General features: G+C 46.8%; 254 protein-coding genes, 2 tRNA genes, 1 rRNA gene, 4 pseudogenes and 2 riboswitches (2 of these 263 running past the window's edge). Of the genes and pseudogenes, 75 read left to right on the forward strand and 186 right to left on the reverse strand.

The genetic code is table 11. The features are described 5' to 3' along the window. From FA954_RS11635 to FA954_RS11645, 3 genes are all read right to left on the reverse strand, one after another. Positions 1–1,228, reverse strand: the 5' portion of a protein-coding gene (locus tag FA954_RS11635) for a BglG family transcription antiterminator (RefSeq protein WP_037995196.1). 896 nt of this gene lie to the left of the window's left edge; the window shows 1,228 of its 2,124 coding nt (coding positions 1–1,228); the start codon lies at positions 1,226–1,228; the stop codon falls past the left edge of the window. Between the two features lie 60 nt (positions 1,229–1,288). Continuing rightward, complete coding sequence (locus tag FA954_RS11640) at positions 1,289–2,743, reverse strand: PTS mannitol transporter subunit IIBC (RefSeq protein WP_037995194.1); 1,455 nt, start codon at positions 2,741–2,743, stop codon at positions 1,289–1,291. 206 nt (positions 2,744–2,949) lie between these two features. Beyond that, positions 2,950–4,239, reverse strand: coding sequence for a homocysteine synthase (locus tag FA954_RS11645; protein WP_037995193.1), 1,290 nt, complete (start codon positions 4,237–4,239; stop codon positions 2,950–2,952). Positions 4,240–4,316: 77 nt separating this feature from the next. Beyond that, a riboswitch (SAM riboswitch) is annotated at positions 4,317–4,429 on the reverse strand. A gap of 389 nt (positions 4,430–4,818) precedes the next feature. On the opposite strand from FA954_RS11645, the gene FA954_RS11650 reads away from it, so the two are divergent. From FA954_RS11650 to FA954_RS11660, 3 genes are all read left to right on the forward strand, one after another. Next, a complete protein-coding gene (locus FA954_RS11650; RefSeq protein WP_037997593.1) occupies positions 4,819–5,217 on the forward strand; it encodes a DUF1259 domain-containing protein in 399 nt (132 codons plus the stop codon). A gap of 88 nt (positions 5,218–5,305) precedes the next feature. After that, on the forward strand, positions 5,306–5,788 hold the full coding sequence (locus FA954_RS11655; RefSeq protein ID WP_037997591.1) for a TVP38/TMEM64 family protein: 483 nt from the start codon (positions 5,306–5,308) through the stop codon (positions 5,786–5,788). A 100-nt stretch (positions 5,789–5,888) separates the two neighbouring features. Then, positions 5,889–6,434, forward strand: a complete 546-nt coding sequence (locus tag FA954_RS11660; protein ID WP_037997588.1) for a DJ-1/PfpI family protein — start codon at positions 5,889–5,891, stop codon at positions 6,432–6,434. A 41-nt stretch (positions 6,435–6,475) separates the two neighbouring features. On the opposite strand, the gene FA954_RS11665 is transcribed toward FA954_RS11660, so the two are convergent. Continuing rightward, a complete protein-coding gene (locus FA954_RS11665; protein ID WP_062842828.1) occupies positions 6,476–10,789 on the reverse strand; it encodes a PolC-type DNA polymerase III in 4,314 nt (1,437 codons plus the stop codon). 223 nt (positions 10,790–11,012) lie between these two features. Here FA954_RS11665 and exaC point away from each other — a divergent pair, with 223 nt between their 5' ends. Next, the gene (exaC, locus tag FA954_RS11670) at positions 11,013–12,545 is read left to right on the forward strand and encodes an acetaldehyde dehydrogenase ExaC (RefSeq protein WP_062842827.1); all 1,533 of its coding nucleotides are present in this window, start codon (positions 11,013–11,015) and stop codon (positions 12,543–12,545) included. Positions 12,546–12,556: 11 nt separating this feature from the next. Continuing rightward, on the forward strand, positions 12,557–12,922 hold the full coding sequence (locus FA954_RS11675) for a DUF779 domain-containing protein (protein WP_037997583.1): 366 nt from the start codon (positions 12,557–12,559) through the stop codon (positions 12,920–12,922). 41 nt (positions 12,923–12,963) lie between these two features. On the opposite strand, the gene FA954_RS11680 is transcribed toward FA954_RS11675, so the two are convergent. Beyond that, complete coding sequence (locus FA954_RS11680) at positions 12,964–13,524, reverse strand: CAP domain-containing protein (RefSeq protein WP_052186866.1); 561 nt, start codon at positions 13,522–13,524, stop codon at positions 12,964–12,966. 83 nt (positions 13,525–13,607) lie between these two features. Continuing rightward, positions 13,608–14,183: a hypothetical protein gene (locus FA954_RS11685; RefSeq protein ID WP_062842826.1), complete on the reverse strand. Its 576-nt coding sequence runs from the start codon at positions 14,181–14,183 to the stop codon at positions 13,608–13,610. Between the two features lie 509 nt (positions 14,184–14,692). Between FA954_RS11685 and FA954_RS11690 the strand changes: the two genes are divergently transcribed. Then, positions 14,693–15,010: a hypothetical protein gene (locus FA954_RS11690; protein ID WP_037998441.1), complete on the forward strand. Its 318-nt coding sequence runs from the start codon at positions 14,693–14,695 to the stop codon at positions 15,008–15,010. A gap of 107 nt (positions 15,011–15,117) precedes the next feature. On the opposite strand, the gene FA954_RS11695 is transcribed toward FA954_RS11690, so the two are convergent. From FA954_RS11695 to FA954_RS11705, 3 genes are all read right to left on the reverse strand, one after another. Then, positions 15,118–15,207: transfer RNA gene (locus tag FA954_RS11695), tRNA-Leu, on the reverse strand. Positions 15,208–15,212: 5 nt separating this feature from the next. Then, positions 15,213–15,298: transfer RNA gene (locus FA954_RS11700), tRNA-Leu, on the reverse strand. Positions 15,299–15,415: 117 nt separating this feature from the next. Beyond that, complete coding sequence (locus FA954_RS11705) at positions 15,416–15,658, reverse strand: hypothetical protein (protein ID WP_037997417.1); 243 nt, start codon at positions 15,656–15,658, stop codon at positions 15,416–15,418. A 181-nt stretch (positions 15,659–15,839) separates the two neighbouring features. Between FA954_RS11705 and FA954_RS11710 the strand changes: the two genes are divergently transcribed. Continuing rightward, positions 15,840–16,370 carry a divergent PAP2 family protein gene (locus FA954_RS11710; RefSeq protein WP_049719679.1) on the forward strand — a complete coding sequence of 177 codons (531 nt, stop codon included), beginning with the start codon at positions 15,840–15,842 and terminating at the stop codon, positions 16,368–16,370. Between the two features lie 75 nt (positions 16,371–16,445). Continuing rightward, positions 16,446–17,264, forward strand: coding sequence for a cobalamin-binding protein (locus tag FA954_RS11715; RefSeq protein WP_037997414.1), 819 nt, complete (start codon positions 16,446–16,448; stop codon positions 17,262–17,264). On the opposite strand, the gene FA954_RS11720 is transcribed toward FA954_RS11715, so the two are convergent. The 4 genes from FA954_RS11720 to FA954_RS11730 form a co-directional block, all read right to left on the reverse strand. After that, the gene (locus FA954_RS11720) at positions 17,250–18,122 is read right to left on the reverse strand and encodes a diacylglycerol/lipid kinase family protein (RefSeq protein WP_138615129.1); all 873 of its coding nucleotides are present in this window, start codon (positions 18,120–18,122) and stop codon (positions 17,250–17,252) included. The two genes, FA954_RS11715 and FA954_RS11720, sit on opposite strands and share 15 nt — an antisense overlap. A 60-nt stretch (positions 18,123–18,182) precedes the next feature. Further along, the gene (locus FA954_RS11725) at positions 18,183–18,452 is read right to left on the reverse strand and encodes a YuiB family protein (RefSeq protein ID WP_082240761.1); all 270 of its coding nucleotides are present in this window, start codon (positions 18,450–18,452) and stop codon (positions 18,183–18,185) included. A gap of 90 nt (positions 18,453–18,542) precedes the next feature. After that, positions 18,543–18,677 (reverse strand): YuiA family protein, encoded by a 135-nt coding sequence (locus FA954_RS13730; protein ID WP_049719677.1) that lies wholly within the window; start codon positions 18,675–18,677, stop codon positions 18,543–18,545. A 203-nt stretch (positions 18,678–18,880) separates the two neighbouring features. Beyond that, complete coding sequence (locus tag FA954_RS11730; RefSeq protein WP_037997405.1) at positions 18,881–20,080, reverse strand: NAD(P)/FAD-dependent oxidoreductase; 1,200 nt, start codon at positions 20,078–20,080, stop codon at positions 18,881–18,883. 283 nt (positions 20,081–20,363) lie between these two features. On the opposite strand from FA954_RS11730, the gene FA954_RS11735 reads away from it, so the two are divergent. Continuing rightward, positions 20,364–21,371 (forward strand): NAD(P)/FAD-dependent oxidoreductase, encoded by a 1,008-nt coding sequence (locus tag FA954_RS11735; protein WP_037997403.1) that lies wholly within the window; start codon positions 20,364–20,366, stop codon positions 21,369–21,371. A 63-nt stretch (positions 21,372–21,434) separates the two neighbouring features. Next, positions 21,435–21,698 (forward strand): hypothetical protein, encoded by a 264-nt coding sequence (locus FA954_RS11740; RefSeq protein WP_037997401.1) that lies wholly within the window; start codon positions 21,435–21,437, stop codon positions 21,696–21,698. 32 nt (positions 21,699–21,730) lie between these two features. Here FA954_RS11740 and FA954_RS11745 read toward each other — a convergent pair whose 3' ends face one another. Together FA954_RS11745 and FA954_RS11750 are read right to left on the reverse strand one after the other, a co-directional pair. After that, positions 21,731–22,090: a HesB/IscA family protein gene (locus FA954_RS11745; RefSeq protein WP_037997398.1), complete on the reverse strand. Its 360-nt coding sequence runs from the start codon at positions 22,088–22,090 to the stop codon at positions 21,731–21,733. 63 nt (positions 22,091–22,153) lie between these two features. After that, on the reverse strand, positions 22,154–22,402 hold the full coding sequence (locus FA954_RS11750; protein WP_037997396.1) for an aspartyl-phosphate phosphatase Spo0E family protein: 249 nt from the start codon (positions 22,400–22,402) through the stop codon (positions 22,154–22,156). Between the two features lie 393 nt (positions 22,403–22,795). Here FA954_RS11750 and mqnE point away from each other — a divergent pair, with 393 nt between their 5' ends. After that, positions 22,796–23,896 carry an aminofutalosine synthase MqnE gene (gene mqnE / locus FA954_RS11755; protein ID WP_049719675.1) on the forward strand — a complete coding sequence of 367 codons (1,101 nt, stop codon included), beginning with the start codon at positions 22,796–22,798 and terminating at the stop codon, positions 23,894–23,896. 36 nt (positions 23,897–23,932) lie between these two features. Here the strand turns inward: mqnE and FA954_RS11760 are convergent, their stop codons facing one another. From FA954_RS11760 to cysK, 10 genes are all read right to left on the reverse strand, one after another. Further along, a complete protein-coding gene (locus FA954_RS11760; RefSeq protein ID WP_037997390.1) occupies positions 23,933–24,172 on the reverse strand; it encodes a DUF1450 domain-containing protein in 240 nt (79 codons plus the stop codon). A gap of 102 nt (positions 24,173–24,274) precedes the next feature. Next, positions 24,275–24,844, reverse strand: coding sequence for a hypothetical protein (locus FA954_RS11765; protein ID WP_037997387.1), 570 nt, complete (start codon positions 24,842–24,844; stop codon positions 24,275–24,277). A gap of 24 nt (positions 24,845–24,868) precedes the next feature. Beyond that, entirely contained in the window at positions 24,869–26,509 is a 1,641-nt protein-coding gene (ggt, locus tag FA954_RS11770; protein WP_037997384.1) for a gamma-glutamyltransferase, read from the reverse strand. Further along, positions 26,499–27,638 (reverse strand): CapA family protein, encoded by a 1,140-nt coding sequence (locus FA954_RS11775; protein ID WP_165489713.1) that lies wholly within the window; start codon positions 27,636–27,638, stop codon positions 26,499–26,501. Before FA954_RS11775 ends, ggt begins: the two co-directional genes overlap by 11 nt. A 107-nt stretch (positions 27,639–27,745) precedes the next feature. After that, a complete protein-coding gene (locus FA954_RS11780; RefSeq protein WP_049719673.1) occupies positions 27,746–28,906 on the reverse strand; it encodes a CapA family protein in 1,161 nt (386 codons plus the stop codon). Between the two features lie 96 nt (positions 28,907–29,002). After that, positions 29,003–29,479, reverse strand: a complete 477-nt coding sequence (gene pgsC, locus FA954_RS11785) for a poly-gamma-glutamate biosynthesis protein PgsC (RefSeq protein ID WP_037994174.1) — start codon at positions 29,477–29,479, stop codon at positions 29,003–29,005. 12 nt (positions 29,480–29,491) lie between these two features. Continuing rightward, positions 29,492–30,760 carry a poly-gamma-glutamate synthase PgsB gene (pgsB, locus tag FA954_RS11790; RefSeq protein WP_138615130.1) on the reverse strand — a complete coding sequence of 423 codons (1,269 nt, stop codon included), beginning with the start codon at positions 30,758–30,760 and terminating at the stop codon, positions 29,492–29,494. Between the two features lie 269 nt (positions 30,761–31,029). After that, positions 31,030–31,338 carry a YuzD family protein gene (locus FA954_RS11795; protein ID WP_037994172.1) on the reverse strand — a complete coding sequence of 103 codons (309 nt, stop codon included), beginning with the start codon at positions 31,336–31,338 and terminating at the stop codon, positions 31,030–31,032. A gap of 26 nt (positions 31,339–31,364) precedes the next feature. Beyond that, complete coding sequence (locus FA954_RS11800) at positions 31,365–32,498, reverse strand: bifunctional cystathionine gamma-lyase/homocysteine desulfhydrase (RefSeq protein ID WP_037994170.1); 1,134 nt, start codon at positions 32,496–32,498, stop codon at positions 31,365–31,367. 3 nt (positions 32,499–32,501) lie between these two features. Beyond that, on the reverse strand, positions 32,502–33,428 hold the full coding sequence (gene cysK / locus FA954_RS11805) for a cysteine synthase A (RefSeq protein WP_062842824.1): 927 nt from the start codon (positions 33,426–33,428) through the stop codon (positions 32,502–32,504). A gap of 185 nt (positions 33,429–33,613) precedes the next feature. On the opposite strand from cysK, the gene FA954_RS11810 reads away from it, so the two are divergent. The 4 genes from FA954_RS11810 to FA954_RS11825 all read left to right on the forward strand — a co-directional run bounded on the left by FA954_RS11810 (position 33,614) and on the right by FA954_RS11825 (position 35,666). Continuing rightward, positions 33,614–33,847, forward strand: a complete 234-nt coding sequence (locus tag FA954_RS11810) for a NifU family protein (RefSeq protein WP_037994168.1) — start codon at positions 33,614–33,616, stop codon at positions 33,845–33,847. A gap of 100 nt (positions 33,848–33,947) precedes the next feature. After that, positions 33,948–34,469: an Nramp family divalent metal transporter gene (locus tag FA954_RS11815; protein ID WP_138615131.1), complete on the forward strand. Its 522-nt coding sequence runs from the start codon at positions 33,948–33,950 to the stop codon at positions 34,467–34,469. A gap of 241 nt (positions 34,470–34,710) precedes the next feature. Further along, positions 34,711–35,040 (forward strand): PadR family transcriptional regulator, encoded by a 330-nt coding sequence (locus FA954_RS11820; RefSeq protein WP_138615132.1) that lies wholly within the window; start codon positions 34,711–34,713, stop codon positions 35,038–35,040. Continuing rightward, on the forward strand, positions 35,037–35,666 hold the full coding sequence (locus FA954_RS11825) for a permease prefix domain 1-containing protein (protein WP_138615133.1): 630 nt from the start codon (positions 35,037–35,039) through the stop codon (positions 35,664–35,666). Before FA954_RS11820 ends, FA954_RS11825 begins: the two co-directional genes overlap by 4 nt. A gap of 34 nt (positions 35,667–35,700) precedes the next feature. On the opposite strand, the gene FA954_RS11830 is transcribed toward FA954_RS11825, so the two are convergent. Both FA954_RS11830 and FA954_RS11835 read right to left on the reverse strand, forming a co-directional pair. Then, entirely contained in the window at positions 35,701–36,339 is a 639-nt protein-coding gene (locus FA954_RS11830; RefSeq protein WP_138615134.1) for a hypothetical protein, read from the reverse strand. A gap of 21 nt (positions 36,340–36,360) precedes the next feature. Further along, positions 36,361–36,930 carry a hypothetical protein gene (locus FA954_RS11835; RefSeq protein ID WP_138615135.1) on the reverse strand — a complete coding sequence of 190 codons (570 nt, stop codon included), beginning with the start codon at positions 36,928–36,930 and terminating at the stop codon, positions 36,361–36,363. A 466-nt stretch (positions 36,931–37,396) separates the two neighbouring features. Between FA954_RS11835 and FA954_RS11840 the strand changes: the two genes are divergently transcribed. Then, on the forward strand, positions 37,397–37,870 hold the full coding sequence (locus FA954_RS11840; protein ID WP_175413210.1) for an SMI1/KNR4 family protein: 474 nt from the start codon (positions 37,397–37,399) through the stop codon (positions 37,868–37,870). Positions 37,871–38,344: 474 nt separating this feature from the next. On the opposite strand, the gene FA954_RS11845 is transcribed toward FA954_RS11840, so the two are convergent. The 27 genes and pseudogenes from FA954_RS11845 to FA954_RS11965 form a co-directional block, all read right to left on the reverse strand. Continuing rightward, the gene (locus tag FA954_RS11845) at positions 38,345–39,103 is read right to left on the reverse strand and encodes a PIG-L deacetylase family protein (RefSeq protein ID WP_175413211.1); all 759 of its coding nucleotides are present in this window, start codon (positions 39,101–39,103) and stop codon (positions 38,345–38,347) included. 46 nt (positions 39,104–39,149) lie between these two features. Continuing rightward, positions 39,150–39,845 carry an N-acetylmuramoyl-L-alanine amidase family protein gene (locus FA954_RS11850; RefSeq protein ID WP_138615138.1) on the reverse strand — a complete coding sequence of 232 codons (696 nt, stop codon included), beginning with the start codon at positions 39,843–39,845 and terminating at the stop codon, positions 39,150–39,152. Beyond that, a complete protein-coding gene (locus tag FA954_RS11855; RefSeq protein WP_138615139.1) occupies positions 39,842–40,084 on the reverse strand; it encodes a holin in 243 nt (80 codons plus the stop codon). The genes FA954_RS11850 and FA954_RS11855 overlap by 4 nt, the downstream gene beginning before the upstream one ends. 5 nt (positions 40,085–40,089) lie before the next feature. Further along, complete coding sequence (locus FA954_RS11860; RefSeq protein ID WP_138615140.1) at positions 40,090–40,419, reverse strand: hemolysin XhlA family protein; 330 nt, start codon at positions 40,417–40,419, stop codon at positions 40,090–40,092. Positions 40,420–40,454: 35 nt separating this feature from the next. Continuing rightward, positions 40,455–40,724 carry a hypothetical protein gene (locus tag FA954_RS11865; RefSeq protein ID WP_138615141.1) on the reverse strand — a complete coding sequence of 90 codons (270 nt, stop codon included), beginning with the start codon at positions 40,722–40,724 and terminating at the stop codon, positions 40,455–40,457. Continuing rightward, positions 40,724–42,088 carry a Gp37-like protein gene (locus FA954_RS11870; protein ID WP_244932717.1) on the reverse strand — a complete coding sequence of 455 codons (1,365 nt, stop codon included), beginning with the start codon at positions 42,086–42,088 and terminating at the stop codon, positions 40,724–40,726. The genes FA954_RS11865 and FA954_RS11870 overlap by 1 nt, the downstream gene beginning before the upstream one ends. 9 nt (positions 42,089–42,097) lie before the next feature. Next, a complete protein-coding gene (locus FA954_RS11875) occupies positions 42,098–43,249 on the reverse strand; it encodes a phage tail family protein (protein WP_175413212.1) in 1,152 nt (383 codons plus the stop codon). A gap of 206 nt (positions 43,250–43,455) precedes the next feature. After that, complete coding sequence (locus FA954_RS11880; protein ID WP_138615144.1) at positions 43,456–44,484, reverse strand: phage tail protein; 1,029 nt, start codon at positions 44,482–44,484, stop codon at positions 43,456–43,458. Positions 44,485–44,735: 251 nt separating this feature from the next. Further along, positions 44,736–45,518 carry an HNH endonuclease gene (locus tag FA954_RS11885; RefSeq protein ID WP_138615145.1) on the reverse strand — a complete coding sequence of 261 codons (783 nt, stop codon included), beginning with the start codon at positions 45,516–45,518 and terminating at the stop codon, positions 44,736–44,738. Between the two features lie 121 nt (positions 45,519–45,639). Continuing rightward, a complete protein-coding gene (locus FA954_RS11890) occupies positions 45,640–46,911 on the reverse strand; it encodes a phage tail tape measure protein (RefSeq protein ID WP_138615146.1) in 1,272 nt (423 codons plus the stop codon). A gap of 24 nt (positions 46,912–46,935) precedes the next feature. Continuing rightward, positions 46,936–47,061: a hypothetical protein gene (locus tag FA954_RS14030; RefSeq protein ID WP_280524660.1), complete on the reverse strand. Its 126-nt coding sequence runs from the start codon at positions 47,059–47,061 to the stop codon at positions 46,936–46,938. Positions 47,062–47,150: 89 nt separating this feature from the next. Continuing rightward, complete coding sequence (locus tag FA954_RS11895; RefSeq protein WP_138615147.1) at positions 47,151–47,501, reverse strand: hypothetical protein; 351 nt, start codon at positions 47,499–47,501, stop codon at positions 47,151–47,153. A 12-nt stretch (positions 47,502–47,513) separates the two neighbouring features. Then, positions 47,514–48,092 (reverse strand): major tail protein, encoded by a 579-nt coding sequence (locus tag FA954_RS11900; RefSeq protein ID WP_138615148.1) that lies wholly within the window; start codon positions 48,090–48,092, stop codon positions 47,514–47,516. Continuing rightward, positions 48,093–48,410, reverse strand: a complete 318-nt coding sequence (locus FA954_RS11905) for a hypothetical protein (RefSeq protein ID WP_138615149.1) — start codon at positions 48,408–48,410, stop codon at positions 48,093–48,095. It abuts the gene before it with no gap. Next, entirely contained in the window at positions 48,407–48,763 is a 357-nt protein-coding gene (locus FA954_RS11910; RefSeq protein WP_138615150.1) for an HK97 gp10 family phage protein, read from the reverse strand. Before FA954_RS11910 ends, FA954_RS11905 begins: the two co-directional genes overlap by 4 nt. Continuing rightward, the gene (locus tag FA954_RS11915) at positions 48,750–49,052 is read right to left on the reverse strand and encodes a phage head-tail adapter protein (RefSeq protein ID WP_138615151.1); all 303 of its coding nucleotides are present in this window, start codon (positions 49,050–49,052) and stop codon (positions 48,750–48,752) included. The genes FA954_RS11910 and FA954_RS11915 overlap by 14 nt, the downstream gene beginning before the upstream one ends. Beyond that, the gene (locus FA954_RS11920; RefSeq protein ID WP_138615152.1) at positions 49,039–49,344 is read right to left on the reverse strand and encodes a head-tail connector protein; all 306 of its coding nucleotides are present in this window, start codon (positions 49,342–49,344) and stop codon (positions 49,039–49,041) included. Before FA954_RS11920 ends, FA954_RS11915 begins: the two co-directional genes overlap by 14 nt. Positions 49,345–49,516: 172 nt before the next feature. After that, positions 49,517–49,660 (reverse strand): hypothetical protein, encoded by a 144-nt coding sequence (locus FA954_RS13735; RefSeq protein WP_175413213.1) that lies wholly within the window; start codon positions 49,658–49,660, stop codon positions 49,517–49,519. 53 nt (positions 49,661–49,713) lie between these two features. Next, entirely contained in the window at positions 49,714–50,970 is a 1,257-nt protein-coding gene (locus tag FA954_RS11925) for a phage major capsid protein (protein ID WP_138615153.1), read from the reverse strand. Further along, positions 50,957–51,655 (reverse strand): head maturation protease, ClpP-related, encoded by a 699-nt coding sequence (locus FA954_RS11930; RefSeq protein ID WP_138615154.1) that lies wholly within the window; start codon positions 51,653–51,655, stop codon positions 50,957–50,959. The genes FA954_RS11925 and FA954_RS11930 overlap by 14 nt, the downstream gene beginning before the upstream one ends. Then, positions 51,615–52,817 carry a phage portal protein gene (locus tag FA954_RS11935; RefSeq protein ID WP_138615155.1) on the reverse strand — a complete coding sequence of 401 codons (1,203 nt, stop codon included), beginning with the start codon at positions 52,815–52,817 and terminating at the stop codon, positions 51,615–51,617. Before FA954_RS11935 ends, FA954_RS11930 begins: the two co-directional genes overlap by 41 nt. Before the next feature lie 13 nt (positions 52,818–52,830). Next, positions 52,831–54,087: pseudogene (locus FA954_RS11940) on the reverse strand (terminase large subunit); the annotation flags it as partial. Positions 54,088–54,270: 183 nt separating this feature from the next. Then, positions 54,271–55,272, reverse strand: a complete 1,002-nt coding sequence (locus FA954_RS11945) for an NUMOD3 domain-containing DNA-binding protein (protein WP_138615156.1) — start codon at positions 55,270–55,272, stop codon at positions 54,271–54,273. 105 nt (positions 55,273–55,377) lie between these two features. Then, positions 55,378–55,803: pseudogene (locus tag FA954_RS11950) on the reverse strand (terminase large subunit domain-containing protein); the annotation flags it as partial. Continuing rightward, positions 55,796–56,164 carry a hypothetical protein gene (locus FA954_RS11955; RefSeq protein WP_022736530.1) on the reverse strand — a complete coding sequence of 123 codons (369 nt, stop codon included), beginning with the start codon at positions 56,162–56,164 and terminating at the stop codon, positions 55,796–55,798. The gene FA954_RS11955 and the pseudogene FA954_RS11950, both read right to left, overlap by 8 nt. Positions 56,165–56,298: 134 nt before the next feature. Continuing rightward, a complete protein-coding gene (locus FA954_RS11960; RefSeq protein ID WP_138615223.1) occupies positions 56,299–56,586 on the reverse strand; it encodes an HNH endonuclease signature motif containing protein in 288 nt (95 codons plus the stop codon). 44 nt (positions 56,587–56,630) lie between these two features. Further along, on the reverse strand, positions 56,631–57,125 hold the full coding sequence (locus FA954_RS11965) for a hypothetical protein (RefSeq protein ID WP_138615157.1): 495 nt from the start codon (positions 57,123–57,125) through the stop codon (positions 56,631–56,633). Between the two features lie 67 nt (positions 57,126–57,192). Between FA954_RS11965 and FA954_RS13895 the strand changes: the two are divergent. Beyond that, positions 57,193–57,432: pseudogene (locus FA954_RS13895) on the forward strand (hypothetical protein); the annotation flags it as partial. Between the two features lie 135 nt (positions 57,433–57,567). Here FA954_RS13895 and FA954_RS11975 read toward each other — a convergent pair. From FA954_RS11975 to FA954_RS11990, 4 genes are all read right to left on the reverse strand, one after another. Next, positions 57,568–58,293, reverse strand: coding sequence for a hypothetical protein (locus FA954_RS11975; RefSeq protein WP_138615158.1), 726 nt, complete (start codon positions 58,291–58,293; stop codon positions 57,568–57,570). Between the two features lie 17 nt (positions 58,294–58,310). Then, on the reverse strand, positions 58,311–58,892 hold the full coding sequence (locus FA954_RS11980) for a hypothetical protein (RefSeq protein ID WP_138615159.1): 582 nt from the start codon (positions 58,890–58,892) through the stop codon (positions 58,311–58,313). Between the two features lie 166 nt (positions 58,893–59,058). Then, positions 59,059–59,556: a permease prefix domain 1-containing protein gene (locus tag FA954_RS11985; RefSeq protein WP_138615160.1), complete on the reverse strand. Its 498-nt coding sequence runs from the start codon at positions 59,554–59,556 to the stop codon at positions 59,059–59,061. Next, entirely contained in the window at positions 59,553–59,882 is a 330-nt protein-coding gene (locus FA954_RS11990) for a PadR family transcriptional regulator (protein WP_138615161.1), read from the reverse strand. The genes FA954_RS11985 and FA954_RS11990 overlap by 4 nt, the downstream gene beginning before the upstream one ends. 234 nt (positions 59,883–60,116) lie before the next feature. On the opposite strand from FA954_RS11990, the gene FA954_RS11995 reads away from it, so the two are divergent. After that, on the forward strand, positions 60,117–60,437 hold the full coding sequence (locus FA954_RS11995; RefSeq protein ID WP_138615162.1) for a hypothetical protein: 321 nt from the start codon (positions 60,117–60,119) through the stop codon (positions 60,435–60,437). A 283-nt stretch (positions 60,438–60,720) separates the two neighbouring features. On the opposite strand, the gene FA954_RS12000 is transcribed toward FA954_RS11995, so the two are convergent. From FA954_RS12000 to FA954_RS12025, 5 genes and pseudogenes are all read right to left on the reverse strand, one after another. Next, on the reverse strand, positions 60,721–61,275 hold the full coding sequence (locus tag FA954_RS12000; RefSeq protein WP_232333988.1) for a DUF722 domain-containing protein: 555 nt from the start codon (positions 61,273–61,275) through the stop codon (positions 60,721–60,723). Between the two features lie 297 nt (positions 61,276–61,572). After that, positions 61,573–61,935: a RusA family crossover junction endodeoxyribonuclease gene (locus FA954_RS12005; protein ID WP_138615163.1), complete on the reverse strand. Its 363-nt coding sequence runs from the start codon at positions 61,933–61,935 to the stop codon at positions 61,573–61,575. A gap of 216 nt (positions 61,936–62,151) precedes the next feature. Further along, positions 62,152–63,337: pseudogene (locus FA954_RS14145) on the reverse strand (DNA cytosine methyltransferase). A 14-nt stretch (positions 63,338–63,351) separates the two neighbouring features. Beyond that, positions 63,352–63,558 (reverse strand): hypothetical protein, encoded by a 207-nt coding sequence (locus tag FA954_RS12020; protein WP_138615164.1) that lies wholly within the window; start codon positions 63,556–63,558, stop codon positions 63,352–63,354. Continuing rightward, a complete protein-coding gene (locus FA954_RS12025) occupies positions 63,533–63,820 on the reverse strand; it encodes a hypothetical protein (protein ID WP_138615165.1) in 288 nt (95 codons plus the stop codon). The genes FA954_RS12020 and FA954_RS12025 overlap by 26 nt, the downstream gene beginning before the upstream one ends. Positions 63,821–63,880: 60 nt before the next feature. Between FA954_RS12025 and FA954_RS12030 the strand changes: the two genes are divergently transcribed. Continuing rightward, positions 63,881–64,381, forward strand: coding sequence for a helix-turn-helix domain-containing protein (locus FA954_RS12030; protein ID WP_244932706.1), 501 nt, complete (start codon positions 63,881–63,883; stop codon positions 64,379–64,381). A 510-nt stretch (positions 64,382–64,891) separates the two neighbouring features. Here the strand turns inward: FA954_RS12030 and FA954_RS12035 are convergent. The 6 genes from FA954_RS12035 to FA954_RS12060 form a co-directional block, all read right to left on the reverse strand. After that, on the reverse strand, positions 64,892–65,317 hold the full coding sequence (locus FA954_RS12035; protein WP_138615166.1) for an MAG6450 family protein: 426 nt from the start codon (positions 65,315–65,317) through the stop codon (positions 64,892–64,894). Then, complete coding sequence (locus FA954_RS12040; protein WP_138615167.1) at positions 65,317–65,772, reverse strand: Panacea domain-containing protein; 456 nt, start codon at positions 65,770–65,772, stop codon at positions 65,317–65,319. The genes FA954_RS12035 and FA954_RS12040 overlap by 1 nt, the downstream gene beginning before the upstream one ends. Positions 65,773–66,183: 411 nt before the next feature. Then, positions 66,184–66,513, reverse strand: coding sequence for a hypothetical protein (locus FA954_RS12045; protein ID WP_138615168.1), 330 nt, complete (start codon positions 66,511–66,513; stop codon positions 66,184–66,186). 166 nt (positions 66,514–66,679) lie between these two features. After that, entirely contained in the window at positions 66,680–67,027 is a 348-nt protein-coding gene (locus tag FA954_RS14150; RefSeq protein ID WP_138615169.1) for an NUMOD4 domain-containing protein, read from the reverse strand. Between the two features lie 5 nt (positions 67,028–67,032). Continuing rightward, positions 67,033–67,284 carry a hypothetical protein gene (locus tag FA954_RS12055; RefSeq protein ID WP_138615170.1) on the reverse strand — a complete coding sequence of 84 codons (252 nt, stop codon included), beginning with the start codon at positions 67,282–67,284 and terminating at the stop codon, positions 67,033–67,035. After that, positions 67,281–68,111, reverse strand: a complete 831-nt coding sequence (locus FA954_RS12060; protein WP_138615171.1) for a ParM/StbA family protein — start codon at positions 68,109–68,111, stop codon at positions 67,281–67,283. The genes FA954_RS12055 and FA954_RS12060 overlap by 4 nt, the downstream gene beginning before the upstream one ends. Before the next feature lie 211 nt (positions 68,112–68,322). On the opposite strand from FA954_RS12060, the gene FA954_RS12065 reads away from it, so the two are divergent. After that, the gene (locus FA954_RS12065; RefSeq protein ID WP_138615172.1) at positions 68,323–69,753 is read left to right on the forward strand and encodes a recombinase family protein; all 1,431 of its coding nucleotides are present in this window, start codon (positions 68,323–68,325) and stop codon (positions 69,751–69,753) included. 114 nt (positions 69,754–69,867) lie between these two features. Beyond that, positions 69,868–70,584, forward strand: coding sequence for an Nramp family divalent metal transporter (locus FA954_RS12070; protein WP_244932718.1), 717 nt, complete (start codon positions 69,868–69,870; stop codon positions 70,582–70,584). Positions 70,585–70,640: 56 nt separating this feature from the next. On the opposite strand, the gene FA954_RS12075 is transcribed toward FA954_RS12070, so the two are convergent. The 6 genes from FA954_RS12075 to FA954_RS12100 form a co-directional block, all read right to left on the reverse strand. Further along, a complete protein-coding gene (locus FA954_RS12075; protein ID WP_231564577.1) occupies positions 70,641–71,642 on the reverse strand; it encodes an ABC transporter ATP-binding protein in 1,002 nt (333 codons plus the stop codon). Then, a complete protein-coding gene (locus FA954_RS12080) occupies positions 71,635–72,660 on the reverse strand; it encodes an ABC transporter ATP-binding protein (RefSeq protein ID WP_037994164.1) in 1,026 nt (341 codons plus the stop codon). Before FA954_RS12080 ends, FA954_RS12075 begins: the two co-directional genes overlap by 8 nt. 14 nt (positions 72,661–72,674) lie before the next feature. Beyond that, a complete protein-coding gene (locus FA954_RS12085) occupies positions 72,675–73,607 on the reverse strand; it encodes an ABC transporter permease (protein ID WP_037994163.1) in 933 nt (310 codons plus the stop codon). Positions 73,608–73,614: 7 nt separating this feature from the next. Next, positions 73,615–74,544 carry an ABC transporter permease gene (locus FA954_RS12090; protein WP_037994161.1) on the reverse strand — a complete coding sequence of 310 codons (930 nt, stop codon included), beginning with the start codon at positions 74,542–74,544 and terminating at the stop codon, positions 73,615–73,617. A gap of 91 nt (positions 74,545–74,635) precedes the next feature. Further along, a complete protein-coding gene (locus FA954_RS12095) occupies positions 74,636–76,264 on the reverse strand; it encodes a peptide ABC transporter substrate-binding protein (protein WP_037994158.1) in 1,629 nt (542 codons plus the stop codon). Between the two features lie 387 nt (positions 76,265–76,651). Next, positions 76,652–78,301 carry a peptide ABC transporter substrate-binding protein gene (locus FA954_RS12100; RefSeq protein WP_037994156.1) on the reverse strand — a complete coding sequence of 550 codons (1,650 nt, stop codon included), beginning with the start codon at positions 78,299–78,301 and terminating at the stop codon, positions 76,652–76,654. A 182-nt stretch (positions 78,302–78,483) separates the two neighbouring features. Here FA954_RS12100 and FA954_RS12105 point away from each other — a divergent pair, with 182 nt between their 5' ends. Further along, the gene (locus FA954_RS12105) at positions 78,484–78,849 is read left to right on the forward strand and encodes a DUF3899 domain-containing protein (RefSeq protein ID WP_037994154.1); all 366 of its coding nucleotides are present in this window, start codon (positions 78,484–78,486) and stop codon (positions 78,847–78,849) included. A 37-nt stretch (positions 78,850–78,886) separates the two neighbouring features. Here the strand turns inward: FA954_RS12105 and FA954_RS12110 are convergent, their stop codons facing one another. Both FA954_RS12110 and FA954_RS12115 read right to left on the reverse strand, forming a co-directional pair. Further along, positions 78,887–79,255 carry a PqqD family protein gene (locus tag FA954_RS12110; protein ID WP_231564576.1) on the reverse strand — a complete coding sequence of 123 codons (369 nt, stop codon included), beginning with the start codon at positions 79,253–79,255 and terminating at the stop codon, positions 78,887–78,889. Beyond that, on the reverse strand, positions 79,255–81,174 hold the full coding sequence (locus FA954_RS12115; protein ID WP_428843392.1) for an OPT family oligopeptide transporter: 1,920 nt from the start codon (positions 81,172–81,174) through the stop codon (positions 79,255–79,257). The genes FA954_RS12110 and FA954_RS12115 overlap by 1 nt, the downstream gene beginning before the upstream one ends. Positions 81,175–81,499: 325 nt before the next feature. Between FA954_RS12115 and FA954_RS12120 the strand changes: the two genes are divergently transcribed. The 3 genes from FA954_RS12120 to FA954_RS12130 all read left to right on the forward strand — a co-directional run bounded on the left by FA954_RS12120 (position 81,500) and on the right by FA954_RS12130 (position 84,980). After that, positions 81,500–82,897 carry an FAD-binding oxidoreductase gene (locus FA954_RS12120; protein ID WP_037994148.1) on the forward strand — a complete coding sequence of 466 codons (1,398 nt, stop codon included), beginning with the start codon at positions 81,500–81,502 and terminating at the stop codon, positions 82,895–82,897. 2 nt (positions 82,898–82,899) lie between these two features. Then, positions 82,900–84,240 carry a (Fe-S)-binding protein gene (locus FA954_RS12125; RefSeq protein WP_037994146.1) on the forward strand — a complete coding sequence of 447 codons (1,341 nt, stop codon included), beginning with the start codon at positions 82,900–82,902 and terminating at the stop codon, positions 84,238–84,240. Between the two features lie 158 nt (positions 84,241–84,398). Further along, the gene (locus FA954_RS12130; protein WP_052186655.1) at positions 84,399–84,980 is read left to right on the forward strand and encodes a DUF6022 family protein; all 582 of its coding nucleotides are present in this window, start codon (positions 84,399–84,401) and stop codon (positions 84,978–84,980) included. 196 nt (positions 84,981–85,176) lie between these two features. Here the strand turns inward: FA954_RS12130 and FA954_RS12135 are convergent, their stop codons facing one another. Beyond that, entirely contained in the window at positions 85,177–86,358 is a 1,182-nt protein-coding gene (locus tag FA954_RS12135; RefSeq protein WP_062842823.1) for a phosphotransferase, read from the reverse strand. Between the two features lie 56 nt (positions 86,359–86,414). Further along, entirely contained in the window at positions 86,415–87,194 is a 780-nt protein-coding gene (locus tag FA954_RS12140) for an SDR family oxidoreductase (RefSeq protein WP_037994140.1), read from the reverse strand. Between the two features lie 89 nt (positions 87,195–87,283). On the opposite strand from FA954_RS12140, the gene FA954_RS12145 reads away from it, so the two are divergent. Further along, a complete protein-coding gene (locus FA954_RS12145) occupies positions 87,284–87,796 on the forward strand; it encodes a phosphatidylglycerophosphatase A family protein (protein WP_037994138.1) in 513 nt (170 codons plus the stop codon). Positions 87,797–87,848: 52 nt separating this feature from the next. On the opposite strand, the gene FA954_RS12150 is transcribed toward FA954_RS12145, so the two are convergent. The 5 genes from FA954_RS12150 to FA954_RS12170 form a co-directional block, all read right to left on the reverse strand. Continuing rightward, positions 87,849–88,814, reverse strand: coding sequence for an MBL fold metallo-hydrolase (locus FA954_RS12150; RefSeq protein WP_049719662.1), 966 nt, complete (start codon positions 88,812–88,814; stop codon positions 87,849–87,851). Between the two features lie 19 nt (positions 88,815–88,833). After that, positions 88,834–89,598, reverse strand: coding sequence for a TIGR01457 family HAD-type hydrolase (locus FA954_RS12155; protein WP_049719661.1), 765 nt, complete (start codon positions 89,596–89,598; stop codon positions 88,834–88,836). Continuing rightward, a complete protein-coding gene (locus FA954_RS12160; protein WP_062842822.1) occupies positions 89,595–90,326 on the reverse strand; it encodes a class I SAM-dependent methyltransferase in 732 nt (243 codons plus the stop codon). The genes FA954_RS12155 and FA954_RS12160 overlap by 4 nt, the downstream gene beginning before the upstream one ends. A gap of 123 nt (positions 90,327–90,449) precedes the next feature. Then, complete coding sequence (locus FA954_RS12165) at positions 90,450–91,079, reverse strand: helix-turn-helix transcriptional regulator (protein WP_049719659.1); 630 nt, start codon at positions 91,077–91,079, stop codon at positions 90,450–90,452. A 32-nt stretch (positions 91,080–91,111) separates the two neighbouring features. After that, positions 91,112–91,528, reverse strand: a complete 417-nt coding sequence (locus FA954_RS12170; protein WP_037994135.1) for a DUF86 domain-containing protein — start codon at positions 91,526–91,528, stop codon at positions 91,112–91,114. Between the two features lie 143 nt (positions 91,529–91,671). On the opposite strand from FA954_RS12170, the gene FA954_RS12175 reads away from it, so the two are divergent. The 5 genes from FA954_RS12175 to FA954_RS12195 all read left to right on the forward strand — a co-directional run bounded on the left by FA954_RS12175 (position 91,672) and on the right by FA954_RS12195 (position 93,666). Continuing rightward, on the forward strand, positions 91,672–91,908 hold the full coding sequence (locus FA954_RS12175) for a spore coat protein (protein WP_037994133.1): 237 nt from the start codon (positions 91,672–91,674) through the stop codon (positions 91,906–91,908). A 15-nt stretch (positions 91,909–91,923) separates the two neighbouring features. Then, on the forward strand, positions 91,924–92,262 hold the full coding sequence (locus tag FA954_RS12180) for a spore coat protein (protein ID WP_049719657.1): 339 nt from the start codon (positions 91,924–91,926) through the stop codon (positions 92,260–92,262). A 157-nt stretch (positions 92,263–92,419) separates the two neighbouring features. Next, positions 92,420–93,034, forward strand: a complete 615-nt coding sequence (locus FA954_RS12185) for a MerR family transcriptional regulator (RefSeq protein WP_037994131.1) — start codon at positions 92,420–92,422, stop codon at positions 93,032–93,034. Positions 93,035–93,086: 52 nt separating this feature from the next. Beyond that, positions 93,087–93,359 carry a DUF3055 domain-containing protein gene (locus tag FA954_RS12190; protein ID WP_082813455.1) on the forward strand — a complete coding sequence of 91 codons (273 nt, stop codon included), beginning with the start codon at positions 93,087–93,089 and terminating at the stop codon, positions 93,357–93,359. Positions 93,360–93,414: 55 nt separating this feature from the next. Continuing rightward, positions 93,415–93,666: a hypothetical protein gene (locus tag FA954_RS12195; RefSeq protein WP_037994129.1), complete on the forward strand. Its 252-nt coding sequence runs from the start codon at positions 93,415–93,417 to the stop codon at positions 93,664–93,666. A gap of 57 nt (positions 93,667–93,723) precedes the next feature. Here the strand turns inward: FA954_RS12195 and FA954_RS12200 are convergent, their stop codons facing one another. Next, a complete protein-coding gene (locus FA954_RS12200) occupies positions 93,724–94,017 on the reverse strand; it encodes a YutD family protein (RefSeq protein WP_037994127.1) in 294 nt (97 codons plus the stop codon). A gap of 128 nt (positions 94,018–94,145) precedes the next feature. Here FA954_RS12200 and FA954_RS12205 point away from each other — a divergent pair, with 128 nt between their 5' ends. Beyond that, positions 94,146–94,823, forward strand: coding sequence for a YhcN/YlaJ family sporulation lipoprotein (locus FA954_RS12205; RefSeq protein WP_037994126.1), 678 nt, complete (start codon positions 94,146–94,148; stop codon positions 94,821–94,823). A 45-nt stretch (positions 94,824–94,868) separates the two neighbouring features. Here the strand turns inward: FA954_RS12205 and lipA are convergent, their stop codons facing one another. The 3 genes from lipA to FA954_RS12220 form a co-directional block, all read right to left on the reverse strand. Beyond that, a complete protein-coding gene (gene lipA, locus FA954_RS12210) occupies positions 94,869–95,771 on the reverse strand; it encodes a lipoyl synthase (protein WP_037994123.1) in 903 nt (300 codons plus the stop codon). A 241-nt stretch (positions 95,772–96,012) separates the two neighbouring features. Then, positions 96,013–97,053, reverse strand: coding sequence for a FecCD family ABC transporter permease (locus FA954_RS12215; protein ID WP_037994121.1), 1,041 nt, complete (start codon positions 97,051–97,053; stop codon positions 96,013–96,015). After that, entirely contained in the window at positions 97,050–98,063 is a 1,014-nt protein-coding gene (locus FA954_RS12220) for a FecCD family ABC transporter permease (RefSeq protein WP_049719718.1), read from the reverse strand. Before FA954_RS12220 ends, FA954_RS12215 begins: the two co-directional genes overlap by 4 nt. A gap of 205 nt (positions 98,064–98,268) precedes the next feature. On the opposite strand from FA954_RS12220, the gene FA954_RS12225 reads away from it, so the two are divergent. Together FA954_RS12225 and FA954_RS12230 are read left to right on the forward strand one after the other, a co-directional pair. Continuing rightward, entirely contained in the window at positions 98,269–99,243 is a 975-nt protein-coding gene (locus FA954_RS12225; RefSeq protein WP_052186653.1) for an ABC transporter substrate-binding protein, read from the forward strand. Positions 99,244–99,336: 93 nt separating this feature from the next. Further along, positions 99,337–100,392 carry a M23 family metallopeptidase gene (locus tag FA954_RS12230; RefSeq protein ID WP_049719653.1) on the forward strand — a complete coding sequence of 352 codons (1,056 nt, stop codon included), beginning with the start codon at positions 99,337–99,339 and terminating at the stop codon, positions 100,390–100,392. A gap of 63 nt (positions 100,393–100,455) precedes the next feature. Here the strand turns inward: FA954_RS12230 and bcaP are convergent, their stop codons facing one another. Further along, on the reverse strand, positions 100,456–101,829 hold the full coding sequence (gene bcaP, locus FA954_RS12235) for a branched-chain amino acid transporter BcaP (protein ID WP_049719717.1): 1,374 nt from the start codon (positions 101,827–101,829) through the stop codon (positions 100,456–100,458). A 230-nt stretch (positions 101,830–102,059) separates the two neighbouring features. Continuing rightward, positions 102,060–102,311 (reverse strand): glutaredoxin family protein, encoded by a 252-nt coding sequence (locus FA954_RS12240; RefSeq protein WP_049719652.1) that lies wholly within the window; start codon positions 102,309–102,311, stop codon positions 102,060–102,062. Between the two features lie 108 nt (positions 102,312–102,419). Here FA954_RS12240 and FA954_RS12245 point away from each other — a divergent pair, with 108 nt between their 5' ends. Next, on the forward strand, positions 102,420–104,177 hold the full coding sequence (locus FA954_RS12245; RefSeq protein ID WP_037994115.1) for a menaquinone biosynthesis decarboxylase: 1,758 nt from the start codon (positions 102,420–102,422) through the stop codon (positions 104,175–104,177). Positions 104,178–104,221: 44 nt separating this feature from the next. On the opposite strand, the gene nikC is transcribed toward FA954_RS12245, so the two are convergent. The 6 genes from nikC to pdxK form a co-directional block, all read right to left on the reverse strand. Next, positions 104,222–105,082, reverse strand: a complete 861-nt coding sequence (gene nikC, locus FA954_RS12250) for a nickel transporter permease (protein WP_052186656.1) — start codon at positions 105,080–105,082, stop codon at positions 104,222–104,224. Between the two features lie 59 nt (positions 105,083–105,141). Further along, on the reverse strand, positions 105,142–106,152 hold the full coding sequence (locus tag FA954_RS12255; protein ID WP_037994111.1) for an ABC transporter permease: 1,011 nt from the start codon (positions 106,150–106,152) through the stop codon (positions 105,142–105,144). Positions 106,153–106,232: 80 nt separating this feature from the next. Next, the gene (locus FA954_RS12260) at positions 106,233–107,840 is read right to left on the reverse strand and encodes an ABC transporter substrate-binding protein (protein ID WP_037994109.1); all 1,608 of its coding nucleotides are present in this window, start codon (positions 107,838–107,840) and stop codon (positions 106,233–106,235) included. Positions 107,841–107,931: 91 nt separating this feature from the next. Next, on the reverse strand, positions 107,932–108,900 hold the full coding sequence (locus tag FA954_RS12265; RefSeq protein WP_037994190.1) for an ABC transporter ATP-binding protein: 969 nt from the start codon (positions 108,898–108,900) through the stop codon (positions 107,932–107,934). Further along, the gene (locus tag FA954_RS12270) at positions 108,887–109,879 is read right to left on the reverse strand and encodes an ABC transporter ATP-binding protein (RefSeq protein ID WP_037994188.1); all 993 of its coding nucleotides are present in this window, start codon (positions 109,877–109,879) and stop codon (positions 108,887–108,889) included. Before FA954_RS12270 ends, FA954_RS12265 begins: the two co-directional genes overlap by 14 nt. Before the next feature lie 271 nt (positions 109,880–110,150). Beyond that, the gene (pdxK, locus tag FA954_RS12275) at positions 110,151–110,978 is read right to left on the reverse strand and encodes a pyridoxine/pyridoxal/pyridoxamine kinase (protein WP_037994107.1); all 828 of its coding nucleotides are present in this window, start codon (positions 110,976–110,978) and stop codon (positions 110,151–110,153) included. 131 nt (positions 110,979–111,109) lie between these two features. On the opposite strand from pdxK, the gene FA954_RS12280 reads away from it, so the two are divergent. The 4 genes from FA954_RS12280 to FA954_RS12295 all read left to right on the forward strand — a co-directional run bounded on the left by FA954_RS12280 (position 111,110) and on the right by FA954_RS12295 (position 114,976). Beyond that, positions 111,110–112,600 carry an FAD-dependent thymidylate synthase gene (locus FA954_RS12280; RefSeq protein ID WP_049719650.1) on the forward strand — a complete coding sequence of 497 codons (1,491 nt, stop codon included), beginning with the start codon at positions 111,110–111,112 and terminating at the stop codon, positions 112,598–112,600. 132 nt (positions 112,601–112,732) lie between these two features. Then, complete coding sequence (locus tag FA954_RS12285) at positions 112,733–113,068, forward strand: hypothetical protein (protein WP_037994104.1); 336 nt, start codon at positions 112,733–112,735, stop codon at positions 113,066–113,068. Next, positions 113,065–113,451, forward strand: a complete 387-nt coding sequence (locus FA954_RS12290) for a hypothetical protein (RefSeq protein WP_037994102.1) — start codon at positions 113,065–113,067, stop codon at positions 113,449–113,451. The genes FA954_RS12285 and FA954_RS12290 overlap by 4 nt, the downstream gene beginning before the upstream one ends. A gap of 109 nt (positions 113,452–113,560) precedes the next feature. After that, positions 113,561–114,976 carry an alanine/glycine:cation symporter family protein gene (locus FA954_RS12295; protein ID WP_037994101.1) on the forward strand — a complete coding sequence of 472 codons (1,416 nt, stop codon included), beginning with the start codon at positions 113,561–113,563 and terminating at the stop codon, positions 114,974–114,976. 26 nt (positions 114,977–115,002) lie between these two features. Here FA954_RS12295 and FA954_RS12300 read toward each other — a convergent pair whose 3' ends face one another. From FA954_RS12300 to yfkAB, 18 genes are all read right to left on the reverse strand, one after another. Then, entirely contained in the window at positions 115,003–115,572 is a 570-nt protein-coding gene (locus FA954_RS12300; RefSeq protein WP_049719647.1) for an isoprenylcysteine carboxyl methyltransferase family protein, read from the reverse strand. A 2-nt stretch (positions 115,573–115,574) separates the two neighbouring features. After that, positions 115,575–116,645 (reverse strand): type III polyketide synthase, encoded by a 1,071-nt coding sequence (locus tag FA954_RS12305; RefSeq protein WP_037994099.1) that lies wholly within the window; start codon positions 116,643–116,645, stop codon positions 115,575–115,577. 93 nt (positions 116,646–116,738) lie between these two features. Continuing rightward, complete coding sequence (locus FA954_RS12310) at positions 116,739–117,041, reverse strand: hypothetical protein (protein ID WP_037994096.1); 303 nt, start codon at positions 117,039–117,041, stop codon at positions 116,739–116,741. Between the two features lie 74 nt (positions 117,042–117,115). After that, positions 117,116–119,734 carry a helicase HerA domain-containing protein gene (locus FA954_RS12315; protein WP_037994094.1) on the reverse strand — a complete coding sequence of 873 codons (2,619 nt, stop codon included), beginning with the start codon at positions 119,732–119,734 and terminating at the stop codon, positions 117,116–117,118. Positions 119,735–119,825: 91 nt separating this feature from the next. Continuing rightward, entirely contained in the window at positions 119,826–120,947 is a 1,122-nt protein-coding gene (locus tag FA954_RS12320; protein ID WP_121874378.1) for a peptidoglycan DD-metalloendopeptidase family protein, read from the reverse strand. After that, the gene (locus FA954_RS12325; RefSeq protein ID WP_037994092.1) at positions 120,931–121,503 is read right to left on the reverse strand and encodes a hypothetical protein; all 573 of its coding nucleotides are present in this window, start codon (positions 121,501–121,503) and stop codon (positions 120,931–120,933) included. Before FA954_RS12325 ends, FA954_RS12320 begins: the two co-directional genes overlap by 17 nt. Positions 121,504–121,548: 45 nt before the next feature. Beyond that, positions 121,549–123,018 carry a CD3337/EF1877 family mobilome membrane protein gene (locus FA954_RS12330; RefSeq protein WP_037994090.1) on the reverse strand — a complete coding sequence of 490 codons (1,470 nt, stop codon included), beginning with the start codon at positions 123,016–123,018 and terminating at the stop codon, positions 121,549–121,551. 41 nt (positions 123,019–123,059) lie between these two features. After that, the gene (locus tag FA954_RS12335) at positions 123,060–125,558 is read right to left on the reverse strand and encodes an ATP-binding protein (RefSeq protein ID WP_052186651.1); all 2,499 of its coding nucleotides are present in this window, start codon (positions 125,556–125,558) and stop codon (positions 123,060–123,062) included. Further along, positions 125,555–125,950, reverse strand: a complete 396-nt coding sequence (locus tag FA954_RS12340; RefSeq protein WP_037994089.1) for a TcpE family conjugal transfer membrane protein — start codon at positions 125,948–125,950, stop codon at positions 125,555–125,557. The genes FA954_RS12335 and FA954_RS12340 overlap by 4 nt, the downstream gene beginning before the upstream one ends. Beyond that, complete coding sequence (locus FA954_RS12345) at positions 125,947–126,201, reverse strand: hypothetical protein (RefSeq protein WP_037994088.1); 255 nt, start codon at positions 126,199–126,201, stop codon at positions 125,947–125,949. Before FA954_RS12345 ends, FA954_RS12340 begins: the two co-directional genes overlap by 4 nt. A 4-nt stretch (positions 126,202–126,205) precedes the next feature. Further along, positions 126,206–127,117 carry a conjugal transfer protein gene (locus FA954_RS12350; protein WP_037994087.1) on the reverse strand — a complete coding sequence of 304 codons (912 nt, stop codon included), beginning with the start codon at positions 127,115–127,117 and terminating at the stop codon, positions 126,206–126,208. A gap of 27 nt (positions 127,118–127,144) precedes the next feature. Continuing rightward, complete coding sequence (locus FA954_RS12355) at positions 127,145–127,747, reverse strand: class D sortase (RefSeq protein WP_049719641.1); 603 nt, start codon at positions 127,745–127,747, stop codon at positions 127,145–127,147. After that, entirely contained in the window at positions 127,744–128,688 is a 945-nt protein-coding gene (locus FA954_RS12360; protein ID WP_037994086.1) for a hypothetical protein, read from the reverse strand. The genes FA954_RS12355 and FA954_RS12360 overlap by 4 nt, the downstream gene beginning before the upstream one ends. A 456-nt stretch (positions 128,689–129,144) precedes the next feature. Continuing rightward, positions 129,145–129,537, reverse strand: coding sequence for a VOC family protein (locus FA954_RS12365; protein WP_037994085.1), 393 nt, complete (start codon positions 129,535–129,537; stop codon positions 129,145–129,147). 22 nt (positions 129,538–129,559) lie between these two features. Beyond that, positions 129,560–130,252 (reverse strand): DUF3891 family protein, encoded by a 693-nt coding sequence (locus FA954_RS12370; protein WP_049719639.1) that lies wholly within the window; start codon positions 130,250–130,252, stop codon positions 129,560–129,562. A gap of 35 nt (positions 130,253–130,287) precedes the next feature. Next, the gene (locus tag FA954_RS12375; RefSeq protein ID WP_131470855.1) at positions 130,288–130,542 is read right to left on the reverse strand and encodes a hypothetical protein; all 255 of its coding nucleotides are present in this window, start codon (positions 130,540–130,542) and stop codon (positions 130,288–130,290) included. A 68-nt stretch (positions 130,543–130,610) separates the two neighbouring features. Next, positions 130,611–131,285, reverse strand: coding sequence for a 5,6-dimethylbenzimidazole synthase (gene bluB, locus FA954_RS12380; protein WP_197051996.1), 675 nt, complete (start codon positions 131,283–131,285; stop codon positions 130,611–130,613). A gap of 117 nt (positions 131,286–131,402) precedes the next feature. Next, positions 131,403–132,557 (reverse strand): radical SAM/CxCxxxxC motif protein YfkAB, encoded by a 1,155-nt coding sequence (gene yfkAB, locus FA954_RS12385; RefSeq protein ID WP_138615174.1) that lies wholly within the window; start codon positions 132,555–132,557, stop codon positions 131,403–131,405. A 598-nt stretch (positions 132,558–133,155) separates the two neighbouring features. On the opposite strand from yfkAB, the gene FA954_RS12390 reads away from it, so the two are divergent. Then, positions 133,156–133,590, forward strand: coding sequence for a DUF2621 family protein (locus FA954_RS12390; protein ID WP_049719638.1), 435 nt, complete (start codon positions 133,156–133,158; stop codon positions 133,588–133,590). Positions 133,591–133,760: 170 nt separating this feature from the next. Continuing rightward, positions 133,761–133,970: a cold shock domain-containing protein gene (locus tag FA954_RS12395; RefSeq protein WP_037994743.1), complete on the forward strand. Its 210-nt coding sequence runs from the start codon at positions 133,761–133,763 to the stop codon at positions 133,968–133,970. A gap of 54 nt (positions 133,971–134,024) precedes the next feature. Here the strand turns inward: FA954_RS12395 and FA954_RS12400 are convergent, their stop codons facing one another. The 4 genes from FA954_RS12400 to FA954_RS12415 all read right to left on the reverse strand — a co-directional run bounded on the left by FA954_RS12400 (position 134,025) and on the right by FA954_RS12415 (position 137,064). Continuing rightward, entirely contained in the window at positions 134,025–134,327 is a 303-nt protein-coding gene (locus FA954_RS12400) for a YunC family protein (RefSeq protein ID WP_037994745.1), read from the reverse strand. 76 nt (positions 134,328–134,403) lie between these two features. Continuing rightward, a complete protein-coding gene (locus tag FA954_RS12405) occupies positions 134,404–134,661 on the reverse strand; it encodes a DUF6154 family protein (protein ID WP_049719637.1) in 258 nt (85 codons plus the stop codon). A gap of 47 nt (positions 134,662–134,708) precedes the next feature. Then, a complete protein-coding gene (locus FA954_RS12410; protein ID WP_037994748.1) occupies positions 134,709–136,154 on the reverse strand; it encodes a bifunctional metallophosphatase/5'-nucleotidase in 1,446 nt (481 codons plus the stop codon). Positions 136,155–136,191: 37 nt separating this feature from the next. Beyond that, positions 136,192–137,064, reverse strand: coding sequence for a DUF72 domain-containing protein (locus FA954_RS12415; protein ID WP_037994751.1), 873 nt, complete (start codon positions 137,062–137,064; stop codon positions 136,192–136,194). 237 nt (positions 137,065–137,301) lie between these two features. On the opposite strand from FA954_RS12415, the gene FA954_RS12420 reads away from it, so the two are divergent. Beyond that, on the forward strand, positions 137,302–137,709 hold the full coding sequence (locus FA954_RS12420; protein ID WP_037994753.1) for a M67 family metallopeptidase: 408 nt from the start codon (positions 137,302–137,304) through the stop codon (positions 137,707–137,709). A gap of 22 nt (positions 137,710–137,731) precedes the next feature. Continuing rightward, complete coding sequence (locus FA954_RS12425; RefSeq protein ID WP_037994755.1) at positions 137,732–139,222, forward strand: nicotinate phosphoribosyltransferase; 1,491 nt, start codon at positions 137,732–137,734, stop codon at positions 139,220–139,222. Between the two features lie 55 nt (positions 139,223–139,277). Here the strand turns inward: FA954_RS12425 and aceA are convergent, their stop codons facing one another. The 5 genes from aceA to FA954_RS12445 form a co-directional block, all read right to left on the reverse strand. Beyond that, positions 139,278–140,558, reverse strand: a complete 1,281-nt coding sequence (aceA, locus tag FA954_RS12430; RefSeq protein ID WP_037994758.1) for an isocitrate lyase — start codon at positions 140,556–140,558, stop codon at positions 139,278–139,280. Between the two features lie 27 nt (positions 140,559–140,585). Further along, complete coding sequence (gene aceB / locus FA954_RS12435) at positions 140,586–142,172, reverse strand: malate synthase A (RefSeq protein WP_037994759.1); 1,587 nt, start codon at positions 142,170–142,172, stop codon at positions 140,586–140,588. A 167-nt stretch (positions 142,173–142,339) separates the two neighbouring features. Next, complete coding sequence (locus FA954_RS14035) at positions 142,340–142,465, reverse strand: hypothetical protein (RefSeq protein WP_255347178.1); 126 nt, start codon at positions 142,463–142,465, stop codon at positions 142,340–142,342. A gap of 182 nt (positions 142,466–142,647) precedes the next feature. Further along, positions 142,648–143,730 (reverse strand): AI-2E family transporter, encoded by a 1,083-nt coding sequence (locus FA954_RS12440; RefSeq protein ID WP_037994761.1) that lies wholly within the window; start codon positions 143,728–143,730, stop codon positions 142,648–142,650. Between the two features lie 6 nt (positions 143,731–143,736). After that, a complete protein-coding gene (locus FA954_RS12445) occupies positions 143,737–144,561 on the reverse strand; it encodes a YihY/virulence factor BrkB family protein (protein ID WP_049719632.1) in 825 nt (274 codons plus the stop codon). Positions 144,562–144,839: 278 nt separating this feature from the next. On the opposite strand from FA954_RS12445, the gene FA954_RS12450 reads away from it, so the two are divergent. The 6 genes from FA954_RS12450 (at position 144,840) to FA954_RS12475 (ending at position 150,053) form a co-directional block, all read left to right on the forward strand. Further along, positions 144,840–146,171, forward strand: coding sequence for a helix-turn-helix domain-containing protein (locus tag FA954_RS12450; RefSeq protein WP_037994763.1), 1,332 nt, complete (start codon positions 144,840–144,842; stop codon positions 146,169–146,171). Further along, positions 146,155–146,343, forward strand: coding sequence for a hypothetical protein (locus FA954_RS12455; protein ID WP_138615175.1), 189 nt, complete (start codon positions 146,155–146,157; stop codon positions 146,341–146,343). The genes FA954_RS12450 and FA954_RS12455 overlap by 17 nt, the downstream gene beginning before the upstream one ends. A 163-nt stretch (positions 146,344–146,506) precedes the next feature. Beyond that, on the forward strand, positions 146,507–147,214 hold the full coding sequence (gene dapD, locus FA954_RS12460) for a 2,3,4,5-tetrahydropyridine-2,6-dicarboxylate N-acetyltransferase (protein WP_037994766.1): 708 nt from the start codon (positions 146,507–146,509) through the stop codon (positions 147,212–147,214). A 52-nt stretch (positions 147,215–147,266) separates the two neighbouring features. Beyond that, on the forward strand, positions 147,267–148,484 hold the full coding sequence (locus tag FA954_RS12465; RefSeq protein ID WP_037994768.1) for an aspartate aminotransferase family protein: 1,218 nt from the start codon (positions 147,267–147,269) through the stop codon (positions 148,482–148,484). A 2-nt stretch (positions 148,485–148,486) separates the two neighbouring features. Next, positions 148,487–149,635, forward strand: a complete 1,149-nt coding sequence (locus FA954_RS12470) for an N-acetyldiaminopimelate deacetylase (protein WP_037994769.1) — start codon at positions 148,487–148,489, stop codon at positions 149,633–149,635. A 112-nt stretch (positions 149,636–149,747) separates the two neighbouring features. Further along, the gene (locus FA954_RS12475) at positions 149,748–150,053 is read left to right on the forward strand and encodes a magnetosome magnetite crystal formation protein family (RefSeq protein ID WP_231564587.1); all 306 of its coding nucleotides are present in this window, start codon (positions 149,748–149,750) and stop codon (positions 150,051–150,053) included. Positions 150,054–150,396: 343 nt separating this feature from the next. Here the strand turns inward: FA954_RS12475 and FA954_RS13900 are convergent, their stop codons facing one another. From FA954_RS13900 to FA954_RS12500, 5 genes are all read right to left on the reverse strand, one after another. Continuing rightward, on the reverse strand, positions 150,397–150,744 hold the full coding sequence (locus FA954_RS13900; protein WP_037994774.1) for a P-II family nitrogen regulator: 348 nt from the start codon (positions 150,742–150,744) through the stop codon (positions 150,397–150,399). Then, positions 150,725–151,096 (reverse strand): P-II family nitrogen regulator, encoded by a 372-nt coding sequence (locus tag FA954_RS13905; protein ID WP_037994775.1) that lies wholly within the window; start codon positions 151,094–151,096, stop codon positions 150,725–150,727. The genes FA954_RS13900 and FA954_RS13905 overlap by 20 nt, the downstream gene beginning before the upstream one ends. Next, a complete protein-coding gene (locus FA954_RS12490; protein WP_037994777.1) occupies positions 151,080–151,814 on the reverse strand; it encodes a DUF1538 domain-containing protein in 735 nt (244 codons plus the stop codon). Before FA954_RS12490 ends, FA954_RS13905 begins: the two co-directional genes overlap by 17 nt. Next, positions 151,811–152,503: a DUF1538 domain-containing protein gene (locus FA954_RS12495; RefSeq protein WP_037994813.1), complete on the reverse strand. Its 693-nt coding sequence runs from the start codon at positions 152,501–152,503 to the stop codon at positions 151,811–151,813. Before FA954_RS12495 ends, FA954_RS12490 begins: the two co-directional genes overlap by 4 nt. Positions 152,504–152,584: 81 nt before the next feature. Continuing rightward, on the reverse strand, positions 152,585–153,139 hold the full coding sequence (locus FA954_RS12500) for a tyrosine-type recombinase/integrase (protein ID WP_037994815.1): 555 nt from the start codon (positions 153,137–153,139) through the stop codon (positions 152,585–152,587). Between the two features lie 235 nt (positions 153,140–153,374). Between FA954_RS12500 and FA954_RS12505 the strand changes: the two genes are divergently transcribed. Then, entirely contained in the window at positions 153,375–153,683 is a 309-nt protein-coding gene (locus tag FA954_RS12505; RefSeq protein ID WP_037994817.1) for a DUF4870 domain-containing protein, read from the forward strand. A 97-nt stretch (positions 153,684–153,780) separates the two neighbouring features. Here the strand turns inward: FA954_RS12505 and sufB are convergent, their stop codons facing one another. From sufB to sufC, 5 genes are read right to left on the reverse strand one after another with little or no spacing between them, the layout of a single operon-like run. Further along, positions 153,781–155,211 (reverse strand): Fe-S cluster assembly protein SufB, encoded by a 1,431-nt coding sequence (gene sufB, locus FA954_RS12510; RefSeq protein ID WP_037994780.1) that lies wholly within the window; start codon positions 155,209–155,211, stop codon positions 153,781–153,783. A gap of 13 nt (positions 155,212–155,224) precedes the next feature. Then, positions 155,225–155,665, reverse strand: a complete 441-nt coding sequence (gene sufU / locus FA954_RS12515) for a Fe-S cluster assembly sulfur transfer protein SufU (RefSeq protein ID WP_037994781.1) — start codon at positions 155,663–155,665, stop codon at positions 155,225–155,227. Continuing rightward, positions 155,652–156,872: a cysteine desulfurase gene (locus FA954_RS12520; protein WP_037994783.1), complete on the reverse strand. Its 1,221-nt coding sequence runs from the start codon at positions 156,870–156,872 to the stop codon at positions 155,652–155,654. The genes sufU and FA954_RS12520 overlap by 14 nt, the downstream gene beginning before the upstream one ends. Beyond that, a complete protein-coding gene (gene sufD / locus FA954_RS12525; protein ID WP_138615176.1) occupies positions 156,869–158,173 on the reverse strand; it encodes a Fe-S cluster assembly protein SufD in 1,305 nt (434 codons plus the stop codon). The genes FA954_RS12520 and sufD overlap by 4 nt, the downstream gene beginning before the upstream one ends. A gap of 15 nt (positions 158,174–158,188) precedes the next feature. Then, a complete protein-coding gene (sufC, locus tag FA954_RS12530; RefSeq protein WP_037994789.1) occupies positions 158,189–158,977 on the reverse strand; it encodes a Fe-S cluster assembly ATPase SufC in 789 nt (262 codons plus the stop codon). A 566-nt stretch (positions 158,978–159,543) separates the two neighbouring features. Here sufC and FA954_RS12535 point away from each other — a divergent pair. Then, a complete protein-coding gene (locus tag FA954_RS12535; RefSeq protein ID WP_037994790.1) occupies positions 159,544–160,101 on the forward strand; it encodes a DUF928 domain-containing protein in 558 nt (185 codons plus the stop codon). Between the two features lie 152 nt (positions 160,102–160,253). Here the strand turns inward: FA954_RS12535 and FA954_RS12540 are convergent, their stop codons facing one another. Further along, the gene (locus tag FA954_RS12540) at positions 160,254–160,733 is read right to left on the reverse strand and encodes a CBS domain-containing protein (protein WP_037994792.1); all 480 of its coding nucleotides are present in this window, start codon (positions 160,731–160,733) and stop codon (positions 160,254–160,256) included. 263 nt (positions 160,734–160,996) lie between these two features. Next, entirely contained in the window at positions 160,997–161,362 is a 366-nt protein-coding gene (locus FA954_RS12545; protein WP_037994793.1) for a carboxymuconolactone decarboxylase family protein, read from the reverse strand. A 174-nt stretch (positions 161,363–161,536) separates the two neighbouring features. Here FA954_RS12545 and FA954_RS12550 point away from each other — a divergent pair, with 174 nt between their 5' ends. The 4 genes from FA954_RS12550 to FA954_RS12565 all read left to right on the forward strand — a co-directional run bounded on the left by FA954_RS12550 (position 161,537) and on the right by FA954_RS12565 (position 163,946). Continuing rightward, complete coding sequence (locus FA954_RS12550) at positions 161,537–161,827, forward strand: hypothetical protein (RefSeq protein WP_037994796.1); 291 nt, start codon at positions 161,537–161,539, stop codon at positions 161,825–161,827. A gap of 227 nt (positions 161,828–162,054) precedes the next feature. Next, the gene (locus FA954_RS12555) at positions 162,055–162,915 is read left to right on the forward strand and encodes an EamA family transporter (RefSeq protein WP_037994798.1); all 861 of its coding nucleotides are present in this window, start codon (positions 162,055–162,057) and stop codon (positions 162,913–162,915) included. A 90-nt stretch (positions 162,916–163,005) separates the two neighbouring features. Continuing rightward, positions 163,006–163,386: a hypothetical protein gene (locus FA954_RS12560; RefSeq protein WP_037994799.1), complete on the forward strand. Its 381-nt coding sequence runs from the start codon at positions 163,006–163,008 to the stop codon at positions 163,384–163,386. 131 nt (positions 163,387–163,517) lie between these two features. After that, positions 163,518–163,946, forward strand: coding sequence for a TlpA disulfide reductase family protein (locus FA954_RS12565; protein WP_052186675.1), 429 nt, complete (start codon positions 163,518–163,520; stop codon positions 163,944–163,946). Between the two features lie 67 nt (positions 163,947–164,013). Here FA954_RS12565 and mtnA read toward each other — a convergent pair whose 3' ends face one another. From mtnA to FA954_RS12600, 7 genes are all read right to left on the reverse strand, one after another. After that, the gene (mtnA, locus tag FA954_RS12570; RefSeq protein ID WP_049719624.1) at positions 164,014–165,084 is read right to left on the reverse strand and encodes an S-methyl-5-thioribose-1-phosphate isomerase; all 1,071 of its coding nucleotides are present in this window, start codon (positions 165,082–165,084) and stop codon (positions 164,014–164,016) included. Next, positions 165,081–166,304, reverse strand: coding sequence for an S-methyl-5-thioribose kinase (gene mtnK, locus FA954_RS12575; RefSeq protein ID WP_037994801.1), 1,224 nt, complete (start codon positions 166,302–166,304; stop codon positions 165,081–165,083). The genes mtnA and mtnK overlap by 4 nt, the downstream gene beginning before the upstream one ends. Before the next feature lie 52 nt (positions 166,305–166,356). Further along, positions 166,357–166,896, reverse strand: a complete 540-nt coding sequence (locus tag FA954_RS12580; protein ID WP_037994803.1) for a 1,2-dihydroxy-3-keto-5-methylthiopentene dioxygenase — start codon at positions 166,894–166,896, stop codon at positions 166,357–166,359. A 23-nt stretch (positions 166,897–166,919) separates the two neighbouring features. Next, entirely contained in the window at positions 166,920–167,546 is a 627-nt protein-coding gene (mtnB, locus tag FA954_RS12585; protein WP_232335163.1) for a methylthioribulose 1-phosphate dehydratase, read from the reverse strand. Positions 167,547–167,562: 16 nt separating this feature from the next. Then, on the reverse strand, positions 167,563–168,267 hold the full coding sequence (locus FA954_RS12590) for a 2-hydroxy-3-keto-5-methylthiopentenyl-1-phosphate phosphatase (RefSeq protein WP_121874381.1): 705 nt from the start codon (positions 168,265–168,267) through the stop codon (positions 167,563–167,565). Beyond that, entirely contained in the window at positions 168,264–169,487 is a 1,224-nt protein-coding gene (locus FA954_RS12595) for a 2,3-diketo-5-methylthiopentyl-1-phosphate enolase (protein ID WP_037994805.1), read from the reverse strand. Before FA954_RS12595 ends, FA954_RS12590 begins: the two co-directional genes overlap by 4 nt. A gap of 128 nt (positions 169,488–169,615) precedes the next feature. Then, a riboswitch (SAM riboswitch) is annotated at positions 169,616–169,727 on the reverse strand. 148 nt (positions 169,728–169,875) lie between these two features. Further along, positions 169,876–170,514 carry an SDR family oxidoreductase gene (locus FA954_RS12600; RefSeq protein ID WP_037994806.1) on the reverse strand — a complete coding sequence of 213 codons (639 nt, stop codon included), beginning with the start codon at positions 170,512–170,514 and terminating at the stop codon, positions 169,876–169,878. Positions 170,515–170,690: 176 nt separating this feature from the next. On the opposite strand from FA954_RS12600, the gene FA954_RS12605 reads away from it, so the two are divergent. Then, complete coding sequence (locus FA954_RS12605; protein ID WP_037994807.1) at positions 170,691–171,296, forward strand: DUF6630 family protein; 606 nt, start codon at positions 170,691–170,693, stop codon at positions 171,294–171,296. A 114-nt stretch (positions 171,297–171,410) separates the two neighbouring features. Here the strand turns inward: FA954_RS12605 and FA954_RS12610 are convergent. Both FA954_RS12610 and FA954_RS12615 read right to left on the reverse strand, forming a co-directional pair. After that, positions 171,411–172,959: ribosomal RNA gene (locus FA954_RS12610) — 16S ribosomal RNA — on the reverse strand. A gap of 195 nt (positions 172,960–173,154) precedes the next feature. Further along, complete coding sequence (locus FA954_RS12615) at positions 173,155–174,645, reverse strand: MDR family MFS transporter (RefSeq protein WP_062843399.1); 1,491 nt, start codon at positions 174,643–174,645, stop codon at positions 173,155–173,157. 121 nt (positions 174,646–174,766) lie between these two features. On the opposite strand from FA954_RS12615, the gene FA954_RS12620 reads away from it, so the two are divergent. The 3 genes from FA954_RS12620 to FA954_RS12630 all read left to right on the forward strand — a co-directional run bounded on the left by FA954_RS12620 (position 174,767) and on the right by FA954_RS12630 (position 177,120). Beyond that, positions 174,767–175,108, forward strand: coding sequence for a DUF2614 family zinc ribbon-containing protein (locus FA954_RS12620; protein WP_049719613.1), 342 nt, complete (start codon positions 174,767–174,769; stop codon positions 175,106–175,108). Continuing rightward, positions 175,105–175,563 carry a thiol-disulfide oxidoreductase DCC family protein gene (locus FA954_RS12625; protein ID WP_049719612.1) on the forward strand — a complete coding sequence of 153 codons (459 nt, stop codon included), beginning with the start codon at positions 175,105–175,107 and terminating at the stop codon, positions 175,561–175,563. The genes FA954_RS12620 and FA954_RS12625 overlap by 4 nt, the downstream gene beginning before the upstream one ends. Positions 175,564–175,710: 147 nt before the next feature. Further along, on the forward strand, positions 175,711–177,120 hold the full coding sequence (locus FA954_RS12630; protein ID WP_049719611.1) for an AMP-binding protein: 1,410 nt from the start codon (positions 175,711–175,713) through the stop codon (positions 177,118–177,120). A gap of 58 nt (positions 177,121–177,178) precedes the next feature. On the opposite strand, the gene FA954_RS12635 is transcribed toward FA954_RS12630, so the two are convergent. Then, a complete protein-coding gene (locus FA954_RS12635) occupies positions 177,179–177,616 on the reverse strand; it encodes a Fur family transcriptional regulator (RefSeq protein WP_037996248.1) in 438 nt (145 codons plus the stop codon). 229 nt (positions 177,617–177,845) lie between these two features. On the opposite strand from FA954_RS12635, the gene FA954_RS12640 reads away from it, so the two are divergent. Next, entirely contained in the window at positions 177,846–178,217 is a 372-nt protein-coding gene (locus tag FA954_RS12640; RefSeq protein ID WP_049719610.1) for a DUF4383 domain-containing protein, read from the forward strand. 65 nt (positions 178,218–178,282) lie between these two features. Here the strand turns inward: FA954_RS12640 and nth are convergent, their stop codons facing one another. From nth to FA954_RS12665, 6 genes are all read right to left on the reverse strand, one after another. Further along, complete coding sequence (nth, locus tag FA954_RS12645; protein ID WP_049719619.1) at positions 178,283–178,888, reverse strand: endonuclease III; 606 nt, start codon at positions 178,886–178,888, stop codon at positions 178,283–178,285. A gap of 76 nt (positions 178,889–178,964) precedes the next feature. Then, positions 178,965–179,735, reverse strand: coding sequence for a class I SAM-dependent methyltransferase (locus FA954_RS12650; RefSeq protein ID WP_037996253.1), 771 nt, complete (start codon positions 179,733–179,735; stop codon positions 178,965–178,967). Positions 179,736–179,826: 91 nt separating this feature from the next. Further along, positions 179,827–180,294 carry a thioredoxin-dependent thiol peroxidase gene (bcp, locus tag FA954_RS12655; RefSeq protein WP_037996254.1) on the reverse strand — a complete coding sequence of 156 codons (468 nt, stop codon included), beginning with the start codon at positions 180,292–180,294 and terminating at the stop codon, positions 179,827–179,829. Positions 180,295–180,675: 381 nt separating this feature from the next. Further along, a complete protein-coding gene (locus tag FA954_RS13750; RefSeq protein ID WP_037996256.1) occupies positions 180,676–180,936 on the reverse strand; it encodes a hypothetical protein in 261 nt (86 codons plus the stop codon). Continuing rightward, positions 180,860–181,066: a spore germination protein gene (locus FA954_RS12660; RefSeq protein WP_082240704.1), complete on the reverse strand. Its 207-nt coding sequence runs from the start codon at positions 181,064–181,066 to the stop codon at positions 180,860–180,862. Before FA954_RS12660 ends, FA954_RS13750 begins: the two co-directional genes overlap by 77 nt. 20 nt (positions 181,067–181,086) lie before the next feature. Next, complete coding sequence (locus FA954_RS12665) at positions 181,087–181,494, reverse strand: Hsp20/alpha crystallin family protein (protein ID WP_049719609.1); 408 nt, start codon at positions 181,492–181,494, stop codon at positions 181,087–181,089. A 146-nt stretch (positions 181,495–181,640) separates the two neighbouring features. On the opposite strand from FA954_RS12665, the gene gerPC reads away from it, so the two are divergent. The 6 genes from gerPC to FA954_RS12695 all read left to right on the forward strand — a co-directional run bounded on the left by gerPC (position 181,641) and on the right by FA954_RS12695 (position 186,954). Then, complete coding sequence (gerPC, locus tag FA954_RS12670; protein WP_049719608.1) at positions 181,641–181,958, forward strand: spore germination protein GerPC; 318 nt, start codon at positions 181,641–181,643, stop codon at positions 181,956–181,958. 61 nt (positions 181,959–182,019) lie between these two features. Further along, complete coding sequence (locus FA954_RS12675; RefSeq protein WP_037996259.1) at positions 182,020–182,382, forward strand: fluoride efflux transporter FluC; 363 nt, start codon at positions 182,020–182,022, stop codon at positions 182,380–182,382. Beyond that, on the forward strand, positions 182,379–182,750 hold the full coding sequence (gene crcB / locus FA954_RS12680) for a fluoride efflux transporter CrcB (protein WP_084712803.1): 372 nt from the start codon (positions 182,379–182,381) through the stop codon (positions 182,748–182,750). The genes FA954_RS12675 and crcB overlap by 4 nt, the downstream gene beginning before the upstream one ends. 239 nt (positions 182,751–182,989) lie before the next feature. Continuing rightward, on the forward strand, positions 182,990–184,582 hold the full coding sequence (locus tag FA954_RS12685) for an alpha-glucoside-specific PTS transporter subunit IIBC (protein ID WP_037996263.1): 1,593 nt from the start codon (positions 182,990–182,992) through the stop codon (positions 184,580–184,582). A 147-nt stretch (positions 184,583–184,729) separates the two neighbouring features. After that, positions 184,730–186,076: a 6-phospho-alpha-glucosidase gene (locus FA954_RS12690; protein WP_037996264.1), complete on the forward strand. Its 1,347-nt coding sequence runs from the start codon at positions 184,730–184,732 to the stop codon at positions 186,074–186,076. A gap of 110 nt (positions 186,077–186,186) precedes the next feature. Continuing rightward, entirely contained in the window at positions 186,187–186,954 is a 768-nt protein-coding gene (locus FA954_RS12695) for a MurR/RpiR family transcriptional regulator (protein WP_062843400.1), read from the forward strand. Between the two features lie 59 nt (positions 186,955–187,013). On the opposite strand, the gene FA954_RS12700 is transcribed toward FA954_RS12695, so the two are convergent. The 3 genes from FA954_RS12700 to FA954_RS12710 form a co-directional block, all read right to left on the reverse strand. Then, positions 187,014–187,766, reverse strand: a complete 753-nt coding sequence (locus FA954_RS12700) for a sporulation protein (RefSeq protein ID WP_138615177.1) — start codon at positions 187,764–187,766, stop codon at positions 187,014–187,016. Positions 187,767–187,809: 43 nt separating this feature from the next. Next, complete coding sequence (locus FA954_RS12705; protein WP_052186751.1) at positions 187,810–188,553, reverse strand: sporulation protein; 744 nt, start codon at positions 188,551–188,553, stop codon at positions 187,810–187,812. A 78-nt stretch (positions 188,554–188,631) separates the two neighbouring features. After that, complete coding sequence (locus FA954_RS12710; protein WP_037996149.1) at positions 188,632–190,323, reverse strand: coiled-coil domain-containing protein; 1,692 nt, start codon at positions 190,321–190,323, stop codon at positions 188,632–188,634. 253 nt (positions 190,324–190,576) lie between these two features. Here FA954_RS12710 and FA954_RS12715 point away from each other — a divergent pair, with 253 nt between their 5' ends. Next, positions 190,577–191,869: a glutamate-1-semialdehyde 2,1-aminomutase gene (locus FA954_RS12715; protein ID WP_037996150.1), complete on the forward strand. Its 1,293-nt coding sequence runs from the start codon at positions 190,577–190,579 to the stop codon at positions 191,867–191,869. A gap of 21 nt (positions 191,870–191,890) precedes the next feature. Then, positions 191,891–192,289 carry a globin domain-containing protein gene (locus FA954_RS12720; protein ID WP_049719600.1) on the forward strand — a complete coding sequence of 133 codons (399 nt, stop codon included), beginning with the start codon at positions 191,891–191,893 and terminating at the stop codon, positions 192,287–192,289. 34 nt (positions 192,290–192,323) lie between these two features. Here the strand turns inward: FA954_RS12720 and FA954_RS12725 are convergent, their stop codons facing one another. Beyond that, complete coding sequence (locus FA954_RS12725) at positions 192,324–192,668, reverse strand: hypothetical protein (protein WP_037996151.1); 345 nt, start codon at positions 192,666–192,668, stop codon at positions 192,324–192,326. Positions 192,669–193,006: 338 nt separating this feature from the next. Between FA954_RS12725 and FA954_RS12730 the strand changes: the two genes are divergently transcribed. Both FA954_RS12730 and FA954_RS12735 read left to right on the forward strand, forming a co-directional pair. After that, a complete protein-coding gene (locus FA954_RS12730; RefSeq protein ID WP_052186752.1) occupies positions 193,007–194,125 on the forward strand; it encodes an alpha/beta fold hydrolase in 1,119 nt (372 codons plus the stop codon). Between the two features lie 247 nt (positions 194,126–194,372). Then, positions 194,373–194,582 (forward strand): hypothetical protein, encoded by a 210-nt coding sequence (locus tag FA954_RS12735; protein ID WP_131470860.1) that lies wholly within the window; start codon positions 194,373–194,375, stop codon positions 194,580–194,582. Between the two features lie 65 nt (positions 194,583–194,647). Here the strand turns inward: FA954_RS12735 and FA954_RS12740 are convergent, their stop codons facing one another. The 16 genes from FA954_RS12740 to mutY all read right to left on the reverse strand — a co-directional run bounded on the left by FA954_RS12740 (position 194,648) and on the right by mutY (position 210,947). Then, positions 194,648–195,379, reverse strand: coding sequence for a YfhO family protein (locus FA954_RS12740; RefSeq protein WP_138615178.1), 732 nt, complete (start codon positions 195,377–195,379; stop codon positions 194,648–194,650). 142 nt (positions 195,380–195,521) lie between these two features. Then, positions 195,522–195,830, reverse strand: a complete 309-nt coding sequence (locus FA954_RS12745; protein ID WP_049719597.1) for a cytochrome C oxidase subunit IV family protein — start codon at positions 195,828–195,830, stop codon at positions 195,522–195,524. Positions 195,831–195,833: 3 nt separating this feature from the next. Continuing rightward, the gene (locus FA954_RS12750) at positions 195,834–196,448 is read right to left on the reverse strand and encodes a cytochrome (ubi)quinol oxidase subunit III (RefSeq protein ID WP_037996154.1); all 615 of its coding nucleotides are present in this window, start codon (positions 196,446–196,448) and stop codon (positions 195,834–195,836) included. Continuing rightward, positions 196,448–198,217 carry a cytochrome c oxidase subunit I gene (gene ctaD / locus FA954_RS12755; RefSeq protein ID WP_231564615.1) on the reverse strand — a complete coding sequence of 590 codons (1,770 nt, stop codon included), beginning with the start codon at positions 198,215–198,217 and terminating at the stop codon, positions 196,448–196,450. The genes FA954_RS12750 and ctaD overlap by 1 nt, the downstream gene beginning before the upstream one ends. A gap of 196 nt (positions 198,218–198,413) precedes the next feature. Beyond that, complete coding sequence (gene coxB / locus FA954_RS12760; protein ID WP_049719596.1) at positions 198,414–199,367, reverse strand: cytochrome c oxidase subunit II; 954 nt, start codon at positions 199,365–199,367, stop codon at positions 198,414–198,416. A 167-nt stretch (positions 199,368–199,534) separates the two neighbouring features. Continuing rightward, entirely contained in the window at positions 199,535–200,485 is a 951-nt protein-coding gene (gene cyoE / locus FA954_RS12765) for a heme o synthase (protein ID WP_231564613.1), read from the reverse strand. Between the two features lie 430 nt (positions 200,486–200,915). Then, on the reverse strand, positions 200,916–201,326 hold the full coding sequence (locus FA954_RS12770; RefSeq protein WP_037996158.1) for an ATP-binding protein: 411 nt from the start codon (positions 201,324–201,326) through the stop codon (positions 200,916–200,918). A gap of 12 nt (positions 201,327–201,338) precedes the next feature. Continuing rightward, positions 201,339–203,120 (reverse strand): ABC transporter ATP-binding protein, encoded by a 1,782-nt coding sequence (locus FA954_RS12775; RefSeq protein WP_052186753.1) that lies wholly within the window; start codon positions 203,118–203,120, stop codon positions 201,339–201,341. A 167-nt stretch (positions 203,121–203,287) separates the two neighbouring features. Next, the gene (codY, locus tag FA954_RS12780) at positions 203,288–204,067 is read right to left on the reverse strand and encodes a GTP-sensing pleiotropic transcriptional regulator CodY (RefSeq protein WP_037996159.1); all 780 of its coding nucleotides are present in this window, start codon (positions 204,065–204,067) and stop codon (positions 203,288–203,290) included. A gap of 220 nt (positions 204,068–204,287) precedes the next feature. Then, the gene (gene lepB / locus FA954_RS12785) at positions 204,288–204,812 is read right to left on the reverse strand and encodes a signal peptidase I (protein WP_049719594.1); all 525 of its coding nucleotides are present in this window, start codon (positions 204,810–204,812) and stop codon (positions 204,288–204,290) included. Positions 204,813–204,945: 133 nt separating this feature from the next. Beyond that, entirely contained in the window at positions 204,946–205,284 is a 339-nt protein-coding gene (locus FA954_RS12790; RefSeq protein WP_138615179.1) for a hypothetical protein, read from the reverse strand. 30 nt (positions 205,285–205,314) lie between these two features. Beyond that, on the reverse strand, positions 205,315–206,145 hold the full coding sequence (proC, locus tag FA954_RS12795) for a pyrroline-5-carboxylate reductase (RefSeq protein WP_037996166.1): 831 nt from the start codon (positions 206,143–206,145) through the stop codon (positions 205,315–205,317). A gap of 686 nt (positions 206,146–206,831) precedes the next feature. Beyond that, a complete protein-coding gene (locus FA954_RS12800) occupies positions 206,832–207,275 on the reverse strand; it encodes a GNAT family N-acetyltransferase (protein ID WP_082240699.1) in 444 nt (147 codons plus the stop codon). A 64-nt stretch (positions 207,276–207,339) separates the two neighbouring features. Then, the gene (locus FA954_RS12805) at positions 207,340–208,029 is read right to left on the reverse strand and encodes a hypothetical protein (RefSeq protein ID WP_138615180.1); all 690 of its coding nucleotides are present in this window, start codon (positions 208,027–208,029) and stop codon (positions 207,340–207,342) included. A 458-nt stretch (positions 208,030–208,487) separates the two neighbouring features. Then, positions 208,488–209,840, reverse strand: coding sequence for a VanW family protein (locus FA954_RS13910; protein WP_220214893.1), 1,353 nt, complete (start codon positions 209,838–209,840; stop codon positions 208,488–208,490). 3 nt (positions 209,841–209,843) lie between these two features. Then, on the reverse strand, positions 209,844–210,947 hold the full coding sequence (gene mutY / locus FA954_RS12815) for an A/G-specific adenine glycosylase (RefSeq protein WP_206760065.1): 1,104 nt from the start codon (positions 210,945–210,947) through the stop codon (positions 209,844–209,846). A gap of 242 nt (positions 210,948–211,189) precedes the next feature. Between mutY and FA954_RS12820 the strand changes: the two genes are divergently transcribed. Then, positions 211,190–212,167, forward strand: a complete 978-nt coding sequence (locus tag FA954_RS12820; RefSeq protein WP_037996171.1) for a metal-dependent hydrolase — start codon at positions 211,190–211,192, stop codon at positions 212,165–212,167. Positions 212,168–212,201: 34 nt separating this feature from the next. Then, positions 212,202–213,134, forward strand: a complete 933-nt coding sequence (locus FA954_RS12825; RefSeq protein ID WP_052186758.1) for a mechanosensitive ion channel family protein — start codon at positions 212,202–212,204, stop codon at positions 213,132–213,134. A 77-nt stretch (positions 213,135–213,211) separates the two neighbouring features. On the opposite strand, the gene FA954_RS13755 is transcribed toward FA954_RS12825, so the two are convergent. The 4 genes from FA954_RS13755 to FA954_RS12840 form a co-directional block, all read right to left on the reverse strand. Further along, positions 213,212–213,364, reverse strand: a complete 153-nt coding sequence (locus tag FA954_RS13755; RefSeq protein WP_156097742.1) for a hypothetical protein — start codon at positions 213,362–213,364, stop codon at positions 213,212–213,214. Positions 213,365–213,409: 45 nt separating this feature from the next. Next, entirely contained in the window at positions 213,410–214,309 is a 900-nt protein-coding gene (locus FA954_RS12830) for a DNA-3-methyladenine glycosylase family protein (RefSeq protein ID WP_037996173.1), read from the reverse strand. A 163-nt stretch (positions 214,310–214,472) separates the two neighbouring features. Further along, positions 214,473–215,069 carry a 3D domain-containing protein gene (locus FA954_RS12835; RefSeq protein WP_049719588.1) on the reverse strand — a complete coding sequence of 199 codons (597 nt, stop codon included), beginning with the start codon at positions 215,067–215,069 and terminating at the stop codon, positions 214,473–214,475. Positions 215,070–215,193: 124 nt separating this feature from the next. Further along, positions 215,194–216,543 carry an O-antigen ligase family protein gene (locus FA954_RS12840; protein ID WP_037996176.1) on the reverse strand — a complete coding sequence of 450 codons (1,350 nt, stop codon included), beginning with the start codon at positions 216,541–216,543 and terminating at the stop codon, positions 215,194–215,196. A 355-nt stretch (positions 216,544–216,898) separates the two neighbouring features. Between FA954_RS12840 and FA954_RS12845 the strand changes: the two genes are divergently transcribed. Further along, positions 216,899–217,726 carry an ABC transporter ATP-binding protein gene (locus FA954_RS12845; RefSeq protein WP_049719587.1) on the forward strand — a complete coding sequence of 276 codons (828 nt, stop codon included), beginning with the start codon at positions 216,899–216,901 and terminating at the stop codon, positions 217,724–217,726. A 110-nt stretch (positions 217,727–217,836) separates the two neighbouring features. On the opposite strand, the gene FA954_RS12850 is transcribed toward FA954_RS12845, so the two are convergent. Then, the gene (locus FA954_RS12850) at positions 217,837–219,618 is read right to left on the reverse strand and encodes an adenine deaminase C-terminal domain-containing protein (protein ID WP_175413215.1); all 1,782 of its coding nucleotides are present in this window, start codon (positions 219,616–219,618) and stop codon (positions 217,837–217,839) included. A 122-nt stretch (positions 219,619–219,740) separates the two neighbouring features. On the opposite strand from FA954_RS12850, the gene FA954_RS12855 reads away from it, so the two are divergent. After that, positions 219,741–219,938: a YgaP family membrane protein gene (locus FA954_RS12855; RefSeq protein ID WP_037996180.1), complete on the forward strand. Its 198-nt coding sequence runs from the start codon at positions 219,741–219,743 to the stop codon at positions 219,936–219,938. 708 nt (positions 219,939–220,646) lie between these two features. Then, a complete protein-coding gene (locus FA954_RS12860; RefSeq protein WP_037996188.1) occupies positions 220,647–220,859 on the forward strand; it encodes a hypothetical protein in 213 nt (70 codons plus the stop codon). 136 nt (positions 220,860–220,995) lie between these two features. Here FA954_RS12860 and purD read toward each other — a convergent pair whose 3' ends face one another. The 10 genes from purD to purC all read right to left on the reverse strand — a co-directional run. Then, positions 220,996–222,255 carry a phosphoribosylamine--glycine ligase gene (gene purD / locus FA954_RS12865; RefSeq protein ID WP_037996191.1) on the reverse strand — a complete coding sequence of 420 codons (1,260 nt, stop codon included), beginning with the start codon at positions 222,253–222,255 and terminating at the stop codon, positions 220,996–220,998. 23 nt (positions 222,256–222,278) lie between these two features. Next, a complete protein-coding gene (locus FA954_RS12870) occupies positions 222,279–222,551 on the reverse strand; it encodes a hypothetical protein (protein WP_037996198.1) in 273 nt (90 codons plus the stop codon). A gap of 103 nt (positions 222,552–222,654) precedes the next feature. Continuing rightward, positions 222,655–224,205, reverse strand: coding sequence for a bifunctional phosphoribosylaminoimidazolecarboxamide formyltransferase/IMP cyclohydrolase (gene purH / locus FA954_RS12875; protein WP_049719584.1), 1,551 nt, complete (start codon positions 224,203–224,205; stop codon positions 222,655–222,657). Positions 224,206–224,238: 33 nt separating this feature from the next. Continuing rightward, positions 224,239–224,814: a phosphoribosylglycinamide formyltransferase gene (gene purN / locus FA954_RS12880; RefSeq protein ID WP_037996205.1), complete on the reverse strand. Its 576-nt coding sequence runs from the start codon at positions 224,812–224,814 to the stop codon at positions 224,239–224,241. After that, positions 224,805–225,848: a phosphoribosylformylglycinamidine cyclo-ligase gene (gene purM, locus FA954_RS12885; protein ID WP_138615182.1), complete on the reverse strand. Its 1,044-nt coding sequence runs from the start codon at positions 225,846–225,848 to the stop codon at positions 224,805–224,807. Before purM ends, purN begins: the two co-directional genes overlap by 10 nt. Then, positions 225,845–227,269: an amidophosphoribosyltransferase gene (gene purF, locus FA954_RS12890; protein ID WP_037996212.1), complete on the reverse strand. Its 1,425-nt coding sequence runs from the start codon at positions 227,267–227,269 to the stop codon at positions 225,845–225,847. Before purF ends, purM begins: the two co-directional genes overlap by 4 nt. Continuing rightward, positions 227,233–229,521, reverse strand: a complete 2,289-nt coding sequence (gene purL, locus FA954_RS12895; protein WP_138615183.1) for a phosphoribosylformylglycinamidine synthase subunit PurL — start codon at positions 229,519–229,521, stop codon at positions 227,233–227,235. Before purL ends, purF begins: the two co-directional genes overlap by 37 nt. Then, on the reverse strand, positions 229,505–230,188 hold the full coding sequence (purQ, locus tag FA954_RS12900; RefSeq protein WP_037996214.1) for a phosphoribosylformylglycinamidine synthase subunit PurQ: 684 nt from the start codon (positions 230,186–230,188) through the stop codon (positions 229,505–229,507). The genes purL and purQ overlap by 17 nt, the downstream gene beginning before the upstream one ends. A gap of 1 nt (position 230,189) precedes the next feature. Continuing rightward, positions 230,190–230,441, reverse strand: a complete 252-nt coding sequence (gene purS, locus FA954_RS12905; RefSeq protein ID WP_037996215.1) for a phosphoribosylformylglycinamidine synthase subunit PurS — start codon at positions 230,439–230,441, stop codon at positions 230,190–230,192. After that, on the reverse strand, positions 230,434–230,686 hold the 3' end of the coding sequence (gene purC / locus FA954_RS12910) for a phosphoribosylaminoimidazolesuccinocarboxamide synthase (protein ID WP_037996219.1). Its footprint extends 467 nt past the window's final position; the window shows 253 of its 720 coding nt (coding positions 468–720); its start codon lies off the right edge, out of view; its stop codon occupies positions 230,434–230,436. The genes purS and purC overlap by 8 nt, the downstream gene beginning before the upstream one ends.

Here is a 230,686-nt window from a genome sequence, read left to right on the forward strand (position 1 = left end):
CCGAACCGAAATGCATCACGAGGTATCCGATTTCTTCATCCGGAACGGAAACATCAGGGAAGACGGCCGCCATCCCTTTTTTGACGACCGCAAACAAATCCCTGTAATCTTCCATGATTTTGGGCAACATGGGGTTGGTGATTTTCATATTTCGCCGGATGCGGGTGAGGGCCGGCTTCAAATGAGAAATCAGCCCCTGAACCAGTGATGTTTGATCCGACAAGCGGCAATTCAGCTCTTCTTCCACAAACCGGATCAGCTTTTTGGTCCAAAGCAGAACGGGATAATCCTCTTCCTCGATCCGGTATTCCTGATCGTGTCTAAGCCGGGCCCCTTGCAGATGCATGGTGATATAGCCGACTTCCGCTTCGGGGATCGACAGGCGGAACACCGTTTGCAACCGGGCGATCAATTGCCGGGCGAACGCATACTCCGGCGTGTTTTTCAACCGGTTCAGATGAACGGGATCCATTTCAATGTTTTCCCCCTGCATAATGCGTTCGATCGCCAGCGCCAAGTGGACAACCAAACCGATGTAGGCACTGTCCGCAAGAGAATAAGGCAATTGTTTGCTGATTTCTTCAACCACTTTTTCCACCAGGATGAGCTTTCGCTTTTCAACCAACCCCAGCAATCTTCCGGAAAGGGATTCAGACGTTTTTTTTGTCTTGTTTTGAATGTTTTCGCGGATCAGGGATAAGAACTGGACTTCATCAATATTTTCGGCAATCAGGTTGCTCATGGCCCGCCGCTTGGCCGACTCGCTTCCGACAATTTCAACCCCGTATCCGCGTTTTCGAATCAACGACAAATCAAACTTTTCAAGCCCGCTTTCCAGCTTGGTCAGGTCATGGCTGACGGTTGCCATGGTGACGTCCAGTTCACTTGCCAGCGAAATCAGTTTCACGGGTTCTTTTGCTTCCAAAAGCGTGCATAAAATCAGGATTCTCCGTTCTTCCGGCGTATACTCCCGGCGGGATTGCCGAAACAGATCCTGTTTCAATGCCTCCATTTGGCCGGCTGCACCGGACAGCTGAATGCCGACTCCCGGCTTTTTGACCAGTTCCAGGTCATACTTTTGAAGCAATTGTTCAATCCCTTTCAAATCCCGGTGGATGGTGCGGACACTGACATCCAGTTCTTCCGCCAGTTGCTTCGTGGTCAAATTATCCACCCGGGTGGATAACAAACGTTTTAAAATCAACCTTTCCCTTGCAGTGATATACATCTTGTCCACTCCATTAAAACGACATCGCCCGGAAAGCTTCGGACAAGCCGTGCTTTCCCGTTATTCTTTGGCCTTTTTCAATTCTTCCACGAGTTCATCGTATTTCGGACTGCTCAAAAAGTTGTCCACGGAAATATGATGAGCATGGGGGACCTTGGCTTTGGCCCGGTCCGTCAGGTCTTTGTGTGTCACCACAATGTCGGCATCATCCGGCAGGTTGTTGATCGATGTGTTGGTCACAGACAGATCCAAGCCTGCTTTTTGCACTTTGTTTCTCAAAATGGATGCCCCCATGGCGCTGGAGCCCATTCCTGCATCACAGGCAAAAATAATTTTTTTCACTTTGCCGTACTCAACCGTCTCGGCTTTCGGCTCTTCGTCTGCCGGTTTTTCTTCTTTTTTCAGCAGCTCGGCCGCTCTGCCTTCTTTCCCTTTTAATTCACTGGTTTTTTCAACAGCTTTGTCCAAGTCTTCACCGCTTTGTTTGGATGTTTTCAAAATCAACGATGCGATAAGGAAAGAAACAAGCGTCGCCGCGATGACTCCCGCCAAAACACCGACATAGTTCCCTTTCGGCGTCATGGCCACCAAGGTGAAAATGCTTCCCGGTGACGGCACTGCGATCAATCCGGCGCCGGTCATCAAGAAGGTGAAGACGCCGGTGGCTCCGCCGGCAATGGCCGCAACCAAAAGGAAGGGTTTCATCAAAATATAAGGGAAATAAATTTCATGAATTCCCCCGAAGAAATGAATGATTGCCGCACCCGGCGCGGATTGTCTGGCCGTTCCTTTGCCAAACAACATATAAGCAAGCAAAATTCCAAGTCCGGGACCCGGGTTGGTTTCCAACAAGAACAAGATCGATTTTCCGGACTCAGTTACTTGTTCAATCCCGATCGGACTTAAAATTCCATGGTTAATGGCATTATTCAAAAACAGGACTTTTGCCGGCTCCACAAACAAACTGGCAAGCGGCAACAAATGCGCATCGATGATGGCTTGAACCCCCGCCGCCAGTGTGCTGTTCAACAACAATACCACCGGGCCGATGGCTTTATAGCCGAGGATGGTTAAAATTCCTGCGATGATCCCGGCGGAAAAGTTGTTCACAAGCATTTCAAACCCTTGTTTCACTTTTCCTTCGACCAATTGATCCCATTTTTTGATGCAATAACCGCCAAGCGGTCCCATCACCATCGCTCCCAAAAACATGGGAATACCGGATCCGACGATGACGCCCATGGTGGCCGTGGCTCCCACCACACCTCCTCTGACATCGTAGATCATTTTTCCGGCGGTGTATCCGATTAAAACCGGAAGCAGATATTGGATCATGGGGTCGACCAGTTTGGCCAAATCCTCATTCGGGAACCATCCGGAAGGAATAAATAAAGCCGTGATCAATCCCCAGGCAATGAAGGCGCCGATATTAGGCATAATCATTCCGCTTAAAAAACTCCCGAAACGTTGTACCTTCATTTTGACTCCGGGATTTGCCTGACCCGATTCCGCCATGTTCCTCTCTCCTTTCTCTTTTGGGAATATATATTTATATTTTGTGAACATCTCGTTACTTTTATCATAAGACGGCGATCCAAGCTGGTTCAATTTATAGAAAATCCTATTTTGTCCTCCTAATTGTTGACATTATTAAAATAAACAAAACCCCTTTCCATAAAAAATAGAAAGGGGTTGACGGGTGAAGGGATTCGATTTAACAGTTATAGCTGGCTTTTTCTCAAGGCCTGATCCAGATCGGCAATAATATCATCCACCGACTCAATTCCAACGGACAAACGGACCAGATCCGGAGTCACTCCTGCGCTTCTTTGCGCTTCTTCCGTCAATTGTTGGTGCGTGGTGCTGGCCGGGTGGATCACCAGGGACTTGGAATCGCCGACATTGGCCAGATGTGAAAAGAGTTCCAGGCTTTCAATGAACTTCTTGCCGGCTTCCAATCCGCCTTTGATGCCGAAAGTAAAAATCGCCCCTTGGCCTTTGGGGAGATATTTTTGAGCCAGTTCATAAGACCGGTGGTTCGGAAGCCCCGGGTGATTGACCCATTCAACCGACTCATGTTTTTCCAGATATTTTGCAACTTCCAGTGAATTCTCACTGTGCCGTTCCATCCGCAGATGCAATGTTTCCAACCCTTGCAACAACAAAAAGGCGTTAAACGGGGAAATCGCCGCTCCGGTGTCACGCAAAAGCTGCACCCGCGCTTTGGTGATGTATGCAAGCGGTCCGAGCGCTTCGCTGTACACCACTCCGTGATAACTCGGATCGGGCTCCGTGAAATCCGGGAACTTGCCGTTGGTCCAGTCAAATTTTCCGGAATCCACAATAACTCCGCCGATGCTGTTTCCATGTCCCCCGATGAATTTGGTGGCCGAGTGAACGACAATGTCGGCCCCGTGCTCAAAAGGACGGCACAAATACGGGGAAGCAAAAGTATTGTCCACAATAAGCGGAATTCCGTGGTCGTGAGCCACTTTCGAAACCGCTTCAAAATCCAGCACATCCAATTGGGGATTTCCGATGGTTTCGGCAAAAATGGCTTTGGTCCGGTCGGTGATCGCTTTCCGGAAGTTTTCCGGATCCGATTGATCCACAAATTTCACGCGAATCCCTATTTTGGGAAGAGTATGGTAAAAGAGATTATAAGTTCCTCCATATAACGCACTGGAAGCGACGATTTCATCTCCGGCTTTGGCAATGTTCAAAATGGCATAAGTGATGGCTGCCTGCCCGGAGCTGGTTGCCAACGCTCCGACTCCGCCTTCCAGTTCCGCCACCCGTTTTTCAAAAACATCCTGGGTGGGATTCATGATGCGGGTATAAATATTTCCCGTTTCTTTCAACGCGAACAAATTGGCAGCATGTTCCGTATTGTCAAACACATAAGAGGTCGTTTGGTAAATCGGCACGGCTCTCGATTTCGTGACCGGGTCCGGCACCTGTCCTCCGTGTACGGCAATGGTTTCGCTTCGATAGTTCGTGGATTCACTCATTGGCCTTTTTCCCCCTTTTGTTGTAAAAAAGCCTCTTCTCTGATCCAGAGAAGAGGCTTGATCACTCATCGAAGTCTCTCCTATCTTCTAGAAATCCCAAAGGATTTCTACAGGAATTGGCACCTTCCGGATCTTTATCCGGGGTTGCCGGGCGTCATTGGGCCAGTCCCTCAGCCTCTCTGGATAAGAGCAAAATCTGATAAGAATAGTATTATTTTATTGAATTGACTCTATTATAATGACTGGAAAGGACCATCGTCAATGATTTTTCTCAAAAAACCCATTAAAAAACCAGGGCAATTGCCCTGGCCAGATATAAACCCGGTTCGAATGGGGATTCGAAGAGATTTAATCGGGAGTCCATCTGATGATTTATTCGGACGGTCTTCCTAAATTATGGTCTTTTTGTACGAAAAAAGTTTTTTTGTCACGGATTATTCAATTTTTAAGACAAAAAAACAACCTCTTTTCCAAAACGCCTCTTTTTGCATTTAAGCTTTCATTCCTTGGGTACTGGCCCTTTCGTCCGGATCCTTCATACATATGTTATAGCGATTTGAAAAACGCGGAGGTGATTTTATGTCAGCGCTTGAGCGCTTATGCCGTCAATTCGCACGAATTGTCAACGGCCAGCCAAGCACCATAAACGGGGTTTGTTTTATTCAAAAATTCCGGAACATCCCCGTCACCATTTTGGGGAAACGGTCCCGTTCTCCGCTGGTTCTTCCCACCTTCTTCAGTTTTGAAAGCCTTGACCGCCAAGGCCGCGCGCTCAATTTGGGAGAAACGGTGATTTTACAAAGAGAGATTAATCCGTTCATCTCCGAATTGCGTAAACGGGGAATTATTGTAACCGCTCTTCACAACCACTGGTTGTTTGAAAACCCCCGTTTATTTTACATTCATTTTGAATCCGTCGAAAATCCGATCACTTTTGCCAGAAAAGTTGCCGCCGCCTTGAGGGTATTGAAAAGATGATGATTTCTTTAAAAACCACCCGGAAGCCGGGTGGTTTTTAAAAACTCCCGGTATAATAAACTTAATCTGAAGCAAGGGAGAACGTTGCATGGAAGAAATGTGGAGAAACATTTTGCTGGAACTCGGCATTTGGGCCATTCCAGTCAGCCTTTTGATCAATACGCTCGTCAACCTGACCGGCTTTCTCCCCTCGATCTTTATGACGGCAACAAACGTCTGGCTTTGGGGAGCTTGGTGGGGCGGGGTCCTGTCCTGGACCGCGGAAGTTTTGGGAGCTATGCTTGCCTTTGTGCTTTATCAGCGGGGCGTGCGCATGCTTCCCCGAAAATACCGAAACCGCTGGCATTGGCTGGAGTCCATCCATGCACAGCCGCAATGGCGGCAATGGACCCTGCTTGTTACTGCCCGGCTGGTGCCCTGGATTCCGACAGGGGCCGTAAACCTTTTTGCCGTATGGGCAGAAACCCGCTTTTTCATCTTCTCAAGTTCCACCGCCTTGGGCAAAATTCCATCCATCGCCTTGGAAACCGGAGCCGGGTATGGGTTCATCCAATGGATTCAACTTTTTTAAGGGAAAGAAAAATTTTTACATACAGATCCTTTTGGGTTAAAATAAATAATGTACGAGAAAATAGTAAGTAACTTGTAATAACAAGATGGAGGGATTTTTTATGGCAAAAGTGTTGATTTTGACCGGTGATGCCGTGGAAGCCCTGGAGATTTTCTATCCCTATTACCGGTTGCTGGAAGAAGGACACGAGGTCACCATCGCGTCCCCGAATAAAAAGAAATTGCAAACGGTTTGCCATGATTTTGTGGACATGGAAACATTCACGGAAAAACTGGCATACGGCATTGACTCCCATGCATCATTTTCCGAAATCAATCCGGCTGATTATGACGGCTTGATCATTCCCGGGGGACGGGCTCCGGAATACATCCGCATGGAAAAAGAAATCCCTGCACTGGTCAGCCATTTCTTCGAAAACAACAAACCGGTGGGGGCCATTTGCCATGCCGCACTGGTGTTCAGCGTGATTCCGGAATCCGTCAAAAACCGTTCGATGACGGCATTCACCACTTGCAAACCGGAAGTGGAAAGCGCAGGAGCAGAGTACGTCAACAAAGAGCTTCATGTGGACAACAACTTGGTATCGGCTCATGCTTGGCCGGATCTCCCCGGATTTATGCGGGAGTTTTTAAAGAAATTAAAATAATTTTGATCAAAAAAGGAGCCGGTTTTTCCCCGGCTCCTTTTTTAAAACAAAGCCAACTGGTTGCTTTCCGGAAGCCCCTTCAAACAACCCAGCCGCTCCAGCACTTCGATCACCGTGCTGGACAAACGGGCCCGCTTTTGCAAATCCTCAATCGACAAAAACTCTCCTTGCTCCCGGGCTTGGACGATGTTTTGCGCCGCACTCTCCCCGACTCCGGAAATCGAAGCAAAGGGAGGGATGAGGCGTTTTTGGTCATCCAGCCAAAACTTGACGGCATCCGACTGGTACAAGTCCACGGGCGCAAATTCAATTCCCCGTGCATACATTTCCATCACCAATTCCAAGGTGGCCGCCATGGCTTTGTCTTTCGCCGATGCCTGGAAGCCCATCTCGTTGATCTCGTTCAGTTTCCGTTTGACCGCATCATATCCTTTTAAAACCAGCTCAATGTCAAATTCATTGACGCGGGTGCTGAACAATGCCGCATAAAAAGCTTCCGGATGATACACTTTAAACCACCCGATGCGGACCGCCGCCGTCACATAGGCCGCGGCATGCGCACGCGGGAACATGTATTTGATCTTCCGGCAGCATTCAATGTACCAATCCGGCACGCCATGCTCTTTCATCAAGGCTTCCTCTTCTTCAGTAACCCCTTTTCCTTTTCTCACTTTTTCCATGATCTTAAACGCCGCTTTGGACGGCAATCCCATGCGGATCAGATACAACATGATATCATCACGGCAACAGATGGCCTCCGAAATCGTACAAACGCCGTCATTGATCAAATCCTGCACATTGCCCTGCCAGACGTCCGTCCCGTGCGACAGCCCGGACACACGAACCAATTCACTGAAACAACTGGGTTTGGCATCTTGCAAAATCCCACGCGCAAAATAGGTTCCAAATTCCGGAATCCCCAACGTGCCATGTTCAATTCCGTTAATGTCTTCGGGCCGGACACCGATGCTTTTGGTGCTGCGGAACAGTTCAATCACCTTGGGATCCCCGAGCGGAACCTTGGTGGGATCCACACCGGTCAGTTTATGCAACAGACGCTGGATGGTGGGTCCCGTATGCCCGAGCAAATCCAGCTTCAAAATCTTCCCGGAGATGGCTTTGTAATCAAAGTGGGTCGTGATCACCCCGGATTTGGTGTCATCCGCCGGGTGCTGAATGGGCGTGAAATCATAGACTTCCCGTTCCTGCGGCACCACCATCAACCCTCCGGGATGTTGCCCGGTGGACCTTTTCACCCCGACGCAACCTTGCGCCAGGCGCTCAATTTCGGCACGCCGCAAATTCAAATTATGTTGTTCCGCATACTTTTTCACATAACCAAACGCGGTCTTTTCTTTCACCGTGTTGATGCTTCCCGCACGATAAATGTACTCTTTCCCAAAAAGTTCCTCGGTGTACTGGTGCGAGCGCAATTGATATTCTCCGTCAAAGTTCAAATCGATATCGGGCGCTTTGTCCCCTTCAAAGCCAAGAAACGTCTCAAACGGGATGTCATGCCCGTCTTTCCACAGATCTTCCCCGCACCGGGGACATTTTTTGTCAGGCAGGTCAAATCCGCTTTCATAAGAACCGTCGGTAATAAACTCGCTGTACTTGCACTTTTTGCAACGATAATGGGGAGGCAACGGATTCACTTCGGAAATATAGCTCAAACAAGCAACGACCGAAGAACCGACCGATCCCCGGGAACCGACCAAGTATCCGTCTTCCAGCGATTTGCTGACGATTTTTTGTGAAATCATGTACAGCACACTGAATCCGTGTTTGATAATGGAGTTCAATTCCCGTTCCAACCGGTTCTTCACGATTTCCGGCAACTCTTCCCCGTACCATTCGTGAGCCGTTTGGTAACAAATCCTTTTTAACTCTTCTTCGGCTCCTTCCAAATGGGGCGTGTACGTTTCATCCGGGAACGGCTTGACCACTTCAATCTGCTCCGCAATCGCCCGGGGATGATCCACCACCACTTCTTTGCATTTTTTCTCGCCCAAATATTGAAATTCCCGCAACATCTCGTCCGTCGTCCGAAAATGCGCTTTCGGCAAAGGCCCTTGCGGTTTCGCGCCGGTTTGGTTTGCGGCGATGATTTCGCGGAAGATGGCATCCTGTTCATCCAAATAATGGGCGTTAGAAGTGGCAACCACCGGTTTGCCCAGCTTCTCACCGATCTCGACAATCAATTGATTCGCTTGCCGCAACCGCTCTTCATTTTCCACCAAGCCTTTTTCCACCAGATGCATGTTGTACTCCACCGGTTGGATTTCCAAGTAATCATAAAAACGCGCGATTTCTTCCACTTCGGAAGGCGACTTGTTTAACGCCGCTTCATATAATTCTCCGCGTTCACAGCCCGATCCGACCAAAAGGCCGTTCCGGTGCTTGACGAGTTCGCTGCGGGGAATGCGCGGCACCCGGTAAAAATATTTTAAATGGGACATCGAGATAAGCTTGTACAGGTTTTTCATCCCTTCCTGGTTTTGCACAAGCAAAATGGCATGGAAAGGGCGAACCCTTTTTAAATCCCGTTCCCCCCGGTTTTCATTCAACATGTGCAAATGGGTGATCTTCTTTTTCTCAACCGCGATTTGCAACATTTTCCACATCACATGGCCGGTGGCTTCCGCATCATAGATCGCCCGGTGGTGCTGTTCCAGTTTGATACCGAGCTTATCCGACAGTGTGTTCAAGCGGTGGTTCCGCATCTCGGGGAATAACATCCGTGCCAGTTCCAGGGTGTCCAGCACCGGATTTTTCACCGGCTCCTTGCCGATCCGTTTCACCGCTTCCTGCAAAAATCCCATGTCAAATCGCGCATTGTGCGCCACCAGTACGGTTCCTTCGATAAACTCAAGAAAATCCGCCACCACATCATCCACTTCCGGTGCGTCTTTCAACATGTCGTCGGTGATATGCGTCAGCTCGACAATATGTTTGGACAACGGGCGGTGAGGGTTGGCAAAGGAGGAAAATTTATCGATGATTTTTCCGTCTTTCATCTTGACTGCTGCCAGTTCGATAATGACATCGTGAACGGCGGACAACCCGGTGGTCTCCACGTCGAAGACGACATATGTACCCTCGAGCAAATCCATCTCAGCTTCATTCATCACAATGGGAATGCCATCGTCAACGATATTGGCTTCCACTCCGTAAATCACTTTGATGCCATGTTCGCCGGCCGCTTTGTATGCTTCCGGATAGGCTTGCGCAACGGCATGGTCGGTAATCGCCACGGCGGGATGACCCCATTCCGCCGCTCTTTGAATCATTTTCCCCGCACTGGCAATCCCGTCCATCGCCGACATGGAAGTGTGCAAATGAAGCTCAACCCGTTTTTCTGCCGCCGTATCCCGGCGCGCAAACGAATCGGGTTCGGTTTCTTCCAAGCTGTTCACCATCACGACCAGTTCGCGGGAAAACGTGTCATATTGAACACTTCCGCGCACTTTTAACCAATCACCGTCACGGATCATGGCCAAAACGGCGGCTTGCTCCTTGTCACGGGCAAACACTTTGCACGAAATGGAATCAGTAAAGTCGGTCAAATTGAAGGTTAACAACTTCCGACCGCTTTTTAACTCTTTCAACTCGCTTTTAAACACTTTGCCTTTGATGACCACATTCCGCTCTTCTTCGACAATGTCTTTGATTTTCACCGGTTCTCCCTTGATGCTGTAGCCCAATTTTTTGCTTACAACCGGTTCCTCCGGATGCCCGCTCTTTTCTTTCTGTTTCTTGGCCCGCTCTTTTTGTTCGGCCAACGCTTTTTGCATCAAGGTCTTTTCCTCTTGGATTTTCTGCTCGCGGAATTGTTCGGCGGCCTGCTCCGGTTCGGTTTCTTTTGCTGATAAAATGACGGGGAGTTTGGTTCCGGTGATGCGTTCGTAATACTTCATGATGTAGCGGTCTGTTTCCCGTTGTTTGGCCATTTTCAAAACAGCCGGGTTGGGGAAGATGACAACGATCCGGTCCCCTTCCACCTGCCATTCAGCCTGTCCGAACCAAGTGGCGGCGGCGGGTGTGACCTGTTCTTGCAAACATTTTTGGATAAAATATTTATATTTTTGCAAAACGATTTCATGTTGCAAGCGGTCGTAGGTAAAGTACATATTCACCCGGACCCACGGCTGAAAATGTTTTTTCACGCGCATCTGAAAATCCTGCCATAACTCCGCATTCATCGGCTCCACCAAATGAAGGTGAATATTCCATGTTCTGTCTTGGAGACGGACTTGCACCTCTTTAATCACACCATCCCGAAAGGCATGATTCAGCCATTCTTCCGGCAATTCGGCTTCATGGAACAGGTTAACCAGTGCTTGCCTCCCCTTCATTGCTAAAGACCTCCAAATACTTGGTTTCTCTTCCCATACCACATCGGAATGATTCGAGTCATTTACTTATTGTATCGAACATATACAAAGAGAGAAAGAGGCGATTTTTGTAAGGCCGTTTTAAAAGGATAAAACCCTGCGGTCAGGCAGGAATCAAACCATCTTTCAAGAAATTTATATATGGAACATTTATATTTTTCGAAAAAATAAGGAGGATGAGGCCATGAGCGTCAAACTTTCCGGTTACAAAGCCCCCAACACGGAAGGCAGCCTGCTTCACTTTAAACCCCGTTATGAAAACTTTATCGGCGGCGAGTGGGTTCCTCCGGTAAACGGCGAGTATTTTGACAATCCGTCACCGGTCGACGGCAAGGTGTTTACCAAAGTTCCGCGTTCACAAAAAGAAGATATCGAACTGGCTTTGGACAAAGCGCACCAAGCCAGGGAAAAATGGGCCAACACCCCGCCTGCCAAGCGAAGCAAAATCCTCCTTGAAATTGCCGACCGGATTGAAGCCAACAAAGAAAAACTGGCACTTTCGGAAACATGGGACAACGGAAAACCCATCCGTGAAGCACTGGCGGCAGACATCCCGCTTGCCGTTGACCATTTCCGGTATTTCGCCGGCGTCATCCGCGGAGAAGAAGGCAGCGTTTCCGAAATTGACGCCAAAACGCTTTCGGTTCACATCAAGGAACCGATCGGTGTGGTCGGACAAATCATCCCTTGGAACTTCCCCTTGTTGATGGCCGCATGGAAACTGGCACCGGCACTGGCGGCAGGAAACTGTGTCGTACTGAAACCTGCTGAACAAACGCCTGTCACCGTCCTGTTATTTGCCGAGATCATTCAAGATTTGCTTCCTCCCGGCGTCCTCAATATTGTAAACGGTTTCGGACCCGAGGCCGGCCAGGCGCTCGCCACCTCTCCGCGTATCGGAAAAATCGCTTTCACCGGCGAAACAACCACGGGCCGGTTGATTATGCAATATGCTTCTGAAAACATCATTCCGGTCACGCTGGAGTTGGGCGGAAAATCCCCCAATATTTTTACGGAAAGCGTCATGCGGCAAGATGACAGCTTCTTGGAAAAAGCCATCGAAGGATTTACCATGTTCGCGTTAAACCAGGGGGAAGTCTGCACCTGTCCGTCCCGTGCCCTGATCCAGGAATCGATCTATGAAGAATTCATGGATCGGGCCCTCGAGCGGGTGCGCAAAATTAAAATGGGGGATCCCTTGCATCCGGAAACGATGATGGGGGCGCAAGCTTCTTCGGATCAATTCCAAAAAATCCTAAGCTATCTCGAATTGGGGCGTGAAGAGGGAGCGCAATGCCTGACCGGCGGAAAACCGTATGACAATCCGAAATATCCGGACGGCTTTTATATTGAGCCGACCGTCTTTGTCGGAAACAACAAAATGCGCATTTTCCAAGAAGAGATTTTCGGGCCGGTTGTCTCCGTCACCACATTTAAAGATGAACAGGAACTGTTGGAAATCGCCAATGACACGCTCTATGGCTTGGGAGCCGGATTGTGGACCCGAGACGTTCATCAAGCTTACCAGATCGCCCGGAAAATTGAAGCCGGCCGCGTGTGGGTGAACTGTTACCATGTCTACCCTGCACATGCTGCCTTTGGCGGATACAAACAATCCGGGATCGGGCGGGAAACCCACAAAATGATGCTGGAACACTACCAGCAAACCAAAAACATGCTGATTTCCTACGATCAAAACCCCACCGGATTGTTTTAAGGTGAACACGGATGAAAAAAGTGGAGCGGGTGTCTGTGACCGAAGAAGCAGCCAAAGTGATTGAGGCTTTGCGAAAAGAACATGGCGATTTAATGTTTCACCAAAGCGGTGGTTGTTGTGACGGATCTTCTCCAATGTGTTTCAAAGCGGGAACATTCCGGGTCGGAGCCAACGATATTTACCTCGGGGATGTGGCCGGTTGCCCTTTTTATATGTCACGGGCCCAATATGAATACTGGAAACACACCCACCTGACCATCGATGTCACCAAAGGCCGCGGAGCGTCTTTCTCCTTGGAAATCCCGCTCGGGATCCGGTTTATCATTCGTTCCCGTTTGTTTACCGAAGAAGAGCAAAAACAATTGGGATTCCTTTAAACGAAAACCCCCTGCCCATGCAGGGGGTTCACTTCGCCTCTTTATTTTTGAATAAACAATTGTGTCCAATAAGTGCCGTAATCTCCACCTTGAACATAACCGATTCCAATATGGGTAAAATCAGGATTCAAGATATTGGCCCGGTGTCCTTCACTGTTCATCCAGCCGTCCATCACTTCTTCCGCCGTTTTTTGTCCCGCCGCAATATTTTCTCCGGCCGCTTTAAAATCAATGCCTTGTTGTTTCATCATTTCAAAAGGAGAACCATAAGTCGGGGATTGATGGTCAAAATAGTGATGATCCCTCATGTCCTTGGATTTCATGTCCGCTGCTCCGGAAACCGCGGCATCCAGTTGCAACGGGTTCAAGCCGTGCTTCTCCCGTTCCTGATTCACCAAGGCCAAAACCTCTTTTTCAATGGGAAGGATCTCTGCATCTTGATCATCGGTTGCCGCCGCAGAAGACGGTTGCGTTTCACTTACTGCCTCCTGTTGTTGCGGTGTCACCTTTGGATCGGCTTGATTTTGGATTTCCAAAAACCCCAAACCGGAAACAGTGGACAACAGTGCCGTCAATCCGGCAAGAATCAATTGAAAACTCATGCTACATCCCCTTTCCCTTCAACTTGCTTCACAGTCTAACATAAATCCGAAGCAATAAAATTGTAGAATATTGGAAAGGAGTTTCATTTCCGTTTCATCAATGCATCAAACCGGTGCGAACTCAATTCTTGTTCAGGAGTGATCAGCATGTTCAGGCTGATGGGGTATTCCCGGTCCTGATGTTCCACTTGCACGGCAATGTGGGCATCTTGCACTTTCCACAATGCCATCCGGATGCTGACATACTGGTCACGCGGAAATTGCGGATCCCCAAATTCCCCATAAAAAAAAGGAGCTCCCCAATTGGTTGACAAAAAGCGCACAACAACGTCCAAACTCCTCAACATTTCCATGGTTAATTCGTTCATCCGGTCTTCACTTTGATCCTTCAGGATCTCATCCATTTCCCGGTATGTATCAATATCCAGCCATACAGATTGAATGCGCCCTTCCTTTTTTTCCAAAAGAATACGGGGATATCCGTCCAAATGATTGCAAAAACACACACCTTCTTCCTTTTCCCACATCATGCGATAATCCAAGAGTTCGGCAAGTACTGAAAATGAATGAACCATTTGCTCCTTATCCCAATCAAATTGAATACTTGGCAAATAGGAAGCAATCATTTGTAACTGGCGATGATGTTGTTCATTTAACATGATCCGGCTTCACCCTGTTTTCTAGTGTTCAAAAATCAAGAACCTATATATTTTAATTCAAAAACAATCATACAAAGATTATAATTATTTTTATATTAATTGATCAAGTATGGATCTACTACCTTTCTTTTCTTCAAACAAAGGTGATTTCAACCGGATCCATACCAGCCCGCCTGACGGGGAAAAACGCAATCATCCCGGGCGCCGGGACACACAAGGGAGGGATGGGAAAGAAACGGGAAACCAACAGGAGCGGATAAAAACCACAAGCAAATGCGAAACATTCAAATATTGAGATATTAAAAAGAAAAAATGGCAGATAAAATATCGGAGATTTGTTCTTCCTGATCATTTGAAACCTGTTTTTTCCGTTTCCGGCTTCAGTCGCCAGGCACCCCCGGTCAAAATTTTCGAATGTTTGCGGATACGATGGAGCGGCAGGATTTTCCGGCCGTACGACGTATAAAAAAAGCAGGTCTTTGATTTGTCACCCGTGGAGGTGGTACAACATGTCACGTCAATTTACCATCAAAGGATGGTTATATGAACATATCACTTTGACGTGGAAAGAAGGAGAATTATTCAGCGACTGCCCCGAAGTCTTGGAAGTGATTCAAAAAAGAATTGAGGAACTGGAAGAGTTAAAAGCGTTTATCTTCTGTCCCGACACAAAACGTTTTTTTACCGAAAACTATCTGGAAAAGCCTTACTCCGCCTATTTGGTGTTAAAACATGTATTGGAGGAAGTTTATGAACTTCCGGACAAAGAAGAGGTCCTGCGGTTGGAAGACCAATCTTCTTCATCCACTCCTCTTCTCAGTTCATAACATGAAAGATGCCCCGCTGTTCACGGGGCATCTTTCATTACCGGTCAAACCACGCAAAAAGCTCCGCTTGTTCAAGCGGAGCTTTTTTAACGGGCCGATTCACACTTTGGTGCTGAGGGTCGGACTCGAACCGACACGGTGGTACACCCACCGCAGGATTTTAAGTCCTGTGCGTCTGCCAATTCCGCCACCCCAGCATGCTTGGTGCCGAAGGTGGGAGTCGAACCCACACTCCATAAAGGAACACGATTTTGAGTCGTGCGCGTCTGCCAATTCCGCCACTTCGGCTTGAGATGAAAATTCATTATCGAATCGACAAAAAATATCATATCAGCAACAAGAATAAATGTCAACGATTTTTTTAAAACAGGTAAAAACAAAGAACCGGTTAAAAACCAGTCATCATCAGCTTTTATGGGAGCTTTTCATCTTGAAAAAAACTTTTTCCAATTTTTTGCGTGCCAAAGCAAGTTCATGAAGGACGGCTTCTTCCGTCATCCACTCAGATAATGTCCCGGACCATCCGCAGGACGGACACACCATTTTCTCTTCGAGCGGCTCCGAATGTAATGTTTTAAACTGTTCCCGGCACTCCCGGCATTGCAAACGATGGCTGACTGGCAACGGATCCGGTAAATAGTCCCTCATAAAAAAACTCCTTAATGAAACGTTTTTTGGAGACAATAAATGAAGTGCGTTTTTCATTTTTCATATTAATCCTTCGAAAAACACTCAGGCTTTTCCTGCAACAATTTGCCAAGAATCATTTAAAAATCGTCTCTTAATGAGATATAATAAAATAGTTTCACAAAGGATTCGGAAACAACGCATGGATAAAATAGAACCGACACCGAACGGAAAGGATGACCAGGCATTGATACCGGCTGAACTTATGGCCAATTTTCCTCTTTGGGCATCTCTCGCTGCCATTATCTTGGCACAACTGTTAAAAGTCCCTTGGAATTTTTTTATCACGCATCATTGGGATTGGAACTGGATGGTCAGCTCCGGGGGCATGCCCAGCTCACACACTTCCGCTGTGACCGCGCTGGCAACCTCCCTGGGAATCACGGAAGGATGGGATTCTTCCGCCTTTGCCATTGCAACTGTCATTGGAATCATTGTGATGTACGATGCCACCGGTGTCCGCCGACAGGCCGGCATGCATGCCCAGGCTCTCAACCAGTTGGCTGACGACTTCGCATTACTGTTGAAGGAACTCAGGAACATCAAAGAAAAGCCGACCTCGGAAACGCGGATCCGCTTGAAAGAAATCCTGGGCCACCAACCCATCGAAGTCTTTACCGGTGCCTGGTTAGGCATATTGGTTTCTGTTGCGATGTACTTTCTCTGGTATTAAGTGAAGCGGGACATTCAAGCAATGCCCGCTTCATCATTCTGAAGAAGCGCAATGCACTCAAAGGAGGGGATCAGGATGCGACTGGTTTCCATTTGTCCCAGCAATACGGAAATGCTTTATTTTCTGGGAGCGCACTCATGGCTTGTCGGAATTGATGATTACTCGGACTGGCCCCCGACATGCCAACACCTTCCGCGCGTCGGTCCGGATCTAAATGTTGATATCGAAAAAATCAAAGCATTGAATCCGGATCTGGTGATCGCTTCCCTCAGTGTCCCGGGAATGGAGAAAAATATCGAAAGATTAAAACAAGAAAATCTCCCCTTGATGATTCTGAACCCCAAAACCCTCCGGGATATTGCACAAGATTTGATCCGGCTCGGAGATGCTCTCGGCCTCCAAACCAAAGCGGAACAGACCGCCCGCCGGTTTACAGACCAAATCGACCGGCTCAAAGCCCGGATTCCCGGCAAGGAAACACCGCCGCGCCTGTATTGGGAGTGGTGGCCAAAACCGGTTTTCACCCCGGGCAGACGAAACTGGCTCACCGAGGTGAGTGAATTGGTCGGGGCAGTCAACATCTTCTCCGACATTGACAAAGAAAGTGTACAGACGGATTGGGAAACCGTACGGGATAAAAAGCCCGATTATGTTTTGACTGTCTGGACCGGGGTTCCGCTGAAGCGGATAAAAAAAGAGATGATCCAATCCCGTCCGGCCTGGCAAGGAACGCCACTTTCAAAGGAGCAAAATATTTTCCTGTTGGACGAGGGATGGTATTGCCGCCCCTCCCCCCGGATTTTGACCGGCCTTTGCCATTTGGCACACTTGTTATATCCGGAAACGTTTTCACCGCCGGATCCGGATCACCCTTTTCCCTTACAGGAGGAGTAAAGAACGGGGGTGCACTTCAATCCGGATTGGAGTCGTCCCCTTAACTTCCCCGTCAATATGGTAAGGAAACGATTCCGGTCCCAGGATTTCAATTTGTTGTGCCCGCTCAAACCGTATGGACGGGTGCCGGGCATGCCACCCGAAATAAGTTAATGGAAAAGCGCGAATAAACTGACCTTTCCTCAGATTTTGCACACAACAGACATCCAAATATCCGTCTTGAGTATCCGCCTGCGGACAAATCCGGATTCCTCCGCCGTATTGGCGGATATTGGCAACGGACACCATCCAACATTTCTCCAGCCGATACTCATTTCCGTCCATCCTCAGTGTCATGGACCGGGCCCTGTAGGAAAACAAACATTTCACCGCTTCCATCCCGTATGAAAACGATCCGAACCACTTTTTTAAGCCGGACCGGTTCACCCGCTCCACCACACTGACATCAAATCCCACCCCCGTGGATCCAAACATGGGTTTTCCGTTCACGGTCGCCGTATCCACCGGTTCCGGGTGAAAATTCAAGATACGCGCCAGCGCTTTTTCCGGCCGGGAAGGGATGGCGTGGGCAAAAGCAAAATCATTTCCGGTTCCGGACGGAATAATCCCGAATGGAACTGCAACGCCAATCAAGCCGCTCCCCACCTCGTTCACCGTTCCGTCGCCACCGATGGCAACCACCGCTTGCCACTTTTTCTGTTTGGCTCCGTCACGAATCCGGGAAGTCAATTTTTCGTTTTGCTTCGTATGCCAGACTTCATAAGCAACGGACCGGGCCTTGAGATATTTTTCTGCCTTTTCCCAAAAAACTTTTCCTTTTCCTTTTCCCGATTCCGGATTCACCACAAATAAAATCATGTTCTCACCTTCTGCCCGAATGCATTCTTGCTAAAAAAACCCAGGGTGCATCCCTGGTTTCTAGAACATCCGATATCCTTTTAAGCGCAACGTACGAATGGTAAAAATCCCGCCCAGGACTCCCAAAAAACCCGAAAAGAACAAAACGGCATTGACAATGGTAAAAATTTGCGTCACATCCCGCCCCACATACAAAACAACCCCGAAAAAAAGGGCGAGCGGCAACCAAGTGGTTTTTAAAATCATATTCAGAATAAAGCCCAATCCAAAAAATAAAACAAATAACAACGGAATGGAAATGATCAATTGGGCGAGCGTCACTTGAGTCATCGCCTCCACATCTCAAAGTTCCCACTCATTTTACTGAATATCTTTCAGAAGGTCAACGATATAAAAAAACCCGCCAAAAGCGGGTTCACTTCATTTTTTATCTTCTTTTCCGGTTCCGTGACAGGCATAACACGCTTCCGTACCGCCCAGCAAAAGCTCCAAATACCCTTTTCCGCTGCAATAATGGCAAGTATTTTCTGATAGTTCTGACATGGCTTTTTTCATGGAATCGCCCCCTGTGGTCCTGTTTCAGAAATGATATAATATTCTAATCTAAATGAAAAATTCCATTCAGGAGCAAGAACCGCGTTCACAATCCATGTAAGCGATAACATCAGAATCATGCCTTTTCTTTCGGAAAATTGCTGTATTCCATAACAAAAAACCCTTCTTAAACCAAGAAGGGTTTTTGTAAAAATCATAAATGATTACAGTTTTCCTTTGCGAAGAACCAAAGAAACGCCACCCAACAAGAAGAGCCAGCGAAGATCAATGATTTTTTTCATGAACGCAGCTGTTCCGCCGGTCATCTTTTTATTTCCGACCACACCGATGGCCTCTTTTCTTCCCAGAGAAGCCACGGTTCCTTTCGGTTCATATTTAAACGGTTGGTCAAATTGACCCCCGCGAACCACTTTGGCCAATTGTTTGCCGAGATATTGGCCTTGCTGTGTGGAGATTTGGGCTGTCGGCGGGTAAGGACGCTCATTTTCGCTTTCTCCCGGGAACACGAGAGAGCTGTCACCCACGATAAACACATTGTCATGGCCGGGAGCACGTAGATATTCATCCACTTTCACACGTCCGCGCATCGTTTCAATGCCGGATTCTTCAACCAGTTTATTTCCGCGCACGCCACCGGTCCAGACCACGGTAGATGATTTGATTTCACGTCCGCCTTTCAGGATGACACCGTCTTTGGTGCACTCTTCGATCGGCGTATTGACAATGAATTCAACACCTTTATTTTCCAGGTATTTCACTGCATAGTCCACCAGTTCTTTGTCAAATCCCGGCAAGACGGTCGGTGCCGCTTCCACATTCACAATACGGACTTTTTCAAGCGGAATGTCATAATCCCGGCACAGCTCGGGCATGCGATCCACCAATTCGCCCACGTACTCAATTCCGGTGAATCCGGCTCCCCCGACCACGATCGTGATCAATTCTTCTTTTTTCTCAATGGCATAACGCGAGAACATGTATTCCATGTGCTCGCGAATCATGCGCACGCTGTTGATATTGCGAATAAAGAACGCATTTTCCAATAAACCTTTAATACCAAACGTTTCCGGTGCGCTTCCCAATCCAACCACCAAATAGTCATATTGGATCGGGTCATTGTTTTCCAACAGAACCGTTTTTTCGTCCAACTTCATTCCGGTCACCCGGTCTTGGATAAAACGGATCCGGTTGGTGTCAATGACCGACGGGATCGAAACACGTGCGTGATCATGATGGGAAGTTCCTGCAGCCGGCTCATGCAATTTCGTCGTGATATAGTGGTAACTGTTTTGGTTGACCAGGGTAATTTCTGCTTCGTTCGCATTCAGATTTTTGGCCAATCCTTTGGCTGTCATCAGTCCGCCATACCCTGCTCCAAGGATCACGATTTTAGGTATACTCATCACAAATCACATCCATCTAAAGTATTATTTAGTATGATTGATTTCTCACAATCTGAAAAGGTTCGAACGCTTCGTGATCATTGAATCATGCCATTGATTATGATATTATTTTCACGAACTTTTAGCAAGAGCTTTTGTTCACATTTTCTCCACTTCATTTCAGTCTATCCGGCAAAAACGAATTGGTAAATTTTTTAAAGCTATGGATTCGATCATCACATCATGTTATATGATTATTATATAATTTTCTCCATTTTCGCAATAATATTTTGGAGGTGCGCTTGTGACAACACAACAAGTTGAACAAAACATAACCGATATCATTGTGATCGGCGGAGGGCCAACCGGGCTCTTTGCTGCTTTTTACGCCGGAATGCGCCAAGCTTCCGTCAAAGTCATTGAAAGCCTGCCGCAATTGGGAGGCCAATTGTCTGCACTCTATCCGGAAAAATATATTTATGACATTGCCGGTTTTCCCAAAGTGACCGCCCAAAACCTGGTGGATAATCTGATTGAGCAAGCCAACCTTTTTCATCCCACCTATTGTTTGGATGAAAAGGTCTTACAAGTTCATAAAAAAGAAGAACGATTATTTGAGGTTGTCACCCAAAAACAAGTGCATTTGGGCCGTTCTGTGATTATCACCGCTGGTTGCGGAGCTTTTGAACCACGCAAATTGAAACTGCCGGAAGCTGAGAAATTTGAAAACACCCATATTCATTACTTTGTCAAAGACAAGCGGCAGTTTGAAGGAAAAGATGTTTTAATCGCCGGCGGGGGAGATTCCGCGGTGGATTGGGCTTTGATGCTGGAACCGGTCGCCAAAAGTGTCACTTTGATCCATCGCCGGGACAAATTCCGCGCTCATGAGCACAGTGTCGAAAAAATGATGAATTCCGGCATCAGGGTGTTAACCCCGCGGGAAATTACCGCGATCGAAGGAGCCACACACATCGAAAAAGTGACGATTTCTGATAAAAAAAGCGGTGTATCCGAGGAATTGAAAGTGGATGAAGTGATTGTCAGCTTTGGGTTTGTCTCTTCGTTGGGGCCGATTCAAGAGTGGGGACTTCACATCGAAAAAGGATCCATCCTTGTCAACTCCAAAATGGAAACCAACATCCCCGGCATTTACGCCGCCGGCGATATTGCCACCTATGAAGGAAAAGTCAAACTGATCACTGTTGGTTTCGGGGAAGCCCCCATTGCCGTCAACCATGCCAAACAATACATTGATCCGGATGCCCGTGTTCAGCCTCAACACAGCTCCAATTTAAAATTGGACCGGTAATTTGTTGCATGATCCCTCCTTTGATTTGAAACGATAAATATAAAATCAAAGGAGGGATTTTTTTTGGGTACTCATTATGCTTGTCCCGTTTGCAACGGGTTTTCCGCCCTCGAAACTCATCGTTGCCCCGGGTGCGGTCATGTTTTGGAAGACAACGGACGGTTGACTGACCTGTTCAGTGATTACAGTCCTTACCGGGAGATTGATGATCTGAAAATGACCGACGGGCTGACCGATCTGAAAACCCGTCAATGTCCTCACACCCTCATCTGTCCCGCTTGCGGGCATTCCAAAGTGATGCTGGTGGATGAAATCCCGATATCGTAAAAAAACCCATCTCACATGGAGACGGGTTTTTTTTAACAATCCTCGTCGGGCCGGCCTGATTCCGTTGCCGTCCGAAATGATGATCCGCAACCGCAAGTAACCGTTGCATTCGGATTATCGATACTGAATCCGCCGCCCATGACGGTCTCTTTGTAATCAATCACCGTTCCCTGCAGCAACGGTTGGCTTCGTTGATCAACCAAAATCCGGACACCAAACTGGTTCAATTCCATATCATTTTCTTTCTTTTCTTCATCAAAACCCATACTATATGAAAAACCGCTGCATCCGCCGTATTCCACGCCAACGCGCAGATAGAGGTTTTCCGGATGCTCTTGTTCGCTCAACATATCCTTCACTTTTAAAGCGGCTTGTTCCGTCAATGTAATCATGGGGCATTCCCTCCTTCTCTTTACAGTATACAAGGGAATCTTCCCCTGATACAACCGATGAGCTCAGATCGCTTTCATCATCGCCTGTTTGGAACGTTTTTTCGTTCTTTGCATCGGGGAACGAAGCGGATAGATGATTTCTTCTCCCCTTTGGTGAAGAATCGTTTCCTGCTCCCACAAATTATGCAGTTCGTCGAGCTCCCGGCTCAGTTCATAAACGGCCGGATGATTCAAACCGAAACGATCTGCCGCTTCTTCCATGCGTTTTCTTGCTTTTTCCAACTGATCTTTTAACGCCGGACCCCCACTCATCTTATGACCTCCTCTCCCCTGTCTTGACCCATCTCTCATCAAACAAGGCACATTTGTTCGAAATCTGCCAGTTATTTTCAGTATACAATGACAAAACTGAAAAGAAAAGCCGCATTTTTTACAAATTATTCAATTAAATATATTATTTAGACACAACTTCTTGTTATCTCCATCCTTTCCAAACTTTTTGCGCCGTTATGTAAAAAAATGTAACCCCCTTCCCTCCCGGGAAATTGACAAAATCCGGGCGACGGAAGAGGCCTTCCCGTTTGTTTTCCAATGATTATCCTTTGTGGTAGAATAATATAAGTTCGATTTGTTATTTAGACATTCGAAATAATTTCAGATATCATTGGTTCTTTGTTTGATCAGAAATGAGAGGAGGAACCCTCCATGTCGTTAACCTCCACGGTTTCAGACCGCAATTTGGATATGATTGTGGAGAAGGTGAAACATGGGGAACGCCTTACATTGGAAGACGGGCTCACTTTATACGAATCGCCGGACTTACTCACCATCGGCCAATTGGCCAATGAAGTAAACAGGAGAAAGAATGGGGATCGTGTTTACTTTATCCAGAATATGTACTTAAACCCGACAAACGTTTGTGAAGCCAGATGTGCATTCTGCGCTTTCCGGCGGGATCCCGGGGAAGAAGGGGCTTACACCATGTCGCCCGAGGAATTGCTGGAACATGTCGGCGAGCGGTACACGGAAGGAATCCGGGAATTCCACATTGTCGGCGGACATAACCACACGGTGCCGTTTGACTATTATCTTGAAACGGTAGCCATCTTGAAAAAACACTACCCGCATGTGACCATCAAAGCTTACACGGCGGCGGAAGTGGAATTTTTCTCCCGCTTGTCCGGGCGTCCGGTCGAAACGGTCTTGAAAGAACTGATGGACGCCGGCGTCAGCTCCCTGACCGGCGGCGGCGCGGAAATCCTGACCGAGCGTTACCGTTTAAAAATGAGCCCCGACAAAGCAAGCACCGACGACTGGTTGAATGTCCACCGCACCGCGCACCAGCTGGGAATGAAAACGCACAGCACCATGCTTTACGGATCGATTGAAACCAAGGAAGAACGGTTGATTCACATGATCCGCCTGCGTGAATTGCAAGACGAAACCAACGGCTTTTTGGTCTTTATTCCCTTGGCGGTACAACCCAAAAGCGTCAATGCTTCCATCAAACGTCGCACTTCGGCGATGGACGACCTGAGAACCATTGCCATCAGCCGGCTGATGCTGGATAATTTCCCGCATATCAAAGCTTATTTTATCAATATCGGAACGCAGCTGGCGCAATTGGCCACGCAATTCGGTTCTTCCGATCTGCACGGAACCCTGGTTCAGGAACGAATCAGCCATGCCGCTGGCGCTTTGACGCAACAAGCATTGACCAAAGACGAACTGATCTGGCTGATCAAAGGAGCCAACCGCACACCGGTCGAACGGGACACGTTCTACAACGAAATTGCGGTTTACTAGAAAAAAAGCATCCGGCTGAAACAACCGGATGCTTTTTTAATATCGAATTTCCATGTCTTCAATCTCCTCATAAATTTTCTTGAGAAGTTCTTTTCCGCTGTCCGCCGTGACGATTTCCCCGTTGACCAATGCATAGGGACCTTGCGCACAGATTCCGCAGTTCCCCAAACAGTCATACTCCAACACATCAATCCCCGGATCTTTTTCCAGCTCGTTTTTTACGGCCAACACTTCATCCGTCAAATTATTGATGCAAAACTCAACAAGAGGGATCATTTATATTCACTCCATCATTGACTTCATCTTTTGGTTGTTATTATATAACGATTCCATGGCTTTTCCCATTTCCAGAAAAAAACAGCACTCCGGGCCATGGATTCACCCGGAGTTTGGTGCATTCTGATTCTCTTCTTTGATTAATTTCAGGCCGGTTTCTTTCATCACCCGGATCGTCTCTGATTGGCTCCATTGCCGGTCCTCGATGATTTCATCCGTAAAAACCAAGGTGGACAAGTCGTCCAAGATGTCATGGGAAGCTCTCGTTCCCAATTTATTCTTTGCCTGGTTCAAATCCTGACGAAAAGCTTGGAAAAAAGCAAAGTACTTTCCGTTGTTTACATATTCGGGTTGATTGATGATGGATTCGATATTTTGAAATTCGCTCTCCGGATGATCGAGCGGGGCCCCCCATTCCGGCCCGAACACAAAATAGTGATCATGCTGATGGAGTGCGTCCAAAGATCTGGCAATCGCATCGAAATCCTCCCGCCGAAAAATCCCTTCATCCGGCTTGTCCAGTAAGGTTCCTTTCACCAACTGTTCCCGGTATTTTTCAATCGCTTGTTTTTCTTCAGGACTCAGCTGTTCCACATGACGAAAATCCATTAAAAAAAACAATATGGCTCCAATGATCAAAAAAGGAGTAAGTATTCGCAACAAACGCTTCATACCCATGCCTCCAACCCGTCTCCATTAGTCTGCACCAAAGCGAAAGGCTCCGTCCCGTCGTCCGTCAAACCCTCCTTCCATCTTGTTCTTACTCCGGTTCACCCGGATGCCTTGCACTCCCCCGTAATACATGCCCGTCGGTTTCACAATCACCTGATATCCTTTTTGTTCCAATTCTTTCTGGACATCGGCAGGCAACGCTTTTTCGACATAAACGATATTATCTTCCACGATAAACCGGGGGCGGTTGATGGCGGACTGGACCGAAAGATCATATTCCAAGACACGCAACACCACTTGTGTCAAAACCGGCGTAATCCGGCTTCCGCCTGCACTTCCGATCCCCAAAACCGGGCGTCCGTTTTTGGCAAAAATGGTCGGAGCTGTATAACTGACGGGCCGTTTCCCCAACTGGGGACGATTGGGAGAGCTTTTGATGATACTGAAGTTTTTTAACTGGTTGTTTAAGAAAAAGCCATCCACGTATATCCCCGAGCCGAAAAAGTTACTCAAGGTATTGGTGGCCGTCACCATGTTTCCGTCTTTATCGACAACCACAAAATGGGTCGTATTGTCATGTTCCTCTTTGTCCGCGAGCGAATCGGCCACGGTTTGATACTGGCTCGAAATTTGTTTGAGGTTGATATCCTTTGTTAATTGTTGAATATATTGATCCGCCAACATCTCCTTTACCGGAACCTTGGAAAACTGAGGATCTCCCACGTTTTGGCGCCGCGCATGGTTCACCCTTTTGTCGATTTCCCCGAGCAAATGGATCTGATCGGCAGACAAGTCCTGGGTTTTGCCCACCTTCAGTTTATCCGCCATTTTTAACGACTCGGCCAACATAATTCCACCGGTTGGGGGAGAAGGGGTGATCATTTCATAGTCCCCGTATTTTACAACAATCGGTTCTTTGACCAACGGCTGATACTTGTGTAAATCACTGACTTTCACGCCTTGGGATTTATTCTCGATGTCTTTGGCGATCAAGCCTTCATAAAACGCTTTGGATCCGTCTTTTTGAATCGCCTTCAGTGTATTGGCCAGATCTTTTTGGACCAGCAAGCGGTGCGCCTGAATCGGCTCCCCGTCCGGGAACATGTGCTTCAGATCGTTGACCGGCAGCCGGTATTTAGCAGCCTGTAAGCGGCTGTTTAAAATCGGGGTGACTTCAAACCCCTGTTCCGCCAGCTCAATCGAAGGTTGAATCAACTGATCCATCGGCAATTTTCCGTATCGTTGATGAACGAGTTCCATTCCTTTCACAAACCCCGGAACCCCCACTCCGTTATCCGGAATGATCCCGGTGTATGGCGCTGTTTCCCGATAATCGATGACCACGGGGTCTTTCTCCTTGCTGTAAAAATCGATCAACATCGTTCCTCCGCCGCCAAGCCCCGATCCGTAAGGCTCAACGACGCCCAAAGCATATCCGACGGCAATCGCCGCATCCACCGCATTGCCGCCTTGCTCCAAAATGCGCATCCCCACTTTGACCGCTTCCGGATGCGCCGCTGCCACTCCGTATTTATGCTTGTTCTTTTGGTCAACGGTTTGCTCAAAGGCTTTGGAATCATACTCATTGCTTTTATAAAAATAAGCAAAAATGGTGCCGATAATAACAAAAACAGCCAAGATGACATGAAATTTTTTATTGTTCAACCTTTTTCCCTCCTTTCAGCCCGGGCGGAAGCGGAACCGTGCGGACAAGGATGTTGTTTTCCCGTTTCCATGTGCGATTCCACAAATCCGAATATATCCTCTCTTGTGTCATTTGCATAAACACCCGCTCACGCCGGTACGCCTGACTCCATCCCAGAAGCGGACGTGGTTGTCCTTCCCGGATCATTAACGGATAAATTTCCAACCGGGCTGTATCATTTTTTAACACCTTGTATTGCACCAGCACACTTTCGCGGGTACGGGTCCAACCCTGATCAAACACAAAATTGCCCAAGCTGTAGAAAATCACGCCGTTTTTATACACCTCGACCGGCTCCAACACATGGGGATGATGGCCGACCACAAGATCCGCGCCGGCATCGATCAAAGCATGCCCCAGATCTCTCTGCCGCGGATGATAGCGGCTGTCATATTCCAATCCCCAATGCATATGTACAATCACCAGATCCGCATTTTGTTTGGCTTTGGCCACTTGTGGAAACCAAACATCCGGATCCGCCGGGGCGATTCCGGAACGTTGATGCATCGCGCGGAAATCGACCGGCATCACATCGGAAAAGCCCAAGGTGGCAATTTTTATCCCGTTCACGGTTTGATATACCACTTCAACGGCTTCGTCCAAATGACTGCCAGCCCCGACGGTCTCCAATCCGGCATCCCGAAAAGCCTTCAATGTATCCAACAAGCCTTGTTTCCCATAATCCTTCATATGGTTGTTAGCCAGATTGACGGTGGAAAAACCGACCTTTTTCAATGCTTTGGCAGCTTCGGGTTTTGTGCTCAGATGAATAAATTTGTCCGCCTTGGGATAACCCGGCCGGTTCACGATGGGATTCTCGAAGTTACCCGTCACATAATCCGAATACTGAAAATAAGGACGAACATAATGAAACAAATATTCATAACCGTAGTTTTTGACGATCACATCCTCGATATGCCGCCCGAACATCATGTCCCCCACCAGCGTGACCGTCAGCCGGCTGTCGGGATCCTCCCGGACGGATACGGCTTTCACGCGATCCAAGGCCGCCCATCCCGTCATCAACACGATGACGAGGAACAAAGCAATGTACGAATGGATCACAGCCTTTTTTTTCTCGCGTTTCATGTATCGCTGGAACCTCTGCCGATAAGTCAACATTTCCTCCATTCGTCCCTTCACGATGTAATCTTAATCAAAATCAATTTCAAATGGAAGAAAATTTCCTATATCTTTTATGGAGCCAATTTTGCTTTTAGTTTCGGCGGAAGATCGATGGTGCGTACCAACGCGTCACCTTCCCGTTTCCACAAACGACTCCATTCCTTCGAAAAGACAGGCTCATCGGTGATTTGCATAAAAATCCTCTCCCGACGGTAAAAAGAACCAAAACCGGTTAAAGGCCTCGGGGTTCCCTGCCGAATGACAAGCGGGTGAATCACCAAATTCACCTTTCCATTCATCACTTTATACTGAGCCAAAGCACTTTCGCGGGTACGGGACCACCCCTGATCCGAAATAAAGTTCCCAAGGCTGTAAAAGATGACCCCGTGTTTGTAAACTTCCACCGGTTCCAAAACATGGGGATGGTGGCCGATCACGATATCGGCTCCGGCATCGATCAACGACCGTCCCAAATCCTGCTGTCTCGGGTGGAAGTTGCTGTCATACTCTTCACCCCAATGCATATGGACAATCACCAGATCGGCATTTTTTTTGGCTTTGGCCACATCATAAAAAAACACGTCCGGATCCGCCGGGGCCACACCGGACCGGTCGGACAAAGCGCGAAAATCTTTGGGAAGAATATCGGAAAACCCGAGGGTGGCAATTTTGATGCCCCGGATCATCTGATAGGTAACGGTGGAAGCATCTTGGATATTGTAGCCGGCTCCGACCGTCTTCACCTTTTGGTTTTGAAACACCCGAATGGTATCCAACAAGCCTTGTTTCCCATAATCTTTTATGTGGTTGTTGGCAAGGTTGACGGTCGTGAAACCTTCTTCTTTCAACACTTTGGCAATCTCCGGTTTGGTGGAAATATGCACCCGTTTGTCCGCTTTGGGATAATCTTCGCCTTCGGTGACGGGCTGATCAAAATTTCCGGTAATATAATCCGATTTCTTGAGATAAGGCCGCACATACTGAAACAACGACTGATATCCGTGATTGGGGACCACCACTTCATCGACATACCGCCCGAACAACATGTCTCCTGCCATGCTGATGGTCAAAAGGCTGTGATCATCTTTTTCCTCCACTTTTGGCGGCGAATCCAAAACCTGGCTGAGGACGATGAGCAAAACGGTGATGCCAAGAGCAATCAACGTGTGCTGCATCGTTTTTTTCTTTTGCCTTTTGATATAGCGTTGAAATTTTTGTTTCCAAGTTAACATGTAGAATCCATCCTTACACCTTGCATAAAAAATAAAGTTCGGGGTTAGAGCCTGTTTCTTTCTCCACCCCCGCATCTTTTGGCTGCCCTTTGATGTTTAGAAAAATTTCAGCAACACAAATTCGTATAAAAACATAATGACGAAAGTCGCCCCGCTTAATAACAACGTACTTCCGACGGTCGGAATCACGCCCTGTTTTTGAATGGTGTTGGCAATGAGTCCGGGAACAATCACACCGATCCCCCGGAATTCCTGCATTTCAAAAGGCAAATAAGGAAAAGTCATGGGAGCAAAATAATCAAAAACCAGCTTCAAGGCGACACCGACGGACAACATGGCGGCAAACTTTCTCCGCCCGTATAAAATGGTAAATCGCCCGACGACTTTTGTCACAATTATAAATGTTAAAAAACTAATCAACAAAATCACACAAATGAAAACAGGTTGATCAAAAACCAATCCCATATATCCGGGAACAATCAGTCCTGCAGGCATTACCCCCACTTTTTCCGCATACAACAGGCTGAGTACCACGCCGATAATTAACGAAACGTATAAGTCTGATCCAAACAACGAACTTTCCTCCTAGCTGACAATATGTGCCATTTTCTTGTTTTGTACCGCTTTTTGTTCATCTTCGGGTTGATTCGATTCAGACTCCAGCCGGGCGGTAAACTGCTCTTTGGCTTTTTGGTTCATCTGTTCAAACCATTCACACAACGGCTCCGCAGCCCCGTGAATGTTTCCGACGCCGTAAACCAACCGGTTATGTAATTTGCCTTGAATCGCTTGAACAATTTGTTCCACCGGCTGATTTTCCAGATCCAGCAGTTCACTGCACCGGATCAGGCCTTTTTCGCAGGCTTCCACGATCGGCTGAGTCGTTTGTCCGATGACGACAAGTGTATCGATGGACATATGCGGCAAAACATCCCTTGCGAATTGTTCGGTCCGATCCACCCGGTCCGGACGGCAGTTCATAATGACCACGGGATCTTTGACCGGATATCCCAACATTCCGACACGTTCCCAAATATTGAGGGTGGATGAAGCATCATTGGCTGCAAATCCGTTGACAAAATAGGCAGGATGTTCATCCGCACTCAGCGGAAGGATCCGCATGGCTCCCGGATCGGGATTTGCCTTCAACATGCCCCGGAAAGCCGTTTCCTGGTCAATGCCCAACGCTTCGGCAACAGCCAACGCCAATGCGGCATTCTCCGGAAACACCATGTAATCGAACTGGCGCAAAAACTTTTCCGAGATCTTGGAAGTATCGGCAACAAAAACACGCGTGCGGCGGCGACGGGCAACGTTTTTGAAAAAGGGAACGAAAGGCCCTTCGGATACAATCAGATATCCTTTGTACGGAATTGTCGCCGTAAACGCATCCGCCACCTCTTGCAACGTCGGCCCCATCACATCCATATGGTCTTCCAAAACATTGACAATCACGCCGACATTGGCTTGCAACATTTCTTCCTGAAATACAATCTGATAATCCGGATTCACTGCCATGCATTCGCTGACCAGACAATTGGCTCCGAGCTTGGCCACTTCTTCCACAACCACTTTCTGTTCCCGGATATTAGGCCCTTCCAGGCGTCTGCGAATCGGTTTTTCTTCCTTTTTATCCCAATAGATCATCCGGGCGGCCGTCCCCGTGGTTTTCCCGACCGCACGATATCCGGCTTCAATCATGACTCCGGTAATCAATCTGGTCACCGTGGATTTCCCGCGGATGCCGTTCACATTAATCCGCAACGGAATGGAATCAATATTTTTTTGGTGTTTTTTCTTTTCCCAGACCCCCAGGCCAAAAAGCGCCCCAAGCGACAGGGGGATCAACCACATATCCATCAACTCCTCGGTTCCTCCGTGATCCAAGCGGTGATGGCCATTTCATCACCCATCCGGAACATCCATTTTTTATCTGTTTATATTATACTATTAATGACTTTTAATAAGATTTTACTAGAACGTTAAATAGCAGACACATAATAAGATATCACGAACCCGCCGGAACTCGTAGCAAAAATAGCACAAAAATATTAAACCTTTTTGAGTTGCTGATGAAAACCCCCGATCCCCGAAGCAACAAAAAAAATGCTGTGCAGAAACCTCTACACAGCAATCAAGCGGTCGATCACTTCACAGATTTTTTTCAGTTTCGGATTTCCTTCCGCAACCATTTCATCCTCAATGACCACGACGGGGTACCATAAATCTTCTTCGATGACCCGTTGGCTGAATGCTTTTTCTTTTTCTGTCTGGGGATGGAAAATATCCACATATTTTACCGTCACCTGCCCGGGATATTTTCGCCTGAGGGCCGCTTCCAACCAGGTTGCGGTCTCCTTGGAAGAAGGCAGGTTGACACAACTGGCACAAATTTCTTCCGCACCATAGACGTATACAACGACATGATTCACCGGCTTCCCTCCGCTTCTCTATTCTATTACCGAAGCGCCTGATCCAAATCCATGATCAAGTCTTCCACATCCTCCACACCAACGGAAATGCGGACCAATCCGTCCGTGATCCCGAGTTCCGCCCTGCGTTCGGCAGGAATCGATGCATGGGTCATGCGGGCCGGGACAGAAATCAGGCTTTCCACCGCTCCCAAGCTTTCCGCAAGGGTGAAGAAGCGGGTGTTCTCCAACAATTGATCCGCCTTTTCCGCGCAGCCCACATCAAACGAGATGATCCCGCCATAGCCTTTGGCTTGTACGGATGCCACTTCGTGCCCCGGATGGCTTTCCAATCCCGGATAATACACTTTCTCCACTTGCTCATGCTCATTCAACCAATCGGCAATCCGCCGGGCATTTTGTTCATGTTGGCGCATTCTCAATCCCAGCGTCTTCATTCCTCTCATCAAAAGCCAGGAATCTTGCGGTCCGAGAATGCCGCCGATCGAGTTTTGCAAAAAGTGGAGTTCCTCACCCAGGGATTTTTCTTTGGTGACAACCAGTCCGGCGACCACGTCACTGTGTCCCCCGAGATATTTGGTGGCACTGTGAAGAACAATATCGGCACCAAGGTCCAACGGGTTTTGCCAGTAAGGAGTCAAAAACGTGTTATCCACAATCAGCAACAACCCTTTTTCTTTGGCCAACTGTGCGATCGCCCGGATATCAGATACTTTTAAGAGTGGATTACTTGGTGTTTCCATATAAATGGCCTTCGTGTCGGGAAGAATGGCCGCCTCGATTTGTTTTGGATCACTGGTGTCCGCAAACGTGGCTTTCAATCCCATCCGGTTAAACACCTTGGAAACCACCCGGTACGTCCCGCCGTAAACATCATCCCCGATGACCAAATGGTCTCCTTGATTGAAGTAAGAAAGGACAGTTGAGATGGCAGCCATTCCCGAGCTGAAAGCCAACCCGGCCGCACCATTTTCCAATTCCGCGATCAGCTGTTCCAATGCCGCCCGGGTCGGGTTCCCCGTCCGGGAATATTCATAACCGGAATGTTCACCCACCCGTTTTTGTTTATAGGTTGACACCTGGTATATCGGAACGCTGACGGCTCCGGTTTGGGCATCGCCAAAAACGCCTCCGTGAATCAATTTTGTATCCGTTTTCATCGTTTACACCCCACCTTGGTAAATTTTTGAGCTGAGATAACGTTCGCTGCTGTCTGGAAAAATGACCACGATCTGTGCATCTTTGGAGCATTTTTTGGCTTCTTCCAAAGCGGCATAACAAGCGGCCCCGGAAGAACTTCCCACCAGCAACCCTTCCTTCGTCGCCAGTTCCTTGACGAGCCGGAAGGCATCCTCGTCCTTTACCGTATACACTTCATCGATCAAAGACCGGTCAAAGTAATCCGGGAACATTTCCATGCCGATTCCTTCCGTCTTGTGCGGCCCCGGCTTTCCGCCCCCGATGATGGATCCTTCCGGTTCCACGATCACCGTTTTGATCGCCGGATTTTTTTCTTTCAGGTAGCGGGCCGTCCCCATAAACGTTCCGGCTGAACCAGCCCCGGCCACAAACACGTCAATTTGGCCGTCCATCTGCTCCCAGATTTCAGGGCCGGTGCTTTCATAATGCGCCCGGGGATTGGCCGGGTTGACAAATTGTTGCGGGCAATAAGCGCCGGGAATGGATTGTTCCAATTCTTTCGCTTTTTCCATGGCCCCTTTCATCCCGAGCTCGGTCGGCGTATTGATCACCTCGGCTCCCAACGCGCGCATCAATTCTTGCTTTTCCACTGAAAACTTTTCCGGAACGACAAAAATCACCCGATAGTCCGTCCCCACCGCGGCCAAAGCAATGCCAATGCCTGTGTTCCCGGCTGTCGGCTCGATAATCGTCCCGCCCGGTTTCAGTTTCCCCGTTCTTTCCCCTTCGCGAATCAACGCCACTCCCAAGCGGTCTTTCACACTGCCACCGGGATTAAAAAACTCCAATTTCGCAAACAGTTTTATATTCTTCGGAGTTCCCATCCGTTTCAGACGTAACATCGGGGTTTGACCAATCAATTCCTTTACGTCTTCATAACGCTTTTTCATATACATACTCCTTTGAAATGAAACTGAGACATATCCATCATATCAATTTTCTGATTTGGAAAAAAGACTCGTTTTTCCCTGCCGGTTTCCGCCAATTAACCATTGATTTTGCTGGAAAAACCCCCTACAATGAATTTGATATTGGGATATCTGCTTGGTTTGTTACTCCTATTTAGAAAGGGGTTATGGTTGTGTCAGTAGAAGAACGCGTTAATGAAGTATTGGGCAAATTGCGCCCTTTCATTCAGCGTGACGGTGGAGACGTGGAACTGGTTGAAGTCGAAGACGGAATCGTGCGTGTGCGTTTGCTCGGTGCCTGCGGAAGCTGCCCCAGTTCCACCATTACACTGAAAGCCGGAATTGAACGGGCGTTGATGGAAGAAGTACCGGAAGTTCGCGAAGTCGAGCAGGTATTATAAGCTCTTTCTCAAATCCCTCTTACTTTTTGTAAAGAGGGATTTTTTATATTCATCTCGAAAACAAAAAAAGAAACTTATTTAATGTATAAATACAATTGCGATGAAGGAGGGATCTCCCGTACAAACCAAAACGCCTCCCAAAACATTAAAAGAACGTTTTTTATTGATCGGACCCGGGCTGGTTGCCGCCGCCACCGGTGTGGGAGCCGGAGACTTGGTCGCCGCCTTGGTGGCCGGAACCAAGTTTGGAACGGTTTTTGTTTGGACCATTATTGCCGGGGCCATCATCAAGTATTTCCTGAATGAAGGTGTGGGCCGTTTCCAACTCGCCTCCGGACAAACCATTCTGCAGGGATGGAGATCTCTGGGCCACTGGGCATTGATCTACTTTGGAATTTATATCGTGATATGGGGATTCATTTACGGAGCCGCCGGATCATCCTCCGCCGCTCTGGCCGCCACCGCCATCTTTCCACAAATCCCGTTGAAAGGCTGGGCCATCCTGCACGCCATTATTTGCTTAATATTCGTATGGATCGGAAGATATCAGTTTTTTGAAAAAGTGATGTCCCTGCTGACCGGCATTATGTTCATTACACTCATTTTAACTAAACAACAGTAATTCGGGTTTGTTAACCCTAAACAAGTTTCCCAAGCCGTGCTTAGTCTCTTTGTTGCCGGATATTAAGTGCTGAATGCTGTTGCCAACTGAAAAGCTGTGTTATCTGAGACCAAAGATCCATTAGCCTTATCAATTTCCTTGTTAAGTATACCTGACCAATTTTTTGATCATATGTTGTATAACGATGCATCGTGTGATATAATATATATTGCGGTACACATTTAAAAGTGGGGTTCTGATAATGGATAAAGAAATCATGAAAGGATCAATTGATATTCTTATTCTTTCTCTTTTAACCAAAAAGAATATGTATGGATATGAGCTCGCCAAAAATATCAAAAAGGAAAGTGACGATTTATATGATATGGGGGAAGGTACTCTTTATCCTGCATTAAAACGTTTAGAATCAAAGGGTTACTTGAAGTCTTACTGGGAAGTAGCAAAAACAGGGAAAAGAAGAAAGTATTATGCAATTACTGAAGATGGAGAAAAAATTCTCAAAAAGAAACTAGAGAATTGGAAGATTCTAAACAGACTCGTTTTGAAGGTATCTCGGGAGGCATTTTCATGAGTCGTTTTCAATCTTATATTGATCTAATGATAAAAGATATCAATTATAGCGAAAAAGTAAAAAAAGAATTATCAGAAGAACTTGAACTTCATTTGGAGATGCTTCTACATGAATACCTTGATAAGGGATACTCTCTGGACGAAGCAATGAAATACGCTGTTACAGATTTCGGTAACCCTCAAGTGATTGGAAAAGAACTAAAAAGAACCTTGATTGGAGGGAATATCGTGAAACAAAAAATGAGTTATATTTTGTTTATTCTCAATTATTTAGCGACCATTATTACTCTTGGGTTTTCAATAATCGTATTATTCGGAGATTATATTTTCAATGAAAGTGTAGCAGAAACAGCGAAACCTTATGTACCATTTTTCTGGATAGCATTTATTTTAGCTTTAGTATCTTTGTATTATTCACTTCCTAAACAATTAAATGTTCATTCCAAAGTTAGTGGGTGGATTTCTATCATTTTGGGTTTTTGGTGCATAGGAGGTGCAATCCACGATTGGGCAAACGGTTTTACAAATGGAGATAATCCTCTTATTTCTCTTTTTATCCCAGGATTCATCTTTACCTTCACCGGGGTATTATGCTTTATACTCTTAAAAGAAAAAAAGCTGATGTGATCTAAACATCAGCTTTTTTTCTTTTAATTTAGATTTAACGACTGCCATCCGGTTTTTCTGGCAATTCAATATATCTGACTTTTCCACCTGTTTCTTTTGCGTTTTTTTCGATTGTCTCTTTATAATGGACATCAATTAATTTAATAACTTTTTCATTTGATAATGCTTCTAAATCCATATATTTTCCTTTTACAGTTATGCTAAATACTCCGAGATCATTGTCCAACCGATCAATTATTTCTTGTGATTCATCATTAGGATTGGTCTCTTTGAACCTTTGAATTGCCTCATCAATCGACTCCTTAATGTTTCTATCAAAAACTTGAGACATAGCTCTTCCAGTTTCTCCCGGAATCCAATACCACACCCTTTCAATCTCAATACCAGGGTATCTATCCACTAACTGTTGTGCTTCTGAAGGTGACAAAAAATCATTGAATGTTACCGTTGCCCTAATGATCTCATCCGGAACCTCTTCGCTTTTATTTTTCAACATTTCCATACGTTCAAGTTGATAAGCAGATTTTTTACTAGATATTTCTTTACTAGGTAATCCCCCCACAAAGATTCTATATTCTTGATTACTTGCGGAAAATGCTTCGCTATAATACAAACAGCAACCCAAAAGCAAGACAGCGCTGACAATCGAAGTGATGACTAATTTTAACTTCATGTTTTTCCACCTCCCCAAGGATCAATCATTGTCAAAGGTAACTTTCGTATTATACTTTACGCCAAATGATTCATAATCAGTGGGAATACAGTCATAGCCTAAATCAGTCTCTCCATATTCTGACTCAAGCGGGAAACTATAAAGATCGCTTTGGCTACCGTTCTCATTAAGATACAATGTTCCCGAATAAGGCTTCTCAGCAACCAACAAATCCGGATCATGTGAGCCAATAGTAATGTCATTATCATCTGAATCTTGCCCAGATTCATACTCATAGTAGGCATCTGGAACATATGCAATAAAATCTCGGACTCCATTAAAAAAATCATCTGGATTTGTCATTCTTGCTTCAAATTCCCAGCAATCAGATGAATCGAAGGTATTTACTCCATATGGGGTCCATTTTGCAGAACCAAAGAATAAGTAAGAGTAACTAGTACTTCCTTTCATTAATCCGCCAGTGCCACTGTATGGTGAAAACCATTTATCAAATGCGGCACTATCGGCAAAAACCTGCATTGGAAGAGAAAAAGCCACAACAAGACTCAAAAAAACTGGAAAAATATTTTTTTTCCACACAACAAACACCATCCTTTCGTAATCCTCACTCTGTTTATCTCTCTCCCTTTTATGTATTCGAAAATAAAAATTAATTTTGGTACCATTATGACTATTTTAAGAAAAAAATTTATATTAATGTTACATAGCAATTCTACAATTGTTCTCACTGTTGGAGTTCTATTTGAAATAAGAAGATATATCAAATTGCCATTCAACGAAAAGTCATAAATATCATGCTTAATTGCATCCATAGTGGAAACTACTTTTATAAAAAGGGGGCCGAATTGACCTAGCATATGCAAATAGTGGAACGGATTGGCCATGAATTTATAAATTTCTAAATTTTATTTAATTTTGCTTCAGGTTTTCTAAGTATATATTCCTATACTTTAATTAATTTGCTAAATTATTATAAAGATCTATGAAGTATTTAACAAGAAGGAGGATAGGGAGTTACGGAAAGCAAAAAATAGTTACGTTTTCCGTGAATTTTAAAATGAACAAAAAATTATATCAGCTTCTTGTTATCCTGTTGATTATCTGTGTAGGCTTAGGAACCGGGGAAGGTCACATTGCCTTTGCAGAAGGTGGTTTTCACATTCCTGAAGTCAAGGATGATTTCAGTTCAAAAAGTGTATATGTCAATGTCAATGGAATCCCTCATCTTTTCGATCAAATTTTATCTGTTTCAAAAGAAGAAGAAGAAGAAGAGGATTTTTGCCATGTGATAGGAGCTTATAGACGAATGTACCTAGATGAAGACTCAGATCCGACTCTTCCTAAAGGATTTGTCCCCTTTGCATTGGACGAACAGAATAAATGGTATTGTTTTGATTATCGGAAATCAGTTGATTCTCCCTCAATTGTACTTATTAACTGGGAAGCTCATTATGAAGATGATCCGGACTACGTTGTAACCTTTATAAGAGGATCGTTTAATGAATTATTGGAAAGTCTGTATGAACTTTAATCTCTTTTCTTCAGGCAAAAGTCCTCTCCTTTCTCCGGTAATGGAGAGGGCTTTAATATTAGAACTGAAGGTTTACAAGAATTTTATTTTTTTGTAGACTGAAATTAGTTTATATTTTTGATGTTCATACAAGGATTTTTCGAGCACCTTGATATGTCAAAAATCCCCGGGGTTGCTCGCAATAGCTGAAACCCGCATGAAATAAAGGAAAAAGCCACTTCGTTTTGAGCTGATACATAAAAAATAACTTAAATACTCTTTAAAAAACGAAGGTGCTCGAAAAACCATATTGAACCTCAAGCGTGTCAAGAGTTTCAGACGCATGCAGTCAAAATGGTTACACCTCTCCTAGAGGATTGAAACGAAATCTAAAAAACGCGTTTTTGCTTTAACTCCGGTTTGGTCAGAATGATTACACCTCTCCTAGAGGATTGAAACAAAAAAGCCCTCTCCGGATATGGAGAGGGCTTTTAATTATTGCCCAGGCATATGGAGATAGTGGAACGGATCGGCCAAGAATTTATCAAATTGACGGCTGACTGAATGATATCCAATCGCATATGCACCGAGCCTCGGAGCCCAGGCAGCATAACACCGGCAAGCATTGATGACACGTTGCTTGATAGTGTTATCCGTCGGCGTATCTTTCCAACCGCCGCCAGGAATCGCTGCGCCACGGGATTCATAGTCATCCCTTGTGGCCATACTGATGATAAAGCGGACATAATATTGAATTGCCCCTTCATCATAGAGATCCTGCAAAGCTTGTCCACATGCTGCATGGTCCGGATGGATATCGTGATAACTCAAGGTATAGTGGTCAGCATCAGGGAACAAGTTGATATATTTCTGGATTACACTTTTAGCTTCATTCACTGTCACATTTTCCCCGCCGTCGCTATTCGGATCATCAAGATATTCAATATGCTGATTTTCAGCTGGTACACCAAGTTGCCGGAGAGCATTATAAAACTCTTCCATCCGGGCTTCCGCAAATTGCTCAACTGTCAACGGTTTATACCCCTCAAACTCCGGGTCGTGCTTGATCTCCCAGAAGTATCCGCCATTTACATGGGTCCCATTGATTACGTTAAGGGCCCCGGATTGGCGACCATGCGTCATCAGAACCACATGAGTATCCCTGCCGGCTGCTACATGCTCAGCGATGGTGATCCCCATGTTCAACGTCTCATCATCTGCATGTGGTGAGTAAAAAACAACAGGTCTGCTCATGATGTATCCCTCCATTAAAAAAACCCTGCCATTAGCAGGGTTTGTGTTAAAGTTTTTTCAATTGGATTTCCTTAGAGCCTTTCCTTACCGCTTCCAGTACAGCATCAGTAATTTTGGACTCGTAGGCTGTGTCATATATCACCTCCTCATCAACGGCAATGCGATACATCGGCTTAGGTGCCGTGTTTTTCTTTTTCAGACCGAAAATTTTGGCGATCCCGGCGGCAATTGCCGCGGCCAAGTTATCCAGGAAGGCATCATCTTTTAAGAGTTTATTTTCTTTTTCGTTTGTGATAAAGAGGTTTTCAAGTAGGATTGCCGGCATCTTGGTTTCACGGAGCACCGCGTAATTTGCACGTTTTTTCCCACGGTCATGGATACCGACTTGTGCCAGGTAATTCATAACTTGTTCATGGAGAATAGTCTGATACCGTGCGGTTGTAGTACTGGCGTTAACATAGATGAACGATTCAAAGCCGTGGGCGGATGCGCTCGCGGCATTGTTATGCAATGAGATGAAAAGGTCAGCATTTCGATCATTGGCGAACTTAGCGCGTTCGCTCAGTTCCAAAAAGCGGTCATCCCAACGGGTAAGGGATACGACCGCTTTTTCATATTGCCCAAGATGATCATTTAGTTTTTTCGCCAGGTTTAACACCACATCTTTTTCATTGATCTTAAAACCAATAGCGCCAGGGTCTTTACCACCATGTCCAGGATCAATCACAACATACACGCTCATTTGGACTTGCCCCCTTTGATCAAGTTTTTCGGTCCAGAATAAAGACCGGATGCAGAAAGCCCCAAAACAACACCTTGTAAAACTTTTACAGAAATGCTACCTTGCAAAAAGAAAGCACCAAACACTACACCCAACACCAAAGAAACAAGCGGGACCCACCGTGAAGGCAACCCCACTTGTTTCACTAACTCACAAAGCCCTAAAATGACTGGAATCAAAGCATATTCAAGACTTTCCATCATTATCATCCTCCTATCGATTGTTGGGCAAAATAAAAAAGCGCTCCTATTGCGCCTGTTGCAATGGCCCCTCCAACTATACGCCACATCCAGATTATTTGGTCCTCAATCTTTTTCGCCAAGTCTAATGCATCTTCTGCCTTATTAAGTGCTTCTCGGCTACGTTCATCTACCGATTCTAACGCCTTCTGGCTTCTCTCGCTCGCCTGTTGAGCGGCTTCAATTCGTCCCTCAAGCTTATCTAGTCGTCCTTCAATTCTTTGCAACGATTTCGATACCTCCTGGAGCGCTGTGTACATTTCCTTTGCAGAAATGATAACTCCGTTTTCATTCATATCTCCTTTTCCTCCTGCAGTTTCCCCCTATGGTATTATTCGTTATTTAATCTTTGTACAAGTTGATAGCAAGCTTCTTTTATAACGCTTTTCTTGTCAGTTAGAGAATTTTCACTTGTTGTCGCCAAAGGAGCCCATTCATTTTGAGAAAGTTCCCATTGTCCTGTATCAGGGTTTAATTCACATAGAACCAAATTATGAAACGGCCAATCACTTCCATCTTGGGGATCTATTTCAACAACAATCTTTTCTGATTGATTGTCTTTAAACTCATAGTACTTGAAAATCGGTTCAAATCTAGCCATCATAACCCCCCTGTTCTTTTGGTCATGTTCTGAATCCATCCGCGGTGATCCGCGATTTTCTTTTTGTCATCCAAGCCATAGAGAGGCGCTGGAGTTGTACCTAACCGCACTTGGATATTCTCTCCGTTTGAATCAATAGCCCCTGAGACTTCACGGATGATCACATCATCATCCCCCAGCGGAGTCCTCACCTTTACACGGTCACCAAGAAACCAGTCTCTGTGATATTCCATTCCATCAATCGAAACAACATCAGCTTCAATAGTCGTCTGAGCTGTATTTTTTCTCAATTCGTCATAAAGTTGTGGTTTCAATTCTTCAATTTCCTGTCGATGGTCACTAGTTTCTGAGCGTTTGAAACCGGTAAACTCGACAAAGGCTTCCCGGTCACCGTAAATCGTGCGGGTCGGTTCATCACCGCTATGGGCAAATACCCTGTTAGGCCCTTCTCCACTTCCGGCGATTTGTATCATATTGGCGGTTGGCGCTGTTCGGGTCCGACGTATCCGGAGGACATTTCTTTGTTCTTTTGAAAAAATGATGGATGACGTTTTATTTGGGCATGCCTTAAATTCAAAGACGATCCACCATCCGCCATAAGAAGTCCCTAAATTCGGTTCATATGACTGTTTGGAGGTGAGAATGATTGGATGCGGCGGCTTCCACACGGTCCCGTCGCTGTTGTAGACCGTTGATTCGCTATAGTTTACTATCTGTTCCAAGATGTCCATCATCGGGTCGCCCCTGGTTACGATTGGATTGGGATTTGGAAATGTGCTCAAATCGCCACTCGGGTATCTTTCACTCCCAACATCATTAGGTGAACCCTGTGTGAACTTAACGTATAGTTGCGGGATACGCCTAGTTTGGTGTGCACGCTGCGCTTTGTTCTTTTCGAATATGTCCCAGAAACATTCGCTACTCGATCGGCTTGGTTCGCTTGGTCTTTGTTGCCGGTCATTCGGCATATAGTCCGTATGGTTTCCGGCGCTATCCCTCATAAACGGCGACTGAAAGTATCGCGGGTGAGCTAACGCCAGGGATCGCGCGACAAAATCCATTTCGTCCGCGCCGATGAATGTCATAATCTCACCGTTCTGATCAAATGAATATTCATGATCCAGAAGCGGACCCGAAAACAGATATTGCCCGTCACGCTCTACATAGATCCCGCCCACGCCGCGGTTCCCAGCAACTAAAAGCCCTAGGAGCTGTCGCGTTGACTCTGAATTGTATGGTAGAGTCAACACCCACTTTCCCAGGGCATTCATTCGGAGGGTATATTGAAAATCAATATAATCGGTGATTTCCCAAACAAATCGGAGATTTGCGTTTCGGATTCTGATTCGATATTCCGGCTTCATATTACACAATTACACCCCCCAATGTGGCGTCTCGATGTAGACATGATAGCGCCCGTCCTCTTCCTGGCCATCAATATCCACATCTAACGCAAAATTGTTTTGGTGCTTTGGCGGAACAGAGGCAAAATTATTGGACGTTGAGTCTACCGAGCCGTAAAGATTTGTTCCATTGTCAAGTAGAACCGTTCTTTTCTTCATATCAATAAAAAGACGTCGCGTGCTTGCAATAGTCGCATTAACTCTAAGGCGTTGGGGGCTTCCCGCGGGTGGCTCGCCACCGCTTCCGGTTTGCCATATGGCCAGGTCCGGATTTGACACTTGGCCGTCGACTATCACGATCGGGTAAGCGTCGTAATCGCCAGTGTTTCGATAGTATGCAAACTCCGACGCGTAGCGACTGGCCACCAAGCCCGTCGAATACCAAAACGGGTCAAAGGCCCGAAAAACAAGAACAAGTTTTTGAAAGTATCCAACGCCTTTTGTATCGCGAGTTTCTTCGCCTTCTAGCCCTTCTTTATACATACAATAAAGCCGGCGTTCTTTTCCGTTTGAGTAACGAGCATATAGAGCGCCATCTGTCCCTATTAACTTTGTCGTGAGGTTTCTGATTTTCTCCCTTAAATCTCCTGGGCTTTTTCCTTCCACTAAAATCCCCAATTCCACGTCCCTCGGCTGAATGTCGAGGTATTGAAACATGCTTCCTGGACGGAAGGGGACCCGTTGTTCAACCAAGTTCACCGGCGGTGCTTGCGCGCCAGTGCGATGATACATCAAATAATACCCATTTGAACCATCAAAACGAATTAACTCCGTGCCTGGTGTTTCCGCGATGCTTTCAACTTCCCAATTTACTTCAAGGTCATCTATATAGACGGCGTCAGTTTCCCCGCCGTCCGTTGCTCCATCTTTGTCATACTCAAACGTGATCATGCACTGACCACGTTGACTCGTCGAGATTTCGCCAGGCGTCCACTGATAATACGTCCCATTGGTGATATAGTTGTGAACCAAGGCGCCATTAAAGTAAACTTTTAGGCCGTCATAACCTTCTTCGGAATCCTGGAAGTACATGTAATTGATTTTCACATTTCTTGCGTATGAAGGCACTTCGAAAACAAAGTCGATCCTGGCGTATTGGTGAACTCCTGCGATGCTTTCCATGGGTTCGCTCCGGATTGAGTACGTCCCGGTATAAGCACGATAATCCGTTTGAAGCCAACCGGTGGTGGTCCCGTCCATAGTTGATGGGTTCCTTATTGTGAAATTATCCCCGGGGAATGTTTCGAAAGAGTCTTGTATTACCCATGATTCCGTAACGTCGAACCTTATTTCCGGACGCGTTCCGTACCACATGTATTTAATCCGGCTCAACTTAACCACTCCTTACGCCGTAGCGCATTAATCACACTTTGGCCGGTCAGATCCGGGCCATAGTTGTAAACTGTGACATTGTTCACCCGGTCGTTTGATGTGCTTACTAATGCACCTGAACCCTGCTGAGGCATTGAAGCGGTTGCGAGCTGATCAGATACTCGCTGGATATTCCTGATTGCTGACTCCAGACCAAGAACAAACCCTTGGCCAGTGTCTTCACCTAACTCCATCATCACGCGGGAAGGGGAATGGATTCCAAGAGCGCTTTTAATGCGGCTTTTGATGCCGTCCGCAATCTCTTGAGCTTTTTTCAAAGCTCTATCTTTCAAGCTGCTAATTCCGTTTATCAAGCCCGATATAATGTCCTTCCCGATTTGGTATAAGTTGATCCCCTTCAAAAAGCTCACTATGGAGTTCCAAATATCAGTGACTTTCTTCTTAGCGCTGTCCATCTTGTTTTGGATCGTTTGTTTCATCGATTCCCATTTTTCGCTTGCTTGAGTTTTAATGTTTTCCCATGTTTGAACTAACCAATTCTTAATTGCACCCCAAATCTCAATAGCTTTTGCCTTGATCGTGTCCCAGTTTTGCCAAACTAAAACACCTATTGTGATTAAAGAAGCCAGAACACCTATAGCGATTAAGACTGTTGAAGATGCAACCCCAAATGCACCAGCCAGCAAACCTATTGTTGCTGTGATTCCGATGATGATATGTCCCAATATTGTTAGCACACCCAAAAAGGCTCCCACAGCTCCGACGATAACCATAATTGTTGCAGCGAGTTGGGGATTGTTTTGGATAAAATCAGCAATTTTCATCACGATGTTTGAAATCTGATCTAAAAGAGGGGAAAGGGCAGTCTGTAGTTCCTGTAATGCTTGCTTGAACTTCACCACCGGATCGTTGTCTAGCTGTTGGATAGATTCATTTAGCTGCTCTTGATTCGCCTTCAAATCAACTACTTGGTTTTTTGCGCCAAGGATTGTGTCAGTGATGGCCGTTCCTTGGTCTTCCCACATTGTCAATTTGTTATCGCAAAGGCTTTTTATCCTCTGCTTCCGGAGGTTTCCCTCATACCCTTTCACGGGATACGGCTGGTCAATTCCAACCCGGTTCGGCGTACATTTTCAACCAACGTTCGTTGGTTTCCGGACACTCTTGGGCGGATTATTGCTCCCATCTAACGCTCACCGCCTACGCTCTACGGTGCGGGGTGGTGTTCCCCGTTACCTCGGTGTTGGCATATGAATCGGCGTAATAAAAAAAGCACTCATACGGAGTGCTTTTGGACTAATAACAAAAAAGTATAAAATTGTTGTTTAGTATTTTTTCCATAACCATATATATCATGAAATCTTTTATGGCATGTCACGCATAAAGTTATCCCGTTGCTGACATCAAGACGTTTTTCTTTGCACCAATCCCAACTGTCCAAGTGATGGACTATTAAATTTCCGCCTCTATTGTCTCCGCAACATTGACATGTGTAATTATCTCTTTCATACACCTGCGTTCTCCATGTGCTGTAACCTTCAACAAGACGTTCTCTTTCTCTTTCTTCGTCTGTTTTGTTGGGATTATAATTAGGATTAGATTTTCCGAAACGTCTAACCCCATACATAGGGTTATTTTCTCCGCTCCAGTCCATGTATATCACTTTTGAAGGGTTGGTCTCTAAATCTCTTAAAAGCTCCGAGTAACATTCCTTACAATAAGTAGATTTATTTTTCCCTGAACGATAACTTTTTCCGCATTTCTGGCACACATGAAGATATTTGTTTCGATTGTATTCTCTTTCGCATTCTTTACAATAACTGAATGGTTTCTTTTCCCCTTTTACGTTTCTGAAATTAAATTCATCCAACGGTTTTTCTTTAAGACATTTAGCACAATATTTGTGCCCATCTCTCGGTTGCGGTAGTACAGGTGTTTTTCTTCGTCTCAAGTTTTCGCATTGTTTACACCTTTTTCTATGCCCATCAGGGTATCGTTTGTCTTTTACGAAATCATCTAACGGTTTTTCCTTCCCGCAATCAGAACAAACCTTATTCATTTTACAACCTCCCGTAGTTGTATCCCGAATAATTAAATGAAGGGCAGGCAGTCGGGAATCTGCTTTTCGGGGCGTCCCCCTAGCCCTTCATAATTTATTATAAAATGCCATAACACTTTATTCACGCCGATTCACTTAGCTTCCACCGATTTTGCCCGGTTTTATTTCGGCACAACTTCCGTTTACCGAAAATAGCTACACCAAGAGTGTTTCTTTTTGTTTCGTTGTCTACGTTGTTCAATGCTTGGGCAACCTGAACCATTGCTTGTTTTCCGGTTTCACCACCTTGGGCAACCGCTTGCCCCCACTGCTGCAATTGCTTCGCCGAAATATTCGTTCCCTCCAGAAGCTCCTTAACGGCTTTCGGTACTTCCTCGCCAAACTCTGCAAGCCGAATTCTTCCTTCCTTCAAACCATCAAGCAGGTTGTCAATGTTCCATGTTCCAGTGTCAATGCCCGCCGCAAAAATCGCCTGGATCTCCTCCGCTTCATATCCGGCCATCCTTAGCTGGAGTCCATACTCAGAAATAATATCAATTTGCTCAGGAGGAAATCCCATTTTTAAGAGCGCGTTCACTAATCCGAGCGCTTCATCATTACTGATTTCTAACGACTTTGATACTTCGTTCGTTTCTTGTATTAGCTCTGTGAAATCAATACCGGCATAAGCTCTGGCAATCGCTCCTGCTCCTTTGACAATACGAGCATTTGCCTCATCACTTGCATTTGCATTTAATGCCCATTGTCGCCGAACGCCTTCCAATGCTGCTTCCTGGTCCCCGATGTAGCTTGTTACGGTCTTAACAGCACTTTTAACCGCCTGGACCGATTCAGGCGGAACATCCATCGATATTTCAATGCTCGTATCTAATGACGCTGAATCTAAAGCCGATGCTACAGCACCAGCCGCGCTTGCAGCGCCAACAGTCTCGAGCTGGTTTCTTAATTCCCCTGCAGCTTCTTTTGCTTTGTCAAGACTCTCGGCAACTCGGTCCGCATCTCTTCTAGCGTTCTTCAGGGCTTTAGTTTCATTAACAGATTCAAGCTCCCGCTTAAATTTGCTCAATTGGGCTTCGGTGAACTGGATCTCGCGCCGAAATGCACGGTATTGGTCTGCTCCAATCTCGCCGCGCTGGAACTGCCGCTCGACTTGGCTTTGTGCTGCTCTGAGCCGATTTAATCTCTCTGTGGTATTCTCCACCTGCTGGGCCAATAGTTCTTGTTTCTGGGCTAAGGTCTCGACATTGCCTGGGTCAAATTTGAGTAGCCGCTCAACGTCTCTAAGTTCTTTCTGGAGATCCCGACTTTGCTTGTCGACATCTGCCAAGGCTTTTTGAAGAGGCCTAGTATCCCCGTCAAGCTCAATAGTGATTCCTTGAATTCTCTTTGCCATATCCTTTTATCTCCTACCTTCCGGTCAGAATGCATCAAAGTCAGCCTGGGTTGCCTTACGAGCTGGCTTCGTTTGTTTCTTCTTCGGGTTGTTCATCTTGACATACTCCTCGATGTAATCCAAACACATGCCAACCGTCATCTCTTCCATGTCTAACCAATCCAGACCGCACTGTTTACAGATCAAAAGGAACGAATCAACGGAGATTGGGGCCCCGCTGTCCGTTCCTTTTTGATGGTCTATTTTTTTTTACTTTGGATGTTGCTCAAAATCAGATCTTGCAACTCAGGGATAATGTCCAGCATGGGGAAAACGTCGAATTGATCCAACCAACTGATTGGATCCGGTATTTTTGGGTCTGCTGTTTTAGCCATAACCCAAGCGATATTATAGAAGACTTCAAAATCCAGCCCTTCCAAGTCTTCACGTGTTACTTTTTCAGGATCAAGGTTGCTTAACTTCTCAAGCGCACCCATTTTTAAAATCTCAGCAAAGAAATCCCTGCCAAACTGGGCCCTATATCTCAAAGGAGTTGCAGCTGTGCTTTTAAAACGTACTTCTTTGCCGTCAATAATGATTGTTTTCTCCATTGCTCATCCCCTCTATGCTGTCGTTGTCGCTGATTTCTCATATACGGCTGTATACCAAGCATCGTAAACAGCAGCAGGCGTTGTCTCTGTTGTCTTCGTCTTGACTGCGCCATCTGTCTGTCTTGGAGACGCTGTAAATGTCAATTCGTTTGGCTGGACTTCGACTGTATCGGTCTTAGTAGCCCCCGTAATAGTTGGACGGTTCGCTGCGCAGTTGTACAGAACGTGACGGACCGCTTTTTCATCTCCGTCGAATTCAAACAACAATGCAAACGGCTTCCCTTTCAATGTGACTTTTTCAGTCAACACCAAATCCGTTTCATCCTTTTCCTCGCCCAGGCAATCGACCGCGAATTGTTCAGGGATAACGGCGATGGAAAGCGTTCCCTCATATCCTTGGTTGTTGCCGGCTGAATAGTAAAGAACATCGTCGGCGTAGAACTCGACCATTTCCCCACGCGGCTCAAGGGATAACTCAACCGCCCCGGGGATCGGGATGGGGGTGTCATAGGTGATCGTATTCGTGGTGCTATCGTACGTGAACGTCGCATAATGCACGTTTTTCAGGCCAAACTGCACACGGTTTGCCATCTAAACCACTCCTATCTCATAGATTTTCTGGAAAAGCTTCTCCGACTCGATATAAGTTTCTGTTGTCTGATACGGCAGATTGTTTTCATCAAGCAAAGCTTCAAGTGTCAACTCTGCTTGTAAGTCTTTCTTATCGGTATAAAGCTCAATGTTGATGTTTCGGACTCGCTGCCAAGTCCGATTATCAGCATGCATATTATCGCTCCCCACCTCTACATAAGTAATGAAAGGGATACTTGGAGGAGGCCCTTGAAAATGCGAATAGGCGACAGGGAACCCCGTCGCCTTCAGGATTTGAACAAGTTCAGAAAGTGTCATCCTCTAATCACCTGTTCCACCCGCTTTGTGTATTCATCAATGGCCTTTTCCTCTGCCGGGCCTATATGCGGAATGCCAGGAACACGGCCGCCGTTTACTTTTGCGTGGCCATGTTCGAGAAGATGAGTAAGTTGATAATCCGTTGCATTGTGAATTACTTGAGCAGTTCCTACCTTTTTTGTGCGCCATCCTTTGGCATAATCCCCGGTCAGACGCGGGCTAGTTCTTTTCAAGACTTTTACTGTTTCCTTGGCCACTTCCTCTTTGGCCTTTTCCATCCCCTCTGTGACTTCGTTCGTGTACTCTGCCAGGGCTTTTGCAATTTCTTTAGATAAATCCTTAACCATCGCCAGTCACCTTCTGACACGTGATCCTGGTCTTTTCCCCTCTGGTTGCGGCTCGGACCACTCTGAATACCTGACCGTCATGTTTTAACTGCTCCTCACCTTGGTATTCAAACGAATATATTTCAAACTGTTTTTCCGGTTTCAATCCTTGTGCGGACGCCTCATAAAATTCGGTAGAACTTACCTCAAACTGGTTCGCATACACCATGCGCTCTGTCTTAACTTCTACTGGATTGCCGATCTCGTCATAGGTTGTGTCAACATATATGAGATGTATTACGTCATTGTGTCTCATCAACCGGAACCTCCCGATAATCCCCGGCCAGAGACAGATGCTGTTTCAGCATGGTGTATGACTGCTGAAAGCGATCTGCTTCGGGGTTGTCATAGCCAAAATTCGCTTTGCAGTAGGTGATGACAGCCCGTTTGATGAGCGGATCTGTGTCTAAATTCACCTTATCAGCGGAAACACCCGATTGAATCAAGTCCAATCGGGCGGCACTAATTAGATCATTTACTTCAGTATCAAAATTGGTGTTATTTATGCTGATCCGCAGCGCTTGTTTTACATCATCCAACAGCGCCATTATCTACCACCACCTGGATCAACTCTTCTTTTGTCAGTTGATGGCTATACTGGATTCGATTTTTTCTTAGCAATTGCTTGATTTCCCTTACTGTCAGAAATTGCAGTTCGTTTCGCCCCGCAATACGGAGAGATTCTGGATTGTCATGTGATTTCCTCAGCATTTATCGCACCTACTCGGCTTCTTTCTTGGCTTCCACAAAACCTAACTTGATTAACTCCTCAATCCGGCTTTTTGTGCCTTCATATTTGTCACCGGGGCGATACTTTATCTTGGTTTGTTTATCAATGAATTTCTTGATAACCTTTGCGTCCATGTTTATTTACCTCCTGAAAAAAATTAAGAGCCTAACCATTTGGAAAGGCTTTATTAAACGGTCGAGATATTTTCAATATAAACAAATGCTTTCGTGGTCAGTACATCCCCATCAACGATAGCATAACTCATATAGTCGGTGTAACGAGCTTTGACGTGATCTTCAGTATAGATGGTCATGTTTTCGTTGACGTTCATCGCATATCCACGGGCCACATTCCCGATCAGAATATCCCCGTCAGGGATGCTGTCTTCTTCTTTAACAGGGAGTCCGAAAATCCGCCCAACACCTCCGGCAGTGACATCCGGAATGAACAGCGGCCGGCCCTGATTGTCTTTCAAGAGAGCCAGAACACCCCAAATGACAGAGCTTTTTGCGTAGATGGAAGCACCTGTTTTGTAAGTGGATTTAATCAATCCCATAGCTTGAGCCAGTTTGTCATAGGTGAGCGGATCCGGAGTAGTGTCATTGTCTGGGTCATACGTCACAATCTGCGGGGTTCCAGCTTCAGCATCGATTGCAGTAATAATTCCCCGCGGTTGCGGTTTGAAGGTGTCACTTGCTCCCGGTTTACCTAAACCGCTGACAATCGCTTTTGCCAATGCCGCACCCATTTTTTCAGCAAGCAGGGTTTGAATATAAGAGATAAACGCATCGATAGACATCTTGCGCAACTTCCAGCTAATCGGGATGGCTTTGACCAACTCACAACCGGTTAAGTTCAATTCTCCAACCGCAAAATCACTATCGGCAACGACAGTTTGTTCATCGTACCAATCGGCATCAGCCCCAGAGTTTGTTTCTTTAAGAATCGTTAAGTCTCCGGGAACAAACGTCATATTGATATCTCCAAGAATCGGGAACAGTTCCCCTGCTTCTCTCCAGATCCCATCACGAACCGTTTCAGGAATCAGGACCGCATGTGTAGCGGCGGTTTGTGTTTCGTTCTTGAAGCTGCTATTTACCTTGTCAAAAACAACTTTTTCATCATCGTTAAGGGACATTCCCATCATGTTTTTAGCCCATGCGTTGAGATAGACTTTTTTCGCATCTTTTGCGTTTACTGGATCTGTTGTTGTCACTTTTACACCATCCTTTTCCGTGAGCAAATTCATAACCGTTTCAGCCGGTTTTTGTTCCTTCAAGGCGTTGATGTTAGCTTGTGCTTTCGCTGTTGCTTCATATTTTGCATCCAATTCCTTCACTTCTTTTTCCTTTGCCTCATACTCCTTTAACTTGCCTTCATTGATGAATTGCTCAGCTTCATTCAGCAATTCGCTTCGCTTTTTCATGTATTCAGCGTATTTCACCCTTCATTTCTCCTTTCAGTTTTAAAAAGTTGAGTCTTGCTTGATAAAGCTTTTTATTTTGATCACCATCTGATGGTGTTGAAAGCAGGTTTCTTATTTTGCTGATTACTTGCGGCGGTAAAACAAATCCATTTGTCATGCTTGCTACAAGCTGATTGCCTTCATCAAACATGATCTCATCCACAAAACCCAGCTCTTTTGCTTGTTGAGCATTCAACCAAGTTTCTTTATTCATGTATTCCAGCAATTTTTCTTGCGACAAGCCTGTTTTCAACATGTAAGCATTAGCGATGGACTTGTTGTAATTTTCCAAAATACCTGCTTCATGCTGCATATCGCGGTAGTCGCCGCTTCTCGTGGAAGAAACATTGTGGATCATGATCTGTGCGGTCGGTGATATCTGGACCCGATCACCGGCCATAGCGATCACGCTTGCAGCACTGGCAGCTATCCCAGTGATTTTGACATTGACTTTGCCAGGGTAATTTTTCAAGGAAGTATAAATTTCTGATCCTGAATATACATCGCCCCCACCGGAATTAATCTCTACTTCCACTTCTTCGCCATCTAACTGTTCGATGACATTACTTACATCATTAGGGCTTGTTACATCAATGCCGAACCATTCATAAATTTCTTTCACGTCATTCGGGACGATTGTTCCCTTGACTTTCACCTTCGCCATTTTCTTCACCCCCTTCGCTTATCGGAGCAGTATCAAGCCGCCTGATTGGTTTATCGCCTCCTTCGATCGGGCCGAGATTCAATACTGATCTCCATTCGTTAGGTGTCATTGCCCCACGGTCCACTAACTGGACAAGATTCAACTTAGTAGACATAGAAGCATATTGCAGGTTGGATGATTCGAAAATGATTTTGTTTCCAAACCCCCTTTCTCTTCGGTTAAATAGTTTCCGTGTGAATTCTTGGCTCATCTGTATAGCGATCGGCTCAACAACTGATTCATAAAAAGCGTTCCATTCATCCTCTGTGAACCTCGACTGAATAATCTTTTCATTGGTATTAAAAAAGCTATATACCCGTTGAGTGGTTTTCTCCATCTGCTTGTCATCGGGTACATAGCTTTCAGGTTTCACTTGGATTAGATCAGCCTTGGCATCTACACCGGCCGCACCGCCATTTTCGCTATCAATAGCCAAGTACTCTTTGACGAATTCATCCACATTTCTTCGGATGTCCTCCGGCCGCAAAGTTTGCGTGAACTTTAAAATCCACTTGATCACATTGCTATTTTGAATTGCTTTGACAACACCCTGATCCGTTGTGTTTACAACTTCCATCAGGTCCGCCAATGCTTCAGCGGGGCTTTCGCCGAATACGTCATTCATGTGGTAATCCAGCCGCAAATGAATGATGTCACGATAGGGGAATTGAAATGTTTTCCCATTCCGTAACAGGAATTTTAGGTAGAGTTCACTTTTTTCATAGATTGCCTCGGCAGATAACGCCGGGATCGGATAAATCTGTGACGGCAAGCCAAAGCTGTCACGGACAATCAGCGCAAACGCATTATGATTCAGTAATAACAGTGTCGTCATTTTTTCTTGGAACATTTGTCCGCTCATGAATGTGTTTGGTTCTTCCAAAAGAAAACGGATATAAGCATCCGGATTTACCTTGATCCCCTTCGCATCTTCCCGGATATGTTTAGGTGTGAGCTTCCCGACCGCTCGTGCTGTTGGCCGGATCGCTGCCCGAATAATATCTGATTTATATAAATCACCATTCCATGTAAAAAAACCGTTACCAGTCTCATTGACGAGCTGAATAACGGTCCTCTGCGGCTCCGGTTCTTTGCTTCTGAATAACCTACTCCAGAATCCCAACTTATCACCCCCTTCAAATCATATTGAGGTAATCATTTAGTTTCTGCTGCAGAACAACATAAGCGTTTAGCATGGCAACTGCACCGTCAATCCTGCGGCGCTGAACGCTCTTGACCGGCTGAATGTTGTCGTTTTTGTCTATATCCACCGATGTATTGGCCAAACACCATTTTGTAATTGGGTTATTGTTGTAAACGACTTTCTTTGATTCCAGATCAGCCCCTAACTTTTTCATGGGTCCGGAAAGAGTTTTTTTCCCTTGGATGACCGGGACCATTACTTGTTTTCCAAAGGTATTTTCCATCTCTTCTACCCAGTATTTTGCTGACCAGGAATCATATCCAACCCAGGATAGATAAACATCCTTTTCTCTCATCACTTCGACAAACCATTCGGTTACATATTTCGGGTGAACGCTGTTCCCCGGGCAGGTACGGAGTAGTCCTTGCTCATGCCAGAGATCATAGGGTATCTTATCCTCCCTTGCCCGCTTCTCCAGCAAATCTTCGGGCAACCAGTACATATGATCAAAATAAATTTTATCGTTGCCAGGGACCATGAACAGAACGCAAGCAGCCGTCAAGTCTGTTGTACTGGAAAGGTCCGCTCCGCCGATCCCATAGCGCGGTTTAAGCTTGGATATATCAAATGTTTCTTTGTTGTCGAGTTGTTCAAAGGTAAGCCAGGCTTCAGTTGTTGTTTCCCGAACATTGAAATCCTTTGTCAGCAAGTTTTTTACTAACAAAGGATTTGCTTGGGCTTTCTTCACCTTTTGGCGTAGCTGGTCAATGCTTTTGATCGTTCCCAGCCCTGGATTTGCTTTTTTCCATGCCTTTTCATCCGTCCATTCGTTCCGCTCATCCAGTTCATAGATAATTGGTAACACACGCTCATCCTTGTATCCGTCCGGATCGTCATAACCATTAATGATCCGCTCAGCTTCGTCATATTTGATGTCGAATATCCCCTCACGAACGGTTCCGGCTGTTGTCGTGATGATTGAAAGCGGCTGCTCACGAGCTGACATCCCGTCAACGATAACGTCATACAAGTTCTTATCCTCGATTGCGTGTAATTCATCAATAAGAGCACAGTGAACATTGAGTCCATCAAGTGTATTACTGTCGCTTGAGAGCGGCTTAAAGGATCCATCGTTAAAATCACTGATCAGTTCGGCGACCAGCGTCCGGATCCGCTTGGAAAGTACCGGTGATTTCTTAACCATCCGCTTTGATTCCAGCCAGATGATTTTTGCTTGGTCTTTTTTGGTCAGTTGTGTTATCGCAAAGGCTTTTTATCCTCTGCTTCCGGAGGTTTCCACCATACCCTTTCGGGATACGGTCGGTCAATTCCGACCCGGTTCGGCGTACATTTTCAACCAACAAAAAAAGCAACCGCATTGTTGGTTGCCGGACACTCTTGGGCGGATTATTGCTCCCTTAACGCTCACCGCCTACGCTCTACGGTGCGGGGTGGTGTACCCCGTTACCTCGGTGTTAGCATATAAGTATTGGTTTCTTATTTGAATGATCTCTATATTATTTTCTTTTAAGCATTTTCTTATGCTATTGCGACTCATGTTCAACATTTTTGCAATTTGATTTGTTGAATAACCTTCTTTGTATAATTCGATAGCACGTTTTCTTTTCGCTTCTTTGTATTCTTCTTCCCTATTCTTGATATACTCATTCAATTCACTGTTTACAAAATCCCATGTCTTTAAGTTTTTGATGTTATAAACGACATGAGTACTAACCCAAAGTGCCTTGGCTATTTCCTTAATATCCATATCGCAATAAAGAGCCATTTTTATTCTTCTTGCTGTTTCTCTTGTAATAACTGAATTGTTATTTAATTCACCTTTATTCTTTTCGCTCAGTTTTTCCTTTACTGATTCTGGTAATTCTTTACCGTAGTTCCATGGCTTTCGGCCTTTATGGATTATGGACAATTTTTTTCTTGCTTCTTCACTCAATTTCCTTCCTTTATTCGCCCTTGAAATTTTCATCTTTGTTTCTTTAGAAACTTTTCTTCCGACACAAACGTGACCATAGCGCCGATAATATTCTTTTAGGGCTTCGGAAATTTTCCGCGTTGCCTCGCCAGTGTGCTTTTTTCCATAAAAACCATTGTCTTTACCATACAAAACACATGTTGTTGTTCCTCTAGAAACGTTATATCCAATTTCTCTTTTGTATGGTTTTAGTGTACTTAGATAGTATTTTTCTCTTTCTCGCAATTCTTCGTTACTGACACCATCCAAAAATTCAATGACTTCAAACTCAAAGTTATCCTCGCCATACTTATTCCATGCTCTTTGCAAGTGAATTGAATGATGTTTTTGTTTTCTTAATGCATTTATATGGTCTCTCCATCTATCTTTATAATCTAATGTGCTACCGATATAGAATTTTCCGTTAACCTTATTCTTGATTTTGTATATGCATGGTCTCAATTTGTTTCACCTCAAACAAAAATTATAACACACATATACAAACCAAGGAACCAATACTTACTTAGCCTTCACCGATTTTGCCCGGTTTTAAGCCGCCACCGCTCTAGCGGCTGATACAACTTCCGGCCCTGCCTCTCCATCAGCAACCAGCATGTAAAGCGCAATGGCTGATCCAAGCGCTGATTTCCCATTCTTCCGCGCAACGATAAATAACAATTCCCGATACTTCCGGGTCCCGTCGATCTTATGAACAAACCCAAACAAAGCGGCAACCATGGCCTTTTGCCAGAGTTCAAGGATAAACGGCTTTCCACCCATTTTCCCCTTGCTGTGCTTGCAAAAGTTTTCAATAAACTCAATAGCATGGTTCGCTCTCTTTGGGTTATACTCCCATTCGCTGTTTTCGTCGTTTAGAGCATCGACAAGCTTTTGGTATACTCTCTGAACCTTACGAGATACAACTTCTTTACCGGATTTAATCTTCTCCCAATACTCTAAAATCGGATTGTAATCAAGCGGATACCTAATCACGAGACATCACGAAAGCCTCAAAGCCGTCACTTTCTTCCTTTGGCTCGTCCTTCGGCAGCAGATCAGACAACTGTTTAATAATGCTTTGATAGTTTTTATTCATCGTATTGTACAGACGGGCAACAGGCCGCTCTCGTTCATACGGTTCCATCTTTTCAGATTGCGTGAACATCTCGACAAAGCCGTTTTTGTCCAAGTCCACTTCCATATCTTCGAGCGTAACCCGCATATATGCCGCCCGCCGAATTAATCCGTCGACAACCTGCTTCTTATCTTTGGGCAAATCCTTGTAACTCCGGCGTAATCGCCTTTCCTCCTTGGAAATCCGTTCATCTTTAGTCAGTTCCTTTTTTCTCGACACAAAATCACCTGCCTTTCTTGCCTCCTCAGGGACCCATTTTTAGGGTAGGGGGGTCACGCGCGAGGCTTGTGTGTTTTTCGAAGGTGCCCCCACCGGTCCCTAGCCAAGGTGTTTTACTTTTTGAATCGGGGGGGCTATAACTTCACCAGGTTCCCGCTCTCATCAAACATGACATCATCTCTCGTCGCTTTACCACCATGGTGTTCTTTGTTGTGACAGTCCTGGCATAACAACTCCAGGTTATCAAAGTTAAGACTTATGCTAGGATCATTGATATTGTCTTGAGTTAGATAAACTTTGTGGTGAACAATTTTGCCTGGACCGCCACACCTTTCACACAGTCCAAGCTTTGAAATAAAAAAAGCGTCACGACATTGCCGCCACGCCTTTCCTTTATAAAATGATTTAGCCCATTCCTTGATACGAATCCCTCCTTACTCCAAACAAAAAAGACCACTGAAGTGGCCTATTGCATCTTTTTCAATAGCTCTTCCATACGCTCTTTATTTCGCACTGTATCAGCACTATATACGGAATCCGCTCCACGATACGTGTATTTTGAATTTTGCCAGAAGTAGAATGCAAATTTGTCAATCGGTGTATTTAACTGATCATCATAATACCTATGAACAACTTCCGATTTGAAAATATTCGTCAGCATGTACTCATGTTTTTTTAGATCGCTCAAATATCGTCCCGTTTTGAACTCTTCCACTATATATGTTTCAAATTCTGCTATTTCTTTCAGTTCTGGCCGATAATTGCGCGCCAAAGATGAAAACTCATCACATTTCTCTGTTTCCGTTTTGTCTGATGTTGCGATCTTCTTTATTTCCTCTTGCCAGTTTACCGCTTTGTTTTGATCTTCCTGATGCAGTTTAGTTTCTTGTGCAACCGGTTGACTTTCATCAGGCGAATTAATAACCACAACAAAAAAAGCAATAAAGGATACAAACAACAAGGCAACATTCCTCAATCTATTGCCAAACTTAATTTGTTTGTGGAGTTTGGTCGGATAAATGGACCCGACCACAGAAAAGCGCCAAGCATTTGCAAATGATTTGTCTGGTCCGCAATTGATTGCTGTGTCCGCTAGTACTAATCGTTCAAAAGGAGATCAGGATCCTTCGGAATGGAAGCCCCCAAGAGAGGGAGCACATTGCGCTTACGCAAAGTGGTGGATTCATACAAAATTTAAATGGGGCTTGACACTGCAATCATCCGAGAAAACTTCTCTACAAAATATGTTAAATACATGTTCATACTGATTTTCATTACACATAGATCACCGAAAAAAAGCTACCTGAAAAGGTAGCTTTTTTTGTCCTTTTTACGAATATATAATTGAAGCAACACAATCAAACTTACGAACTAATAAAACTATTCTTATATTTACGGAAATTTTATTTTGCTATTTTCAAATCCTCTAATTTCCAATATAAATTATTGGGAAGATTTATATCAATGTGTTTATCATCTCCCAGTTGCTTATACTCAGTTGAGTTTTTCACTTTTTCTTCCAATATCTTTTCAGAAACATCAGCTACAAATACCCGGTTATCGTTGTGAAGTTTATCAAACAACTCTTGTTCCACAGGCATATTTGCTTTAATGAGATATACTCCCTTAATAGTTTTTTCTCCATCAAGGAACTCATTTAATTTTTTTTCTGGATATAAATCCCCGTCATCAGGTCGTCCTCCCAAAGTTGCTCGTAATCCCTGTTCATCCATTACTCGAATCTCAAAGTTTTCAACTTCTAAGCTATTTTCTTGAACAAAATTTTCGAAATCTTGAGCGGAGAGTGCCTCTTTCATAGTTACGGTTACAGGGATATTGTCATGCCCTTTATTTTTCAACGTTTCGAAGTAACCAGGCATTTGATTCCGATATGCTTCAAGATCTTCTAGAGTAGGAGAGTCTTGTTGAAGTATGACATCTACTTCAACCTCTTTTGAATTTGTTTTATTGCTTGCAGTTAATTCAAAATTCCCTTCAGCTAAATCTTCTTGTTTTATCACTTTAGCTTTCTCTTCTGTAAACTCTTGGTCAGCGTACAATGAACCAGCAGAGATCAACCCTATTACCGACAGGACAGATGCCAGAGAAATAATCCATTTTTTCTTCATTTTAGAGACCTCCGTTTCTAATGGGTGTTATAATAAGCATCCTGTAATGGGGGCTTACTATAGTGCCTAGTTTGATATTCGCCTACAATAGGCCAATATTCACTTTCATGTGAATTTATCTCAAAATATCCTGCTACATTCGTTGGGTTAATACTATTATAAAATTCTACATAAAAATCATAAGCAACACCCGTTTTTATATCTAACACCTTTTGACATACAACTTCTGTTTCTTCATTCCCGTATACTCCATCGTCGTTATCAACATCAAAATAAGGTTCTGGGTAATTTGTATACCAAAAGCCATTGTAACTCATAGGAGGAGCTCCATTTTTCCCTCCAGTACCTACATCTGTTATATCCAAACCATGCCGATAATTATGACTGTAATAGTTGCCTCGTATAGATTCGATATTACTTGAATTATAAGAGACGTTTTCAACTTGGACTTTGACGATATCTGTGCTTCCTAAATCATGATATGAAAAAACTGATCCTTTCCAAGGGCCGTAGGTGGGAGATGTACGCCCACTCCATTGATCTGAATAAATCTTGTCCCAAGCAAAAGCATTTCCTACGAACAGAAGACTCAGCGCCAACGACAAAGCGGATAACTTAGCGAATTTAGCGTAAATTTTAACCCACCCCTATTTTTAGAAAATTGTAGTATAATTCGACCAATACAAAGATTTTCCTTCTTAATAGGGGTGAAAAATATTATTTTTTGTATATTAATATTTATAAAATATTTATCTATTTATTTCATTACGATGATGTGTTCTTATTTTTTTTGTTGAATCCTGTTTTAAATAAAAATCCACAGACAATTAAGGATACAATCCCAATACCCAAAAATTTCAGTGCATAAAAATATATTTCGGCTTCGGGAACCCCCTTCTCGATCTCTAATCCATAAAAATCGATGTCAATTCCTACATGAACAGGAGTAGTAAGCAAATCAATAAACTTGAAAACACATAATAATCCAAAAATCAAAAGGCCGATTCCCAATAATAAAGCCAGTTTTTTCATAATCATCCCTCCAACCATGGTTTTCTTTAGTTCTTTGCCGATCGCTTGCGGATTACCAAAATCGGCAATGGCACATTCCATTGCCGCCTCCATAGAGTATCCCTGATCAAGGTATTCCTGTAAAAGCATTTCCAAATGAAATTCAAGTTCTTCTGATAATTCTCTTTTCATTTTTTCGCTACAATCGATATCTTTTATCATTTGGTCAATATAGGATTGAAAGCGACTCATGAAAATGCCTCCCGAGATACTTTCAAAACGAGTCTGTTTAGGCTCTTCCAATTTTCCAGTTTCTTTTTGAGAATTTTTTCTCCATCTTCCGAAATTGCATAATACTTTCTCCTTTTCCCTGTTTTTGCTACTTCCCAGTAAGACTTCAAGTACCCCTTTGATTCTAAACGTTTTAATGCAGGATAAAGAGTACCTTCCCCCATATCGTATAAATCGTCACTTTCCTTTTTGATACTTTTGGCGAGTTCATATCCATACATGTTCTTTCTGGTTAAAAGAGAAAGAATAAGAATATCAATTGATCCTTTCATGATTTCTTTATCCATTATCAGAACCCCACTTTTAAAATGTGTACTGCATTATATATTATATTTCACGATGCATCGTTATGCAATATATAAAATGGAAAAATTTTGATGAATAATTCAGAGCTTGCACTATCGAATTCGACTAAAAAAGAAAAAAGCCCTTCGTCAGAAGGCTAACACTCGTTATTTCATTTCCTCTTGAAATCAAAACAAACTCAGTATAACAGGCTCTCAGATCTAAGGAGGCATAGAGTGTTGATGGTTCTGCATAATATACCTCCTATCTCAGTATCAAATGAACGGTTTTTTCTTTATTTAGCCAGCTTCCCTTGGATCATCGTTATAACACCGCCCTCTGAGGCGGTCTTTTTGTTACTTAATCTAAGAGGAATCGCAAGGCAACATACGAAATTATTATTAAAGGAGGCGATTGTTATGAACCAATATGTTTTCATATCTATCTTAAGTGCATCTGTCGCCTTAATCTCTGCAGTTTTTGCGTTTTCGCAAGCCAAAGCCTCTAAGAGATCAGCTGAAGAAGCTAAAGAAAACCTAGAACGCCAAAAGCAATAACCCCGCCCAACAAGGCGGCTTTTTCTTTATAAAAAAACCGGGAGAACTACATATAGAGAGAGAAGAGAGGGGACACACCTCCATATTTTTTAGTTACTCCCGGTTATTAGCGATATAAAAAAGCGGCTCTTATGACCGCTTTCCCCTTTGCAGATGACTTACAAATTTGGGGAGGAGTTTTGGAATGGAATCGATTCAGGCTGATCCAAATTGTATTAACCTTTTATTAGGTACTATCATATTACATCGTTTTATACCCTCAAAAGTGACATGAAAGTGCCATCTAACGCCATCCCAAACTCTCCGCTATCTCATGTACAATCTCATCCCGCCATCTTAATGCCTGTCTTTTGCTGATGGGAATTCTTTGAGCGATCCCCTCCCAAGTGAATATTTGAGGACTCGTCCAATATTTCATTTGGACCAGTCTTTGCTTTTCAGGAGGGAGCTGGTCGTATACTATACGGATTGCTTTGGTGATCTGCTCTAGCTGTTGGATCCTCCGGTGCATCAAAAGAGCTGTTGCCTTCCGGCCAGTTGGATCACCTGGAAGATTTGATTTCCCTCCATCTCCTTCTACAAATGGTGTGGAATATATGATCTCTTCTCTCAATCGTTTCAATTCTTTGATCGAATCCCAGTAGCTGTACAGTTCAGCTTCAACATGTTTGAATACCCCGTCTCTGATCTTCTTAGCTGCTCCCATCCTGCTTCCCCCCGGTATCTGTGTTATAATGATTATTGGCTTAACTATAGTGCAGCCCGTTCTTTTGGGCTGCTCTTTTTGTTCATGCACCTTTTTCACACAACCTATCCCAAAGCTTTTTATAAAACTCATATTCACCACTCTTCTTTAGAGCTCGTACTATTTCCGATAACGATTTTGACGATCTATTTAAGGCCATACCTAAACGGGATGGTCCATCATACTCATAGAACTTACAGATATACGCAAGTTCTTTGGTTGTATACTCTTCAGTTCTGTATCTCCCCATGCTCCCCACTCCTTCCCCGCAAAAAAGAGATATCTATTTCACAGAACCACCCGTTGCCTTTTCGAATTGTTTTGTAGCCCGCGTTTTTGATTTGTTCCATTTCTGATCTGCTTTCTGTGTAGACAAATACCAAGTCCCCATCAAATCTCATTTGTTTTCGCCTCCCGGATCTCGATTTCTGCTTTCTGCTCGTCTTTGGTTGCTACCTTTCTCTTTTCAACCGTGAGTTTTACCACTTGCTTGTCATCGTTCCAACAGATCCCGTTAAGACCATCAAGAAAACTTTTTGCCAGGTTATCTATATCCCCGTCACGGTTACCATGAATATAGGCAATTGCGTTTACTTCCACTGGTCCGTCTATCTTCGTTACTTTCGCTGCTTTGGCTTCCCAACCGATTTGATTTTTATAAGCCAGATACCGACCCGCCTGAGCCTTTACAAACTTCCCACGTTGAGTCATACGGACTGCTGGTATCGGTCTTCCAGGTACTGTGAATTTCATGGTCTCTCCTCCCTCTCCATTCTTCGGCCGCAACCACAAACAACTACAACAGCCGGGATGTCTATTTCAATAGTCTTTTCGCATCGAGAACAACGATAGACAATGCCTTTCTTCCTTTTCCTACGCTTTGGTTTGGTCGCTGGTGTTGACATCGGGTCCGCTTTAGATTCAGTTCCAAACAAATCGATTTGTACAAATCCTGCCGGCAAACTCATGTCATTCAACTCCCATCCTTTTAGCTATCTCGTAAATGACGTTAACTGTTACGCTGTTTCCAGCTTGTTTATAAAGTTGGGTGTCTGAAATCCCGGAATCTCTCGCCCGATCAAATGCCCAATCTGGGAAACCCTGAAGCCGCCAACATTCGCGGGGAGTCAGTTTGCGGATGCGGTAATTTGCGTCATGAACATAATCCCAAGTGTGTTTCATATCCATTGACCCTCTTCCGCTTGATCTCACGGTTTTTGAAAGGTCGTTTGGTCCTGGTATGCGAAAAGCAATACCATGTATATCTCTTGCGGTTAAAGTAAACATCGGTTCACCATCTTTTTTCATCCTTCGTCCGTTCTGCCGTTTCTTTTGTCTATCAGGAGTTAATACTGCCCTCACAAGTACTCCTGTTCTTGCTTGATGATTATCCAAACCCTTGTAATAATTAGCATCCAAGCAGGTTGCTATCTTTCTCGGAATTAACCGATCCCCTTTTTTGGTAACAAGGTAAAGTCCTGTTTTAGCCCCTAACCCTCCCCCCTTCTGCTTTGAGAGTCCGGGCAATTCCTCTACTGTCATAAATCCTTTCTGCATCTCTGGTTCCAGGATTCAACTGTCTGAGAGAAGTTTCTGTGCCTTCTCCTTCGATAGGAAATACTTGTCGGGTACGTTCTCCTCTAAGATGTCCGATAATGAACACCCTCTCTCGGTTTTGCGGGACTCCAAAGTTCTTGCTGTTAAGCACTTGCCATTCCGCATCATACCCCAGCTCATCCAACGTCCTGAGGATCGTCTCGAAGGTTCTCCCTCGGTTATGGCTAAGAAGCCCTTTGACGTTCTCAAGGAATAGATATTTAGGTTTGAGAATAGATGCGAACCTTGCAATTTCAAAAAAGAGTGTACCTCGTGTATCATTGAATCCTCCTCGCTTCCCCGCCACTGAGAAAGCTTGGCACGGAAATCCTCCGCAGATAACGTCAATTGGTCCTCTTTCTCTTCCAAGTAGTCGAATATCGTCATCTGTAACACTCGTGATGTCATGAGCAGTCCACTCTCCCTCCGGTTGATGTATAGCTTCATATGCCCTTCTTGCGTGTTTATCGATCTCCACCCACCCGACAAATTCATGCCCTGCGGCTTCCATGCCTAACCTAAAACCACCAATACCTGAGAAGAGATCAAGAACTTTCATTCCAAGCCACCTCCTCAATAGTCCCCGTCCCAAATGACCTTGGCAAAAGGCTGGTCCAGTTTGATTTCCTCTAAAACGATGGGCTGTTCAAAAGGAGAAAGACCGTGTTTCTTGATTTCTTCCGCCACCATCGCACGGGCCATCTCTTCTGACTCTGCCGAAACTAATGTCATGCCTGGCCCGATAAAATGATAATCATGTGTCGCTAGAAACAATTTCATCCTCTCCGCCTCCTTCCCCAGATGCCTCCAGGACGATCGGGCAAGTTTCTTTTACCCAGTGGTCCATGATATACATGATCACTTCATTTTCTGGCCGTCCAAGCGCCCTGGCGATGTCTTCGTATCCGTACCCCTGCTCCCAAGCGCGTTTTAACTCTTCGAAATCCCTCGGATGTTGCCAGCCAAAATTCCAGTCAAGACAAGCAATATAGTTAGGTTCACTTTGAGCGGGACGGCCCCGGCGTTTTGCTGCTCTATTCATGAATCTCACTCCTTAACTCATGTGCCCTCCTGCAAAGCTCGTTATAAAGTCTCATCCCTTTTGCATAGTCTTCAGGTTTTATCAAAGGATTTTCTAGGTATTCAGCGCTTTGCCGATCCGAATCGCATGGATATCATGAATTTAGGCGATAGATTAAAGGAGTTACGAAAGAAAAGAAAATATTCCCAGGAAGATTTAGCCAAGATTATCGGGATTAACAGAGGAACGTATGGTCAATATGAAATTGGGCGTAGAAATCCCGATTATGAAACGTTAAAAAAATTGGCTGAATTTTATGGAGTAACTACAGATTATTTATTAGGCCTGGAGAAGAAAGAGAAAGAAGATAGTATAGACATAAAAGAAGCGCTTAAAAATAAAAGAGCCACCTGGGGTGGCCAAGAGCTGACTCCGGAACAGCGTGAAATCCTCACAGAGTTTTTTGCTATCATTCGTGATCGCGTTAAAGAGGGCAGGAAAGTTAGTGAGGAAAAAAAAGACGATGAGACTAAAAACACAGAGGAAAAAAAACTGATTAAAAGTATAAAACTTTTAGCATAGATGAATACTCTATATCATCTATGTATCCTTTTTTATTTAACAAATTAACTAATCGCCTACAATCCATGGTGAATTCTATGCTTAAAGACTCACAAATTTCCATCAAATACATTTCTAAATCCTGACCACTGTCGGTTATGGGGAAGCGGCAGTGGTTTTGATATATTTTTATAGCCATATTTAGCCCCCCCTCTAAGAGTCTTAAGACTATATGCCTATAATTTATTATTCGGAATGTATAGTATAGTTTGTGTCCATTTAGGGAACTATTGTTCGGGTTACTAATTATATCACATAAAAGTATGGCTGGGTCAACAAATGCCTGGGCCAAGTCATTTCATTAGCATAAGACATCTACCACGCACGCTACAAGATCAAACTATAAAAGTTAAAATTTTCTATATTTTTATCCTGGAACCAATCATAAACACAAAAAAAGGAGCCATTATTAAATAGCTCCTTGGGTTTTATATTTCCAATTCTCCGTATTTTAATAATTTCCTTTATGTATCACGACATTTTATCAACTTTATGATCTTTATCAAACCAGATTATATGAAAAATTCTTCCGTCTCTAAAACCCCAAACTCTTCCTCTCCCTGACATTGCCAAATGAATCAAGGTTAAATCTTCAGATAAATCATTTGGTAATTTGTACTTGATTTCATTTGTGCTCCGTGAATCATATCTCAACCCACGCTTTCTCTGCTTTATGATTTCTCCCCAGGTTAAGCGTTCAGCTTGTTTGAAAAAGTCCATCAGTCTCATTAGTTCTGGTTTAGACAGATCCCACAGTACAAATTTATTATTATCACAGTATTTAAACGAAAAGACAGGGGAGTCGCCATCTGTACTCCCCTGTTCGGGCTGTGGGATTAAAACACTTTTACCAGCAATCTTCTTTCTACGCTTTGGTTTAATTTTCTTCTTCCCCATTAGTCCTCCAGCATCTCTTTATAATATTCCTTCATGCTTTCATCACTAATTATCCGGGTGCATTTTTCGCCTGGGCGCGCATCGCCCCTGGCTTTGATCCAGGGATCTTCTTGATGAGTCAAGTCGGACAGATACTTGGCAGTATAACAACCGTATGCATCCCAAATATCATCAAGAAATTCCCTTTCCTCCTTAGCCAACACCGATGGGTCAAAGTTTTCTGGGTAATCAATAGGTTCAAAACCATGATGTTTATATTCTTGCCACAATTCAGGAGAAACCGGGCCGTTTGCCCAGGCCTGGAACACTGAATTAAACAACGGCTTATCTTTAATTGCTAAGTGCCAAGCTTGTGCGTAGTAGCATAATTTTTGGAGTTTCAAATGAGTTATTGTGTCCTCGGTACGATCAACCTTCGTCAAAAAATATTTGGCTACATCCCGAATGTTAGCCATAAAAACACCTCACATAAAACAGAGGACTTTTGATTAGGTTATATCAATAAACAGGATATTATTCAGGTGTTTAATGCTGCTTATATTTCAAACATATAAATATCCTGATGCGTTGTCAATTCGTCAAAAGTCCTTTTCCATATAATATTCCATATTTTTAGCTTGTGACACATTCACGTGCACATATCGATCCCGATTTTCATATTGGGTCTTCCCGCAGAATAAATCAGCGCCCTATTCTCTATCCAAAAATGGATTTCCACACGACCGCAGAGGTCATGGTTTCGGGAGATAGTGGCGCCGATGTATTAGACAGTCAATTCGCTAGCTATACTCATTATACCCCAATTTATAATTAATGTCTCTTATTACATCCAAAATGAATAAAAAAGGGGAGCTGCATGCTCCCTTTTAAATTAAAATCTCTTCCACCCCACCATCCCAATGGTGTACTTTAACTTTTCTCTTTTCTTTTACCTCCTGGATCTGATCCCCATCGATTTGAAATGTTTTTGATTCCAGCTCATCTTCGTAGTCTTCGGCCTTTTCATACTTTTGAATGAGTTCTGCTGCCTTACTTTTTGGGTCTGTTTCAATACTTAGATGATCAGTCACAATAACCCTTTTAGACAATCGCCATAATTTCTTAGGCATTATGCTTATCTCCATTGAGTAGTAATTATCATCAAATTCACAATAGATCCCGTACATCCTTCTTCTTGTTTGAATCTTGAAAAACATTTTCTCTCTCCTCCCATAACAAGCCCCTCCCCTTCACGACATCGCCATTGGTTAATCCCAGGGAAAAGCCAATTTATAGACAGAAGTCGTGAGAGGAGAGAGGCAAATATGTTGATCTCTCGTTACATCATGAAAGTCGTGAAAGTAGTCGTGAAAGTACGTTGGATTAGTCGTGAAAGGAGGTTTCAAAATGCTTTCTTTGCAAAACATGGACGAGAAACGTTCTTTTGTGATCGTCTTTGCAGAGAGTGACTTCAAGCCCCTTCCCTTTCCTGTGATACGGCTTTAAGATCCTCTCGTTCATCACCTGTCGGGTCCCGCGGCGATTAACAATGACTCGTTTTTCCCGTTTTACTCTCCCCAGATTGGAGATCGAGTACAGGCCTTCATATCCCCGGATCGGTTTCCATATTTCAAAATCAGTTTCCCTTTGATACAATGGAAACAACTCCTTTCCTATATTTTGGAGTTTGGCCCACTGGTGAGGGTTGCGAGCCGTCCGCCAGTGGGCCATTTAACTTATCCGCAGATACCGCCTAAATCATCTGCACTAAATCCTAAATCTTCTTTCATTTCTTTTACAGTTGTTTCTTCATTCGGTTTAACCTCAATGGTTCCGCCACTTAATTTTCCTAACACCATATCAAGGTAAATCAGCCTCTTGATATGCCCGCTTGCATTTCCCACCCCCTTTAAATACTCATACATCTCCATTTCTTTTTGATCATCAGGGCTGAAAGTCACCTGGATGACCAGTTTTTTTTTACTCACCACTTAATCACCTTTCCGATCCTGAAATATCCCTCAACGTTTGCGTTTCGGGGATCAGGGACGGAATAAGCATTCGGGAAATATTCCTGGATTGCAGGAGCTAGTCCCTTAGCTTGTCCGCCACCTACCATTACTTTATCATCTTTCGCCCATTTCGTGGCCAGTGAGTCATGGATAAGAGCGGCGACATATTTATGTGTACGGTTTTCCGGCTTCAATGTATCCCATCCCCAGTTGAAGGTGTAAGATTCCGTGGGAATGAACCGTTTGTTTCGGAAGGTGAGCGCGTTCAAAGTGACAGCCCCTAAATCAATAACCCTAACCAGATCATCCGTTACGTTACTGTAGAAGATCCCTGCACCTTCAACGGTAACAATGCATTTTTTAATATCAATCACCCGGTGATCCGTTCCATTTCCTGTGGTCACTTTGATGTGATGCCGATTGGTTAAGAGCTTTTTCAAACCATCTTTGTCCTCGTTGTACCTATTAAGAGGTGTGCCAATGACGAGATCTACAGGGTCATATTCATGCGCTCCGAGTCGATACAAACCTAAGAGCGTAAATAGGAGTGTGTTTTTCCCTGTCTTTTTGGGGTCAAACACCCGGCCGCTATCGCCGGTTTCCTTTACATATTCTACAATCTCGCCGATATAGAAAGATTCGCCTTCATACTCGATCACCGTATCCTTTTCTGTTTGAAGAACATCCCATTCAGTTTTGAAGTACGGTCTTAAAAGACTCGGGAAGGCTTCAAATACTTTATTTTCATTTACTTTACCGATGAAACGACTTTGCGAACGACCAACATCAGCAGCAACTAACATATGATCATCCCCCTGATTATTATAGTATGTACTAAGGTATATTCTGCGGTAATATTATAACCCCTTTTTTTCTTCAAAGTCAACACTAAAATTACTACAATACATACCTGGATATATATAAGAGTTGAACATAAACACTGAATTTGGTCGTGAAACAACTTCGAAAATACATTAATATTGAAGGCGTAGACTGTGGGGAGGAGGGGATCATATGAAAGCTTCCATCTATATCAGGGTATCGACAGCTGAGCAAGCAGCAGAAGGTTTTAGCCTGGCCGCTCAACAGCAACGATGCACCGACTTTATCAAGTCTCAAGGATGGGAACTTGGTGAAGTTTATAAAGATGACGGATACTCTGCAAAAGACTTGAATAGACCATCTATGCAACGGCTTATACAAGACGTAAAATCTAAAAAGTTTGATGTCCTGGTCGTCTATCGTTTGGATCGCCTGGTCCGTTCTGTACTCGATCTTCATCAACTACTGAACATCTTTGATGAACACAACATCATGTTTAAGTCCGTTACAGAAGTTTTTGACACCACAACGGCGATGGGGAGACTATTTATTTCAATCGTTGGGGCTATGGCCCAATGGGAAAGGGAAAACTTATCAGAACGGGTGAAAATGGGCTTGGAGCGGAAGTTTTTAGAAGGCAAGAGGATAGGTGGGCCAGCGTTTGGTTATCGGATAGACGAAGATGGAAAGATGGTGATTGACAAGGAGAAAGCGCAAATCGTTAGATGGATCTTCAACAGTGCAAAAAAGATGGGCATAAATAAGATCGCGAAAATACTCAACAAACAGGGGATCGACTCCCCAAAAGGGGGCAACTGGACCGGTAGCAAAGTGGCATATTTGCTTAGAAATCCTACATACACCGGGAAAATCCGTTATCTAGTCAACCGGAACGGCTACGGGGAAAAAGAAACCATCGACAGTAACCACCCGGCTTTGATCAGTGAAGAAGAATACAATGAGGTTCAAGAGATCCTAAAAAAGCGACACGGTGGAAGAAAAAAAGCTCATACAAGCGACTATCCGTTTTCCACAATACTCTTCTGTACCAGATGCGGGTCTCCATACTCAGGAGCACGCCAGGAAAACAAAAGCGGAGTTACATATTACTATCGATGTAATGGAACCGCTAGGGGAATTTGCCAGGCTTCAACTGTTCTTGAAGAACGACTTGTAGATGAACTACTAAACAAGATCAATCTGATTATTGAAGAAAGCGAAGTGACCTTGGAATCAGAAAAAGGAGAGACTGACAACGAGTTTCGACTAAAGCAGATTGAAGCAGAACTGCAACGAATCAAAAAACGCCGCCGCAAATGGCAAGAAGCATTTGCAAACGATGCAATTAGTTTGGAAGAGCTGAAAGAAAGAATGAACGAGGAAAAGAAAAAAGAAGAAGCACTGATGGAAGAGTTAGAAGCATTCAACACGGTCCCCAATGAAACTGATGTAAGTAAAGACGAAATCATCGTTGCACTCAAGAATTTAAAAGAAATCTGGTATCACCTATCCAGGAAAGAGCAAAAAGAGATTTTAAACATGATTTTTTCCAGGATCTATATCAAAACAGAAGGGGAGCGCCCACATATAAAACCGATCATCACAGATTACGAGCTACTCTAATTTATTTTAAAAAGGTGAAAATGAAAGAATGACTGTTTTTTAATCAGAATAACTACCGTCGTCGGCACCGCTGTCATCGTTCTGCCCCAGCTGGATCAAATTGCCACAGGACTCATCCCCCGCACGCCAAACGGCTCCATCACATATGCCTTGGGATTGATCGGCGGCGTTGGCGGATCCATCACCATCGCTTCCTATGGGTATTGGGTGCGGGAAAAAAACTGGTCGGGTCCTCCGTGGATTCCGGTCATGCGCCTGGATACCTGTGTCGCTTACACGCTGACCGCCATCTTCACCCTTTCGCTGTTGATCGTGGGAGCTGAATTTTTATACGGATCGGGCATTGAATTGCAAAACGAAGAAGGATTGATCCACCTTGCCGTCCTTTTGGGCAAAGAATTTGGCACCCCGGTCTATTGGTTGTTCCTGCTCGGTTTTTGGTCTGCGTCTTTCACATCAGTCTTAGGGGTGTTTAACGGTGTTCCCTATCTTTTCGCCGACTTGGTGCGCCATTTCAAAAAAGAAGTCCCGGGAACAAAAAAACCCGCTCCGGTTTCCGTGCGGGATCCTTTCTACCGCGGCTTTCTTTTGTGGATGACATTCCCTCCGATGTTGCTTTTGTTTTTGGAAAAACCGGTCGGCCTTGTGATTTTGTACGGAGTTCTCGGTTCCTTGTTTATGCCTTTTATCTCCGTCACATTGTTGATTTTGTTAAATTCCAAAAAATTGGATCCGGTTTACCGGAACCGTTGGTGGGCCAATGCCGTTCTGATCATCAGCTTGGTTTTGTTTGCCATCCTTGCTGTCATCCAAATCATGGATATGGTTTAGAAGAAGCCTTAAAAATTCTCATAAAAAAGAAAACCCGGTTACATACCGGGTTTTCTTTATTGTTCATTATACAAATGGCAAGCCACCCAGTGTTTGGGTGCGGCTTCTTTCCATTCCGGAACGGCCTTGGCGCAAATGTCCATCGCTTTCGGGCACCGGGTCCGGAACCGGCAGCCGCTGGGAGGATCAATGGGACTGGGGACATCCCCTTCCAAAATAATCCGTTCCCGTTTTTTGGAAACATCCAGATCCGGGATGGGAACGGCAGACAGCAGCGCTTCCGTATACGGGTGCAACGGTTTGTCATACAGATCCTCACTGTCCGCAAGCTCCACCATGCTTCCCAGATACATCACGCCCACACGATCCGAAATATATTTCACCATTGACAAATCATGGGCAATAAACAGATAAGTCAGCCCTTTTTCTTTTTGGAGTTTTCGCATCAAGTTGACGACTTGTGCCTGAATGGAAACATCCAATGCCGAAATCGGTTCATCGGCAATGATAAACTCGGGATCGACTGCCAGAGCCCGGGCAATTCCGATCCGCTGCCGTTGCCCCCCGCTGAACTCGTGTGGGAAACGGTTGGCATGCTCTTCATTGAGCCCGACCACTTTCAACAAGTCTATGACCCGTTTTTTTCGTTCTTCCCCCTGAGCCAGCCCGTGGATATCGATCCCTTCCGCAATGATATCCATGACTGTCATGCGTGGATTGAGCGAAGCATACGGATCCTGGAAAATCATTTGCATTTTCCGGTTAAATTCTTTCAGTTTCTTTCCTTTTAATTGATACACATCGTCCCCGTTAAACGTAACCGAACCTTCCGTCGCATGGTACAGCCGAATCAAGGTGCGGCCAATGGTGGACTTTCCGCAACCGGACTCCCCGACCAACCCGAAGGTTTCTCCCCGGTAAACGTCAAAGGTGACCCCGTCCACCGCTTTGACCACTTGGCCGTTACTGAGCCGGAAATGTTTTTTCAATCCCTTCACCGACAAAATCACATCTTTTTCCGGCCGTGTTTCATGATTTTTATTTTCTTGCTTACTCACTTTTCTCCCCTCCAATCGGTCCTTTCCGGACATTCGGCTTCGGCGCCATGGGATGTTCCAGCCAGCAAGTCACTTGATGCGTGGATGACACCTCGGTGACTCCCGGCATGTGTTCCTTGCAAACCTTCATCGCATGCTTGCAACGGGCTGCAAACGGACACCCTTTCGGAGGGGAAATCAAATCGGGAGGGGAGCCCGGAATCGGAAGCAATTCCTGCTCATGCGACAAATCCAGCCGTGGCATGGAATCCATTAACCCCCAAGTGTACGGATGGCGGGGATGATAAAACACTTCTTCCAAAGTGCCTGATTCCACGACTTGTCCGGCATACATCACCACGACCCGGTCGGCAATGTCGGCCACCACCCCGAGATCGTGGGTGATCAAAATGATGGAGCTTCCCGTTTTCCGTTGCAATTCTTTCATCAACTCAATGATTTGCGCCTGAATGGTTACGTCCAAAGCCGTTGTCGGTTCATCCGCAATCAGCAGTTTGGGCTGACAAGCCAGTGCAATTGCAATCATCGCCCGTTGCCGCATGCCTCCGGAAAATTGGTGGGGATACTGCTTGATCCGGGATTCCGGGCTGGGAATTCCGACCAATCTCAACATTTCCACCGCTTTTTCTCTGGCTTCCGACGCACTCAGATTCTGGTGTTTCATCAACCCTTCCGTGATTTGCCGTCCCACCGTCATGGTCGGGTTGAGAGAAGTCATGGGATCTTGGAAAATCATGGCAATTTCGGCCCCGCGGACTTTTTCCATCTCTTTGTCGTTGAGTTTTGTCAAATCTCTTCCTTCAAAAAGGATTTCGCCTTCTTTGATGATGCCCGGGGGTTGGGGAATCAAGCGCATGATGGTTTGCGAGGTGACACTTTTCCCGCATCCTGATTCTCCCACAACAGCCACGGTTTCCCCCTTGTTGACGTGAAAGCTCACACCTCTTACCGCTTTCACTTCTCCGTTATACGTTTTAAATGAAACATGCAAGTCTTTCACATCGAGTAATTTCTCCATACTGATTCCCCCCTTTATTTGCGCATTCTTGGATCAAGTGCATCCCTCAAGCCGTCTCCCAAAAGGTTGAAGGCGAGCATGATCAAACAGAGAATCGTTGCCGGATAAAAGACTTGATACGGAAAAATCTGCAAATATTTGGAGCCGTCATTCACAAGTGATCCAAGGCTTGCCAGCGGCGGGCGGATCCCCAGACCGATAAAACTCAAAAATGCTTCAAAGAAAATGGCTGAAGGAATGGCAAACGTCACCGCAACAATAATCGGCCCCATCACATTGGGAATCAAATGTTTGAGCAGAATGCGCCGGTGTCCGGCCCCCAACGTGCGAGCCGCCAACACATATTCCTGGGATTTCAGTTTCAGGATCTGCGCACGAACCACCCTGGCCATCGGCACCCATCCCGTGAGGGACAAGGCCAGCGCAATGGGGATAATCCCCGGTTCAAAGATCAGAAGCATCAAAATGATGATGATCAGGTTAGGAATGGAATATAAAATCTCCACCACCCGTTGCAAGATCATGTCCACCCGGCCGCCGAAATATCCGGAAACACTTCCGACGGTCACACCGATGCAAAGATCAAACAAAGCCGCCAAAAAAGCGATTTGCAAGGAAACCTGGGCCCCGTTCCATGTCCGTTGCCACAAGTCACGGCCAAAACTATCGGTTCCAAAATAATGGTCGGCAAACGGTTCCTTGTTTTGAGCGGAGTAATCCTGTGACCGGTAATCATAATCATTCATCAAGGGACCGGCAAAAGCGAAAAATCCAATAACCAAAATAATGACAAGGCCGATCATCGCTCCCCAGTTGGAACGAAAACGGCGTGCCGCATCTTTCCAAAAGCCGATCCGCTCCCGGGTAATCTGCTCCCCGGCCGATTCATCAGCGCCAATCGGCTCAAACATTTCCGGTGTGATCTCGTTGATTGTTTTTTCACTCATCGCTGATTCACTCCTTTGCACCCGTTAGTCGAATCCGGGGATCGATGACTCCATACAAAATATCCACGAGAAAGATGGTGGCAAGAATCAAAATGGAGTAAAAAATGGTAACCCCCATAATCAAGGTGTAATCATTGACCTGGATTGACTCAACAAAGAATAACCCGATTCCGGGTACAGCAAAGATAGTTTCCACAACCAGCGAACCGGTAATAATATTTACCGCCAAAGGACCCAACACGGTAATCGCAGGGATGAGGGCATTTCGCAAAGCATGGCGGAAAACGATGGCCTGTCTTCCCAAGCCTTTGGCTTTGGCCGTTTTCATATAATCCTGATCCATCACTTCCACCATTTCGGTTCTCACATAACGGGACATCTGTGCAATAACGGTGAATGAAAGAGCCAACGACGGCAATATGGTATGTTCATAAGACCCCCACAACGCCGCCGGCAGAATTTGCCATTTCACGCCGACCCAATAAGATAAAAGAGCCGCCATCACAAAGCTGGGGATCGATATTCCCCCGACGGCAATCACTGTGGCCACATTATCCAGCCAGCCTCCGCGCCGGAGCGCCGCACCCACTCCGAGCAAGAGTCCGACCAAAACCCCGAAAACCAATGCCTGTCCCCCGATAAAAGCAGACGCTTCAAATCCTTCCAACAGCATTTCGGTGACAGAACGTCCGTCGTGCGATAAAGATTTTCCAAAGTCCCCCTGCACCAGCCGTTTCATAAAGTTCACATACTGCACCGGCAACGGGTCATTCAAACCATAGGTTTCCATGATCTGTTCCCGGATCAAGGGAGGCAGTTTTTCTTCATTTTTCAACGGGGTTCCCGGCAAAGAGTGCATCAAAAAGAAAGTGGCCGTGACAATAATCCAAAGCGTAAGCACCATATACCCCAACCGGCTTAAAATATATCGCAGCAAACCGCTTCACTTCCTTTCCTTCCTGATTGAGCATGGATGAAGGTATATGCCAAACCGTTGACATATACCTTCTCCCGGCAAAACTCGGATCTTATTTTCCGGTATCCACTGATGCCCATTTCAACGTGTATTCCGGACCAATCGCGCTCCAGTACCAATCTTTGATAAACGGTCTTTTCACCGCAATTTTCGTACGGTAGTAAAGCGGTGCAATTCCTGCATCCTCAATCAGGATTTGCTCAGCCTTTTTCAAGTCTTCAAAACGTTGTTTAAAGTCCCCGTTTTCTTTCGATTTTTTAACAAGCTCATCATATTCCGGATTGCTGTACTTTCCGCGGTTGAAGGAGTTGTCGCTGGTAAAGAGATCGAGGAAAGTCATCGGGTCGTTGTAATCGGGTCCCCAACCGGAAATCAACAGATCGAACCGTTGGTTTTTCCCTCTTTCCAGACGCTCTTTAAACGGCACCGAGGTAATTTGGACATTAGCCCCCAAGTTGACGCGCAGTTGCTCTTGGATAAATTCCATACTTTGTTTTGCAGAAGCGGTGTCATCTCCAAGCAATTCAATGGCCGGCGCTTGGGACAAGCCCAATTCTTTCAATCCTTCTTGCCATAACTGTTTGGCTTTGTTCGGATCAAACTGCGGATCCATTTTCACCAAATCGCGGTATTTTTTGTTGTCATCCACGCCGCTGGCTTTGATAAACGGCGGAACCAATCCTCCTGCCGGAATCGATCCGTTTTTCAGGATATTGTTGACATACGTGTTTTTATCGATCGCCAAATTGATTGCTTGCCTGATTTTTTTGTTTTTAAAGAAATCTTTGGTTTGGTTCATTTCCAGGTACCAACTGGAACCGTCATAAATCGAAAAAGTGTTCGGATCGTCTTTAAATGCGTCGATAAACTCGGAATTTAAATAGGCAAAATCCAATTTTTCGGTGTTATAAAGGTTGACTTGTGTCGAGTTATCCTTTACAATTTGCCAGTTGATTTCTTCCAATTTGACAACCCCGCTGTCCCAATACCCGGGGTTCTTCTTCATTTGGAAGCTTTGGTTGTGTTTCCATTCGGAAAGAACGAACGGACCGTTGTAAACCAATGTGTTGGCTTCCAAGGAATATTTATCTCCATACTGTTCTACAATGTCTTTTCGTTGCGGCAAGAAAGTCGCAAAGCACAAGAGGTCTTTGAAGTAGGGAATCGGGCGCTCCAAAACCACTTCCAATGTTTTGTCATCCAAAGCCTTTACTCCCACATCGTCGGCTGAACCATTCCCGGTATTGTAAGCTTCAGCTCCTTTCAAGGGGTAAAGGATGTACGCATATTCGGATGCTGTTTTGGGATCCAGCGCCCGCTTCCATGCATATTCGAAGTCATGGGCCGTCACCGGCTTTCCATCACTCCATTTGGCATCACGCAAAGTAAAAGTCCATTTTAAATTGTCCTCGCTCACTTCCGGCTCTTTGGCTGCCATCCCGAGAACCGGTTTGCTGTCTTTATCCAAACGATATAGCCCTTCCATGGTGTTTCCCAAGATCATGAAAGACACCACATCTGTCGTTTTGGCACTGTCCAGGTTTGGCGGCTCGGACATTTCTGCCAAGTTCAATACCTGACTGTTTTTGGTCTCGGTCCCTCCCCCAAAGCAAGCCGTCAACACCATCGCTGACGCCAAAACCAGTGACAGCAAAGAAAACAATTTGATTCTCCGCCTCAAAACGTCTGCCCCCTTTTTTTAAAATAAAGTATATAGTTTAGACCAAAAAATGGTCATAAACCCTGAATGGAAAAAGACTGGTTGTTCCCTCCGCCTAATAATCTGAAAATAAATAATTCATCTGTTATTTTAAGGCAAGATGAGCGGTTCACCAAGAAAATCGAACAAAGAGTCAACTCAAATTTCTAACAATTTTTTATTCTAATTTTATCAAATTTTAGGCGTTATTTATATTTAACTCATATTTCATTGATTTGTAAAGGGGGTTTATCTTTTGTTGTATTAAATAAAAGTCTACAATAAAGGAATACCCTTTTTCATCCGCCTTTGATAACAAGCTGCACAAAAAAGCTCAAGCCCCTTTCGGCCGAGGCTTGAGCTTTTTTATCATTCTTCATTTTTCTCCACAATATATGCCCATTTCAAACTGTATTCCGGACCAAACGGATGGCGGTACAGGTCTTTGACATAAGACTTTTGCACAAACGCTTTAGAGTAGTAAATTAACGGCACAAAACCGGCACTCCCCTGATCATCCACGCCGGTAAGCAACGCTTCGGCCTGTTTTAACAACTCAAACTGCGCTTTCGGGTCGGAAGTTTGCCTTGCCTGATCCATCAACTGGTCAAATTTGGGGTTATTGTAATGGGAGAAGTTCATTTCATTATCCGACTCCCAAATTTCAAAGAAGTTGAACGGATCATTGTAGTCCGCCACCCAACCCAGCATGGCCATGTCAAAGTTTCTGTTTTTCACTTTGTTGACATGGGTTTTCCAAGTCGGGGAATCCAGCTTGATCTCCAAATTCAGCTTTTTCCGCAATTGCTCTTTGATGTTGATCGCCACATCCCTCAGCGGGGTTGCGTCATAACTGACCATCACGATATCCTTGGGCGGTTCGGACATTCCCAATTCCGTTAAACCTTCCTGAAACAAGGCTTGGGCACGGGCAACATCGGTTTTGACGTAGGATCCTGAAAGTTCACGGAAGTTTTTGCCGCCCACCCCGCTGATCGATGACGGAATCAAAGCATCTGCCGGTTTGGATCCGCCTTTCATGATATCGTTGGCAATGGTCCCCCGGTCGATCGCCAGATTGATTGCCTTCCTGATTTTTTCATTTTTAAAAAAAGGATCGTCATGATTGAACAGAATATAATAGTTTCTTGCCCTTTCCGCTTCCACGTATTCTTCTGTATTTTTAAAGGCATCCACAAACGCCTGGTTCAGCGTGGCGGTGTCAATTTCCCCGGAGTTGTATAGATTGATTCCCGTTGCCAAATCCTTCACCACGTTGATTTCAACGGTTTCCAGCTTTACTCCGTTTTTATCCCAGTAATTTTCATTTTTTTTCAACAACACTTTTTGCGGTGTCCAACTGGCGACTTTAAATGGTCCGTTATAAATGGTTTCTTCCGCGGATGTTCCGTATTTACCCCCAAACTTTTCAACCACATCTTTACGTTGCGGCATGAAAGCGATCATGGTCGTACGCTGAATAAAGTTCAATGTCGGCTTTTCCAATTGCACTTCCAAGGTGTGATCATCCACCGCCTTGATTCCGACAGCAGACGCATCCACTTGCCCCTGGTTATACTGTTTGGCATTTTTAATCGGGAAAAAGACATAGGCATATCCGGAATCAGTTTGAGGATTGAGCACCCGTTTCCATGCATACTCGAAATCTTGCGCCGTCACGGGTTCGCCGTCACTCCATTTGGCGTCTTCCCGCAGTTTGAAGGTATACTTGGTTTTGTCCGGGCTGAGTTCATATTCATACGCAATCCCGTATTCCGGTTGTTTTTCCCTTCCCAATCGCATCAAGCCTTCATTCACATTATTCAGGACATTAAACGTGATCGCATCATTGGCCTTGACCGTGTCCAGTGTCGTGATGCCGCCTTCTTCGGCAATCCTCAACACCTGCTCGTCACTTAATTTCATGTTGGAACCACTGTTTGCTTGAAAACCGCACCCGCTCAGTACTAAACTGAAAGAGGCTGCGATTGCCAACAACACTTTCCCTGTCTTGAGCATGACTCCCCCTCCCTGCAGTCGAACCTTGGATACTTTCTTTTCTGACAATTCCCCTTCAGATCGTGATCTGGACCGGGTTAACTTGTAACATTATAAATGAATTGCTAGCTTTAGAAAAGATTATATGGATATTGTCCAAAATAAACCATATTTCCATTTCAGACCGTAAACGGAGGAACGCCATGAAGATGCGAAATAAACGTGCTTGGGCAACCATTCTCATCACGATGGTCGTGTTTTTGTTTCTCGGCTTCATTTCCAAAGGGAATGCGCTTGCCTTTATCGATCAATCCTTTTTGGCCGGATTGCTCTTTTTGATCCTTGCCGCCAGCATTTTTGTCGTCCAAGGCGGTTTCTTTTCCGTCTTTTTGCGCACTTTTAAAAAATTCAACAAACTCCCCGGACAGAGGCGGGAGGATGAAGCCGAAGATGATTCCCCTTTGTCCAAAGCGGAACGGAGGGCTTTCCTCCAAAACCTGCAATTCATTTGTTTGAACGTTGGAATCATCTTCATTTTGGCGTCGCTTCTGTTCCTGTTCTTTCAGTAATCTTTTCTCACTCCCAAATAAAAAAGGCTGTTGAAAATCAACAGCCTTTTTTTTCGCCTGATTTTTCCAAACGGATCCATCCGTTTTCTTCCATCATTTGCAAAAACGTCGCAAGCCTGGGCAAAACCGGCTCTGCCTTTTCCCCGAATTCCGATTCCAGTTTTTTCTGTATTTCATCCACGGTATGGCGCCCGTCACACAGCCGGATCACAAAGCTTCCCAGTTCATCCAGTTTCACCTTGATGGCTTCCGGCTGTTTCAAAAAACGGATGGAAAAGCGTTCAATCCAGCTGGTCCGGGGGATCACCACAAAAACCAGCTCTTTGTCTTCCCTTGCCGGCTGCAAAGAAAGATGCGGCTTTAAACACGGGATTAATTCCAGCAGATTTTCTCTTTTCTTCTTCATCATTTGGCAGAAGAAGAAGATCCTTTTACATTTTTATTGGCAAATTTCACAGCGACAAATCCCAACAAGCCGACCAATGCAAGGAAAAGAAGCAATGGCAAGAGCTGGCTTTCCACTTTAAACGGAGCTTCCGGATCGATGATTCCCGGCACGATGAGCAAGGCAACGACAACGCTGAGCAACGCTTCCCCGGCAATCAAACCGGAAGCAAAGAGCGTTCCTGCTTCTTCGCGCCCTTGTTTTTCAGCTTCGGTTTTGCTGAACCGGGTCGTAAGCCAGCGGACAATACCTCCGACCATGATCGGCGCACTGATGGAAATCGGCAGATAAAATCCGACAGCCACCGTCAAGGAATTGATCCCCAAAAATTCAATCGTAATCGCCAGCGCCGCCCCCATTATGATGAGTTCCCAAGGCAAGTTTCCTTGCATCAGCCCCTCAACAATGATCTTCATTAACATGGCTTTGGGAGCCGGCAATGCTTCGCTTCCGATTTCATACGCCTGATCAAAGAGGTACAAAACGTATCCGATCAACAAACCGCTGGCCAGCACCCCGACCATCATGGCAATTTGTTGTTTCCACGGAGTTGCTCCCACCAGATAACCCGTTTTTAAGTCTTGGGAAATATCCCCCGCGACGGCAATGGCCACACAAACGATGGCTGCGGAGGTCAGTGAGACAATCATCCCCGTTTGACCGGTAAAGCCAATCGCCTTAAAAATTAAGGTGGTGATCAGCAAGGTGGCAATGGTCATGCCGGACACAGGCATGGATGAACTTCCGACAATCCCGACGATCCGGGAAGCAACCGCCACAAACAAGAACCCAAACAAGGCGATGCAAATCGCACCGATGATTCCGACTTTCGTCACCGGCACAAAAGCAATGATCAATATCAGCAAAATCGAACCGCCCAAAATATAATGCATCGGCAGATCCTTGTCGGTTCTTTCGATTTGCAAGGCCGCATTGTGATCTTGCTTCAACAAACCTTGCAGCGTATCACGTACGGAAGTGAACAATATGGGCAAGGTTTTCACCAACGTGATCAAACCGCCCATGGCCACCGCACCAGCCCCGATATATGTGATGTAACTGGAATAGATCGCGGAAGCATCCATTCCTCCCACTGGATCTTCCGACGGGAAAAAGACCGCAGGACTTCCTTGTGTAAAAAAGGAGATCATCGGAATGAAAACGACGGAAGCCAGAAGCCCTCCGGCAATCATTTGTCCCGCGATGCGCGGACCAATGATATATCCCACCCCAAGCAAGGCGGGCATGGTACTCATGCCGAGCACTGCATTTTTATAGCCAATGATTTGTGTTTCCACCGAAGTTTTAAACCATCTTAAACCGTCTCCCAATGCTTTGAACAAGCCGCCGACAATAAACCCGGACAAAATCAGCTTGGCATTGGTTCCACCGGTTTCGCCTGATTTTAAAACCTCTGCACATGCAGTTCCTTCCGGATACGGCAGCACTTCATGCTCGTTGACAATCAACAAACGGCGCAAAGGAACCATCATCAAAACACCGAGCAATCCACCGGTCACAACGATAAAAGCAATCATGGCCTGGCTTGGACTCAAATCCCACAAGTAAAGAGCCGGCAGGGTAAAAATCGCACCGGCCGCCACAGCTTCCCCGGCCGTGGTCATTGTTTGCACAATATTATTTTCCAAAATGGATTTTCTGCGGAACAACCCGCGCAAAATAGCCATTGAAATCACAGCTGCAGGAATGGAAGCAGAAACGGTCAATCCGATTTTCAGCCCCAAATAAGCGTTGGCCGCACCAAAAACAATGGCCAGCAAAATTCCGAGAATCATTGCGACAACCGTTAATTCCGGCAATGACTTGGACGCTGGAATATAAGGGACAAACTTTTGTTTGTTTTTTGACACTTTTTTCACCGCCTTTGATGTGTATCATTTTGACAAATTAAGTAAATTGACATGACCTAGTTCATAATAACATGGAAACCAAAATATATTAAATGTTTTTTATCGAAAAATAAAATTATTGCTGTTACATCAACTGCCAATTCACTGCCCATTCCTATCCTCTCTGAAAAAACGGCATTTATCCATGTCGTTGTTTTTAGAAAAATTAAATTTATTAAATATTTTATATTATCACAACAATGGAGGTGGATACAAGCAAAACAAAGATTGTGGTAGCATAAAGATAAATCTTCTGCTACAGCCTTTTCATTTAGTATGGATGGGAAGTGAAAAGATGTCATTGGATCCTCAAATCATCCGTGAGCTTGAAAAAATTGTGGGGCAACCATACTGCCGGACGGATCAGGAAGCCCGTCTCACCCATTCCTATGACGCCACACCGCTGTTTCAAGCCTTTCCTCATGCCGTTGTTTATCCGCAAAGCACAGAAGAAGTCCAAGCCGTCATGAAAGTGGCAAACCGATACCAAATCCCCGTAATTTCCCGCGGTTCCGGAACCAATCTCAGCGCTTCCGCCGTACCGGTCAATGGCGGTATTGTCATGGTTTTCAACCGAATGAACAACATCCTGGAAATCGACACCCAAAACTTAACGGCCACGGTGCAGCCCGGCGTGATCACCCGGGACTTGCATGAAGCTGTTTCAGCCCACTCGCTTTTCTATCCGCCGGATCCCGGAAGCATGTCCATTTCCACCATCGGCGGCAACATTGCCCAGGGCGCCGGCGGATTGAGAGGATTAAAATACGGAACCACCAAAGATTACGTGCTCGGCCTTGAAGCCGTGCTCGCCAACGGGGAAGTCATCCGGACGGGAGGAAAACTGGCCAAAGATGTTTCCGGCTATGATGTCACCAAGCTTATGGTCGGCTCCGAAGGAACCCTTGCCATCATCACCGAGGCAACGTTGAAATTACTTCCCCAACCGGCTTTCCAACAAACCATGGTCGCCTATTTCCCTGAGCTTGATCTGGCTGCGGAAGCCGTTTCCAACATCATTTCCTCCCGGATCATTCCTTGCACTTTGGAATTTATGGATCAGGGCACGATGGAAGTGGTGGAAGCCTTCACCAACATCGGGCTGCCGACGGATCAAAAAGCCATGTTAATTTTGGAACAAGACGGCCCGCCGGAAGTGGTGGAACGAGATCTGGAGCAAATGGCTGAAATCTGCCGACGGCTTCAAGCCACCAAGATTGAAATCGCCCGTACACAAAAAGAAAGGGAATCGCTGTTGGAAGCACGCCGGACAGCCCTTTCCGCCCTGGCCCGTTCCACCCCCACCACCATTTTGGAGGATGCCACGGTTCCGCGCGCTTCGATTCCGGAAATGGTTCGCAAAATTACCGAGATATCGAAAAAATACAATATACGCATTTGTACGTTCGGCCATGCAGGAGACGGCAACCTGCACCCGACATGCATGACAGATGCCCGCAACAAAGAAGAAATCGGGCGGGTTAAAAAAGCATTTGACGAAATTTTTGAAACGGCTTTAAAACTGGGTGGCACCATCACCGGGGAACACGGTGTCGGAATAGCCAAAGCCCCTTATATGGAAAAACAGTGGGGAAAAGCGGGCATGGAGTTATTAAAACGCATCAAAGAGGCATTTGACCCTCATCATCTCCTGAATCCGGGGAAAATTTTGCTGCCATCCGAGGAGGAGTGATCATGGACAAATGGAACGAATCGCTTGCCAAACAGTTGCAAAACACGTTGGATGAAGACCAACTGACCCAATGCATGCGTTGCGGCTTTTGTCTCCCGGCTTGCCCCACTTACCGGGAAACCGGGTTTGAGGGAGCCACTCCCCGGGGAAGAATCGCCTTGATGAAAGCGGTTTATGACGGTCAAATCAAGCCGGACCAAAACTTCATCAACCAAATCGACCTTTGTTTGGGTTGCCGTGCCTGCGAGCCGGCCTGCCCCGCCGGGGTTCCCTACGGGCAACTGTTGGAACAAACACGCGCGGCCATCCATCAAGAACGGCCGGGCAGCAAAAAAAGCCACATCCTGCAACAAATTTTGTTGCGGGATGTGATTTCACATCCCCGCCGCTTAAAAGCGTTGGGTTCCCTGCTCCGTCTGTATCAGCGGTCCGGCATGCCCAAATGGATCAACAAGGTGCCTCTTTATCGCCTGTTGCCGGAGCCGGTCCGGGAAATGGAACGGATCCTGCCGGACGTGGAATCCCCCGCATTTTCCCCGGGAACCCGGGTATATCCTTCTTCCGGCAAAAAATCCGGACGGGTCGGTCTGTTTCTAGGTTGCGTCATGGATGTCCTCTTCAACCGGACCCATCGAAACACCATCCGGCTGTTGACGTCGGCGGGCTATGAAGTCGTAGTTCCTGGTGGTCAAAATTGTTGCGGCGCATTGCATGCCCATGCCGGGGACCGGGAGCAAGCCATCCGGCTGGCCAAACAAAACATCCAGGCTTTTGCCGGTGCAAAGGTGGATTTCATTTGCTCCAATGCAGGCGGATGCGGGGCCATGCTTGCCGAATATGCCGAGCTTTTCAAAGAAGAACCAAATTGGCGTGAACAAGCCCTCGAATTTCAGCGCAAAGTGAAAGATATCAGCGAACTGATTCTGGAACAAGCGGACTCCGGTTTGATCACCTTCTCCGCCGACCGGCACCAACGGATCACTTATCAGGATTCATGCCATTTAATCAACGGCATGCGGGTTTTTGCGCCGAGAACGTTGTTAAAGCAAGTCAAAAACACCACGTTTGTTGAATTGAAAGAAGCCAACCGGTGTTGCGGATCTGCCGGCATCTACAATTTATTGCAGACGGAAATGGCCAACCGTTTGTTGGACGAAAAAATGAATCATGTTAAAAACACGCAGGCAGATCTGTTGATCACCAGCAATCCGGGATGTTTTCTGCAAATGGCGTTGGGAGTGAAAAGGGCCGGATTGCAAAAACAAATCAAAGTCATGCACCTCGCTGACTTTCTGGCCTCCACCCTGCAACCCGGCGCAAAGAAACAAAAACATCCATCTTGATGAATTTGAAATGAAAATCTATGATTTGAATAAAAGCATTGGAACAGGTTACAATGCCACAAAACAATTCGTCGCCGCAAGAAAATCGTTGAGTGGTTTAAACGGAAAGATCACCGGGGTTTGAAAGCCCGGTTGTTCTTTCTTATCCGAGGGGAAGGATGATCCAAAAGAAGACTTGGAACGAATTTTTCAAACCGGATCAAGCGATCACCATCCAGGGGATCGCCAAATATTTTAATCACGTGATCCAAGAACAATGGGAAGTGATTTTGAAAGAATATCGCGAAGAATGGAACCGGAAATTTTATGAAATCGGGGAACAGGTGTACGGATTGTATCTGGGCAAGGTGTTAAACCCCGTGTTTCGTGAACTCTCGGAGGCTGGCTTTGTCACCAAACCAGGCTTTATTCTCCCCAACTCCATCGAACACTGGGGTCCGCCGGAAGAGCGGGAAAGATGCATGTGGTGTGTGGTGAAGGATCAAAACGGAACCCCATTGGGAACCTTGGTCCTCCGGGTGTTCCACTCCCATGTCCGATTTAACGTTCCTCATGCTCCGGATGTGTTCAGTCTGGAGGAAACAGAAAGAGAAGCGATCCAGAATGCCATCTGCAACGCTTCGGTCCGCCTGAACCAAAAATACCGCGGGGTTTGGCAAGAGCAAAAAAACGACGGGTGGGAATACAGTGTGGAAACCGGCCTCGGCGATTACCTGAATGCCGGGCGCGGGGAAGTGTAAGTATCCTACCTGGACCATGCCCTCGCCTCCTGGGGAAGAAACGGCTGGGAACTGGTGTCTGTTGTTCCCCACGGAAATCGTTTGCTCGCTTTTTTCAAACGTCCGGTTCAAAAACAAAGCTGACTGCCAAAACGGGTCATCATTGGAATCCAGTCCAATGGATGACCCGTTTTTGACTTGAATGCCTGTTTTTCTCCTAGGAATATGGATCATTGGAAAATGAATCCTCTTCCCAATCGTTGTCATTTTCCCGGTAATGATCCCCTCCTTCCGGCACCGGATCCTCTTTTTTATGAATCCAATCAATTTCCGGAAAAGATGCGTGAAAATGGTCACGCGCAAGTTGTGCATAGCACTTCAGCAAATTCGCCTTTTTTTGTTCGGTTTGAATGGCCTGATGCACCAACCGGACGGTAAAATCCCCCGGTTTTTTTTCATTCAGATAGACATTCCGCAGATGGCGGACCAATTGTCCGGGAAAAAGCAACCGGGCATAAATCAAAGCATAATCGGCGTCGGTCAATTCCGATGCCTCCTGATAACCGCTCAGGATAATTTTGATCACTTCCGGGCTTTGGGTTCGTCCATAGGCATACATTAACCAGTCAGCGAGATCAGCCGCACGAACGTCGGCAACCATTTCATTCCAATCAATGAGCGCAAAAGCCCCATCCGGCTGGATTAACAGATTTCGCCTGTGCCAGCGTCCATGGCTGATGTTCCCGAACTTTTCCGTTTCCAGGCATAACCGGTCAAGCCCCGTTTTCACCGAATATTTTAACAAATTTTTCATCAAGCCCAGCGAATAATGGGAAACTTTCCGCCAGATTTCATCCAGTTCCGTGGGAACCGCTGTCCATCGGGCCGCCAAATGGAAAATTTCCATTTCTTTATACACTTGCAACCACCAATCGCCCCATTTCCCAATCCGGTTCCACGGATCGGGCATTTTCCGGTTTTCAAACCCGGCGGTTGCCAAATGAAAAGAAGCCATTCCCCTGGATAGTTGCCGCCACTCCTCCGCCTTGTTCAGTTGCGGAGTCTCTCCTTCCAGCCACGGGAGGAGAACATACGGATACCGGTAACCATCAAAAAAAATTTTTTTTCGTTTCGTCCGGACCGGATTTGGCATTCTAAACGACAGCCCTTTCTCCATCGACAAGAAATCAGCCAGTCGGGCAATCTGCTGCCAGCGGTCTTTTTCCCTCATCCGAACCCGTTTCAATACAAAAAAACCTTGGTCGGTTTCCAGCTTTAACACGCCTCCGACCGGTTCCACCGATACCAAGTCAAGTCCGTAATGATAGCGGATCCAGTCATCCAGCCGTTCTTCCCCGGTTAAGAAGGCCCACTCCTCTTTGTTTTTCAATACAGGCATTGATCCCTCACCTCTCATCCACCATGATATGTGCGGAGGCAAGGGATGGTTCCCTGTCACGCTTCGCGCTTGGAAGTCGGATGAATGACATCCAACCCGCCCGTCACTTGCAGGATGTTTCCCGTCACAAAATCGGATTTGTCTTCAAGCAAAAATTGAATCAACCGGGTCACATCCTCCCCCGAACCGGGCCGTCCACGCGGCGTTTCCCCGTCATCCAGTGCTTTGACCTCATCGATCCACATTTCTTTCCGTTCCTTGACGATATCCCCCGGACAAATCATGTTGACCGTGATTCCGTACGGCGCTTCTTCCACCGCCAAGGTTTTGGCAAAGGAAACCAATCCGGTTTTCGCCGCGGCATATACCGAGCGGTCCGGCCAGGCCGGGGCCTCCATCGCCCTGCCAAATCCAAAAAACAAAATCCTTCCCCACTTTTGCCTGCGCATCACCGGGATCACTGAATGCGCCATCCACATGGCACTTAACAAATTCCCTTCCACCATTTCCTCGATCTCGGCGGGTGTATGTTCAATAAACCATTTTCGTTCCCGAATAAACGGGCCGACCGCATGAATCAAAGCGTCAATCCGCCCGTACCGTTCCATGGTCTCTAAAACTACCTGACGGGCCGTTTCCCGACAGCGGAGATCTCCGACACTGATTTCGATCTCCGTCCCTTGGCGGGCCAGTTGATCCGCCCATTCATCCACTTCTTTTCTCCGGCGCCGGCAATTCACCATTAAAGACCATTGGTCCTGACTCAAAACCACGGCGGCCATTTTTCCCAAACCACCGGATCCTCCTGTTATCAATGCCACTTTCTTGTGACTCATTCCTGAAGGGACTCCTTCCTTTATCAAACTCATATTTCGATCGGTTACGGAAAAAATAATGTTCACGAGCTCCCGAAAGGAGAGATAGCATGGATCAAGAAGCATTTTCACCGGTTGCTGATGAAAAATGTTACCAAGCCACACTGGATTGGATTCAAAAACGGGGCGTCCGCCTTGAAGAGATTGCAGAACTCACTTTTTTCCTGCAGAAGGACTATATCCCGGATTTGACCATGGAGAAATGTCTTGAAAGCGTCCGTCACGTCCTCACCAAAAGAGAAGTCCAAAATGCAGTGATGACTGGCATTCAACTGGATATGCTCGCTGAAAAAAAACAGATTGAAGAACCTTTACTGAGTATCATCAACAATGATGAAGGATTATACGGAATCGACGAAATTTTATCCGTTGCCATTTTAAACGTTTACGGGAGCATCGGACTGACCAATTACGGTTACATCGACCGGATCAAACCCGGTGTGCTTGCCCGGTTAAACAATCATGACAGCAAACAAACGCACACCTTTTTGGACGATCTCGTGGGGGCCATTGCCGCTTCCGCATCCGCAAGAATCGCACACAGCCGCAGCTTTGGTCTGTAACGGAAAAGGCATGGAGCAAGGGGTGTTCTCCCATCGCTCCGTGCCTTTTTTCTCATTTCACAAAATAACGGTATTGGTCTTCGAACCACTCGCGGCAAATCTCTCCGTTGATTTTCAAGTATTCCAAATGAGCCAATGTTTCTGCCAAGGCAAACCGCAAATTGTGAATGTTCAAGTTGGTCCCGAACAAATCCCTGCACAGATCATACGCGGTGCAACGCCCATATGTTTTCAGCTTGTTCTTGATGGAAGCCAACCGTTTTTCATGATGGTCGATCAATGCGTCAATCCGCTCCCGGTAATGGGTAAACGATGATCCGTGGGCCGGAAACACCCGTTTCACCGGCAAGCTTTTCATTTTTCCCAGAGTTTGCAGATAAACTTGCAAGGGATTCGGGTGGCAAGCCGGCCATAAACTGATATTGGGAGTAATCTTCGGCAACAAGAAATCCCCGCCGATGAGAAATTCGCGTTCGGGATCATAGAAACTCAGATGACCGTCCGCATGGCCGGGGGTATGGAAGATGACATATTCACGGTCCCCCAGTCGAATCGTTTCCCCGGCCTCAATAAATTCCGGTTCGGGGTGAGGCTCCACCCATGGGTAAAAACTTTGCATATGGCCGGGAATTTGCGCGGTCCGTTCCGGCGTCAGCCCGTGTTTCGCGTAAAAATCAGCCAACTGCCCCGGCATGTTGCTTTCCCGGGAAAAGAAAAGCTGTGCCTGTTCAAAGTCGGTTTTGGACATATACACCGGAGCTTTCGTTTTTTGTTGCAACAGTCCGGCCAAACCGTAATGATCCGGATGATAATGGGTCAGGACAATCTTTTCCACATCCGCCCAAGACCAGTTCCCTTCTTTTTGTGCCTGCTCCCACCGGGCCAAATCCGCTTCGTCATGAAGGCCGGTGTCCACAATGGTGTATCCCGTCTTTCCTTTGATCAAATAAGCGTTAATGATCTTTAAAGCAAACGGCAAAGGAAGCGGTACTTCGATGATGTCCTCCCACTGTTTCATGAGGTTGTCTCCTCTCTCTTCATTTCATCCAGCTTGTCAAGCGATCCACCGCATAAGTAGCCTGAATCTCCGAACGTTTTGCCATTTCCGGGGTCGTGATTCCCGTGTAAACCAAAAGCGTATCCATCCCGCCGCGGACTCCTGCCAAAATATCGGTTTGCAAATTATCGCCGACCACAAGCACTTCGTCTTTCCGACAACCCAGTTTTTCAAGGGCGTAACGCATGATCACCGGTTCCGGTTTTCCGATAAAACGAGGTTCCACCCCCGCCGCCGCGGCGATGCCCATTGCCAGCGACCCGGATCCCGGCCAAAAACCTTCTTCAGTGGGCAAAGCCCGATCCGCATTGGTCCCGATCAATTCGGCTCCGGCCTGGATGCCCAAAAAAGCTTTTTTCATTTTTTCGTAGGTGAAATCGCGATCCAATCCCACCACCACTGCATCGGGATGGTCGTCGGTCACCACAAACCCGGCTTGTGTGATCGCTTGGTGAAGCCCTTCTTCCCCGACAATATAAACTGACTTCACATCCTCTTTTTCCTCCAGATAGCGGGCACAGGCCAACGATGAGGTATAAACCTGCTCCGCTTCTGCCGGAAAACCAAAGCGGTGCAACTTTTCAGCCACCTGTTCCGGCGAACGCGTCGAATTATTGGTCAAAAAAAGATAAGGAATTTGATCCTCATCAAGCCGTTTCACAAATTCCAAGGCTCCTGGTATCACTTGGTCACCGCGGTACAAGGTTCCATCCAGATCGATTAAGTATCCTTTGTATTGATTCATTTTTTCACACAACCTGTCACAATCATTCTTTTTCCTTCAGGAGAATAAGGTTCCCCGTCAAAATCCGAATAGACTTGCTTATGTTTTAAAGAGTATTTTTCCAACATGGAGATCAATTGTTCATAATCGTACATTTTGACCCGTTCCTGATAGGTGCGTTTTCCACGTTCATCGCTCAATTCGATCGACTTGCAGACAAAATCGCCTTCAATCCACCGTTTTTCCTTGATCCATCGTCCGTCGACCTGCCGCCGGCTTTCCGGAACCAGGTTTTTCTCCACCGATGCCCGGTTTAAAAAATCAATCAAAAAGCGGCCACCCGGTTTCAACACCCTGGCAATTTCCGACAAAACCCGCTCATTGTCCGCTTCTTCTTTAAAATACCCGAACGAGGTGAACAAATTGAGCACCACGTCAAAAGACCCGTCAACAAAAGGCAGCATCCGCATATCCGCCCGGATAAACGGAATCGCCAGGCCTGCCGATTGTTCCAAGGCCTTTTTCAACAAAACCTCAGACAAATCAAGACCGGCCACTTGATAACCCATTTTTTTCAGCGATATACTGTGGCGGCCCATTCCGCAGCACAGATCCAAAATCAAATCATCCCGGTTCAAATCCAGCCATTTGGCGGCTTGTTCTACCTCCTTGGATGCATCCTGCTGATTCCGGTGTTTATATACGATGAGATAGTCTTCTCCAAAACTTTCTTCATACCATTGCGGCATGGATTTCCCTCCTGCTTGTTTAAAAGGAACTATTCTCCTTGTAAATTGTATCACAAGTACCAGAAACTTCGAAAAAGAAAACGACACGCCAACCCTCGTGCCGTTTTGAAAGTTTCCCTGTTTTCATTCCTTCCGCTCACGAATCACATAGACACAATTTTGTCCGCCCATCGCTTTGCATTCTTTCTGTTCCACCTTGGCATCCAACAGCTTGCAAAACCAATTCATTTCACATTGGCATGCCTGATTGTAAACACTGGCCACTTGTGAAATGGGACAATTGCATTCAACAAACCGGTAAACCCCTTCCCCTTCTTTTTCCCATTTCACCATGTATCCTTTTTCGTCCTGAAGTTCAGCCAGCCGTCTCACCTTTTCGTCCAGGCTTTTTCCTTGAAAATCAGACAAGTGTTCTTTCAGGAGGCGCTTCTCCCGGTTTTTGAAGACGGATTGGATCATCTCCTCTCCGTAATTCTCTTCCAAATCCTTCAGGATCTCCATCGCAAACCCGGCATACATTTTTGGAAAGTACTGCTCGGAACGTTCCGTGAGAAAGTATTGGTTGCTCGGTCTCCCCATGGACTTTCGAAGCAGTTGTGGCACAATCAATTGATCCCGCTCCAATTGGTTCATGTGCCGGCGGACCGCCATTTCCGTAACCCCCAACCGCTCGGCGATTTCGCTGACGGTCAAGCCTCCTTCGGTCTTGAGCATCGTCATGATCTGCATTCGTGTCGATCCGGTTTCATTCATTGCTTCCACCCCCTCCCCGCCATATGGTTTCTTTATAATTCTCTTTTCAGATAATCCTGTACTTGCACGCGGAACTCACGGTAAAGGCCGCTGTCTTTGAGAAACGGCTTCAGCTCGTCCAAGTCGACCTCAGTATAATACCGGACCAAGCGGTCCCGCAAATGGACATGTTCCTTTACCCGGTTGCCCACTTTTGAATCAATCACTTTTTCATCCAACAAAATGTCGACAATGTCCAGATATCCTCCGGGATCCCGCATGATGAACCCGTCAATCATGGCCGTTCCCACATCAATCATGCATTCCACGGCCAAGTGCAAAGCCCGCTCCAACGCAAAGCGGTCTTCTGTGTTTGAAGGCCCTTCTCCCAACCGTTCCAACACGATGGCGCATTGCTCCAAATGTTCCAACTGTTTTTCAATCCGCTCCACATCCACATCGTAAACCATGATTTTTCCCCTCTTTCTGCCGGTTTCCAACCGCGATAAATGTATCCTTCAAACAAAAATTATAAGGGAAGCCTGTTCAAGAATAAATGAAAACGATCCAACAAAGATTAATAGTAAATTTCCTGTAAAGGAGGATCCGTGTGATGCAGATCTCCACCAAAGATCTTTCGTACTTGAGCGATGAAATGTCCTGGGAACTTCTGGCGATGAAAAAATGTAATCACTTCGCCCAAGAGTGCCAGGATGAACAAGTTCGCCAACTGCTTCACCAAGTTGGCCAAATGCATCAAAATCACTACGAAATGCTTTTGAATCAATTACAACAAGCCACAGAACCGACCGGAGCGCCCGGCGCCGGAAATCCGTCGGTCACACAATAAGGGAGGGAATGATTAATGCAATCCACACCCCAACAAAACATGGGACCTCAGCAGTCAACCGGATTGCCGCAAGTGAAAGGTCCGGAGTTGAATGACCGGGACCGGATCAATGATATCCTGGCCACGGAAAAATATTTGGCATACGGTTACAACACAGCCTGCCATGAAGCAAGCCATGAAGGATTGTTTCAATTACAGATGCAGTGTTTGTCGGATGTCCAAAAAGCCAGCCGCGAACTGTTCAATCTGATGCATCAGAAAGGATGGTACAAACTCGAAGCGGCACAACCTGATAAAATCAGCCAGAAATTCCAGCAATTCAGCAACTACCGTACACAATTCCCCTATTCCTGAAGGATAAACCTCTCCTGCTTCCAGAAGCGGAGAGGTTTTTTCTGTCCGTTGAACAAGGAAATTGTCAGCAAATGACTTCCTTTGTCAGAAGGAAGGAATTTATTTACAGGTCTCGAAATCGTTAACAAATATACAGCGAAAAAAGGAGGATTCGGTTATGGCAGAGTCACACATGACCACCAAAGAAGCCGCTGAACAACTGCAAGTCCACGCCCGCACCATCCGGAAATGGATTGATACTTTTGAAGAATATATTCAACCCGATATCAACGAACGGGGGCATTATCTGTTATCCAAAGAAAGCTTTCAACGCCTGTCCCACATTAAAAGCCGGCTGCAAGAACCGCACCGTTCCATGAAACAAGTCAAAGAGGAATTGATCCAGGAAGGGAAAATGAGCCCTTATCCCGCTTCCCCCTCCCAGGAGTTCATGGAAGAGACGGAAAGATGCTTGCAAGACATGATGGATATGATGGATGGCATGACCGATTTATTGGAAGAGATGACGAACCGGATCAATCATATCGAAAAGCATATGATGAACTTGTTTAATTCCCTGGATGAAATGCAACATAAACTGTTGTCCGTCCAATATGAATCCGCCTCTTCCAACGAAGTTCACCAAATGTTCGATGAAATCCGGAAAAAACAGGATCAATTGCGAATGGAGCTGCGCAATGTGACCTTCACTCAACGGCTGACAGCGGCAACCGGGGAACAGGGACTATTGCCCAGGCGGCAGAAAAAAGCCCGTTTTTTCGGACTCTTATAATGGATCCTTTTCATGTATAATGGGGTCAAACGACGACAAAGGAGCAAAAAAGATGGAAAATCAGGACCTCATGGTTTTATATGATGAAAAGGAAAACACCCGTACCCGTTTTGTCAGTTTTGCCGGGAACACCAACCGGTTTGACCTTGCCATTACCTTTACGGATCGTTTCTACGGCAAACTTTTGGTTTTGGATCTCCAATCCAACCGGTTTGCCATTATCGGCCCGGACGACGTGGATGAGCCGGGTTATCTGGAAGAAGTGTATCAATTGAAAGAAGACGAAGCGGATGAATTACGGCAATTTTTGCATACCCTTGTTTAAAACGTATAACCTTCCTTTGGTTCACACAACTTAATCCCAAAGGGAGGAACTGTGCATGAAAAAAAAGCAGAATTTCCGGGAACTGAAAACGGTGGAATCACAACAAAACGAGCTGGTTCCGGAAGAATTTCCCGAAGGACCTTACGGGGCGGCTGTCAGCGGCAAGCCGGGAAAATCATCTCCCTGGCGGCCCACACAACACGCTTCTCCCCGTTTTACATATGAAATGCGGGAGTTTCATGAGGGGTTGCAACGGCATTTTCCAGGCAGCCATCCGACCCACGATGATCCCGATGATCATGAATAAACCCGCTTTCCATCGCAAACCGGACCGCCGCTTGAGTCACGACGGGCCGGTTTGTCGTTAACTTTTTGCTTTTGGATTCACTTTTTTCAACACAAAATAGGCACAGCCAAAATTGCAAAATTCATTGAGATATTCCTCCAAATAACTGATTTTGGTATCAGCCGTGGCACGTGACCGGTGATCGGCAAAAAATCCTTTTAACCGCAGTTGTCCGTACCCCCAATCCCCGACAATATAATCGTATTTGTCCAGAATTTCGCTAAAACGGCGTTTAAACGCTTCCGGATCCCATCCTTCCCGATGGTTGGTCAATAACTCATACTCATGGCCATGTATATAAATTCGCTCCATAACGACCTACCTTTTCCATTACAAATCTCTACTTATATGTTACCATATCCCTCCTATTTTCCGGAAAAATTTAGCCCGTTATGACCGCCTCCTTTTGGGCAGTTTATAAAACAAAAGGAGGGAATGGCATGAAACGATGGATCGTCTTTTTACTCTCTGGCCTCTTTGTTTTTTCCCTGACCGCTTGTTCCCCTGACAACCGGGGAGAAAACGAAGGAAATCAGGGAATGGAAAATCAAAGTTATGAAGAACCTCTTTACCGTGAACAAAACAATGACACACGCATCGGCAGAACGAGCAACGATTCAATCAACGGGAACGAAGAAGCACGCGGCGGGGGACAAAACGAAATCGGATATTTCAAATACAACCCTCAAAATTATGACGAAAAAAGCGCGGGAAAAACCAATGTGTTTGTGGATCGTCCTTTGCTGGCAAGACATATCGCGGAAATGGTGACCAACCTGCCCAATGTCAAAGACGCGACCGCACTGGTCACGGATGACCGCGTGTTCATCGGCGTGAACACAAAGAACGGGAAAGTCGACCCGAAGACCGTCAAAGAAGCGAAACGTACGGCCGAAAGCTTAACCCCCCGTTATTACCGGGTTCATGTGACCAGCGACAAAAATCTGAATGAGAAAATCACCAACATCGGGATGCGGATGTCCACCAATAACGATGTGGAAGGTGTCCGGGGAGATTTGGAAGATCTGTTGCGTCGATTGGGAGACGACACCCCTCCGGACGTCAACGAACAAATCGAACCCAACGGACGCCGGGATATCAACCCGCTGGAAAAATAAACAAAAGCAGTGTCATCCCGTAAGGACGGCACTGCTTTTGTTGATTCAAGCCATTTTTTCTTCACTTTGTTTTGCAGACCGGACTTGTTCATGCGCATGATAAGAGCTGCGCACCAGCGGACCGGATTCGACGTGGGAAAAGCCCATTTCCAACCCGATCTCTTTCCATTTTTCAAATTCCTCCGGAGTGTAATACCGTTCGATTTTCAAGTGCTTTTTCGTCGGTTGCAAATATTGGCCAATGGTGACAATGTCCACTTGGTGATCGCGAAGATCCTGCATCGCTTCCACCACTTCTTCAAAGGTTTCCCCCACTCCGACCATGAGGCTGGATTTGGTGGGAACATCCGGTTGCATTTCTTTGGCCCGCTTCAATAATTCCAAGGAACGGTCGTATTTTGCTTTGGAACGGACCCGGTCGGAACGGCGGCGAACCGTTTCAATATTGTGATTCAAAATATCGGGTTTTGCATCCATCACGACTTTTAAGGCATCCCAATTCCCTTGGAAATCAGGGATCAGTACTTCCACACTGGTAAATGGATTCCGTTTGCGGATGGCTTTGATGGTTGCGGCAAAAATGGCAGCCCCGCCATCTTTCAAGTCATCCCTGGCCACGGATGTGACAACGGCATGACGAACACCCATCTGTTCAACCGCTTCCGCCACCCGTTCCGGTTCAGCCCAGTCCAGTTCGGTCGGAAGCCCGGTTTTCACGGCGCAGAAACGGCAGGCCCGGGTGCAAATGTCCCCCAAAATCATGAAAGTCGCGGTTCGGTTCGCCCAACATTCATAGATGTTCGGGCAACGCGCTTCTTCACATACCGTGTGCAAGGTTTTTCCCCGCATCATCTTCTTTAATTCGCGGAAATTTTCATTGGTGGTTAAACGCACTTTCAGCCATTCAGGTTTCCGCTGCCGGGTTTTTGCTTTGTTATCGCTTGCCACTTGAATCCCTCCACAATCAAAATCGACACCAAACCGCCTTTCCCAGCCTTGCAAAAAATTTCACAAAGTACAAGAGGGAACAGCCGGATCGTTTCCATTTTCACCATTGCAAAAAAATGTTTTTTCCACAAGTGTTTTTATCATTTTCACTTAAAATGGCAAAATCGATGTTCCTTTATACTATAACGCAAAAAATCATTTTTGCATAATCAAAAGACCAGCCGTGCATCAAGCTGGTCTTTCATTGGTGCTGACGGATCAAAAGATAAATGAAATAAGGGGCGCCGATCACGGCGGTAAACACGCCTGCCGGGATCTCCGCCGGCGCCATGACGGTCCGGCCGATCATATCGGCCACCATGACAAAAACGGCCCCCAACAATCCGGACAGAGGCAACATCGCCCCATACGAAGCCCCCACCAACCGCCGGGCCAAATGCGGCGCAATCAAGCCCACAAAACTGATTCCCCCGGCAAACGCCACTCCCGATCCGGCCAGACCGGTACTCAACAACAAGAACCCGATCCGTATCCGGTCACTGTTTCCCCCGAGCCCTTTGACCACTTCTTCTCCCAACTGCCCGCTGTTCAGATGGCGGGAAAACAGCAAGGCGACCGAAATCAAAATTAAAAGCCAGGGCCACAAGACCGCCACTTGGTCCCAATTGCTCCCGTAAACTGTTCCGGTGATCCACATTTTGGACTGGCTGGCATGGAAAACGGGTCCAAACAAAATAATGAGATTGGTCAATGCCTGGGTTGCCGTATAAAAGCCGATTCCCATCAGGACCAAACGAAGCGGGGAAACCCCCCGGTTCCATGAAAGAAAATAAATAAGCGCTCCAACCACGGAAGCCCCGATGAAAGCGGCAAACGGAACCCAAAATAAATGAATGGACAATGTACTGGACCAGTCGCTGAAAAAAGTGATCACGCCAACCGCACCCACGGAAGCACCGCCGGTCACCCCGATAATATCCGGAGAAGCCAAAGGGTTTCGGATCACCGCCTGCAAGATCGCTCCGGACAGGGCCAGTGCCGCCCCGGACATCATGGCGATCAAGATCCTTGGAAATCTCAGCGTCAGAATGACAAAAGCATTTTCCCCCCGGCCGAAGAAAGCCTGAATCACGTCCTGCAAAGAAACCGGGGTTTCCCCGATCATCAACCCGGCAGTGAAAATCAACCCCGTCAGCACGGCAAACAAACTGATGATCCACACCGCTTTTTTGTCCATCATGACGGAGAACCGGCTGCAACGCACGGAAAAATAACGCTTCATCCCCGCACCCTCCCTTTTCGTCTGGCCAAATAGATAAAGAACGGCGTTCCGATCAATGCCGTCATCACGCCGACCGGAATGGGCTGTTGCTGCATGATCAGCCGCCCCAGTATGTCTGCAATTAAAAGCAAGTTGGCACCGTACACCAAACAATAAGGAAAGAGCCAGCGATGATCATTCCCGACCAGCACACGAACCAAATGCGGCACAATCAGCCCGACAAAAACAACCGGACCGGCAACGGCTACCGATCCGCCCGCTGAAAATGCAATCATGACCACACCCAAAAGCTTGATGATTCCGACATTCATCCCCAGTCCTCTGGCCACATCATCCCCCATCATGAGCACATTAAAAGCCCGTGCCAAACAAAGCGCCATCACCGCGCCGGCCAAAAGAAACGGAAAAACCGGAATCGCCAAATCCAAACTCCGGCCTTCCACCGATCCGACCAGCCAAAACAACAATTCTTCCAAACTTCTTTCATTCATGGTCAAAAATCCTTGTGTAAGCGATGAAAAAAGCGCCATCACCGCAGCGCCGGCCAAGGTCAACTTCACCGGCGTCATTCCGTCCCGGCCGGCCGATCCCAATATATACACGATGAAAATGGCAAACGCGGCCCCGGCAAAACCCATCACCATCAAAGTGGACATCACAGTGACGGAAAATAATGACACCGCCAAAACAATAAACAAACCCGCTCCCTGGTTCACGCCTAACGTTGAAGGCGAGGCCAGCGGATTCCGGGTCAAAGCCTGCATCACCGCACCGGCAACAGCCAAACTGGCTCCCACTGCCACGGCAATGATCGTCCTGGGTACCCGGGTTGTCCGGACGATCAAATGTTCATTGGTGTTTTGAAAGTCAGTAAAGGATTCAATCACCGTTTCAAACGGGACCGGTGTCACCCCGACACTGATACTTGCCACACTGAGGAAACCGGCCAAAAATATTCCCAAAATCAGTCCCGTCCATTTCCATCCCTTGGTTGAAAAAATTTCGTCCATGCCCGTCCCCTTTCTGTCCAACCCTTTTCCCCCGGTAAACACGCATTTTTTCTTTTAAAAATCAATTTAAGTCTATGTGATCCGCTAAAAAGTGTCAACGATTTTGAAAATCATTATCAAATAGATTTGACAAGATTGTTACATTTCCCTATAGTAAAAATGCACGATAAATGATAATCATTTTCAATTAGAAAGGAGTCAAAACATGTCCCGTTGGATCAAAAACGGAATCCTCTTTTGCTTGCTTCTGTCTCTCATTGCCACCGGATGCACCAACTCCTCCACCACCACAGAAAATAACTCACCCACCCGGTCGATTGAGCATGCCATGGGAACCACTCAAGTTCCTGAGCATCCCAAACGAATCGTGGTGCTGACTAATGAAGGTTTGGAAGCCCTGTTGTCAATCGGGATCAAACCCGTGGGTGCGGTTCAAGGGTTTACCCCGGACGGGGGTCTGTGGTATGACCACCTGGAGCCGGAAATGTCCAGTGTAAAATCCGTGGGGACGGAACTTCAGCCCAATCTGGAAACCATTGCCGGTTTAAAACCCGATTTAATTATCGGCAACAAAGTGCGACAGGAAAAAGTGTATAACCAGTTGAGTGCCATTGCGCCCACCGTATTCGCCGAAGATCTCACCGGGGATTGGAAAGAAAATTTCAAGCTGTACGCCAAAACCGTGGGACAGGAAAAGAAGGCGGAAGAAGTCTTGGACGAGTATCACAAAAAGGTGGAAGCCGTACGGAAAAATGCCGGAGATTTAATCAATAAAGAAGTATCCGTTGTCCGATTTGTAGCTGGAAACACCCGTCTTTATCAATTGGACAGTTTTTCGGGAGTCATTTTAAAAGATATTGGCTTTAAACGTCCGGAAATCCAAAACAAAAACGATTTCGCCGCCGTGATCACCAAAGAACAAATTCCTCAGGCAGACGGGGATATTCTTTTCTACTTTACTTATAACTATGGGGATACCCAAGGTGATGCTCAAGAAAAAGAATTCACTTCCGATCCGCTTTGGAAAAACTTGAAAGCCGTAAAAAACAATATGGTTTTTAAAGTGGACGATGTGATTTGGAACACTGCGGGAGGAGCCAAAGCCGCTTTCTTGATGCTGGATCAGTTAAATCAGCACATCAATGAAATCAAACAAAGAAAGTCTACTGCATCCGAATAAACAGCCTGCCACCGGGCTGTTTTTTCTGTGCATAATTTTTCCCGGGCCGTGCAAACTATTCTTATCATTCACTTAAGACACATGGTGATTCACATGATGAAACAGTTGATCACACTCGCACTCTTTCTTGCGTTTCTCTTTCCTTTCCCGTCTGCCGTCGCCACCGGCCGGAATCAAACGGATCAAGAGGAACTTCTGCATCTGTTTGAAGCCATGGAATCCGTATCTGGAGTCCCTTGGTATTATCTGGCGGCGGTCAACCAGTATGAAAAAAACATCCGGCAAAACCGGAACCAAGCCAAAGATGACAAAGCAAAAAGCAACGACCGGAAATTATTGTCCATTCAAATTCCGCAAGAACGTTGGGCCGGGAAACTGAATCCGGATCCGGATGACAACATCCCGGAGTCGATTTCATTTTTTCAAGGCATCGGCCGGGACGGAAACGGCGACCGTCTGGCAGATCGACAGAATGATATCGACGTCCTGTATTCCGTTGCTCTCTACCTGTCCGAAAACGGAGTGGAAGAAGACCAGATCCGAACCAGATTATGGGACTATTACCAACATCCCGTGGCAGTGGATGTGATCACCCATATTGCGAAAATTTATCAAAAATTCGACCGATTGGATTTGGAAGAAAAAAAATTTCCGATTCCGATCCAATATAATTACACATACCATGATACCTGGGGCGACCGCCGCGGTTGGGGCGGGTTGCGCATTCATGAAGGGACGGATATTTTTGCCGGTTACGGAACTCCCGTATTAAGCACCTGCTACGGCTATGTGGAATTGATCGGTTGGAACCGCTATGGCGGTTGGCGGATCGGAATTCGCGACATCCATAACAATTATCACTATTTCGCCCATCTGAACCATTTTCGCAAAGGGCTGAAAAAAGGGGATATCGTCCGCCCCGGAGACTTGATCGGAACGGTGGGCTCTTCCGGATACGGCCCTCCGGGAACCTCCGGTAAGTTCCCTCCGCATTTGCATTATGGCATCTACCGTTTTAACGGGGAAAACACATACTCGTTTGACCCCTATCCCCAACTGAAAAAATGGGAACGGGAAGCTTACAAACTAAAAAAGCAAAAAAAGAAAAAATCCGCTACGTTCAAAAACACCTGGAAATGGATTGATTGAGGAATGAATGGAAAAAGCATGGTGTGTTTTATACACCATGCTTAAAAACCCGTTCACATGTCATTAAGAATTGGAATCCGATTTTTTGCGAAGATTCGAATGTTCATATCCGTACACGAGGTAAAAGATGAGTCCTGCAGCAAACCAACCGAGGAAACGGATCCACGTCATCACCTCGAGATTGAAAGCCAAAACACAACAGAAGATAATAGCCAAAATCGGGACATACGGAACCAGCGGAGTTTTAAATTTCCGAGGCAAATCCGGCTGTTTGTAACGCAGGACAATCACAGCGACCGAGATGAGGACAAAGGCCGCCAATGTTCCCAAGTTGACCAGTTCGGCAAGCTGATCCAAAGGAACAAACGCGCCGAGGAATGCGGCAATCAATCCCAACGTCCAAGTGGAAACATACGGTGTGCGGTATTTTTTATGCACTTTGGACAAAAACTTCGGCATCAATCCGTCCCGGGACATCGCAAAAATGATCCGGATTTGGCCGTACAACATGACCAACATGACCGTGATCATGCCGATGGCGGCCCCCAAGCTGACAATCCCGACCAGCCAATCCTGTCCGGTCATGCTGATGGCATAGGCAACCGGGGCATCAGCATGCTTTTCAAACTGTTGAAACGGAACAATTCCCGTCATCAATGCAGACACAATCATATAAAGCAGGGTGACGATCCCAAGCGACCACAGAATTCCTTTCGGCAGATCTTTTGCCGGATTTTTGGTTTCCTCTGCCGCCGTACTCACCGCATCAAACCCCAGATAAGAAAAGAAGATCAGTGCGGCACCTTGAAATACGCCTTTGATTCCAAACGGCATGAAGGGGGTCCAGTTCTCCGGCTTCACATAAAAGGCACCCACCAGAATAAAGAGCAAAATCACTGCCACTTTGATCAGAACCATGATATTGTTGACTCTTTTCGATTCTTTCACGCCGATGGAAAGCAACCAGGTAATGAAGAGGATGATCAAAAAAGCCGGCAAATTCAAGATGCTTGTGCCGTCAATCAGGGGGGACTGGGTTAACACATGCGGAATTTCGATTCCAAAACCGGCCAGCAAGGACTGGAAATAACCGGACCAACCCACCGAGACCGAACTGACGGCAAGCAAATACTCCAGAATCAAATCCCAACCGATCACCCAGGCAAAAAATTCTCCCAGTGTGGCATAGCTGTAGGTGTAGGTGGATCCGGACACAGGAACCAATGAGGCAAATTCAGCATAAGTAAATGCGGCAAGCAAACACGTAAATCCCGCAATAATAAAAGAGAGCGGCAGTGCCGGTCCGGTGACCAGGGAGCCCACCCCGGTCAATACAAAAATTCCCGTCCCGATAATCGCCCCAACGCCCAGCATCGCCAGATCCACAGCGTTTAATTCTTTGCGGAGCGTGGTGCCTTGTTGAGTCGTTTGAATCATTTCCTGAATGCTCTTCTTGCGGAAAATCTCCACTCAGAAACCCCCTAACCCTTTTTGGTTTAGAAAAATCTTTCTTATTAAATTATTTTGAAAATAAAACTTTGTATATATTATATATTAAATTTTTGTAAAATTAAATAATGAATTATTCCATATAAGAAGAATTCATCAAATAAAAAATCCCCTTTGAAACCGTTGTTATCAAAGGGGTTTGATCCTTTGCGGCTGGTTTAATCCACATTGACATTTTTGTCTTGTTTTTCCAAAGCGGCTAAAATCGCATCCGGCTGCAATCCCTCGATGGCCTGACCATGCACGACCGTCACCGGGACGCCCAAAAATCCCATTTTTTTCACTTCTTCCAAGTAGGCCGGATTTTTTGAGCAATCTCTTTCTTCATACGGAATTTTATAGTCATTCAAAAACCGCTTCAGTACATTGCATTCCAAACAATGGGGTCTCGAATAAACGATTACTTTCAATGTCAGACACTCCTTTAATCCTCATGATCCCGCGCAAGCAAACTGTCCGTTTTCCGTTTATAATGTGGCTAGAGCCTAAATAGTCCATCAAACTGGGAGAGATGCAATTTGTATAGAAATTTACGTCAGTTCATCCAAAAATTAAAAGCTGAAGACGAGCTCGTGGAAATCCATGCAGAAGTGGATCCCTTCCTCGAGTTGGCAGAAATACACCGCCGCGTGATCGAAGAAGGCGGACCTGCTTTATTATTTACACAGGTAAAAGGAAGTTCCTTCCCGGTGGTCACTAATTTATTCGGCACCCCCCGGCGGGTGGAAATGGCATTTGGCCCGCGTCCCGAGCAATTGATGAAACAAATCGTATCGCTCATGGACAAGTTGATGCCCCCGACCCCGAAAGCCATTTGGAACGAACGGAACGTCTTCAAAGAGCTCTTGAAAGTCGGCCTTAAAACCGTGCCGGCCAACAAAGCGCCGGTTTTGGAAACCAAACAAAACGAAACGGATCTCACCCGGCTTCCGGTGATCACTTCATGGCAGGAAGACGGCGGCCCTTTCATCACGCTTCCGCTCGTGTATACAGAGCATCCCCAAAGCAAACAACACAATCTTGGCATGTACCGCATGCAAATTTTTGACAAACAAACCACCGGCATGCATTGGCAAATCCATAAAGGCGGGGGATTTCACCACTATGAAGCCGAAAAACGAAATGAACCGTTGCCGGTCCATGTTCACCTGGGCGGGCCTCCGGCACTGATTGCCTCGGCCATTGCACCGGTTCCGGAATTTTTGCCTGAATTGATCCTGACCTCCTTGATCATGGGCGAAAAACTGCCGGTCGTCACCGGTAAAAACGGCTATCCTTTCATTGCGGAAGCGGAATTTGTGCTGACAGGGAGTGTTCCCCCGCATGAACGCCGTTTGGAAGGGCCGTTTGGGGATCATTACGGTTACTATTCCCTGGCACATGAATTTCCCGTCTTCCATGTGAAAGAAGTTTATCATCGCAAAGATGCGATATATCCCGCCACGGTTGTGGGCAAACCCCGTCAGGAAGATTATTACATGGGCGAGTTTTTGCAACGGTTGTTGTCCCCGGCTTTCCCCATGGTTATGCCCGGTGTGCGTGATTTATGGACGTATTCTGAAACCGGCTTCCATTCGCTGGCTGCAGCCGTTGTACGCGAAAGCTACCAGCGTGAGGTGCTGGCCAACGCTTTCCGGATCTTGGGCGAAGGGCAGCTGACGCTCACCAAGTTCTTGATCTTAACCGATCAGTCGGTATCGCTCGGGGATTTCCCGAAATTATTTGAAACCGTTCTTGAACGGATGGATCCGGCCACCGATTTGTTCATCTTTAACCACACTTCGATGGACACCCTTGATTATACCGGTAAACGGCTCAATCATGGAAGCAAAGCCGTCCTGATCGGCACCGGGGAACCGAAACGCACGTTGCCGGCATCCTTTCACGGGCCGGATATGAAAGGCATCCGCGACGCCCGGGTGTATTGCAAAGGTGCCCTCGTTCTGGAAGCGGAACCTTATGAACAAAATCCAAAACTGGCAGAACAGATCCTCCGCGACCATAAAGAGGACTTGGCCGGGTGGCCCTTTGTCTTTTTGGTGGATGACATCGAGGCGGCTAGCGGGCAAACCGCATTTTTGTGGACCATTTTCACCCGGTTCAATCCGGCATTTGACATCCATGCACAAACCCGGTTTCAACATCATCATCCACATTACCAATTCCCCTTCATCGTGGATGCACGAATGAAGCCGGGATACCCGGATGAACTGGTGCCCGACCCTTCCATCACAAAGAAAGTGGACGAACGCTGGAAAGAATATTTTGGTTCCTAAAGAATACAAAAACGGTGTGTCCCGAAACCGGGCACACCGTTTTCTTACTGTTTCATCCGCGGATCAAAAAGATCCCTGAGACCGTCTCCCAACAGATTAAACCCGAGAACCGTCAACATCATGGCCACTCCCGGAAAAATCATGGTCCAAGGTGCGAGCTGGATGAATTCACGCGAATCGGACAACATGGTTCCCCATTCCGGTTGGGGAGGTTGGGCTCCCAATCCCAAAAACCCGAGCGCCGCGGCCTCGATCACCGCCGTGGCAAATCCCAGCGTCCCTTGCACCATGATCGGTGTCCAGCAATTGGGCAAGATATGTTTCCATAAAATGCGGCTGTTCTTCATCCCCAACGCTTTGGCCGCCAGAATATAATCTTCCGCCTTGACGCTTAACACTCTGGAACGCATCAACCGGCCAAAGTTGGGGATATTGATGATGGCAATCGCAATCAAAGCATTGTTCAAGCCCGGCCCCAGCATGGCCACAATGGCAATGGCCAGCAAAATACTCGGAAAAGCAAGCAAAATATCAAACAAACGGGAAATGACCGAATCGACCCATTTGCCGTAATAACCGGCAATCAATCCCAAAAAACTCCCGATCACGATGGACCCGGTGATCGCCACAAAACCGATCCACAAGGAAATCCGCGCTCCATACACCACCCGGGTAAAAATGTCCCGTCCCAAATCATCCGTTCCAAACCAATGGGACGACGACGGGGGCTGTAATGTATCCGGACTGGAAGATTGATAGTCATAAGGAGTCAAGACCGGGGCAAAAATCGCCAGCAAGATAAAAATCATCACCAAAGAAGTGCCAATGAGCGCCGAACGGTGCCGGACAAAAGCTTGAAAAAAATCACGAAGAAAGTGGGTTTCCGTGTTTTCTTCCAGACCCATTTCACCGGCTGCATCGGGAGCGGGCGGCTGAATTCCGGATGAAATTTGCTGCACCTTCATCACTCCTTCCCATATTGGATGCGGGGATCAATCCATGCATACAACAGATCAACGATTAAATTGATCACGACAAAAATCGTTGCAAGCACCAATATTCCGGACTGAATCACCGGATAATTTCTCTGTGTGATGGCGTCATAAATATACCGACCCACTCCCGGCCAGCTGAAAATGGTCTCCGTCAAAACCGCCCCCCCGAGCAACAGGCCCATCTGCAGCCCCATCACGGTCAGGATCGGGATGAATGCATTTTTTAACGTATGCTTGTAAATCACCCAAAACTCGGATAATCCTTTGGCCCGGGCCGTACGAATATAATCGGATCTCATGACTTCCAACATGCTGGACCGCGTCATCCGCGCAATGATCGCCATCGGGATGGTCCCCAGCGCAACCGCCGGCAGAATCAAATGCTTCAACACATCTCCCAGCCACTCAAAATCCCCGTATAACAAGGAATCCAAAATATAAAAATGGGTGAGCGGCTCAAAACCGAGGCGGGGATCCACTCTCCCGTTGGACGGCAACCAATCCAGAACCTGGGCAAAAAGCCACTGTTCCATCAACCCCAGCCAGAACACGGGAATGGAAACCCCGATCAATGCAATCAGCATTGATCCATAATCCAGCCATGAATTTTGCTTCCAAGCCGATAAAATCCCGAGATTCACCCCGAAAAATACGGCAATCAACATGGCAGCCAAGGTGAGTTCAGCCGTGGCGGCCAAAAAAGGAACGATTTCTTCGGAGATGGGGGTATTGGTGATCAAGGATGTCCCCAAATCCCCTTGCAACAGTCCTTTGACATAGTTGAAATATTGAATGTAAAACGGCTGATCCAAGCCCAGACTTTCCCGGATTTCCTGCAATTGTTCCGGTGTCGCTTTGTCACCCGCTATCGTTTTGGCCGGATCCCCCGGGATGGCATGAACAATGGAAAATGTAATGAGCGACATGCCGATCAACACAGGAATCAACATCAAAATCCGGCGTATCGTGTAAGCCAACATAACATCCATTCACCACCTGACTCTTGCAATGAATAAGGAGGCACTGCGGACTCCCCGCAATGCCGCCTTTACACCTGTTTTCAGTTCTTCAGATCAACAAATTCCAATTTCAACTGTGTTGTCGGGTGAGGAACAAAGCCGGTGATTTCTTTTCGCCCAGCAAAGCTTACGGTCGCATGCGCGATGGGAACCCAAGGCGCATCCGCTTTGATGATTTCCTGTGCTTGTTCATAAAGTTTGGCACGTTCTCCCTGATCGGTTAAGCTTTGCGCCTGAATCAAAAGATCATGCACGGCATCACTTTTATAAAAAGCAATGTTTCCGGCGTCAGGCATCCGCGTGTTGTCTTTATCCAACAAGACGTACAAGAAGTTATCCGGGTCTCCGTTGTCCCCGTTCCACCCCATCAACGCCATTTGGTGTTCCCCTTTTCCGGTCTTATCCAAATACGTTTGCCAGTCATAAGTCACAATTTTGGCCCGGATGCCGATTTTGGCCAAATCCGCCTGAATAAATTCCGCAATTTTCTTTCCGTTCGGCATATACGGACGGGGTTCGGTCATCGCATAAAATTCCACTTCAAAACCATCCGGATAGCCAGCTTCTTTCAGCAATTGCTTCGCTTTATCCAAGTCATATTCATAATCTTTCACTTGGTCATTGTATCCCCACATCATGGAAGGCATGGGGTTGACGGCCGCCACGGCCTGGCCTGCATAAAAGTTTTTGATAATGGCGTCTTTATTCACCGCATGGTTGATCGCCTGCCGCACTTTGACATTGTTCAACGGTTCCTTCTCGGTATTTAAAGCCAGATAACCCACATTCATGCCTTCTTGTGCGTACAGTTCAAAGTTTTGATCCTGTTTGACCAGTTGGACATCATTGGGGTTGAGTCCGTCCATCATGTCAATATCCCCTGATTTCAATGCAGAAAAGCGGGCCGCATTATCCGGAATCGATTTAAAAATAACCCGGTCCAGTTTCGGCTGACCTTTTTTCCAATAGTTCTCATTTTTCACGAGCACGACCGTGTCATTTTTCTTCCAGCTTTCAAACTTGAAGGGACCGGTTCCGACCGGATGTTGTGCAAACTTCACCGGATCTTTTTTCACAGCCGTCGGGGAAGCAATTCCGAACGGAGACATGGCCAGGTTGCTGAGGAAAGGCCCCAATGGCTTTTTCAGTTTAAACTGCACCGTATATTCATCCTGGGCGCTCACGCTTTCAATCAAATGGCCTTCATCCCCTTTAAACCCGCCAAACATATATCCGTAGTAGGGAAATTCCCCGCCTTTATGCTCAGGATGTTCCGGATCCATCCAACGTTGGAAGTTATAAACCACCGCTTCGGCATTAAATGGAGTGCCATCATGGAACTGGACGCCTTTTCGCAAATGGAATGTCCATGTCAGTCCGTCTTCGCTGGTTTCCCAACTTTCAGCAAGTCCCGGAACCACTTCGGTTGTTTTTTGGTCATATTCGACCAGGTTATCAAAAATCTGGTCTGTCGGCTTAAAAGATTCTCCATCCGTCACCTGAATGGGATCCAATAATTTGGCGTCGGCTCCCCTCCCATAAATCAAAGTCTTTCCGCTTTTCGCCGAATCTTTTTCGACACATCCGGCCAGGATGGTGGAAAAAAGGAAAATGGCCATCACACTGACAATCCAAAAACGCTTTTTCATATTTCGTCCTCCTTTATTGGTTTTTCGTTTGATTGCATCGTCACGTTTTCCCGATCAACCACCTCCCCCATCAAGTCAAGGGATCTTCTTTTCATCCCTCATGAACCAAGTGGCAGGCAACCAGGTGTCCGCCGCCGGCATCTTTCAACTCCGGGCGTTCCTCCTTGCAACGGTCCGTCACATATGGACAACGCGGATGAAACGCGCAGCCTTGCGGGGGATTTTCGGGACTCGGCACATCGCCCTCAAGAATTATGCGTTCCCGCTTGGCTGTCGGATCCGGAACGGGAATGGCCGACAACAGGGCCTGGGTATAGGGATGCAACGGCCTTTCATAAAGCTCGTCGCGCGGGGATATTTCCACCATGCGCCCCAGATACATCACGCCGACCCGGTCGCTGATATGTTTGACAACACTCAAATCATGCGAAATAAAGAGATACGTCAGTGAAAACTGTTCCTTTAAATCCATCATCAGATTTAAAACCTGCGACTGGATCGACACATCCAATGCCGATACCGGCTCGTCGGCAACAATCAGTTTGGGTTTGGTCGACAATGCGCGGGCAATCCCGATCCGCTGCCGCTGCCCCCCGCTGAATTGATGGGGGTAACGGTCACCGTGAAATGCATTGAACCCGACCACCCGAAGCAATTCTTGCACTTGTTCTTTTCTTTCCTTGGGCGTTCCCATGGAATGGACGATCAAAGGTTCCTCCAGGATTTCGCGCACTTTTTGCCGGGGATTGAGGGATGCAAAAGGATCCTGAAAAACCATTTGCAAGTCTCTGCGGGCTTTTCTCATCTCCTCTTTGTCCAAGGCAAACAAATTTTTCCCGTTAAATTCCACTTCGCCGCCGCTGGGTTCAACCAAACGGATGATGGTTCGCCCGGTCGTCGATTTCCCGCAGCCCGATTCCCCGACAATCCCCAACACTTCTCCTTCTTCAATGGCGAAACTAACGTCATCCACCGCCTTGACTTCCCCGACTTTTTTGCTCCACAATCCCCCGTAAACCGGGAAACTTTTCTTTAAGTTTTTCACGTTAATCAGTGCCATGTACCGGTTCCTCCCTCTGATGCAAAAAACAGCGGCTGTAATGGTTCTTGTCTGTTTCGGTAAGTTCGGGCGTTTCTTTGCGGCAACGATCCATGACAAATTCACACCTCGGCGCAAACCGGCATCCTGCGGGCATGTTCCGGGGAGTCGGCACCTGGCCGGGAATGGCATACAACCGTTTTTTTCTTTCTTTCAACTTGGGAATTGACTTTAACAATCCCCGGGTGTAAGGATGCTTCGGATTGCTAAACAGACGGTGGCGGTCGGTTTCCTCCACCACTTGCCCGGCATACATGACCACAATGCGGTCACACATTTCCGCGACAACCCCCAAATCATGCGTGATCATTAAAATCGCCGTTTGATACTCTTCATTCAATTGTTTCATCAAATCAAGAATTTGTGCCTGAATGGTGACATCCAGCGCGGTCGTGGGTTCATCGGCGATCAATAACTTAGGGTTTAAGATCATGGCCATGGCAATCATGACTCGTTGGCGCATTCCGCCGGACAATTGATGCGGATATTCACGCAAAATCCCCTTCCGGGAGATCCCCACTTTTTCCAACATTTCAACGGCACGGGCTTCCGCTTCTTTTTTGGAACATTTTTCATGCGCCCGGACCGCTTCCACCAATTGATTTCCAATCGTAAACAACGGATTCAGGGAGGTCATAGGTTCCTGAAAAATCATTGCAATCTCTCTACCTCGAATTTTCTGCATTTTTTTCTGTGAAAGTTTGGTCAGGTCTTGTCCCTCAAAACAAATGGAACCGTTGACGATTTTCCCGGGCGGTTGCGGGACCAGCCCCATAATGCTCAGTGAGGTCACGCTTTTTCCGCATCCCGATTCTCCCACCAGTCCGACGATTTCCCCCCGGCGGATGGTCAGGTCAATCCCGTCAACCGCTTGGACCACTCCTTTTTCCGAAAAAAAATGCAGCTTCAATTGCCGGATATCCAACACGGGCTGAGTCAAATGGATCACCTCAAACGATTTGCTAAAAACCTCTTAAATCCAATCATAAGCGGATTTTTTCTTTTAATTCCCATTTTTCCAATTAATTATTTTTTATTTTGAATAAAAATATTATCAATTCCTTATATTCTCTGTATAATCAAAAATCCCTTTTAAAAAATAAATCCTTTCCTTTCTACTTTTGGCCGCTTTCTTCCCCAAATGGAAAATACCCCCTCGTTTTTTCCATTAAAAATAATAGAAAACAGGGCGGATTGTTCCATCTGCCCTGTTATTTCAGATCCTCGTTTCCGTTTTTTAACCGGTAACCCATATGAAGCACGGGACCCACATATTCATTTAACGGAAATCCGCCGCGAATGGCTTCGGTGATGAAGGCTTTGGCCAGGCGAATGGCTTCCGAAACCGTTTTTCCTTTGGCCAATTCGGCGGTAATGGCTGCGGAAAATGTGCAACCGGCACCGTGAACATAAGGGGTTTCCACCCGTTCTTCTTCCATCACTTCGAAGGTACGGCCATCATAGACGACATCAACCGCTTTTTCGTGATCCAACTTACTTCCGCCTTTGATAATCACCACTTTTGCCCCCAGGTCATGAATGCGTGCCGCCGCTTCTTTCATTTCCTCCACCGTGCGGATCGGATGCATTTTGCTCAGCTGGCCGGCTTCAAATAAATTGGGGGTCGCCACGGTCGCCAGCGGAATCAGAATTTCCCTCAAGGCATCGGCTGTTTCGGGATTGAGCACCTCATCCGTTCCTTTGCATACCATCACCGGATCAATCACCACCGGGACCTCTTGGGAACGGATGGTTTTGGCCACATATTCAATGATCTCTACTGATCCCAACATGCCCGTTTTTAACGCATGGATGCCAATCCCTTGCAAAATCGTTTTTAATTGATCCTGAAATGTATCGAAAGGAATGGGGAACACCTTGTGATTCCATTGATGATCCGGATCCATCGCCACAATGGTGGTGATGGCTGACATTCCATAGACGCCGCGCTCCTGGAATGTTTTCAGGTCTGCTTGGATTCCTGCACCTCCGCTGCTGTCGGAACCTGCAATCGTCAGAACTTTGTATCTGGTTGTCATCTTCATCCTCCTACCTTTCGTCAGCTCAAAATTAGCTTAAACTTTCTCACATCATTTCACAACATTTTTCTCCATTTTCCATTGGAAGGAATTTTGCTAGAATGTAAGGCAATGACAGGGAGGGTGGAAGTATGAAACAGGAGCAAAAAATCGATTTATCCCATTATGTATCCAATCTTGATAAAAATGTATACACCATTTTTAATTTGCCTGAAGAAGTGATTGCCGTCATTTTTGCCTATGTGAGTCGTTCTTCAGCCAGCTTCCGCGACAATTTGCGAAAGCTGTTGTCCGATGAAGAGTTAAATGTCAACCTGAAGACGGCCGGTGCCGCCAAGGGGCATTCGGAAAAAGCGGCCCGCTTCCATGAAAAATGGGTTGTCGGTTACGGCCACAGCAGCGTGGCGGAACATGCCGTTGCACACATCGGAATTGAAAAGATCAGCCGGCTGGCATCGGCCGAATTGGAACTGTCCAACCCGTTTAACAGTTTCACCGAATACAGCCAGCGTTATCAGCGGCCAAAACGGGGCGATTTTTATGTCCCTCCCGTTCTGGAACAAAACCCCGGGTTGAAAGAAAAATTTTTGTCTTTGCAGGACAAAGCTTATGACACGTATGAGCAATTGCTCAGCGGCCTGACCGCGTATTTGGTGAAGGTGATCCCGCAAAAACCGGAAGAATCAGAGCGTGCCTACCGGATGCGGATTGAAAAAATCGCGTTTGAAGATGCCCGTTATGTCCTCACTTTGGCCACGTTCACCAACCTTGGCATGACCGGGAACGGACGCGCATTACGGGACACTTTGGTCCGTCTTCTGTCCAGCCCTTACGACGAATGCCGCAAACTGGCCAAGGAAATGGAACGGGAAATCAGCCAGGTGATCCCGACGCTGTTGAAATATGTAAAACCGAACGATTATCTGCTACACACCAGAAAAAAGCTAAAGGAGCTTTTCTTTGAACAAACAGCGTCTTTGCAACCGGTCCAAGGCCCGCGCGCCCGCATGGTTCACATTCCGGACTATGAAGAAGCTTTGACCGAATTGGTCACCCGTTTGATCATCAGCGAAACGGCTCTTTCTTATGAGCAAGCACACCAACAAGCCCGTTCGTATTCCAGAGAACAAAAAGAACAAATTGCCGAAACGGCTTTAAGCGAACTGCGCTTTTTTGACAATCCCCGATGGGAATTTGAACATATTCATTACCAGTTTGAATTGCTCATTTCCGAGGCAAATTGGCACCAACTGCTCCGCCACAACCGTCGCACGCACTTCAGCCATGGTTTGCCAACCATTCATCTCGGATATACCATCCCTCCCCACATCCGGGAAGCCGGACTGGAAGAACGTTACCAATCCTTCCTCCATGAAGCGGAAAACGTCTACCAAGACATTGAGTCATGGAATCCGGAAGCCGCCGCCTATGTGGTGACGAATGCGCACCACCGGCAAGTCACCGCCACGGCCAGCCTGTGGGAGCTGTACCATCTGATCAATTTGCGAACATCCCCGGAAGCTCAATGGGATATTCGCCAAACGTTTTTATCTTTGTTTGAAGAACTGAAAAACCACCATCCGGCACTGGCCAAATATGCACAGCGCCGGATTAATAACTGACCGCTTTGTCACGGCATGGAACCCGCTTTCATGCCGTGATGTATTATTCTGTTTCAGTAAAAGCAAAATATTCATGAATTACCCGATAAAAGGTATAATAGACTTATAACAGAAACGGAGGTGTTCGATCCCGTGTCCAAACCTTTTGCTCAAAATGAACTGATTTCCACCAGCGAGCTCAAGGAAATGAATAACCGCCACTTCTTTGATGATCTGTTGAACACCTGCAAAAAGCTCGGATTGGTCCATGACAATCAGTTGCGGGCCGTGATTTTGGATATAAAGACGTATGAAAAGCTGATGCACCGTTTGGAAGAACTGGAGGAAATCTTGGAGGACATGAAATGGAATGAAATGTTGCAGGAACGGATCCGGCTTCCTGAAACCAAATGGCTGGAAAAGCCGGAACAAATGTCCCGCCTTGCCTTCTTTGAACAAACGATCGACAAAGGGTCATCGTCCTCATGATTGAAAAGTATCACCCGCAATTTCGCGACGACTTGTTATTCATCGCCAGCAGGTTGGGACGAAAACGGTTCCAGGAATTTTTGATCCAACTGGATCGCGCCATTGTCCAAGTCATCCGAAACCCTTACAAAGCCGCCCGGTTAAAATATCCCCCGCTGACCGGATTCCGGAAGAAAAAATTTTTTTCCGTCGCTCGCCCACGCAAAAGACAACGCCCTGATCTCCGATTGATCTACCGGTATATTCCCGAAAAAAAAACCATCTATTTTGCAGCCGTCGGATTTCGTATTGCTCAAAAGCCCCGCAACCCCCATGACGTTTACCAACGGGCCAAGAAAAGAGATTTGTCGGAAGGAATCGAAAACAATTCATCTTCCAATTAATCACCTCTGTTCATTCGGATTGTTATATTCATCCAATGACGAAATGTATTTTTTTGTGATATAAAATAAATTGTGTAAATGTGTAAATTTCTTGAACAGAGGTGATCGGATGGTCGATCTATTAGACAAGTATGTACTGGCAATCAATGATGTGTTATGGACGTATGTCATCGTGGCTTTGTTAATTGTTGCGGGTTTATATTTTACCATTCGTTCCCGCTTTGTCCAATTCCGGTTTATCAAAGAAATGTTTCGTTTGCTCGGCGAAGGAATGGGAAAAAAAGACGGGATTTCATCGTTTCAGGCATTTTGTATCAGTACGGCATCCCGCGTCGGCGTCGGGAATATTGCCGGTGTTGCCATGGCAATTGCAATCGGCGGTCCGGGTGCTGTTTTTTGGATGTGGCTGATTGCCCTCATCGGCAGTGCCTCCGCATTCATTGAAGCAACCTTGGCGCAAGTTTATAAAGTAAAGGACGGGGATACGTTTCGCGGCGGACCCGCTTATTATATGGAAAAAGGGCTCAACAGGCGGTGGATGGGGATTTTGTTTGCGATCCTGATCACCTTGTGCTTCGGCCTTGTTTTCAACTCCGTACAGGCAAACACCATTACGGTGGCTTTTGAATCCACCTACGGCATCAACCGGGCCGTTCTCGGACTCATCATTGCTGCGGTTTTTGCAATCATTATTTTTGGCGGAATCAAACGGGTGGCCCGCTTTACAGAATGGATTGTTCCGATCATGGCGGTCATCTATATTTTGCTCGCTCTTTATGTCGTGTTGACAAATATTACACAGTTGCCGGCCGTATTCAAGCAAATTTTCGCCGGTGCGTTCGGGCTGGAACAAGCAATCGGCGGCGGAATTGGTGCGGCCATGATGCAGGGGATCAAGCGCGGACTGTTTTCCAATGAAGCCGGAATGGGTAGTGCGCCGAACGCGGCGGCAACCGCCACGGTTTCACATCCAGCCAAACAAGGGCTGATTCAAGCTCTCGGCGTCTTTGTGGATACATTGATCATTTGCAGTTGTACAAGCATGATTGTCTTGTTCTCCAGCGCGTTTACCCACGACAACCTTTCCGGCATTGAAATTGCCCAATTGGCTTTGAACCAGCAAGTGGGTGTGTGGGCGGAACACTTTTTGACCATCAGCATTCTCCTGTTTGCTTTCTCCTCCTTGATCGGCAACTACTATTACGGAGAAACCAATATCGAATTTATTCGCGAAAACAAAACCTGGCTGTTGATTTACCGTTTGGCCGTAATCGCCATGGTCATTTGGGGCTCCATCACTCAAGTTCAAGTCGTTTGGGATCTGGCCGATTTATTTATGGGCTTAATGGCGATTCTCAACCTGATTGCCATCCTCCTTTTGGGAAAAGTGGCATTTGCCGTGCTCCAAGATTATCATCAACAGCTGAAAGAAGGGAAAAACCCGAGTTTCGCCAGCGATCAGATCAAAGACTTGGCCAATGCCGATTGCTGGGAAAAAAGCGAGTCCGCCCGTCGGACAGGATGACACCATCCCCCGCCCGGGGGATTTTTTCATTTCTGAAACGAAGGGAAAAAACGGTGTTTCTTCATGATTTCATCCGGATCTGCCCCATACATTTGCCAAGCTTTTTCCTCCGCGGGAATGCGAATCAAATAAAGGAAAAGGAAGTTTACGAGAGGAAAAACGATCAACGTGCCATAGGCTCCGAAACAAAGCGGCAACAAAACAAACTCCAACAGGACCACAACATAATTCGGATGTCTTACGTAGCGATACGGGCCGCGGTTTTGGGGCTTCCTGCCAGGAATCACATAAATCCGTGTGTTCCAGAATTTCCCCAGAGACCGCATGACCCATATCCTTAACCCTTGCACCCCCAGAAACAACAGAAACGGCACCCACCACCATGCAACCGGCTCCGTCCTTCCCCATCGTCCCTCCAAAAGCAAACTGAGAAAAAAGCATCCATGAATCAAAACCAGCCACGGATAATGTTTTCCGCCGTATTCAACACCACCTTGTTCCCGGATCCACCGGGCGTTTTTTTGTGCAATCCGCAGTTCATAAAGCCTTTGCACAATGACCAAGACCCATAACAGCCAACTTCCCCAGGCCGGCATGATCATCCCTCCTTATCCCAATGCAACAAAGATAATTCCAAACTGAAACCTGGTCCCATCGCTGCCATGAGGCCGTAACTTCCCGCAGGATGCGTTTGCATGAGCTCCCGTTCCAAAAGAAACAAAACTGTCGCTGATGACATGTTGCCGTAACCGGCCAATATTTCAAAGGCTCCGCTCAAGCTCCCGGGAGGAAGATTCAACGCTTTTTGATAAGCTTCCAACACTTTTTTCCCACCCGGGTGGGTTAGAAATACATCGATTTGTGATAAAGGGACCCCGGCTTCATCCAAAAACCGTTGCACCACCGGCTTCACTTTTTTCAACACCAGTTCGGGAATGCTCCGGGAAAAAATGACTTTTAATCCGTCCCCGGTCAAGTCCCATCCCATCACCTCTTCCGTGTCCGGCCACAAAAAACTTTGTGCCCCGGTGATTTCCGGAAATGTCCCGTCCGGAAGCGAAACCTGATCCCCGCAGATCAAAACGGCGGCCGCCCCGTCCGCAAACAACGAAGTTGCCACCAGGTTGCTTTTGGAATGATCCAAGGGACAAAAGGTCAAACTGCAACATTCCACGGCAAGCAGCAATATTTTTTCCGATGGATTGGCTTTGGCAAATTCATAAGCTTTGGATAATCCTGCCACCCCTCCGGCACAGCCCAATCCCCAGACCGGGGTGCGCTTCACATCGCTTTTCATCGACAACCGGTTGATCAAACGGGCATCCATACTGGGCGTTGCAATCCCGGTCGTTGAAACAAACACCAAATGATCGATATCCTCCGGGGTCCATCCTTGCTTATCCAGACACGTTCGGATGGCCTTTTCCCCCAGTTCGATCGCAGTTTCGACGTAAATCCGGTTCTTTTCCGTAAACGGGTGTTGTTGTTTATACCAAGAGATCGGTTGGCTGATATAACGGTTGTGAATGGAAGCATGATCAAAAATGGACATGTAACGTTCGATTTGCGGAAAAGATGGGGCAAAACATTCCCTGGCAAATGTTTGGGCTTCTTCCTGTTTCACGGAATACGGGGGGACTGCGGTTCCCACGGCAAGGATTTTGGGCATGACAGACACTCCTAAACAAGTGAAATTGTTTAGGAGTATTTTTTTACTTTTCCCTTCAAAACATACTGTTTTTTATCAATTGAAGACTGGCGGTTATTTTCGCAGCCATTTTTCCAAAAGAAAACGCAAAACCCCGACCGCCAATGCAAAGATGACGGCAAAGAGCATGCCGGAGGAATCCTCTTGGGTCATCGTCAAATAAATCATGGTCCCCCAAGCAATCCCCTTGACCAGGGAGTGCCAGATAAATGAACCGATCATCAAAACGATAAACAAAATGATCCCGGTGGAAGTCGACTCCAAATGCCTGGAGATCACAAACGTTAAAAACAATGTTTCAATAATAGGAATCAGATTGGCAAAAAGCCCAAAAATTGCTTTGATCAGGTTCCCCAATTTCTGTCTTCCTCTCTGTCGAAAAGTGGAGAAGAACCGATCCTTCAACCGGACCGGTTCTGTTTTGCTCACGATCAGTTGGCATTTTCCGAAGGCGGATTTTCATATAAAGTACGATCCATATAATCCGAAATTTCTTTGTCCACCTGTTCAATGGGAAGTGTCTCCCCGTCATGGTAAAGAGCGTTTAATCCCCATTCCAATCCCCAATTCATGGCTTCATCTTTCTCTGCCGTGCGATGGTCCGCCGGCTTGCCGTCGGGCCGGTACACGACCGGCGGTTCATTGGTGACCACACATGTCGTTACATCGCTCCGGCCTTTCCGCTTGGAGCGGATGTAAACCGCTGCATTTCGTTCAGGCAACGATTCCACCAGACTGGTCTTGATATATTTCCGCGTCAGGCTTTCCACTTCATCCGAACCTTCCGTCTGACCGCAACTGATGACCATCCCGATATAGGAACGGATCGCTTGCATCAATTCTTGATTTTCGAAGTGATCGATCTCTCTGGTCACAAGCCCCAGCCCAAACGGATATTTTTTATCCTCTTGCAAAATCTCGGTAAGGAGCGGAATTTGAACCATGTGGGCTTCTTCCACCAGCATTAAATGGAATTTGGAAGCAGTGTTCCGTTTTCGTGCTGCCTGATAGTAAAGGTTGATCAAATAACCGACCAAAACCCGCAAGTTGTAGTCTTTGATTCCATTGGTGTCAATCAAGACAATATGTCCTTCATCCATATACTTTTGGGGATCCAGGCTCAACCCTTTCTGGCAGAACAGACGGCGCAGCGTTGAATGTTGCAAGATCCGGTCTAACCGGTACAGCACCGGCTCCACTTCTCTTTTGATTTCCTGCTCATCGGTGTTGACCCAGAAGCGTTTGATATAAGGATCTTGCACGTTTTTGACCACTTTTTCCCTGAACTGATGGTTTCTGAACAGATCATCGATGCCCAAAATCGTATGGGTTTCCTTATCTTCCAACAGGCTCTGCACCGCAATTTCAACGAGCCGGCGCGAGCGTTCAACGGATTCTTCTTTAAATTCAAAGTCCACTAGTATGGTGGCCAACTGTTGGGCCATCTGTCCGGGGATGACGTTCTCCGGACAGTGAAGCATATTCAAAGCCGGAAGATGAGTGGTATCATCCGACAGATTCAGGTGATGGATTTTCTCCCGGGGGAACTTCACGCCGAATTTTTCTGCGATGCGCAGACGGTTTTCAATGATCGCCACCAACTCTTTGGCCGGGTCAATAATGGTGAAACCCGGGCTTTCATCCGGATTGTCAAACCACTCATCCAAAAGTGACTGGACCATGTCCATCGCGACACTGGATTTCCCCATGCCGCTGGCACCCGTTAAAACAAAATGTTTGTTTAACTGTTCAAAGTTGACGCGCACTTCCCGGTCATCAAAAGGATGTTTCAATTTTCCGATTTTCACGCCCTCCGTCAATTCGCCCGGCTCCAATGTCCTTTCGTTTTCTTGCAAATGGGCCACATATCCCCGCGCGTTGGGGCCATCTTCTGCCGGAGGACGATAAATGTAATGATTGGCCGGAGGCAAATGGAACAAGCTCGAAATCTCATCCGACGTCCAAGCCATCAGGGTCAACGGCCAGGGAATCGGAACCAGGTTGTTGTCTTTCATGGGATTCCACCAAGGTTGGCGGATAAAACGGAGTTCCCCGTCATACTTCATCGCGGTTTGAACCGACTCTGCCGTTGAACGGACCACCGCTTCCGCGTTTTCGTGATTGGACCAGATGGAAAGGCGCACTTGAAAGGAAAGTTCACGCCCGGTCAAGCGTTGAATCAAACCGGCGCGACGAATCCGCTCTTCCGGTCCCATGTCTTTGTTCTTTTTGCTGGTCAACAGGCTCCGGGCACTTCCCGAACGTTCCTCGACAGCCCGCCAGCTGACCGGGGAAAATTGCAAATCCAAATAGGTTCCGGAACGCAAACAGTTTAAAATGCTTCCCAATTGGCTCTGTTTGCTTTGGAGCAACGAGGTCAAGGGATAACCTTTGGTTTTGAATTTAAAGATGAAGTGTCCGCCGGTCCCCCCTTTTTTCGGAGTGGGGAATTCTTCCTCTTTGATGTCATGCAACTCTGCAGAAGGATAAACACTGCGCAAGGTGTCCTTTACACTGTTCTCCTTGTCCTCGGGGTAAGCCAGGTAAATGCCGATCTGGTTGCTGCCCTCCGGAATGGCAAACCGCCAGCGGAACCAAGGGCGCCCGTATTGGACACGCATGCGGATCGGGCGAATCATGCTCCCGAAAGTTCTTGTCAATTCTGAGATTTTATCCAAATCCAGTTCGGTGTCGTATGAAGGCAGAATGCGTAAATATTTCACTCCCTTTTTGGCCCGGCTCCGATAATGGGATTTGGTGGACCAACGCCCGGCCAAAACGGCAATGACAATCAAAATCCCGAGTAAAATCAGCCAGGGAAGTACGGCAAGCGCCCAGATTCCGATGGATGAGAGCGTATCCCATGCCAAGTTGGTCGCTTTACCCGCCGTTTCGGCTTGATCACTTTCCCCGAACAACTCTGCGAGAAACTTCCACAAATACAAGATCCCGATCACAGATGCCACGCCGATAACCGTGTAAAAAAACCATTTGGCGACCTGACGCATCTGCTCTTCACCGCCCTTGGGCACATTATTCCAAGGAAACAATCCAACCCCACCTTTCTTTTAACTCCGTCCAGTCCTGTATCAGGCATTCTCCCGCTGTCCTTCTTTCCCTTCACCAATCAGAAGCAAGGATTCATTTTTTCAGTATTTTCATCGGATCAACCACTTGCCCGTCTTTTAAAATTTCAAAATGCAAATGGGGACCGGTGCTCCATCCGTTGGAACCCACCTTGGCAATCACATCCCCTTTTTTGACTTCCTGTCCGACACGGACTTGGACATCTTGCGGATACATATGGGCATACAGGGTTTGGTAGCCGTTTCCGTGATCAATCACGATCTTCCAGCCATACCCGCTGGATGTCCTTGATTCCACCACCACACCGCTATTGCTGGCAAAAATGGGGGATCCCAAAGGTTTGGCAATATCAATCCCTTCGTGTTTGCGATACACCTTTTTCAAGGGGTGAAAGCGAAGCCCGAAAGGGGACGTCACCTTTCCCCCTTCCACCGGCCAGAGAAACCCGCCGGAAGCAAGGCCGTTTGCTTTTGAAATCACCGGCTTGGCAAAGGATTCAGCGTATTCTTTGACTTTCAGCACATAATTCTCATAGTCATGGTTGTATTGCCAGACCGGTCCGCCACGGGCAAACCAATCTTTTCCCTCCTGATAATTTCTCGCCAAATAATGGGCGGTGGAATAAATGGCATCAACCGGGTTGTTCGGATCCGCTTTGCCGTCCTGATCCCCATCGACCCCATATCCACCGTATTTTTCAATCAATTTCGGATCCGTGATATCCACGGAATCGGGCAAATCCCCCAAACGCGTTCCGCCCGGGTAATCCCATCCGACCCACGTCTTATCCATGAATTGCGTGTGTCCCTTCGCTCCTTTGGAACTTTCCCTCAAATCCCGGCCGAAATTGGTCTCAACTTTGTGGATGGCAGCCAGGATTTGCCAAGGCACGCCGTATTTTTTCCCGGCTTCCTGATAGATGGGCAAGTAGGCTTCCGCCTCTTTCGGAAAACCTTCCGCCACTTCCCATTGTTCCATTTGATTTGTTTTGGAAGAGGAAGATGAAAACAAACTGACAAACACCGCTCCCAGAACGGAAATGAAAAAGAAAACAAATGTGGCCATCCCCATCAAACAAAGGAAGACAAACCCTTTGACATTCCGGGACAACCCTTGATTTCTCCGGATTTGACGGCGGCGGAGGGCGGAAAGTTTCGGTCTAGTCAAAACTTCCACGCACTTCCACCTCCTGTGCAATCCAATTCCCGTTTTGCTCCGTCAATGTCACCTGATAAACCCGCTCGATGGGAATGGTTTTTCCGTTCTCGCTTTCTTCGGCGACGGTCTCCGCCAAACACCGGACTTCACCCGATTGCTCCTGGCAATGGAGATTGTGGATTTCTTTCAACACGCTGATGAATTTCACGCCTTTTTCTTTCAGGAAATTTGTCTCCTCTTCGAGCAAGGCCAACAAGGAATCCGAGGCATAAGGCTTCACTGACTGAAGCCACCGGTCCACCTCATCTGTATTGCGGTTTGCATAAGCCCGCATGAAAGCATCTGCCGTTTGTTGCGCCTTTTGGAGCTGCTCCGGTGACAAAGTGGGTAAAACCTCCTCCGGGTTTGCGGTTTGTTCCGGTTGGCTCTGAGGCTTTTTATCCTGCTGACCGGCATTTCCCACCCAGCCAAGATGGATCAGCAGATACTTGGCTGAAAACCCGGCAACCACAAAAACAAACAAAACCAATAAAAACAGGCGACGGCGTCCACTGGGCAAATTTGTGTTAAACAATCATTTTCCCTCCTGTTTGCCAAAACCGCCGATGCAAACCAGCAGCTATTTCCGCACTTTGATCTTTCCGGCTCGTTGCGCGAGTGTTTGGGTGTACTTGGTCATCTGTTGGATCGGAATTTGGATATTAAATTGCCCTTTCAAGCTGTCATCGATTTTGCCCATGGGGGCTTTCATGATGCTGAACAATTCCTCCCGTTTCCAAATGACACCAATCACCAAAATCAGTTGCATGGCAATGGTCCAAATATAACCCACCTGTTCCGGCGGACTCATTTGATAGAGGAATTGCGAGATGGTAAGCAACATGCTGAAGAAAACACCGATGATCAATTTGATCAACTGATAACCGACAAACTTTTTAAACCAACTGACGGCAACACTGGACCAAGACGGGTTTAACGCGATCAAAAAGGCAAAGGGAGCAAACAAAGCAATCAGCACGAACAAAAACTGATACACAATCATCGCTCCGGCAATGATGAAAAAAAGCAATCCCAAGATAAAATGGGAAACACAGAGCAGAATTAACAAGGTTAAGCGTTGGAAAACCCCGTCCTTTTTCACCATCGGGTTGTTCATTTCTTTGGCTTCATATTCCACGGCCTGTTCCCGTGCCGTGCTTCCGGGTTTAAAAGCCAGGATTTTTTCGATTCTCCCCCGGGTCAACTCGGAATCATTGGAAGTTTTTGCATACTGCAACATGATGTAAGGTTCATAAACCATCATATTGTAGAGCTTGTCGGAAATGACCAGGGACGAAACCTCCGCGGGGTAATTCATCTTATCTTCATCCAGGTCTTCCTGAAATTCAATGCCGACCCCCATCAACTCTTGGCTCAGGCCGCTGCTGATTTCATTCAAATATTTCATCACACTGCCGGCATTGGCAAAAAAAGCGATCCCCAGGATCAAAATGGCCACACTGGTGAGCATTCCGGTCAGAGCTTCCGTTGTGTTTTTCTTAATCAATCCTTTGTATGCAATCCAAGCTCCGGCAATAATGATCATCAATGTCATAAAGTTGCCCATCAATCCTGTGTTTCCGTAACCCGCCCCGGTAAAGCCGGCCAATTGCTGAACCGCTTTTTCCACAGCATCGGCAAACTGATCCACCACATCAAGGGAAAAGGCATTCTCCACAACCAAAATCACGGTAAAGTTCCACGACAACAACGCTTGCCAGATAAAGTTGTTAATCTCGTTGAGCAGAATGTACGCCTGATTGGATATTTTTGTGTCCCATTCAAACATGGATGTCTCGTCGGTGTAAATTTCAAGGTTATACTGGCTGGGCTGATATTTGGCAAACCGCACATCATATCCTTTGGCTTTGGCTTTTTCAACTTGTTCCTTCGGGAAAATCGTCAACAAATCGGTAATCAGGCTGTAGCCATCCGATTTTTGTTGCTGCTCTTGCTCTTCCTGGGCCATGGTGACGGGATGATTCCCCAGCATGCCGGCGATCAGTATGAAAACAACAAGAAATCTTAGCAGATTTTGTCTTCTGTTCATCGAGCAGGTCTCCTCCGCTTTATTCTTTATCGGAAACCCCTTTATGGGACAGATTGATATGCATCCGGTTGCACATCTTTGGGTCGTTTTTGCTTCCTGGAACCGGGACGGGTGTCGAAAGCCTCAAACAGCCGCTCTTCCAAAACGCGGATTTCGACTTCATTCACCCGCTTCTCCAAATCGGACATCAAACAGGTTCCGGTCGGCAAGCTCCGAATCGTTTCAATGTTTTCTTCATTCGGCTCAATGCCGAGGATATGGCAGGCCGCTTCCGCTTCTTTTGCATCCCGGCACCGGAAAACAAACCGGCACCCCAGATTGGACCGAATCTCTTCTCCCAACAAATCTTTGGCGTTTTGGCTGATTAAGTAGATGGCGGCGTTCTTGCTGCGCCCGGTCCGTACCAATTCTTCCAAAATCGCTCTTCCTTCACTGACTTTCGCCAATCTCCATGACTCATCAAACAATACCAGCTTAAACTCATTCGACGACTGGTTGGAAAAGCGGCGGGAAAAATCGGAAATCGCCATCAAGAGCGCAATGGCCATCCGGCCATAATCGGATTTGCTTTCATCCGGAAGTTTTAAATCCTCCACCTGCAAAATGGTCAAACGCATGGACAGATCAATGGCTTTTTGCGTGCCATCTCCGAACAACAGCTGGCCTTGCCCGGATGTTGCCAGATAGCTTAACACATCCACAATCTCTTCCAGGCTGTCCTGCCGTTTTTCCGGGGCTTCTTTGGTCACCTTGCGCAATTGATCAATGACTTTCATCATGCTCGGGTCCGGATGTTTCAACACTTCATCGACAGCCTTTCCAATCACAATTGCCTCATAAGTGCCGTCTTCGGACCGCGCCAAAAACTGCAGTATTTTTTTGGCCGTCTCGCCCGCCGCTTGTTTTTCAGACGGGCTGACCACGCCCGCCAACGGATCCAGCTTCCCGCGGTCTTCACTGCTTGCCCGCAGGGTGACCACCCGGGTCATGTCCTTTAATTCCGGCAGTGCATCCACCCAGTGCGCCCGCTCATCTTTGGGGTCAAAAATCAGCACTTTGGCACCGTTTAACAGCGCTTGATAGGCAAGCAAGTTGGCCCCCAGCGATTTTCCGGCCCCCAATGCCCCGATAAATGCGGCGGAAGCGGTCGTGCTCAATTTTTTATCCTTGGGGCCCCGGTCATGTTGGAAAAAGACCGGCAAATTGCGGGACATCCCGATAAAATGACCTTGTCCGTCCCCGAGCTGCCGGGTGGCTCCGATCATTCCGGCGGCCACGGCAGCCGGCTCCATGTAATGAATATAGTCGTGGATGTACCTTTTCGCACCGGGAATGAATTCATTAAATCCGCGCCATTGGTCTCCGTAGGGAACTTCCACTTGAATCATCATGTCACTGTACAAATCTTTCACCAGCTGAATCCGTAAGTTCAACTCTTCAAGCGAAGAAGCATAGACACATAAAACGACAGAAGTTGTGATTAATGGAAATTTATCGGTTCGCAAATGGTTTTCCAGTTCATTGGCATCCTGGCGGCTGTGCAAAATGTGATATGCAGTTTCCACGCCGCTTTCCGCTGCGTGTTCGTCCTCGGCTTTCAGTTCTTTTTTCTTCTTCAACACCTGGGATAACGCTTTGGCGTACTCGATCGTCTCCGTCCGGACGGAGGCCTCCACGGGAAACGAAAGGTTTTGCAGATGATATAACCATTCCAATCCCGGAAAAGGCGATTTATCAGGGATGTGAGAAATCGTCAGAAAAGCCATATATCCTTTTTTGTTTTCTCCCGACACGTGTTGCTCAACGATCAAATTCCGGCCGTGCGAATCATCAAAACGGCCTTCTGCCAATGTCAAAATATCCCTGGCCGGACGAATTCCTTTTTTCCCTTTGACTTCTGCCGGAAGAGCCTTGGGTTTCCAATCTTTCCGCCGCGGCGCTTCCCCGATCCCGCGATAAAATCCCCGACGGATCAACCATTCCAAGTCAGCGGTATCCACACGTCTGGCACGCAAATAACCATTGATCCTGGAAAAAATCATTTCCTCCTGCACACGATACGCCTGGATTTCCTCTTCGAAAACCTCCGGGGCGTCCGTTCCGGCTTGATTGTTTAAATACCTTTTAAAATCCTTCCAGATATAACGGAGCTCATTCAAAAAAGAAAGCCCTTTGACCGTGGCTGGCTTCAACTTGACGCCCATAAAAAAACGATTTTGGTGTATTTCTTTTCCGCGTAAATGTTCCACTGCCGCCTGAATATGCTTTTTTCCCGTCTCTTTCAATTCGTCACACAAGCCTGTCTCCATCGCCCGGCGCTGCTCTTCCAGGCTTTGGTATTCAGGCACAACCAATGCATGCGTATCTGCATGGATATTCCAATAAAAAGCCTCCAAATTCGAATGGAGGCTGAGCTTATCATCCATTGACCGATAATCATAATTAAACCGCTGTAACTCATAATAAGCATAAACGGCTCCATCTTGCCCGAAAACCAAGTTATCTTCAAAATACTTCACGGGAAAAGGTATGCGCGTCACGGCAACTCCCTCCTGGATGCAAATCGGTATGATACTTCCCCTTCGTATTGATACGGATCTCTAGGTTTTTCAATTTCCTTGTAACGCGCAAAGTGATGCGGACTGAAAAAATGTTCGATCCATCGTATGATAAACCGGTGCGGCGCTTTGCCATCCAGCGTTTTTCTTGTAAAAAACCACGAAACCAAGGCTGGAATCCCTATAAATTTCACAAGAAAAAAATCGATCCAGCTGACCGGCGGAAACTTGTTTAAAATCACCATCACAATCAAGGCTCCGACAAAAAACGCCATTTGCCGGTAAGATACCGGTAATGGTAAATGGATTCCCTGTATGGAATAGACGGTTTTTTCAATGCGAAAAACCTGGTTGTACACACGAATTTGCTTCATTCCAAATAAGCCTCGAACAACCAGCGAAATCCGTCGGAACCAAGTGATGAAATCAATTCGGGTTGGAAAATGAAGACGCTGACCAGCATCGCAAACAACGCAAAACCGATGAACGCAGTAAATGCGCGTTTCCAAAACAATGTCAAACTGATAAAAATCACTGCCAGAAAAAACAACGATCCGATTTCCGCCCCGAGCGTTTCCTGGAGTTTTTCGCCAGGGCCTGCTGCAAGTAACATCATATGTGCCATCTCGTCAGACCTCTCCTTGTTCCGTACTGATTACATACCAACGCCCGCCCTCTTTGACGAGCTCAAAGCGGTAATGATCCGTGATCTTGGCTCCCGAAGCCAGATCCTCAAGCAAGACATCGCAATCGGCAAGATAGACATCCTGTTTTTTACGGACGGTAAGCTGTTTCATTTCGGAAAATGACATGATTCCGGTCAAACCGGGCAAAGATTGATTGTTTTTTTCGAAATAAGCAATTTCTTCAGATGTTCCGGTGGTATACACCTTCCAAAAAGATTTCATGAACTGTTCCACTTCGTCACGAATCTTTTGGTCAACCGCTTCCCCGCCATTGTCTTTCCCGCTCTTTTCCTCCTCAGCGGGTGCCTCTGCCACCGGCGGCGGGATAAAACGGGGGTATCCCACGACGAGATAAGACTCTCCGGCTTTCTTGACGGGAACAATCATATACCGGTCCACTCTCTTTTGGTCATTGGGATTCTTCACGTTGCTGAGAATGGTTTCGGCATATACCGTCACTTCCGTCACACCGGACCGGTCATCCCTTTCTTTGACCGCCCATGCACTCACGTTGCGGGCGTAAGAATTCCACTGAACCTGTTTAAAATCAAGCCCCCCTTGCACATCCATATTCGGTTTCCAAAAGGGCTTCAACCGCTCTGCCCTGGATTCCTCTTTTCCTTGCGTCCAAAAAAGATATTCTCTGGCGAATTGTTCCGCAAAAGCAAGTTCCCCGATGACAGGCTGTGTGTTTTTTTGTGCAGGTTCTCCTCCGGCTGCTTCCAATTGGCGCGGGGGCAACTGAATCAAGCCGAATTGAATGGCCAAAACCACCGTGGAAACACATGCCGTGTAAATAATGAGCAGCCAAAACAAAATCCTCGGAATCTTGCGGCGAATGATCGGCCGTTCCATTTTTCTCCTCCTTAATGATCTGAGAAGTCACTCAAGTTTTGTCATCTGTTCTGCCTGGATAATGTATCGTTTTGGAGCCGGTCCGACATATGTGAACGGATAGCAGGTTGTCAGGGTAAGTACCGGTTTTTCATGCGGGACGATCACTGTGCGGTCATCCGGGGTGGTGATCCATGTTTTGGTAATCGTATATGCAAATTTGCCGTATTCAGATTGGACGATCAATGAATCTCCCGGCTCCAACCGGCCGATTTTGCGGAACACCGTGTCCCGGTGTCCCGATAAAACGGCGTTATCCGGTTCTCCCGGAAGCACACTTCCGGCATAATGTCCGACTCCTTTGTCCAGCTCATCCTCATGCGTTCCCTCAATGATCGGCATTTTGGCCTCCAACGCGGGAATGATCAAATCAGCAAAATGTTCCCCTTTCTCCGGCCTTTTCTCCTCGGGGACAATCAGCCAATCCTCTTGCGGTGAAGAGCCCGTTCCGGCCTCCACCACCGCTTTGGGAACGGCCTCCGACGTGGTTTCCACCGTTTGCCGTTTCAGGAAATACGAAACCCCTGAATAACCGGCGTAAAAAGCTCCCAAGATCACAATCGAGAGAGCAACGGCTTTGTCCCATTTCAAGACGATTCCACCTTATTCTTGCGAAGCACGTAAACGGAGCCCAGCATGGACAAAGCGCTTCCCAGCAAAACGCCGTTTAAGTCATTCCCGGCGGTATCCGGCAAAACCCCGCCTTCTTCCGTTTGCGGCCGGTTTTGCTTCTGATTTTGTTCCTCGTCACCGGCTGCAGCCAAATGCTTGGTCTCAGCCCCGGCGTTTTCTTTATTTTCAGCGTTTGCCGCTTTGGGCGAATATTGCTTCTCCTCGATGGACTCTTTTGGCTTCGTCACTTCGGAGACAATCTGGTTGGCCACCGGGCTTTCTTCCCGGTCGTGGGATGGTTTCACTTCCTCTTGCTGTCGGGATTCAGGCTGTGCGGATTCTTTGGGAACTTCTTGAAGATTCGACACTTGCGGACGATTTTCGTCTGAGGATGAATTTTCCATGTCTGATGGATTATCGGATGATACCGCTTCTTTTTCCTTCACTTTTGGAGAATCGGATGGAATGACCGCTTTGCCGATGTCTTCAGGAATTTCTTTCATGGAGGGAAATTCTTTCTCTGCTGGTTGATGATCCTTTTCAGGTTTCGGGGTTTCTATCTTATTTTCCAATTCCACCGGTTGGTCCGACAATTTTCTTTCCAATTCTTTTCCTTCGGACTGCGGTTGCTCGATTTTCTGGTCCGGTTTGCTCGGAGGCTCATCCAACGGATGTTGGCCGGGTCCGAAATCACTGTTGGCAAAAGCGGTTCCCACTCCCGCCGACAAACCCGTCACCAAGCAGACCGACAACGCCGCAGCCATTTGATTCACGTTTTTTCCTGCCAACGGCTTGGGTTTGCGCCGGTTTCCCCTTGGATTGGGATATTCAAGGTCAAACTGCCTCAACAGGCTGGAGTAAAGGTTTCGCGATTGAACATCTGTACGAAACGACTCTAAAATTTGTTTGGGATCTTTCACTTCAATCCCTCCTGTCCCTCATTAAAAATAAACATTGAAAGAAAAACTCCATGCCAAACCGATTTAATCAAACATCAGGCGGCTTTTCATCCGCCCGGCACAATCACTTCTTTATCAAAAATGGGAGCAGGCATCCTCCCCCCTTGTAAAAACCGTCGTCATAACTCTTCCTTTTCCATATAATATTACATAAATCGTACTTTTTTCAACACAATTTCGTAAAATTTGCAGATGCGAATTTTTTATCAATTTTATTATTTGGCTCACATTTTTTCTGTCGGGACTCGCTTCATCGACAATGTTATTATTTATAAAAATAGATGAATGCGATTAAATCATTGTTTTTATTAATTGATTATTAAATTTTTTACATAAAAAATGCCGTCTTTCTTCATCTGCAACATTGCAGACCCAAAAAAACGGCAATTTTTGTGAACTGATTTTTCTCCTCGTGGTTCAAGCTGTCCAATGAATCATTCTTTTCTCTAAATTTCCTGTAAAAAGCTCCAGCACGATGCCATCCGGATCTTTAAACTGGACGGACCATCCTCCTCCCTGGAAAACTGGTTCCCTCACCATCTCCACCTGATTTTTTTTCAAAAGGGAAACTGCATGAAAAAAATCCGGTTCGCGGATGGTAAAAGCCACATGGTCCATTCCGGGACCCGATGCGGCGGAACTTTCTTCCGGCCTTTCCAATAAGCAAATCCAGGCATTCCCCCATTCCAGATAGACATCCTTCCGGCCTTTGTGCACCAGTTTCATTCCCAAAAGACCGCAATAAAACCGGAGGCTTTGCTCCAAGTTCCTCACTCTCAAAGTGAGGTGATTGAAACCGCTGACGTTCATCCACTCTTCTCCTCCTTTTCCGTCACACCATCACATGGAGTGTGTATGTCTGGCTTCCGACCAGGCGACGGTAGGAATCCACCATTTGGTACGGGATTTCAATGGAGTAGGACTGTTTAAACAGGTTGGGGGAAAGACGCAACCGGTCTTTTCCCTCCCAGATCCACTCATACCGCTTCCCTTGATAGAAGATCCCGTCTTTATACAACGGGAAGGTATTTTCCCCGGGTTCATTGAAGCACACAAAAAGCGACAACTGATCAAAAAATTGCAGCAACCGGAAGTTGCGGGCGATATTTTCTTCTTCAGTTTCCGTGAAATATTCACGCAACTGATTTTGTCTGGCCAATTCCTGCTCCCGGAACCTGCGGCAGGCGGGATCGGTCTCATTGGTAAAAAAAGAAGCATAATGCTTGCTGCATAAAAAACCGGCATAATGATCATTGGCAACCACTTTGGAAATCCCCCGGGTATAGGCTTCCAATTTGGGCAATAACGGATAATCGTAAAAGCTGACCGGACAATTGTTTTTTTCATCCCAAAGCACGGAGCGGTCCAGCTCTTCCCACCCGATATCATGGTGGGAAATGGCAAACAGCGTTTTGGCGAGGGGCTGAACCGGCTCATCAATATGCGCCGCCATTTCCCCTGCGATCAACGCATGGTCGTGTTGTTTGATCAAAATGAAATAATTTCCCCGTTTTCTGACGATCATTCGAAGCCCCTCCTTTTCAAGCCCTTCACATCGCTTTATAAAGCATCATTCATAAACAAAGCCGCATCGGGTTCCTGTTCATCCGCCGACTGATCCGTTTTTCCTTTTTGCTCCGATTTGCACGCTTCTTCTATCAACTTTACAAGGGCTTCGTTGAAACTCAGATTCCGTTTTCGGCAATAATGCTCAAACGACCTTTCCAAATCCCTCGGCAAAATCACCACCCGTTCCGACTTTGCAGTTTGAACCTGATCCACATTTTGCTGTACAAACCGTTGAAACACATCCATCATGGCTTCCCCCTTTCTTGTAAAAAGAAAAGCCAAACTTCCAAAACAAGAAATTTGGCTTCCGGGTCTCACTCCATCTGCTCCAGATCCAACGGGTTACCCCACTCGTTTTCATAAATCAGTTTCGACAAATCCAACCGGGATTTCCAACCTTTCTCTTCCAACATGGGTTTGGGACGAAATTCAACCGGATAGCCGATGCAAAGATAGGCAACCAGCCGGACTCCTTCCGGCAACTTCAAAAGTTCCTCCGTTTTCTCTTGGTCCAAAATGCTGACCCAGCCGATCCCGATGCCCTCGGCACGGGCCGCCAGCCACATGTTTTGGATGGCCAGACACGTGCTGAACAAATCGGTCTCCGGCATGGGACCGCGCCCCAACACAAAAGGGGCATCGCGATTCCGGTCACAGGTGACCGCCACATTCACCGGCGCTTCCATGATCCCTTCCAACTTTAAATCCCGGTACAACTTTTTCCGCTCTTCTTCCGGGATTTTTTCCAATTGCCCCCGGTTGGTCTCGATAAATTGATCTTTTATGGACCGGCGCAATGCATAAGAGTTGACAAAAATAAAATTCCACGGCTGCATAAATCCGACCGAAGGCGCAAAATGAGCCGCCTGTAAAATTCTCTTCAATGCATCTTTGGGAACCGGCTTGCTTGAAAAATGACGGATGTCCCGACGGGCTCGGATCACCCGGTAAATCACTTCCTGCTCCTCTTTGGAAAAAGTATCGTGCAAACGAATGCCTCCCTCATTTTTCCCGGTGACAACAATGTCTTGCCGGACATTCGCTTTCGGTGGCCGGAACCTTGTTCGGCCCTCACTTCTATTATATTCCTTTTTTAAGATGGTTTTCTACAGAAGATCCAATGATTCACGGCGACCCACCCTGACTTTGGCTTGCCGGTTTTGGAAATCCCAATGGGGGTAGTAAGCGTTTTTCACCAGCAGATTGGGACCCGCACAGCGAGCTTCTTTGCAAAAACAATGAACTTCTTTGGCAACGGGACTGTTGAGCCAACGTTCAAACACATCACTGAGACGGTCACGATGAATGTTTCCGAGCGGAGGAACATCCCCGAAGTCGGTCACAATCACATCCCCGGTGAAAACATTCACATTTAACCGGTTGCGTCCGTCCGGATCCTGGCGAACGGTCACGTTGGCCTCTTGATGCAGACGCCTCCACAATTCACGGTCTTCTTTTTTGTCACTGCACGGATAAAAAGGAAGGGTCCCAAACAAAACCCATACATCCGGATGCCGGTGATCCAACAGTTTCCAAACGGCTTCCCGATACTCATCCAAACTTAAAAGCTCCATGTTTTTGGCAAAGTCACTGGGGTACAAAGGATGGACTTCGTGCCGTTTGCATCCCATTTCTGCAACGGTTTGGTGCATTTTTTCAATATATTTGGCCGTAAACGGGCTTAACAGGGACTCTGCCGAAACAAAAACCCCTCTTTTGGAAAGCTCGCGGGCATTATCGATCATCTGTTCATACAACCGCTCCGCCACTTTGGGCTTGATTTCCTTCCCGAAGTTTTTAAAGGCCATCCGGTAAAAATCTTTTTCATCCCGGTAATTGTATGAAATATGCAGAACATCCAAATCATCAATCCAATCCAGATACCGGTTTAGCGGCAACGTGAGATTGGAATTCAATTGCGTATAAATCCCGCGTCCCTTGCAATATTTCAACAAGGGTTGAATGGTGTTTTGGACGACTCCGGGATTCAAAACCGGCTCGCCGCCGGTAATGCTGACCGTCTTTAAGGTATCGATTTCCTCCAAAGCTGCAATCAATCGTTCAACCGGAATCGGAATGCCTTCCCGTTCCACCAATTCCTCCCCGACCGCACAATGTTCACAGCGAAGATTGCACAACTGTGTCACCGTGAATTCCACACTTGTCAATTCGTACCTGCCTTTTTCAACTCTTGTATACCAAGGATCCCACGGATCCCAATCGGGCGTCAGTTCTTTTTTTTGATTTGTCATCCTTATCATGGCCATTGCTCCTTTTAACCTGCCTGCAATACATAAAACACTGTGTATGAATATAACGCAACGATCTTCCGGGCGCAATGCCCGCTTTTTATTACAAAAGGATTCCGTATGTAACAAACCGGTCCATCTGTTTCTTTAATTTAACCCCATTATTACATGTACTTTACAATTGCCCGAAAACAAAGACAAACCATTCCCGGAGCCGCTATAATGAGATCAACAAAGAGGTCACGGAGGGAAAAACAATGAACCACGCATCGGTGGGATTATTTAACGCAGTGTTAATGAGTGTTCCGGTTTGGACGATGATTTACTTCGGCATCCGCTTGCTGGCCGGCTGAACCTGATCATACACAGAAACCAATTCACGGGAGGTATGCCTGATGCAAAAACCAATGGCTGGATTATTTAACGCGGTGTTATTAAGCATTCCATGTTGGGGACTGATCGGTTATGGAATTAGTTTGTTGGTATAATCAGCGGATCTTATAAACGCCTTCATCGGGAAAACAAGGATGAAGGCGTTTTTTATTTACTCCGATTTTCCTCTCCTTTATAATAACTTTTTAGATAGAAGCAGAGAAGAGGTGAAGCCGCGATGAGCATCGGACCAGCCTGGCTGCAGTGGATCTATTTGTTCTTTTGGATTGGTTTTCTCGTTTTTCTCGCCATTGGCGGTTATTTTATGTTCCGCAAGTTTTTAAAAGCCCTTCCCAAAGAAGATGGAAAATCGATTCTTGATTGGCAGGAATATTACATAAACGAGACTCTTCATTTGTGGAATCAGGAACAAAAAGAACTTTTAAACGAACTTGTCCAGCCGGTCCCCCAATTGTTCCGGGATGTGGCCAAACAAAAGATTGCGGCAAAAATCGGGGAATTGGCTTTGAAAGACCAGGCCGAGGCATTAAATGAAGAATATATTATCCGCGGTTATATTCTGGCCACCCCGAAACGGGACCACAAGTGGCTCATCAAAAAATTGAAAGAAAAACAAATCGATCTGTCCAAATACCGGCATCTTTTGGAGTGACACAGAAAAAACTTGCCACTTGCCGCTCAACATGGTAAACTTAGGTTCATAATGAGTTAAAAAGCTGGTATCGCAAGTCAAGTTTCATCTTGTGGCCTCTTGTTTCAAAACAATAGGTTTTCAAGTGCTTGAGTTTGGCCGCTTTTTAATGGAAAGAAGGAGGCCCTGAGATGAAGGGAACAGTAAAATGGTTTAACGCCGAAAAAGGTTATGGATTCATTGAACGCGAAGACGGCGGAGATGTATTTGTTCATTATTCGGCCATTCAATCTGAAGGATTCAAAACACTTGAAGAAGGCGAACCTGTTGAATTTGACATTGTGGAAGGAGACCGCGGTCCCCAATCCGCCAATGTCGTACGTTTGAACTCTGTACGCTGATTCAACGCAGGCAACAAAGCACTTTCCAATGGAAAGTGCTTTTTTCATCTTTATTCAGATCATCCGCAGCAGAGCTTGCCTTCCGGTCATCCCCGGCTTGATTCCTTTCGCCTCCGCCGTATGCGTGACCGATTCCAGCGGCGCATCCAACAACTGCTCCAAGGTTCGGACCCCCAGCGCACGCGCCGCAATGATGTTCCGCTCCGAAAGCCGTTCATTTAACAACGCGACATCCAAAGCACCGCACATAATATATCCTTTATCGGTCGTAACCACCAACAGGGTTGTTTTCGGCAATTTGACTTCAATTCCCAAAACTTGCTTTCCTTCAATATCCAAAGGTTTCAATTGGATCATCCGATTCCCTCCTCATGCGGACCGTTTTTATACAATGTATGTGCCGCAAACGGTGCATGTGAGGAAATCTTTCGGATCAATGATAACGAGTGACCGGGGACACGGAACGCAAACGGGGCAATTTCCCGTCCTGAACCATTTTCAGCTTCAACATTTCAACCAGATAAACCCCCAGCATTTGCGTGATTTCATCATCATCCATCTGCTCAATGAGCTGCATCATGTGTTCACGGGACTGCTCCTCCAGTATGCTGAGTACAATGGCCACGGCATCTTCTTCATCATCATTTAATTGATCGCGATACAAATCGTAAACCTCATCCACAAAACTCATGCAACAACCTCCAAATCCATATGAATTTATGTCACTGTCGTTCGTTCTCAATTACCTGCTTTGAAAAACCTGCGTTCTTTGCATCGTTCGACGGCCACCGGTTTCTTAAGCTGATAGGCCAGCAAATCCCGCAAAAACTCGGGAAGAAAGTACTTGATTAACCTCGCGTTTTTTAAAGACAGATAACCGGCCCCGAATATAAACATATCAATCATTCCCACCAAATAGGTTTCCTCTTCTTTCCATTCCCCTTTTTCCCCAAACCGGATGGATGTAATCTTTTGGTACGGTTTGCGCCTCGGGTCAAACCGTACTTCGATTCCCGATACACTCAGGGTTCCCAAGATTTCTCCGCGAAAGCCGAAACCGCGGATCGGTTTTTGTTGAAACTCCGCAAGCAGTGACTCTTCCAGCGCATTTTTCAAATCCCTTCCGCTGATTTCGACCAACACCGGATTGATCGGATGCGGACACGTCTGGTGAATCATTTCCAAGGTAACCGTTCCTTTGGGCAAATCGCATAACAATTGACCGCTGTTGACCAAGGCCACATCCGCCCCGACCCAATCCCGGATGCCGTCCGCCAACAAATTGGCAAAAGGCGACTCCGCATTCCAGTTGACGGTGAGCGGTTCCTCCAAACGGGCAACGGGTTGGGACAGGTTTTGCTCAGCCCGCTCTTTGTAACGGCGGATCAACAAATTGATGCTTTCGTCAGGCACCTGCCCCGCCAGATCATGACAGCGTGCCGTTACATCCTGAACTGACCGGGTGGTTTCATCAAAGAAAACCGTCACTTGGCCGACCGCCTGACCAAATTTTCCTGCTGCAGCCAAATATGTATTTCTCACTTTCTCGGCTTTTTCCAGCAAGTGATGGGTATGTGCGCCGATGATGATGTCGATTCCATCAATTTGTTCGGCCAGCTTCCGGTCGTTTCCCAAACCCAAATGGGAAAGCAATACAATAATGTCCGCCCGGTTGCGCAATGATTCAACCGTCTTCCCAAGGATGGCAAAAGGATTTTTCACCTGCCAGCCCATCATTTCATACACCCGGGGATAAGGGATCGTCGCCGCCAGAAAACACACACGGATGCCGCCGGCATCTTTCCATTCGTAAGGAACAATCCAATCCGGCCGTTCCACCCCGTTTACATCAAAAACATTGGTGGACACCACCGAAAAAGGCGCATCATCATACAACATCCCCAATTGTTCTTTGGAAAAAGTCAACAATTCATTATTGCCAAAAGTGACCATATCGTAACCGGTTCTCTCCAACAAAGCACGGTTGACCCTGCCGTCGGTTCCTTCGGTTTCCAACCGGAACCGGTCCATATGGTCCCCGATATCCAAAAGAAAATGCGGTTCCCCTTTTTCTTCGAATTGCTTCTGCAATAAATCCACTTGCGTGTAAATCTTCCCGGCCTGATCCAAATGACTGTGCAAGTCGTTGGTATGCAATAGATGAATTCGTTTCAATCGGCTCACGAAAATCCCCTCACCCCTGTTATTGGCTGCGACGTTCTCACAACTCTTCGAAAAAAGTCAACTGTCTCGGAGCCAGTCCGCTGAAGGTAAGATTCAGTTTGCCAATCATCTGCTTGGCATTTCCGGCCGCGTCCCCTTGTGAGTTATTGTTGAAAAGCACGGTCACCTGACCGGTTCTGCCCTTTAATTGCTCAATGATATTTTTCCATTCGTCCAGTTCTTCGTCCGAATATCGGTACGCATACCGCACATCCCGCCAGTTGGGTTGCCCGGTGTTATTCCATCCTTCCAAATTCCGTCCGTGCATGCGGATGAGCGCATGCTGCGGATGGGTGACTTCGACAACCGGAGGAACCGATCCTTCCCCCGCCTGGGGTTCATCGCAAATGGTATGGATCAGTTTTTCCTCCCGCAAAAAACGAAGGGTGGACGATTTGAACCGGGGCAGAAACCAGCTTTGATGCCGAAACTCAATTGCCACCGGATAATCACGAAATGCTTCGCGAACCCGCCGGATATATTTCACATGCTTTTTGGTGCAGTCAAACCACGGCGGAAACTGAAACAGCAACATCGACAATTTTCCATGTTTGATCAACGGTTCCACCGAATCTTTCATTTCCTCCACCAGCTCCGTCCACGTCCGGACCGGAGCACGCTCCAGGCGGCCATGTCCGGTCAGCTCCCGGTAAGCCTTCACCACAAACCTGAAAGAAGCCGGTGTTTCTTGTGCCCAACGCTCCATTCGGTCCGGCGGGGCAATGGCATGAAAGGTGCTGTCCAATTCAACCACCGGAAAATGACCTGCATAAATGGCCAATTTCTCATGGGACCGGGTTCCGGGCGGATAGATGTCATGGTCGCCCCACCCGCATAAACCCACCTGAACCGGGTTTATGATTTCGCTCATCTTTCATCCGCCTTTCCCCAATTCAACAAGTAACTAAATATCTTTTATTTTACCATTTGTATAAAGCAAAAAAAATGAAAGGCACACGAACCTCCCCTCCCCGCCGGCAACAAAAAACGGGGAAAAGGGGCGCAAGCGGCTTCCCGCTTTGAAATCCGGCATAGACTTTCTATTTATAGAAATATAAAATAATGGCAGACTCCTTTAAATGCAAATTCCGATGAGGGGGCCGGATTCATGCCGTCCTATTATACCATTCATCAGCATGTCGTAGAGCAAATCAAAGAGTATTGCTATAAAAAATACCCTGACGAAGGGTATGGTTTTTTAGCGGGGCATCTCACCACCATCACACATTTTTTTCCCGTTCCCAGCCAAAACCGCACACCTTGTTCATTGGAACCGGAACCCAGCGCCTATTTTGACATCATTAAACAAATCCGTTCCAATCAATTGGAGTGGCTGGGTGTCATGCGTTCACACCCGCTGACTCAAGCCTACCCCTCAAACCGGGATCTGTCTGCATGGAGTTTTGCAAACAAAAGCTTGTGGATCATGTCCTTAAAGGATAAAGAAATGCAATTTTGCGCTTACTATATACATGATCGCAAAGCCATTCCGCTCATGTTTAAGATCATCGAATGAATGTAGAACAGGAGTTTACACCATGAATGAACATATTTCAGTATTGCACACCGACAAATACCAACTGACGATGATGTATGCCCACTTTAAAAATGGAACCCACCTCCATCAGCGGGCATTTGATTTATATTTTCGCAAACTTCCTTTCGGCAACGGATATACGGTTTTCGCGGGGCTTGAAAGAGCCGTCAGGTATTTGATGAATCTACATTTTACGGAAGAGGACATTGAATATATCAAATCCTTTGATGAACCGTTTGACCCGGCGTTTTACGATTACTTGAGAAACTTTCGTTTCACCGGAAATATTTATGCCCTCCCGGAAGGAACCCTTACTTTCCCGGGGGTTCCCATGCTGCGTGCCGAAGGATCCATCATCGAATTACAATTGATCGAAACCGCGCTTCTCAATTTTATCGGTTTCCAAAGCTTGGTCGCAACCAAAGCGGCAAGAATCCGGCATGTGGCGCCCGATGAACAGCTCATGGAATTCGGAACCCGTCGTGCACAGGAAAAAGACGCTTCCGTCTGGGGTGCCCGCGCCGCCTATCTGGCCGGTTTTGATGCAACTTCAAACACATTGGCCGGAAAAAAATTTGGCATTCCCACCAGCGGAACCCACGCCCATGCATGGATCCAGGATTTCCCGAGCGAACTGGAAGCGTTTCGCGCTTATGCCAAAGCATTTCCCGATCATTGTGTGCTTTTGGTGGACACGTACAATACCTTGCGAAGCGGTCTTCCGCATGCCATCCAAGTGGGAAAAGAACTCAAAAAACAAGGAAAAACCCTGAAGGGAATCCGGATCGACAGCGGGGATCTCGCTTATTTATCCAAACAAGCCCGCCGGATGCTGGATGAAGCCGGACTGACGGAAACAAAAATCGTCGCCTCGAGCGACTTGGATGAATTCACGATTTTAAACCTGAAATCGCAAGGAGCCAAAGTGGATTCATGGGGAATCGGCACAAAACTGATCACCGCTTATGACACCCCCTCCTTGGGAGCCGTGTATAAAATGGTTTCCCGCTATGAAAACGGGGTGTGGGAACCCACCATCAAAATTTCTTCCAATCCGGCCAAAGTGACAACACCGGGCCGCAAAAACGTATACCGGATTCTCGACCGGAAAAACAAGGCACACGGCGACTTGCTCACACTCACCGATGAACAAATCGATGAAAACAGACCACTCACACTGTTCCATCCGGTTCACACATTCCGCCGCAAAAAAATGAAGCGTTTTAAGGCGGTCCCGTTATTAAAACCGATTTTTCAAAACGGAAAACTGGTTTATGACCTCCCTTCACTCAACGAGATCCGTGCTTATCACCGGGAACAGCTTTCCCAGTTTTGGGAAGAATATTTACGGATCTTAAACCCTGAAGAATATCATGTGAACTTGTCGACCAAACTTTGGCAAACGAAAGAAGAAATGATTCAAAAAGTGTATCAAACGATCAAAACCGAGGAAAACGGCCATGCTGAATCATCCGGTGATTCCACCCCGTGAAAAACCGGCACCAGACGAAAAGGACCTGCTTCACAGCAGGTCCTTCTTTTTGGGATCAAGTCGTAAATTGTTCTGCTTCGGTCGACTCTTTCAAAGCGGTGGTCGATGAGGTTCCTCCCGAAATGACCATGGATACTTCGTCAAAGTAGCCGGTGCCCACTTCACGCTGGTGCTTGACGGCCGTATAGCCTTTTTCCTGGCTTGCAAACTCCGCCTGTTGCAATTCAGAGTAAGCGGCCATTCCTCTTTCGCTGTAGCCTTTGGCAAGTTCAAACATTCCGTGGTTGAGCGAATGGAATCCGGCCAAGGTGACGAATTGGAATTTATAACCCATTTTCCCGAGCTCTTCTTGGAAAGTGGCAATGGTTTTTTCATCCAATTTTTTCTTCCAGTTGAAGGACGGCGAACAGTTGTAGGCCAGCCATTTGCCGGGATATTTTTCATGAATGGCTTCTGCAAAGCGGCGTGCTTCCTCCAGGTTGGGCTCAGACGTTTCACACCAGATCAGGTCGGCATACGGAGCATAAGCCAATCCTCTTGCAATCGCGGTGTCCAGACCGTTTTTCAGGTAATAAAAACCTTCCGGAGAACGCTCGCCGGTGATGAACGGATGATCATAGGGATCAATGTCGCTGGTGATCAATTTGGCGGCATTGGCGTCAGTCCGGGCAATCAAGATGGTGGGAACTCCCATGACGTCCGCTGCCAGGCGGGCTGCAATCAGGTTGCGGATCGCTTGTTGTGTCGGAATTAACACTTTTCCGCCCAAATGCCCGCATTTTTTCTCGGAAGCCAGCTGATCTTCAAAGTGTACTCCGGCGGCTCCTGCTTCAATCATCGCTTTCATTAACTCAAAGACATTCAACGGGCCCCCGAACCCGGCCTCGGCATCCGCCACAATCGGGGCAAACCATTCTCTTTCCCTTTTTCCTTCCGAATGCTCAATTTGATCGGCCCTTTGCAAGGCCTGATTAATGCGTTTGACCACATGCGGAACACTGTTGGCCGGATACAAACTTTGGTCCGGATACATTTGTCCGGCCAGGTTGGCATCGGCGGCAACCTGCCAACCGCTCAAATAAATGGCTTTCAAGCCGGCTTTCACTTGTTGGACCGCCTGGTTTCCCGTCAGGGCACCCAGTGCGCGCACAAAAGATTCTTTCTCCATCAACTTCCACAAACGCTCGGCCCCTCTGCGGGCCAAAGTATATTCAATTTTCACCGATCCCCGCAATTTCAGAACTTGTTCAGGCGTATACGGACGTTTGATCCCCTTCCAACGCGGATTTTCTTCCCAGTCTCTTTTTAATTCCAACGCTTCTTGTTGTTGAGTCATTTCGCTCATCCTTTCTTCTTGATGAAATCAATCTAAATAGCGGGAGGCATTCAGGGTCAAAAATTCGCTGAATTCATCTTCAAACACCAATTCTGAAAATATTTCTTTTGCCTGGTTCAACACACTGTCATCCTGCGCATCTTTGCGCAACTTGTTGAATTCCTGATCAATCCATTGGCGGACCAATTCCGCAGTGATTTTCCGGCCGTCGGACAAAATCCCTTTTTCATGCCGGATCCAATGCCAAACCTGCGCCCTGGAAATTTCCGCCGTGGCGGCATCCTCCATCAAATGGTCAATCGCAGCGGCTCCGGATCCTTTGAGCCAAGCCTCCAGATACTGCATGGCCACCCGGATGTTTTTCCGGAGTCCATATTCCGTGATCATGCCTTCCGGCACGGCCAACAGATCTTTCGCCTCGATCTTGACATCTTCTCTCTTCTTGTGAATTTGGTTTTGGGTTGTCATGTATTGGTCAAAAACTTCCTTTGCCACCGGAACCAAACCGGGATGTGCCACCCAGGTCCCGTCATGGCCGTCTTTGGCTTCTCTCTCTTTATCCAAACGGACTTTTTTCATGGCTTCCGCATTGGCTCTTTCGTCCTGTTTGATCGGAATCTGTGCGGCCATCCCTCCGATGCAGGGGGCATTTCGACGATGGCAGGTCTGAATGGCCAACAAGGTGTATGCCCGCATAAAGGGCACGGTCATGGTCACCCGTTCCCGGTCCGGCAGAATCACATCCTCATGGTTTCTCAAACGTTTCAGATAGCTGAAAATATAATCCCAACGACCGCAGTTCAATCCGGCCGAATGCTCACGCAATTCATAAAGAATTTCGTCCATTTCAAATGCGGCCATGATGGTTTCAATCAAAACCGTGGCTTTGATCGTCCCTTTCGGAAGGGAAAACTCATGCTCGGCAAACAGAAAGACATCATTCCACAACCGTGCTTCCAAGTGACTCTCCAATTTTGGAAGATAAAAGTAAGGACCGGATCCTTTTTCGATCAATTTCTTGGCATTGTGGAAAAAGTAGAGGCCGAAATCGACCAGTCCTCCCGGAACCGGATTTCCATCCACCAAAATCCGCGTCTCATCCAGATGCCATCCGCGCGGCCGTACGATCAACACAGCCGGGTTGTCTTTCAACCGGTATTCTTTTCCGTCCGGATTGCGATATTCAATTGTCCCGTTCACCGCATCCCTTAAATGGATTTGACCGCCAATGGTGTTTTTCCAGGTCGGGGAATTGGCATCTTCGAAATCGGCCATAAAGACGTTGGCTCCGGAATTCAACGCATTAATCACCAGTTTCCGGTCTCCGGCCGGCCCGGTAATCTCCACCCGCCGATCCTTCAAATCCTCCGGCAACGGGGCAATTGTCCAATCTCCTTCCCGAATGTGTTTGGTCTCCGGCAAAAAATCCGGCAACTCTCCCTGATCCAGCCGTTTCTGCCTTTCTTTCCTGTTCAATAACAGTTTGTCTCGCATCGGGGTGAAAGCACGTGCCAGCTTGGCAATAAATTGCAACGCATCGTCGGACAAGATTTCCCGATATAAGGGCGGCACCTCTTTAGAAACCCTGATTCCCTCTGACACCAGCTCAGTCATTCGATGATTCCTCCCCATTTTTGGCCACCTTATTATTATATAACAGATCTTGTTTTCAACATTTATATTATCACAGTTACTGTTATATAACAACAGAAAAATTCATTTTTTTCGAATTTATATTTTTAACAAATAAAAATAACCGCTCCACGGAGCGGTCCAACGGCTTAAATGTCAATATCCAATTCGGCGCATTCTTCATCGAGTGTCAACTCAAATTCTTTAATTCCCGCCTCGAATTCCGGGTCGGGTGATTCAAGCTTGATTTCTGTCGGATCCCATTCTTTTCCCATTCCCTTTCCCCCTTTTTTGGATGAATGGTGAATCAGAAATGGAAACAATCCAACGGATCGATGGCAAATGATTGGTATTTATTAATATATTTTATACAATATTTAAATTATTCCTTTTTATGATAAAGCGATTCTTTCATCTTTTTCAAATCAGCCCATCATGAGATGGACTGATTTGAATATCACCCTTCAGCCCTTTTTTGACGCCACCGCAGCAAAAAGAGCCGATACAGATGACTCAACACCACTTTCGTGACGGCATAAACCGGGACCGCCAACAATAACCCCAAAAAACCGACCAGACTTCCGGCAACCAAGAGCAAAACGATAATGGTCAACGGATGAATGTTCAAGCTTTTTCCCATCACAAGCGGAGAAACCAGATTTCCTTCAATCTGTTGGGCAACGATGGTGACCACCAGCACTTTGACCACCATGCCCGGGGAATCAATCAATGCAACAATGACTGCGGGGATGGTTCCGAGAAACGGGCCGAGAAACGGAATGACGTTAGTAAACATAGTGATGATGGCCAAAATCAATGAATACTCCAAGCCGATGATCAAATATCCGATGTAAACCAAAACCCCGACACAAAAACTCACCAAAATTTGTCCTTTGATGTATGAGCTGAGCGCAAAATCCATATCCGACAAAATCCGCAATCCCTTATCCCGTTCTTTTTCAGGGAGCCATTGCAAAACATAATGGGGAAAACGCTCCCCTTCTTTTAACATGAAATAAAGAATGAAAGGAACCGTGATAAAAACCATCACGATATTGGTCAGCACTTGGAAGAAGTTGGCGACATTGGCGCCGATCGCTTTATAACTGGAATTCAAGTAATTGGTCACATAGGTCATGATTTTCTTCCAATCCAGGTTGTCATTCACCCACGGATGATGGCTCCACCGGATTAACTCTTCTTTGGCCGCATCGGTGATCGCTGGCAAATTTTGGATTAAATGGGTCAACTGTTCTTGCAGAACCGGCGCCACCAACGAACCGAGCAAAAACAACAAGCCGATGATGGCAAGGTAAATCAACAAAATGGAGATGGTGCGGGGAATCTTTTTCTTCTCCAGCCAGCGGACCAACGGCCGGAACAAATAAAATAAAATCCCCGCCAGCAAAAATGGGAAAAACAAGGTTTGCACCAACACCACCAAAGGTTGAAAAATAAAGTTCACTTGATTCGCCAACAAAATAATCAATAATATAATGATGATCCCATATCCGATCCGAAATGCCTTTGTATCCGGCATAAGCTCTCAACTCTCCCATCTGTCCCGTTTTTTCAATTGTCCAAAGGTGGCATTAATCATCCCGCCCAATATCAAAATCATGGCAGACAAATATATCCATCCCACCAATACAATAATAGCACCCAAATTCCCGTAAATATGTGAATAATTGTTGATTGAAGCATAATAAGAAAAAGCCAGCGAGCTGAGTTGCCAGCCGATCGTCGAAAAAACGGCCCCGGGCAAAGCTTCCATCGTGCCGATTTTCCGGTTGGGCGCAAATTTGTACACAAAGAAAAACACCAGAAACAGAACGCAACTGCTTAAAATCCACCGCAGCCAAATCCATACTTCATAAAAAAAGTCACTCAACCCGAGCAGACCGAACACAAACTCTCCGATGATCTTTCCAAACACCGGCAATATCAAAGAAACCGTGATGGCGATCAAAAGCCCCATCATTAAAACAATTCCCAAAAGCCACTGGATGAGAAACGGCCGGGTTTGTTCGACCTGATAAGCATTATTCAAGATGCGGATGACCGATTGAAAAGCGATGGAAGCCAAATATAACGTGACAATCAGGCTGACCGAAAAAATGCCTCCCCGCTGTTGATCCAATATGACCCGCAAATTGTTCTCCACAAGCACATACGTATCTTCCGGCGCAAAAGGCTGGATCAAACGCAGGATGTTGTCGCTGGAAACAGGAAGATAAGCCAGCACGGTTACCGTAAACAATAAAAACGGAAACAAAGACATCAAGAAGTAATAAGCCAACTGGGCGGCAAGATCATAAAGCCTTTCTTTCAAGATCCGTTGTTTCAATTCCCTGATGAATACCCAAAACACAATGTTTACCTCCAAAGTTGAACCATTTTATTCCAACCGAAACGGATGGATGATCGGAATCTTTTTTTTTAATTTTTTTTTCGTCTTTTCTGCTTTTTTAAACCTCCTTCTTTTTCTTCTTACTTTTATTTCCTTGTCCCGGCTGCTTTAGTAATGACAAATTTGAAAATCCCGCAAAAAACTTCCTTTTATATTTAAGAAGTTTAAAAAACACTCATTCCCATTTTTTTTAAAAAGGTGTAATATAATAATAATTAACGGATTGTGAGGTGATCGGTTTGAAACAATTGGCCCTTCACGAAATCGGTGAAGTGATTCGCAAGGTTCGAAAAGACCGCGGTTTGAGATTGGAAGACCTTGCCGATGAAAACATTTCACCGGCGACGGTTTCCAACATCGAGCGTGGGGTCGCCCATGTGAGTCCTGAGAAAATTTCATATCTTCTGGAAAAATTGAATCTCCCCATGCGTAAATTACCAGAAATGCTCATGAAAGAGCAAGAAAAATTAAAAAAAGTTAAGTTTGAACTTCTCTCCATTGCCACATTGCGAAGAATCGGCCTGATCGATGAAGCATTGAAACGCCTGGATGCGCTTAATCTGGATGAAAACAACCCGTTCATCGCCCAAGCTTACTATTACAAAGGCGAGTGCTACATGAGCAAGCAAAAGTGGAAACAGGCTGAGCGCACCTTGTATAATGCCCTTCGCATTTCTCAGCAAAACCCTTATAAAGAAAGCAATATGGAAGCAGCCAGTTATCTTTTGCTCGGCTTGATCCGTTACAAACAAAACAATATCGAACAGGCCCTGGAAATGACAAACAACGGCATTGAAGCCTTTAAAGACTCAGGAGATAATCAGCACATCAAATATTTATTATACCGCAACAAAGGTGTTTACCTCCAGCGCATGGGACGAATCACCGAAGGGATGCGCCTGGTTCAGGATATATGGGATATGATCCCCCAAATCAACGATATCAGCACCCTGCTCAGCTTCTATTGGTTGCGCGCCGAATTTTCCCGCTTGTCCGGCTTGTTGGATGAAGCCATTGATTATGCGACAGAAGGCATCGAGATTTCGAGAAACAACAAGCAGTATGACAGCATGTGTGATTTATGGACGGTTCTCGGCAGTGTTTACACTGCAAAAAAAGAATGGGAAATGGCAGAAACTTCGTTCAAAATGGCTTTGAAACTGGAAGGAAAATTCCCGCCTGACCAGCGGCTGACCACGGTTTACACCCGCCTGGGCATCCTCTACATCAAACAAGGCCGCAACGACGAAGCCAGCCAGATGTTAAAAACGGCAATCCGGTTGGCTGAGAAGTTTAACGACGCTCCCCGCTTAAGCACCAGTCTTATTATTCTCGGTGATTTGTGCCTGATGTGCAACCAAAGGGATGAGGCAATATTAACTTATAAGAAAGCGCTTGAAATATCTCAAAAACATAAGTATCAGGATAAAGAATTCAAAATTTGGTTTAGTTTGGCACGCTGTTATGATGGACATGATGAAAAGGAATTTCAGAATTGCATGCGAAATATGTATAATGTAAAAAAAGGTTTTAATAGATGGGAGGTAGAGGATTATGAAAATAACATCTAAATTTATTGTCTCCGGGGTTGTGGCTGCTGCTGTGGGATTGACCGGATTTGCCTGCCCCACGGTTCATGCAGCTCAAAGTGAACCGGGTGGATTATCCATCGAGGCGAATCCCTCCCAAAGCGAACCGGGCGGATTGGCAACTCTTTTTCAAAGCGAGCCAGGCGGACTTTAAAAAGGAAGATTCTTTCATTGGATCCTCTTCAGAGGATCTTTTTTTAGTGCTGATAAGTCTTTCGGTTTTCGATGAATGAGGAGATATGATATACTTTTGTTCATGTGATACGGTACACAAAAAAGTGTCCCCCTTACCCTTCGACAAAGAAAGGATGTATTAAATGAAGGAAATGGATGCACATCAAATCATTGAGTTTATTCAAAAAAGCGAAAAAAAGACTCCCGTGAAAGTACACATTAAAGGGGATTTGGAACATATTGATTTTAAAGGTGCCCAAACCTTCATCAACAACGGGGTGGGCGTTGTTTTTGGCGACTGGAAAGAACTCCAACCCATTCTTGAAGAAAACAAAGACAAAATTAAAGACTATGTCATCGAAAACGACCGACGAAACTCGGCCATTCCTCTCTTGGATTTGAAAGACATTCCGGCACGGATTGAACCGGGCGCCATCATCCGCGAAAATGTCGAAATCGGAAAAAACGCAGTCATTATGATGGGGGCCATGATTAATATCGGAGCTGTCATCGGTGAAGGAACCATGATCGATATGAACGTGGTGGTCGGCGGCCGCGGAACCATCGGGAAAAACTGCCACATCGGTGCAGGCACCGTGATTGCCGGCGTGATTGAGCCTCCTTCCGCAAAGCCCGTCGTGATTGAAGACGATGTCGTAATTGGTGCCAATGCCGTGATTCTGGAAGGGGTCCGGGTCGGAAAAGGAGCGGTTGTTGCCGCCGGTGCGGTCGTGACCAAAGACGTTCCCCCAAACAGTGTGGTGGCGGGAACCCCGGCACGCGTCATCAAATCCATTGACAGCCAAACCCGTTCCAAAACCGAAGTGATTCAGGCATTGCGCGAACTTTAAAACATCCAAGCCCCATTCAGGGGCTCATTTTATATTTGCAGGAGGAACGAGTATGTCAGACTGGCAACATCTGGATCAAACTTATCTTTTTCCAACCGTCCGGCGGCTGCCGGTCACCATTGCCGCGGCCGAAAACAATTGGTTAATCGACACTGAAGGAAAGCGCTATTTGGATCTGTTCACGGGCCTTGCCGTCAATATTTTGGGACACTCCCATCCCCATTTGATGAAAGCGTTGAATGAACAGGGACACCGCTTTTTGCACATCTCCAATCTTTTTCTCAACCCGCCGGCCATCCGTCTCGCTCAACGGCTGGTTCAAAACACCGTCGGCACCGGCCGGGTCTATTTTGGCAATTCCGGAGCCGAAGCCACTGAAGCAGCCATCAAGCTGATCCATAAATGGTCAGTCAAACATGCTCCGGACAAAAAAGGGATCGTCGTGTTGAAAAACAGTTTCCATGGCCGTACGTTGGGCGCCTTGAAACTAACCCGCCAACCCGGGGTGTATCAGGATTATCCGCTGATTGACTATCCGGTTTATGAAGTGGAAGCCAACCAACCGGAAGAATTGATCCGGGTTTGCGAAGAAAACCGGCCCGCCGCCATCCTGGTGGAACCGATTTTGGGATCCGGGGGCATCATCCCGCTGACGGAAGAATATCTGCAAACCATTCAGCAAATCTGCCAATCCAAAGAAATACTTTTCTTGGTTGATGAGATCCAAACGGGCCTCGGGCGCACGGGCACCCTTTTTGCTTATCAGGCTTATTCACTGAAACCGGACTTGATTTTGTTCGGAAAGGGGATCGGGGGCGGCTTGCCGCTGAGCGGAATCATTGCCGGCGAGAAACTGCAAAATGAATTCAAACCCGGGGATCACGGAACGACCTTTGCCCCCTCCCCGTTGAGCGCCTCCCTCGGCAACGCGGTGTTGGATGTCTTATTGGAACAAGGCATGTTGGAACGAGGAAAGAAAACAGCCGATTTGTTGTGGTCCCGTTTACATGAACTCAAAGAAACTTTTCCAACCCTGATTCAAAGCATCCGGGGGCGCGGCATGATGATCGGAATCCGGACTTGTCTTTCTCCGGAGGCACTTCAATCTTTGCAAAAAAACCTGATGGAAGACGGCATTTTGGTCAATATTACCGCTGGAACCGTGATACGGCTGCTTCCTCCCCTGACACTGACGGAAGAAGAAATCGACACACTCATGGCAGCATTGAACAAACACCTGCAAGCAAGAAAACTGGAAGAGGAGGGTTAAGATTGGATGTCAAGCAAGCTTCGCCTTTTATCGAATTGCGGCATCAGTTGCATCAAATTCCGGAACCCGGCTTTCAGGAATTCAAAACCCAGAAACATCTGTTGAATTATCTGGAAACCTTGCCAAAACACCGGCGGATCATTCGCACTTGGAAGACGGGTATCTTGGTGAAAGTTCCCGGAAAAAACCCGAAAAAATGCATCGGTTACCGGACCGATATGGACGGGCTCCCGATGGAAGAACAAACTTCCTATCCCTTCCGCTCGCTTCACGAAGGTTATATGCATGCATGCGGACACGACATGCACATGGCAATCGCTTTGGGCATTTTAACGCATTTTGTCCATCATGAAACGGACGATGACCTGCTTTTCATTTTCCAACCGGCGGAAGAAGGGCCCGGAGGCGCATGGCCGATGCTGCAAAGCCCTGAATTTAATGAATGGAGACCAGATGTCATCTTTGCGCTTCATGTCGCTCCGGAATATCCTGTCGGAACCATTGCCTTGCGTCCGGGTTTGCTCTTTGCCAATACATCAGAACTTTTCATCGATCTTCACGGGACCGGCGGCCATGCAGCCCGTCCCCATCTGGCCAATGATATGGTCATCGCCTGTGCCCAACTGGTCCAGCAACTTCAAACCGTTGTTTCCCGCAATCTGGATCCTTTGGATGCCGCCATCATCACGATCGGAAAAATTGAAGCCGGCACGAAACAAAATATCATTGCCGGCCATGCCCGTCTGGAAGGAACCATCCGCACCAAATCCATCGAGTCCATGAACTTGGTCAAGAACCGGATCCGGGAATTGGTCCGGGGCATCGAAACCGGCTTTCAATGCCGGGCGGACATCGATTGGGGATGCAACTACTGCCAAGTCTACAATGATGAAAAATGGACAAAGTCTTTCATGGAGTTCGTCAACAGACATACTCCTTACGAGCTGGTGCAATGCGATGAATCGATGGCCGGAGAAGATTTTGGTTACTTTTTAAATGAAATTCCCGGATTTATGTTTTGGCTGGGTGTGGAGACCCCGTACGGATTGCACCATCCCAAAATGGAACCCCGGGATGAAGCGATTCCCGTCGCTGTTTCGGTCATGACCAAATACTTGGAACACTTGGGCAACCGCCCGCAAACATGGTGACATCCTCTTACGAGGATGTTTTTTTAGCCCAAAATCCAAAAGAAAGGTTTACCTTTTGTTCATCTCAGGGTACTATATAATAGAACAATGTTATGTTATGGAGGTTGCATCATTGAATAAGCTGATTAAAATCCTGATTCATGCAAGCACCTGGTTTGCACCGGTTCTTCTCCCGCTGATTGCCTGGTTAATTGTGAAAGACCGGGACGTCAAACGATTGTCTTTGCAAGCCCTTGTTTTTCATGCCATTTTCTTGCCGCTGTTTTTCATCTCCAAAGTTCTCTCCTTTCTTTTGATCGGAATTCCTTTTGCCATTCTTTTCGGCATCATGTTGATTTATTTTCCGGTCAAGGGAATTGCTTACGCCTGGTGGGAAAAACAGTATGAATACCCCGTTGCCAAATGGTTTATCCATTAAATACACCCTGCAATTTTGTGCAGAAGCGAAGTTAATGACAAAGCAATGGATTTGTTTCTCTGGTCCGTTCGTTTTTTTGAAAGTACATCACGCTGCACGATGGTGTATTTTTTTGGCAACAGGTTGCAAATAAACAGAGGCTGCCCGTTCATCTCCATTCAGGCAGCCTCTGTTCATCTCTTCTAATTCATTCATCGGACTTTGCCGTGTTTGTAAAATAACGCCAAATCAGGGCGTTTCACCTGCACCTCGGGATCTTTTCCGGAATCAGAAAATCCGTTCAAGCCCATGTTGAATGCATACGAGAAACGCGCCGTCTGCACCGATTCCGAAATCTGCGGATTTATTCATCGGGATGGCATTCAGCAGGGATATGGTTGATTCCGACCGTGCGCTCCACTTTCATGACAAAAGCGATCCCTTTTCCGGGTTTATCCAATTGGCCGCTTTTCATGATCGCATCCAAAACCCGTTCGGTTTTTTTGCGGTCAATCAAAGTCAGAATCACTTCTTTTTCCGGTTCGATGACAATATTGAAAAGCTTGGCTTTTTCATGGATTCCCGTGCCGCGCCCCTGCAGAATGGTGCCCCCTTCGGCGCCTGCCTTTTTGGAAGCTTCCACGACCTCTTGTGCAAACCCTTTGTTCACGATAGTCACAATCAAATCATATTCAATGTCCGGTTGAGCCATTTTTTTCATCCTCCTTCCGGGAATCGGATTCAAACAAATGAGAGATCCCGGCAATTTTTTTCGTATTCATGACAAAACCGATCCCGTTTCCCGGCCGGTCGAGCCGTCCCGCTTCTTTGATCGCTTTCAAAATCGGCTCCAGTTTCTCTTCGGGAACCAAGGTTAAAATCACTTCCTTCTCCGGTTCAATGTGAATGCCCAGAAACGACACCCACTCATGGATTCCGCTGCCTCTGGCGAACATCACCGTTCCGCCTTCCGCCCCGGCTTGTTTGGAGGCTCTCACCACCTTTTTGGCCAGCCCTTTTTTCACCACCGTAACAATTAGTTTGTGATCAGGTACTTTGCTCATTTTCTTTCTCCTTCCTTCTGTATAAAATTCCCAGGATCAATACAGAAAGGATCGGAGCCAGTGCCACCAGCGAAACCATGCCGAACCCTTCCATCAAAGGGTTGCGCCCCTCGATGACGGTGGCCACGCCAACGACCATGGACAAAATGAAAGTAACGGTCATGGGACCGGTGGCAACCCCTCCAGAATCAAACGCAATCGCTGTGAAGCTGTCTTTTGAGAAGCGGGCCAACAGGAACACTAACAAGTATCCCGGAATAATAAAGTACCACAAAGGAATTCCGGCAATCACCCGTAACATGGACAAAGCCACCGACACAGCGACCCCGATGGATACAGTATATAACATAACTTTTTCCGGAATGGAACCGGTCGACACTTTATCCACCTGTTGGTTCAAAATTCTTACGGCCGGCTCTGCAAAAGTGGCGGCAAACCCGAGAAGAAGGCCAATGGGAACAAGAATCCAGTTATACGAGAGATCCCCGAGAATCAAGCCCATCTGTTCACCGACGGGCATAAAGCCGATATGCACCCCCTGTAAAAAGAAGACCAGTCCAAAGAAAGTAATGATAAATCCAACGGCGATATTCCCCACTTTGCGCCAAGGAAGTTTCAAATAAAAGAACTGAAAGAGCAAGAAAATCACAAACAAAGGAGACAATGCAAGGGCCACTTCAACCATGGTATCTGTCAGTCCGTGCAATGGATTGATCATGCATACACCACCCCTAACAGCAGTACAGAAAGAACCGGGCCGACCGAAGCCAATGCAACCAATCCGAAACCATCCGTGGAAGCACTTTTACCGCCGAGGACGGAAGCCACGCCCACGCCCAAAGCCATAATAAACGGAACGGTCATCGGACCGGTGGTGACACCGCCGGAGTCCAGTGCGACCGGAACAAATTCCGTGGGAGCGAAAAAAGAAAGCACAAATATGATGGCATATCCTCCCATTAACAGATACAGGATCGGGATATTGAAGATCATTCGGAGCATGGCAATTCCCACCGTTATCCCCACACCCAGTGCCACGGTGGAAATCAAAATGCCTTTGGGAATGGTTCCGCCGGTCACCATATCCACCTGGGAAGCCAGGACGATCACATCCGGCTCAGCCACTGTTGCGGCAAATCCCAAAACCACACTGATCAGAACAACCACACTCAATTTCCCAAACTTTGACATGGAAGAGCCGATCATTTCACCGATGGGAAGCAACCCGATATCCACCCCGACAAAAAACAAGAACAATCCCAGTCCAACCATGACCACGCCGGTTAAAAACTGTAAAAACATTTCAACAGGCAAACCAATGACCGTGAATTGCAACAAAAAAATCACCACTGTCATGGGAAGAATCGATAAAAGGACTTCTTTTCCGGTATCTTTGAGTCGATCCAATTCGGATTCCCCTCTCTGTTCAATTTTGTGTTGCCAAGTGCAGCCATACAATGTTTTTTTTGTATGCTGCATTTGGCTTTTTCACAAGTCCACGTCAATTTCAGTCCGGATCTTTTCATCCTTTGAAATACCAAGGTATTTAAGGGTTTCGGAAGGGGTGGAGTGATGGAAATGCTTTTGGAGAAGAGAGATGGCGACTCCTCGTTTATAAGCATGATATCCAAACGTTTTCCGTAAAGAATTCGTGCCGATTTTTCCTTGAAAACCGGCCGCTTTTCCCGCTTGTTGGATGATGCGGTAAGCTTGTTGGCGTGTAATGGGTTTTTGGGTTTTGGAGGATTGAAATAAATAGTTCTCATGTTTCAATTGGTTCGATTGGACATAATGCCGGATCGCTTTTCTTAGCTTGGGATTCAAAAACACTTCTTGATCCCCGCCGGGTAATTGATAAAATTCCTTGTACGTGCCGTCAGGATTTATCACGTCGCAAACTTTTACATTTAATAGCTCCGTAATTTTCAAACCGGTGTTAATCCCAAAGACGAAAAGCAAATAATCCCGCTCGGAATGGGCTTTTAAATATCGCTTCATTGCTGAAATGATCTGTTTATCCCGAATCGCTTCGACAAACTCCAGCTCTGTATCACCTCGATTCGTGTTACATAACCACATTATATCATATGATTAAGTAACATTCAAACAAACCATTTTCCCAAAGGCCGTCCGGATTCCAAACATCATCCAAAATCTCGTCTCAACGGAAATGCCGTTTTCACTCCATCAATCCCATGAATAAAGAAACAGGTTTCAAATGTCCCGTGACCGGGAATTTTTTATAATGAAACAATGTTGTGTTATGGAGGTTTTGTTTTTGGATAAGAGAGGCATCAAAATTTTGGTTCACGCAAGCACCTGGTTTGCCCCCATGCTTGTCCCGCTGATTGTCTATCTCATCTTTAAAGATCGGGATCTGAAACGTCTGTCGCTGCAAGCCATTGTTTTTCACGCCGTATTCTGGCTGCTGATTTCCGTCTCTTTTGTGTTATCATTTGTTTTGATCGGAATTCCATTTCTCGTTATTTTTTCCATCATGGGACTCTATTATCCGATTAAGGGAATGGTATACGCTTGGAAGGAGAAGTACTTTGAGTATCCGGTGGCCAGATGGTTCATTCACTGAACAACAAATCCCCCTTTTTCCAAAGGGGGATTTTTTTATAAAAACAATTTCCATAAAAAAACCTGCCACCTCAAGCTGTGGCAGGTTTGATCCGGGATCAACCAATGGATCCTTCCATCTCGTAACGGATTAACCGGTTCATTTCCACCGCATATTCCATAGGCAATTCTTTGGTAAAAGGTTCAATGAAGCCCATGATGATCATTTGCGTGGCTTCGTCTTCGGTCAGTCCGCGGCTCATCAGGTAGAACAATTGCTCTTCGCTCACTTTGGATACGGTTGCCTCGTGTTCCAACACCACATCATCATTTTTGATTTCGTTGTAAGGAATCGTATCCGAAGTCGATTCATTATCCAAAATCAACGTATCACATTTCACATTAGCTTTGGATCCCGTTGCATTTTTTCCAAAGCTGGACAATCCGCGGTAGGTGACTTTTCCGCCTTGTTTGCTGATGGATTTGGAAACAATCGTGGAGGTGCAGTTTGGAGCCAGTGCCACGACTTTTGCCCCGGCATCCTGATGTTGCCCCTTCCCTGCTACGGCAATGGACAACACATCCGCTTTGGCTCCTTCCCCTTTCATGATGACAGCCGGATATTTCATCGTCAGTTTACTTCCGATGTTTCCGTCAACCCATTCCATGTGTGCCCCTTTATGAGCAACAGCCCGTTTGGTAACCAGGTTGTAAACATTGGGAGACCAGTTTTGAATGGTTGTGTAACGGCAGCGGGCGTTGTCTTTCACAATGATTTCCACCACCGCACTGTGCAATGAATCCGTGCTGTAAATTGGAGCCGTGCATCCTTCGACATAATGGACAAAGGCATCTTCATCGACAATGATGAGTGTCCGTTCAAATTGTCCCATGTTTTGCGAATTGATCCGGAAGTATGCCTGAAGCGGAACTTCACAACGCACTCCTTTGGGAACATAAATAAAGCTTCCGCCGCTCCACACGGCACTGTTCAATGCGGCAAATTTATTGTCCGAAGGCGGAACCACCGTTCCGAAATACTCTTTTAACAGCTCCGGATACTCGCGGACGGCTGTGTCGGTGTCGCAAAAGATCACGCCTTGCTCTTCGAGCTCTTTTTGCATGTTGTGATAAACCACTTCCGATTCGTACTGTGCAGAAACCCCGGCCAGGAATTTCTGTTCAGCTTCCGGAATTCCCAGTTTATCAAACGTTTGTTTAATTTCATCCGGTACTTCGTCCCAAGATCTTCCTTGGCGTTCAGACGGTTTTACATAATAAGTGATATCATCGAAATCGAGATCGTCCAGTTTTCCGGGCAAAAGAGAAAACCATTGGCTGTTTTCGGCATTGGGCAACGGCATTTTGTAAAACTGCTCCAATGCTTTCAAGCGAAACTCGAGCATCCAGTCCGGTTCGCCTTTCATGCGGGAAATCTCTTCCACCACTTCCCGGCTCAACCCTTTTTTCGAACGGAAAACCGAGACATCCTTATCGTGAAAACCGTACTTGTAATCCGACAGATCCGGCAATTGGTTGTTTGTCGTCACGGTTTTCTCCTCCTTATGATTTAGATTCGCGATATTCATTCATCCCTTTTTCAAGTGCTTTCCATGCCAATGTCGCACATTTGATGCGTGCCGGAAATTTTGCAACGCCGGTCAGCGCTTCAATATCTTCCAGCGGGAATTTATCCAGATCGACTTCTTCTCCTTGCATCATCCGGGAAAACAGATCAACCAGTTCGAGCGATTCTTCCACGGTCAATCCTTTGACCGCTTCCGTCATCATGGAAGCGGAGGCCAGGCTGATGGAACAACCTTCCCCCAAAAACTTCGCGTCTTGTACCCGGCCATCTTCAATCCGCATCTGCAAAGAGATTTTGTCACCACAAGTCGGGTTGTTCAAATCGATGGTTATCGCTCCGTTTTCGATTCTGCCTCGATTCTTCGGTTTTTGATAGTGTTCCAAAATCACGCGACGATAGAGATCATCCAAAGACATGGCCAAAATACTCCTTCGTTTTGATTAAGCCTTCCGCCAACCGGTCGATGTCCGATTCATCATTGTACAAATAAAAGCTGGCTCTTGCCGTTGCCGGTACTTTCAACCAGCGCATCAGCGGCTGGCAACAGTGATGCCCCGCCCTGACGGCAATCCCTTCCGCATCCAAGACGGTTGCGACATCATGAGGATGCACTTCGCCCAAATTAAAAGTAACCAACCCGATCCGCCCTTCTTTGGGGCCGTAAATGGTGATTCCGTCAATCTGTTGCAACTTATCATAAGCATAAGCAGCCAGTTTGCGATCGTGCTCTTCAATCCGGTCCATGCCGATGGATTCCAGATAATCAATGGCTGCACCAAGACCGACCGCTCCGGCAATAATGGGAGTTCCCCCTTCAAATTTCCAGGGCAGCTCTTTCCACGTCGACTCATAATCTCCCACTTGATCAATCATTTCTCCGCCATATTCAATGGGTTCCATTTCATTCAGCAAATGCTCCCGGCCGTACAAAACGCCGATTCCGGTCGGGCCGCACATCTTGTGTCCGGAGAAAGCGAAGAAATCCACGTCCAAATCCTTGACATCCACTTTGATGTGGGGAATACTTTGCGCGCCATCCACCACGATATATCCGCCTTTTTGATGGATGTACTCCGCAATTTCTTTGATGGGATGGATCGTTCCCAGCACATTGGACACATGCTGGATGGCAATGATTTTCGTTTTGTCGGTCACGGCTTGGCGTACCAAATCCATCGTCAGGGAACCATCTTCTTTGAGCGGAAAATATTTCAACCGCGCTCCGGTCCATTTGGCCACTTGCTGCCACGGAATCAAATTGCTGTGGTGCTCAGACGGAGTGATCAAAATCTCGTCCTCCGGCTTCAGCATGGAAGTGGCAAAACTTCTTGCGACCAGATTCAGCGATGTGGTGGTTCCCCTTGTGAAAACAATCTCTTTGGTTGAATCCGCATTGATGAAACGGCGTACCTTTTCACGGGCTCCTTCATAGGCATCCGTCGCTCTGGAGCCCAATGTATGGACACCGCGATGCACATTGGAGTTGTCCTTTTTATAATAGGCTTCCACCGCTTCGATCACTTGAAACGGTTTTTGCGATGTTGCTGCACTGTCCAAATAAACCAACGGGTGGCCGTTTACTTCCTGATCCAATATGGGAAAGTCTTTGCGGAATTCATTCATGATTTGATTTTCCTTTCAATCAGCCGATGAATCTGTTCACGCAATAATTCTGACGGAATATCCGAAATGATTGCATCCAGGAAACCGTGGATAATCAGTTTCTCTGCTTCCTTTTTGGGAATTCCACGCGACATGAGGTAATACATTTGCAGGGGATCCACTTTCCCCACGCTTGCCGCGTGTCCGGCGACGACGTCGTTTTCATCGATCAACAAAATGGGATTGGCGTCCCCGCGCGCTTCCGGATGAAGCATCAATACTTTTCCGGATTGTTGCCCATCCGATTTGCTGGCACCTTTTTCGATTTTGGTGATACTGTTCAAAATGCTCGATGCCTTATCCGTCATGACGGAACGGGCATTGATATAGCTGGTGGTGTGCCGGTTCCAATGATAAATCGATGACGTCACATTGGCTCGCATCTCACCCGTTCCGAGCACAACCGCCTTCACATCGGCCCGGCTGCCTTCTCCTTTGAGATGGGAAGTATTGTCGGAGACAACCTTTCCGTCACTCAAATCGGCGATAATCCATTCCAAATGACCGTCCCGGTCGACAAGGGAGCGTCGGTAAACCACATTCACCGCAGAAGCGCCCAGATTGCTGATGGTGGTCACACGGACTTTTGCCTGTACCCCGACAAACGCCTCGATGACGCTGTTGTTCATGGCCCCCGGTTCATCCGGATCCGACACAAAGTTGGCCACAAAATCAACACGGCTTCCTTCTTCGGCAACGATCAGAATGTGAGGCAAAAGTGCAGCTCCTTCACCTGACAACCAGAATAATCCGTTCAACGGAATTTGTACATCCACATTCTTTGGTACAAACAAGAACACCCCGCCGCTGTAAAGCGCAGCATGAATGGCGGTCAGGCGATGTTCGTCTTTCTTCACTCCGTCCGTCATGAAGTATTTTTTGATCAACGGCTCATATTCTTTGGCGGCCGTGCCCAGGTCAGTGAAGACCACGCCTTTTTCACTCAATTCTGCAGACAGTTGCTTGAAAATGACACTGGCGTTTTTTTGCACCACCACACTGGGCTGTTCGCCAAACACAAATTCTTTGACGCCTTCCGGGAGTTCATCCAAAGATTGGACGGGAGCCTCTTCCCGGAACGGTTCGAACCCGGTGAAATTCCAACGGCTGATGTTGGTTTGTTGTACTTTGGGCAGTGGAAGTTGGGCAGCTTTTTTGAGTGCATCCAAACGACTTTGAAGCATCCAGGCCGGTTCCTGATTCTTTTGGGATACTTCCGTTACAACATTTTCATCAAAAAGCAATCGGGTATCTGTACTCATCCAAAATCACCAACCTTACGCCTTTTGACCAACGGTTTCGTCTTCAATGCCCAACTCTTCTTTCACCCAGTCGTAACCTTCGGCTTCCAAACGTTCAGCCAGTTCCGGCCCTCCTGATTTCACAATCCTTCCTTGCATAAACACGTGGACATGGTCCGGTTTGATGTAATTCAACAAGCGTTGATAGTGGGTGATCACGATCACGCCCATTTCCGGGCTCAGCATCGAGTTAACCCCTTTGGAAACGACTTTCAACGCATCAATATCCAATCCGGAGTCCACCTCATCCAAGATGGCAATGCGGGGTTTCAACATCATCATTTGCAAAATTTCGTTCCGTTTTTTCTCCCCGCCGGAGAAACCTTCGTTCAGGTAACGGGTGGCAAACTTCTCATCCATTTCAAGGATTTCCATTTTCTTATCCATTTCACGGATGAACTTCATCAACGAAATTTCGTTGCCTTCCCCTTTTTTGGCGTTGATGGCGCTGCGCATGAAATCGGAATTGGTCACGCCGCTTACTTCAGCCGGATATTGCATCGCCAGGAACAATCCGGCACGCGCTCTTTCATCCACTTCCATTTCCAAAACATCTTCCCCGTCGAGCGTGACACTCCCTTGGGTGACCTCGTAACGCGGATGACCCATCAAAGCGGAAGCCAGGGTGCTCTTACCGGTCCCGTTCGGACCCATGATCGCATGAACTTCTCCGCCATTGACCTCCAAATTGACGCCTTTGAGGATTTCTTTCCCATCCACGGATGCATGCAAATCCTTTATTATCAATTTTGGTGCTGTCGACATAGTCTCATCCTCCATCATGTCTTTTGCCCTTGTTTATCTCCTGAACCGCAACGGGTTGTCATCAACCGGAGATATTCCCTCAACACCGTCCGTTTGGACAGCGTGAAAAGAAAAACCAATCGGACAATCACCCTAAATTAAAGTGATTATCACCTGATTCTCATTTCATTTTACTTCACGATATGGGGTATATCAAGTGAAGATTGGAAATCGTGCGGTTTCAGTCCTCCTCTTTTAATGTGAAGTTATTGGTATTTTTTCTTCATGGGCTCAAAACTACTCATAAATATAACATTTCATCGCCGCACATGAAACTTCATTCTTTGGAATCCGGCAAACGGATGCAAACCTTTTCAATATCATCGCTTTTTCCCGTGAATGCCCCGGAAATCTTTAATTTTCCCTTGCTTTTCAGCCCGTTTTCAGGCAAAATATCTTTAGGAGGTTTTTTTCGGAATTCATCGAAATATTTTGCCTCGGGAGATCGTTTCTGCCATCATCAGGTTGATCATCTTTTTTTTATTTCCGCACCTTTTTGAATAAGCGCGTTGGTAGGAGGAGTTTTTATGGAAAAAAGCACTTACAGGGTTTCGAAAGAACCATCTTGTATGCCCCCATCTCTTAGCTCTCCGATCGGAATTTACACCAAACCCGCCACAGACACACAATGCAAAACAAAAAAGCAGCGATCTTTTTTATTTGGCAACGTGATCATTTCCGAAGAGCCGTCAAACTTCAGCATACCCCTGAAAAAAAAAGATCAAGAACGGTATTTGAACAGCTTTCTTAAAAAAAAATTGCTGCAGCTTTGGAAAAAACATCGCCACATCCTCTCCGTTTCACACCCGTCTGAAGAAAAAACAAACCAGGAAAGAAAACAGATCTACGAAGAATTAAAAATGCTCTTGATCCAATCCTATGAGGAAGATTTCAACATCCCTTTAATTCCGTTTACTTTGTTCGGCTGGTTGCAGTACGTCAAACTCACCGCGCAAATCACGGGCAAAGCCAAAGATGCAAAGCAATGGGATGAAATGGCGCTGTTTTTCCAACAATGTCACAAAAACGATTTGTTGACAGATCTCTTCGAACAAAGGCCTTCAAACAAGTCTCTTGATCAATAGGACTGTTTGACTATGTGTAATGATAAACAAATGAACAAGGCTTCATTTATTCATCTTTGTATGATTCCATTTATAAGCAACCTGAATCAGGATGAGATATAAAACAGCAAAACACCGCCGGAAAAGGCGGTGTTTTTTGTTGGTAAAACTTTTCAGGAACCTTGCAGTTTGTTCATCATCATATATTCTTCTTTAAAATAGTTAATCACTTGTTCCATGATCACTTTTCTCGTCAAAATGCCAACCAGCTTCCCTTTCAAATCAATGATCGGGATATAGGGCCGGTTGACCAGCACTTCGAAAGCAAACGAAAAAATGGAATTGGCCAAAATGCCTGAATGATTTTTATTCATCGCTTCATGAACCGTATATCCTTTCAATTGCGAAAAATCAATTTCATTGCCTTGGCTGATCTTTAACATAAAGTCCAGAATGTCGGTTTTGCTGATGATCCCCTCGACTTGTTCTTGATCATTCACCACAGGCACCGAATTGGTCCCCTTCCGGGTCAGCACCAATAAAGCACGCTCCAGTGACCAGTCCGTGTGGACAACAACAACTTTTTCCTTCGGAATAATGTAAGGAGTAATCTCGCGTGAAAATAAATAATTGTTTTGATCCCGTTTCTGCATAAGCAAAAACTCCCTTACTCTTGGTAATCCCTCCGGCCATTACCACAGAGTGATAAAGATAAGCCCGAATTGACGTCAAAATCTTTTATCTTTTTTTGTAATGATAACAGTTCCCCAACCATGTTATCTTGTTCCCGAAACCGCTGTCAACGTTCTTATCACTCTTTTATCCATTCCTTAACTTTATTTTATAACAACGCCGGTGAACCTTGAAATATTACGGCCATTAAAAAACAATCCGGCAATTTGCCGGATTGTCAACATTAGTGGGAGAGGTTTTGCCCCTGAATCTGGGAGAGGTTTTGTTGGACCAACGTGGCAGCTTGTGACATGGCCATTCCCCCTCCGAAGGCACTGCTCACGCATGCCGCTTCCAGCACCTCTTGTGCGCTTGCTCCCTGATCACAGGCTCCCTTTGTGTGATAAACAATGCAGTATTCATCATTGGTATAAACGCCGAGTGCCAGCGCGATCAAATGTTTCTCCTTCTTTGACAGGGCACCGTCTTGAAAGCAAGCTTCCGTAAACGCGTTGTACGTTTCCACCACATGCGGAAGTTGCTCTTGGAGTTGGCCGATTCCTTTTTTATAATCCGTCAGGGATTGTTTGACAAAGTTTTCTTGCATCATTCATCTCTCCTTCCATGACTAGTTTTCCTGTACAAAAGAAAAATATACAAATATTCAAATCTATATCTGTAATTACAGTTATTATCTTTACATTAATAAATATATTATTTTAAAATAGAGTAAGATCTTGAACCAATATTGAGAAAGCTTTTTTATAACAGAAAGGAAATGAAAATGGATCAGCAAAAATTACAATTGATCGGCATCATCTTACGCATGGTCAAAGAAATTTATGGAAAAACGATTCATTTGGAAAAGATCTTTCAAGCCAGCAGCGTACATATTTTAGCCCGCGACTTCGATCCGTTTAATGAAATGATTAAGATATTGGAGCTTCCGGATGAAGCCCACACATTATTTTTGGAACTGGTTCAATTGTATTTGGATGACCAAATGACATTGAATGAACTTTTGCTGGAATTTGAAAACCAAACCGGCAAAACCAAAGAAGAAGCTCATGCTTAATCCCATGGACTCCCGCATGAGGAGTCCATGGGTTGTCCATGGGTGTCCTTTCCCCGTTTCTTTTCATTTGATTTCCCCCTGGATCACCGCTCTTTCCCCCGCCATCCGTCTTGGATCCCCGTTCCGCCGTTTTGGAGTTTCATGCTTAAATTATTATCTATAAACTTCACCAACAAAAAATGCGATAATAGTAAAAGTTTATATCATAACAGAAAGGGTTAACCTGTATGAGTACCTGGTTTCTCATCTCACTGGCCAGTGCCGTTACTTTCGGATTGTCCGGATTTTTGATGAAAGTCAGTTCCGCCCAAAGCGGGGATGATGACTTTTTGTTATGGGGATTATACTTGACCGGCTCTCTCGGATTCGTCTGGTGGGCTGTCAAAACCGGCGATATCCAATTCACATGGCTCAACCTCGCGGCCGGAACTTTGGTGGGAATCGGTTCGGCTTTTGGGAACTTGTTATTTATGAGAGCCCTTTCAATCGGCCCTGCAAGCCTTACCTCTCCCCTGGCCAATGCGAACATCATTTTGACCATGGCCATGTCCATGCTCGTTTACGGCGAGAGCATCACGGTGACCGAAGCGACCGGTGCATTTTTGTTAGTTTCAGCCATCATGCTGTTGCCGGTGGACCCCAATGAAAACTTACGGATTCAAAACAGGCGCTGGTATCTGCTTATTTTCCTGGCCATGTTGCTGTTCTTTTTCAGAAACGGCGGATTAAAGATTACGGAAGAAATGAATCTTTCCAACACATCCATTTTGTTGATCAGCTATTTATTCGGATGGATTTGGTTCACATGGCAAATTCTCCGCAAGGCGCCGCCGGCCGGGTTTCGCCAAAAGAGCCGCCGCACGGGAATGGTCTGGGGATTGGGAGCGGGATTTTTTTCATTTGCCGGGATGCAACTCTATGCCATCGCTCTGGATCACGGCCCTGCGTCCATCATTGCCCCGATCTTTTCCACAAACAGCCTGGTGGTTGCGCTTCTTTCCATCCTTGTTTTTCGTGAACGCTTATCCCTGATGCAATCCGTGTCTTTAATCCTGTTGTTTGCCGGACTGATTCTGATCCGCATTTGAATCGGAAAAAATTCTCCGGAGGCCCTTCGGTTTTTTTCGAACTTTTGTTATTATTAATCCTTACTCTATGCAAGCAAGGAGTTTTGTCTGATGATCGAAATGTTGGCATTTCAAATCCTTCTGTTGATTTTATGTGGTGTCATTCATTTGGTTTGTCTCTTTCTTTTGGATACCCGGTTTCGGGTAAAAGCGTTTAAAACCATGAAAATCATGCTGTATGTATCGCTCGCCGTAACCGTTCTCCATGTGATCTTTGTTCCCACTTTCGACGCCAAAATGATGTCCGTGTTTTCGCAATCTTTATGGATCATGATGATGTATGAACCTTTGGTGTTTCCATCCCCCCGGTATCAGCACCGGGTGTGGCCCGTCAGTGAACAGTTTGGAAAAAAAGTCATGTATCCCAATCTGGTCATTTTTTTCATCACCTTTTTGTACGCTTTGAAAGCCGGCTACATCTTCGCTGAATAACCGGATTCGCGAGGTGAATCTTTTTCGCATCCGGCCGTCACTTCCGGAACCGAAATCCTAAACCGCCCGCAACTTTCCGTCTCACACCGCGGTTTTAAACCGACATCCTTACGCAAAGGAGATCCAGATCGATGAAAGCACCCGATTTTTCACTTCCCGATTTAAACGGAAACATCCATCAACTGAGCGATTACCAGGGACGGATTGTCTGGCTTGAGTTTTGGACGACCTGGTGTGCCGCTTGCCAGGAGTCCCTGGCCAAAAAAGAAATTTTTTACCGGTCTTTAAAAACGAACCAGGTCGCCTTTCTTACGATCCATGTCTCCGGGCGCGAACCCGATCCCGACCGGGTATACCAATTTGTCCAAGAAGCCGGTTTTCATTTTCCGGTGCTGCGCGACCATGGAACCCGAACCTACGACGCTTACCGGCTTTCCTCGGTTCCCACCGATGTCCTGATCACACCAAATGGCGAAATTCACGGCATCTATGACGAAACCGCCCCCTTCACCACGGTCATTCAAGAACTGGGAGCCCTCCTCTCCCGTGAATCTTTTTAATAAAAGGCGCCGGTTTTTCACCGGCGCCTTTTCCATCCGACATGAAACTCCCTTTTTCAAATGTTGTTTATACCGGCATCATGCGCCGAAGACTTTTTCTTAAATTTTCCCGGTAGGGCGGCCGGATCACGCCGTACTCGGTGATGATCGCGGTGACATACTCCGCGGGCGTCACATCAAAAGCGGGATTATAGACGTTGATCCCTTCGGGAGCAATCGGCTTGCCCCAGCTGCTCACGATCTCCTCCGGCGCTCTCTCTTCGATCGGGATCCCGTCACCCGTTTCCGTCTCCAAGTCAATCGATGAAGAAGGAGCCGCCACATAAAAAGGGATTTGGTGCGCCCTGGCCAGGACAGCCAAGCTGTAAGTGCCGATTTTGTTGGCAACATCCCCGTTGGCCGCGACCCGGTCCGTTCCGACAATGACCGCCTGAATCTCTCCTTGTTTCATCACGGCCCCCGCCATGTTGTCGCAAATCAGTGTGACGTCAATCCCTGCCTGCATCAGCTCATATGCGGTCAGCCGCGCTCCCTGCAACACCGGCCGCGTCTCGTCGGCATACACTTTGAGGTTCCATCCCTTCTCGCGGGCGAGATACAGCGGAGCCAGGGCGGTTCCGTACGCACCGGTGGCCAGCCCTCCGGCATTGCAGTGAGTGAGGATGCCCATTCCGTCGTGCAAAAAAGGAAGCAGATGCTCCCCGATTTTCCGGCACACCCTCACATCCTCTTCATGAATGGCTGTCGCTTCTTCCCACACCGCCTGCTTCAAGACGGATACCGGACTTCCTTTGAATGATTCCACCTTGGCTTTTACCCGGTTTAAGGCCCATGACAAATTCACCGCGGTCGGTCTGGCCGAACTCAAATATTCAACCACCCGTTCCAGTTCGGAAAAGAAAGTTTCTTCCCGCCCGGTGACGTGGCGCACGCCCATATACAAACCGTAAACAGCGGCGATACCGATGGCCGGCGCCCCCCGCACAGCCAATGTGACAATCGCATCCCAAACTTCTTCCGGAGTAAAAAGGTGCAAATAAACGGTTTCACGGGGAAGCCTTCGCTGATCCAGCAAAACCAGGTGGTCGTCTTCCCAAAAAACCGATTGCGGATGGGGAATTGTGTAATCTTGCTTCATTTCACCGTCAGCCCTTCCCCGGCTTCCCGGGCCAGCCGGATCAGATCAGCCGCTTGATTTACGGTTTGGCGCTTTAAGACCAGTAGCCGCCCGATTTTTAAAGCCTTGGTTTCTGCCTCGGCGCGGACGGCCGGATCTTCGATCGATTCCAAATCCGCCACGGGAGCCAAACCGATCACGCGCCGCATCATTTTGCAACCGGCAAAGCCCGCCGCGTCCTGAAGCACCTGGTGCAACACGTCATCCAGATACCCCGGTACGGACCACATTTCATCTTTGACATGCTCTTTCCAAAGCGCCCGAAAGGTTTGTTCAAAACCGATCCAAATCTTTTCGGCGGTTTCCAGCAACCAGCTTTGGTAGGTTTCCCTCTGCTTCAGATCCCCGGTGTGCGCTTCATGGGAAACAAAGGAAAGGAAAAGATTGGCGATCACAGCCCCCACGTCAAAGCCGATGGGACCGTAGTAAGCAAATTCCGGATCAATCACTTTGGTGCTGTCTTTTTTCACCATGACGGAACCGGTGTGAAGATCCCCGTGCAGCAAAGCTTGTGCCCGGGTCATAAAGCGTTCTTTCAAATGGGCAATTTCTTTTTTCAGGCGGTCATCGTTCCAGATCGATTCCACCGTTTCCCGGATCAAAGGGTTGAATGAATTGGTTTCGGCATCATAATAAGGATCGGTAAACACCAAATCCTCCGTGATCTTGCACATTTCCGGATTGATGAAGCGGCGGACCTTCTCCTTTTTCTCCCCGGCATCCAGGTAATATTCCGAAGTGAAAAAGAGCGTGTGAGCCAGATATTCCGCCAAATCCTTCGCTAACCGGGGGTATTCCTCTCCCGCGATCAACCCTTTTCGCAAAATGATGTGATCAGACAAGTCTTCCATCACGGTCAAAGCCAATTGATCATCGTAGAAATAAACGGCAGGCACCAAATCCGGCACCCGACGGGCCGCCAGTTTCAAGGCTTCCGCTTCGATGCGGGACCGCTCCAGCGTCAACGGCCATGACTCCCCGACCACCCTTGCATACGGTAGCGCCTGTTTGAAGATGAGGCTCCGTCCAGTTGAATGGTCGGCAATGCGAAAGACCAAATTGAGATTTCCATCGCCGATTTCCCTGCAGTCAAGTTCTGCATCGGGGGCAAACCATTCTTTTTTCGAGCGGGCATATTGCACTGCATCTTCTTCCGTGAAATGTTTATAATTTTCAAACATTGGTTGTTTCCTCCTTCCTCCGGGAAGTCCCGCACAAAGGGCGGGACACCGGTCAAGCCGTGAACTCCGGATCTTGATAAGGATGAGCCACCCATCCGGACGGATCGATAAACAGACGCACGGCCACCACTTTCCGGTTCTTCATCAACGTGAAAAAGTGAGGGGTGTTTTCCGGCACGGAGATCACATCTCCGGGGGAAAGCTCCACATCAAAATACCCGGTTCCATCTTTTCCTTTAATCGTGAAAATTCCGTTCCCCGAGACGATGGCCCGCACTTCGTCTTCCGAATGGGTATGCACATTTTCAAACTTCTTCAAGAGCTCTTCCAAATTTTCTGTTGCTTCGGACAGCGCCACCACATCCCATTGGACATAGCCGTTTCGCTTGGCGAGCGATTGGATTTCCTCTTGATAGGCCTTGAGAATCTCCTCTTGCTCTTCCTCATTCAACACAAACTTCTCCCGCAGATGCTGCGGAAGTTTCTCTGTCGGCCATTGTTCAAACAACACGCCTTGTTCTTTGAGAAAGGAACGGACTTCTTGCTCTGATTCCAACCGTTTTCCCGAATTTCTGATGTAAATTTGCGCCATGTGAAAAACCCCTTTCCATCGGTCTATGAATTTAAAAGCTGAAGCTTTACCTGATACTCAAACAAGAATTCAAAAGCTTCCAAATGGCGTTTGGCAGCAAATACACTGTCACCCCATGCATAGATCCCATGATTTCGGATCAGAACCGCAGGAACCTGCGGATCGATCACCTCGCGAACCGCTTGGGCCAAGTCAGGAATCGAGGCGTGATTGGGAACAACCGGCAGCCGGATCACGGCTCCCTCCTCCCAGATGTTCAGCGCCTTGATGATTTCATGCCCGGAAAAAGAGACGTACCCCGAATCCCCGCACTGCTCTGAAATGAGATTATTATGAACAGTATGAATATGGAAGATCGCGCGGCATTCTTTTATTTTTTGATAAATCGCCGTGTGGACCAAAGTCTCGGCCGAAGGTTTGAGACAAGTCGGAAACGCCGGTTTTCCCTCTTTGTTCACCAGCAAAAAATCCTCCGGGGTATGAACGGTCTTATCTTTTCCGCTGGCCGTGATGGCGATCAAGTCCGGCTCCCCTTCTTGAACGTCCACCCGGACAGAAAGATTTCCGCTGGTGGCCGGAAACCATCCCCGACCGGCAAAAAGCTCTTTGACCTTTCGCAATTCGTGAAAAGCCTCTTCCACCTTTTCCATTTCCACCCGGATCCGTTCAGGATGTTCCAGTCGCGTCAAATTGCTTGCACCTCCCATCGCCCCGATCATGGCTCAAGATTTCAATCACATCATAAAAAGTGTCAAAAGGCTGGTGATTCAGCCCCTGCTTACGGCATTGTTCCAGCAAAAAGTCCCGGGCAATCGTAAAATCAGCCAGTTTGGCAGCGGCCAAATCAGTAATGCTGTCCCCGATCACAATCCGTTCATACTCCTTTTCATCATAAGAGCGGATTACACTGGTTTTGCACATGCCGCAATCCCCGTCACAATGCTCGTCACAGGGATGCGGCCAGACAATGCGAATCGTCTCCCCGCTGAAATCACTACCGTTGCAATAAATGTTCCCAGCAGGAATCGCGAAGCGGGATAAAACCGGGTACACGAAGAAGTCGATCCCTCCGCTGGTGATCAACAACCGGATATCATTCGACCGGCAATACCGGATAAAGTCTTCAAACCCGGGGCGGATTTCCGCCTGATCAATGGCATAACGCACAATCTCTTCTTTTCTTGCCGTGGGAAGAAGCGAAAACATTAGCCCCACACCTTGCCGGACACTGATACGCCGGGCGAGGATATCGTCTTTCAGCGTTTCCCAGCCTGGCGGGTTAAAATGCTTGAAAATATTGACAATATTATCCTGATTGGTGATCGTTCCGTCAAAATCACAGAAAATCACCCGCTTTAATGAAGACGTCATGTGATACTCCCCCATTTATCCAAAGCCAGCTTTAATTCCGGAGACTCCTGGGCCGCTTCTTCCAACGGACGCCCTTTTACCGCAGCACCGATCGCTTCGACAAATGCTTTTCCCCCTGCCGTTGAACCTTGCGGATGGCCGTGAATGCCTCCGCCCGCATTGACGATGAGATCCATTCCAAAATCCCGCACCATGGCCGGCACCAGCCCCGGATGAATGCCTGCCGACGGAGCCGGAAGGGATGGCCGGTGAACGGTGGAAGAATGACGCAAGTTTTCAGCCACTTTGAGCGCGTCCTCTTTCGGCATGGCCACCGAACCGTAAGGTGAAGGATACAACACCATGTCCGCACCTGCCCATCGCAAAAGTTTTCCCAACAGCAGCGGTGAACTCAAACCGTAATCAGAAGAGGAACAAACCGCACCGGCAAAAGCCGGATGAGCCATGACCGGCACATCGATATCGGGATCCTCTGCCAACCGGTGGAGAATATCCAGCCCGTAAGGAACCGCGTTTAAGAGAAAACAGTCCGCCCCTTGTTCCGCCAAACGTTTGGCTTTATCGGTCAGTTGTGTCACCGGGCCGGTCAGGTTGACCGCATACCAAGTTTTTTGCCCGGTCCGTTCTTCCTTCTCCCGGTTGATCCTTTTGAAAATGCGGATTCTTTCTTCGGCGGGTGCATAATCTTCTCGGAAGAAAATCTCGTCATCTTTGACCAGATCCACCCCGCCATCCACTTGTTGTTGATAAGCTTCCTCCAACTCATCCAATGTCATGCCGATGCATTGTTTAAAAATGCTCATCAACAGCGGACGGCCGGATACATCCAATTTTCGGCGGATGCCTTCGATTCCGAACCTGGGGCCGGGAAACCCGTCCAAAAACGAATCCGGTGCTTCAATATCCATACATTTGATTTTTCCATCCAAGGACAACTTGCCGAACACCGTGGTCAGAAGAGCGGGAAAGTCCGGTGTCAGATTGCGGACCGGATAACCGATTTTGCAAAGGGCTCGCGGTTCTCCGTCCTTTCCCGGCGCCAGCCCGGTCACTTCAATCACTTCACCGAGATGGGCCGCCATCTGTTTTTTCCGGGTCTCCGGCAATTCCGTCCATGTTCCCGCCGTCAAACCGACAGCAATGCTTTTGGCTTTTTTGTGGAAATCATGCTCCCCGTGAATCAGATAGGTCGCAATGATATACTCCCGATCAGTTGCCACTTGCCATCACCATCCTTCAATCAATGATGCTTTACCATACAGCGGTAACCGCCCGCTTATGCCAGGTAATAAAAAAATCCCTTTCTGCAGATGCAAAAAGGGATAAACCAATCTATCATTATCACCTTCTCTCATCTGTCAGAACCGCTCAGCGTCCTGCAGGAATTGGCACCTTTCTGCTTCATGCAGATGGTTGCCGAGGATTCATCGGGCCTGTCCCTCCACCTCTCTGGATAAGAGAATCGATCCGTCTATTCAGTTTTCATTAGTTTCTTTAATTTAGCATATAATTTTTAAGGAATCAATAATTTTGACTTAAATTTTTCATTTCATTTTTGAATAAAAAAACAAGCGCCGGAATGCTCACACTCCGGCGCTTTTCTTTGCGTCACAAATTATTTAAAGCCTCTTGAACCGGTTGATCCCCTGTGACCAAATCAAACGAACGGCGATAAGTATTTTCATGTTCCAATGCTTCCACCACGACTCTCGCCACATCCGCTCTCGGAATGGAAGCCGGTTTTTCAATATGTTCAAGGAGCAAGACCGTGCCTTTGGCCGGATCATTTGTCAAAGCTCCGGGGCGAATGATGGTGTAATTGAGGGAACTGTTGCGCAATCGTTCATCGGCCCTTTTTTTGGCAACCAAATAATGGCGGATGGAATCCGGCCCTTTTTCCGGATGATCCGCCCCGATGGAACTGATCATCACAAAGCGACGGACTTGATACTGTTCTGCGGCCTCAATCGCCTTAAAGGCACCGTCCAGGTCCACCAAAATGGTTTTATCCGGACCAGTGTGACCGCCTGAACCAGCTGAGAATATGACCGCGTCCATACCCTTTGCCCAATGGGAAAAATCTTTTTCCAAATCGCCGATGACCACCTCATCCGCTCCCAGTCTTTCAATGACCGGCACTTGTTCTTCTTTGCGAACCATGGCCCGAAGGTGATGAGGCGTTTCTTTCAACAGCGATACCAATTTCCTGCCGATTTTTCCATTGGCGCCAAGGAGCAAAATGTTCATGTTACCAGACTCCCTTTGATTGAATGTTTCTGTTGTCACAATATGAACCTTTCCACCCGAACTCCCCCCGTCAAACCTCTTTATGGATAATTTCGCATTTCCCCTTGTTCCTGATTCATTCTTTTTTTATAATGGATTCAGAACACTTGTTCGATATCTTATGTGGGGGAGTCGTTATGCAATATCAGCCTGAAAAACTTTTGGATCTTGCGCGCTTTTTGCTTCCCAATGATCCAACCCTGGCCGAAGAAGTCGATTTTTGCATAAAAAATCCCAAAGAATATTTATTAACCACGTTGATGATGGATTCCGTTCCACTTAGTAATCTTCCCTGGTTTGCACTGATTCACTCTTTGAAACAGCGAAATTTGATCTTTACTTTTGACGAATCCCTCATTTCTGCCTGGTTCAGCACCAAACACGACAAAAAATCCAAACGGTTTGCATGGGTGATCCGTGACGGCAAATGGAACGAAAGCCATTTCGCTTCTTCAGACCCGGTCAGCCATCCTTATGTCCGGTTTTTCTTTCAATTAGCCAATCATTATTTGGAACCTCTTCAATATGTTTTATGCTCTTTGACACCCACGCTTCATCCTTACACCTTAACCATTTTGCCCATGCAGACGGCCAAACATTGTCAGGAACTGGCTTTTGAATCCGGATACGGAACCCTGTGGATTGAAAAGGATTTGCCCTTTCAACCGGAACCGCATTATGGACTGTTGATTCCTGCATTTATCCATCTGCTGGAAAAAGAAAACCCTTTTTGGGTCTCATGATGTAAGGAAAGCCCCGCAGACTATGTCTGCGGGGCTTTTTCAAGTGTTCCCTGAAAACCAAAGAGTGTGAGACATGACTCTTTGAAACGTTTTTGCTCGAAATGAGCTCCTTAGAAAGGAGGTGATCCATCCCCACCTTCCGGTAGGGATACCTTGTTACGACTTCACCCCAATCATCTGCCCCACCTTCGGCGGCTGGCTCCTAAAAGGTTGCCTCACCGACTTCGGGTGTTGCAAACTCTCGTGGTGTGACGGGCGGTGTGTACAAGGCCCGGGAACGTATTCACCGCGGCATGCTGATCCGCGATTACTAGCGATTCCGGCTTCACGCAGGCGAGTTGCAGCCTGCGATCCGAACTGAGACTGGCTTTTTGGGATTGGCTCCCCCTCGCGGGTTCGCTGCCCTTTGTACCAGCCATTGTAGCACGTGTGTAGCCCAGGACATAAGGGGCATGATGATTTGACGTCATCCCCACCTTCCTCCGGCTTTCACCGGCTGTCTCGTTAGAGTGCCCATCCGAAATGCTGGCAACTAACGACAAGGGTTGCGCTCGTTGCGGGACTGAACCCAACATCTCACGACACGAGCTGACGACAACCATGCACCACCTGTCACCGCTGTCCCGAAGGAAACCTCCATCTCTGGAGGGGTCAGCGGGATGTCAAGCCCTGGTAAGGTTCTTCGCGTTGCTTCGAATTAAACCACATGCTCCACCGCTTGTGCGGGCCCCCGTCAATTCCTTTGAGTTTCAGCCTTGCGGCCGTACTCCCCAGGCGGAGTGCTTAATGGGTTACCTTCGGCACTGAGGGGCGTAGCCCCCCAACACCTAGCACTCATCGTTTACGGCGTGGACTACCAGGGTATCTAATCCTGTTTGCTCCCCACGCTTTCGCGCCTCAGCGTCAGTTACAGGCCAGAGAGCCGCCTTCGCCACTGGTGTTCCTCCCGATCTCTACGCATTCCACCGCTACACCGGGAATTCCGCTCCCCTCTCCTGCACTCAAGCTGACCAGTTTCAGGTGCCGCTCTGCGGTTGAGCCGCAGCCTTTCACACCTGACTTAATCAGCCGCCTGCGCGCGCTTTACGCCCAATAATTCCGGATAACGCTCGCCCCCTACGTATTACCGCGGCTGCTGGCACGTAGTTAGCCGGGGCTTTCTCCTTGAGTACCGTCAACCTTCCAGGCTGTTCGCCTGGAAGGAATTCTTCCTCAAGAACAGAGTTTTACAACCCGAAGGCCGTCCTCACTCACGCGGCGTTGCTCCGTCAGGCTTTCGCCCATTGCGGAAAATTCCCTACTGCTGCCTCCCGTAGGAGTCTGGGCCGTGTCTCAGTCCCAGTGTGGCCGATCACCCTCTCAGGTCGGCTACGCATCGTCGCCTTGGTGAGCCGTTACCTCACCAACCAGCTAATGCGCCGCGGGCCCATCCGCAAGTGACAGCCGAAGCCGCCTTTCCCCTTTTCCCCATGCGGGGAAAAGGACTATCCGGTATTAGCCCCGGTTTCCCGGAGTTATCCCGGTCTTGCGGGCAGGTTGCCCACGTGTTACTCACCCGTTCGCCGCTGGATCCTCATCCCGAAGGATGATTCTCCCGCTCGACTTGCATGTATTAGGCACGCCGCCAGCGTTCATCCTGAGCCAGGATCAAACTCTCCAAAAAAGTTTGATGTGAACTCTCAAGAATTAACGAGTCATGTCTTCACTCTTCAGTTTTCAAGGAACACTTCATTTCACTTTGTTTGTGCCGCTCTCTCGCGGCGACAAATATGATATTATCATCTTCCCCGACACAAGTCAACACTTTTTTAAAAAATTTTATTCCCAATGAACAGAAGAAGGAGACAGTCGTCTCCTTCTATGCCCGATCACTCACTGTCCTTGCCTGAACATCCGGCTTTCCTGCCGGCAAAGCCAACGTCAAGCCCAGGTTGACCACCGCAATTCCGATTAAAATTAAAAAAATATGATGCATGCCCAGTGCCAATGTTTCGCGCAAACCCGACAAAAGCCCTTCCGGAACCGCGGACAATCCGTGTGCATCCAGCAGGCGGTTGATTTCGGAAACCGGGATCTGCATTTTTTGATTCCATGCATTATTTTGCAATGACAGGTTAAACAGCGCTCCAAACACCGTAACCCCCACCGTTTGTCCAAGTGAGCGCAAAAAGGTGTTGGACGCGGTGGCCGTTGCGCGCAGGTTCCATTTTACAGAGGATTGGACAATCACCGTGCAAACCGTCATCACAAAACCGAAGCCGAATCCGTTCGCCAACATGACAACCGGCAAGATCCAACCCGGGGTGTGAATATCAATGTTGCCCAAAGCCAGACATCCCGCCAATATAAATAGCATGCCGAAAAACGCTGTCAGGCGGGGGCCCGTTTTCAACATCAACCGTCCGCCAACAAACGCCCCCGACATCCAGGCAAGCGACATGGGCAACAAAACCATTCCCGACCCGGCGGCACCGTAACCGATCACCCCTTGCACCCATAAAGGTGTATATACATTTAAAGCAATCAAAATCGAACTGGCCAAAAAGGAAATGACATTCGCCACCAAGATGGACGGGATCTGGAACAAGCGGAGCGGAAGCATCGGTTCGCGAGCCTTGGCCTCAATCCAAAAAAACAGGATAAAACCGATCCCCCCTGCAGCCGCAAGTCCCTGCAAATAAGGAGTGGTCCAAGAGACTTCCGTTCCCCCGACCGAAAGCACAAACAACAAAGAAGTGACTGCAATGAAAAAAGTCAAAGCGCCCAAGTAATCCACTTCCGGCTTTTCCTTTATTTCCCCTTCCTCCTTTAAGAACAACATCACCATCAACATGGCAAGCAACCCGAAGGGCAAATTGATATAAAAAATCCACCGCCAGGAAACATAATCAACCAAAAAACCTCCGATCAAAGGGCCGACCAACCCGGCCAATCCCCAAACCGAACTGAATAACCCCTGCACTTTGGCCCGCTGCTCATACGGGTAAAGATCCCCGATAATGGTAAACGTGGTCGGATTCAGCGCACCGGCCCCGACTCCTTGCACCGCCCGGAACCAGATCAGCCAAGTCATGGAACCGGCGGTTCCCGACAGCATGGAACCAATCAAAAACACAATTCCCCCGAACATAAAAACCCGCTTACGCCCGAACAGATCCGCAAGCTTCCCGAAGATCGGAATGGTCACCGTCGATGCCAGCAAATAGGCGGCAAATACCCAACTGATATATTGAATCCCCCCCAAATCGCTGGCAATACGCGGGATCGCCGTGCTGACCACCGTCACTTCAATCGCTGACAAAAACGTGGCAATCAACATGGCCACGGTCACTTTTTTTCTGTCTGACATTTCCGTCCCCCTCACATTTCATGCAATCATTATTCCGCCGGTCCCATCAACCGCTGTTACATTGTACAAAAAATCGGTTCATGATAAAATCTAGCTGATTTCAACTTGAAGGAGGAGCATCATGCTGCTGTCCGGGAAACTGAATAAAATACGCACTTTTGCCATGCTTTTGATCTTTGTCGGAGTCGGGGTCATGTACCTGGGTTTCTTCTTTGAAAGCTTGATGGTCTTGTTTTTTGTCCTCGGTATGATTTTCGTTTTGGCCAGTGTGGGGATCTACTTTTGGGTCGGCATTCTTTCCACACACTCGGTGCAGGTCGTTTGCCCTTCCTGCAACAAACCGACCAAAATTTTGGGCAAAAAAGACGAATGCATGCACTGTAAAGCCATCTTGTCCCTGGATCCGAAAGATGCTCCGGCGGAAGCACTTTCCGGGTCACCCGACGGGAGCATGGAAAAGTGAACCATAAAAACCTTCTTCCGTCTTCCCTGAAGCATTACGGGATCATTTTGTTTGACGGGGACTGCTCCTTCTGCGACGGATGGGTGCGGTGGATCATTCAACGGGATTCCCAAGGTTATTTTCGGTTTGCCTCCTTGCAATCCGAAGAAAGCGAATGGCTTTCCCGACACCTTGGAGTCCCTTTTTCTGCGCTTGACTCGGTCATTCTCATTGAACAAGGGCGTTATTTCATCCGGTCCACGGCGGTTCTTCGCATATTACAGAGATTACCCCGTTTTTCAGTCTTCACCAGGCTGTTTTTCCTCATTCCACGCCCCTTGCGCGATGCGGTCTACCGGGTTGCGGCAAGAAACCGCCATCGCTGGAACCGGAAAAAGCAAACTTGTCCGGTCCCCACCCCGGAACAACAAAAAAGACGCCTGAAGTATGTTTTGGAAAAAGAAGATTCTTTCTAATCCAAACCAACGATTTGTTGGTTTTTTCTTTTTTCTTACAAAAAAAGGATTCCACCGAGTTTTCTCGAACAACTATGCGTAAAGTCCTCCGATGATATGCATCCGATCCGGACTATGTATGTATTGAAAGAAAAGGAGGCAAAACACGTGAAATCACATAATCTTCTGGAAATGTTGTCGCGAACCGTCAAACGGTTTCCGGAACGAACGGCACTCTCTTGGGAAGAAAATGATGAGTTACATAAATTGAGTTATCAACGCCTTTGGAACATGATCCGGGATTTTGCGTTCGGTTTGGAAAAAATCGGAATCCGCTCTGGCGCAAAGATTGCTATCATCGCAGAAAATCACCCCCGCTGGGTGATCTGTGAATTTGCCGTTTTAAGCTTGGGAGCCACAAGCGTGCCGATTCATCCCAACCGGCATCCCGATCAGATCCGAAAAATTTTGAGACACGCCGATGCGACAGGGATCATTACGGATCGGTATGAATTGCTGGAAAAGGTAAAAGGTGCATCCAACCTGCTGCAACATTCCATTTTGCTAAACGGAAAAGCCGATGGATCTCTTGGAGCTTTGCAATTTGAAACCATTATCCAAATCGGCCAATCGATTGCAAACGAAGAGCAGGAATGGGCCTATCCCTCCATCCAGCCTTCGGATGTCGCGATTATTTATTACCCGAATGACAAAACGAAAACCGAAAAAGGGGTTCTGCTTTCACACGGGAATATTCTGAATAATCTCCAGAGTTTTCTGTACGTGATCCCATATACAAAACACGACCATCTGCTGTCGGTGTTATCCCTGTCCCATCCTTTCGAGCGGATTGCCGGGTACCTGGCCCCGCTGGCAACAGGAGCGGAGATCACTTACATCGCCAGGGATGCCAACTGGGTGAAAGCCAGCAAACGGATCAAACCGACGCTGTTCTCTTTGTCGCCGGTTTTGGTGCACACCATCTATGAGTATTTGAATAAACAGATCCAATCGTCTCCGGCAAAAAAATATTTATTTCAACACGCCCTGCGACAAGCAGAGAAAATATACGGATTGAAAAGAAAAGGATACAACTGGTCCGTCCCTTCATCTTTGCAACTGCATCATTCCATATCACAAACCCTCTTGTTTGCGCCTCTTCAAAAGCAATTGGGCGGACGGGTCCGGTTTATTCTATCCGGAGGGGCTCCTTTGAATGAAAAAGTTCATCGCTTTTTCTGGTGCATCAATCTGCCGGTGGTAGAATCGTATTACCTAACCGAATGCGCTTCAGTCATTTCCGCAACCAACCTGTCCTGCCCGCAACCGAAAACGGCGGGGAAACCCCTCCCGGGGATCGAACTCCGCATTCAAGCCGACGGGGAATTGATGATTAAAATCCCGCAAGTCATTTCGGGTTATTACAAGATCCCCTTATCAGACACCAACGTTTATACCAACGGATGGATCAGCACCGGGGATCACGCGGAAATGGATGCCGATGGCACGTTGCACAATCTTCGCCGCAAGGTGGAACTGGATCCCCAAAAAGCCGTTTTGCCGACCGCCGTCCACTAAGAGCCGATGGCTGGTTTCAGCCCCTAAAAAAACCCTGCTTCCAAACGGGGCAGGGTGTTTACTGTTTCGATTTCATTTGGCAATCCGGACAAATTCCGTATATTTCCAAGCGGTGGGTGTGAACCTGATAGTTGGTGATTTCCGCCGCTTTTCTTTCAATCTCAAGAAGAGGCATGTGGTCAAAATCCGTGATTTTGCCGCATTTCCGGCAAATCACATGATAATGATCCATCATATTGGCATCAAAACGGCTGGAAGAATCTCCGTACGTCAATTCACGAACCAAGCCGGCATCTTTAAACAACCGCAAATTATTATAAACCGTGGCAACACTCATATTGGGAAAAGTGCCTTCCAATGACTTGTAAATCTCATCAGCTGTTGGATGTCCCATGGTTGAATAAAGGTAATTGAGAATCGCATGGCGTTGCGGCGTCATACGCACACCATTCTCTTTCAGGGTTTCAACAGCCTTCTCTAGTCGGCTGTTACTCATCTATTTCCACCTCTCTAATATGTTCGCAGCAAAAAGGAACGATTCTAATTTAATAATATATATAATTAGTCTACTTCTTGTTTTGCCTTCTTGTCAATGCGGTTTCAGCGCCCGCACTTTCTCTTGAATCCCCCCCGCCGGTTCACATTCTTCCCTCAAATGAGCATGTTCCGGAAAAAAAGATCATATATTTCCACCAAAAAACAAAAAAAGAAAGTGAGTGAATTCCATGTTGAAATTATGGTCGCAAATTTACGGAGGAGTTCTCACACTGATTGGGATCGCCGGTTTCTTCCTGTCATCCAATGAGTCCCTCCAATTGACGCTCACGCACAATCTCATTCACTTGTTGAGCGGTCTGATCTATTTGGGGGCGAGTCTGAAAGAAAATTGGGACCGGCTTGCCATGAGAGTCTTTGGTATCCTTTATGGTTTGCTGGCCGTTTACGGTTTATTCAGCGACCAACTCTTCGGCCTTGTAAACATTACTCTTACCACCGAAATCTTTAATTTCATCGTCGCTTTGGGTGCACTTTACCTCGGATTTGTCCACGAGCGGATCAGCCAAAAACAAGAAAAAAAGGAACAAGCAAACACTTGAACCTTTCACCAAAGGCATGATGCCCGGCCGGCGGCAATTCATGCCTGTTTTTTTATACCGGGGGGTCATTTCTTTTCCGGAACATCTCCCCGGTTTTTTCCATACCAGCAATAAGGAAGTAAATCACAAATATCACATTTGGGATTCCGGGCCGTGCAACAACGACGGCCGTGCCAGATCAGGCGGTGATGGGTATCACTCCACTGGTTGCGGGGAATTTTTCGCGTTAATTGGCGTTCGGTTTCAAGCGGGGTCTTGCTGTCTGCCAATGCCAAACGATTGGCCACCCGGTGCACATGCGTGTCCACTGCCAAGGCCGGGACACCAAAAGCATTGGAAAGCACCACATTGGCCGTTTTGCGGCCGACCCCCGGCAATGCTTCCAGCTTCTCTCTCTGTTGCGGAACTTCCCCTTCATATTCTTCAACCAGAATCCTGCAAGTTTGCAGGATATTTTTGCTTTTATTCCGGAACAGCCCGATCCCGCGAATGTGTTCAGCCAACTCTTCCTCAGTCAATGTGATGAAATCATACGGGGTCGGAAACTTGGCAAACAGGGGTTTGGTGATTTTATTCACTTGTTTGTCCGTGGATTGCGCAGACAGAATCGTGGCAATCAAAAGTTCGAACGGATTTTTGAAATTGAGTTCACAATGAGCGTCCGGGTACATCTGCTCCAAAAGCTCCAGGATCTTCCCTGTTTGGACTCGTTTCGGTTTCGGTTTCAAAACACTCCCTCTTTCTTGTCTATTTGCGTTTGACTGCTTCGATGATCAATTCCTGGCTCCGGTTGTCAAAAGGCTGATAACGAAAGTTCCCATACCGCCGGACCACTTTAAATCCGCAGAAAGTGAGCAAATGATTCAGTTCCGACGGATAAATGTACCTTAAGCGAAAGGTGGTCCGGATCCGCTCCATGAGCCGGCCGGACGGGCTGTAGTGCTCAAAATAACGAATGACATGAGCCAGCTGGGAAAAATGATCAAATTCAGTAAAGTCATAAAGCTCAACCGTTTCTTCCGTCCCCGGCACAGGAAACGTTCCTCTGTAGGCATACTGATTATCCATTTCATATAAATGCTTGATGAACGGGACAAAAACATTAAAGGCCAAAATCCCATCATCCGTCAAATGATGACGAATGCATTTCAACGCATTGACCTGATCCCGCACCGTCAACAGATGCAAAAAAGACCGGTAAGGAATGATGATCAGGGGGAACTTCCGGTCCAGACGGAAGTCCGCCATATTGCCGTGTACCCACTCGGTTTCCCCGTCCAAATTCATCTCTTTAGCCTTTTTTTCGGCCCTTTTTAACATCGGTTCGCTCAAATCCAACCCGACGACGGGGATTCCTTCCCGCGCAATCGCAAGGGTGCACCGGCCGGTTCCGCAGCCCAATTCCAAAACGGGACCGCCCTGTTGTTTGGCCAGTTCGGTGTAGTAAGTGATGTCATGATCCAGCCCCGTTGAAGTCCAGTCATAATAGTCCGGCCAATCATATGTATGGAAATCCATGTTCCACCTCCGTCCGTCCAACGGCAAAAATCAATGAAACCACCAAAACAATTGATCAGAAGGGTTTCACCGGGAAACCCTTCTTACCGTCCTACTGTAAGTTTTCTTTGACAAACTGCAGAACTTCCTGCACATGATCTGCAACCTTCACTTTCCGGTAAGCTTTGGCAATCTTCCCCTCTTTATCAATCACAAATGTGGATCGTTCAATTCCCTTGTACTTTCTTCCAAACATGTTTTTATCTTTGATCACTCCGTATTTTTCACAAACCTCTCCCTCCGGGTCACTCAACAAAAGGAAAGGCAAATTCTGCTTTTCAACGAACTTTTGATGGGAAGCAATGGAATCTTTGCTGATTCCCAAAATCACGGTGTTGAGATCCGAAAATTCCTGATAGGCATCCCGAAAGTCGCAAGCTTCCCTGGTACAGCCCGGTGTCTGATCCTTGGGGTAAAAAAACAGAACCACATTTTTGCCTTTGAAATCAGATAAAGTCACGGTTTCCCCGTTTGTGGCTTCAAGCGTAAAGTCAATGGCATGATCTCCTTCTTTGACCATAGGAATCCACCTCCTGAATGCTTCCGAAAACGGTAAACATATTTTAACACTTCTCAGAAGGAGAAGAAACGTTCAGCCCTTACCGTAAGGTTACGGAAATGAATTAATCGTAATAAACACGATTGGATTTATAATAAAAATAATTCCTGATCACTTCACAACCATCACGATGGTGACCACGGATGACCAAGCGAAGAAAACAGCTTTTGCTAATGGGCCCTGCGAGAGAATCCCAACCTCCTTCCGCTTGAGGAAAAAGAATTCGTTCAAAAATCCGTTCCCTCTTGCTTGTCCGACCGGGATTTGCCCGATGGTTCAAGCATCCCGAAAGAATTCTTTTTCTCCTGACGGTCCGCAAACGAGAAAAATACAAACCACAGTTCAGGCAGACATGGTGGTCGGAGGTGTCGGCTCCGGTGTGGGCGTTTCTACCTGTTGCGGAGCTTCTTCCCCTCCTCCCTTTTTTGAAATGATATTTAAAGTTGTTCCCACGTTAAACGATCCAGCATCTCCCACCGTATAAATCCGAATGGATTGAATACACACTTTCAACAAGAAAACCACCTCAATCGTTTTGATCAAATTGATCGGGATCAAAATATACATTCCGCTCAAAATCCAAATTCTTTGGAAAATCGCCAATCGGTGAAGATCCTCCCAACGATTTGGTCAAGCTGTCATTCCCCACATTGATCGTGTTTCCAAAATTGACTGAACCTGAGTTACTTATATTGTTGATTTTGATGTTCAGAATGTTATTGATGGTCCCCACGCTTTCCCCTCCTCATGGTGTCATATTTGCAGGGATCGGGTCTGCCTTGGCTTCTTCGGAAAACGGATTTCCAAAACCCCCCGGCGGTATCTGGCATGCGTGTATCTTTTGGATACCGATGCCTGTAAAGGAATCACCTTTTGAAACATGCCTTTTTTTCTTTCCGAGAAGATGGTTTGATACCCCTCATACGGAGACGGATAATCCCCTTGAATGATCAAATTGTTTCCTTCCAATTTCAAATCCAAAGCATGAACGTTTTCCAGTCCGGGCAAATTGACCACCACAATCACTTCATTTTCCCCGTGATAAACATCGGCTGCAGGTTCATCTTGACGGGCCGCCGTTTGCATGTCTTCAAAAAAGTCCTCCCCCAAAAATTGACGGGCCAGCTCATGCCAGGGCATTTTGCGGAAAGTATTTTTCACCCATCATCTCTCCTTTTGCCGGTACATTGGTATGATGCCCATATTTTATTCGATGCGGGCCCGTCTTGTCACAAGGAGGGCATGAATTAAGAGACCCTCATCATATAATGGAACAAGGATAAAAAGAATCCGGGGGAATGGTTCGCATGTACCAGCATCCGCTTGATTGGATAGATCAACGGCTAAAAGATTTGGAACAAGAAATCCGGCGCCTGCAACAAGAAAACCATCAACTGAAAGAGGACCTAGAGCAACTGAAACCCGTGCACATCGAAAAAATGGAATATAAAATCCACGAATTGCATGTTCAAACGTTAAGCGGGACTTTAAATATCGGACTGACCGCCAACGGAGAAGATGCCGGTGTGGGAGAAATCATTGAAAAAATGGTAGACAACCACGCTTCCCAAATCGTGGTGGAAGACGAAGAAGAAAAACAGGAACCGGCGGAATCTTCTTCATAATGTTGCCGGCAGTTGCAATTTGATCTAATCTTAAACCAAAAAAAGCGAAGGAGCTGCCGGTATGAGAACGATCATTGCTGTCGGGATCGGCGGTGCCGTCGGAACCTTGCTCCGCTTTGGGGTGGCGCAGGCTTTTAATGACCCCGTTTTTCCGTTCGGAACCTTGATCGCCAATTGGACAGGCTGTCTCGGGTTGGCCTGGTTGAATGAACAAACGAAAACCGCTTTTTCTCCTGTTTGGCAAAAAGGATTGGGCACCGGACTTTTGGGAGCATACACCACTTTTTCAACACTGTGTGTGGAAACCCATCTCTTGCCTCCGCTTTTATCCCTTTTTTATATCGTCGTCACCGCCACGGGCGGCCTGCTTTTTGCCCGCCTGGGGGTTTGGCTGGCCCAAAGGGGGAAAGCCGGTTGGAAATGATGTGGATTGCTTTGGGCGGGGGAATCGGAGCAATATGCCGTTGGCTGGTCACGGAGGCGTTTCCCGCCCGGGACGGGAAATTTCCGCTCGGAACATTTCTTGTCAATATGACTGGTTGTTTCATCATGGGGCTTTATTTGGGATGGGTTCATGACCGGTTGCCGGTCGCCTGGATGATGGCAAACCGTCCGTTTGTAGCGGGTTTTCTCGGCGGTTACACCACCTTTTCCACTTTTTCATATGAAGCGGAGAGGCTCCGGCAACAAAAGCGAAAGGGGAAATTTTGGGCTTATCTCCTCTCCAGCCTTTTCCTCGGTTTGTTTTTGGTTTGGTCCGGTTTTCACATCTCCTCCGGCATGGTTTCGTAAAAAAATTCCATGGTACAGGCGCAAGCCAGCCATGGAGTTTTTTTATGGGAAAGTTTTTATGCAGTGTGAAAATGTACAAAAAAAGTGATTCTGTTTCAAAATGAGCAAAAACAATTGTTGGAACGTGAATTATAAGATATTTTATTTGTAAGCGTTAACAATTTGTTCGCATCTCAATTAAAAGATAACAAAAATCTCAGAAAAACATGCTATGTAAATTAAAAAAAGGAGTGATTTCCATGCTGCAAAAGTTCCAGCGCTTCGGGGCAGCCATGTTTGTACCCGTTCTGTTATTCCCCTTTGCCGGGATCATGGTCGGGCTGACCACCCTGCTGAAAAATCAGGATATTATGAATGCCCTTGCACATCCCGATAGCTTTTGGTACAAATTTTGGACCGTGATCGAAGCAGGCGGCTGGGCGGTGTTCAAACAAATGCCTTTGCTGTTCGCGGTGGGCCTCCCGATCGGCCTGGCCAAAAAGGCCCAAGCCAGAGCCGTTTTGGCTTCTTTGATCTCTTATCTGACCTTTAACTATTTTATCAATGCCATTTTGACGATTTGGGGACCCCAATTTGGCGTTGATTTTGAACAAGAAGCGGGCGGAGTGAGCGGACTGACGGAAATCGCCGGCATTAAAACGTTAGACACCAATATCATTGGAGCCATCCTTATTTCTGCTATCGTCGTTTATCTTCATAACCGTTATTTCGATAAAAAGTTGCCTGATTTTTTGGGGATTTTTCAAGGGACCTCCTATGTCGTCATCCTCAGTTTTTTTATCATGCTGCCTTTGGCACTCCTCACATCCTGGGGTTGGCCGGTCATTCAAAAAGGCATCGCTTCCATGCAAGGGTTCCTTGCTTCGTCAGGGGCCTTGGGCGTCTGGTTATATACATTTCTTGAGCGGATTTTGATCCCGACCGGATTGCACCACTTTATTTACGGTCCTTTCGTCTTCGGTCCGGCCGTGGTGGACGGCGGAATCGTAAAATATTGGGTGGAACATTTGAGCGAATTTGCCACCAATTCGCAATCATTAAAGGAAATGTTCCCGGAAGGCGGTTTTGCTTTGCACGGACTTTCAAAAATATTCGGAATTCCAGGCATTGCACTGGCCATGTATGTCACGGCCAAATCCTCTAAGAAAAAAATCATCTCCGGGATGTTGATCGCGGCAACACTCACTTCTGTGATCGCCGGAATCACGGAACCAATTGAATTCACCTTTTTGTTCGTTGCGCCGGTTCTCTTTCTGATTCATGCCCTCCTGGCGGCAACCATGTCCACCATCATATACTCCCTCGGGGTTTCCGGAAATATGGGGGGCGGATTGCTTGAAGTGGCCATCCAAAACTGGATTCCGCTGTTTAAATACCACAGCGCCACTTATTTGGCTCAAATCGTAGTCGGCTTGATCTTTACGGCAATCTATTTCTTCCTGTTCCGCTATTTGATTTTGAAACTGGATGTGAAAACGCCGGGCCGTGAAGATGACGAAGAACAGGAAACCAAACTGTACACCAAAAAAGATTTCCAAGAAAAACAAGCGGCCAAGCAAAAGAAAAATGATTATGCGGAAAAAGCCACCCGGTTTTTGGAAGCATTGGGCGGGCCGGACAATATTGCGGAAGTGACCAACTGCGCCACAAGATTGCGCGTCACTGTGCATGATGAAACCAAAACGGCACCGGACAAACAATTCCTCTCCGCCGGGGCCCACGGGGTCGTTAAAAACGGAAAAGCCATCCAGGTCATCGTCGGTTTGTCTTCCCCGCAGATCCGGGAACAGTTTGAGAACCTGTTGAATCATCCAAACCGGGAAAATGCATAAAATGGTGGCGGGAAAATTTCCATACTCACGTGAAAAATAACAAGATGTGTGATTATGAACAGCATCCGCCCGATCTGTTGTTCTCTCGTCACCAGGTTGTTATAACTGAGTTGTAAGCGGTCACGAAAATAAGGAGGAATCAGCAAAATGAAAAAATTCTCCATTGTCATTGCCGGAGGAGGCAGCACCTTTACACCGGGAATTGTCTTGATGCTTCTTGAAAATTTGAATCAATTTCCGATTCAGAAATTAAAACTTTACGATAATGATGCAGCCCGCCAGTCGACGATTGCCGAAGCCTGCAAAATCATCCTGAAAGAAAAAGCGCCGGGAATCGAGTTTTTGGCCACCACCGATCCGGAAGCAGCATTCACCGACGTCGACTTCGTCATGGCACACATTCGGGTTGGAAAATATGCGATGCGGGAACTGGACGAAAAAATCCCGTTGAAACATGGCGTATTTGGTCAAGAAACATGCGGCCCCGGAGGAATTGCCTACGGCATGCGCTCCATCGGGGGAGTCTTAGAATTGATCGACTACATGGAAAAATACTCTCCCGATGCATGGATGTTAAACTACTCCAATCCGGCGGCCATTGTCGCCGAGGCCACCCGGCGCCTGAGACCGGATTCCAAAGTGCTCAACATCTGCGACATGCCCATCGGCATTGAAAACCGCATGGCTCAAATTCTGGGACTTAAAAGCCGCAAGGAAATGAAGGTCCGTTATTACGGATTGAATCATTTCGGCTGGTGGACGGATATCCGTGATCAAAACGGGAACGATTTGATACCCAAACTGAAAGAACATGTCCGAAAACACGGTTACACCGTCCCCAAAGATGATGCCGACGCAAGCTGGAGCGACACCTTTTTAAAAGCCCGCGATGTCTACGCACTGGATCCGGACACCCTGCCGAATACGTATTTGAAATATTATTTTTACCCGGATTATGTGTTTGAACATTCCAACCCGGAATACACGCGGGCCAATGAAGTCATGGAGGGCCGGGAAAAATTTGTGTTCGGTGAGTGCCAAAAAATCATCGAAAACCAATCAACCCAAGGTTCCAAACTGCATGTTGACGAACACGCTTCCTATATCGTGGATCTGGCACGCGCCATCGCATTCAACACACAAGAGCGGATGTTGTTGATTGTTGAAAACCAAGGGGCCATCTCCAATTTCGATCCGACCGCCATGGTGGAAATTCCCTGTATCGTGGGAAGCAACGGGCCCGAACGCATCGCCATCGGAGAAATCCCGCAATTCCAAAAAGGATTGATGGAACAGCAAGTTTCCGTTGAAAAACTCGTGGTCGAAGCCTGGATCACCCGCTCTTATCAAAAATTGTGGCAAGCCCTCACCTTATCCAAAACCGTTCCCAGCGCCAAAGTGGCCAAAGCCATCCTGGATGACTTGATTGAGGCAAACAAAGATTATTGGCCAAAACTGCACAAAGAGGATGTCGTCGTGCGTGAAGATTTATAAACAGGGATCCGTACACCATACGGACGGAAAGTGCAAAGAGCTTGTACCTCTTTGCACTTTTTGTTTTAATTTTTATAAAGGAATTCTCTTGGTGCAGGGAGGAGAATCATTTGACATTAGAAGAACTTATCAATGAACATTACAACAAGCTCAATGAAACCGATTTACACATTTTGAGATACATTATGAATCACAAAGATACGTGCTATCAATTGGGGATTAATCATCTGGCCGACCGGTGCAATGTGTCCCGCTCTTCCATCTTGCGTCTGGCACAAAAGCTGGACTTTACCGGTTACAGTGAGTTTCGCATTTTTTTGAAATGGCAGAACCAGGATAAAACAGTGAAAAATAAAAGCAGTATTGAAATTCTGGAAGAAGACTTTCGCGAGACCATGAAATATATACAGACCAAGGACTTTTCGGACATTTGCAGATTAATCGATGAGGCGCAGAAATTATTTGTTTTTGGCACGGGAAATGCCCAGCGGAATTGTGCATTGGAACTGCACCGGATGTTTCTGCCTCTTCAAAAGTATATGAATGTGATTCCCTCTCACTCTGAATTTGAAATCGTCGTCAAGGATATGACAAAAAACGACCTGGTCTTTATTTTTTCTTTATCGGGAGACACCCCGTCCATCTTTCCCGCCGTACAAACCTTGGTGGCCAAAGGCGTTCCTTTTGTTTCCGTCACGAATCTGGTCAATAACCGGCTGGCCAAAATGACTCCGTATCATTTGTATGCCAGAAGCTCGACCATTTCCATCCATAACGGAATTCATCTGGATACCTTTGCTTCCTTTTTCATGATCGTGGAAGCGATATTCAGCCATTATGTGGATTTCATCAATCAGAAAAAAGAAGAAACCAACTGAAAAAGGCATTCCACTTCATGGTGGAACGCCTTATCCACAGGAATCCGGGGATTTGCCCGTTAAATATACTGCTCCACGATTTCGGTGAATCTTTCCTCAAACGGGTTCTCTTTATCTTCCAGCTCTTCTCTTGTCACCGTAAATCTCATCAGCCGCTCATCCAGATTCAGCGCTTCTTCCATCGAACTCATCAAATCAATGGCTTTGCGGTCCAAAGTCATGATGACATCCAACGAATCATGATCGGGATAAAAAACCATGCTGATGTCATCAAAATACTCTTCATACTTGCCCATTGGCGTCATGCGATATTCCTGCACAAAAGGATGGCGGGAATAAAATTTGTCAAACGCATAGTCGACACTGGTCAACCGAAATCCGACATTTTCCGCCGCATGCAGCACTTTGTCCACCAACGGGTGGGGAAGAACTTCGATGCCGTCGGTATCTTTCGGGTCGATCGCCATTTTGATATCCAGTCCGGTTTTTAAATAGATGGGGCACCCTCCGGTTGAAATCGGGGCATCCAACGGCATTTCAATTTCAAACGGAATCACTTTGCTCTCCCTTTCTCCGATTTCAAATGTGTCCGTGATCCGAAACTGGCTGATGACATGCTTTTGATCTTTTCCTTCATGATGATACCGGACAATCAGGTACAAATAGATTTCATCAATTCGTTGTTCCGTTTGCCCGCTTTGAATAAATATTTCCCCTTTAATCATTTCTCCTTGGCGGTACGTTGATTTTTCAAGCCGGGTGTCCACCTTGGCGGCTCCGACACCCAAGCCGGCTAACACTTTGTTAAACATGCTTTCTCACTCCAATCCCAAATAAGCATCCGTCCTTTTTCTGTTAATGCATTTTGCGGTTCAGCATTTCATCAATTTTTTCAAGCGGATCCCGAATCACCCGCTCGTTATTGATCATGAGGGTTCCTTTGGGATCATGGTATTCCCAGGAAAATTGACTGTTTAAAACACGGTCGGAACGGATCAGCTCGATATCCATCCGGATTGACATATCCGTCACTTTGAAGAATACGTTCAATTCATCGACATATCCGTGATAACGGCCTGTCGGGCGGAACTGAAACATCTGGAAAAAAGGATAAGGCTTCTGTTGCGGATCATATTCGTTATGTATCCGATATAAAATAAAATCAGCATCCTCAATTTTTTTCAAGATTTTTTGCACCAAATTCGCGGGCACGACTTCAATTTTATCCAGATCGGTGGGATCCAGGCTCATTTTAATGTCCAATCCCGTCTTCAGGTACACAGGAAAGCTTCCCGTCGACATGGGCGTTTCCATGGGGAGTTTAATTTGAAACGGAACCTTTTTGATCTCGTCTTTTTGAATGATCATGGAATGGGACAAAGGATATTGTTGCATGAGATGGGAAGCTTTTCTTCCGTTTTTGGACACCGTCACCATCAGGTACATGTAAATGTCATCGATTTGCTGTTCGGCTTGTCCCCCCCGAATCTTGATTTCCCCCTTGATGACATCCCCCGGCCGGAATTGTTCTTCCTCGATCTGCGCATCCACGGTGGTTCCGCCGATGCCCAAACGGGCCAATGATCTGTAAAGAACCATGTTTTCAATCCTTTCCAGCTTAAAGATAAAAACCGTTTAAGAAGGAGAGAACAGGAAACCCGCTCTCTCTTGTCCACCTTATTTGGGGTACATTTGGTTCATATACTCCTCGAACTGTTTCACCAATTCGTCGTGATCCTTGTTTTCTTTAGCCAGTTTTTCCTTACGCAAGCGCTCGCGGTCGTCCTGCTGCGGTTGGGTGTTTTCTTTCGGTTGTTCGTTTTCTTTTTTCGCTTTGTTTTCTTTTTCCAAATCCAACAAGCTGGCACGCGGTTTGGTGTCCGGGGTGATCAAGTAATGCCTGGATGTTTGCTCCAACTCTTCGCGATGCCGTTCCAGGCGTTTTTTGGTCTGGCTTTCCAAAAGATCCCGTTGTTGCTGCAGCAACTCCTCTTGGCGTCTTTTAAATTCTTCCTCTTGTTTTTGCAGCAAAGACTTCGCCATCTCTTCAAATTCTTTTTGCAACTTCTCCCGTAATTCTTCTTCTTTTTTCTCCAAATCTTTTTGCTTCTGTTCCCACTTGATCCGTTCTTCTTCCACTTTGGCCAATTCTTTTTGCAGCCGCTCTTCTTGTTCCAATGCGATGCGTTCTTGCTCGAGCCGCTCCTGTTTCAAGCGCTCTTCTTCCTGACGGGCTTTTTCTTCTTCTTCTTTTCGTTTTTGTTCTTCAAGCATGCGTTCTCTTTCCGCAATCTCCCGTTCCCAATTCTCCCGCTGTTCCGGCTCTTCAATTTGTTGTTTAAACTCTTCTTTCTGCTTTTGCAACAACTCTTGTTCCCGTTTTTCAAATTCCAGCCGCTGACGCTCCAGCAACTCTTGCTGGCGCTTTTCCAATTCTTTGCGCTGTTTTTCCAAGGCTTCTTTTTGTCTCTTTTCAAATTCTTCTTTCAAACTTGCGATATAATCTTCTTCCTGTTTCTTCTGTATTGTTTCAGGTATATCGGATGTGACCTTCGCGGCCTCCGCCTTTTTTGTTTCTGCCGGTTCTTGGGGTTCAGAAGCGGAAGAAACCGGGGTATCGGTTGTGGATGGCTGATGTTTCACTGGAGATTTTCGGGGTTTGGGGTCCTTCTTTTTCTCCCCTCCGCTGCCAAACAAACGGTCCAACAGTCCCACTTTCTCATACTGCTTGATATGGGACAAGACCGAATCAGGCGAGTCGTTTTGCAAGCTCCGTTGAATTAACCGCACCATCTTTTTCGATGCCTTGAAATCGTTCGGCAATCTTTGAATCGGCTTATCCACGGGTTCGCCGGATAAAAGGGAATAAAAAAAGGTTCCCCAATCGAGTATGTTTTTTTGTGCCGTAATGGTTTCCGTACCGCAAAATAACACCTTCAGCTCCTCATTATGTTCCGTCACCCCGATATTTCCGGGATCCAAAAGCAAATACATCCGCATCGGTTGCGCCCTCAAATCCTTTTCCAACCCAAGCAGTTGCTTTCCCCATTCGACCAGTTTCGCCTCTTCCACCTCATGATTGGCAAAAACCTCCCGCAAAGGCAGGATGGGAACATAAGGGCGGACAAATACGATCGAACGGTCTTCGGCATACACATCTTCATAAGGAATCACCAACGGATGTTCAAAGGAGCGGTAGTGCGCAATCGCACGGGAGATCGGCGCTTGTTTTTCCAAACGGGATGACTGCAAGTAGTAGCGTTGCGAACCTTTTCGGGCAACCGCCAGTTCACCGTCAAAAAACCGGACGACATATTCGATTTGATATAAATCTCTATAACGCTCACCGACTTGAAATCTGAATGACAAGATACTTCGCCTCCATCTTCCGTTCCCAAAATATATATAAACTCCGAAAAATCGACATATATACCCAATTTCAGCATATCACAGGATGATTCACAGAGACAATCCTCCCTAGGCATTTTCTGTGCATCACGTTACAATTAAAAAAGGGACTTGTTTCGTCAGTAAAAAAAATATGATGCATGGTTCCTGCACATGACGTCGTTTTTTCAAATCGTCATCAAATGTCACAAAGGAGACGAAATGGGGGATATTCTTGAATATACAGCAATCGGAAAAACTTTATCAGGAAGCATTGGATGTCATTGTCGGCGGTGTCAACAGCCCGTCACGGTCTTTTCGTGCAGTGGGAAACGGCACGCCGATCTTTATGAAAAAAGCACAAGGCGCTTATTTCTGGGATGAAGATGGAAACCGGTATATCGATTATCTCGCGGCTTTCGGCCCGATTATTTTGGGGCATGCCCATCCGGTGGTGACGGCGGCGATTGTTGAACAGGCCGCCAACGGGGTGTTATACGGAACGCCGACGGAAAAAGAAGTGCGTTTTGCAAAAATGTTGCGGGAAGCCATCCCGTCCATGGAACAAATCCGCTTCGTCAACAGTGGAACGGAAGCGGTCATGACAACCATCCGTTTGGCCCGCGCTTATACCAACCGCACCAAAATCCTGAAATTTGCGGGCTGTTACCATGGTCACTCTGACTTGGTTCTGGTGGCCGCCGGCTCAGGCCCTTCCACCCTCGGCACTCCCGACAGCGCCGGTGTGCCCGTCAGCATCGCCAATGAAGTGATTACCATCCCTTACAACAACATCGAAATCTTGGAAGAGACCATGGAAAAATGGGGAGACGAAATCGCCGGCATCTTGGTCGAGCCGCTGGTCGGAAACTTCGGGATCGTCCCGCCCCAACCGAATTTCCTAGAAACCATCAACCAATTGGCCCATCAAGCAGGCGCCTTGGTCATTTATGATGAGGTGATCACCGCTTTCCGCTTTCATTACGGCGGAATCCAGGATTACTATCATGTGGAGCCGGATCTGACCGCCTTGGGCAAAATCATCGGCGGCGGACTTCCCATCGGGGCTTATGGCGGAAAAAGAGAAATCATGGAAAAAGTCTCCCCGATGGGGCCGATGTACCAAGCGGGAACGATGGCAGGAAATCCGTTGTCGATCTCCGCGGGCCTGGCATGCATTGAAACCTTAAAGCAACCCAACACCTACGAACGACTAGAAAAAATGGGCAAAACATTAAACAACGAGATTTCCCGTTTGGCCGACAAATATGGCTTGAACATCACAATCAATCAAGTGGGGGGAGCATTGACCGTCTACTTCACCGATCAGGAAGTGACCGACTACGAAGGAGCCCAAGCAGCGGACAGTAAACAATTCGGACAGTTTTTCCGGCTGATGCTGGAAGAAGGGGTTTACCTTGCTCCATCCAAATACGAAGCTTGGTTTTTGACAACCCAGCATTCGGAAGAAGACATCCAATTCACTTTACGTGCCGTCGAACGGGCTTTCAAAAAAATGAAACCGTAACATTGTGGAAAAGGTGATTCGATGGAACGAAACGAACCTGTCACGATCTATGAAAAAATCGGGGGAGCAAAGAAAGTCCGGCAATTGGTCGAAGCATTTTACCCGCGTGTCATCAAACATCCGCTTTTGAAGCCGATCTTTCCGGAAGACATCCTCCCTGTGATGGAAAAACAATACTTATTTCTTACGCAATTTTTCGGGGGCCCCCCGCTCTACAGCGAAAAATACGGACACCCCATGCTTCGGGCACGCCACATGCCTTTTCCCATCACCCCGGAAAGAGCCGAAGCCTGGCTGGAATGCATGAGCCAGGCATTGGATGAAGTGGAGATCGGCGGGAAAATCAGAGAAGCGATCTGGAGCCGTTTGGTCTTGACGGCCCACCACATGGTGAACCAACCTTCCAACCGGCAACCGTAAACAAAAAAGCTCCGGAAACTTGTCCGGGGCTTTTTTAATCCAACCACTGACGCCACCATTTTTTCAGCACCGACAAAATCTCCACCCAAACGCCTTTTTCCGCGGAATCATTGCCTTTGTTGGCATCCGGTCGCCGGTCATTGTTCGGATTGATGTGGCCGGGATCAAAGCCGATCAACTCTTCACAAGCCAATCCATCTTGGTCACTGTCCAAGCCATCGATATTCAGATGTTTGGATCCGCCTTTTTCTTCAAAATATTTCTGCGACTCGCTCCAGTTCTCAAATGAATGACAGCCCATCTCATTGGCCCAGGTTTCACCGCTTGACAACAAAAAAGAAACCAAAAGAATCCATCCGCATACCGTCCATCTTCGCAACCATCTTTCCCCCTTTCCAAAACCCGTGTCGCGTCATCCCAAATCAACAGCCGCCTCATTCCATTTATACTCTTTGAAATTAATTTTTTCCAATCACAAAGATTGCCATCTGTCCGCAAGAATTCATTTTGTTGCCAGTTACTCAAACACAATTTACCCCTTTTTAACGACTCCGTAAACATCCCGCAAAAACATGAAAAAAGAAGGAACTTGATTAAAATTATTCCGTTTCTGCCCCTTTATCGTTTGCAAAATCCGGCTGTTTTTTCGTGTGATCCGATCATTCCGTTCTGTAATTTAGATTAAAATCCCGTTTTTTTGAAGGAAACCCCGAAGAAATGCAGAATTATTTTATCCCGACATATTTATCCATTGATTATGATGAAAAGGCAGGGAAACAAATGTTTAAGAGTCAACCCCCCAACAAAACGCTGGAGAATGGAACGGCAACCATTGAAACGATTCAACTGGGAATCGCAAAGCAATCCATTATGATACGGGGCCAAGACACCAGCCATCCAATTCTCTTGTTTTTGCACGGGGGTCCTGGATTTGCGCCAATCGGGTTTATGAGGCATTATCAAGAAGAACTGGAAAAGCACTTTATCGTGGTTCATTGGGATCAACGGGGAGCCGGAAAATCTTTTTCCGCAAAAATGGATCCAAAAGCCATCAATCTTGACCAGTTCGTCTCAGATACTCATGAATTGGTTCAAATCCTCTTGGAACGCTTTAAACAGAAAAAAATCTATTTGGCTGCACACTCCTGGGGCAGCATCATCGGAGCACGCTTTGCCAAAAAATATCCGTCTTTGCTCCACGCCTACATCGGCATCGGCCAAATGACCGATGTGCAAAAAAGCGCACTGCTCTCGTATCAGTTTGTATTGATTCATGCCCGACACAACCGGAAATTCTTGGCGATGCGTGCTTTGAAACGCATCGGCTATCCACCATATAAAGATTTGCGCCATGTGCTTGTACAACACAAGTGGCTGACTCGTTTCGGGGGATTGATTCGGAAGGGAAACCTTTTTCAATATTTGGCCAAAGGGTTCTTTTCTTCGGAGTATACACTTTTGGACTGGATTAAATGGATCCGGGGCTATCGGACTTCTTTCAAACGGCTCATGCCCCAACTGCTGCAAGTCAATCTTTTTGAAGAAATTCAAGAACTGAAGGTTCCGGCTTATTTCTGTGTGGGCCGTTATGATTTTTACTCTCCTTTTGAGCTGCAGGAACAATTTTACGAGCAGCTTGATGCCCCCGTAAAAGACATGATTTGGTTTGAAAATTCGGCGCATGCGCCTCATCTTGAAGAATCATCTTCGTTCCTCGTTTTGCTTTTGCGTGTCAAAGAAGAAAGCTTGTTATTCCAACAAAAAAAACTCCAAAATCAATCACATAAAGCGGCAAACGGCAAAGCCGGGGAACCGACCGTCAAACACGCGCCTTAAACCGGCTTGGCCCGGATCTTGAATTTCTCATTTTTTACAGTAAACCCGTCAAAATTTTGCGTTCTTTTCCATCGTGGCCGGTTATTGCTTTGTAATCATCTGAAATCTCTTGTGACTCTACAAAAAAAGGCTTTAGATCTCATGGGAAATATGAGAAAATAAGCTTAAGAGAAATTGATTGCTTCAATCAATTCCTCCTTAGCGGAAGTGGGACACCACAAAACCGAATAAGGAGAGGATGATTCTGTTGAATTATAAAGATGATTTGCATGGTGAAGACATTCTTTTGCCCGCTAACAAAACGGCTCCTTGTTCAATCTGTGGGAAAGAAGCATACTATGTTGAAATCAGCTTTGAATCCCCCATTTGTTCAAAAGAATGTGCAAAGCAAATGTGGAAAGAATATGTGGACACACAAGTATCCAGGAAATACAAAACGTTCAGTGATTTTTTATGAATATGCATAAACGATGAAAAACACCGCATAGTCCAAGCTATCGGTGTTTTTTAATTTTTGTCCTTTCACGGCCGGGTTCCCTGCACATGAAGAGGACCAATATTCATTTTTTTCAAAGGAATCGAATTCTCCATTTCCGCTTTTTGATCCACAAACCGGTATTCCGGCAGGAGTGTTTTTTTCTTTAAATCAACAGGCATCATAATCATGGCTTCCCCGTTGACATCCACCACTGCATAAGGCCTTGGTTCCTCCATGAACACCATATATTCCTTTTGGTTTAAAGCAATCAAATAGCCACAAGCCCTGGAAATGGAAATCACCAAAACCATGAAAATCAGCCCGGCAATGAACCATTTTCGCTTGGAAACCATCCGGATCAACGCATATGTAAAAGCAACATACAACAAAAAGAAAAACAAAAGCACTTCCACCGAATAATGGAACTCAAAATCCAACCGCAACCCGAGCATAAATGCCACCGCCCCGGGCAAAAAAACGGGTAAAACCCATTTTCCATACCGGGCCACGATCGGGTATTGCAAATAGGCCAAAAGCACAAGCGACATGATCACAAACGCAAAAATGGAGAGAATGATGGCATTTAACCCCACACTCGCATAAAGGGCAGGCAATCCAAAATAAGCCTTGTAACTGACATCGGACAAATAAGCCGAAAAATAACCCAGTCCGGTGACCGCCCCGATGGCAATTCCCTCAGACACTTTCATAAAAGGAATGGAGCGCAAAAAGGTCTTTGGGTTGGTTAGGAGTTGATCTCTCAACAGATTATTCATGTTTCCTCCTGTTTTTTCGAAACGTGATCAATTTAACATAAAATAAATGATTTTTAATCTATAATTCTTTTATATATCCAGAGCCATTATATACAAAAACAAAAGCCTCTTGCTATCCAACAAGAGGCTTTTGCAATGACCTTTACATCAAAAAGATTCCCACAGCACTGATGACTGCGAAGAAAATGCCTGCCACAATAAATATCCTGTAGAAAGCCGTTCCTTTTTGATCCAGATGCATAAACGTAAACAACTGCAAAAACACCTGCACCGCACCCAAGATCAAAAGAACCGGCAAGACCAGGTGTTCCGGTGCCACATCGGTGGCGACCAGGTAAAAAGCAGCCGCTGTCAACACGATCATCACGGCAAACGAAATGAGATGCTTCGTCACGCGCTCTGATTTATGGGCAGACTGCTCGTTTGAAGACTGACTGACTTGTTGTGCCACCGTTTAGCCCACCTTTCCCAAAAGATAAACCAGGGTAAAGATAAACACCCAAACCACATCAATAAAGTGCCAATACAAACTGGAAAGGAACAATTTTGGCGCCGTTTCCTTTGTGATCCCACGTTTGGCTGCCTGAATCATCAACCCCGAGATCCAGAAAAGCCCGAATGTGACGTGCGCACCATGGGTACCGACCAGGGCATAAAAAGCGGAACCAAAAGCACTGCTCATGAAAGTATGCCCCAAGCTCACATAATGAATGAACTCATAAATTTCCAGCACCAAAAAAGCCAGACCAAGCAGAACCGTGATTCCGAGCCATACCAGTGTTCCTTTCAAATGGCGCTGGTTCATTTTCACCATCGCAAGCACACTGGTCAAACTGCTTGTCAAAAGAATTGCCGTGGTGACCGCAACCAGTTCCAAGTCAAACAACTCGGTACTGTCCGGTCCGCCCATGTTTTGGCTGCGAAGAGCCAAATAAGAACCAAACAAACAAGCGAACAAGACGGTTTCGGCTCCTAAAAAGAGCCAAAAGCCCAAGACTTTGTTTTTCCCTTCCAGCGTGGCCGTTTCCAAATGTTGAGGCTTTTGGGCCGCTTCCGTTTGGGCTGCCATTATGCCTTAACCCCCTTTTCTTTGTCAATTTCCTCCGGATCGATATGATAGCCATGATCCTGCTCAAACGAGCGCATAAACATGGCAATGAAGACGACAATGATCCCGATAATCGCCGCGCTGAAATCGCCACGGGCAATGAATCCCAAACCGGCTACAAACAAGCCTAATGCCATCAAAAGAGGAATATAGGTCGGGGATGGCATATGAATGGGGCCCAACGGTTCAGCCGGTTGCATTTCTTTGTTTCCGGCCTGCTTTTCAAGCCACCATGCATCATAACCACGCACCAAAGGCGTTTGTTTAAAGTTATATTCCGGAGCCGGCGAAGGAATCGACCATTCCAAAGTCCGTCCATTCCACGGGTCTCCCGATGCTTTTTCGCCTTTTTTGAAAGTCAGAACAATATTCAGTGCAAACGCGATCGTACCAATTGCCATGAAGAGTGCGCCAATGGTACTGATGAAGTTCAAGGTTTCCAATCCGGCCCCTGCCTGGTAGGTAAACACCCGGCGCGGCATACCGAACAGTCCCAAGAAGTGTTGCGGGAAGAAGGTCAGATGGAAACCGATAAAGAAAGTCCAGAAGTGAACTTTACCCAATTTTTCGTTTAACAGTTTCCCGAACATTTTCGGCCACCAATAATAGGCACCGGCAAATAATGCAAAGACGGTTCCTCCGACTAATACATAGTGGAAGTGCGCCACGACGAAATAAGTGTCATGGTATTGGAAGTCTGCAGGCGGCGAAGCCACCATTACCCCGGTCATACCCCCCATCACAAAGGTGGGAATGAACCCGAGGGCAAACAACATGGCGGTTTTAAAGCGGATTTCCCCTCCCCACATGGTAAACAACCAGTTGAAGACCTTGATCCCCGTCGGAATCGCAATGGTCATGGTCGCAATCCCGAAAATGGAGTTAGCAACCGGTCCCAGTCCAACGGTAAACATATGGTGAACCCACACCATGAACCCGAGGAAAGAAATCAAAACCGTTGCAAAGACCATGGAGGTATATCCGAACAAGCGCTTTTTCGAGAACGTGCTGATAACCTCGGACATGATTCCAAACGCCGGCAAAATCACAATGTATACTTCCGGATGCCCGAAAATCCAGAACAAGTGTTGCCACAGCACGGCGCTGCCGCCCATCGTGTAATCGAAAAAGTTCGCACCAAACAAGCGGTCAAACATCAACAGCAACAAGCCGACAGTTAATGGCGGCATGGCAAAAATGATCAATGCGGACGTTGCAAACGTCGTCCATGTAAACAGCGGCAATCTCAAGAATGTCATTCCGGGAGCCCGCATGTTGATAATGGTCACCAGGAAGTTGATCCCGCTGAGCAACGTCCCGATCCCGGAAATCTGCAAACCGATCACATAGTAGTCCACACCCGGTCCGGGGCTGTATTCATTCAAAGCCAATCCCACATAGGAAGTCCAACCGGCATCGGGTGCACCCCCAAAAATCCAGCTGAGGTTTAAAATGACTCCACCCGCTGTAAAAAGCCAGAACCCGAGTGAGTTCAAAAACGGAAACGCAACATCACGCGCACCGATTTGAAGCGGAACCACCACGTTCATCAATCCGAAAATCAAAGGCATTGCTGCAAGGAAAATCATCGTGGTTCCGTGCATGGTTAACACTTGGTTAAAGGTGTCGCCAACAATAAAATCGTTATTGGGCACGATCAGCTGCAACCGCAGCAACAAGGCTTCAATTCCCCCGATGACAAAGAAAACGATCCCGGAAATAAAATACATGATCCCGATTTTCTTATGGTCCACCGTGGTAAGCCATTCCCAAACTTTGCTCTTCTTTACGAGACTGAGTAAATTTTTATTATAGCCTCCCGTAAAGATCGCCCATATGAAAAGAGCAAAGACGATCAATATTAAGAGCGTACCCATGGTGTTCCCTCCTTCTAACGTGATCCGTTACGATACGATGTGTGAAAAGTTATTTTCTGCTCATCAAATACTCCACAAGCGCTTCCATTTCTTGCGGTTCTAAATAGTCAATTTTCGGCATTTGCGCACCCGGTTTCACCGCAGTCGGGTCTTTCAGCCATTTTTTCAGATTCTCTTCGTCATGCGGCAAAATCCCTGCAATGGTGGAACGTGTTCCAAACTTGGTCAAATCCGGACCTTTGATGTTTTTGTTTGTTCCGGCATGACAACCCAGACAGTTTTGGTTGAACAATGCTTCCCCTTGTTTTTGCTGGGCGGTTTGAACGGTGGACGGTTGTTGCATTTGTGCCACCCATTTGTTAAAGTCGCTTTCTTCTTGAGCGATCACTTTAAAGTCCATTAAAGCATGGCCCGCTCCACACAATTCTGCACATTTCCCTTGATAAACACCCGGTTCTTTCGCATCCAACGGCAAGGTGTTTGTGCGTCCTGGAACGACGTCCACTTTTCCGCTGAGCGCGGGTACCCAGAAGGAGTGCAGAACATCTTTTCCTTCAATAATCAAATTCACTTTTTTCCCTACCGGGATATGTAGCTCTTGGGCTGTTTTGATTCCCAGGTCAGGGTACTGAAACTCCCACCAATACTGATACCCCGTCACCTTTACCGTGAGGGAGTCTTCCGAAGCTTTTATTTCCGACATGTTAAACGTGTATTTGACCGTCGGAATTGCCAATATCGTAAGCAAAATGATCGGAATAGCAGTCCAGACGATTTCCAGAACATTGTTTCCATGAACTTGTTCCGGCATCACATCTTTGCCTTTCCGTTTTCTGTACCGGATCAGCACGTAAATATAGATGGATATAACGACAGCAAAGACGCCCAACATGATGAATAAGGCTAATTTAATCATATCAAGCGACATCTCACCTGATGTCCCTTTCGGTTTCAAAACACTGAACCCGTCAACCCCGGAACATCCAGTGAGAGCCAGAGACATAAGTGCGAATAAACTTAATACTCGCCATGCGCCTTTTCGACTCACCACATTTCCTACCTCGCTTTCTGTAAGGTTGATCCGACCCCGATCAACCGAAGCCGGACCAATCATTTTCACAGTGCATCAAATCTATTTATATCAAGCTCATGATAAGCACTGTATCGTATTTATAAAATGCGCATCAAATCACGAATCAAAACATCGATCACCATCGAAAGCAAAATCACCGTCAAGTAAATCAAAGAATAAAAAAACATCTGATTTGCCCACTTGATATCATCTTTTGCAGAAAAGCCGCGGATGGATAAAACGACATAAATCCCACCCAGCACAAGTGACACAATCAGATAAAACCAACCCAAAGTCCCTGTGTAAAACAACAAATAAGAAGAAGGGAGCAAAAGAATCGTAAAGAACAGTGTTTGTTTCTTGGTCTCATGAAACCCTTTGACGACCGGCAACATCGGAACTCCTGCCTGACGGTACTCTTCCACACGCCGCATCGCAAGGGCAAAAAAGTGAGGAGGTTGCCACATAAACAAAATGAGAAAGAGTGCCCAAGCATTCAAATCGATGGCCGGATTGGCCGCAACCCAACCGATCATCGGCGGAACAGCTCCTGAAATCCCGCCAACCACTGTGTTTAAAGTACTGGTTCTTTTTAACCATAAACTATAAATCAAAACATATACCATTACCCCGATAAATGCAACAAATGCAGCAAGAATGTTCACACCGACAGCCAATAACATGAGTCCCAAAAGGGTTAATGTCAGACCATACCATAAAGCGGTAGCCGGTTTGATTCTTCCGTCAGCCACCGGGCGGCTCTTGGTACGTTCCATCAACGGGTCAATGTCCCGGTCGATAAAATTGTTCAATGTGCAACTGCCTGCAATCGTAAGTGCGGTTCCGAGCAAAGTCAGGATCAAAGTGACCAGATTCAAATCCGTCAATCCCGCCGCTACAAAATACCCTGCAAACGTGGCAATCAAATTACTCTTATTAATCCCCGGTTTCGTAATTTCTATATAATCACGCCAGGAGGCTTTATTTTTCGATTCCACAGAATCTAACATCTGCTCAGATGCGGTTTGCTCGGACACAGTATGGTTCACCCGTACAAACCTCCTTTCTACCAAGAAACCATCTTCAACTGGAAATGACTGTTGAAGAAAGGGAACAATATAATTTAACATAATACAAACAAAGAAAAAAACACAAATTCCTTTACATGCTCTTTTGTTCTCTTTCTCGGGCATGTTGCAAAAAAAGAGATACTTTTTGCCTAATTACCATCATCATTTTAGATGATAGAACCCCTTCGTGCAAGAGCAGGTAAAAGCGCTGCCGTGCGATCAAACAGTTTCCTTCATTTTTTATTATTGCCCTCGCGGCCCTTTTTTCTGCAAAAAACCTTTTCACTCATTAGTCTAATCGATTGTTCCAAGCGGAAGATGACATATTTGTGAACATTTTTCCCGGCCTGCAACGGCAATGGAAACCAAATGGCCGGCTTATCCAAAATAAGGTTTTTTAATGGGTGGATTATGAAATAATGGGTTTGTTTTTCAACCATTTGACCGCTTCGAGGCAAGTGCCGGATTCAACCGGAATTTGCCTTAACTCATCCATCAGCATATATACATGCTGAAGGCCGGAAGTTTCCCCGACTTGCCGGGCTTTTCCTTTTGCCAATTCTTCCAGGTTGTTTAATCCCGGCCCTTCGTCACGGACTTGAATCTTCAACCCTTTGCGTCCCCCTTCTTCCTTTACCGGGGAAATGGTCAAAATCCCCTTGTCAGCATATTGCACCACATTTTGGGCCAATTCCGACATGGACTGGACAATCCGCGATTGTTCCAGTTCGTCAAAACCGATTTCCTTTGCCATTTCCCTCACTTCACTCCGTATGTGGAAAATATCCTCTTCTGCATGGATCTCAAATCTTTTCTGCATGTTTCCCCTCCATCACGTGGTAAGCTTCCGGTCCGCTTCCGCCGATGTCCCGTGGTCGAAGTTTTGCACCCGGTAAAGCTCGGCATATTTGCCGTTTCGGCGCATCAATTCATCATGTGTGCCGTGTTCGATCAACCGGCCATGGTCAATGACAAAAATCTGGTCGGCATGGGTAATCGTCGACAAGCGGTGGGCAACGATCAAAGTGGTGCGGTCTTTGGCCAAACGCTCCAAAGATTCCTGGATTAAGTGCTCCGTTTGCAAATCCAGTGCCGAGGTTGCTTCATCCAAAATCAGAATGGACGGGTCTTTCAAAAAGACACGGGCAAGCGCAATCCGCTGCCTTTGCCCTCCTGACAATTTAATGCCCCGTTCGCCAATTTCAGTATCGTACCCTTGGGGAAGCTCTTGGATAAAGTCATGGGCATTGGCCGCTTTGGCCGCCTCAACAATTTCATCAAAGGATGCATCCACTTTTCCCAGCCGGATATTTTCGCTGACCGTCCCGCTGAACAAGATGTTTTCTTGCAAAACCATCCCGATTTGTTTCCGCAAACTGTTTAAAGTAAAAGAGCGGACGTCACGGCCATCGATGCGGATTTGTCCTTGATCGACATCATAGAAACGCGGAATCAGGGAAATAAAAGATGATTTTCCTCCGCCGCTTGGACCCACCAATGCAACGGTTTGTCCCGGAGCGATTTTCAGATCAATGTCTTCCAACACATAATCCTGATTCTCGTGGTAACGGAAACTGACATGGTCAAAGATAATTTCCCCCTTAACCCGTTCAACGTTTTTAGCATCCGGCAAATCGGTGATGTCATAAGGCTCATCCACAAACTCAAACACCCGGTCCATCGATGCAAAAGCCTGGGTCAGTGTGGTTGAAGAGTTCACCAAGCGCCGGATCGGGTTGTAAATCAATCCCATGTATCCGTAAAAAGCCGTCATTTCACCAATGGTCAGCCGTCCTTGAACCACCAGGTAACCGGACACGCCAATCACCAGAATGGGGGCCAGATCGGTGATGGTATTGATGGCTGCAAACGTTTTGGCCACCCAGCGGGTTTGGTTGAGGGCTTTGTCCAAGAAATGCCGGTTTCGCTGTTCAAACTGTTTCTGTTCGTGATTTTCCAAATGGAACGCACGGATGACTGAAATGCCTTGGACCCGCTCATGCAAATGCCCTTGCAATTCAGCCAAAGCCTGTGAACGCTCTTTGGTGGTTCTTCGCATATTTTGGAAGAAGTACTTGACGGAGATGGCATACAACGGAAAGACTGACAAAGAAATCAGTGTCATCCACGGATCCAGCCAAAGCATGAAACCGACGGCAATAAGCAGGGTGGATAAATCCAGCCAGATATTCATCATGCCGGTAATCACAAATTCTTTGGTTTGTTCCACATCGTGAATGACCCGGGAAATGATTTGCCCCACTTTGTGATTTTGGTAATACCGCAAGGATAACTTTTGAATATGATCAAAAAGTTTGTTGCGTATGTCAAATAATACTTTGCTTGCAGTCCATTGGGCAAAGTATTGCCGGAAATATTCCACCGGAATTCTGATCACCGTGAACACAAAAAGGGCCGCCAACATCACCCACATCAATTTTTGTATCTTATCCTGAGCCGGCAACGATGACAAAAGCAAATCATCCACCACATATTTCAAAAGCAGTGGAAGAAGCAACGGAATCCCGAACTTCACGATCCCGATGATCATCGTCAGAGTGATTTCTTTCCAATATGGCTTGACAAATTGAAGATATCGCTTCATGCTACCCATTTCTTTCAACCCCTGTATGTTAAGAACTGACTTCTATTATAACAGGGTACAAGAATCGGATCACCAATAAGGGGAAGATCTCCCCTTTCGTCCGTACAGACAACCATTGCAAAACATACATGGCAAAAAACACCGGCCCCTTGAACAAGGGACCGGTGTTTTATCCATCAGTGACGGGCTTTTTCCAAAGCCGGCAACAATTTCGGATTCAGGATTTTGATGTAGGTTCCTTTCATTCCCAATGAACGGGATTCCACAACCCCGGCACTTTCCAGTTTGCGCAGAGCATTTACGATGACGGAACGTGTAATTCCCACACGGTCGGCAATTTTGCTTGCGACCAAGAGCCCTTCCATGCCATCCAATTCGTTGAAAATGTGTTCAGCCGCTTCCAACTCGCTGAAGGACAGGGAGTTGATGGCCAGCTGTACAACCGCACGGCTCCGTGCTTCCTCTTCAACTTGGCCGGCACGCTCACGCAAAATTTCCATTCCCACGACGGTTGCCCCATACTCTGCCAAGATCAAATCGTCTTCTTCAAATTTATTGTTCAGACGGGACAATACCAATGTTCCCAAGTGGTCACCGCCACCCATGATCGGAACAATCGTGGTGTACCCGTTTTTGAACATCTCTTTCATTTCAGTCGGATAAGCCGTGTACGGGCTGTCCACATCCACGTTTGTCATGGATTTGTCAACTTCCATGAGCAATTTTGCATATTCCGGCGGGAATTCACGGGTTTTCAAATACTGATTCATCCGTTCATTCTCGACGTCATGGTTGATCGCCATTCCCAACAGTTTTCCTTCAGGCCCGACGACATAGATGTTGGCGCCGATAATGTCACAAAGCGCTTCTGCAACCTCATCAAAATCCACCAGGTTGTGACCTGCGTTTCTTTGCAAAATTTTGGAAATGCGTCGTGTTTTGTTCAATAGATCCATATCCATAACCTCCAAGTTCATTTTCTTTGATTCTTGTATGTTTATGGGCCGTCCTTTTGACCGTCCAAAAGACGGGTTATTTTTAACGGGATTGAATTCCGGGGAAAATCAATAAAAGTAAACACTTACCTATTATGCGACATTTAAGCAATTACGCAATTTCAATTCTGTGAACAATTTTCGACTTTTATACCTATTCCAAATTGTTTCCTTTATGGCTTTAAAGGGAAGAACCGGACAAAGACCGCCATAAGATCCGTTCCACTTTTCCATTGATCAATTCGCAGGGAACAAATCCCACGCTTTCATAACGGCTGTCTTTGCTGGCATACCGGTGCCGGTTATCTCCCATGACGAATACTGTCCCCGGCTTTACCCGGACGGGTCCGAAATCCCCGTCTTCGATCTTGGTGTCAATATACTCTTCGACTGCTTTTTTCCCGTTCAGGTATAAATATCCATTTTTCACTTCAATGATGTCCCCTCCGACACCCACCACCCTTTTCACCAAATAACGCCCGGGATTGGATGGATCTTGAAACGTGACGATATCTCCCCGTTTTGGTTCATTCCACAAGAATGTAAATTTGTTCACAAGGAGATAGTCCCCGTCATGAAGTGTCGGCTTCATTGATGTCCCGTTCACAACGGATAGTGCAATCCCGTAATGGTTGACCGCCCAGGAAAACAAGATTGCATAAATGAGCACAAACACCCATTTATACAATCGTTTCACCAAGTCCATGTTCATTCACTCCATCATCTACCCCCAATTCTCGCAAGGTACCGGTGATACCGGAAGGAAGCAGACGCGGAGCAAAAGGTTTCTGACGACACGGTGAAGACAAAGAATGAATCTTTTTTTTTAAAAAAGAAACCTATTGCCAAACCAAGGAATTTTCACTCACATCATCTTGTTCTACCACTTTTCCCCTGTCAATTGCAAGCATAAACCCAACATTTGTTAACAAAATGACGTATTTTTGGCAAATACACCCAAAAACACGCAGTTTTATCATCCGCTCCTCCGATGGCATCACCGTCTTTTTTGGCTCTTTTCCATTCCTCTCAATGAAGTTTCTAGTCTTTTTATTTCCAAAAATAACATAAAATAAAACACCCAAAACTCTGAATTTAATTTTTTTCTGTAATAAAGAAAAATCCCTTACAAAATCAACTTCAGGGAAAACCGGACTCCGGCATGAAAAAGAGTCCATGAACCCGCCTTGTCATGGACTCTCAACATTTCAATAAGAAGCATGTTGTTTGCCCAATTCACCGGCCCGCTTCGCCGCCTTCAGCACGGCCGCTTTCACCGCTTCGTCAAAGCGATAATCCCTTAATGCCTGCAAACCGGCCATGGTGGTGCCTCCGGGAGATGTGACTTCTTCACACAACTGCCTGGCATTTTTTCCGCTTTCCATGAGCATATGTGCCGCTCCCAGCAAAGTTTGAACCGTTAAGATCCGGGCTGTTTCCGGATCCAAACCGGCCGATACCCCGGCAGACTCCATGGCTTCCGTCATGGTATAGATATAAGCCGGACCACTTCCCGACAGGCCCGTCACGGCATCCATCAAAGCTTCTTCCACCATGACCACCAAGCCGATAGTGGAAAAAATCTCTCTTGTGATCTCAACCGCTTCCCGGGTCGCCCGGCTTCCCTTGCTCATCGCCGTGGCCGATCGCCCCACCCGGCAAGAGGTGTTTGGCATCACCCGCATCACCGAAACGCGATTTTGTAAATAATTATCAATGAATTCCGTGGTGATTCCCGCCACCGCAGAGATTAAAATTTGTCCGTCCTGTAAACGCTCTCCCCATTTTTTCAACACTTCGACCGTATCTTTGGGTTTTACCGCAAGAATCACAATCTCTGCCCCGGCCACATTTTCTTCGCTTTGCTTCGTCCAATCAAGCCCGTATTTTTGACATATTTCTTTGATGCGCGTGCGGTTTTGCCGGTTCACCATGCTCACTTGATGCGGCTTCACCTTCTTCTCCGTGATCAGCCCTTCCAAAATCGCTTCCGCCATGGATCCGGCGCCGATAAACCCGATGGTCTTGTGTGCAAGCATCAAAAATCCCTCCTCTTTGTTTCAAAATAAAAAACCTCTTTTCGCCTAAAGGACGAAAGAGGTTTGTCTTCCGCGGTACCACCTTTGTTGGCACATCCATTGTGCCCGGCTTTTTATCTGTAACGGGAAAACCCGGATAGATTCATCATCTTCCGCATACAAGGGTGGGTTCAAACAGACAACACCGGCAAAGCCTCTCAACCGGCGGGCTTTACTCTCTGTACGGCTTGTCATGTTTTACTGGCCCTCGTCATCGCGTTTCCAACATATATCGGTTGTACGAACGGTTTTTTCTCACTGATCATGAAATTCTGCTAACTATTATGAATCATTGCGATCGGGATGTCAACCGGAGATCACGGCCCGGCCCCCACCCCGGCAACCGTTTTGAGCTTGCAGAAAAGAGAAAGCAAAAAGCAAATGCATTCATTCAAACACATTTAATAATTTTTTGATGAATCATTAAAATTTACATAACAAAAACAAAACAAGAAAGCCGGTTCATCTTTTCAAAAAAGCGGAACAGGCAAAAAAATAAACCGTTCAAATAATTTTAATTTGAAAGCGCATTCAAAGTGTAGTAATCTTAACTTAAAACAGATATCCTTAAATAGGCTTGGGGTCCAAAAAAGGATTTGGACACAAAAAAATCTCTGCCTTTCGGCAGAAACTCAAAGCATAAAAAATTATGAAACGGTTTGACGCCTTTGAAAGACAGAATACAACTCTTTTTCCAAGCGAGTGGAGCAACTATTGGTATAGCCGAGATGTTGATAAAATGGGAGCAGTTTTTTCGTTCCTTCATCGACTGTGATCCAAATCCTTTTGACTCCTTTTTTCCAAAAACGATGTTCCAACTCACGGACCAACATGGTGCCAATTTTTCTCTTTTGATGGTCAGGATGGACAGCCAGACAATAAAAAAAGCCCGTTTGTTGATCAATCGTACCAACAATCGCACCAACCACTGTTCCTTCTTCTTCAGCCACGATCACCAAATCCCGGTCCAAGCTGATTTGTTCCGCCAACACTTGCAACGTTTCTTTTTCCTGCTCGCGAGAAGCTGTCATTTGCCAAATGTTTGATACATCATGTACATCTGACAATCGAAAAGAACGTAAGCGTATCATTTTTTCCCCCCGCTTCAGATCCCATTCTCGGCTTATTTATTTTACCTCAAGAACTAATTTTATTTCAATCCATTTCATTTCCAATCGGATTCATATCTTCAGCCGCATACCAAAGCCACGGGACAAACAAAAGGATGGCAGCCCCCTGCCAGAAAACCACCGCAGAACCGACCCACCGCACCAAGACCGCCCCGGTCAGAACCATGACCCAAACCAGCAACGACCACCAATGAAGCAAGCGGGAAAGGCCCGATGACCGGAACATCACGGCGGTATAGATCAACCCGCCGACGGCCCAACAAGAGGGGACAAAGACGCTGATCGCGGGGACAAGTAAATGTTCCCAATCATCCAGATGATGAAACAAGAGCGGATTGGTTGTCTCCCAAGCCATTTTCATCAGCAATGGATAGACAAACATTTGTATAAAGACATGGATGAATAAGGAAAGGCTGCCCATCAATTGAATAAACCAACCCCACTGCAAAATCACGCGATATTGCCGGTCGAGGGTGAACAACAAGATGGTGAAAACGGCCAGAATGGACAAAACGGCAATCAGAATGCTAATCCAGGAGATCGTCACCAGGACCTCATTCGCCTGCATAAAACGAAACCGTCTGAGCCAGGACCCCTGAGACAGTTGGAAAAGAACGAACATGACAAAAAGAACGGTGACAAAATGAAGAAGAGCCGACCCGCGGAATACCCATAAAAACCAATGCTTGCGAACCCCCACAGACACATGTTTCATCACTTACCACCCCCGCCGGAACACTCAGAAAACAGCAAAATTTTCCTTTTTCTTTATTTTATCCTGCCCCCTCTTCTTTCAATCACTTTTTTCCAGATCTTTTTATTTTTGTTGTGATTTGCAAAACGCATTCCTTGCGGATTCACTTTGGTGCATAACCGGTATAAATCATGCATGCCGCGCAGTTGTTCCATAAGCAAAAAGGACTGACCACCCGGGTCAGCGTCAGCCTCTGAATTCGTCTTGCAGGGACGTCTTCCCGTGAATGTGAAATTCCTGATTGAAGGAGAAGAAGAAATCGGCAGTCCTCATCTCATCCCTTGTTTACAGAGATACAAAAAAACGTTTTCAATGCGATCTGGTGCTTATTTCCGACACGGCCATGTTGGATGAAAACCAACCGGCTGAACAAAAAACACCCTTTGACCCGTTCATCTTGGCCGAAGGGTGTTTTTTGTTTAAGACTGCGGCACTTCCTTTCCGCTCTGATCAACGACCACTTCCGTAAAGGATTCGGGTGCCGGCGCCACATTGCGCTTTTTCACTTTGGCTCCGGGAACCGTATAAACATTTGCCGTCAGTTCCCCGCCGTTGATAAAGATCCTCAAAAGAATCGGAGCATCCAGATTGTTTTGGAAGCGGAAATCCGGACCGCCCCATGAAACCGTGGCATCCCGGCCTTTGGGCACATAATCGACATCTGCACTGTGATGGACCACTCTCAACATTTTCAATCCGGCACGGTCCGTACTGTTGTATAACGTGGAAGAGACTTGGCAAATGCCTCCGCCAATGCCTTCGGTATATTCTCCTTTGACAATCACGTGAGCGGTTTTATATCCTCTTGCTTCAGTGCGCTCTCCCACCACTTGGTTGAATGAAAATTTTTCGCCGGGCAACATGACCAAATTATGAATCTCATTGGAGGCCAGCTGCATATTCGTGGTCCGGTTGACGTTTCCTGGGTTGAATTTGGTGGTGTAGCTTCCGATCAAATTTTTATCCACTTGGCGCAAATCATTGCTGGTCACCTCCGGTTTCACCTCAACCATGGGGATCGTATACGGTTGATTCAAGGAAGCATGCCAATTATTCAGCCATTCCTTCATTTTTTCCACATCCATGTCTTCTCCGTATTCTCCCTTGATCAGGGTCTCCCCCCAACGGTTGTTCTCAAACCGGGCATTCTTCGGTTCGACACGCACTTCCTTGCGGACGCTGTCCAACCATTCGGTTAATTTTTTCATATCCACACTTTCCGGACTTTTTCCATCATAACCCAATTGCCACAAATCCAACTCGTATTTTTTGTCCTCATGTTGCAAAATCAGTTTGGCCGGATCTTTCTTTTCTTCCTCCGTTTGAACCGCAGCAACTTCTTCCGTCGTCCCTGCCGGACCGTAAACACCAAAGCCCAGGATCGCCACCACCGTCATGGATGCGATGATGGTGCTCACCAAAATCTTTTTGGGACGGGGAGTGTTTTTGATTTCACTCTTGATCCTTTCCCGGATTCCTCTTTCCTGCGGCACGCCGGCCGGGGTCCCGTCCGCTTTCTCATTTGGTTTGTTTTGCTCATTGCTCATTGCTTCCGGTTTCGCATGGGCTTGTTCAGCCTTTGCATGCTCTTCAGCCCCGGTCGGGGAAAATGCCCCCGGATCGCCAAATGCCTGCTGCTCTCCGCTTCCTGTCCCTTCCGGCTTCTTTCCATCATCCACACGGATCTCCAACTCAGATTTTGTTTCAGAGGAATGTTCCTCATGCTTCTTCTCTTTTTCCTCCACAATCACACTCTCCCTTTTATCATCCATCCGTCAGACTTTTTTTCGTTCTGTTTTAAACGCTTTGTGGTAAACATTGGCCCAGGTTTTTTCTTCTCTTTTCTCTTTTTCCAGCCATGACCATGACGTTGGCAAATCAAAGCCGGTATTTTTAAGCTCCACTTCCACCACCGTCACCTTCCAATGGCGATGGCTGAAAACATGTTGAAATTCTCCTTTGATTATATAATTTAAAGCAGGTATTCGATTTTCTTTGCAAAATTTTTCTATGATTGTCAAATGATGATCTCCTTTGGGGATCTCAAAGGTCGGCAAACCCCAAAGCCCGGCAAGCAATCCTTGTTCAGGCCTTTTCTCCCCGATAAACAAGTTTTGATGTTGAAAAAAGACCATCACCATCTCTTGTTGCACCGGCGGTTTTGCCTTTTTTTTGACCGGAAGTTGTTCTTCCATCCCTTTTTCATAGGCTTCACACACCGAACGAACCGGACAGAGCAAGCAGCCGGGTGATACCGGAGTGCAAATGGTTGCCCCCAAATCCATCAACGCCTGGTTGAAATCCCCCGGGGCTTCTTCCGGCATGACACGCTCCACCAGAGACTCCATCTTTTTCCGGGTGGTGCCGGATGCAATATCCTCTTCGATGGCAAACAAACGGGAAAAAACGCGCATCACGTTCCCGTCCACAGCCGGAATTTTTTGGTCAAACGCAATGCTTAACACCGCTCCGGCGGTATAAGTGCCAATTCCTTTTAATTTTAAAATGGATTTTTTATCTGAAGGGATTTTCCCATCGCCTTCATGAACGATTTGCTTGGCGGCTTGGTGCAAATTTCGTACACGCGAATAATAGCCCAAACCTTCCCAAGCCTTCAGCACTTGTTCTTCGGGGGCATTGGCCAGATCTTCCACCGTGGGAAACAGCTTCATAAACCGTTCAAAATAAGGGATCACCGTATCGACGCGGGTTTGTTGCAGCATGATTTCGGAAACCCAGATTCGGTAAGGGTCTTTGTTTTTTCGCCACGGCAAATCTCTCTTGTTTTGTCCGTACCACGCCAGTAATTGTGTCTGAATAGTATGTCGTTTTTCTTCACTGATGGATAAATGTTTATCAATATCGCGACTTTTTGGCAATCAGTGTCCTCCTTTAGCATGAATTCGGTTCCAAAGGTTATAATCTGAATGAGATGATACAGAAAATCCTGTTATTAACATCATACACGACCTGACCCCAATTTGTATAAATGAATTTTAACGTTCCTTTAAACTATGGACAGTAGTTGCTTTATTAAAATAAATTTTATCGATTACGTCAATCTTTTCATTATAAAAATCTGATAAAATTTGTTCAGTCTGTCCCGGAGGGGGGTCTAAGAATGGATACAGGAACCCATTTTGTGATGGGGGTGGGACTTTTCGGATTGGCTCAATTGGATCCGGCGGTCACAACCGATCCTGAAACAATGAAATCGGTGCTGTTGGCAACCGTGATCGGATCTGAAATACCGGATATCGATACGCTTTACCGCCTGAAAGGGAATGCCAAATATATCCGGAATCACCGGGGATTCAGCCATTCATTGCCAATGCTTTTGGTTTGGCCCGGTCTCATCACCCTTGGGCTTTTTCTTCTGCTACCGGAAATAAATGTGTTACACACGTTTTTATGGAGCTTTCTTGCCGTCTTTATCCATATCTTTATTGATTTGTTTAATTCCTACGGAACCCAGGCGTTCCGTCCGTTATCCAGAAACTGGGTGGCTTTTAACGTTTTGAACATCTTTGATCCTTTCATTTTCTCCCTTCATCTGGCCGGATTTGCCTTGTGGTGGATATGGCCGGCTCAAAGCGGAAAAATCTTCCTTCTGGTCTATTTGGCAATCGCCGGTTATATTGCGCTCCGGTTTTGGCAACAGCGAAATCTGCTCCGGATGGCACAAAAACAAGTCAATGTGCTCGGCAGATACACTCTGACCCCCACTTTTCGCTGGAATGTGTGGAATTTGATCGTTGAAACCCCGGAAATGGCAAAAGTGGGTGAAATTCGGAGTAAACGAATCCATTGGACCGGCCGTTTTCCGACCAAAGATATGCTTCATCCGGCCGTCAAGGAATCGAAAAAGGCCGAACCCATCCGTGCTTTCCTTTCTTTTACTTCTTACGGATATCCCAAAGTCTTTGAACGTCCCTACGGTTATGAAGTCCGCTGGCTGGACGTCCGGTACCATTATAAAAGGCATTATCCCTTTTTTGCCATTGCTTTACTTGACCATCAACACCAGATCTTTTACGCTTATGTTGGTTGGATGAGCAGAGAACAATTAGATAAAAAAACAAAACAATTCATTTCATAAATTCGCTTGATGAAACCGGAGGAGAAGTAAAAGAATGAATGGAATAACGGAACAAACATTGAATACACAAATTGCGGCCGCCGGGGAATTGGCAGTGCAAACCAAAACCCTGTTGACCCGGATGATTGAAGATCCGATGTCTTACATTGTCCTTCCAGCCGGTCAAATTGCGCTCATCGTTGTTTTGACGATCGTGGCACTTCGCTTTGTCGACCGGATTGTGGATAAAATTTTTGACATCAGCCGGATGGAATCCAAAAAAGCGCAAACCCTCCGCAAGTTGATCAAATCCATTGCCCGTTATGCCATTTACTTTATATCCGCACTCACCATCTTAATCAATCTCGGCTTTGATCCGCTGCCTGTGCTGGCCGGTGCCGGGGTTCTGGGCTTGGCGGTCGGTTTCGGGGCACAAAATCTGATCCGGGATGTCATCAGCGGATTTTTTATGATCTTCGAAGGACAGTTGGAAGTCGGCGATTATGTGGAAATCAACGGTCAAATCCGCGGAACGGTCGAAGAAGTCGGCCTCCGCATCACCAAAATTCGTGAATTTAACCAACGGCTGCATTATCTCGCGAACGGTAACATCAACCAAGTGACAAATTACAACCGGGATCAGATGCGGGCCATTGTCAACGTGACGGTTCCTTATGAATCCGACTTGTCAAAAGTGAATGAAGCATTGGAAGAGGTTTGTGCAAACATTCAAGAAAAGTTTGCCTCTTCTCTGATTCAAGAACCGGAAATCATGGGGATCACCACGATGGATGCAAGCGGGGTCACATTCACTCTGACCGCCCTCAGCGAACCGGATCAATTTTGGGCACTGGAAAGGGCGATCCGAAAAGAAACCATTCTTGTTTTGCACAGATACAAAATCGACTTCGCTTATCCGCGCAGTGTGGTATATCACTTAGAAGACGGACAAGAAGCGAAACTGGTCAAAGAAGGCTTGGAAGTGTAAGGAAATACAATCAGCCCCTCCTTTTTGAAGGAGGGGCTTTTCTGTTTTTCCGACCACTGTTTCGTCAACGGTTTTTTTTATAGAAACTGCCCGGCAAGCACAAAGACGGTAATGGCAAGAATTGCAATCCCTGTCCACACTGCCATCGCTTTGAGATCCCGCATCAAGATGCCATTGGCATCGACTTCCGCAACACGTTTCTTCTTTTGTTGAGCTCTCTTCCTTGCCACTTTCATCTTCTCCTTTACAAATGTCGATCGACATTGCCATTTCCATTATTCCCCGTTTTTCAGGTCGCTCAGGGCATCCCATAAATAAAAAGTAACATAACTGGCATAGGGGGACCAACTTCTGCCAAGTTGCCGGATGGTCGGTTCATCCGGTCTTTCTTGCATGGAATAAAACTGTTTGACCGCATTTCTCAGCCCGATATCCTGGGCCGGGAGCAGATCGGGCCTCCCCAGTCCAAATAGCATCACACATTCCGCCGTCCAACGTCCAATCCCCCGGATTGGAAGCAAGCGGGCAAAGACTTCCTCATCGGAACATCTGTCCAGTGCCTCCAGATCCAATTTGCCGCCGGCTATCCTTCTCGACAAATCGATAATGTATTCTGCTTTGCGACGATTGAACTGGATCGCTTGCAAATCCTCATACCTGAGCCGGGCAATCTGTTCCGGGGTCGGGAAAACAGCCCATCGTTCTCCTTGAAATTCGGCTTCATCCCCTGCCAGTTCAATCAAACGGCGAATGAGGACAGCTGCAAAAGATACATTCAATTGTTGGCCGATGATCGTTTTGATCAAACACTCATGCAAGTCGGGATCCAGCACAAAATGCAATCCCTTCCGTGCCAGGATCACCGGGGCCAACTCCGGGAATTGTTCCATTTGTTCATAGAACGGTTGCAAGTCCACTTCGGTGGAAAACATGCGGGCCACTTTTTTGCGGAACCCTTCTTCTTCCTGTTCCTCCACCTTCCCGGTGATCTCCACCTTCAGGGCAACATCCTCCTCGTCACAGCTTACCGAGAGCAATAACGGACCGTGCTTTCCGTGAATGGTACGCTGAAAACGGCCATGTCGGCAACGATAAATGCTTTTTTCAAATGAATGAAGGCGTTTGGTCGTAAGTTTAAATGAATACGGATAACGCAATGGAAGTGAAAATTCCATCGGATTTCTCCTTTCCCTTTCATTTTATGCTCATCCCCAATCAAAAAAAAAGACTTTTCCATCAGGAAAAGCCCATTGTTCGTAAAATTCACAATTATGGATCGGATTTTTGGCAGGGCGGCAATGATCCGGTGAACGAACCATCGCCCAAGACGGAAAAAACTCATTCCACCATTTCGACGCGGACATTTCTCTTGACTCCGAATTGAAGGGCTTCATCCAGATCTTCCATGTAAACGTCTATCCGCCGCCCGTTGATCGCCCCTCCGGTGTCTTGGGCAATCCGGTAACCAATTCCCTCAATGTAAACACGGGAGCCGATGGGAATCACATCCGGATCGACGGCAATGGTCAATCCTTCCATTACCGGACTTCCACTGGCTGTGATCCCGTACCCCGGGTCACCCGGCCGTTTGCCTGTCGACTCCGGTCCGGCCGTGTAGGCCGTGAGCGTAAATTCACCGAGGTCCTTCCCTCTTTTCATCGCCGGCATGGCATGGGCAGACAATTGGACGGATCCTTGTTTTTTCCGGATCCGCAATTTTTGTCCCGGATAGATCTTATCCGGATCCTTCAGGTGGTTCATCCGCACCAAATCGTTCACGGAAACCTCATATTTCCTCGCCAACCGGGTCAACGTATCCCCTTTTTGAACCACCACCGCGTCCTCCGCAAGGCTTTCGGCCCCGGCATCACCGGCCAACCAACAGGCTGCCAGAGAGAAAGACAAAACAAAGCAAAGCATATGTATCCATTTCACGGGTACCACCTCAAACCAAAAAGTTTTTTCATGGTACCATCCTGATCTAATTTTTCAGATTTTATACACTCTTGTTCCTCTTGGATGAATACAAAAAAGCCGGGGAAATGCATTTCCCCGGCTTCTACTCGATTTTCCGGTGTACAAAAACGCGATAAATCCAGTACATCACTTCATACGGGATAAAGAGCAAGATCCATGAAATCACTTTTCGCTCCGAAAAAGCGGGAAATTCCCGCTCGGGTTCCGAAGACTTGCTCCAGTCCGGCTTATTGACGCAACGACGAACATACTGAGTATGAATGATAATGACACTAAGCATAAACATCAGGCCGATCTGCGGAGCAATAATCGGATAGTCATACATTCCATGCCCCAAAAGAGCAATGGTCAAAGACAAGAGCATTCCGGCCAGCCTTTTTTCTTCTTTTTGGTTGGCCACCTTCCGCCAGCGCCTCGCCCGTTGGATGGTCAAAAGCAACATCCAAAGAAACAGACCCAACCCCAACACACCGAACTCACTGGCAACCCCCAAAAAAATGTTATGGGCATGATAAACATAAAATCCGGCTTCTTTGACAAAAAGTTGGCCGAAATGAAGGGGCAGCACCCCGAGCAACCAATGTTCCCTGAAAATCTTGAACGCGGTTGTCCACACTTCCAAACGGACTTCAATGGTTGCCTGCAAGGTTTCCTTGCGCGGGATCAGCTCGGGAAAACAAGAAATCAGCAAAAAAATGGCAAGCGTAATCGTCACAGTTCGTTTTCGGTGTCCCGTCATCCACAGCTGGACAATCAAGCCGATGAGCAATCCGGCCCATGCACCGCGGGAACCCGTACACCAAATCGCCGTCACATAAACCCCGAAAATCAAAAATGCCATCAACTTATGCCATTTTTTCTTCAACACGGATGCGGCATAAATGCTCATCAAGGAAAAACAGATGAGCAAAGCGGCAGTCAAATTGGAATTTCCCGACGTTCCGATGCTGCGGACGGATCGTTCCGATTGAAAACGAAAATCATTGTAAAATTGTAAAATATTACCTACAAAGGAGTCATTGATGACATGCCAATCCATTTGCTGGATAAAAACAATGACCGCAATGTAAAGACCGCTCAGCCAAAAAGCAAGGTACGTCTTTTGCACTTCTTGCCAAGACCAGCTCAAATGGCGGATCCAAACCGCCAACATCCAATAAAGCCCAAACATGGCAATCGGAATCAACCCGACGGGAATCCCGTAAAACCAGGAAGGTTCCACCAGCCAGCTGACCGCGGAAATCAGCATGAACCCGATGAAAGCCTTCTCCGGCCAATCAAGGGATTTCAAAAACCGGTATTCTTTCCGATGCCACAAAACAGCTGCTGCAATGCACAAAAGGGCAACCGGCGGCAACAATGGCGTCAAGATAATGGATAAAAATAAAAACTGTGCCAACCGTTGATTTCCCCAGAAATTTATTACTTTCAAGAGTATAAACTCCTTTTGATCAAGTTTCGCTCATCTTCGACAGCACATGCAAAATTATTGTGGACAAAATCGCCTTTTTTATTCCTACTCTACATTGTACACGTAATTTATATATATTTCGATTCGCCCATCGGTTCATTCCTCTTTATTCCTTCAAGAAAAAAGCAACCCTTTCCCTACCATAAAGACTAATATATCCAAACCCTCTCTCCGGGTCAAATAGAAAATATCATTTATCTAAAAAGAATAAAATGGATTACAAATTTTAATCACGTTGACGATTGAAAATTATTCTCATAGAATGAAAGACAAATGCAAATGCTGTCCGATCAAGGGCTGACTGGAGGCGTTCCTATTGCAAAAAGGCATCATCGCTCACCAATTGACACTGGCATACGGCTCTTCCACCATCATCCGGGAATTAAATTTGGAAATCCCGCATGGAAAAATCACGGTTTTTGTCGGAAGCAACGGCTGCGGGAAATCGACTCTCCTGCGCTCGCTGGCGCGGCTTTTAAAACCGATCGCAGGGCAAATCACTTTAAATGGAAAAGAAATTCACAAACGTCCTTCCAAAGAAATCGCCAAACAGTTGGCGATCCTTCCCCAAGGGCCCGAAACCCCCGAAGGATTCACCGTGATGCAACTGGTCAAGCAAGGCCGTTATCCTTATCAAACCTGGGCCAGCCAATGGTCCAAGGAAGATGAAGAAAAAGTAATGTGGGCTTTAAAAATGACCCAAATGACGGAATATGCCGATCATCCCTTGGACTCCTTGTCAGGAGGGCAACGGCAACGTGCCTGGATCGCGATGACCCTGGCTCAAGACACGGATATCATTCTGTTGGATGAGCCGACCACCTATCTGGATGTTACTCACCAAATTGAAATTTTAGATCTTTTGTTTGACCTTAATCAAAAAGAAGGACGTACCATTGTGATGGTCCTGCATGATCTGAATTTGGCCTGCCGGTATGCCCATCATATTGTCGCCATTCAAAACCAAACCGTCTATGCCCAAGGCGCTCCGGAAAAGGTGGTCAACGAACGCATGGTGGAAGAAGTTTTCAAACTGAAGTCCAAGGTTACAACCGATCCGATTTTTGGCACCCCCTTGTGCATCCCTTACGGAAAAGGGCGCCGGATCTCTCAACAAACTTTCACAGCAACGGGGATTTCCTGAAATCCTCTGCGGCTGCCATTTTTATTATCCGAATTTTCAGCCATTTGGGAAGGGAAGAGGTGGGTCTCATCCAGAGAAGCCCACCTGCATTTTTCAGCGCTTCAAAACCACTATACCAACTCCAATAGCCGGCTGGAAGGATACTCCACTTTCTTCTTTTTCACTTGCATGATCCCCTCACTGGTGAGCCGGATATAAGGGAGATGCGTGGAAGATAAAAACGTCATGGTAAACAGCGGATCCAAATGGGAAAACCCATACTGTTTCAGTTCGTCAATAAAAAGCTCCAACCGTTCGATCAGTTCATCGATGGACAAATCCACCATGATGCCCAATAAAGGCAGAGGCAGATGAAACTTTTCCTTTCCATCCTGAATCCAAACCAATCCCCCTTGATCCCGGATCACTTGATTGGCAGCCATCGCCATCGCTTCCGGATCCCTTCCCAAAACCAATATATCGCGCGACCCCGTGTTGGTTGTCGCCATTCCGTCAATCCCGACGGCAAATCCGCGCAACAATCCGGGGGTGATCCATCGGCCGTTCCGGTCAATCAAAAAAGAAAACAGCCGTTCATCCCCCTCCGGCAAATAAACTTTTCCATCTTTTGCTTCCACTTTTTCTTTGGACCGTTTGGTGATCACGGAGTTGATCAATTGGATCACCGGAAATTTTTTTTTCCCCGGATCCGGAATGGTCAAGTCCTCCGGCTTCACTTCAAAGGATGACATATCCCACTTCATTCCCGCATAGACGGATTCACGCGACAATTTTTTCTCTTCCTTGTATCTTCCGTTTTCAGCAATCACTTCGCCGTTTGCCATCACCTTGACAGGAGTGGGATCATTTAATGAAGACAAAAAGTTAATGTCGGCGATCCGTCCCGGGGCAATCCCTCCCAAATGCTCATCCATACGGTAATAAACCGCCGGATTGATGGTTGCCATTTGGTAAGCATGAACCGGGGGACAACCGCTTTCGATGGCCAAACGAATCAAATAATCAACAAAGCCATCTTTAAAACATAACGGCGTCGCTCCGTCGCTTGTCATCATCAACCGGTGCCACGGCACATTCTCTTGCCGGACCAGTTCTTTCATGATCTCCGGAAGGTCCGGGCGGATGGAACTGTATCTCAAGGAGACCATATAACCCAAGCGGAGTCTATTTAATACTTCATCGCAGCTGATGCTTTCATGATCACCGGTCACGCCGGCCGCAGACAATCTGGCCAAAGTTTGATAAGAAGCCCCTGGAGCATGGCTCTCCACTTTTTTGCCTTGATTCTTGGCCAAAGTGATCCAGGAAACCATTTTCTCATCGCCATCCAACAGGGACGCCCAGTCGGTCAGCTCGCCGGTTTGCACCACCTGGTCATGGCCGATCATTTCTGCCACCCGTTTTTGCTCAAACAATCCTTGCCGTTCATCCGGCAAAGTAGCTTGGGGATCCAGCCGTGCCCACCAGAAAAATTTAACGGGTGACTTCTTGAATTGATCCATCATATGTATGACTTGTGACAAATTTTTTTCGGCAAAAAAGACCACATTATCACAAATCAAAGTGGTGGTACCCAGTGATCCGGCTTTTTCAGCCAGTGTCAACGGATGGTAAATTTGTGACGGATGTGCGTGAGGTTCGATATATCCGGGGACCAACACCTGCCCGGTCGCATCCAGAGTGGGAATCTCTTCATCCAGCTTCAGCCCGCTTTGCTCCATCGGACCAACATAGGCCACTCTTTTTCCGGACAGGGCAATATCGGCTCTTTCCAGCTGTCCGGTGTATACATTCAGTACCGTTCCTCCCAAGATCAACTTGCTGGGGGCTATTCTTCCCATTGCCACATCAATCAACCTGTTTTGTTCCGCAGCTGAAATCTCGATGAACAATCTTTCTCTCCCCTTCAATTTTTGTACTTGCCAGTCGAACAACATTTTACCTGCCCACAGGTTGCATACTTCGGCGCACAACCTGCAAAAATAACAGTAACAAGCCGAAAGGAGGAATTCCTTTGCAAAAGAATGTGGGTACGTTGGATGCTTTGATTCGCATTACGTTCGGACTGGTTGGTTTGGCTTATTGTGCATCGACAAAACGACGTTTTCCTTGGTGTTTGGCGATTCATTCGGCTCTGAAAGTCGCAGAGGGGATCACCCGTTTTTGTCCAATTATCGCCATTTTCGGAAAAGAAAACAGAAACCTTTCATGAAAAAGTTATATTTAATTAAAACTATACAATATTAGAATGAATCATGGAATGGATGATTGCATTTTCATGACGGAATCTATGAAAATTTAATTTATTTCTCCCCTTTTTTCCTGATTTAGAAAAAGAAAGGGGAGACGCAATCATAAATAACATGAAAATATAAAAATATAAAAGAGAATCTCTTGATTAAATTCTGACTCTTTTGTATAATGATTTTCAAGAAAATCTGTCCCGCGGGTCACCTTCGAAATTTGACGGTTTCTGACATACGAGGTGTCTGCCAACACACAGGAAAACGCTTTCATTCGTGAAAAATTGATGAAAAATTCTTCATAAAAATCTCTCATCCACCTGATCGACAAGAATTTTAACGCTTTTTTCAGCCTTTTTCCTTCCTGTGCTGTAAGATGGCAGTTGATTAAATGCGTCAGATGGCGTAGAATCAAGCTAAGATCACCATAACACTTGTCCGACCTTTCCAACTCTTCATTCGACAAAAATCGAACTTTGGTAATATTGTATACAAATTTCGTCATTTTTTATCATGAATAAGCAGGATAATTTGTAACCTGACGTCGAAAAAAAGAATCAAGTTGATTTTGATTCAGAGGTGGCATTTCATAAAAAAAGTGGTACAATAAGGTTAATAGCAATGCGAACAAACGATCGGTTTTTTGAAAATTAAAACCGTTTAGGAGCGTGAGTTATATGTCTCTTAGCGAAATGGAAAAAGAAACTGTGATCCAATTTGATGAGTCGACCAATTTGGCCACCGTATACACCGCCAGCTGGACGGTTGCCCGTTCCCTGAAAAAAGCGGGTTACCAACCGGTCAAAAAAACACAAGGTGGTTGGTGGTTTAAGATCCCGGTCAATGGAATCAGCATTCAAGGTGAAAAAGAAACGACTCAAATTGGATAATCAATGAAAACGGCTTTTATTGCGCAACCGGTGCCGGTTGCCAAATTTAACGAGCCTGACCCAGTGGCTCGTTTTTATTATTTTCCTTACATATAAAAAAACTGCTGGTTTGGTTCCAGCAGTCCCGTTCAGCGATTTACAAAGCTTTCTTTGCAATATCTGTCCGGTAATGAACATTGTCAAACGAAATTTGTTTAACCCGCTCATAAGCCCGCGTTTGTGCTTCTTGAATCGACTCACCCCATGCCGTCACTCCCAAAACCCGTCCTCCTGCCGTTAACCACTCTTCACCGCTCAAAACCGTTCCGGAATGAAAAATCACCGTATCGGCAGCCGGTTTGTCAAGCCCCTGAATGGCCATTCCTTTTTGATACGATCCCGGATAACCGCCCGAGGCCAGAATCACGCAAACAGCAGCTTGATCACTCCACACGATGTCCTGTTCCGAGAGCTTGCCATCGATGACCGATTCCATGATTTCCACCAAATCCGTTTTCAGTCTGGGCAGCACCACTTGTGTTTCCGGGTCGCCAAAGCGGGCATTGAATTCGATCACTTTCGGCCCGGATGCGGTGATCATCAACCCCGCATACAAGACGCCTTTATACTCGATTCCTTCTTCCTGAAACGCCTTTTGTACAGGAAGCAAAATTGTTTCAACGGCTTCGCGGATCACTTCTTCCGGAATCTGGGGAACCGGTGAATAAGCGCCCATTCCCCCGGTGTTGGGGCCTTGATCATGATCGAACACCGGCTTATGGTCTTGAGCAACCACCATCGGTTTGACCGTTTTTCCGTCCATAAACGCCATCAACGACATTTCCTGACCGCTTAAAAACTCTTCAATGACAATCTCCCGGCCGGCATCGCCAAAAACCTTTTCTTCCATTGCGTCAATGACGGCTTTTTCCGCTTCTTCCACAGTGCTTGCCACCACAACCCCTTTTCCGGCAGCCAAACCATCCGCCTTAACGACAATGGGGGCTCCTTTCCCGCGGATATATTCAATCGCTTTCGAAGATTCCGTGAATGACTTGAAATCCGCCGTCGGAATTCCGTATTTTTTCATGAACTCTTTGGCAAAACGTTTGCTTCCTTCAATCCGTGCCGCTTCCCTGCGGGGCCCAAAGATGGCAAGCCTCTCTTCTTCAAAGCGGTCAACAATTCCCGACAACAAGGGAACTTCAGGACCGACCACCGTTAAATCCACCTTGGTTTCCTTTGCAAAGTGAACCAGCCCCTCAATGTCGGTGGCGGCAATATCCACACATTCGGCATCTTTCTGAATGCCTCCGTTGCCTGGTGCACAATACACTTTTTCCACCTTGGGGCTTTTGAGCAAACTCCAAACAATGGCATGTTCTCTTCCTCCGTTGCCGACAACCAGCACTTTCACTTATTGTCTCCTCCCCGCTCTTCTTATGAAATCATCAGGCTGATCGTAAACAATCCCAGTGTGACCATGATGCAGATAAAGGACCGCTCTTTATCCAAAGGGTTTTTATGGCGATAAGACCGTTTGGTTGTAAACACCCCGCCGATGATCATCGCCGCCATGTAAAAGACACCGCTTGCGGTCTGCAGTTGCCTTTGCCAAACAGCGGGATCCAGGTCATACGCCCAATAGGTCGTCACCCCGGTTAAAGCCAGAGCGATGCCGATCCACATGAGAGACCATGAAAGGAGACGCATCAACATTCCTCCTTTGTGCTATTTACATTTTCCACAAAAATTATTCTCAGTATACGCACAAGAAAAGGCTTCTGATACATCTCCCGTTCTCTTTCATGAATGATTAATGTTTAAAATGGCGAATGCCTGTGAACACCATGGCAATGCCGTGCCGGTTGGCTTCTTCGATGGACTCTTCATCCCGGATCGATCCGCCCGGTTGGATGATGGCAGTCACCCCAGCTTCGGCGGCGGCTTGTACCGTGTCCCTCATCGGGAAGAAAGCATCCGAAGCAAGCACGGATCCTTTGGAATCCTCTTTGGCCTGCTCAATGGCAATTTTCGCCGAACCAACCCGGTTCATCTGCCCGGCACCGACACCCACCGTCCGGAAATCTTTCGCCAACACAATGGCATTGGATTTGACATGTTTGACGACTTTCCAAGCAAACAACAATTGCTCCCATTCTTCTTCACTGGGTGCACGGTCTGTCACCACTTGGCATTCGTCTTTCGCCAAGCCCTTGAGGTCTTCTTCCTGTACAAGAAGTCCTCCGCCGATTGATTGCAATTTCAGCGGAATGTCCGCTTGTCCTTGCGCCGCTTCTGCCACGGTTAACAAACGCAAATTTTTCTTCGTTTTCAAAATCTCAAGGGCTTCCTCCGTAAAGGCCGGCGCCAGGATGATTTCCAAGAAGATTTTTTTCATTTCCACCGCCGTTTGGGCATCCACCGTCTGATTGGTTGCGACAATGCCTCCAAAAATGGATACCGGGTCGGCTTCATACGCTTTTTGATATGCCTCCAAAAGGTTGGAACCCAGTCCCACTCCGCAAGGATTCATATGCTTGATTGCAACGACGGCCGGCTGGTCAAATTCGCGCACCAGTTCCAAGGCGGCATTGGCATCATTGAGGTTGTTGTAAGACAGTTCTTTTCCGTTCAGTTGTTTGGCTCCGGCCAAAGTATGGCTGTGGTTGCCAAAGGTTTTTTTGTAGAAAGCCGCTTTTTGATGCGGGTTTTCCCCGTAGCGGAGCGATTGTGCTTTGGTGAATGTCATCGTCAGTTGTTCCGGGAACGGATTGTCCAGCAACTGATTAAAGTATCCGGCGATGAGCGCATCATAATAAGCCGTATGGTTAAAAGCTTTCGCGGCCAGATATCTTCTGGTTTCCAAGCTGGTGCTTCCCTGTTGCGACAATTCCCGGTAAACGCGGTCATAATCCTGAGGATCGGTCACGACTGTGACATCTTGATGATTTTTGGCCGCGGAACGAAGCATGGAAGGGCCGCCGATATCGATGTTTTCGATGGCATCTTCCAACGTTGCATCCGGATTTTCAATTGTTTTTTGAAAGGGATAAAGGTTGACGATGACCACGTCAATGGTCCCGATCCCGTTTTCTTTCAATTGCTCCAGGTGGGAAACGGCGTCCCGTTTGGCCAAAATCCCGCCGTGAATTTTGGGATGTAAGGTTTTGACCCGGCCATCCAATATTTCCGGAAACCCGGTGACTTCCGAGATATTTTTGACAGGAATCCCGGCTTCTTTTAATAACCGGCAGGTTCCTCCCGTTGAGATGATTTCCATATCCAAGGATGCCAGTTTCTGCGCGAAATCGACGATCCCGGTTTTGTCCGACACACTGATCAATGCGCGCTTTGCATTTGCCAATGTTCTGCCTCCCTTATCAGCTGTACTGTTCTTCTAATCCCCGATTTCACCGGCAATCCATTTTTGAACAACTTCGGGATACAACCGGTGCTCTGCCTGATGCATTTTTTCCTCAAATGTTTCCAGAGTGTCCCCTTTTTCAATAGAAACCGGGACTTGTGCCAAAATCCGTCCGGTATCCATTCCTTCATCCACCAGGTGAACCGTGACGCCGGACACACACACCGGATGGCGGTAGGCTTTTAATATGGCATCTTTTCCGGGAAATGCCGGCAACAAAGAAGGATGGATATTGATTATCCGGTCGGGATATGCCTCAAGCAAAGTCGGGCCAATCAACCGCATATATCCTGCCAGCACAATCCTGTCAATCCCATGTTCCTTTAACACCCCGAGCAGCCATCTTTCATAAGACGCTTTATCGGCAAATTCCTTGGGGCTCCGTTGAATGGCCGGAATCTTCAACCGCTGGGCACGCCCGATCACACCGGCTCCCGGCCGGTCGCAAAACAACAGCCTGATTTCATCTGCCCAAGCGTGCTTGCGGGAATGGTGGACCAGCGCTTCAAAGTTGCTCCCGTTTCCGGATGCAAAAATGGCTACACCCACTTTGCATCCCCTCCTGCCCACCGGACAGGTTGTGTTCCGCTCCCGATGTTTCCGATCACCCAAGCCTTCTCACCAAGTTGCCCGGCAGCTTGAAGCACCGCTTTGGCCTCTTCTTCGGGAACGATCAGAACCATGCCGATTCCCATATTGAATGTTTGGTGCATTTCTTCGATATCAATAGCTCCTTCTTTTTGAATCAAAGAAAAAATCGGCGGGATCTCCCATGAAGACCGGTCAATCACGGCACAGGCCCCCTCCGGCAAAACGCGGGGAATATTTTCCACAAACCCGCCTCCGGTGATGTGGGCCATGCCTTTGATGGTAAATTCCCGGAGAAGCGTCCATATGGTTTTTACATAAATGCGGGTCGGGGTGAGCAACTCTTCGCCCAAGGTTTGTCCCAGTGCCGGAATTTCTTCGTGAAGCGAATGTTTTCGGTCTTGAAGCAGCACTTTCCGCACCAGGCTGAACCCGTTGCTGTGGAGTCCGCTGGAAGCAAGCCCGATCAAGACATCGCCTTCTTGAATGTCCTTCCGCGGCAAAAGATCTTTCTTCTCGGCAACCCCCACTGCAAACCCGGCAATATCATATTCTCCCGATGAATACATCCCGGGCATTTCTGCTGTTTCTCCCCCGATCAACGCACAGCCTGCCTGTTCGCATCCATCGGCGATCCCCTTGATCACTTGTTCGGCCTGTTCGGGCAAAAGGCGGCCGGTTGCCAAATAATCCAGGAAAAACAAGGGCTCTGCCCCTTGAACAATGATATCATTCACACACATGGCCACACAATCCACGCCGACGGTGTCATGTTTGTCCATCATCATGGCAATCAAAAGTTTGGTCCCGACGCCGTCGGTTGCCGATACCAACACCGGCTCCTCATAAGGCTTTAAGGCAAACAATCCGCCAAATCCGCCGATGTTCCCCAACACTTCGGGACGCATGGTTCTTTGCACATGCTTTTTGATCCGTTTGACAGTCTCATTGCCGGCTTGGATATCGACTCCTGCGGCCTTGTACGCTTGACTCATGATTTCCCCTCCAATGCCAGTCCCTCTTCCACTTCGGTCGGATATTCACCGGTGAAACAAGCCAGACAGTGCCCGTGGTTTTGATCGGATGAAGTGTATCCAATGGCATTCAGCATTCCCTTGGCGCTGAGAAAAGCCAGCGAATCGGCGCCAATCTCTTTGCAAATTTCATCGATGCTTTTCACCGCCGCCACCAACTGTTTGCGGTCCGGCGTGTCAATTCCGTAAAAACACGGATTTTTCACAGGAGGGGAACTGATGCGGACATGAACTTCCGTGGCGCCCGCTTCCCGCAACATCCGTACAATCCGGCGGCTGGTGGTGCCCCGGACAATCGAATCGTCCACCATGACGACTCTTTTTCCGGAAACCACACCCTCCACGGCGCTTAACTTCATCCGCACGCCTTGTTCCCGCAATTCCTGGCTCGGTTGAATGAAAGTCCGTCCGATATAGCGGTTTTTAATCAATCCCAACTCGTACGGAATGCCTGTGGCTTCGGCAAACCCGATTGCCGCTGAGGTGCTGGAATCCGGCACCCCGGTCACCACATCCGCTTCCACCGGTGCTTCTTGCGACAAGATTCTTCCCATCCGCTTGCGGGCCGCATGCACATTCACCCCGCGGATCAAACTGTCCGGACGGGCAAAATACACATATTCAAATGCGCAAAGCGCGCGTTCTCTTTTTCCGGCAAACCGGGTGGTTTTCATCCCGCCGTTCCGGTCGAAAACAATCATCTCCCCCGGTTCGATTTCTCTTACCAATTCTGCGCCGATCACATTAAACGCACAGGTTTCGGATGAAAAGACATGAGCCTCTCCGATTTTCCCCATGGCAAAAGGACGAAGGCCGTGCGGATCCGAAGCGACGATCAATTGATCATTGGTCAGGATGAGCAAAGCATAGGCGCCGACCACTTGCTTCAGGGCTTCTTTGACGGCTTCTTCCAATGTCGGGGCTTTGGAACGGGCAATCAAATGGGCAATGACTTCCGTATCGGATGTGGTTTGAAAAATGGATCCTTCTTTTTCCAGTTGCAAGCGCAACCGTTTGGCATTCACCAAGTTGCCGTTGGTCGCAATCGCCAATTTGCCCGACGAAAAATTAAAGACCAAGGGTTGGGCATTTTCCAATCCTGATCCCCCGGAGGTGGAGTACCGGACATGGCCGATGGCGGTGGTTCCCTTTAACCCTTTCAAATTCGCGGAATCAAACACTTCGGTCACCAGCCCGGTCCCCCGTTTGGCAAACAATTCCCCGTCCTCAGCTGAAACAATACCGGCACTTTCCTGCCCCCGGTGTTGCAAAGCGTGCAAGCCGTAATATGTGAGCAGCGCGGCATCCGGATGTCCGATGATCGCAAATACACCGCATTCTTCGTTTAACTCATCGAAGTCGAAGATGGATTCATCGCGCATGAAATGGCAGCCTCCCATCGTTTGCTCAAAAGATCAACATCTTGGTGAATAACACCGCTCCCGTTTACCGAGACCTTCAACTTACGTTCACCGGTCACTTCCCCGATTTTGCGGCAAGGAACTCCGTATTGGCGGGCAATCTCCTGAATCTGACCCGCATTTTCCGGGGAAGCGGTGATCAAAATGCGCGACTGACTTTCACTGAACAAACAGACGGCCGGTGCCAAGTCAGTCTCCACGAAGACGGTTGCCCCTTTTCCGCCGGAAATACAAGATTCGGCCAGAGCCAAAGCCAAACCGCCTTCGGACACATCATGCGCCGATTGGACGTATCCGGAACGAATGGCTTGAAGAACCGCTTTTTGCACAGCCTGTTCTTTCTGAAGATCACATACCGGCGGCCGGCCGCTGACCAAGCCCGTGATCAGATGTTGCAACTCGCTTCCTCCCAATTCGGCATAAGTGTCCCCCAGGAGAATAATCACATCCCCGTCGTTTTTAAACGCTTGCGTCGTGATATGCTCCCGCTTTTGGATCAGCCCGACCATTCCCACCACCGGAGTCGGGTAAATCGGATTTCCTTTGGTTTCGTTGTATAAGCTGACATTTCCGCCAATAACTGGGGATTCAAGCACGCGACAAGCCTCGGACATGCCGTCAATCGCCTTGGACAGCTGCCAATACACTTCTGGTTTTTCCGGGTTTCCGAAATTCAGGCAATCCGTGATGCCCAAAGGCTCAGCCCCGGAACAAACCACATTTCGCGCCGCTTCACTGACGGCAATTTTTCCTCCCTGAACCGGATCAAGGTAAACATAACGCCCGTTTCCGTCGGTGGACATGGCCAAGGCTTTCTCCGTCCCGCGAAGAATGACCACCGCGGCATCCGATCCCGGCCGCACCGCCGTGCTGGCACGCACCATGTGGTCATATTGGCGGTAAACCCACTTTTTGCTTCCCATGTTGGGGGAAGAAACCATCTGCAAAAGCGCTTGCACCGGATCAATATCTTTCAAGTCTTCTTCCGGTTGGACCGAGGCATTTTGCACATAATATTCTGGGACTTTTTCCTCCCGGGTATAAACCGGAGCATCATCCACCAACGTGTTGACAGGAATGTCGGCAACCAATTGATTTTGGGAATAAATCCGGTAACGATCCCCTTCAGTCACCTGCCCGATCACGGCGGATTGCAAGCCCCACTTCTTGCAGATGTTCATGATTTCTTGCTCCCGCCCTTTTTCCACCACCAGAAGCATCCGTTCCTGGGATTCGGAAAGCATGATCTCATAGGGGGTCATTCCCTTTTCGCGCTGGGGAACCAGATCCAGATTCAGTTCCAATCCGTGCCCGCCTTTGGCCGCCATTTCAGCACTGGAACAGGTGAGTCCGGCGGCGCCCATGTCCTGAATCCCGATCAACATTTCCTTTTTCACCATTTCCAAACAAGCCTCAAGCAGCAGCTTCTCCATAAACGGATCGCCGACTTGAACCGCCGGACGTTTTTCCCCGGCCGATTCATTCAACTCTTCACTGGCAAACGTGGCTCCGTGGATCCCGTCCCGTCCGGTGCTGGAACCGACATAAATCACGGGATTTCCCGGACCAATGGCAACCCCTTTTTGCAACTCGTCATGATTCAAGACACCCACGCACATGGCATTGACCAACGGATTGCCGTCATATGCATCGTCAAAAACGACTTCCCCGCCCACGGTCGGGATGCCGATGCAATTTCCATAATGGGCAATCCCGGCCACAACTTGTTCAAACAGATAACGGACCCTCGGGGAACGCAAATCGCCAAACCGGAGCGAATTTAAAAGCGCAACGGGTCTGGCGCCCATGGAGAAGACATCCCGGATGATGCCGCCCACCCCGGTTGCGGCCCCCTGGAACGGTTCAATGGCTGAAGGGTGATTGTGACTTTCGATTTTAAAAACAACGGCTTGGCCATCATCAATGTCGATCACCCCGGCTCCCTCCCCGGGCCCTTGAATCACCCTTGGGCCCTGGGTCGGAAACCGCTTCAACAACGGTTTTGAATTTTTATAACTGCAGTGTTCTGACCACATGACACTGTAAATCCCTGTTTCCGTCCAGTTCGGCAAACGTCCCAGATGCCCGGCAATTTGTTCAAACTCCTGATCCGACAGCCCCATCTCCCGGTATAATTTTTTCTCCTTGATCACTTCCGGGGAGGGTTCATTGCCCAACTTCTCGATCACTTTGTTCTCAAGCTGCACCGCCATTCTCCTTCCCGTATTTCAACATCGATTGAAACAGGCGTCTTCCGTCTTCGGATCCCATCCACTCGTGAATTGCCCTTTCCGGGTGGGGCATCATGCCCAGCACGTTTCCTTCCCGGTTGCAAATGCCTGCGATGTTTTGCACGGAGCCGTTGGGATTTTCATCCGCATAACGAAACACAATCTGCCCGTTTTCTTCCAACCCGGCGAGGGTCTTTTCATCACAGTAATAATTGCCTTCCTGATGCGCGATCGGAATCCGGATCCGTTCGCCTTCCTGATACTGCATCGTAAACGGGGTTTTGGCGTTTTCCACGCGCAGGGTCTGAAAATCACAGAGAAAAGAAAGGTTTTTGTTTTTCAACATCGCTCCCGGCAACAATCCGCTTTCCAGCAAAATTTGAAATCCGTTGCAGATACCGATCACCAGTTTTCCGTCTGCCGCTGCTTTTTTGACACCTTGCATCACCGGGGAAAACCGTGCAATGGCACCGGAGCGCAAATAATCGCCGTAAGAAAATCCTCCCGGCAAAATCACGGCATCATAGGAAGACAAATCCGATTCATGATGCCATACCGGTGTCACCGGATTGCCCAATACGTCTTCAACCGCATGGATACAGTCCATGTCACAATTGGATCCGGGAAATACGGGAACCGCAAATTTCACGTCAGGACACCCTCTCCACTTCAAAGGTATAATTTTCGATCGTTGGATTGGCCAACATTTTTTCACACATCGCCTGAACCTGTTTTTCCGCCTCTTCCCGGCTGTCGCATTCCAGCATCATCTCCAGGCGCTTGCCGATGCGGACATCGCTCACTTTTTGAAACCCGAGGGAATGCAGTGAACTTTTGACGGCCACTCCCTGCGGATCCAGAACACTTTCTTTCAGCGACACGAAAATTTCAGCTTTAAACATGGCTATCCCCTTCCAAACGATTCCAAATTTTTTGATAAGATTCCACAACCTGGCCGAGATCACGGCGAAAACGATCCTTATCCAGACGCTCCCCGGTTTCTTTATCCCAAAAGCGGCAAGTATCCGGTGAAATTTCGTCCGCCAACAATATTTCGCCCTTTTCATCCGTTCCAAATTCCAATTTAAAATCCACCAGCACAATTCCCCGTTGATCCAACCATTCCGACAAAAAGCGGTTTACCTTT

The organism is Thermoactinomyces vulgaris, assembly GCF_005886755.1.
Taxonomy (GTDB): domain Bacteria; phylum Bacillota; class Bacilli; order Thermoactinomycetales; family Thermoactinomycetaceae; genus Thermoactinomyces; species Thermoactinomyces vulgaris.

Coding starts and splice junctions, on each gene's coding strand:
- FA954_RS11640 (WP_037995194.1), bottom strand. CDS start 2,743: ATGGCGGAATCGGGTCAGGCAAATCCCGGAGTCAAAATGAAGGTACAA.
- FA954_RS11645 (WP_037995193.1), bottom strand. CDS start 4,239: ATGAGTGAATCCACGAACTATCGAAGCGAAACCATTGCCGTACACGGA.
- FA954_RS11650 (WP_037997593.1), top strand. CDS start 4,819: ATGTCAGCGCTTGAGCGCTTATGCCGTCAATTCGCACGAATTGTCAAC.
- FA954_RS11655 (WP_037997591.1), top strand. CDS start 5,306: ATGGAAGAAATGTGGAGAAACATTTTGCTGGAACTCGGCATTTGGGCC.
- FA954_RS11660 (WP_037997588.1), top strand. CDS start 5,889: ATGGCAAAAGTGTTGATTTTGACCGGTGATGCCGTGGAAGCCCTGGAG.
- FA954_RS11665 (WP_062842828.1), bottom strand. CDS start 10,789: ATGAAGGGGAGGCAAGCACTGGTTAACCTGTTCCATGAAGCCGAATTG.
- exaC (WP_062842827.1), top strand. CDS start 11,013: ATGAGCGTCAAACTTTCCGGTTACAAAGCCCCCAACACGGAAGGCAGC.
- FA954_RS11675 (WP_037997583.1), top strand. CDS start 12,557: ATGAAAAAAGTGGAGCGGGTGTCTGTGACCGAAGAAGCAGCCAAAGTG.
- FA954_RS11680 (WP_052186866.1), bottom strand. CDS start 13,524: ATGAGTTTTCAATTGATTCTTGCCGGATTGACGGCACTGTTGTCCACT.
- FA954_RS11685 (WP_062842826.1), bottom strand. CDS start 14,183: ATGTTAAATGAACAACATCATCGCCAGTTACAAATGATTGCTTCCTAT.
- FA954_RS11690 (WP_037998441.1), top strand. CDS start 14,693: ATGTCACGTCAATTTACCATCAAAGGATGGTTATATGAACATATCACT.
- FA954_RS11705 (WP_037997417.1), bottom strand. CDS start 15,658: ATGAGGGACTATTTACCGGATCCGTTGCCAGTCAGCCATCGTTTGCAA.
- FA954_RS11710 (WP_049719679.1), top strand. CDS start 15,840: ATGGATAAAATAGAACCGACACCGAACGGAAAGGATGACCAGGCATTG.
- FA954_RS11715 (WP_037997414.1), top strand. CDS start 16,446: ATGCGACTGGTTTCCATTTGTCCCAGCAATACGGAAATGCTTTATTTT.
- FA954_RS11720 (WP_138615129.1), bottom strand. CDS start 18,122: ATGATTTTATTTGTGGTGAATCCGGAATCGGGAAAAGGAAAAGGAAAA.
- FA954_RS11725 (WP_082240761.1), bottom strand. CDS start 18,452: ATGACTCAAGTGACGCTCGCCCAATTGATCATTTCCATTCCGTTGTTA.
- FA954_RS13730 (WP_049719677.1), bottom strand. CDS start 18,677: ATGAAAAAAGCCATGTCAGAACTATCAGAAAATACTTGCCATTATTGC.
- FA954_RS11730 (WP_037997405.1), bottom strand. CDS start 20,080: ATGAGTATACCTAAAATCGTGATCCTTGGAGCAGGGTATGGCGGACTG.
- FA954_RS11745 (WP_037997398.1), bottom strand. CDS start 22,090: ATGATTACATTGACGGAACAAGCCGCTTTAAAAGTGAAGGATATGTTG.
- FA954_RS11750 (WP_037997396.1), bottom strand. CDS start 22,402: ATGAGTGGGGGTCCGGCGTTAAAAGATCAGTTGGAAAAAGCAAGAAAA.
- mqnE (WP_049719675.1), top strand. CDS start 22,796: ATGTCGTTAACCTCCACGGTTTCAGACCGCAATTTGGATATGATTGTG.
- FA954_RS11760 (WP_037997390.1), bottom strand. CDS start 24,172: ATGATCCCTCTTGTTGAGTTTTGCATCAATAATTTGACGGATGAAGTG.
- FA954_RS11765 (WP_037997387.1), bottom strand. CDS start 24,844: ATGAAGCGTTTGTTGCGAATACTTACTCCTTTTTTGATCATTGGAGCC.
- FA954_RS11775 (WP_165489713.1), bottom strand. CDS start 27,638: ATGAAACGCGAGAAAAAAAAGGCTGTGATCCATTCGTACATTGCTTTG.
- FA954_RS11780 (WP_049719673.1), bottom strand. CDS start 28,906: ATGTTAACTTGGAAACAAAAATTTCAACGCTATATCAAAAGGCAAAAG.
- pgsB (WP_138615130.1), bottom strand. CDS start 30,760: ATGTGGTTGATCCCCCTGTCGCTTGGGGCGCTTTTTGGCCTGGGGGTC.
- FA954_RS11800 (WP_037994170.1), bottom strand. CDS start 32,498: ATGAAAACGGATACAAAATTGATTCACGGAGGCGTTTTTGGCGATGCC.
- cysK (WP_062842824.1), bottom strand. CDS start 33,428: ATGAAAAAGCGTTATGAAGACGTAAAGGAATTGATTGGTCAAACCCCG.
- FA954_RS11810 (WP_037994168.1), top strand. CDS start 33,614: ATGGTTGTGTCAGTAGAAGAACGCGTTAATGAAGTATTGGGCAAATTG.
- FA954_RS11815 (WP_138615131.1), top strand. CDS start 33,948: ATGAAGGAGGGATCTCCCGTACAAACCAAAACGCCTCCCAAAACATTA.
- FA954_RS11820 (WP_138615132.1), top strand. CDS start 34,711: ATGGATAAAGAAATCATGAAAGGATCAATTGATATTCTTATTCTTTCT.
- FA954_RS11825 (WP_138615133.1), top strand. CDS start 35,037: ATGAGTCGTTTTCAATCTTATATTGATCTAATGATAAAAGATATCAAT.
- FA954_RS11830 (WP_138615134.1), bottom strand. CDS start 36,339: ATGAAGTTAAAATTAGTCATCACTTCGATTGTCAGCGCTGTCTTGCTT.
- FA954_RS11835 (WP_138615135.1), bottom strand. CDS start 36,930: ATGGTGTTTGTTGTGTGGAAAAAAAATATTTTTCCAGTTTTTTTGAGT.
- FA954_RS11840 (WP_175413210.1), top strand. CDS start 37,397: ATGAACAAAAAATTATATCAGCTTCTTGTTATCCTGTTGATTATCTGT.
- FA954_RS11845 (WP_175413211.1), bottom strand. CDS start 39,103: ATGAGCAGACCTGTTGTTTTTTACTCACCACATGCAGATGATGAGACG.
- FA954_RS11850 (WP_138615138.1), bottom strand. CDS start 39,845: ATGAGCGTGTATGTTGTGATTGATCCTGGACATGGTGGTAAAGACCCT.
- FA954_RS11855 (WP_138615139.1), bottom strand. CDS start 40,084: ATGGAAAGTCTTGAATATGCTTTGATTCCAGTCATTTTAGGGCTTTGT.
- FA954_RS11860 (WP_138615140.1), bottom strand. CDS start 40,419: ATGAATGAAAACGGAGTTATCATTTCTGCAAAGGAAATGTACACAGCG.
- FA954_RS11865 (WP_138615141.1), bottom strand. CDS start 40,724: ATGGCTAGATTTGAACCGATTTTCAAGTACTATGAGTTTAAAGACAAT.
- FA954_RS11870 (WP_244932717.1), bottom strand. CDS start 42,088: ATGAAGCCGGAATATCGAATCAGAATCCGAAACGCAAATCTCCGATTT.
- FA954_RS11875 (WP_175413212.1), bottom strand. CDS start 43,249: ATGGAAAGCATCGCAGGAGTTCACCAATACGCCAGGATCGACTTTGTT.
- FA954_RS11880 (WP_138615144.1), bottom strand. CDS start 44,484: ATGTGGGAAGACCAAGGAACGGCCATCACTGACACAATCCTTGGCGCA.
- FA954_RS11885 (WP_138615145.1), bottom strand. CDS start 45,518: ATGAATAAGGTTTGTTCTGATTGCGGGAAGGAAAAACCGTTAGATGAT.
- FA954_RS11890 (WP_138615146.1), bottom strand. CDS start 46,911: ATGGCAAAGAGAATTCAAGGAATCACTATTGAGCTTGACGGGGATACT.
- FA954_RS14030 (WP_280524660.1), bottom strand. CDS start 47,061: ATGGAAGAGATGACGGTTGGCATGTGTTTGGATTACATCGAGGAGTAT.
- FA954_RS11895 (WP_138615147.1), bottom strand. CDS start 47,501: ATGGAGAAAACAATCATTATTGACGGCAAAGAAGTACGTTTTAAAAGC.
- FA954_RS11900 (WP_138615148.1), bottom strand. CDS start 48,092: ATGGCAAACCGTGTGCAGTTTGGCCTGAAAAACGTGCATTATGCGACG.
- FA954_RS11905 (WP_138615149.1), bottom strand. CDS start 48,410: ATGACACTTTCTGAACTTGTTCAAATCCTGAAGGCGACGGGGTTCCCT.
- FA954_RS11915 (WP_138615151.1), bottom strand. CDS start 49,052: ATGAGACACAATGACGTAATACATCTCATATATGTTGACACAACCTAT.
- FA954_RS11920 (WP_138615152.1), bottom strand. CDS start 49,344: ATGGCGCTGTTGGATGATGTAAAACAAGCGCTGCGGATCAGCATAAAT.
- FA954_RS13735 (WP_175413213.1), bottom strand. CDS start 49,660: ATGGACGCAAAGGTTATCAAGAAATTCATTGATAAACAAACCAAGATA.
- FA954_RS11930 (WP_138615154.1), bottom strand. CDS start 51,655: ATGGCGAAGGTGAAAGTCAAGGGAACAATCGTCCCGAATGACGTGAAA.
- FA954_RS11975 (WP_138615158.1), bottom strand. CDS start 58,293: ATGAAGAAAAAATGGATTATTTCTCTGGCATCTGTCCTGTCGGTAATA.
- FA954_RS11985 (WP_138615160.1), bottom strand. CDS start 59,556: ATGAGTCGCTTTCAATCCTATATTGACCAAATGATAAAAGATATCGAT.
- FA954_RS11990 (WP_138615161.1), bottom strand. CDS start 59,882: ATGGATAAAGAAATCATGAAAGGATCAATTGATATTCTTATTCTTTCT.
- FA954_RS12000 (WP_232333988.1), bottom strand. CDS start 61,275: ATGAGTTTTATAAAAAGCTTTGGGATAGGTTGTGTGAAAAAGGTGCAT.
- FA954_RS12005 (WP_138615163.1), bottom strand. CDS start 61,935: ATGAAATTCACAGTACCTGGAAGACCGATACCAGCAGTCCGTATGACT.
- FA954_RS12020 (WP_138615164.1), bottom strand. CDS start 63,558: ATGAAATTGTTTCTAGCGACACATGATTATCATTTTATCGGGCCAGGC.
- FA954_RS12025 (WP_138615165.1), bottom strand. CDS start 63,820: ATGAATAGAGCAGCAAAACGCCGGGGCCGTCCCGCTCAAAGTGAACCT.
- FA954_RS12035 (WP_138615166.1), bottom strand. CDS start 65,317: ATGGGGAAGAAGAAAATTAAACCAAAGCGTAGAAAGAAGATTGCTGGT.
- FA954_RS12040 (WP_138615167.1), bottom strand. CDS start 65,772: ATGGCTAACATTCGGGATGTAGCCAAATATTTTTTGACGAAGGTTGAT.
- FA954_RS12045 (WP_138615168.1), bottom strand. CDS start 66,513: ATGTTTTTCAAGATTCAAACAAGAAGAAGGATGTACGGGATCTATTGT.
- FA954_RS14150 (WP_138615169.1), bottom strand. CDS start 67,027: ATGGCCCACTGGCGGACGGCTCGCAACCCTCACCAGTGGGCCAAACTC.
- FA954_RS12060 (WP_138615171.1), bottom strand. CDS start 68,111: ATGTTAGTTGCTGCTGATGTTGGTCGTTCGCAAAGTCGTTTCATCGGT.
- FA954_RS12065 (WP_138615172.1), top strand. CDS start 68,323: ATGAAAGCTTCCATCTATATCAGGGTATCGACAGCTGAGCAAGCAGCA.
- FA954_RS12080 (WP_037994164.1), bottom strand. CDS start 72,660: ATGGAGAAATTACTCGATGTGAAAGACTTGCATGTTTCATTTAAAACG.
- FA954_RS12085 (WP_037994163.1), bottom strand. CDS start 73,607: ATGAGTGAAAAAACAATCAACGAGATCACACCGGAAATGTTTGAGCCG.
- FA954_RS12100 (WP_037994156.1), bottom strand. CDS start 78,301: ATGCTCAAGACAGGGAAAGTGTTGTTGGCAATCGCAGCCTCTTTCAGT.
- FA954_RS12105 (WP_037994154.1), top strand. CDS start 78,484: ATGAAGATGCGAAATAAACGTGCTTGGGCAACCATTCTCATCACGATG.
- FA954_RS12110 (WP_231564576.1), bottom strand. CDS start 79,255: ATGAAGAAGAAAAGAGAAAATCTGCTGGAATTAATCCCGTGTTTAAAG.
- FA954_RS12120 (WP_037994148.1), top strand. CDS start 81,500: ATGTCATTGGATCCTCAAATCATCCGTGAGCTTGAAAAAATTGTGGGG.
- FA954_RS12125 (WP_037994146.1), top strand. CDS start 82,900: ATGGACAAATGGAACGAATCGCTTGCCAAACAGTTGCAAAACACGTTG.
- FA954_RS12130 (WP_052186655.1), top strand. CDS start 84,399: ATGATCCAAAAGAAGACTTGGAACGAATTTTTCAAACCGGATCAAGCG.
- FA954_RS12135 (WP_062842823.1), bottom strand. CDS start 86,358: ATGCCTGTATTGAAAAACAAAGAGGAGTGGGCCTTCTTAACCGGGGAA.
- FA954_RS12140 (WP_037994140.1), bottom strand. CDS start 87,194: ATGAGTCACAAGAAAGTGGCATTGATAACAGGAGGATCCGGTGGTTTG.
- FA954_RS12145 (WP_037994138.1), top strand. CDS start 87,284: ATGGATCAAGAAGCATTTTCACCGGTTGCTGATGAAAAATGTTACCAA.
- FA954_RS12150 (WP_049719662.1), bottom strand. CDS start 88,814: ATGAAACAGTGGGAGGACATCATCGAAGTACCGCTTCCTTTGCCGTTT.
- FA954_RS12155 (WP_049719661.1), bottom strand. CDS start 89,598: ATGAATCAATACAAAGGATACTTAATCGATCTGGATGGAACCTTGTAC.
- FA954_RS12160 (WP_062842822.1), bottom strand. CDS start 90,326: ATGCCGCAATGGTATGAAGAAAGTTTTGGAGAAGACTATCTCATCGTA.
- FA954_RS12165 (WP_049719659.1), bottom strand. CDS start 91,079: ATGAATGAAACCGGATCGACACGAATGCAGATCATGACGATGCTCAAG.
- FA954_RS12170 (WP_037994135.1), bottom strand. CDS start 91,528: ATGGTTTACGATGTGGATGTGGAGCGGATTGAAAAACAGTTGGAACAT.
- FA954_RS12175 (WP_037994133.1), top strand. CDS start 91,672: ATGCAGATCTCCACCAAAGATCTTTCGTACTTGAGCGATGAAATGTCC.
- FA954_RS12180 (WP_049719657.1), top strand. CDS start 91,924: ATGCAATCCACACCCCAACAAAACATGGGACCTCAGCAGTCAACCGGA.
- FA954_RS12185 (WP_037994131.1), top strand. CDS start 92,420: ATGGCAGAGTCACACATGACCACCAAAGAAGCCGCTGAACAACTGCAA.
- FA954_RS12190 (WP_082813455.1), top strand. CDS start 93,087: ATGGAAAATCAGGACCTCATGGTTTTATATGATGAAAAGGAAAACACC.
- FA954_RS12195 (WP_037994129.1), top strand. CDS start 93,415: ATGAAAAAAAAGCAGAATTTCCGGGAACTGAAAACGGTGGAATCACAA.
- FA954_RS12200 (WP_037994127.1), bottom strand. CDS start 94,017: ATGGAGCGAATTTATATACATGGCCATGAGTATGAGTTATTGACCAAC.
- FA954_RS12205 (WP_037994126.1), top strand. CDS start 94,146: ATGAAACGATGGATCGTCTTTTTACTCTCTGGCCTCTTTGTTTTTTCC.
- FA954_RS12215 (WP_037994121.1), bottom strand. CDS start 97,053: ATGAAGCGTTATTTTTCCGTGCGTTGCAGCCGGTTCTCCGTCATGATG.
- FA954_RS12220 (WP_049719718.1), bottom strand. CDS start 98,063: ATGGACGAAATTTTTTCAACCAAGGGATGGAAATGGACGGGACTGATT.
- FA954_RS12225 (WP_052186653.1), top strand. CDS start 98,269: ATGTCCCGTTGGATCAAAAACGGAATCCTCTTTTGCTTGCTTCTGTCT.
- FA954_RS12230 (WP_049719653.1), top strand. CDS start 99,337: ATGATGAAACAGTTGATCACACTCGCACTCTTTCTTGCGTTTCTCTTT.
- bcaP (WP_049719717.1), bottom strand. CDS start 101,829: ATGATTCAAACGACTCAACAAGGCACCACGCTCCGCAAAGAATTAAAC.
- nikC (WP_052186656.1), bottom strand. CDS start 105,082: ATGGGTCTGGAAGAAAACACGGAAACCCACTTTCTTCGTGATTTTTTT.
- FA954_RS12255 (WP_037994111.1), bottom strand. CDS start 106,152: ATGTTGGCTTACACGATACGCCGGATTTTGATGTTGATTCCTGTGTTG.
- FA954_RS12260 (WP_037994109.1), bottom strand. CDS start 107,840: ATGAAAAAGCGTTTTTGGATTGTCAGTGTGATGGCCATTTTCCTTTTT.
- FA954_RS12265 (WP_037994190.1), bottom strand. CDS start 108,900: ATGGCACTGATTAACGTGAAAAACTTAAAGAAAAGTTTCCCGGTTTAC.
- pdxK (WP_037994107.1), bottom strand. CDS start 110,978: ATGACAACCAGATACAAAGTTCTGACGATTGCAGGTTCCGACAGCAGC.
- FA954_RS12280 (WP_049719650.1), top strand. CDS start 111,110: ATGAAACAGGAGCAAAAAATCGATTTATCCCATTATGTATCCAATCTT.
- FA954_RS12290 (WP_037994102.1), top strand. CDS start 113,065: ATGATTGAAAAGTATCACCCGCAATTTCGCGACGACTTGTTATTCATC.
- FA954_RS12295 (WP_037994101.1), top strand. CDS start 113,561: ATGGTCGATCTATTAGACAAGTATGTACTGGCAATCAATGATGTGTTA.
- FA954_RS12300 (WP_049719647.1), bottom strand. CDS start 115,572: ATGCCGGCCTGGGGAAGTTGGCTGTTATGGGTCTTGGTCATTGTGCAA.
- FA954_RS12305 (WP_037994099.1), bottom strand. CDS start 116,645: ATGCCCAAAATCCTTGCCGTGGGAACCGCAGTCCCCCCGTATTCCGTG.
- FA954_RS12330 (WP_037994090.1), bottom strand. CDS start 123,018: ATGAACAGAAGACAAAATCTGCTAAGATTTCTTGTTGTTTTCATACTG.
- FA954_RS12340 (WP_037994089.1), bottom strand. CDS start 125,950: ATGAAGCAAATTCGTGTGTACAACCAGGTTTTTCGCATTGAAAAAACC.
- FA954_RS12345 (WP_037994088.1), bottom strand. CDS start 126,201: ATGGCACATATGATGTTACTTGCAGCAGGCCCTGGCGAAAAACTCCAG.
- FA954_RS12350 (WP_037994087.1), bottom strand. CDS start 127,117: ATGGAACGGCCGATCATTCGCCGCAAGATTCCGAGGATTTTGTTTTGG.
- FA954_RS12365 (WP_037994085.1), bottom strand. CDS start 129,537: ATGAACGTCAGCGGTTTCAATCACCTCACTTTGAGAGTGAGGAACTTG.
- FA954_RS12370 (WP_049719639.1), bottom strand. CDS start 130,252: ATGATCGTCAGAAAACGGGGAAATTATTTCATTTTGATCAAACAACAC.
- FA954_RS12375 (WP_131470855.1), bottom strand. CDS start 130,542: ATGGATGTGTTTCAACGGTTTGTACAGCAAAATGTGGATCAGGTTCAA.
- yfkAB (WP_138615174.1), bottom strand. CDS start 132,557: ATGATAAGGATGACAAATCAAAAAAAAGAACTGACGCCCGATTGGGAT.
- FA954_RS12390 (WP_049719638.1), top strand. CDS start 133,156: ATGAGCATCGGACCAGCCTGGCTGCAGTGGATCTATTTGTTCTTTTGG.
- FA954_RS12395 (WP_037994743.1), top strand. CDS start 133,761: ATGAAGGGAACAGTAAAATGGTTTAACGCCGAAAAAGGTTATGGATTC.
- FA954_RS12400 (WP_037994745.1), bottom strand. CDS start 134,327: ATGATCCAATTGAAACCTTTGGATATTGAAGGAAAGCAAGTTTTGGGA.
- FA954_RS12405 (WP_049719637.1), bottom strand. CDS start 134,661: ATGAGTTTTGTGGATGAGGTTTACGATTTGTATCGCGATCAATTAAAT.
- FA954_RS12415 (WP_037994751.1), bottom strand. CDS start 137,064: ATGAGCGAAATCATAAACCCGGTTCAGGTGGGTTTATGCGGGTGGGGC.
- FA954_RS12420 (WP_037994753.1), top strand. CDS start 137,302: ATGCCGTCCTATTATACCATTCATCAGCATGTCGTAGAGCAAATCAAA.
- FA954_RS12425 (WP_037994755.1), top strand. CDS start 137,732: ATGAATGAACATATTTCAGTATTGCACACCGACAAATACCAACTGACG.
- aceA (WP_037994758.1), bottom strand. CDS start 140,558: ATGACTCAACAACAAGAAGCGTTGGAATTAAAAAGAGACTGGGAAGAA.
- aceB (WP_037994759.1), bottom strand. CDS start 142,172: ATGACTGAGCTGGTGTCAGAGGGAATCAGGGTTTCTAAAGAGGTGCCG.
- FA954_RS14035 (WP_255347178.1), bottom strand. CDS start 142,465: ATGGGAAAAGAATGGGATCCGACAGAAATCAAGCTTGAATCACCCGAC.
- FA954_RS12440 (WP_037994761.1), bottom strand. CDS start 143,730: ATGCCGGATACAAAGGCATTTCGGATCGGATATGGGATCATCATTATA.
- FA954_RS12455 (WP_138615175.1), top strand. CDS start 146,155: ATGAAAATAACATCTAAATTTATTGTCTCCGGGGTTGTGGCTGCTGCT.
- dapD (WP_037994766.1), top strand. CDS start 146,507: ATGAAGGAAATGGATGCACATCAAATCATTGAGTTTATTCAAAAAAGC.
- FA954_RS12465 (WP_037994768.1), top strand. CDS start 147,267: ATGTCAGACTGGCAACATCTGGATCAAACTTATCTTTTTCCAACCGTC.
- FA954_RS13900 (WP_037994774.1), bottom strand. CDS start 150,744: ATGGCTCAACCGGACATTGAATATGATTTGATTGTGACTATCGTGAAC.
- FA954_RS13905 (WP_037994775.1), bottom strand. CDS start 151,096: ATGAGCAAAGTACCTGATCACAAACTAATTGTTACGGTGGTGAAAAAA.
- FA954_RS12490 (WP_037994777.1), bottom strand. CDS start 151,814: ATGATCAATCCATTGCACGGACTGACAGATACCATGGTTGAAGTGGCC.
- sufU (WP_037994781.1), bottom strand. CDS start 155,665: ATGTCTTTGGATGATCTCTATCGTCGCGTGATTTTGGAACACTATCAA.
- FA954_RS12520 (WP_037994783.1), bottom strand. CDS start 156,872: ATGAATGAATTCCGCAAAGACTTTCCCATATTGGATCAGGAAGTAAAC.
- sufD (WP_138615176.1), bottom strand. CDS start 158,173: ATGAGTACAGATACCCGATTGCTTTTTGATGAAAATGTTGTAACGGAA.
- sufC (WP_037994789.1), bottom strand. CDS start 158,977: ATGTCGACAGCACCAAAATTGATAATAAAGGATTTGCATGCATCCGTG.
- FA954_RS12535 (WP_037994790.1), top strand. CDS start 159,544: ATGGAAAAAAGCACTTACAGGGTTTCGAAAGAACCATCTTGTATGCCC.
- FA954_RS12540 (WP_037994792.1), bottom strand. CDS start 160,733: ATGCAGAAACGGGATCAAAACAATTATTTATTTTCACGCGAGATTACT.
- FA954_RS12545 (WP_037994793.1), bottom strand. CDS start 161,362: ATGATGCAAGAAAACTTTGTCAAACAATCCCTGACGGATTATAAAAAA.
- FA954_RS12550 (WP_037994796.1), top strand. CDS start 161,537: ATGGATCAGCAAAAATTACAATTGATCGGCATCATCTTACGCATGGTC.
- FA954_RS12555 (WP_037994798.1), top strand. CDS start 162,055: ATGAGTACCTGGTTTCTCATCTCACTGGCCAGTGCCGTTACTTTCGGA.
- FA954_RS12560 (WP_037994799.1), top strand. CDS start 163,006: ATGATCGAAATGTTGGCATTTCAAATCCTTCTGTTGATTTTATGTGGT.
- FA954_RS12565 (WP_052186675.1), top strand. CDS start 163,518: ATGAAAGCACCCGATTTTTCACTTCCCGATTTAAACGGAAACATCCAT.
- mtnA (WP_049719624.1), bottom strand. CDS start 165,084: ATGAAGCAAGATTACACAATTCCCCATCCGCAATCGGTTTTTTGGGAA.
- mtnK (WP_037994801.1), bottom strand. CDS start 166,304: ATGTTTGAAAATTATAAACATTTCACGGAAGAAGATGCAGTGCAATAT.
- FA954_RS12580 (WP_037994803.1), bottom strand. CDS start 166,896: ATGGCGCAAATTTACATCAGAAATTCGGGAAAACGGTTGGAATCAGAG.
- mtnB (WP_232335163.1), bottom strand. CDS start 167,546: ATGGAAAAGGTGGAAGAGGCTTTTCACGAATTGCGAAAGGTCAAAGAG.
- FA954_RS12590 (WP_121874381.1), bottom strand. CDS start 168,267: ATGACGTCTTCATTAAAGCGGGTGATTTTCTGTGATTTTGACGGAACG.
- FA954_RS12600 (WP_037994806.1), bottom strand. CDS start 170,514: ATGAACATTTTGCTCCTTGGCGCCAATGGAAAAATCGGCAGGAAATTG.
- FA954_RS12605 (WP_037994807.1), top strand. CDS start 170,691: ATGCAATATCAGCCTGAAAAACTTTTGGATCTTGCGCGCTTTTTGCTT.
- FA954_RS12615 (WP_062843399.1), bottom strand. CDS start 174,645: ATGTCAGACAGAAAAAAAGTGACCGTGGCCATGTTGATTGCCACGTTT.
- FA954_RS12620 (WP_049719613.1), top strand. CDS start 174,767: ATGCTGCTGTCCGGGAAACTGAATAAAATACGCACTTTTGCCATGCTT.
- FA954_RS12635 (WP_037996248.1), bottom strand. CDS start 177,616: ATGAGTAACAGCCGACTAGAGAAGGCTGTTGAAACCCTGAAAGAGAAT.
- FA954_RS12640 (WP_049719610.1), top strand. CDS start 177,846: ATGTTGAAATTATGGTCGCAAATTTACGGAGGAGTTCTCACACTGATT.
- nth (WP_049719619.1), bottom strand. CDS start 178,888: ATGTACCCGGACGCTCATTGTGAACTCAATTTCAAAAATCCGTTCGAA.
- FA954_RS12650 (WP_037996253.1), bottom strand. CDS start 179,735: ATGGATTTCCATACATATGATTGGCCGGACTATTATGACTGGACTTCA.
- bcp (WP_037996254.1), bottom strand. CDS start 180,294: ATGGTCAAAGAAGGAGATCATGCCATTGACTTTACGCTTGAAGCCACA.
- gerPC (WP_049719608.1), top strand. CDS start 181,641: ATGTACCAGCATCCGCTTGATTGGATAGATCAACGGCTAAAAGATTTG.
- FA954_RS12675 (WP_037996259.1), top strand. CDS start 182,020: ATGAGAACGATCATTGCTGTCGGGATCGGCGGTGCCGTCGGAACCTTG.
- crcB (WP_084712803.1), top strand. CDS start 182,379: ATGATGTGGATTGCTTTGGGCGGGGGAATCGGAGCAATATGCCGTTGG.
- FA954_RS12685 (WP_037996263.1), top strand. CDS start 182,990: ATGCTGCAAAAGTTCCAGCGCTTCGGGGCAGCCATGTTTGTACCCGTT.
- FA954_RS12690 (WP_037996264.1), top strand. CDS start 184,730: ATGAAAAAATTCTCCATTGTCATTGCCGGAGGAGGCAGCACCTTTACA.
- FA954_RS12700 (WP_138615177.1), bottom strand. CDS start 187,766: ATGTTTAACAAAGTGTTAGCCGGCTTGGGTGTCGGAGCCGCCAAGGTG.
- FA954_RS12705 (WP_052186751.1), bottom strand. CDS start 188,553: ATGGTTCTTTACAGATCATTGGCCCGTTTGGGCATCGGCGGAACCACC.
- FA954_RS12720 (WP_049719600.1), top strand. CDS start 191,891: ATGGAACGAAACGAACCTGTCACGATCTATGAAAAAATCGGGGGAGCA.
- FA954_RS12730 (WP_052186752.1), top strand. CDS start 193,007: ATGCAGAATTATTTTATCCCGACATATTTATCCATTGATTATGATGAA.
- FA954_RS12740 (WP_138615178.1), bottom strand. CDS start 195,379: ATGAATAATCTGTTGAGAGATCAACTCCTAACCAACCCAAAGACCTTT.
- FA954_RS12750 (WP_037996154.1), bottom strand. CDS start 196,448: ATGGCAGCCCAAACGGAAGCGGCCCAAAAGCCTCAACATTTGGAAACG.
- ctaD (WP_231564615.1), bottom strand. CDS start 198,217: ATGTATTTTATTTCCGGGATCGTTTTCTTTGTCATCGGGGGAATTGAA.
- coxB (WP_049719596.1), bottom strand. CDS start 199,367: ATGTCTCTGGCTCTCACTGGATGTTCCGGGGTTGACGGGTTCAGTGTT.
- FA954_RS12770 (WP_037996158.1), bottom strand. CDS start 201,326: ATGCAGAAAAGATTTGAGATCCATGCAGAAGAGGATATTTTCCACATA.
- FA954_RS12775 (WP_052186753.1), bottom strand. CDS start 203,120: ATGGGTAGCATGAAGCGATATCTTCAATTTGTCAAGCCATATTGGAAA.
- codY (WP_037996159.1), bottom strand. CDS start 204,067: ATGGATCTATTGAACAAAACACGACGCATTTCCAAAATTTTGCAAAGA.
- lepB (WP_049719594.1), bottom strand. CDS start 204,812: ATGGACTTGGTGAAACGATTGTATAAATGGGTGTTTGTGCTCATTTAT.
- FA954_RS12790 (WP_138615179.1), bottom strand. CDS start 205,284: ATGGACTCTTTTTCATGCCGGAGTCCGGTTTTCCCTGAAGTTGATTTT.
- proC (WP_037996166.1), bottom strand. CDS start 206,145: ATGCTTGCACACAAGACCATCGGGTTTATCGGCGCCGGATCCATGGCG.
- FA954_RS12800 (WP_082240699.1), bottom strand. CDS start 207,275: ATGATACGCTTACGTTCTTTTCGATTGTCAGATGTACATGATGTATCA.
- FA954_RS12805 (WP_138615180.1), bottom strand. CDS start 208,029: ATGAAACATGTGTCTGTGGGGGTTCGCAAGCATTGGTTTTTATGGGTA.
- FA954_RS13910 (WP_220214893.1), bottom strand. CDS start 209,840: ATGGATGATAAAAGGGAGAGTGTGATTGTGGAGGAAAAAGAGAAGAAG.
- FA954_RS12820 (WP_037996171.1), top strand. CDS start 211,190: ATGGATACAGGAACCCATTTTGTGATGGGGGTGGGACTTTTCGGATTG.
- FA954_RS12825 (WP_052186758.1), top strand. CDS start 212,202: ATGAATGGAATAACGGAACAAACATTGAATACACAAATTGCGGCCGCC.
- FA954_RS12830 (WP_037996173.1), bottom strand. CDS start 214,309: ATGGAATTTTCACTTCCATTGCGTTATCCGTATTCATTTAAACTTACG.
- FA954_RS12860 (WP_037996188.1), top strand. CDS start 220,647: ATGTCTCTTAGCGAAATGGAAAAAGAAACTGTGATCCAATTTGATGAG.
- FA954_RS12870 (WP_037996198.1), bottom strand. CDS start 222,551: ATGCGTCTCCTTTCATGGTCTCTCATGTGGATCGGCATCGCTCTGGCT.
- purM (WP_138615182.1), bottom strand. CDS start 225,848: ATGAGTCAAGCGTACAAGGCCGCAGGAGTCGATATCCAAGCCGGCAAT.
- purF (WP_037996212.1), bottom strand. CDS start 227,269: ATGCGCGATGAATCCATCTTCGACTTCGATGAGTTAAACGAAGAATGC.
- purL (WP_138615183.1), bottom strand. CDS start 229,521: ATGGCGGTGCAGCTTGAGAACAAAGTGATCGAGAAGTTGGGCAATGAA.
- purS (WP_037996215.1), bottom strand. CDS start 230,441: ATGTTTAAAGCTGAAATTTTCGTGTCGCTGAAAGAAAGTGTTCTGGAT.